Origin of the sequence: Kitasatospora sp. NA04385 (genome assembly GCF_013364235.1) — a bacterium.
Taxonomy (GTDB): Bacteria; Actinomycetota; Actinomycetes; order Streptomycetales; family Streptomycetaceae; genus Kitasatospora.
In genome coordinates this window covers 4,409,931-4,636,552 of the sequence record NZ_CP054919.1, presented here as the reverse complement: position 1 = coordinate 4,636,552, position 226,622 = coordinate 4,409,931, and the positions used below count along the sequence as shown (strand labels likewise).

Here is a 226,622-nt window from a genome sequence, read left to right as displayed (position 1 = left end):
CCGGCCAGCACGGCCTGCCCGGTGGCCGGGCGGGGCAGCACGGCGGGCAGCGCGGCGGGCGCGGCCGGGCGGTCGCCCGCCCACGGGGCGAAGCGGTCCAGCTCCAGCCGGGCCGCCCGGACGTCGGGCAGGCCGATCGGCCGGCCCAGCGCGTCCGCGACCATGTTCAGCACCCGGACGTCGGCGTGCAGGTGACGCTGCATCAACTGGTCGGGCTTGAGCGCCGGTTCGAACATCCGGACCCGGCCCTCCCAGTCCAGGAAGGTGCCGGCCTTCTCGGCGACCGCCGCGACCGGCAGCACCACGTCGGCGTGCGCGGTGACCGCGGACGGGCGCAGCTCCAGCGAGAGCACGAAGCCGACCCGGGCGAGCGCCTCCTCGGCGAGCGCCGGGTCCGGCAGGTCGTCCAGGCCGACGCCGCCGACCACCAGCGCGTCCAGCTCGCCCTGCACCGCGGCGGCCAGGATCTGGCCGGTGTCGCGGCCGGGGCGGGCCGGCAGTTCGCCGCCGCCCCAGTGCGCGGCGGCGTCGGCGCGGGCGGCGGGCACCGCGACGGCCCGGCCGCCGGGCAGCAGCCCGGGCAGCGCGCCCGCCTCGACGGCGCCCGCTCGCCGGCCCGGCGCGGCACCCAGGCGAGCTTCGCCCCGGTGGCGTGCGCCAGGCGCAGTGCGGCGGTCAGGCCGCCGGCGGTCTGCGCGAGCCGCTCGCCGACCAGCAGCACGGCGCCCGGGGAGCGCAGCGCGTCCGCGCACCGCCCGGCGTCGTCGGCGAGCACCTCCTCGCCGGCCAGCGCGCCCAGCCACTCGACCTCGGTGCCGGGGGCGGCGGGCAGCAGCGCGCCGCGCAGCTTGGCCAGGCCCCGGGAGGCGTGCGAGGCGATCGAGAACACCCGCAGCCCGGACGCCCGGTTGGCCTTGCGCAGCCGCAGGAAGACGATCGGCGCCTCCTCCTCGGCCTCCAGGCCGACCAGCAGCACGGCCGGTGCGGCCTCCAGCTGCCGGTAGGAGACCCCGCCGCCGTCCAGGTCGACCCCGTGTCCGGCGACGGCCGCGGCCAGGAAGTCGGCCTCCTCGCCGCTGTGCGGCCGGGAGCGGAAGTCGACGTCGTTGGTGCCGAGCGCGACGCGGGCGAACTTGCCGTAGCCGTACGCGTCCTCGACCGTCACCCGGCCGCCCGCGAGCACCGCGGCGCGCGCCCCGCGCAGCCCCTCGGCGGCCCGGGCCAGCGCCTCCGGCCAGGACGCGGCGACGAGTTCGCCGTCCCGGCGGACCATCGGCGCGGTGAACCGGTCGCGCTGCTGGGCGTAGCGGAACGCGAAGCGGCCCTTGTCGCAGTTCCACTCCTCGTTGACCTCCGGCTCGTTGCCGGCCAGGCGCCGCATCACCTTGCCGCGCCGGTGGTCGGTGCGCTGCCCGCAGCCGGCCGAGCAGTGCTCGCACACCGACGGGGAGGACACCAGGTCGAACGGGCGGGAGCGGAACCGGTAGGCGGCGGAGGTGAGCGCGCCGACCGGGCAGATCTGGATGGTGTTGCCGGAGAAGTACGAGTCCAGCGGCTGGTCGACGCCGGTGCCGACCTGCTGGAGCGCGCCGCGCTCGACCAGGTCGATGAACGGGTCGCCGGCGATCTGCTGCGAGAAGCGGGTGCAGCGCGCGCACAGCACGCAGCGCTCGCGGTCCAGCAGCACCTGGGTGGAGAGCGGGACGGGCTTCTCGTACGTCCGCTTGACGCCCTCGAACCGGGAGTCGGGGTCGCCGGTGGACATCGCCTGGTTCTGCAGCGGGCACTCGCCGCCCTTGTCGCAGACCGGGCAGTCCAGCGGGTGGTTGATCAGCAGCAGTTCCATCACGCCGCGCTGCGCCTTCTCGGCGACCGGCGAGGACAGCTGGGTGCGCACCACCATGCCCTCGGCGACCGGGATGGTGCAGGAGGCGACCGGCTTGCGCTGCCCCTCGACCTCCACGATGCACTGGCGGCACGCCCCGGCGGGGTCGAGCAGCGGGTGGTCGCAGAAGCGCGGGATCTGGGTGCCGATCTGCTCGGCGGCGCGGATCACCAGCGTGCCCTTGGGGACGCTGACCTCGACGCCGTCGATGGTGAGCGTGACCAGCTCGGTCTGGGTGGAAGGCTCCGTGACCGTCACGCGTGCACCTCCCTCTCGGTGGCGGACTCGTGGACGGGGGCCCGGTCGGCCCAGACGGTGGAGGCCGCCGGGTCGAACGGGCAGCGGTGTTCGTCGATGTGCTGCTGGTACTCGGCGCGGAAGTGCTGGAGCGAGGAGACGATCGGGCTGGCCGCGCCGTCGCCCAGCGCGCAGAACGACTTGCCGTTGATGTTGTCGGCGATGTCGAGCAGCTTCTCCAGGTCGCCGGCCGCGCCCTGGCCGGCCTCGATCCGCTTGAGCAGCTGGACCAGCCAGTAGGTGCCCTCGCGGCACGGGGTGCACTTGCCGCAGGACTCGTGGGCGTAGAACTCGGTCCACCGGGTGACGGCCCGCACCACGCAGGTGGTCTCGTCGAAGACCTGGAGCGCCTTGGTGCCGAGCATCGAGCCGGCCGCGCCGACGCCCTCGTAGTCCAGCGGGACGTCGAGGTGCTCCTCGGTGAACATGGGGGTGGAGGAGCCGCCCGGCGTCCAGAACTTGAGCCGGTGCCCGGCCCGGACGCCGCCGGTGATCTCCAGCAGCTGGCGCAGCGTGATGCCGAGCGGCGCCTCGTACTGGCCGGGGTTGGTGACGTGCCCGGAGAGCGAGTACAGCGTGAAGCCGGGCGACTTCTCGGTGCCCAGCGACGTGAACCAGTCCTTGCCGCGGGCCAGGATCGGCGGCACCGAGGCGATCGACTCGACGTTGTTCACCACGGTCGGGCAGGCGTACAGGCCGGCGATCGCCGGGAACGGCGGGCGCAGCCGGGGCTGGCCGCGGCGGCCCTCCAGCGAGTCGAGCAGCGCGGTCTCCTCGCCGCAGATGTACGCGCCGGCGCCGGCGTGCACGGTGATGTCGAGGTCGATGCCGGAGCCCTGGACGTCCTTGCCGAGGTACCCGGCCTCGTACGCCTCGGCGACGGCCGCCTGGAGGCGGCGCAGCACCGGGACGACCTCGCCGCGCAGGTAGACGAAGGCGTGCTCGCAGCGGATCGCGTACGAGGCGATGATCATGCCCTCGATCAGCGCGTGCGGGTTGGCGAACAGCAGCGGGATGTCCTTGCAGGTGCCCGGCTCGGACTCGTCGGCGTTGACCACCAGGTAGTGCGGCTTGCCGTCGTTCTGCGGGATGAACTGCCACTTCATGCCGGTGGGGAAGCCGGCGCCGCCGCGCCCGCGCAGGCCCGCGTCCTTGACCAGGGCGATCACGTCGTCCGGGGCCATCGCGAGGGCGGCGGTCAGGCCGTCGTAGCCGCCGTGCCGGCGGTAGGTCTCCAGCGTCCAGGGGCGGTGGTCGTCCCAGGACGCGGAGAGGACCGGGGAGAGGAGCTTCTCGGCCGGTTCGGCGGAGGTCATCACGCTTCCGTCCCTTCGTGCCGGGGGGAGACCACCTTGGCGCCCGGGGTGCCGGGCAGCGCCTCGCCCTTGGCCAGCCGCAGGCCGGCCAGCGAGGGGGCGCCGCCGGCCCCGGACTCGTCGTTCGCGCCGGGGCGTTCGTCGGCGAACCCGGCCAGGATGCGGGAGGTCTCCTTGAACGAGCAGAGCTTGGCGCCGCGGGTGGGGCTGACCTCCTGCCCGGCGCGCAGCCGGTCGACCAGCTGCTTGGCGCTCTCGGGCGTCTGGTTGTCGAAGAACTCCCAGTTGACCATCACCACGGGGGCGTAGTCGCAGGCCGCGTTGCACTCGATCCGCTCGATCGAGACCGAACCGTCGTCGGTGGTGCGGTTGTTGGCGATGCCGAGGTGCTCGGAGAGCTCGTCGAAGATCTGGTCGCCGCCGAGCACCGCGCACAGCGTGTTGGTGCACACGCCGACGTGGTACTCGCCGGCCGGGCGACGCCGGTACATCGTGTAGAAGGTGGCGACCGCGGTGACCTCGGCGGTGGTCAGCTCCAACTGCTCGGCGCAGAACCGGATGCCGGTCGGGGTGACGCAGCCGTCCTCGGCCTGCACCAGGTGCAGCAGCGGCAGCAGGGCGGACCGGGACTGCGGGTAGCGGTCGATCAACTCCCGCGCGTCGGCGGCGAGTCGGGCCTCGACCTCCGGCGGGTAGGGCTTGGCCGGCAGTGCCGGCAGGCCGAGTTCTGTGCTGCTCACCGGTCCACGCCTCCCATCACCGGGTCGATCCCGGCCACCGCCACGATCACGTCGGCCAGCGGGCCGCCCTCGCACATCGCGGCCATCGTCTGCAGGTTGGTGAACGACGGGTCGCGGAAGTGCACCCGGTAGGGCCGGGTGCCGCCGTCGCTGACCACGTGCACGCCGAGTTCGCCCTTGGGCGACTCCACCGCGGCGTAGGCCTGGCCCACCGGCACCTTGAAGCCCTCGGTGACCAGCTTGAAGTGGTGGATCAGGGCCTCCATCGAGGTGCCCATGATCTTCCGGATGTGGTCCAGCGAGTTGCCCATGCCGTCGGGGCCGACGGCCAGCTGGGACGGCCAGGCGATCTTCTTGTCGGCCACCATGACCGGCCCGGGCCTCAGCCGCTCCAGGCACTGCTCGACGATCCGCAGCGACTGCTTCATCTCCTCCAGGCGGATCAGGAACCGCCCGTAGGAGTCCGCGGTGTCGGCCACCGCGACGTCGAAGTCGTACGTCTCGTACCCGCAGTACGGGTCGGACTTGCGCAGGTCGTGCGGCAGCCCGGTGGCCCGCAGGATCGGGCCGGTGGCGCCGAGCGCCAGGCAGCCGGGCAGGTCGAGGAAGCCGACGTCGACCAGCCGGGCCTTGAACACCGGGTTGTCGGTGGCCAGCTTGTCGTACTCGTGCATCCGCGAGCGCAGCAGGTTGACGCCCTCGCGGATCTTGTCGACCGCGCCGGGCGGCAGGTCCTGGGCCAGGCCGCCGGGGCGGACGTAGGCGTGGTTCATCCGCAGGCCGGTGACCAGCTCGAAGATGTCCAGGACGGTCTCGCGGTCCCGGAAGCCGTAGATCATCAGGGTGGTGGAGCCGATCTCCATGCCGCCGGTGGCCAGCGCCACCAGGTGCGAGGAGATCCGGTTGAGCTCCATCATCAGCACCCGGATCACGGTGGCCCGCTCGGGCACGTCCGCGGTGATGCCGAGCAGCTTCTCCACGGCCAGGCAGTAGGCGGTCTCGTTGTACAGCGGGGTGAGGTAGTCCATCCGCGTCACGAACGTGGTGCCCTGCACCCAGTTGCGGAACTCCATGTTCTTCTCGATGCCGGTGTGCAGGTAGCCGATGCCGCAGCGGGCCTCGGTGACCGTCTCGCCGTCGATCTCCAGGATCAGCCGCAGCACGCCGTGGGTGGACGGGTGCTGCGGGCCCATGTTGACGATGATCCGCTCGTCGTCGGCGCCGGCCACCGCCTCGGCGACCTCGCCCCAGTCGCCGCCGGTGACGGTGAAGACCCGTCCCTCGGTGGTCTCCCGGGCTCCTGCTTCGTAGTGGGTGCTGCTCATCAGCTGTACGACCTCCGCTGGTCGGGAGCCGGGATCTGGGCGCCCTTGTACTCGACGGGGATGCCGCCGAGCGGGTAGTCCTTGCGCTGCGGGTGCCCCAGCCAGTCGTCCGGCATCATGATCCGGGTGAGCGCCGGGTGGCCCTCGAAGACCAGGCCGAAGAAGTCGTAGGTCTCCCGCTCGTGCCAGTCGTTGGTCGGGTAGACGCTCACCACCGACGGGACGCGCGGGTCCGCGTCGGGCGCGGTGACCTCCAGCCGGATCAGCCGGGTGTGGGTGATCGAGCGCAGGTGGTAGACCGCGTGCAGTTCCCGGCCCTTGTCGTGCGGGTAGTGCACGCCGCTGACGCCCAGGCAGAGTTCGAAGCGCAGCGCCGGGTCGTCGCGCAGGATCCGCACCGCCTTGAGCAGGTGCGCGCGGTCCACGTGGAAGGTCAGTTCGCCGCGGTCGACCACCGTCTTCTCGATGACGTCCGCCGGGTCGAGGCCCTGCTCCTCCAGCGCGCCCTCGAACTCGTCGGCCACCTCGTCGAACCAGCCGCCGTACGGGCGCTCGCCGGCGCCGGGCAGCACGATCGGCGCGGTCAGGCCGCCGAAGCCGGAGGTGTCGCCGGTGCCGTGGGCGCCGAACATGCCCTGCCGGGCGCCGACCACCTCGACCGGGATCTCCCGCCGGGTCGCCGGGACGTCGGGCGCCTGCTCCGGCTTGTCGGAGTCGCTCATCGCAGCAGCCCCCGCATCTCGCTGGTCGGGACGGCCTGCAGCGCGAGGCGCTCGGCCTCCTCCTCGGCCCGGCGGCGGTTCACGCCGAGCTTCTCGTGCTGGATCTTGTCGTGCAGCTTGACGATCGCGTCCAGCAGCATCTCCGGGCGGGGCGGGCAGCCCGGCAGGTAGATGTCCACGGGGACGATGTGGTCGACGCCCTGGACGATCGCGTAGTTGTTGAACATGCCGCCGGAGGAGGCGCACACGCCCATCGAGATGACCCACTTCGGGTTCGGCATCTGGTCGTAGACCTGCCGCAGCACCGGCGCCATCTTCTGGCTGACCCGGCCGGCCACGATCATCAGGTCGGCCTGCCGGGGCGAGCCGCGGAAGACCTCCATGCCGAACCGGGCCAGGTCGTAGCGGCCCGCGCCGGTGGTCATCATCTCGATCGCGCAGCAGGCCAGACCGAAGGTGGCCGGGAAGACCGAAGCCTTCCGCACCCAGCCCGCGGCGGCCTCCACGCTGGTGAGCAGAAAGCCGCTCGGCAGCTTCTCCTCGATACCCATCAGTTCCCTCTCAATGCCCTCGACTCCGGTGGCTTGTCCGCCCGTTCACAAACGCCGCGCCCGGCGGCGGCCGGTGGTCAGTCCCACTCCAGGCCGCCGCGGCGCCAGACGTAGGCGTAGGCGACGAACACGGTGGCGATGAACAGGAGCATCTCGACCAGCCCGAAGATCCCCAGGGCGTCGAAGCTGACCGCCCACGGGTAGAGGAAGACGATCTCGATGTCGAAGACGATGAACAGCATCGCCGTCAGGTAGTACTTGATCGGGAACCGCCCGCCGCCCACCGGCTGCGGGGTCGGTTCGATACCGCACTCGTACGCCTCCAACTTGGCCCGGTTGTAGCGCTTCGGGCCGGTGAGCGAGGCCATCACGACGGAGCCGACCGCGAACGCCGCGGCGATGGCACCGAGTACGAGGATCGGCGCGTAGGCATTCATAGCCCCCGCTCCCTCCGTCCAGTCGTCCTTGACTGCAGATCGGAACCACCAGGTCACCAAGGGTGAAATGATGATCCACTTCGTGGGATCCGGCTCCATGTGAGGCAGTTCACAAAGCCAGGTTGGAGCGCATCCTATGCCTGTCCGCTTGTGATCTGCGACACGCAGTTCCCGATGATCTTTGTGATCTTCGCCACCCGACGAAGACCACCGGAAGCGGATCGATCACCACTGTTCGACCCAGAGCGGGCGATTGGCCACATACAGTCGCAACCCAGCGCGAAACGGCCGCCGTTCGGCCACGCCCTATATCAATTCTGCTGCGGCCGAGGCAAATTTCGGAGTGATCCGGTTGACGTGATAGTGGATCTCACCCGCCCGGTGGACCCGGAGCGGCAGCCGCTTGACCCTTCGTTCACAAGCTCTCAAGATCCGGCGGGGCCCCGCGGCGCCCGCCGCCGGCCCCACTCGGTGCCCGCCAGCACCGCCACCGCCCCCAGCAGCGCGAGCGGCCCCGGCCGGTCCCCCGCCAGCAGCACCCCGCACAGCGCCGCCCACAGCGGCTCGGTGCCCAGCAGCAGGCTCACCCGGGACGGCGAGGTGGCCCGCACCGCCCACAGCTGCACGAAGAACGCGAACAGCGTGCACAGCAGCGACAGGTACAGCAGCAGGCCCCAGCGCGCCGCGTCGAAGGACGCCGCCACGCTCAGCGGCGACGGGCCGGCCAGCGGCGAGGCCAGCACGAACACCAGTGTCGCGAAAGCCAGTTGGACCCAGGTCAGGGCCAGCGCGTCCACCCCGCGCACCGCGCGCAGCCGGGCCGTCGCCAGCACGTTCACCGTCCGCGCCACCGCCGCGCCCAGCACCAGCAGGTCGCCCGCCGACGGCGCCCGCAGCCCCCCGTCCCCGGTCAGCAGCGCCACCCCCAGCACCGACAGCCCCGCCGCCGCCAGGAACGCCCCCGAGGGCGCCGAACGCCGCAGCGCCGCCTCCGCGAGCGGCGTGAACACCATGGTCAGGCTGATCACCAGCCCCGCGTTGGTCGCCGAGGTGTGCACCGCCCCGTACGTCTCCAGCAGGAACACCGCCCCCAGCACCGCCCCCAGCAGCGCCCCGCCGCCCCACTGCGCCGCCGACAGCCCCCGCAGCCGCCGCCACGCCACCGCCCCCAGCACCGGCAGCACCAGCGCGAACCGCAGCGCCAGCACCGCCACCACCGTCTCCGGCTCGGCGACCCGCTTCACCACCAGGAAACTCGAACCCCACACCACCGCCACCGCCAGCAGCGGCAGGTCCCGCGCGAACTGCGGACGGACACCAACGGACACGACGGCCACGGCACGGCTCCCGGAAGACTCGACGGGGGGCCCGTGCGGCATCGGACGGGAGGTTCGGAAGGCGCCACTCTCCCGCACCCGCAAGGCGCCGGGCAAGCGCTTTCGCGCCCGCCCGCCTGACCGGCGACACCTCGGGCGGCATTTTTTCCTACCGGTGGTGCTACCTTTTGGGTATGACCGTCCCAACCCGCAAGAGCCACGAGCGCGCCGGCAAGCGGTCGGTGTCGCTGGCCCAGTCGTTGATCAACGAAGTCGAGGAGCGCACGGGCCGAACCGGTTTCTCCTCCGTCGTGGCCGAGGCCCTGGAGGAGTGGCTGGCCGCCCAGAAGCTCCGCGAGGTCGTCACCGCCGACCGCGAGGAGTTCGGTCCCGTGTCCGCCGAGGCGCTGGAGCAGGCGGAACGGGAGTGGTGAGCAAGCGCCTCAAGGTCAAGGCCAGGAGCGAGGGCACTCTGGTCCTGGACGCCCAGGGGCTCTCGCTGCACGTCGACGGCGACGAGGGCATGCGGGCACGCATCGAGGTGGCCGAACGCACCGGCCGCCGGGTCGCGCTCTCCGCCCTGACCCCGTTGGAGGTCCGCCGGAGCGGCCCCGCCGCCGACCGACTCCGGTTCCTGCTCTCCCGCTTCGACGTGAAGCCCGTCACCGACGCGGTGATGGACGCCGCCGCCCACCTGCTCGACGCCTCCGGCCTCGACGGGCACGAGTGCCTGGTCGACGCGCTCGTGGTCGCTACGGCCGCCCTCTGCACGCCCCCCGTCCTGCTCGTCACCTCCGACCGTTCACACATCCCGGCCCTGTGCAAGGCCGCCGAGGAACTTCCGGGCTCACCCGTGGTGAAGATCGTCCACGTCTGAACCCGCCGCCCCAGCCGCCCGGCGGATCACGCTCTCGTCCAGGATCACCCAGTACCGCGCGCTCCTCGGACGGTCGAACTGGCTGACGTGCGAGCCGGAGCCGATGTTGATGGCACATGCCGGCTGTCAACATCGCCCACTGTCCCGGAGGCGCGGAGTGAGCATCACGCAGATCGACATCGACGACGAGGCCCTCGCCGCGGCGATGAAGCTGATGGGTACGACCACCGAGGCAGAAACCGTCGACAACGCCCTCCGCGAGTACACGGCGTGCATGGAGCGGCTGGAGGCGGCGGAACGGCTCGCCGCCGGGGACGCCCGGGGCTGAGCGCCGCCGTACGCGGAAGGCGGCGGGCAAGCGCTTTCGCGCTCGGCCGCCGCCTTGGCGGGGCCTGCGGGGTCAGGCGCGCGGTGCGACCTTGGTGAGGCCGTTGATGATCCGGTCCGCGACGTCGCCGCCGCTCGGGTCGGTCAGGTTGGCCAGCAGCTTGAGGACGAACTTCATCAGTACGGGGTGGGTCAGGCCGCGCTCGGCGGCGATCCGCATCACCTTGTCGTTGCCGATCAGCTTCACGAATGCCCGGCCGAGCGTGTAGTAGCCGCCGTAGGTGTCCTTGAGCACCTGCGGGTAGCGGGCCAGCGCGCGCTCCCGGCCCTCGGGGGTGATCCGGGCCATCGCCTGGACGATGACGCCCGCCGCGAGCTGGCCGGATTCCATCGCATAGGCGATGCCCTCGCCGTTGAACGGGTTGACCATGCCGCCCGCGTCGCCGACCAGCAGCAGGCCGCGGGTGTAGTGCGGCTGCCGGTTGAAGGCCATCGGCAGGGCGGCGCCGCGGATCGGCTCGGTCATGTTCTCCGGCGTGTAGCCCCACTCCTCGGGCATGCCGGCGCACCAGCTCTTGAGCACCTCGCGCCAGTTCAGGTCGCCGAAGGCGGGCGAGGAGTTGAGGATGCCCAGGCCCACGTTGGAGGTGCCGTCGCCCATGCCGAAGATCCAGCCGTAGCCGGGCAGCAGCTTCTTCTGCCCGGCCCGGGTGTCCCACAGCTCCAGCCAGGACTCCAGGTAGTCGTCGTCGTGCCGGGGCGAGGTGAAGTACGTCCGGTACGCGACGCCCATCGGCCGGGACTCGATCCGGTGCAGGCCCATGGCCAGCGACAGCCGGGTCGAGTTGCCGTCCGCGGCCACCACCAGCGGCGCGTGGAACTCCACCTCGCGCTTGTCCGGCCCGACCTTCGCGGTCACGCCGGTGATCCGCCCGGTGCGGTCCTGGACCGGCCCGCTGACGTTGCAGTTCTCGTACAGCCGGGCCCCGGCCTTCTGCGCCTGCCGGGCCAGCAGCTCGTCGAAGTCGGCGCGCTTGCGCACCAGCCCGTAGTCGGGGAACGCGGCCAGGTCCGGCCAGTCCAGTTCCAGCCGGACGCCGCCGCCGATGATCCGCAGGCCCTTGTTGCGCAGCCAGCCGTTCTCGGCGGACACGTCGATGCCCATGTCGACCAGCTGCTTGACGGCGCGCGGGGTCAGGCCGTCCCCGCACACCTTCTCGCGCGGGAACTCGGTCTTCTCCAGCAGCAGCACGTCCAGGCCCGCCTGGGCCAGCCAGTACGCGGTGCTGGAGCCGGCCGGACCGGCGCCGACCACGATGACGTCGGCGGTGGACTCGACGGCGGTCTCGGTCATACGGGGCTCTCTCCTGCGCGCGTCGGGGTCACGGGGGTCGGGGCCGACTCCCCGTCAACGCCTTTCCGGCGGGCGGGGTGCCGAACCACCGCAGTCTACGGCGCCTTGAAGCCGCGGTGGAGAGCGACGATGCCGCCGGTCAGGTTGCGCCACGCCACCTTCGTCCAGCCCGCCCGCTGCAACTCGGCGGCCAGCGCGGGCTGGTCCGGCCAGGCCCGGATCGACTCGGCGAGGTACACGTACGCCTCCGGGTTGGAGGACACCCTGGTCGCCACCGGCGGCAGCGCCCGCATCAGGTACTCGGTGTACACCGTCCGGAACGGCGTCCAGGTCGGCGTGGAGAACTCGCAGATCACCAGCTTGCCGCCGGGCTTGGTCACCCGCAGCATCTCCCGCATCGCCGTCTCGTGCTCCTGCACGTTGCGCAGCGCGAACGAGATCGTCACGGCGTCGAACGACTCGTCCGCGAACGGCAGCCGGGTCGCGTCGCCCGCGGTCAGCGCGAGTTCGGGGTTGCGGCTCTTGCCCTCGGTCAGCATCCCGATCGAGAAGTCGCACGGCACCACGTCGGCGCCCGCCTCCAGGAACGGCAGCGAGGACGTCCCGGTGCCGGCACCGAGGTCCAGGATCCGCTGGCCCGCGACGGCCCCCACCGCGTCGGCCACCGCCCGGCGCCACAGCCGGGCCTGGCCCAGCGAGAGCACGTCATTGGTGCGGTCGTACTTGGCCGCGACGTCGTCGAACATGGCGGCGACGTCCTGCGGCTGCTTGTCCAGATGGGCTCGGGTCACGCCCCCATTGTTCACCTTGCGGTGCCGCGCACCGTCACCAGGGCTCACCGCAGGGCGCGGCGGCCCCCCTTGCGGCGGCGCCGGGAGCGCTTCCCCTGGGTCAGCGCGGGCATCCCCTCCGCCGCGAACGCCACCGTGAAACCGGCCCGGGCCCGCTCCTCGCCCGCCTGGTGGCGGCGGAAGCGCCAGATCCGCCACAGGCACAGCGCGCACATCAGCACCGCCGCCGGCACGCTCGTCTGCGCCAACCCGACGCCCACCGGCTGCGGGTACGTCCTCCCGCACACCCGCACCGCGGAGGCGTCGTCGGCCGCGTGCTCCAGGCAGATCGGTTCGCCGACCTTGGCGTCGGCCGGCAGCCACAGGTCCGCGGCCGTCAGCCGCCGCCCGTCCACCGGGTACGCGACCTGGCTGTACGTCCCGCTGCCGCCGGGCAGTTGGGTGACCGTGCCCTCGACCCGCACCGGGTGCGCGTCGATCCGGTCCGCCTGGTCCGCCTGTCGCCACCCCAGCAGGCACATCGCCACCGCCACCACCGCGCTCAGCACGGCCCCGACGTACCACCCCCGGGCCGGTCGGGTCCGGAGACGTTCGGGGGTCTCGGCTCGCATGCGTCCTGTTCCTGGCTCGGGCGGTGGTCTGAACCGGGATGTTAGCCGCAAAGACCTCCCCGGGTCACGGGGAGTCAGAAGAAGCCCCGTCAGGGGCTCGGGGAACGGCGGGGCCAGGTCTGCTGACGGCCGGAGCCCGTCGAAGTGTCCGTGCCGCTGCGGGCCCTGAACGGAACCCGAAGCCGATGCGCGCCACGGCAGTGCACCGCCCGCAGCCACGCGCTCGCCGTTCCCCGAGCCCCTGATATCACCGCCGCCGGTACAGCAGCCGCCCGTCCAGGACCGTCGCGAGGCAGGGCGCCCCGCCCCCGGCCGGCTCCGCCGCCGTCCCGGCCGCGAACACGGCGAAGTCGGCCGGGGCGCCGACCGTCAGCGGCCGGTGCAGGGCGGTGTCCAACCCGCCGTCCGCGAGCGGGTCGAGGGGGCCCGGGCCGGTGTCCGGGCCGGGGAGGTGGCGCAGGCCGGAGCGGGTGACCGCCGTCCGGACGCAGGCGCGGTGAAGCGGGCCCGCCAGGGCCGTCGCGCCGTGGGCGAGGAGCCGTTGCAGCCCGCGCCGGGCGCTGCCGCCCCGCTGTTCGTCCGTCAGTTCGCCCGCGGGGAGCAGCGGCCGGTCCCCGGCGCCCTCCCGCGGGTCGGGGTGGTAGGCGGTCTCCAGCAGCCACGCCCCGTGCCGGTTGAGCAGCCCGGGCACCAGCAGCCCGGGCCACTCCCGGACCCGGGCCGGGCCGCCCGCGAGCTCCGCGAAGGGGCCGATCGCGGCGACCACCGCGCCGTCGACCAGCACCGCCCCGTCCTCGACCGTCTCGGAGCCGGTGAACAGCAGCCGGGCCCGGTGCAGGGTCAGCACGTCGGGGCGGTCAGTTGGTCGCCAGGATGGTCAACTCGGGGTGCGCGGTGCCGCCTTCGATCGCGGTGGAGGCGATGTGCGAGGCGACCCGCGGGTCGACCGGGTCGTTGGCCGGGTCGTCGAGGACGCGCAGGTGCTCGTAGGTGGTGGAGCGCTGGGCGGGCACCCGGCCGGCGGTGCGGATCAGGTGGATCAGCTCGTGCAGGTTGGAGCGGTGCTTGGCGCCGGCCGCCGAGACCACGTTCTCCTCCAGCATGACCGAGCCGAGGTCGTCCGCGCCGTAGTGCAGCGACAGTTGGCCGGCCTCCTTGCCGGTGGTGAGCCAGGAGCCCTGGATGTGGGCGACGTTGTCGAGGAAGAGCCGCGCGACGGCGATCATCCGCAGGTACTCGAAGACCGTGGCCTGGGTCGAGCCCTTCAGGTGGTTGTTCTGCGGCTGGTAGGTGTAGGGGATGAACGCCCGGAAGCCCCCGGTGCGGTCCTGCACGTCGCGGATCATCCGCAGGTGCTCGATCCGCTCGGCGTTGGTCTCGCCGGTGCCCATCAGCATGGTGGAGGTGGACTCGACGCCGAGGCGGTGCGCGGTCTCCATGATCTCCAACCAGCGCTCGCCGGACTCCTTCAGCGGGGCGATCGCCTTGCGCGGCCGCTCCGGCAGCAGTTCGGCGCCGGCGCCCGCGAAGGAGTCGAGGCCCGCCGCGTGGATGCGGGTGATCGCCTCCTCCACCGACACCCCGGAGATCTTCGCCATGTGCTCGACCTCGGAGGCGCCCAGCGAGTGGATCACCAGCTGCGGGAACGCGGCCTTGATCGCGGCGAAGTTCTCCTCGTAGTACTCGACGCCGTAGTCGGGGTGGTGCCCGCCCTGGAACATGATCTGGGTGCCGCCGAGCTCGACGGTCTCCGCGCAGCGGCGCAGGATCTCGTCGAGCTCCCGCGACCAGCCCTTGTCGCTCTTCGGCGGCACGTAGAACGCGCAGAACTTGCACGCCGTGACGCAGACGTTGGTGTAGTTGATGTTCCGCTCGATGATGTACGTGGCGATGTGCTCGACGCCCGCGTACCGGCGGCGGCGCACCGCGTCGGCGGCCGCGCCCAGCGCGTGCAGCGGAGCCGAGCGGTACAGCTCCAGGGCCTCCTCGGCGGTGATCCGGCCGCCCTCGGCCGCGCGGTCCAGCACGGCCTGCAACTGGGTGGCGGAAAGGTTCTGCTCGGACACCTGGCGGGCCTGCTTCCTTCATCGGAGGGACGACCCGCCCAGCGTACGCCAGCACATTTCCGCCCCACCGCAGCCCCGTTCCGCGCCGCCCGCCGCCCGGCCGGGTCCCCCCTACTGCTTGACCAGGTCGCCTTCCGGGTTGGAGCCGAGCGGCGCCTCGGAGACCGCGACGTGCAGGCCGCCGCCGCCGAGCAGGGTGTACGTCTGCTTCTCGGGGGCGCCGGTGCAGGCGCTGTCGGTGCCGTCGGGGCGTTCCTGGAGCAGGACTTCGCGGTCCTTCACCGAGAGCAGGGTGAGCACGCCCCGGCAGACGGTGCTGTCGAACGCGGAGGCGTTGCTGGTGCGGCCGACGTCCTCGCCGACCTTCCCGGCGGTGAAGGTCACGGTGAAGGTGGACCCCAGGGGGACGATCTTGGTGGTGATGGTGCCCTTGAAGGTGCCGAGGAACGCGTCGGGCAGCGCCTTCCCGTCCCCCTTCACCGACGTCGCCGTCCCGCTCGGGCTCGCACTCGCACTGGCACTGGCACTGGCACTCGGGCTCGGTGTGCCGGTGAGCGCGTCCTGTCCGGGCGAGGGCGAGGGCGGGGGCGAGGACGAGGTGCTCGGCCCGGGGCCGCCCTGCGCCCAGGGCAGGTTGCCGCTCGCCGCCAGCCCGCCGTACAGCGCGCCCGCCAGCACCACCGCCCCGANGGCGGCGGCCGCCCCCCGCCCGTCCGCCGCTCGCGGCGCCGTCCCAGGCCGTCCAGCACGGTCGGCGCCCGGTCCGCGACGGGCCGCCGACCGGCCCGCCGTCGCCCTCCAGGTCGAGCAGTTCGACGGCGGCGCGGCCGACCGCGGCGGCCAGCGGGCCGGCAGCCAGCCCCCGGGGCCGTCCGCGGCGGCGGGGGCGAGCCGGGCGCGCAATTCGGCGGGGGCGGGGCGGCGGGCCGGGTCCTTGGCGAGGCAGGCGGTGACGGCGTCCAGCAACTCGCCGTCCAGGCCGTCGAGCACGGGTTCCTCGTGCAGGACGCGGTAGAGCAGCACGGCGGCGCTGACGCCCTCGCCGAACGGGGCGGTGCCGGTCGCGGCGAAGGCCAGCAGCGCGCCGAGCGAGAAGACGTCGCCGGCCGGTCCGGTGGGCGAGCCGGCGGCCTGTTCGGGCGACATGAAGCCGGGCGAGCCGACCACGTAGCCGCTGTGGGTGAGCGTGGTGGCGGCGTCCAGCGCGCGGGTCACCCCGAAGTCGATCAGCCGGGGGCCGTCCAGGGTGAGCAGCACGTTGGACGGCTTGACGTCCCGGTGCACCAGGCCGAGGGCGTGCACCTGCTCCAGGGCCTCGGCGAGCCGGGCGCCGAGGGCGTGCACGGAGGGGACGGGGAGCGGCCCGGCGGTGCGGACGGCCTCGCCGAGCGAGGGGCCGGCCACGTAGCCGGTGGCGACCCAGGGCCGGGGGCCCTCGGTGTCGGCGTCCAGCACGGGGGCGGTCCAGCGGCCGCCGACCCGCCGGGCGGCGGACACCTCCTGGCGGAACCTGGCCCGGAACTCGGGGTCGTCGACCAGTTCGGAGCGCACCACCTTGACCGCGACGGTCCGCCCGCCGGCGGTCCGGCCCAGGTAGACCCGTCCCATGCCGCCGGCGCCGAGCCGGCGCAGCAGCCGGTAGTCGCCGATCGCCGACGGATCGTCGGCCGTGAGCAGTTCCATGCCCGTCCCCCTCGTCCGTCACCCGGAACGCCCGCCGCGCGGGGCGTCCCGGCCGTCCGATCATCCCAGGACGGCCGTCGGCCGGGAACGCCGGTCCCCGAACCGGTCAGACCACCGCGGGCGCGGTCTCCAGCAGCCGGATCGGCACGTCGGGGGCGAAACCGCTGTCGTGCGCGACCCGGCGGGCGAACTCGGCGATGCCGGCCAGCTGGCGCTCGCCGAGCGAGAAGTCGAGCGCCCGGGAGAAGTACGTCTCCAGCAGCGGGGCGTCGAACTCCTCCCAGCGGGCGGCCTGCTCGGCGACCTTGCCGGCCTCGGCCAGCGAGAGGTCGCGGGACTCCAGGAAGGCCCGGTGGACGGCGGCGGTCAGCTCGGGGTGCCGTTCGGCGTACTCGCGGCGGGCGGCCCAGACGGCGAAGACGAACGGCAGCCCGGTCCACTCCTTCCACATCGCGCCGAGGTCGTGCACGGCCAGCCCCTGCCGGGGGGCCTGCTCCAGCGAGGCGCGCAGCGCGGGGTCGCCGATCAGGACGGCGGCGTCGGCGTCGGCGAGCATCGCGTCCAGGTCGGGCGGGCAGGAGAAGTACTCGGGGCGCACCCCCTCGCGCTCCTCCAGCAGCAGCCGGGCCAGCCGCACCGAGGTGCGGCTGGTCGAGCCGAGGGCGACCCGGCGGCCGTCCAGCTCGGCCAGCGGGACCTTGCTGACGATCACGCAGGACATCACCGGTCCGTCGCTGCCGACCGCGATGTCGGGCAGCACCACCAGTTCGGCCGCGTTGCGCAGGTACTCCACGCAGGTGATCGGGCCGAGGTCGAGTTCGCCGGCCACCAGCCGGTCGCTGAGCTTCTCCGGGGTGTCCTTGCTGAGGTCGAGGTCGAGCAGGTTCCCGGTGCGCGCGAGGCCCCAGTAGAGGGGAAGACAGTTGAGGAACTGAATATGGCCGACCCGCGGCCTGACCGCGCTCTCCGGCTGTCCGGCATCCCTACTGCTCACCGTGTGCTCCCTTGCGGTTGGTGCTCTCCCGGCAGGGTATGCCCGCTGATTGGGACGGTCCGCATCCGGTCTCCGACACACCGTCCGACACCGTTGTTCACCCCTGGTCGGGGCAGCCACCGCGTGCTACCGTTCCCCTCAGTTGCAGTTTGATTCCCCTTGCAGTACTTGGAGCCTGCGGAGCATGTAACCGCAGGCTTTTTGTAATTTTTCAGCAGTATCAGGCGTCAATTGACTTTTGATTGAAGCACTGTGCGAAAAACTCCGGACTCGTCCGGAGGCGGGGCGATCAGCGCAGCGGACCCGGGCGCCACAAGGTGTGGCGTCCACAACGTCCCTCGCAAGGAGAACGGCATGGCGACCGGAACCGTCAAGTGGTTCAACGCCGAGAAGGGCTTCGGCTTCATCGCCCAGGAGGGCGGCGGCCCCGACGTCTTCGTCCACTACTCCGCCATCAACGCGACCGGTTTCCGCTCGCTGGAGGAGAACCAGGCGGTCAGCTTCGACGTCACCCAGGGCCCGAAGGGCCCGCAGGCGGAGAACGTCACCCCCGTCTGAGACGGGATCTCCCGTTTGATCGCTCACGGCCCCTCGGGTCCGTACGAGTAGCAGTTCCCAAGGAGGCCCGCCCCGGCGGGCCTCCTGCCTTTTCCCGAATTCCCGGTTGCCGCCGCATTCCCCCGTTTGCTCCCGCATTTATCCCCGCTGCCCGTTGCCGCCCGTTGCACCCCGTTGCACCCCGTTGCACCCCGATGCCGCCCGTTTCGGCACCCCGCCGCGTCGCCGCCCGCTCGGGCACCCCGCCCCGGGTGCCCGCGCACCGCCGGGAGAGGATCGGTGCATGCACCGCCTCCGATCCGCCCGCCGCGCCCTGGACCGCTCGCTCGGCCGGATCGGCATCGACGCCTACCTCCTGCTGCTGCTCGGCACCGTCCTGCTGGCCACCCTGCTGCCCGCCCGGGGCGGCGCCGCCACCGCCGTCACCGACGCGGTCTCGCTCGCCGTGGCCCTGCTGTTCTTCCTGTACGGCGCCCGGCTCTCCCCGCAGGAGGCGCTGGCCGGCGCCCGGCACTGGCGGCTGCACCTGCTGATCCTCGGCTGCACCTTCGTGCTGTTCCCGCTGCTCGGCGAGGCGACCCGGCTGCTGCCGGACTCGGTGCTGCCGCCGGAGCTGTTCACCGGCGTGCTGTTCCTCACCCTGCTGCCGTCCACCGTGCAGTCCTCGATCGCGTTCACCTCGGTCGCGGGCGGCAACGTCGCGGCGGCGATCTGCGCCGCGACCTTCTCCAGCCTGCTGGGCATCGTGCTGACCCCGCTGCTGGCCGCCTGGCTGCTGTCCGGCGCCTCCGGCGTCGGCGTGGACGGCGGCCAGGTGCTCGACATCGTGCTGCAACTGCTCGTCCCGTTCGCCCTCGGGCAGCTGCTGCGCCGCCGGGTCGGGCCGTGGATCGCCCGGCACCGGCTGGTCACCACGGTGGTCGACCGCGGCTCGATCCTGCTGATCGTCTACAGCGCGTTCGGCGAGGGCGTCCGCGAGGGCATCTGGAGCCGGGTCACCGTCGGCCAGCTGCTCTGGCTGGCCGCGATTTCGCTGGCCCTGCTGTCCACTGTGCTCGGCTTCACCCGCCTCGCCTCCCGGCGGCTGGGCCTCTCCCGCGCGGACGGCATCACCGTCCGGTTCTGCGGCTCCAAGAAGTCCCTGGCCAACGGCCTCCCGCTGGCCACCATCCTGTTCCCGGCCCCTGCGGTGGGGCTGGCGGTGCTCCCGCTGATGCTGTTCCACCAGCTCCAGCTGATGGTCTGCACCGTCCTCGCCCAGCGCTGGTCCCGCCGGACCCCGCCGCCCGGGTGACCCCTACCACCGGCCGCCCCGCGGCCCGGAGCCGGCGCAGGACCCGCCGCGCCCGCCGCCGACCCGCTCCGGCGGGCCGCTCCGGCTCAGATCCAGCCGCACTGGGCCGCCTTGATGCCCGCCTCGAAGCGGCTGGCCGCGTTGAGCCGTTCCATGATCGAGGACATGTGGCGGCCGACCGTGCGCGAGGAGACGCCCAGCCGCTGCCCGGCGGCGTCGTCGGTGAGGCCGCCGCCGAGCAGGCGCAGCAGTTCGCGCTCGGTGGGGGTGAGCCCGGTGTCGGGGTCGCCGGTGGTGGCGGCGCCCAGCGGGACGGCGGTGTTCCAGGCCTGTTCGTACAGGTCGAGCAGGGCGCCCAGGATGCCGGGTTCGGTGACGTGCAGCGCGCCCTTGCGGGTGTCCTCGGGGTCGATCGGGACGAGGGCCTGGCGACGGTCGACGATGACCACGCGCTGCGGGATGGTGGGGGCGGTGCGGACTTCGCCGCCCCGGCTGATCAGCCACTGGGCGTAGCCGTGGACGTGCGGCTGGTTGCGGGTGGCGTCCTGGTAGAGGGTGCGCACGGCGACGCCGCGGCCGAGCACGCCCTCGTCCCCGGGCCGGGAGGCGTCGAGGTCCTCGGCCCGCTGGACGCCGGGCTGGCTGCTGAGCACCTCCTGGACGGTGACCCGGCCCATCTGCTCCAGGCGGTGGTGGATGGCGTCCATGCCGAGCAGGCGCTCGCCGTGGGCGGCCCGGTGCTCGGCCCGGTCGGCGACCATCCGGGTGACCGCGGCGCGGGAGGCGGCGAGGGCGGCCTGCCGGGCGGCGAGGTCGGCCTCCTGCCTGGCCAGCATGTCGGCCAGCCCGACGGCCGGGTCGATCGCCCGCATCCGGCCGGGGTGCTCGGCGGAGGCGCGCACCAGCATCAGCGCGCCGAGCTCGTCCAGGCAGTCGCGGATCCGGCCCGGCGCCAGGGCGCAGCGCCGGGCGAGGCCGTCCACGGAGTCGGTGGGGTGGTCGAGCATGGCCCGGTAGACCAGGCCGCTCTCGACCGACAGCCCCAGTGCTTCGAACATGGCTTCCCCCCAGGAAGTCTCAACGTGGTGCGGGCCTCGCGCTCCCCCTGCGCGAAGGCTCCAGCATCCTGTCAGCGCGCCGGGGTGCCCACAAGCGCGGTTTTGCCGCTTTGATCATCGATCACCCCTTACGCGAAAAGCACCCTGCGTGTGCGATTCATCACTGTGGGGGACGTTTGACATCCGCTCCCCGCGGCAATGGAGCCCCCGCTTTTTTGCACCATGTACACATCACCGTGTCCGGAGTCGGACAGGCCGGTTGGCGCCATCCGGAAGACCTTCCGCCCGCTCCGGCGGGCGGCGAGAGTAGTGCTCGCCGCCAGGACGAACGGGCCGGGCGGCGGACCGGGAAGCGCCGACCGCGGGGCGCGCCGGTCGGACCCGCCCCTGCCCTTCCCACCCCCGAGGAACGCCACGATGCTCCGCACCCCCCTCGCCAAGGCCGCCGCGGTCCTGCTCGCCCTGGGCGCCCTGGTCGCCGCCCCCGCCGCCCTCGTCTCCACCGGGGCCCCGGCCGCCCACAGCACCACCCTCGCCGGCGACAGCCTCGGCTGGGGCTGACGACGGGTGGAGATCGCCTACGCCAGCCTGTACCGCAGGAGCGCCTCCGGCCCCGTGCCACCGGACGGGGCGAGCGAGGTCCTGGACGTCCTGTGGGCGCACGTCCGCCCCGAGGAGCAGGTCCAGCACCTGTCCGCGCGCAGCACGGCCGACCGCGTCGACCTGCTGTTCTACCTCCTCACCCGGCTCCCCGACGCCGCCGCCCGGCCGCCCCTGGACACCGTCCGCGCCCTGCTCGCCCGCAGCCACCGCGCCTCGCCGGCCCTGCACCGGCACTACCTGCCGCCGGACGCCCCACCCGCGCCCCCGCCGTGACCCGCCGGGGGGCGGGGAGCCGGGCGCAGGCGCGAAGGCCCGCACCCTCCCGGGGTGCGGGCCTTCGTGTGCGCGGGGCGGGCCGGGTCAGGCGGTGACGGGCTCGGCCGCGGCCTGGGCCGGGACGGCGGCCGGCCGGTCCTCGGCGAGGAGGTCGCCGGTGGGGTTGTTGTAGGCGGTGAGGTCGAGCGTCTTCTCGCGGGCGGAGACCAGGATCGGGACGACGACCTGACCGGCCACGTTGGTGGCGGTGCGCATCATGTCGAGGATCGGGTCGATCGCCAGCAGCAGGCCGACGCCCTCCAGCGGGAGGCCCAGGGTGGAGAGGGTCAGGGTCAGCATCACGATCGCGCCGGTGAGGCCGGCGGTGGCCGCGGAGCCGATCACCGAGACGAAGGCGATCAGCAGGTAGTCCTTGATGCCGAGGTCGATGCCGTACACCTGGGCGACGAAGATCGCGGCGAGCGACGGGTAGATCGCGGCGCAGCCGTCCATCTTGGTGGTGGCGCCGAACGGCACCGCGAAGGAGGCGTACTCGGACGGGACGCCGAGGCGCTCGGTGACCCGGCGGGTGACCGGCAGGGTGCCGACCGAGGAGCGGGAGACGAAGGCCAGCTGGATCGCGGGCCAGGCGCCCTTGAAGAAGTTCAGCGGGTTGAGGCCGCCGACGAAGCGCAGCAGCAGCGAGTAGACGCCGAACAGGACGATCGCGCAGCCGACGTAGACGTCGACGGTGAGGGTGGAGAAGGGCTTGAGCAGGTCCCAGCCGTAGACGGCGACGGACTTGCCGATCAGGCCGAGGGTGCCGAGCGGGGCGAGCCGGATGACCCACCACAGGGCGGTCTGGACGAGCTCCAGGACGGCCTCGGAGAGCTTGCGGACCGGCTCGGCCCTCTCGCCGAGCTTGAGGACGGCCGCGCCGACGACCACGCCGAGGAAGACGATCTGGAGGACGTTCACCTTGAGGAAGGCGTCGGCGATGTTGGTCGGGATGATGCCGGTCAGGAAGTCGACCCAGGTGCCGCCCTTCTCGACGCCCTTGAGGCCCTGGGTGGAGAGGTTCGCGCCCTTGCCGGGGTCGGTGAGCAGGCCGAGGCCGAGGCCGACGGCGACCGCGATCAGCGAGGTGGCGAGGAACCAGAACAGGGTGCGGGCGGCCAGCCGGGCGGCGTTGGTGACGTTCCGCAGGTTGGCGACCGAGACGATGATCGCGGTGAGGACCAGCGGCGGGACGGCCAGCTTGAGCAGCTGGACGAAGGTCTTGCCGATGGTGTCCAGGGTGGTGGTCAGCCAGCTGACGTCGCCGGCGCGGGCGATCCAGCCGAGCAGCAGGCCGAGGACGAGGCCGCTGACGATCTGGACCCAGAAGGGGGTGCGGCGGAGGCGTCCCAGCAGGGTGGGCGCGGGCGCGGTGGACATGGGTGTGCGTCTCCGGGGAGTGGTGGAGCAGGCGGGGGGGAGGGGCGGAGGCGGCGGCACGACGGACGCGGGGGCCGGGCGGGGAGGCCCGGGGCCGGCAGGCGGTGCTGCCGGTGCGTCAGGAGCGGCGTGCCGCCCGCATACAGCCGCCGGAGCGACAGCGGCGCGGGCCGTCCACGGCACCGGGCAGACGCGGGCAGCGCGGTACGAGCGGGGTGCTCGTTCCGGCCCGGCGCGCGGCGTCTGCGGTGGTCATGACCGGCACACTAGCAACAAACCTTTGAGATGTTCAAAGTAGTTGTTTGAGATCGTTGCCGAACCACCCTTTCCTGACGGGCCATCAGCCCGACCGGACAGCTTTGACGCCCATCTGGTTATACGTATAACTTGAAGGGACACCCCCCGCCGGAAGGACGCCCCATGGGCTACGCCGCACTGCTCCGCGCCCCGCACGTCGCCCGGCTGCTGCTCGGCACCCTGCTCGGCCGGCTCCCCGCCGGCATGACCGCCCTGGTCATCGCGCTCGCCCTGCGCGAGGCCGGCACCCCGTACAGCCGGATCGGCCTGGCCACCGCCGCGTACGCGATCGCCGCCGCCGTCGGCGGGCCCGTCCTCGGCCGGATCGTCGACCTCACCGGGCAGCCCCGCGTCCTGCTCGCCTCCGCCGCACTGGCCGGCACCGGCTACGCGCTGCTCGCGCTCGCCCCCGGCTCCGCCCTCGCCGCCCCGCTCGGCGCCGCCGTCGCCGGGCTCTGCATGCCCCCGCTGGAACCCTGCCTGCGCTCGCTGTGGCCCGACGTGGTCGCCGAGGAGCAGCTCGACACCGCGTACGCCTTCGACTCCGCCTCCCAGCAGGTGCTGTACGTCGCCGGGCCGCTCGCCGTCGCCGGGATCGCCGGCGCCCTCTCCCCCACCGCCGCGCTGTGGACCGCCGCCGTGCTCGGCCTGCTCGGCGCCCTGGTGGTGGCCGGCTCCGCCCCCGCCCGGGCCTGGCAGGCCCCGCCGCGCGCGGCCTCCGCCGGACTGCTCGGGCCGCTGCGCTCCCCGGGCTGGTCCTGCTGCTGCTCGGCCTGGCCGGCGCCGGCTGGGCGGTCGGCGCCCAGAACGTGCTGTTCATCGCGTACGCCGAGCAGCACCCCGGCGGCCTGCCCGGCGGCGCCGGGACGCTGCTCGCGCTGGCCGCCCTCGCCGGACTGCTCGGCGCCCTGGCCTACGGCGCCGCCCGCTGGCGGGCCGACACCGCGACCCGCACCTGGGTGCTCGCCCTCGGCATGGCCGCCTGCTACCTGCCGCTGCTGCTCCTGCCCGGCCCGTGGCCGATGGCCGCCCTCGCCCTCGTCTCCGGCCTGGGCCTGGCCCCGCTGCTGGCCGCCGCCTTCGTCCTGGTCGCCGAACTCGCCCCCACCGGCACCGTCACCGAGGCCTTCGCCTGGCTGGTCACCCTGTTCGCCACCGGCAACGCGGCCGGCTACGCGGTCTCCGGCGCCCTGGTCGACACCTCCCTGCACGCCGTCGCCCTGTGCGCCACCGGCGGCATCACCCTCGGCGGCCTCCTCCTGCTCACCACCCGCACCCGCCTGCGCCCCACCGCCCCCGCACCGGTGCCCGTCCCCGCCTGACCCCGCGGCCCGAGCCACCCGCCCGCCGGACCCGGCCCGACCCGGCCGAAAAGCGTTGGTCCGGGGCGGGCGGCCGCTGCTTGGATGCCCCGCATGACCAGTTTCGAGCTGCCCGCCGGCCACAGCGTCTCCACCGACCCCGCCCGCCTCGACCGGGAGGCCGTGCACCGCTGGCTCTCCGAGGGGGCGTACTGGGCGCTCGGGCGGCCCCGCGAGAAGCAGGACGCGGCGATCGACAACTCGCTCAACTTCGGTCTGTACGAGGACGGTTCGGGCGCCCAGGTCGGCTACGCCCGGGTGGTCACCGACCGCGCGACCTTCGCCTGGCTGTGCGACGTGTTCATCGCGCCCGGGGCCCGCGGCAAGGGCCTGGGCACCGCGCTGGCCGCCGCCGTCCGGGACGAGCTGGCCGCGCTCGGCCTGCGCCGGATACTGCTGGCCACCGGGGACGACCACGAGGTGTACGCCAAGGTCGGGTTCGCGCCGCTGGCGGTGCCGGAGAAGTGGATGGTCCTCGGCGAGCAGTGAGCCGGACGACGGCTCAGCGCGCCGCGGTGGACCGGCGCACCACCAGCGTGGTCGCCAACGGGGGCACCGGGGCCGGGAGTTCGCCGTCCAGCAGGGCGGCCAGGGTGGCCAGCCCGGCCCGGCCCAGCCGCTCGCCCGGCAGGTTCACCGTGGTCAGCGGCGGGCTGAGCAGCTCCGCCACCGGGATGTCGTCCATGCCGACCACCGACAGGTCCGCCGGGATGCGCAGCCCCAGCTCCCCCGCCGCCCGGTACAGCCCGGACGCCACCACGTCGTCGTCGCACACCACCGCGCCCGGCCGCCCGGGGCCGGCCAGCAGCTCGCGGGCCGCCCGCGCCGCCTCCCGGCTGCCCTCGTTCAGGCTCACCGCCAGCTCCCGCACCTCCAGGCCCGCCGAGGCCGCCGCGAACGCCGCCTGCCGCACCCGGAAGGTGTGCGCCGAGTGCACCGAGCGCAGGTAGCCGATCCGCCGGTGGCCCAGCCCCGTCAGGTGGTCGACCGCCGCCCGCATGCCCGAGGCCAGGTCCAGCTCCACCGTCGGACGGCCCGGGTGGGCCGCCGGGTCCGCGTCCAGGAACACCGCCGCGGCGTCCGCCGGCAGCCCGCCCACCTGCCGGTCGTCCGGCGAGCACACCAGCAGCCCGTCGAACCGCCCGGCCGCCGCCGCCTCGGCCAGCGCCGCCGCGTCCCACCCGCTGGAGACCACCACCGCCAGGCCGTGCCGGGCCGCCTCCTCGTGCACGCCGGTCAGCACCCGGCCGAAGAACGGGCCCAGCAGGTTCGGCACCGCCAGCAGCACCATCCCGCTGCGCCCCAGCCGCAGCTGCCGGCCGGCGGCCTGCGGACGGTAGCCCAGCTCCCGGGCCGCGGCGTGGATCCGCTCCCGGGTCGGCTCCGAGACCCGCTGCCCGGCGCCCCCGGAGAACACCAGCGAGACCGTCGCCTGCGAGACGCCCGCCAGCCGGGCCACGTCACGGCCGGTCGGGCGCCGCCGCGGGCCCTCGCCGGACGGGCCGTCGCCGAGCGGGCCCTCGCCGGGCCGGTCCTCGTCGGGCGGGCTGTCCGACAACGCCGGTCAGCCGGCCTGCGCCTGCTGCGCCGCGGCCGCCCGGGCCGCGTCGTCCGCCGCGTCCTCGGCCGAGTCGCGCGCCACCGCACGGGTCTTGCGGGCCTCGACCCGCTCCGCGATCTGCGCCGACATCTCGTCGCGCTGCTTGCTCAGCACCACGTAGCTGATCGCCGAGGACGCCACCGCCGCCAGCGCGAACAGGATCAGCAGGCCCAGCGAACCCACCACCGGGATCACCTCGAAGTGCCCCAGCAGCAGCGCGACCAGCAGACAGGCCAGGAAGATGCTCGCCCGCAACGAGGTGTAACGGAGCGTGGCGTGGTTCTTGCTGCTCACCGGGATCGTCCTTCGCTGCCGGGTCGCGCCGGCGGGCGCGCGGGGGTACTGGCCCTCCCAGTGAAGCACGACCTGACACCGCTCAGGCGCGCAGGTCGAGCCACATCGTCACGTCGTCCCGGTCGTCGCCCGGCGCGACCCGGATCGCCCCCGGCACCCGGCCCACCTCCACGTACCCGCTGCGCCCGTAGAACCGCTCCAGCCCGTGCCCGCCGCGCAGGGTCAGCTTCAGCCCGGCCAGCCCCCACTCCCGGGCCACCCGCTCCGCCTCCGCCAGCAACTGCGCGCCGTAGCCCCGGCCCTGGAAGCCCGGGTGCACCATCACCCGCTTCAGCATCCGCCAGTGGTCCATCAGACCGAACCGCATGTCCTCGAAGAACACCACCGCCACGACCCGTCCGCCCGGCTCGTACCCCACCAGCAGCCGGTCCGGCCCCAGCGCCCCGAACTGCCGCTCCGCGACCGGCCGCACCTCGTCCGCCCCCACCGGGGGCACGAACCCCACCGCGCCCCCGGCGTTGGACACCTCCGCCCACAGCGCGGTGATCTCCTCCCGCAGCTCGGGGGTCGGCTCGGGGTCCAGCACGAATCGCACACTCATGCGCCCAGCCTAAGCCGCGCGCGTCGAGGGGCCCGGGGCTCGGGGCCGAAGCGCCGCGCAGCAGATCACCGCGACCGCGCACAGCCCGCCCGCCGCGTACCAGGTCGCGTCGTAGTCGCCGAAGCGGTCCCGGGCCAGGCCCGCCAGGCCGGCCACGACGGCGGCGCCGACCTGGTGGGCGGCCAGCACCCAGCCGAAGACGATCGGGGCGTCCGGGCCGAAGTGGCGGCGGCAGAGGGCGACGGTGGGCGGGACGGTGGCGACCCAGTCGAGGCCGTAGAAGACCACGAAGGCCAGGATCGGCGGCCGCAGGCTCTCCCCGAGGAGGGCGGGCAGGAACAGCAGCGAGAGCCCGCGCAGCGCGTAGTAGGCGATCAGCAGCCGGACGGGGTCGAAGCGGTCGGTGAACCAGCCGCTGGCGATCGTCCCGGCGACGTCGAACAGGCCGACCAGGGCGAGCAGCGAGGCGCCGGTGGTGACGGGCATGCCGTGGTCGTGGGCGGCGGGGATGAAGTGGGTGCCGATCAGGCCGACGGTGGTGGCGCCGCAGATCGCGAAGGACGCGGCGAGCAGCCAGAACGCCCGCCGCCCGGCCGCCTGCCGGAGCACCCGCAGCGAGCGGGCGACCGCCGACCCGTCGACGGCCGGCGGCGGCGGGGCGCTGGTCGCGCCGTACGGCAACTGGCCGACGTCGGCGGGCCGTTCGCGCATCAGCAGCAGGACGGGGACGGCCACCGCGGTGGCGCAGAGCGAGACCAGCACGACCGCGGTGCGCCAGCCGTGCCGTTCGACGAGCGCGGCCAGCAGCGGCATGAAGACCAGGTTCCCGGCCGCGCCGGCCGCGGTGAGCAGGCCGGTGACCAGCCCCTGGCGGGCCTCGAACCAGCGTCCGGAGATCGTGGTGGCGAAGGCCCCGGCCATCGAGCCGCTGCCGAGGCCGACCAGGACGCCCCAGCACAGGACCAGTTGCCAGGGGCTGGTCATCAAGATGGTGAGTCCGGCGCCGGTGGAGATGGTGAGCAGCGCGCAGACCACCACCGGGCGGACGCCGAAGCGGTCCATCAGGGCGGCGGCGAACGGCGCGGTGAGGCCGTAGAGGGCCAGGTTGACGGAGACCGCGCCGGAGATGGTGCCCCGCGACCAGCCGAACTCGTCGTGCAGGGCGCCCATCAGCAGGCCGGGCGTGGAGCGGAACCCGGCCGAGCCGAGCAGCACCAGCAGCGAGACGCCGACCACGACCCAGCCGTAGTGGACGCGCGGGGCGCGGGGCGGGCGGGGCGCTTCCCCGGCCGGTTCCGCGACGGGTTCGGGGCCGACGAGTTCCAGTTCCTTCACCCGTCCGAGTCTCCCGGCCCGCCCCGCCCGCCACGACCGCTCCGGCTGCCACGAATGACCGAATTCCGGTCACCGCGGGCCCGGTTCAGTGCCCGGACGCGACCACCCCGGGGCCGGGGACCCGGCGCAGGTTGCGGATCGGCGGGCTGAGCAGCAGCGCGGTGGCGGTGCCCAGGGTGACGAGGCCGCCGATCAGGTAGACCTGGGTGGTGCCGAGGAGGTCGACGGCGGGGCCGGCCAGCGCCGAGCCGAGCGGGAACATGCAGACGGAGCCCGCCACTTCGTACGCGTGGATCCGGTTGAGCACCTCGCCGGGGACCTGGGTCTGCACGCTGGTGGCCCACATGACGCCCCAGAAGCTGATGCCGATGCCGGAGACCAGCTGGGCGGCGCCGAGCAGCGGCCAGGGCAGGCCGGCCGCGAAGGCGAACTGCTGGACGGCGAAGAGGAACAGCGCGGCGGCCCCGGCGGCCAGCGGGCGGACCGGCTTGACCCGGATGGCGAGGACGCCGCCGATGATGGTGCCCGCGCCGAGCATGCTGTTGATGACGCCGTAGACGACGACGCCGTCGCGCTTGGCGATGTCGCCGACCACCACCGGGGCGAGCGGGCCCCAGGAGAGCACGGTGAAGACCATCCAGATCAGGATGACGCCCCACATCCAGCTGCGGGACCAGAACTCGTGCCAGCCGGCCACCAGGTTGCGCCACAGGCTGTCGCCGGGCGGCGGGGCGGGGACGGGGCCGAGCCGCAGGGCGAGCAGGCAGGCGGCGCTGACCGCGTACATCACGGCGGCGATCACCATCACCCAGCCGGTGGAGACCGTGATCAGCGCGGCGGCCAGCGAGGGCCCGGCCAGGCCGGTCAGCGCCTCGGCGATCCGCAGCACGCCGTTGGCGCCCTGCACGTCGGCGGAGACCAGCGGGACGGTGGAGGCCGCGCCGGGCTGGAACATCGCCGCGGCGGTGCCGGCCAGCGCGAGCAGCAGGTAGAGCTGCCAGAGCTGGTCGAAGCCGCGGAAGAACAGCACCGCGAGCAGTACCCGGGTGGTGAGGTTGAGCAGGTCCGCGAAGATCATCAGCCGCCGGGCGGTGAACCGGTCGGCGAGCACCCCGCCGAACAGCACCAGGCCGGCGAACGGGCCGAGCAGGAAGGCCATCGCGAAGCCGACCTCGGAGGTCCGGTAGCCGGAGGTCACCAGGCCGGCCGAGACGGCGACGGGGAGCATCGCGTCGCTGAGCAGCCCGGCCGAGCGGGCGGTGAAGTAGAGCCGGAAGTTGCCCGACCAGATGGCGGGCGGTTTCGCCGTGCTGACCTGCGGGGTGGGGGCGGATTGCAGTTCGGGTGCGGTCACGTGACTCAGTTTTGGTGTAGACCACTGCTGGTTTCCAGTGGTTTTGGGTCACGATGCGGAGTCCGCGCCTCCGCAGGCGGAGCGGCGGCCCGCCGTGCGCACCCCGAGCACGGCACGGCGGCCCGCCGTCCGGTCGGCGTCCGGGCCCTGAAAGCCGTGACGCCCGGGCGGCCCGATTTCGCCGAGGTTCCGGACGGGGTCGGCCAACGACCCCCTAGTGTCGGCACCGCCCGGTCTCCCTCGGCGTCCCCTCGCAACGGGCGCCGCACCCAAGAGTGATCAGTCGGATACTTCACGTCAATGGGTTGTCCGAAATTCAGACAGGATCATCCGGGGCGCGGACCGCGCGCGACCGGCGCGCACCCCGCCGCCGGGCACCCCGGCACCGCCGCCGCGGGGCCGCACNGGCCGGTGCGGCCGCCCGCTCAGCGGGCCGAGGCCACCGGGGCCGCCGAAGCCACCGGGCGGCCGGCTGCGCCGCCAGCGCGCAGGGCGGCCCGTCCGGGTCGCCGACCTCGCACCACACCCGCTTGCCGGAGCCGTCCGGGTACCAGCCCCAGCGCTCGCAGAGCAGCTCGACCAGCTCCAGGCCGCGCCCGTTGGTGGCGTCCTCGTCGGCCCCGGCGTGCCGGGGCGCGGGGGCGGCGCAGCTGGCGTCGGCGACCTCCACCCGGACGGCGGGCGGCGCGGCGGCGGGGTCGACCGGCAGCAGCAGCCGGAGCACCGCCGGGCGGCCGGTGTGCACCACCGCGTTGGTGACCAGCTCGGAGACCACCAGCACCAGGGTCTCCGCCACCGGGGAGTCCGGGTCGATCCCGCCCGCCCGCAGCCGGTCCCGGACCCACCGCCGGGCCCGTGACACCTCCGCCGGGTCCGCCTGGACCGCCAGCTGTACCTGGAGTACCTGCACCGCTCCACCACCCGCACTAGGTATTCGGCCCGTTTGATCCCGCCGGTCCGGTCGGCCGCTCGAAGCGGGGGTCACCGACCAGGACTGCCCATGGCATCGACACGAATACGCCCCAGAATGATTCCGCGACCGGATCGCAGCAAGAGCTTCGGGCATATTCCAGCGTTCGGGGGACGGCTCGGTGCATACTGTCCCGCTCACCCTGCCGGGGTTCGCACGACAGGTCGGCGGCACCGGCCCTCGGGTACCCCCGACCGTACCGCCGACGGCGCCCGGGGCACCGGCCCGCCACGAGCGAACCACCCTTCCTACAAATGTCCACCGGCGGTCGAACACCGGGCGGCGGAAGGGAACTGAGCACCCGTCGGCCGAACACCCGCCAGCCGAGCACCCGTCAGCCGGACGTCCGCCGGGCGGACGTCCGCCGGTCAGGCACCCGTCAGGCGAACACCACGGTGCGCGAGCCGTTCAGCAGCACCCGGCGCTCGCTGTGCCACTTCACGGCGCGGGCCAGCGCCTGGCACTCGACGTCCCGGCCGAGCGCCACCAGCTGCTCGGGGGTGACGTCGTGGGTGACCCGGGCGACCTCCTGCTCGATGATCGGGCCCTCGTCCAGGTCGGCGGTGACGTAGTGCGCGGTGGCGCCGATCAGCTTCACGCCCCGGGCGTGCGCCTGGTGGTACGGCTTGGCGCCCTTGAAGCTCGGCAGGAAGGAGTGGTGGATGTTGATGACCCGTCCGGACAGCGCCTTGCACAGGTCGTCCGAGAGCACCTGCATGTAGCGGGCCAGCACCACCAGGTCGACCCGCTCCTCGGCGACCAGGTCGAGCAGCCGCTGCTCGGCCTCCGCCTTGGTGTCCCGGGTCACCGGGAGGTGGTGGAAGGGGATGCCGTACGACTCGGTCAGCGCCTGGAAGTCGGTGTGGTTGGAGACCACCCCGGCGATCTCCACCGGCAGCGCCCCGATCCGGGTGCGGAACAGCAGGTCGTTCAGGCAGTGCCCGAACTTGGAGACCATCAGCAGCACCCGCATCCGCTCCGCGGAGGCGTGGATCTGCCACTCCATCCGGAACGAGGCGCCGATCGCCGCGAAGCTCGCCCGGAGCTTCTCCGCCGTCACCGGCTCCTCGGCCGAGAAGTGCACCCGCATGAAGAACAGCCCGGTGCCGGCGTCGCCGAACTGCTGGCTGTCGATGATGTTGCAACCCGTCATGAACAGGTAGCTGGAGACCGCGTGCACGATGCCCTGCTTGTCGGGACAGGACAGCGTCAGCACGTACTGGGAGCGGGCGGTCTCTTCCATGTCGGGGGCCCCGTTTCTGGGTTCGGATGGCGACGGGCAACGGCCCAGCCTGGCACAGATCGCTCCGGCGCGCGGCCGCCGCCCGCCACCCGAGACTCCCGGCGGCCCCCGCCGACGGCCCTCCGGCGCCCTCGCGGGGCCACCGCTCAGCCGCGCGCGGTCAGTTGCCGCAGTTCGTCCAGCGGCCGGGGCGGCAGGTCCGGGTCGTCGCCGTCGTTGACGGCCAGCCGCAGGTGCGCCTCGCGGGCCGCCCGCACCGCCTCCGGCCAGTCCGGGTGGTCCAGGTACGCCGCGGCCCGGGCGTCCGCGCCGACCCGGTGCAGGATCCGCAGCACCCGCAGCACCGCGGCGTCCACCGCGACCGCCTCCGCGGAGTCCCGGAAGACCGAGCCCACGTACTTCTCCGCCGACCAGCGGTCCAGCCAGCTGTCCTCCACCAGCCGGTACACGGCGTCGGTGACGTCCCCGTAGCCGCCGGGGCCGCCGTCCAGCCAGGCCGCCCGCTGGAAGGCGGGGTCGGAGAACATGTGCAGCGCCGAGCGGATCCGGGCCCGCCAGCGCCACCAGGGCAGATCGCTCAGGGGCATGCCGCCCATCGTGCTGGAGCGCCCACCCGTTCGAAAAGTGCTTCGGGCAGACCGGTGCGGAGAATCCATGGTGTCGGACACGGGAGTCGATCGTACGTTCCCGCCCCGACCGCCTCTACACGCGTTACGGAACGGCAACGCTCCGTGTTCCTCCCTCGTTGGCGAACCGTTCACATCGCGTCCCTCTCGGCGTGCCCGGTGACGACCACCCTTGATCCGCCGAACCTGCGCAACGGAGCACGGGACGACCCGCAGCAGCACGCCCGCCTGGGAGGAAAGAGCGCCATGACGCGGAACGGAACCCCCCACCCGCCACCCGCCGTCAGCGGACGACGCCGCGCAGCCGCCGTCCTCGCGGCCTCCGCCGCGGTCCTGCCCGCCCTGCTCTCCGCCTCCGCCTGCGGGGGCCCCGCGGCCGCCGACGCCGCCGGCCGGGACGTCACCGTGATGACCTGGGCCCCGGCCGGCACCGGGGCCGCCGACCGCCCCGGCATGACCGCGCTCGCCGAGGCCGTCGGGCGCGAGCTCAACGCGCACGGCGGCCTGGCCGGCCACCGGGTCCGCGTCCTCACCTGCAACGAGCACGACACCACCGACGGCGCCACCGCCTGCGCCGACCAGGCCGTCAGCGCCCACGCCGTCGCCGTGGTCGGCTCCGCCAGCCAGTACGGCAGCAACTTCATGCCGATCCTCGAAGAGGCCGGCATCCCGTTCATCGGCGGCTACGGCCTCTCCGCCCCCGAGTTCAGCAGCCCGCTCTCCTACCCCGTCAACGGCGGCCTGCCCGCCCTGGTCGCGGGCAGCGGACGCCAGCTCGTCGCCGCCGGCTGCAAGCAGATCGCCCTGATCCGCCCCGACACCCGGGCCGGCGACGCCCTGGTCAGCTACCTCGGCAGCGCCGTCACGCAGAACGGCGTCAAGATCACCGACCTCAAGGCCCCCGAGAAGTCCAACGACTACTCCTCGTACGCGCACCGGGCCATCGGCGACGACCGGGCCGGCAACTGCGTGCTCTCCGCGCTCGGCGCCGAGCCCACCGCCAACCTGCTCGACCCGTACCGCCGGGCCAACCCCAGGAACACCCAGCTCGCCTCGGTCATCGGCTCCCTCCAGCAGTCGGTGGTCGACTCCACCGGCGGCGACAACGGCCCGCTGCGCGGCGCCTACGCCACCGGCTGGTTCCCCGTCGAGTCCTCCGCCGTCTGGGACGACCTGCGCGAGACCGCCCGCACCTACGGCGACGGCGCCAGCATCGACGTCGCCGACCCCGGCGTGCAGACCACCTGGGTCGCCTACGAGGTGCTCCGTCAGGCCGCCGAGCGGATCGACGGGGGCAAGCCGGTCACCGCGAAGGCCCTGCAGGTCGTCCTCGACGGCGGCGACCCGATCGACACCGCCGGCGCCACCCCGCCGCTCAGCTGGAGCGTCACCAGCATGCTCCCCAGCGCGGACTCCCCCCGGCTGGTGAACACCTCCGTCACCTTCCAGCAGGTCCAGAACGGCCGGCTGGTCGAGCAGCACCAGGGCTTCACCGACGTCCGCTGGGTCCTGACCAACGGCAAGCCCCCGGCGTGAGCGGCGGGAACGGGAGCGGGGCGCGGGTCTTCTCCCCGCGCCCCGCTCCCGTTGCTGTTCCCGGGCCCGCCGCTGTTCCCGGGCCCGTTGCCGGGCCCGCCGCTGTTCCCGCCCGGGCCGGAGGGCTCAGAGCTCCCCGGCGCTCTTGCCCGGCAGCCCCGTCTTGGTGGCGATCGCGCCCCACAGCTCCGACGCCTGATTCTTCGCCTTGGTGGCCGTGCCGCTCGCCGCGTCGCCGTTGTGCAGGTGCGCGTTGTCCTTGCTCTTGGCCGGGTCGCAGCCCGCCGCCAGGTCGGCGGCCCACTGGGCGTACTCGGAGTCGGCGGTGGCGGACGCCTGCCAGGCCGCCTGGAGCTGCTCCACCAGCTTCGCGCCGTCGGCGAGCTGGTCGACCTTGAGCGCGCCGAGCTTGGTGAGCAGGCCCTGCCGCTGGGTCGCGGCCGCGGTGAGCGCGGCCTGCGAGTCGGGCAGGTTCTGGCACTTGCCGACCGCGGCGACCGCGTTGACCACCGAGGTGCGGCTGGCGCTGGCGGTGCCGAGCAGGTCGGACATGGCCTGCGCCTGGGCCTTCATCTCGGGGGTGACCGCGGCGTTCCCGCTGTTCGGGCTGGGCGCGGCGGCGCTCTGGCCGGCCGTGGTGCCGCCCTTCGCGGTCTCCTTCTCCTTCTTGTCGCCGCCACTGGCCAGCACGCCGACCAGGATCGCGACCACCGCGACGCCGGCCACGCCGGCACCGATCAGCAGCTTGGTGTTGGGCTTGCGGCGGCCGCCGTCCGCGGCCTGCTGCGGGTAGCCGCCGGCGCCCGGGTAGCCGGGCTGCTGCTGCGGGGCGCCGTAGCCCGCGCCACCGCCGTAGGTGGGCGCGGAGGCGGCGTTGTAGCCGCCCTCCTGGGCCTGCTGGGGCTGCTGCGGCGGGAAGCCGGGCTGGGCGCCGCCGACGGCCGGTCCGCCGGCCGGGTAGGGCGGCAGGTACTGGGTGGCGCCCTCGTCGGCCGGCGGGGCCGCCACGGGCTGCTGCGGGGGCGCGCCCCAGTACTCGGGGCTGCCGCTCTGACCGAGCGGCGGCGCGGACTGCTGCTGCGGAACGGGCGCCTGCGGCGGTGCGGGCGGCTGCGGCTGGGCGTACGGGGGCTGCGCGGCGGCCTGCGCCGGACTGCCCTGGCCGTCTGCGGCGGGCTCCGGGCGGAACAGGTCGTCCAGATTGAAGTCGCCGGAGTTGGGATACGAGCGGCGCTGGCTCAACGCGATTCCTCACCTGTGCACGGCACCGGGATCCCGGGCCTCTCGGTTGCCCCGCCGGATTGCTGACGGCGGACCACAACTGCGAGGCCACGGTACCCGTTCACCGGCACAGGTGACTACGTGGGCTGCTGTTCCGTGCTATTGCTTCACGTTCCGGCGGCCGCCGGGACGGCTCACGCGGCCTCCCCGTCCATCCGGGCGTGGAACTCACGCACCGCGCGGTGGCCCCGGTACGGCTCCAGCCGGCTGCGGAAGTCGTCCAGGTACTCGACGCCCCGGTTGGAGCGCAGGCCGCTGAGCAGCCGGACCGCCTCGGTGCCGGTCTCGCAGGCGCGTTCCAGGTCCCGCTGCTGGAGCTGGGCGGTGGCCAGCAGGACCAGGTCGACGGCCCGGCGGCGGACCCGGTGCGCGGGGTGCAGTTCGAGCGCGGTGCGGGCGTAGTGCTCGGCCCGCTCGCCCTGCTGGAGGTCCCGGTGACAGTGCGCCAACTCGTCGGCGAGGTACGCCTCGTCGAAGTGGACGATCCAGTCCGGGTCGTCGGCGGGGTTGCGGCGCTCCATCGCGGCCAGCGCCTTCGCCGCGACGTCCTCGCAGGCGTACGCGTCGCCGAGCAGGGCGTGGCCGCGGGCCTCGGCGGCGTAGAACATCGCCATCGCGGTGGGGGTGGCCACCGAGCGGGCGCCCTCCTGGGCGGCGCGGGCGAGTTGGGCGATCTCCCGGGGGTTGCCGAGCGTCGCCGCGAGGTGGCTCATCGAGGCGGCGAGCACGTAGCCGCCGTAGCCGCGGTCGTCGGCGGCCTGGGCCAGGCGCAGCGCCTGGATGTAGTACCGCTGCGCCAGGCCGGGTTGGCCGGTGTCGACCGCCATGTAGCCGGCCAGCTCGGTCAGCCGGGCCACGGCGCCGAAGAGTTGACGCCCCGTCTCGTCCCGGTAGGAGCCGCCGAGGAAGCCGGAGACCACGCTGTTGAGGTAGTGCACCACGACCGGGCGGACGTGGCCGCTGCCGAAGCGGTGGTCGAGGTCGACCAGCATCTGGGTGGTGGCCCGGATCGCCGCGACGTCGGCCAGGCCGACCCGGGTGCCGCCGGTGCGGGCGACCACCGGGTCGGGCGGGGTGATCAGCCAGTCCCGGCTGGGCTCGACCAGCGCGGAGGCCGCGACGGTGGTGCCGGCCAGGAAGTCCCGCTTGCCGACGTCGCTGCGCCACAGCTCGCAGATCTGCTCCAGCGCGGCGCTCAGGCTGGGCGCGAACTGGAGGCCGACGGCGGAGCTGAGGCTCTTGCCGTCGGCCATGCCGATCTCGTCCACCGTGACGCCGCGGCCGAGCTTGCGGCCGAGCGCCTCGGCGATCACCGCGGGCGCCTGCCCGCGGGGTTGTTGCCCGCGCAACCAGCGGGCGACGGAGGTCTTGTCGTAGCGCAGGTCCAGTCCGTGCTCTGCTCCGCAGAGGTTGACCCGGCGGGCCAGGCCCGCATTGGAGCAGCCCGCCTCCTGGATCAGCTGCTGCAGACGCTCGTTCGGCTCTCGTGCGACGAGTGGTCTCGCGGCCATGGGATTTTCCCGCCTCCCCAACGCCGTCCGGACCCGACCGGAGGGCGACGACTGTGCAACACCATGCGGAATACCCACGGTGACGTACCCACTCCCCACGCGCCCGGGTGAATGCCCCTGTGCGCCCCCACTGCGCCCGTTACCGCCCCTGCTCGGCCGACCGGTTCCGACCAGGATCACCGTCCCGGGTGACATCGCGCGCCCCGTTCGAACCGTTCGGCCCCGGGCCGTAACCCGCACTCACGGACGGTAGTTGTGCAGCACGTGGACAACACCCCGGGAGCCCCCGACCAGAACCTGCCGCCGCTGCTGATCGAAGCCGTCCGCTACGCCGAGGACCGGCACTGGGAGGTCGCGCCGGGCGCCTGGCTGCTCGACGACGACGGCGCGGTCCGCTGCTCCTGCGGTGAGGAGCGCTGTGCGCTCCCCGGCGCGCACCCCCTCGGCGCGGACTGGCGGGGCCGGGCGAGCGCCGGGCCCGGGGTGGTCCGGAAGTGGTGGACGGAGCACCCGGAGGCTTCGATCCTGCTGCCCACCGGCCGGACGTTCGACGTGCTGGACGTGCCGGAGGTGGCGGGCTGCCTGGCACTGGCCCGGATGGAGCGGATGGGGCTGCAACTGGGCCCGGTGGTCGCCGTCCCGGCCTCGCCGGGGCGCACCGGGCGGCGGCTGCACTTCCTGGTGCTGCCCGGGGTGGTCGACAAGCTGCCGGACCTGCTCCGGCAGATCGGCTGGGCGCCGGACCGGCTCGACCTGGTGGCGCGCGGCGAGGGCGACTGGGTGGTGGCCCCGCCGTCCCGGGTCGGCGGGTACGCCTCCGCGCAGTGGGCCCGGCCGCCGTCCGCGCTGAACCGCTGGCTGCCGGACGCGATGGAGCTGGTCAGCCCGCTCGCGTACGCCTGCGGGCGCGAGGCCTCGGCCCCGCGCCCCGTCCAGCGCCCGGCCGTGGCCGCGCGCTGAGCCTTCCGAGCGGCCTTCCGAGCGTGCCCCCGGCCGATCCGGTGGGGGCGTCGTCCGCGCGGCACCCCGCGCGGCCGCGGCGGGTCCGGCCCCCCGACCAGGGGGGCGGGGCCCGCCGTTCGCACGCCCCGGCCCGGCCCCGGACCGACCTCGGACCGTCCGGAGCGCGATCTTCCGGAACCGGTCGTCATACCCGCAGGTCAACGGGGGAAGCCCACCGATCGGGTGACATCGCTCAAGGATTGGCCGCGGTTGCCGAGGGGATCATCCTCAGCGTCGGCACGGAGTCACAGCGCCACAGGGCCACGGAGCGGAGGGAGCGGACGGACCGAGAGCGCGGGGGGCTGCCGGGAGGGCGTTCGGACGGGGAAGCCGAACGCGGCAGCGGGAGGGAACACCGGGAGGGAACCGGCGGGGGAACCGGGAGGGAGTGGCCGGGCGCGGCCGGGGAGCCGCGCGCGACCGCGACCGGGCGGGGAACGGAGGGGAGCGGGGGAACGGCGCAGGGCCCGGTGTGGGGACACCGGGCCCTGCGCCGCACGCTCGGGCCACCGCACGGCCCGAGCCACCGCGTACTCGACACCCGGGCCGCCGCACGACGCCCGAGCGCCCGAACATCCGGACGGCCGCGCCGCCGCCGTGGCGCTCCGCCGCCGGGCCGCGCAGCGCCGCCTACGGCTGGGCGACGAACACGTGCGCGGCGATCTCCTTGCCGAGCTCGGCCGCGCCCTCGCCGGTGCCGACCAGCACGCCGCCGACCGCCGGGGAGACCCGCACCGTCGCCCCCGGGCGGACGCCCGCCCGGCGCAGGGTGCGCATCAGCTCGCCGTCGGTCTGGATCGGCTCGCCGATCCGGCGGACCACCACGTCCGTCCCGTCCTCGGCGGCGACCGCCTCCAGCGTCACCAGCCCGGCGTCGAAGCCCTCGCCCTCGGCCTTGGTGTCGCCGAGCTCGTCCAGGCCCGGGATCGGGTTGCCGTACGGGGACTGGGTGGGGTGGCCGAGCATCGCGAGCACCTTGCGCTCGACGGTCTCGCTCATCACGTGCTCCCAGCGACAGGCCTCCTCGTGGACCTGCTCCCACTCCAGGCCGATCACGTCCACCAGCAGGCACTCGGCGATCCGGTGCTTGCGCATCACCCGGACGGCCAGCTTGCGGCCCTCGCCGGTCAGTTCGAGGTGGCGGTCCCCGGCGATGTGGAGCAGGCCGTCCCGCTCCATCCGGCCCACCGTCTGGCTCACCGTGGGGCCGGACTGCTCCAGCCGCTCGGCGATCCGGGCGCGCATCGGGGTGATGCCTTCCTCCTCCAGCTCCAGGATGGTGCGGAGGTACATCTCAGTGGTGTCGATCAGCCCTGACATCGCCCCTGGCTCCGTTCTTCGGTGTCCTCACCGCCAATTCTGACGTACCGGAGTGACAACCGGACGCGCGCGCCCACTATGCCCGACGCCTTTCGTGGTGGTTGACAGCCGGGTCCGGCGCGGGCCACCGTGCACGCCGTAGCTTTCTCCACAGTGCGGTCTGGACCACCCGACCGCCGCCTAGCTCGGACGGAGCAGAGATGAGCGAACTGGTCGGCCGGTACCTGGACGCCGCCGTGGCCCACCTGGAGCGGATCCGCGCCGAGGAGGGGGAGAACGTCGAAGCCGCCGCGGAACTGCTGGCGGAGGCCGTCGAGCACGGCCGGCGGATCTTCACCTACGGCGCCGGGCACTCCTCGCTGGCCGCCCAGGACGTGGTCTACCGGGCCGGCGGCCTGGTCGTGATGAACCTGCTCAACGTGCCCGGGATGACCGGCGTCAACGTGATGCCCGCGCACCTGGGCAGCGCCCTGGAGCGGGTCTCCGGCCTGGCCACCACCACGCTCGACCTCACCCCGGCCCGCAGCGGCGACCTGCTGTTCGTGATCTCGCTCTCCGGCCGCCAGGTGATGCCGGTCGAGCTGGCCCGGCACGCCCGCGACCGCGGCATGAAGGTGATCGGCGTGACCTCGCTGGCCTATCCCGGCGCGGTCACCTCCAACCACTCCTCCGGCACCTACCTCAAGGACAACTGCGACGTCGTCCTGGACAGCAAGATCGGGATCGGCGACGGCGAACTCGACCACCCCGGCGCGGGCGCCCCGTTCGGCTCGGTGTCCACCATCACCACCAGCGCGCTGATGCAGTCGGTGACGGCCTCGGCCATCGCCAAGCTCGCCGACCGGGGCATCACCCCGCCGCTGTTCCGCTCCGGCAACGTGGACGGCGGCACCGAGTGGAACAACAAGGTGATCGCCGACAACGCGGAGCGGATCTTCTACGCCTGGTGACCCGCCCCATTCGGCCAACTCCGGTGCCGCTCGCGTAAGTTCGCCCGCCGTTGGGAAGGACTCCCGAGACCGGTGGGACTGCGCTGCGGGGGCGGGGATGGCGGCTGGGGCGGGGCGTTCGATCGGCTTCGTGCGGGAGCAGGACCTGCTCCCGCGCGTCTTCTGGGCCGCCGACGGCGCGTCCCTGCAGGGCCAGGCCAGGGCGGTGGCGCTCTCCCGGTGGGAGCTGCTGCTGCTGATCGGCGCGGCCTTCGCCGGCTCCGCGGACGGCCCGGCCTGGGCCTGGGCCGCCGCCATCGCCTACCTCGGCGCGCTGTTCATCGCCGTCACCGTCGCCCGGCAGAACCCGCAGCGGCTCTGGTACGACGGCCGGGCGGTCGCCGAGTCGGTGAAGACCCTGGTGTGGAAGTACGCGGTGCGCGCCGACTCCTACCAGCCGCCGCCGCGCAAGCTGCCCGACGCCGAGCGCCTCTACGACGTGCAGCTCTCCGGCATCCTCGGCGAGTTCGACACCGACCTGGTCTCCCCCGGCGTCACCGAGGAGCTGCGCACCTGGCGCGCCCCGGCCCGCCACCCGCAGATCACCGACACCATGGAGCGGCTGCGCGACCAGCCGCTCCCGGTCCGCCGCGAGGTCTACCTGCGCGAACGGGTGCAGAGCCAGCGCCAGTGGTACCAGGCCAAGGCCATCCAGTGCCGCAACGCCACCCGCCGGGTCGGCCGGCTCGCCGTCGTGCTCCCCGCCGCCGGCCTGCTGCTCGCGGTGCTGCGCGCCCTCGGCCAGTTCGGCTTCGACGCGCTCGGCGCGATCTCGGCCGTGGCCGCCTCCGTCTCCGCCTGGGCCCAGCTGCGCCAGTACCGGCCGCAGGCCGCCGCCTACACCCTGGCCGCCGCCGAACTGGCGAAGGTGGAGGCCCAGTTGGCCTCGGTCGACCTCGGCTCCGCGGACGCCGAGGAGACCTGGGCCCGACTCGCCCGGGACGCCGAGGACGCCATCTCCCGGGAGCACACCACCTGGCAGGCGCGCCGCGAGGTGCGCAGCCTCGACATCCCCAGCTGAACAGGAGGGCCCCGTGGCGCCACGGAGGATCGAGACGCCGGACGGCGGCGTCCTCGCCGTCGACACCTCCGGGGACCCGTCCGGCAGGCCGGTGTTCCTGCTGCACGGCACCCCCGGCAGCCGGGTCGGCCCCGCCCCGCGCAGCGCCGTGCTGGCCCGGATGCGGGTGCGGCTGATCTCCTTCGACCGCCCCGGCTACGGCGACTCCACCCGGCTGCCCGGCCGCGACGTCGCCGCCGCGGCCGCCGACGTCGCGGTGATCGCCGACGCCCTCGGGCTCGACCGCTTCTCGGTGGTCGGCCGCTCCGGCGGCGGCCCGCACGCGCTCGCCTGCGCCGCGCTGCTGCCCGACCGGGTCCGCCGGGCCGCCACCCAGGTCGCGCTGGCCCCCCGCCACGCGGAGGGCCTGGACTGGTTCGCCGGCATGACCGCCTCCAACGAACGCGCCTACCGCCAGGCCGAGTTGGGCCAGCCCCGGATCGCCGGCCAGTTCCAGGTCCGCTCCCGGGTGATCCGCCGGGACCCGGCCCAGCTGATCCGCAACCTGGTCCCCGAGCTCTCCCCGCCGGACCGCACCGTGGTCGCCGACATCGGCATCCGCCGGATGCTCCACTCCACCTACCGGCAGGCCTTCCGCTACGGCGCCGACGGCTGGATCGACGACGTGCTGGCCTTCATCGCCGACTGGGGCTTCGCCGTGGACACCATCCGGGTCCCGGTCCGCCTCTGGCACGGCGCCGACGACAAGTTCTCCCCGGTCGGCCACTCCGCCTGGCTCGCCGACCACATCCCCGACGCCCAGCTCTACCTCGAACCGGGCGCCGCGCACTTCGGCTCGCTCAAGGAGATGACCGACGCGATCCGCTGGGCGGCCCACGCCTGAGGGCCGTTGCGCGCGGTCACGGCCGGGGCCGGGGCCGGAAGCCGGGGCGGACCGCCGCCCCCGGCCCCGGGCCGCTCACAGCGGCTGCGGCTCCAGGTCGCGGTTGGTGCGCTGCCAGCCGCGGGCCGCGATGACGGACGGGTGGTCCTCGCCGAAGAGCTCGACGAGCGCGGCGACGGCCTGCATCCGCAGGTTCTCCGCCTCGCCGCGGCGGCCCGCCGCCCGGATGGTGACGGCCAGGTTGGCCTGGCAGACCAGGGCGTCGGGGTGGTTGGCGCCGTACCGGGCGGCGAGGCTGTCGTAGGCCTCCCGGGCGAGTTCCTCCGCCTCGGCCAGCTCGCCCGACTCGGCGAGCGCGTTGGCCAGGTTGGTGGAGGAGTTCAGGACGAACGGGTGGTCCTCGCCGAGGACCCGGGCCAGGCCCTCCAGCGCGGCCCGGCCGTGCCGGACCGCGCCGGCCAGGTCCCCGGAGCCGCGCAGGTAGATGGCGAGGTTGTTCTCGCAGGCGAAGGTGAAGGGGTGGTCGTCGCCGAAGAGCCGGCGGTGGCCGTCGTAGGCGTCGGCGGCGATGTCGCGGGCGGTCTCCTTGTCGCCGGCCGCGCTGAAGTCCGCGGCGAGGTTGAGCCGGCAGGCCAGCGAGTCGACGAAGTCGGGCCCGTACAGGGCGATGTAGCGCTCGTAGGTGCGCTCGGTGAGGTCGCGGGCCTCGGGGTACTGGCCGGCCCGGCGCAGCGAGACGGCCAGCGACTTGGCGTTGCGCAGTTCCTCGGGCAGGCCGGGGGCCTCGACGTCGGTGAAGGCCTCGGTGACCTCCCGCAGCAGTTCCACCGAGCCCTTGTAGTCGCCCATCTCGCGCAGGTCGCGGGCGAGGTTGGACTTGGTGCCGAGGGTGTAGGGGTGCAGCGGGCCGAGGACGGCGGAGCGCCGTTCGAAGGTGTCCTGGTCCAGGTCGCGGGCGGCGAGAGTGTTGCCGACCAGGCGGTGGTCGATGGCGAGGTTGTTGGCGACGGCGAGGGTGCGCGAGTCGTCCTCGCCGAAGAGCTCGACGAACTGGTCGTAGGTCTCCTCGTCGAGGGCCAGCGCCTCCTGGAAGCGGTTGAGGTAGCGCAGGTCGGCGGCCATCGAGTTGGCGGTCATCAGGGTGTACGGGTGCCGTTCGCCGAGGAGTTCGCGCTGCCCGGCCAGGGTGGCCTGGTTGAGCGCCAGCGAGTCGTTGTAGGAGCCCTGGGAGCGCAGCACGTTGGCGAGCTGGAAGCGGAGGCTGTAGATCTGCCGGCGCCACAGGCGCTGCTCGTCGGCGTCGGCCTCGTTCTCGGCGCGCACCGTCCAGGACGCGTCGAGCTGCCGGCCGAGTTGCAGGGCCTGTTCGAGGTCGACGCGCTTCCACAGGTAGCGGACGCGGTCGATGAGCAGTTCACGCACCTCGCGCTCGTCGCAGTCCTGGGCCCGGGACGGCGTCAGGTGCGGCCAGATCTTCTCCAGGGTGGGCCAGTTGGCGGGGTCGTCGGTGTCGCCGCGGGAGGGCCGGGCGTTGACCAGGATGCGGTGCACCTGGTGCATGGCGGCGGCCCGCTCGGTCTCGGTCATGCCGCTGCGGACGACGGCCTGCACCAGCCGGTGGACCTGGAAGGAGTCGGAGCCGGCGTCGGTCTTGGCGAGCGCGTAGCGGCTGACCGCGCGCAGCACCTTGCCGAGCAGGAAGGTGTCGGTGAGCTCCTGGTCGTAGGGGACGAGGGCCAGGCGCATCTGCTCGGAGAAGAAGAACTGCCGCAGCGAGATCGGCTCGGGCGCGAAGAACGCGCACAGCTCCAGCAGCCGCACCGCGGCGGGCGACTGCTCGCGCAGCCGGGTGATGGAGACGTTCCAGGTGAGCCCGACGGGGGTGGGGTAGTCGACGGGGGTCTCGCCGGCCGCGAGCACCTTGGTGGCCTCGGCCTTGAGCTGGCTGACGTAGCTGTCGACGGGGGTGCGGGTGGTCTCCAGCCAGGCGGCGGCGACCTCGACGGCGAGCGGCAGGTCGCCGACGGCCTCGGCGACCCGGTCGGCGTCGGCGCGGGCCAGGCCGCGGACCCGGCGGGTGAGGTGGTCGACGGACTCGGTGCGGTCGAACACGTCGACGTTGAGCACGCCGGCCTGCCCGGACCAGCCCTGGTTGCGGGAGGTGACCAGGATGTGGCCGGGGCCGTCGGGGAAGAAGCGGCGGATCTCGCCGGGCTCGTCCGCGTTGTCGAAGATCAGCAGCCAGTTGGAGGTCGGGATGCCCTGCCGGAGCGCGTCGCGGGCGGCCTGCGCGGCCTCGCTGACGTTGTCGCCGACCCGCAGCCCGAGGCGTCCGGCGAGGTCGGCGAGGTCGACCACGACGTTCTCGCTCTGCTCGGCGTCGATCCACCACACCAGGTCGTAGTGCGACATGTAGCGGTGCGCGTACTCCAGCGCGACCTGGGTCTTGCCGACGCCGCCGAGGCCGTACAGGGTCTGCGGCGGGGGCAGCACCGCCGTGGTGCCGCCGGCCAGTTGGGCCCGCAGGTCGTCCAGGACCTTGACCCGGCCGGTGAAGGAGTGGTTGCGCTGCGGCACCTCCCAGTAGGTGGGCTTGGTGCCGGGGAAGCGCGGCGCGCCGGGGCTGCGCTCGGGCAGTTCGGCCTCGGTGCGGCCGAGCGCGCGCAGCAGCGCGGTGGCGGCGGAGGGCTCGTCGCGGCCGATCAGGTCGACCGGGTTGCGGTTGTTGTAGGGCGCGTTGAGCCGGACGTCGGAGACCCGGACCGGGATCAGCTGGCGGCGGGCGCCGGCCGGGTCGGCGAGCACGGTACGGTCCCACAGCGCCTGGGCCTGCGGGGACTGCAGGTAGGCGGCGGACAGCAGGGCGACGGTGCGGTACGCGGAGTCGATGCCGCGCCCGGTGGCCTCGCGCGGGTTGGCGCCGGCGCCGACGTCGCGCGGGACGACCCGGTAGCCGGCGTCGGCGAGCAGCGCGGAGATCCAGTCCGCCCAGGCCCGGTCCTCGGGCACGTAGCTGAGGTACAGGTCGGCGGGGGCGGTGGGGCGGCGGCGGGCGAAGCCGTCGAGGTGGCGCAGCCGCAGGTCCTCGGACATCGGCGGCAGCCCGCTGACCCGGCCCCGGGTGATCTCCCGGGTGAGCCGCTCGTTGGCGGCGAGCATCGAGCCGGGCAGCCCGGGCTGGTCGCCGAACGGGGCGAGGATCTCCTCGTACGCGTAGAACGGCCGGTAGGGGATCTCCACGCCGGCCCAGTAGCGGGCCAGGTCGCTCTCGCCGAAGCCGGCGGGCAGGCCGGCGAACTTGATCCGGGCCAGCGCCCGGCCGGCGTCGGCCTTCTCCTTCTCGCCCTCGTCGATCCGCATCGGGACGGGCATGATCCGGATGTCCCGGTCGCCGTAGCGGTCCTCGATCACCCGGGCGATCCGGGAGGCGCCGTCGATGGACTGGTCGCTGAGGGTGAAGCAGACCACCAGGTCGTCGGGCATCTCGACGGTGCAGATGTCGGCGGTGTCGGTGAGGCCGGTGCGGCTGTCGATCAGCACGTAGTCGTAGCGGCGCTTCATGTCGGCGCGCAGCGACTGGATGAACCGGCGGCCCTCGTAGCGCTCGTACAGCAGGTCCCAGTCGAGCCGGGCCACCGAGTAGTCGCGGTTGCGCTGCCCGGCGGGGACGAGGTCGATCCGGCCGCCGCCGGGGAAGTGCGGCCAGGCCAGCGAGAGGGCGTGCGGGTGGATCCGGGCGAAGTCCTCGATCCACTCCGGGTCCCGGTCGATCGGGCGGCGGGCCTCCTCCAGGTAGTCGCCGAACAGGTCCATGATGCCGGTGGTGGCGGCGACCACCTCGGGGTTGAGGAACGGCCGGAAGAACTGGGCCAGGCCGGGCGCCTCCAGGTCCCAGTCGACGACCAGCACCCGGTAGCCGTTGGCGGCCAGGATCCAGGCGGTGTTGGCCAGCGCCATGGTGCGGCCGGTGCCGCCCTTGTACGAGTAGAAGGTGACGATCCGGCCGTGCCGGTTCTCGATGGTGGCGTCGCGGCGGCGGCCCTGGATCTGCGGGCCCTTCGTCGGCCTCTCGGTCATGACGTTCCCTCCCCCGGGCCCTTGGTGCCCGTCGTGGTGCGCACGCCGTGCTCACCGGCCGGAGTCCCGACCGCCCGGTGTCCTCGCTGGTGCCGTCCCGGGCCCGGCTCAGGGCCCGATGCTGGGTCTGCGCTCGGCCGGGCCGTCCTCGGGACGGGGCCGGTGGTGCTGCTCGTGGGCGGTGCAGGCGCGCATCACGGCGCGCTCCATCTCGCCGCGGAACTCCTCGATGCTGCCGGGGGCGCCGCCCGCGCCCTCCTCGCGCAGGCTGGGCCGCTGCCGGGCGCCGCGGCTGACCGCCAGCACGCTGTCGCCGAGCTCGTCGAGCATCCGCTCGTGGTCGCGGCTCTGCTGGTCGTCGCGGTTCCAGGGCTCGATGAAGGCCACCGAGCCGAGGTTGCGCCGGTCCAGCCGGCGCACCGCCTCGGCCCGCCGCCCGTCCAGGAACGCCCACCGGTCGACCAGCAGCACGCAGGGCTCGCCGGGCCGCTCGCCGCCCAGCAGGTGCTCCGACTCGTCCTCGAACTCGTTGACCGTGGGCTGGAAGCCCATGCTGCGGGCGATGTCGGCGGCGTCCTGGGACAGCGGCCGGGAGGAGTCGGGGCGGTACGGCTGCCAGTCGGCGCGCTGCTCGCCGTACCAGACCGCGCTGCGCTGCGGCGGCAGTTCGCGCTCCCGGTAGGAGAACACCGAGATCCGGACCTGGTCGGCGGAGTCGGGCTGGTCGAAGGCGGACGGCTGGGACTCGAAGTCCAGCACCTGGCCGATCGGGATCACCGTCTGGTTGGCGACCTCGACGATCCGCCGGGCCAGCCGCAGCACCGCCGCGTGGTACTCCGAGCTGAACGCGGCGATCTTCATCAGCGCGTACAGGCCCTCGGTGGCGTACTCGGGGCCGAAGCTGTCGTGGCTGAACTGGAGCTCACCGGCGACCCGGGGCAGCTGGTAGTGGTCCATCGCCACCCACAGGGCCGGCACGATGCCGGTCATCCGCTCCGCGGTGGGCCGCCGCTGGTAGACCGAGCGGCGGCTGAACAGGTGCCACTCCCGGCCGCACGCCTCGGACTTGAAGTAGCGCGGCGAGTACAGCGGCACGAACACCCGGCAGGTGGCCAGCTCCCGGGACAGCCGCTCGGCCCACTTCTGCCCCTGGTGCATCGAGCGGTCCATGAACCCGACCGGGTGCCCGGTCGGCACGTCGGTGATCTGCAGGATCGCCTCGCACAGGTCCTGGTACAGCTTCGCCACCCACAGGTTGGGGTCGGCGGCGCCCCGCGAGTTGATCCGGGGCGTGTGCGCGTAGCTGAGGAAGAAGTACGGCCTGGGCGTTTCCTTCCTCTGGCCCGCCCCGCTGCTCACACGCGCCTCCCCCGAGCCCGCCTGTCACTGGTCCCCCCGAAAGGGACTCAAGTGTAGGAAGGTCGGCGGTCCGAATGGAATAGGGCCGTGATCTGATCGAACGTCAACTCCGCCTGTTGCGGTACCACTTGTCGGCGAGGTCGACCGCCTCGCGGATCGGCATCAGGTGGCAGCGGGCGTCGCCCACCGAGCCGGTCGCGATCACGTCCGCCAGGCCCTGCGCGAGCACCTCGCCCATCTCCGGGAAGTGCTCGTCGTGCAGCCGCGTCCCGGTGAAGGAGCGCCACGCGCGGCCGCCCCCGGGGGTGCGCACCACGCACCGGTAGAGCTGCTCCTCGCGGTCCGGCTGCCAGTACTCCAGCAGGTGGAGCGGAGTGCAGCACCACACCGGGACGCCGATCATCAGGCAGCGGGCGCCGCCCTCGTACAGCCGGTGGGCGGGCGAGTCCTCGCCGAGGTGGCTGGACCAGGGGTGCCGGGCGGTCAGCTCCTCGGCGCGCGGGCCGATCGCGGTGAAGGAGGTCTGCGGGTGCCCGCTGCGCCGGGCCCCGGGCAGCAGCCGGACCTCCTCGGCCAGCCGCCCCATGGTGGGCGAGGCCGGGGTGTCCGCGGCGTCCCAGCCGGGCATGGCGTCGTGGTGTTCGCGCAGTTCGGCGGGGGTGAGCCCGGCGACGGCGGCCCGGTAGTACGAGGAGGTGCGGGAGTTCTCGGGTGTAGCGGTGTAGACCACCAGGGTGCCGTCCGCCCCGAGCGCCCCCCTGAGCGCCCGCACCACCCCCGGTGCGCCGTCCGCGACCGGTCCGACCGCCCGCAGCGAGGCCTGGACCAGCAGGGTCTCCCCCGGCCGGACGCCGAGCCGGTCCAGGTCGGCGGTGAGCTCCGCGACGGAGTACAACAGGGCCTCCCACAGCTGCGGGCCGGCGCACGGCCCGAGAGAACGCACAGCGGTCGCGCCGCCCCGACGGCGGCCGGTCACCGTCCACCTGCCCGGCGGGGCGTTCGCACACACCCGCCGGTCCGGTGGCGGACGGGTCAGCCGGACCCGGCGGCCACCCGGGCCCGCCACTCGGCCAGGTTCGCCGCGGCGGCCGTCCGGGCGGCCGCCTCCGCGGCGGCCCCGACCGGCACCGACAGCCAGGGCTCGACGGCGGCCCGCATGCCCTCGGTGAACCGCGCGCCGAGCGGGGTGAGTGCCCCGGAGGCGGCCAGCCCCTCGATCGCGCCGACCGTGTGGGAGCGCCAACTGGCGAGCTGGAAGCGGGCGTTGTCGCCGTCCGGGGCGCCGCCCGCCGTCCGCACCCGGGCGGCCCAGTACTCGGTCACCGCGAGGTGCGCGTAGGTGCCCTGCAGCAGCCCCTCCAGCGGGCGCGGGTCGGGCCGCCAGGGGGCGTGGAACAGCCGCTCGTCCGCCCGGTCGTACAGGTCGTGGAAGTCGAGCACCGCGCCCAGCTTGACGTGCTGGAACTCGTGGGCGACCAGCAGCGCGAGGGTCGGCGCGGCGGCCGGGCGGGCGATGCCGACGGCGCCGAACGCCTGCCGGGCGGCGGCCGAGACGTCCCGTCCGGCCGGGCCGGGCTCCAGCGGGGTGAGGGTGGACAGCCCGGCCCGGATGCCCGGGGCGTACCCGGGCAGGTCGCTGCGGATCAGCTCCCAGGCGTCGCGCAACGCGCCCGTCCAGGCGCCGAGTTCCGCCTCGTCCAGGCGTCCGGCGACCGGCCACTGGTGGCTGTCGCGCTGCGGGTCGGCGTCCTCCAGGGCGACCGTCCAGCCGTCCGCGAGGGCGACCCGCCGCACCGGCTGCCAGCGCCCGTCGCCGGGGGTGTCCCAGCCGATCCGGACGCCGCCGACCTCGAAGCCCTCCGGGCCGCCGGTGAGCACCGCCTCGCCCGCGCCGCCGACCAGCACCCGCCCCAGCGTGGGCAGGTGCACGGCCCCGGCGCACCGGCAGCGCCAGCGCGAAGGAGCGGCGGGCCCGCAGCGCGGCGGCCGCCGCCAGCTCGGCCAGGCCGCCGAGATCCGCCCCGTCCCCGCCGCCCAGGCAGCGCACCGCCCAGGCCCGGACGTACGGGTGGGTCAGCACGGCGGAGAGCGCGGCGCCGTCGGCGGCGTCCAGCGAGGTGACCAGCTCCCAGGCCGGGGAGGCGCTCCCGACCGCGGCCACCAGCCGCCGGGTGAGCCCGAGTTGGGCCGCGGCCAGGGCCCGGACGGTGTCGGCCCCGCCGTAGCCCGCCGCCAGCTCGTCGAGCTGGCTCCCGGTCAGCACGGCACCGGGCGTGTCCTGGGCCGGGACGGCGGCGGCGGGCGCCGTCCGGTCCCGGATGGTGGTGATCAGTTTCAAGAGGTCCCCGCAGAAGACAGAGGGATTGCGGAAGCCGGAGCCGTCGTCGCCGCGGTACCGGTGCGCGTAGAGCCCCCCGCCGCAGGAGCGCACCACCGGGCAGGCCCGGCACTGCTCGGCCAGCCCGGCCAGCCCGGACTGCCGCTCCACCATGCCGGGGTGCGCGGCGACCTGGTCGAGGGTGTGCTCGAACACCGTGAACCCGGTCGCGGGCGCCCCGTCGTAGGCGGTCTTCAGGCTGTCGGCCTGCTCGAAGGAGCCGTCGGTCTCCACCACCACCAGGTCGGCCGGGTCCAGCCCGAGCGACTCGGTCAGGCTGGAGCGCCCGCGCAGGGTGCGGTGGATCGAGTCGAAGGTGCGGACCGGGACGGGGCGGCCGAGCTCCTCCCAGCGTCGGTACACCGCCAGCAGCCAGTCCGCGTACGGCGCGGGGCCGAGCCCGTCGGGGCGCTTGGGCGGCTCGTCCCAGGTGGCGTGCGGCAGCAGGAAGTCCACCCGGGGCGGCTCCAGGGCGACCAGCGCGTCCAGCACGGCGACGGGATCGTTCTCCACGTCGACGGTGCACAGCAGCCCGGCGTACAGGTGCCGGTACTCGGGGCGGCGCAGCAGGCCGACGGCGGCGAGCACCTTGGCGTGGCTGCTGCGGCCGTCGGCGAAGCGGCGGTGCCGGTCGTTGGCCGCCCGGTCCCCGTCCAGCGAGATGCCGACCTTGATGCCGTGCTCGGCGAACAGGTCGAGGTGGCGGGTGCTCAGCCGCACCCCGTTGGTGTGGATGCGCAGGTCGAGGGCGCACCCGGGGGGCAGCGCGGCGCGCAGCAGCTCGGCCGCCCGGCCGAGCCTGGCGGTTCCGGCCAGCAGGGGCTCGCCGCCGTGCAGGACGACGTGGACGGCGGTCAGCCGGTGGGTGCGGACGTGTTCGGCGATCCGCTCGGCGGTGCGGGCGAGCACCGCCTCGTCGATCACCCGCGCCTTCCCGCGCCAGCTCGTGTCCGCGTGTTCGTAGACGTAGCAGTGGTCGCAGGCCAGGTCACAGCGGCCGTGGACCTTGATCACGTACTGGGAGAACGGGACCGGCGGGCGCAGCGCGGGAGGCACGGGTGATCAGGGGTGGAACGTCGTGTCCGGTTCGGCTCCGGCTCCGGTCAGATGGAGGAGTTGAAGGCGGCCACGGCCACCTGGCCGGACTCGCCGCCCGGCAGGGCCCGGTGCAGGCCCGCGGCGAGTTCCTCGGCACCGAGGGCGGCCAGGGCTGCCAGCGAGGGGACGGACTCCTCGGCGCGCGCGCTGTCGGCGGGCTTGGTGGCGGCGACCATGATGACTCGTTTCTGCGCCCGGAGCGGACGCGCACAAGTGGGGGTTCCGGCATCCTTTTGACGGCACTCTCCCGCGCGAAACTGTATCGCCGTTCCCTGACTCAGTCCCCTCCAAACCTCCATTTTCGCTGGGCCGTTCGAGAAAATTTACCTCGGATGGCGCAGTCCGAACGGCTTGACAGCCAACGGACTTGATGACGCGTCAGGGACAGAGCCGCTCGACCCGCCACCCCTCGGCGGTGGCGACGTAGCGCAGGCGGTCGTGCAGCCGGTTCTCCCGGCCCTGCCAGAACTCGACGGTGCGCGGGACGACCCGGTAGCCGCCCCAGAACGGCGGGACGGGGACGCCCTCGCCCTCCGGGTACCTGGCGGCGAGGTCGGCGTAGCGCCGTTCCAGCACCTCGCGGTCGGCCACCGGGCTGGACTGCTCGCTGGCCCAGGCACCGAGCTGGGAGCCGTGCGGGCGGGTGCGGAAGTAGGCGGCGGTCTCGTCGCGGCCGACCTTCTCCACCCCGCCGGTGACGATGACCTGGCGGGCCAGCGTGATCCACGGGAAGAGCAGCGCGGCGTTCGGGTTGGCCGCCAGGTCGGCGCCCTTGCGGGAGCCGTAGTTGGTGAAGAACACGAAGCCGCGCCGGTCGTAGGCCTTGAGCAGGACGGTGCGCGCGGAGGGCAGCCCCTCGGCGTCGGCGGTGGAGAGCACCATCGCGTTGGGCTCGGGCACGCCCGCCGCGCCCGCCTCGTGGAACCAGCGGGTGAACTGCTGGTAGGGGTCGTCGGCGAGCAGGCCCTCGGCGAGCCCCTCGTGCTGGTAGTGCTCGCGCATCACGGCCGGGTCCGGCCCCGGCGGCGGGGCGGATCCGGCGGACGGGGCGGATCCAGCGGACAGGGGCTCGGCGCTCGGACGGCGTTCCGCGGTAGGCACGCCCCCCATCATCCCGTACGACAAGCGCCGGACGCCGCCGCCCCGGTCCGGCACCCCGGGAGTAGGGTGGCTCGCCACCGCTTCAGCACCCGCTGCTCGGGGAATCGTCCGGCTATCGCCCGGGACGCCCCGGAAAATCCGCCGACGACGCCGGAGACGACAGGGGTTCGGGCGGCCCGCGGGGGAAACATCACCGTCGTGGTGTATGGCGCAATGCACTCCGTGCCTGACAATCTGACACCGAGTGCCAATCACCATCGGCCACCGGCGTGCCGCCCCACCACGGCCGCGTGCCGCACCGGATCACTGAAGGAGCCGTTCTGATGTCGGATTTCGTACCCGGCCTTGAGGGTGTAGTCGCCTTCGAGAGCGAGATCGCCGAGCCCGACCGCGAGGGCGGGGCGCTGCGCTACCGCGGGGTGGACATCGAGGACCTGGTCGGCCAGGTCTCCTTCGGCCACGTCTGGGGCCTGCTGGTGGACGGCAGGTTCGCCCCCGGCCTGCCGGCCGCCGAGCCGTTCCCGATCCCGGTCCACTCCGGCGACATCCGGGTCGACGTGCAGTCCGCCCTCGCCATGCTCGCCCCGGTCTGGGGCCTCAAGCCGCTGCTGGACATCTCCGCCGAGCAGGCCCGCGACGACCTCGCCCGGGCCGCCGTGATGGCGCTGTCGTACGTGGCCCAGTCGGCCCGCGGCCAGGGCCTGCCGATGGTCCCGCAGCGCGAGATCGACAAGGCGGAGACGATCGTCGAGCGGTTCATGATCCGCTGGCGCGGCGAGCCGGACCCGAAGCACGTCAAGGCCGTCGACGCGTACTGGACCTCGGCCGCCGAGCACGGCATGAACGCCTCCACCTTCACCGCCCGGGTGATCGCCTCCACCGGCGCGGACGTCGCGGCGGCGCTGTCCGGCGCGGTCGGCGCGATGTCCGGCCCGCTGCACGGCGGCGCGCCCTCCCGCGTCCTCGGCATGATCGAGGAGATCGAGCGCACCGGCGACGCGGCCGGCTACGTGCGCAAGGCCCTGGACAAGGGCGAGCGCCTGATGGGCTTCGGCCACCGGGTCTACCGCGCCGAGGACCCGCGCGCCCGGGTGCTGCGCCGCACCGCCAAGGAGCTCGGCGCACCGCGCTACGAGATCGCCGAGGCGCTGGAGAAGGCCGCGCTGGAGGAGCTGCACAACCGCCGCCCGGACCGGGTGCTGGCCACCAACGTCGAGTTCTGGGCCGCCATCATGCTGGACTTCGCCGAGGTCCCGGCGCACATGTTCACCTCGATGTTCACCTGCGCCCGCACCGCCGGCTGGTCGGCGCACATCCTGGAGCAGAAGCGCACCGGCCGGCTGGTCCGCCCGGCCGCCCGCTACATCGGCCCGGGCTCGCGCAAGCCGCAGGAGATCGAGGGCTGGGACCAGATCGGCGGCTGACCCACTTCCGGGTGAAAAGCCGACCGCCCGTCCGTCCGGGCGGGGTCGTCACCGGGCGCGTACACACCCCCTGACCAGGGGTCACGCGCCCCGGTGCGGCCTGTCCGGGGCGGCCAAGATCACGTCTCAGCGGCCGGACGGGCGTACCGCGGCCGGATGTCCGGGGGATAGGCTGCGGGGGTGGCTCAGATTCAGATCCCCGCCGACAATCTGCCCAACGACGGCCGCTTCGGCTGCGGCCCCTCCAAGGTGCGCCCCGAGGCCCTGAGTGCCCTCGCCGCCACCGGAACCTCCCTGCTGGGCACCTCCCACCGCCAGGCCCCGGTGAAGAACATCGTCAAGCGCGTCCGCCAGGGCGTCGCCGAGCTGTTCTCGCTGCCGGAGGGCTACGAGGTCGTGCTCGGCAACGGCGGCTCCACCGCGTTCTGGGACATCGCCGCCTTCGGCCTGGTGCGCGAGAAGTCGCAGCACCTGGACTTCGGCGAGTTCTCCTCCAAGTTCGCCTCCTCCGTAAAGGCCGCCCCGTGGCTGGCCGAGCCGACGGTGATCAAGACCGCCCCGGGCACCCACCCGCTGCCGGTCGCCGAGGCGGGTGTGGACGTCTACGGCCTCACCCACAACGAGACCTCCACCGGTGTCGCGATGCCGATCCGCCGCCCCGAGGGCGCGGACGCCGGCTCGCTGGTCCTGGTCGACGCCACCTCCGGCGCCGGCGGCCTGCCGGTCGACATCCGCGAGACGGACGTCTACTACTTCGCCCCGCAGAAGTCCTTCGCCTCCGAGGGCGGCCTCTGGCTGGCCACCTTCTCGCCGGCCGCGCTGGAGCGCGCCGCGGAGATCGCCGGCTCCGGCCGGTACGTCCCGCCGTTCTTCGACCTGCCGACCGCGATCGACAACTCGTCGAAGGACCAGACGTACAACACCCCGGCGATCACCACCCTCTTCCTGCTGGCCGACCAGCTGGAGTGGCTGAACGGCAACGGCGGCCTGGAGTGGGCGGTGGCCCGCACCGCGGAGTCCTCCTCGATCCTGTACTCCTGGGCCGAGAAGTCCTCCTTCGCGCAGCCGTTCGTGGCCAAGCCGGAGGAGCGCTCGCAGGTCGTCGGCACCATCGACTTCGACGACTCGGTCGACGCCGCCGCGGTCGCCAAGGCACTGCGTGCCAACGGCATCGTGGACACCGAGCCGTACCGCAAGCTGGGCCGCAACCAGCTGCGCATCGCGATGTTCCCGGCGGTCGACCCGGCGGACGTCGAGAAGCTCACCGGCGCCATCGACTACGTGGTCGAGCACCTGAACGACTGACGCGTCGCGTCCCGCCCGCAGGCCCCGGTCCGTCCACGGACCGGGGCCTGCGGCGTTCCACCCCGCCGGGCGGGCCCGCCTACCGGGCCGTGCCGTACGCGCACCATACCGACAGATCTGTCTGATAATCCGCCCCGAGTAGCCGGGGAAGTGGAGCCTTCTCCTCCAATGCCCGCAGGTCTTGACGATAGGATGCAGACAGGTCGGCATCTTCAGCGGTGCCCGAACGCCGTACGAGGAGACCGGACATGACGAAGCAGGAACGCGGCATCCGCTCGCGGCGGGCCATCCTGGAGGCCGCCGCCGAGGTCTTCGACCTGCGCGGCTACGACGCCGCCGGCACCAACGAGATCCTCGCCCGCACCGGCCTGACCAGGGGCGCGCTCTACCACCACTTCCCGTCCAAGGAGGCCATCGCGCTCGCCGTCCTGGAGGCCCACGGCGAGGGGCTCGCCGTCCCCGAGCACTCCAGCCGCCTGCAGTCCGTCATCGACCTGGGCTTCGCCTTCGCCGACCGGCTGCGCACCGACGCCGTCCTGCGCGCCGCCGTCCGGCTCGCCGTCGAGCAGACCTCGCTGCCCCGGCCCACCGACACCCCGTACGAGCAGTCCCGCGCCGTGGTGCGCGCCCTGCTCACCGAGGCCGCCGCCCAGGGCGAGACGCTCCCCGGCCTCGACCTCGACGAGGCCGCCGACGTGATCATCGCCGCGTTCACCGGCGTCCGGGTGATGTCCCAGGTCTACACCGCCCGGGCCGACCTGCCCCAGCGCCTCACCGCCCTGTGGCGGATGCTCCTGCCCGGCATCGCCGGGCCCGGCATGATCGGCCGTCTGCGCACCACCCCGCCGCCGCCGGACGGGGCCGCCGGGTCCGCTACTTCTGCGTGATCGCGGCGACGATCACCACGGCGAGCAACAGAACGAACGCACCGGTCACGATCCGCATACGGGTCTTCGGGTCCACGCTTCGAGACTAGTCGGTCGAACGGCCCGCCCCGCACACAGGGCACGGCCCGGCACCCGGCGCCCGCCGCCGCGCATGTCTCCGCGGCTGACGCCCGCGCCGTTGGGCAGGCTAGGGGCATGCTCACCTACGACTCGAACGGCTTCCGCCTCGACGGCCGGCCGCTGCGCATCCTGTCCGGCGCGGTGCACTACTTCCGCAGCCGCCCCGAGCAGTGGCCCGACCGGCTCGCGGCGGCCCGCGCGATGGGGCTGAACACGGTGGAGACGTACGTGCCGTGGAACCTGCACGAGCCCGCGCCGGGGCGCCGCACCCGGCTCGACGAGCTCGGCGCGTTCCTCGACGAGGCGCACCGCCAGGGCCTGTGGACGATCGTCCGGCCCGGGCCGTACATCTGCGCCGAGTGGGACAACGGCGGCCTGCCCGGCTGGCTCACCGCCCGGGTCGGCCGCCGGGCCCGCACCAGCGACCCCGAGTTCCTGGCCGCCGTCGACGCCCACTTCGACGCGCTGCTCCCCCAGGTCGTCGAGCGCCAGTGGGGCCGGCCCGGCGGGAGCGTCCTGATGGTGCAGGTCGAGAACGAGTACGGGGCCTTCGGCAGCGACGGCGCCTACCTCGCCCACCTGGCCCGCGGCCTGCGCGAGCGCGGCGTCACCGTCCCGCTGTTCACCTCCGACGGCCCCGAGGACCACATGCTCGCCGCCGGCACCGTCCCCGGCGTGCTGGCCACCGTCAACTTCGGCTCCGACCCCGAGGGCGCCTTCGCCGCCCTGCGCCGCCACCGCCCCGAGGACCCGCCGTTCTGCATGGAGTTCTGGAACGGCTGGTTCGACCAGTGGGGCGAGCCGCACCACACCCGCGACGCCGACGACGCCGCCGACGCCCTGCGCGGCATCCTGGCGGCCGGCGGCTCCGTCAACCTGTACATGGCCCACGGCGGCACCAACTTCGGCACCACCGCCGGCGCCAACCACGCCGACCCGCCGTTCAACTCCACCGACTGGACGCACTCCCCGTACCAGCCCACCACCACCTCCTACGACTACGACGCCCCCCTCGACGAACGCGGCCTGCCCACCGCCAAGTTCGACGCCTTCCGGCGGGTCATCGCCGAGTTCGCCGCCGACCACCCCGACCAGGCCCGCTACCTCGACGCCCGCACCCCCGAACCGCCCGCCCCCGCCCCGGTGCTGGCCGCCCGCGAGGTGCTCCTCGACGAGTACGCCGAGCTGCCGTTCGGGCCCGCCGTCGCCTCGCCGGTGCCACCGCTGTTCGAGGAACTCGGCCTGGAGCACGGCCTGGTCCGCTACACCGCGACGGTGCCCGCGCTCAGCCCCGAACTCCCGCTCACCGTCGAGGGGCTGCGCGACCGGGCGAGCCTGTGGGTGGACGGCAAGCCCGTCGCCGCGCTCGAACGGGGCGTCGCCGCCGAACCCGTCACCGCCGGCGGCGGCGCGCGGGTCCGGCTGCTGGTCGAGTCGCTCGGCCGGGTCAACTACGGGCCGCTGACCGGCGAGACCAAGGGCGTCACCGGCGTCCGCCACGAACGCCAGTACCTGCACGGCTGGCAGGCCGAACCGCTGGCCCTCGACCCGCTCCCCGACACCGCCGGGTGGGGCCCCGGCACCCCCGCCCCCGAGACGCTCGCCCGCGGCACCCTGCACCTCGACGCCCCCGGCGACACCCACCTCGCCGTCCCCGAGGGCCACCACGGCTACCTCTGGGTCAACGGCTTCCTCCTCGGCCGCTACGACGCCAGGGGTCCGCAGACCACCCTCTACTGCCCCGGCCCCCTGCTCCGCCCCGGCCCCAACACCCTCACCGTCCTCGAACTCGGCCCCACCGGCCCGTCCCGGGTCCAGCTCCGCGAGGCGCCCGACTTCGGCGGGTGAACGGCCGGGGCCGGGGGCGCGGGGAGGTGCGCGGCGGGCCCCAGGTGCGCGGCGGGCCTCAGGTGCGCGGCGGGCCTCAGGTGCCCAGCGGCCACCCCTCCAGCGCCGTGTACCGGGCCGGTCCGTAGCCGGTCTCGCTGCGCATCAGCTGGATCCGCCGGGCCGGCCACTCGGTGCCCCGGAAGCCCCGCAGCGCGGCCGCCATCGCCCGCAGGTCGGCCGGGCCGCCCGCGCCGCGCCGCCGGATGGTACCGGCCCGGGCGAGGGTCAGGTGCGGGTGGAAGCCGCGCTCCTCGTCGGTCGCGCCCAGGGCCCGCTGCACGGTCGCGGCCAGCGCGCGCAGGACCCGGACGTCCCCCTCGACGCCCGCCCACAGGGCCCGTTCGCCGAAGGTGCCGCCGCCGGCCAGCCGCAGCCGGTGCGCCGGGTGCTCGCCCGCGACCCGGGCCAGCGCGTGCTCCAGCCCGGGCACCTCGTCGGCCGGCACCTCGCCGAGGAACGCCAGGGTGAGGTGCCACCCGGCGGGCTCGGTCCAGCGCAGCCCGTCCGCGCCGGGCAGTTCGCGCAGCGGCGCGGCGGCCTCGGTGAGTTCGAGCTTGGCGGGGGGCGGAGGGTTCACCGCGACGAAGAGCCTCATCCCGTCATCCTGCCGCACCGCCCGGGTGCTGCCATCGGATAAAAAGACCCTCATGCACGTCCGCACCGGAGGACCCGACTCCGCCCCGCTCCTGCTCGGCCTGCTCGACGCCGCGGTCGCCCGGCTGGCCGCCCGGGGCCGCACCGACCAGTGGGGGGCGCAGCCCTGGTCGCAGCGCCCGGACGCGGCGCGGCGGGCGGCGCGGGTGACGGCGGAGAACCTGGTCCTGGTCGCCGAACCGGAGCGGGGCGGCGCCCCGCTGGGCATCTGCGTGCTGGCCGACCGGGCCCCCGGGGGCCTGCCGCCGGCGGGCGAGCCGGAGCTGTTCGTCCGCCGGACGGTCACCGACCCCGCCCACCGCGGGGCGGGCGTCGGTGCGGCCCTGGTCGCCGAGGCCCGCCGCCGGGCCCGCGAACGCGGCATCGGCCTGCTGCGGGTGGACTGCTACGCGGGCGGCGACGGCCGGCTGGCCGCCCAGTACGAGCGGCTCGGGTTCACCCGCACCGCCGCGTTCACCGAGGACCGGCCGACCGGCCCGTGGCCGGGGCAGCTGCTGGAGCTGCGCACCGGCCGACGGAGCGCCGTCTAGCAGGCGGTCGCCAGGTCGTCCTTCTGCACCACCGAGAACACCCGGCCGCGGGTCCGCACCGGGTGCAGGTCCAGGCGCAGGCGCAGGCCGCTGATCCGGCCGAGGACCAGCGCGACCACGCCGGCCGCGGCGGCGGAGACCAGGCCGCAGGCGAGCAGGCCCAGGCGGGGGCCGTACTGGGCGGTGATCCAGCCGACCAGCGGGGCGCCGATCGGGGTGCCGCCGGTGAAGACCAGGACCAGCAGGCCCATCACCCGGCCGCGCATCTCGGGGTCGGTGCCGAGCTGGAGGGCGGAGTTGACCGAGGTGTTGAAGGTCAGGCCGAACACGCCGATCAGGGTGAGCAGCAGGGCGAAGGTCCAGTAGCCGGGCGCGAACGCGGCCAGCACCTCCAGCGCACCGAAGGCGCACGCGGCGAACACCAGGCGGCGCAGCCGGGGCGCGCCGCGGCGGGCGGCGAGCAGGGCGCCGGTCAGCGAGCCGACCGCCATCGCGGTGTTGAGCAGGCCGTAGGCGCCCGCGCCGACGTGGAAGGTGTCGTGCGCGAAGCCGGAGAGCAGGGTCGGGAAGTTGAACCCGAAGGTGCCGATGAACCCGGCGAGCACCATCGGCCAGAGCAGTTCGGGGCGTTCCCGGACGTAGCGCAGGCCCTCGCGGAGCTGTCCGCGCTCGCGGGCGATCCGCTCGACGGGGCGCAGCTCGCTGCTGCGCATGGCGAGCAGACCGCCGATGACCGCGACGAAGGAGAGCCCGTTGACGGCGAACGCCCAGCCGCTGCCGACCGCGGCGATCAGCGCGCCGGCGACGGCGGGGCCGACCAGGCGGGCGGTCTGGAAGTTGGCGGCGTTCAGGCTGACCGCGTTGGCGAGGTCCTTGGCGGGGACCATCTCGCTGACGAAGGCCTGCCGGGTCGGGTTGTCGACCACCGTGACCAGGCCGAGCAGCAGCGCGAACAGGTAGACCGCGACGGGCGTGACGGCGCCGGTGATGGTGAGCAGGGCGAGGCCGGCGGCCAGCAGGCCCATCGCGCCCTGGGTGGCGATCAGCAGGCGGCGCTTGGGCAGCCGGTCGGCGAGGACGCCGCCCCACAGGCCGAGCAGCAGCATCGGCAGGAACTGCATGGCGGTGGTGATGCCGACCGCGAACGGGCTGCCGGTGAGGCTGAGCACCAGCCAGTCCTGGGCGATGCGCTGCATCCAGGTGCCGGTGTTGGAGACCACCTGGCCGGCGAAGTAGTAGCGGTAGTTGCGGATGCGCAGGGACGAGAACATGCCTCCCGGGCGGGTGAACCGGCCCGGCGGAGCGGCGGGGACCTCCGCCGCGGTGGGATGCTCGGGGTCGTCGTCGCCGCTGCCCGGCAGGCCCGCGGGGGCGGGCGCCTGGCTCTGCGCGGCGGGGGCGCCGGTGGGCGCGGGGTCGGTGGCGGCCGCTTCGTCGGTGAGCGGTTCGTCGTGGCGCACGCCCGCGGGGCGGGTGGTCAGGCGCCGGGGGTCGGTGCGGAGGTCGGTGCGGACGGTCGCGGTGCGGATCGCGGCGGCGCGGGCGGCCGGCGGTGTCAAGGTGGTCTCCCCTCGGCGCGCCGCGGCCGGTCGTCCGGTCGCGGCGCGGTGTGTGGCGCTGGTGGGTACTGCGGTGATGCGGTGCTCCTTCGTTCGCCCGAACCGGGTGCTGGACGGGGTCGGGCCGGTGGCAGGTGCGGACCGGCCCGGACCGGTCGGCTACATGTTGGCCAGCTTGTAGAGCACGGGCGCGGCCGCCTTCAGCCGCTCCCACTCCTCCCGGTCGAGGCCCTCGGCGAGCTCGGCCAGCCAGGCGTTGCGCCGGCGGCGGGACTCGTTGAGGATCTCCTCGGCCTGCTCCGTACTGCTGACCACCACCTGTCGGCGGTCCTCCGGGTGCGGCTCGCGCCGCACCAGGCCCTTCTCCTCCAACATCGCGATGATCCTGGTCATCGACGGCGGCTGGACGTGCTCCTTGCGGGCCAGCTCGCCTGGTGTCGCCCTGCCGCAGCGGGCGAGCGTGCCGAGCACCCCCATCTCGGTGGGGCTCAGCGACTCCTCGACCCGCTGGTGTCGCAACCGTCGGGCCAGGCGCATCGCGGACGACCGCAGCTGGCTGACCGCCAGCAGGTCGTCCTCGGACATCTCGGGCATGTCCTTAGCCTACGTCATTACCGAGACTAAGGAAAATTGATTTCGCCCGCTCCCGTGCCGGGCGTCCGCCCGCGCCCCGGCCCGCGCCTCGGCCCGTGCCCCCGCCCGCGCCCCGGTCCGCGTCTCAGTCGGCGGTGAGGTGGAAGCCCAGCCGGCCGAAGCGCAGCCGGTCGCCGGCCCGGACCACGGTGCCGCCGACCACCCGGCGGTCGTTGACGTAGGTGCCGTTGCTGGAGCCCAGGTCGTACAGCACCCAGTGGCCCGCCTCGAAGCGCAGCTCGGCGTGGTGCCGGGAGACGGTCGAGTCGCCCAGCCGGAGGTCGGAGCCGGTCATCCGGCCGATCCGCAGCAGCCGCACCGCCGGGTCGGGCAGCCGCAGCCTGGTCAGCTGCTCGGCGTGCCAGGTCTGCCGCAGCCGGACCTGGAGCGCGGAGACCTTGGCCACCCCCCGCAGCAGCGCCCGGGAGACCGGGCCGTAGGGGCGCAGGTCGCCGACCACCTCGGCGAGTTCCGCCCGGCTGCGGGCGGTCAGCACCAGCTCCATCCGGCGGATGAAGGTGTCGTGCGAGAGCCGGCCGCTGCCGACCCCGTCCCGCAGCACCTCCAGCGCGCTGTCCCGCTCGGCCTGCGAGGGGCGGGCGAGCTGGGTGCTGAACTCCTGAGCGGCCATAGCGTGATTGTCGGGCCGGCCGTCGGCGCTGTCCAGCACACCGTCCGCCCACGATCGCACGGGCGTCCGACTCCCCCGGGCGGCACCGGACTTCGGCCCGGTCCGGGACAACTCCCGCACCCGGGCGCCGTCCTGGCAGGATCTGGCCCAGCACCGACGACCAGCCCGGGGAGCGCCCAGCCATGCCCGTGATCGCCGTGACCGGGCACCTGGATCTCGCCCCGGCCACCTCCCGCGCCGTCCGCGCCGCCCTGGACGCGTTCCTCGACCGGTACGGCGCCGGGGAGTTGACCGGCGTCTCCTGCCTCGCACCGGGCGCCGACACGCTGTTCGCGGACGCCGTGCTGGCCCGCGGCGCCCGCCTGGTCGCCGTCCTGCCCGGCCCGTCCTACCCGGACGCGGGGGCCACCACCGCCGAGCGGGCCGCGTTCGACCGGCTGCGCGCCGCCGCGCACCGGGTGATCGTGCTGCCCGCGCCCCGGCTCGGCCCGGCCGCGTACGTCGCCGCCAACGACCGGCTGCTGGGGCTCGCCGACCGGGTGGTCGCGGTCTGGGACGGCGGGCCGGGCAACGGCCCGGGCGGGACGGCCGACATGGTCGCCGCCGCCCGGGCCGCCGGGCTGCCGGTGGACGTGCTGTGGCCGCCCGGCTCGGCCCGCACCGGGCGCTGAGGCCGCGGGCCGCTCACGGCTCCAGTCGGTTCGGGCCGCGGAAGAGGAACACCGCGTCCCGGATCGAGGGCAGGCCGAGGGCGAGCATCAGCACCCGGGCCAGCCCGAGGCCGAACCCGCCGTGTGGCGGCACGCCGTACCGGAAGCAGTCCAGGTACCGGCCGAGCGGGCCCTCCGGGCTCGCGTCCATGCCCTTCTCCCGGGCCTGCGCGACCAGCCGGCCGTGGCGGTGCTCGCGCTGGGCGCCGGTGGTGATCTCCACGCCCTTCCACAGCAGGTCGAAGGAGTCGGTGACGGCCGGGTCGTCGGCCGACCGCAGGTGGTAGAACGGCCGGACCGCGGCGGGGAAGCCGGTCACGAACACGAACTCGTGCCCGCTCTCGCGCTCGACCAGCGCGCTCAGCAGCCGCTCGCCCTCCGGGTCGAGGTCCTCCCGGACGCCCTCCCGGTCCCAGCCGGCCTCCCGCAGCCGCTTCACCGCCTCGGCCATCGTCAGCCGGGGGAAGGGCAGCGCGGGCACCACCACCCGTACGCCCCAGTGCCGTTCGACCTCCTCGCCGTGCCGTTCGGCGACCTGCTCCAGCACCCGGCGCAGCATCCGCTCCTCGAAGGACATCACGTCCTCCACGCCGTCGATCCACGCCAACTCGACGTCCACGCCGGTGAACTCGGTGGCGTGCCGGGAGGTGAAGGAGGGCTCGGCGCGGAACACCGGGCCGATCTCGAAGACCCGGTCGATGCCGCCCGCGATCGCCATCTGCTTGTAGAACTGCGGGGACTGCGCCAGGTACGCCTTCCGGTCGAAGTACCCGACCTCGAACACCTCGGCGCCGGACTCCGAGGCGGTGCCCATCAGCTTCGGCGTGTGCAGCTCCGTGCAGCCCTGCTCGGCCGCGAACTCCCGCATCGCCCGCTCGACCGTGGTCTGCACCTCGAACACCAGCCGCCGCTCGGGACGCCGGATGTCCAGGAACCGCCAGTTCAGGCGCTGCTCCGGGCCGGTCTCCGGGCCGATCGGCAGCCCCGGCTCGGCCGCCGACACCACCTCGATCCGCTCCGGGACGATCTCCAGGCCGCCCAGCTTCACCACCGGGTCGGCCACCACCCGGCCGGTCACCACCACCGCCGACTCCACCGTCAGCCCCCGCAGCAGCTCGCCGAGCACGTCCTCCTCACCCCCGCGCCGGTGCGTGACCTGCACCATCCCCGTGTGGTCCCGCACCACCGCGAACTGCACCCTGCTCTGCAGCCGCAGCGTGTTGACCCACCCCTTGACCGTGACCGTCCGCCCGATCTCGGACGCCAGCCCACCGACGAGGACACGCACCATGCCGAAGCAACTCCCTGGGTTGCGGACGCGTTGTTCGCGCCACGGGAAGAGCGGTAGACGGCCGCCCGAGGACGCGCCCACGCTAACCCGCCCCCGTCCGCGGCCACCTCCGGTTTTTCTCCGCGCCCGGAGCGCCGCGCGTCCGCCGCGCGTCCGCCGCACCCTCCCGGCCCCTCCCGATGACAGAGCGTGACAGGCGCCGGGGACGGCCCTACGATGGCCCGACTCGGGCGCGCCCGAGCGGAGTTGACCATCCGTCGGATGTGCATGCGTTCCTGGGGAGGCCGCCCGATGGGCGAGGATGCGTGGAACGGACCGGAGCTGCGGGCGGGGACCTTGGAGCGGCTGCTCACCCTGGTCGGCCAGATGATCGAGAAGACGGCGCTGCCGCGCCCGCACGCGCCCGCCCGGCACCTGCTGGTCTTCGACCCGTACGACCCGCCGGGCACCGACCTGGCCGACACCGTGCTGGTCGGGGTCGGGGTCGACCCCTCCTCGGCGGCGGCCGAGGACCTGCTGGTCCGCGCGGGCGGCGACCGGGTGACGGCCGTGGTGCTGCGGGGAACGGGCGACCGGGCCCGCGAGGAACACCTGCGCCGGGTCGCGGAACGGGTCGGGACGACACTGCTGCTGCGCGCCTCCTGGGCGGAGTGGCACCTGGTGATCTCCACCCTGCGGGCCGCCATGGAGGGCCCGGCCGCGGACGGCGGCAACGTGCCGCTGGGCGACCTCGGCGGGCTGGCCCGGCAGATCGCCCGCCGGGTCGAGGGGGCGGTGACCATCGAGGACCCGGACTCCCGGGTCCTCGCGCACCACGCGGAGAGCGCCGACCTGGACCGGATCCGGCTGTGGACCGTCCTGACCGGCACCGTCCCCGAGGAGCGGCGCCGGGCGATGGACCGGGACGGCTTCTTCAAGCAGCTCTGGTCCTCGCCCCAGGTGCTGCACCGCCTCGCCGACGGCGAGGTGCCGGAGCGGATGGCCGTCGCGGTGCAGGCCGGCGGCATGCGCCTCGGCTCGATCTGGGTGGCCGCGATCACCGGGAAGCCGCTGCAGAAGCGCGCCATCGGGGTGCTGCAGGCCGCCGCCGAGGCCGCCGTCGCCCACCTGCTGTACCACCACGCGCACCACGACGCCCGCAACGCCCTGCTGCTCGGCGCGGCCCGCGCGGTGCTCGACGGCCCCGGCTCCGGCGCCCTGCTCGCCGGGCACAGCGGCCTGCCCGCCGACGCCCGCTGCGCCGTCCTGGCCGTCGGCGCGCCCGGCCGGGCCGACGAGGAGCGCCGCGTCCTGCTGGAGCACGGCGTGCGCATGCACCAGCGCCGCCCCGGCGACGGCTACCTGGTCCTCCCCGTCGAACGCGGCGTCCTGGTCCTGGTCTGCGGCCTCGCGAAGGACCCCGCCGCCGCCCGGACCCAGGTCGCCGACTACGGCGACTCGCTGGCCGGCTACCTGTCGGAGCGGCTGCGCACCCGGGTGCTGATCGGCCTCGGCCCGGTCCAGGCCCGGCTGGACGACGCCGCCCGCTCCCGCCGGGCCGCCGACCTGGCCCTGGGCGGGCTGCTGTTCGTCCGCGAGGGCCCCGAGAACGGCTGCGCCACCGTCGAGCAGGTCGCCGACGCGGTGGCGCTGCGACACGTCATCGAGACGGTGGGCGAACTGCCGCTGCCGGTGCGGACCCCGGTGTCCCGGCTCGCCGCCGCCCCGGCCCAGGACGGCCACCACCCGCTGGACCTGCTCTCCGCCTACCTGCGGCACGGCCAGCGGAAGGGCCCGGCCGCCGACGCGCTCGGCATCCCCCGCGCCACCTTCGACCGCCGGTTCACGAAGCTGCTGGAGACCGCCGGCCTGGACGCCGACAGCGCCCACGCCATGCTGCTCGCCCGCATCCAGCTGCTGGTACGCGAGTTCCGGGCCGAACACGGCTGACCGGGCGGTACGCGACCGACCGGGCCGAACACGGCCGACCGGGCAGTGTGCGGCCGACCGGGCAATGCGCGGCCAACCGAGCGGTACGCAGCCGACCGGGCAGTGCGCGGCCGACCGAGCAGTGCGCGGCCGACCAAGCGGTACGCGACCGACCGAGCCGAACACGGCCGGACCGGGCCGAACACGGCTGGACCGGGCCGAACACGGCTGGACCGAGCGGTGTGCGGCCGACCGGGCAGTGTGCGGCCGACCGAGCAGTGCGCGGCCGACCAGGCCGAACACGGTCGACCGAGCAATGCGCGGCCGACCAGGCGGTACACGACCGACCAGGCGGTACACGACCGACCGAGCCGAACACGGCCGACCGGGCCGAACACGGCTGACCGAGCGGTGCGCGGACACCGGTCGCGGCCACCGGTGCGGTGTCCGCGCACCAGTCGGGCCCGCCCGGGGCCGGCGGGCGGCGCCGGACGCCCCGCGCCCGCCCCGCACCCGGGTTCCCCGCCCGGACGCGCCCGCCGGAGCACGCGCCCGGTCCGCCCGCACCGCGGCGGCCCGTCCGAACCGCCGCCCCCGTACCACGGCGTCCCGGGGCGATCCGCGCGGCGGTGTCGTGGGCCCGCACCGGCCCCGGAAAGCAGGCGCCGCGGCATCTGCTCAGCCCCCTTCCCGGTGGCCATCCTGGAGGCACGGCCCCGGCGCCCGTCCGCGCCCGGCCCCTCCTCCCTGCCGACTGCCGACCCGTGCGGAGCGTGCCCCGTGTCCGAGAACCACCCCGTCCCCCTGATCGGCGCCGAGCGGCGCGAACGCGTCCTGCGCGCGGCCGTCCGGCAGGGTCTGCTCGACCCGGAGCGGGCCCCGCTCGCCGCCTTCCTCGACCTGGACGCCGTCGCCGCGACGGTCGCCGCCCTGCACGCCGCGTTCCCCGCCGAGCTGGCGGTGCGGCACGCCTTCGCCGCCAAGGCCAACCCGCTCGGGCCGGTGCTGCGCCGGCTGCGCGGCCTGGGCATGGGGTGCGAGGTGGCCAGCCCCGGCGAGTTCGCGCAGGCGCTGGCCGCGGGCTTCCCCCCGGAGCTGATCGTGCTGGACTCCCCCGCCAAGACCCGGGCCGAGCTGGCCCTGGCGCTGGACCTCGGCGTCAGCGTCAACATCGACAACTGGCAGGAACTCGCCCGCGTCGACTCGTTCCTGGCCGACCGCCGCAGCTCCTCCCGGATCGGCGTCCGGATCAACCCGCAGGTCGGCGGCGGCAGCATCGCCGCGATGAGCACCGCCACCGCCACCTCCAAGTTCGGCGTCCCGCTCGCCGACGCCGGGAACGCCGACCGCCTGGTCGAAGCCTTCCGGGCCCGCCCCTGGCTCACCGAACTGCACTGCCACGTCGGCTCCCAGGGCGTCGACCTGGACCTGATGGCCACCGGCGTCGCCGCCACCGCCGACTTCGCCGAGCGGATCAACCGGGAGCTGGGCCGCCGCCAGGTCACCGGCATCGACCTCGGCGGCGGCCTGCCGGTCAACTTCGCCGACGACCGCACCGCCCCCGGCTGGGAGGCCTACGTGGAGCGGCTGCGCGCGCACGCCCCCGTCCTGTTCGACGGCCGCTACCGGCTGACCACCGAGTTCGGCCGCTCGGTGCTCGCCAAGTCCGGCTTCGTGGCCTCGTACGTCGAGTACACCAAGGAGGCCGGCGGCCGCCCCATCGCCATCGGCCACGCCGGCGCCCAGGTCGCCACCCGCACCGTCTTCATGCCCGACAGCTGGCCGCTGCGGATCAGCGCCCACCACCCCACCGGCGCCGCCAAGACGGGCGCGCCCGTCCCCCAGGACGTGGCCGGGCCGTGCTGCTTTGCGGGCGACCTGGTGGCCCGCGCCCGCCCGCTGCCCCTGCTGGCCCCAGGCGACCTGTACTGCCTGCTCGACTGCGGGGCCTACTACCCCTCCAACCACTTCTCCTACAACTCCCTCCCCGAGCCGGCCGTCCACGGCGCCGCCACCGCCCCCGACGGCACCGTCCGCTTCGAGACCCTGCGCCCCGCCCAGAGCATCGACGACCTGGTCGCCCGCACCGACGCCTGACCCTCCGACGAAGGACCGCCCATGTCCCGCACCCGCGCCGACCGCCCCGCCCGCCGCCTCCCGCCCGCCGACCGCACCCTGCTGGTCGTCATCGTCGTCCTCCTCGCCCGCACCCCCGACCCCGCCCACCTCCTCACCGCCGCCACCCTCCTCACCGCCCGCCTGGCCCCCCTCCTGCACACCCCTTGAACGCACGAACGGCCCTCCCCCCACAGACGGGGGGAGGGCCGTTCGCCGATGGAGCCTCAGAGCAGGCCACCGGGGGTCGGCCGCGGGCAGGGGCTCAGTCGGCCGTCCCCGCCGGTACGACCCAGCGCGTGGATTGCCCGGTGATGGCCGCGATCATGTCGTAGTCGCCGTCGTAGTGCAGGACCGTGGCCCCGTGCCGCTCGGCGGTGGCGGCGATCAGCATGTCCGCCATCGACAGGGCGCGGTGGTTGCCGCGGAAGAGGGCACGCCGTTGGATGTCCTTCGCCCGGTCCCAGACCTCGTCGGTGCACGGCAGGTAGTCGAACCCCCTGAGCAGGCGGCTCAGCCGGTCGGCCTCCGCCGCGCTCCGTGCACTGTGCAGGACCTCCATCTCGACCGCCGCGCTCACCGCGAGCAGCGCACGCTGCGAGAGGTCGTCGAGGACGGGCCGCACCGTCGGCTTCCCCCAGCGCGCCATGGCCGACTTGTCGAGCAGGAAGCGCTCCCGGCTCACGCCGCCGCCGACCCGCCCGGTTCGTCGAGGAGGTCGAACTCCCCTGCGGCGATGGCGTCGGCCAGCTCTGTCCGCCTGGCCAGCTTCACGGCTTCCAGCAGCGCCGCATTGACCGTGGCGACCTTGGTGGCCGTGCCGAACAGCTGCTGCGCCTCGGCCAGAAGCTCGTCGTCGAGGTCGATCACGGTTCGCGTCACGGCTGTTCCTCCCTCGGGCACCGACAAGAAAACGATATCAGTCCAGAGCCCCTGCCGATATCAAAAGCGGCGCCGTCGCAGGCACCACCGAGGACGCTCATAGAGCTTGTTCACCACACCGGCCGGACCGGGTGCAGCAGCAGAAGCTTCAGCACAGACCCTGCCCTCTGCCGCAGCTGCACGCTCCCTTCGTCGCAGGCGGCTGCCCCCAGGGCCGTACAGAACACCGGGGAGCGGCCGTCGCGTCGTTCCGCGTCCGTGCCGATCAGGTGGCAGTGCCGTACCGGCCTGTCAGACGCCGGACCTCGGCATCCTTGAACGCGCGTACCTCTTCCACGATGCCGCTCTTCGACAGCTCCGCCACGGGCACGCACAGGTCCATGCGCTGGATGCAGACGCCGACCATGTACTCGTCCTGCTCGGTGAGGTACAACCGGACGCCGTAGTAGCCCTCCTGGCAGTCCGTGTCGTTGTTGAACCGGCACGACGCGCAGGTGTCCGGGAGCCGCACCGGCAGCAGCCGCTTGACGTAGACGGCACGGCCGCCGAGCGCCCGGTAGAGGGTGCGTTCGTCGGAGGTGCCGGCGGTGAACGTCCGGAGCACCGGTTCCGCACCGACACGGGTCAGCACCTCGGATATCGCGGCGATGGACTCCGGGCCGTCCTGGATGCTGGTGAGCATCCGCACGTCCGCGAACTGGCCGTGCGACTCGATCAGGTTGACGACCCGGTCCACGTGGGCCATGCCGGGGACGACGATGTTCACCGAGACCTTCACCCCGTTGGACACGGCGGCCCGGATGGTCTGGACGGCGGCCCGGATCTTCGTCCCGGCCAGCCCCGCCGACTTGAAGCGCTCGGACTGCACGGCCTGGAGTTCCTCGGCGGTGGTGCCGAAGACCGAGACGTTGACCCGGTTGAGGCCCGCCGCGGAGCAGTCCGGCATGACCTGCCGACCGCGCTCACCGTTGCTGGTCATCCCCACGGCCAAGCCCATGCCGGTGAGAGCCGAGACCAGCGAGGACACCTCCGTATGGAGAGTGGGTTCGCCGCCGGTCAGGTGCACCTCGCTCGCGTCGAACGCCTGCGCAACGGTTCGCACCGCCCGCCGGAACGGGAGGTCCGGGGTCATCTTCGCGGCGAGGAAGTTCACGCCGTTGGACTCGGTGTAGATCGACACGCGCCCGGTCCCGCCCGGCCCCGACACGAAGGGCAGCAGGGTGCGGCCCTTGTTGTCGGCGGTGACGGGTGTTCCCTCGTTGTGGCAGAACGTGCAGGCCAACCCGCAGTCGTCGATCACCTTGATGCGGATGGTCCTGTCCCGGACGACCCGAATTGCCGGGCCCTGGGTGGCAGACAAGGTGCCTCCATTCACTCGAATGTGAGCCGGGGGATCGCCTCGATGTCGATCCCGTACCGGCGGTAGACCTTGGTCGTGTTCTCGCTCGTCAGCTCGGCCAGGGGAAGCCCGAGCGCCTGCACCGTCGCGTAGACGTGCTCGGCGTTGTCGCCCTCGATCTCCACGTAGGGCGGGATCAGCGGCCACTCGTCGATCTCGACGGCCGCTCCGCCCAGCGACCAGGACGACCGGCGGTTCTCCTGGTACGCCTTCGGCTGGTAGCCGAGCTTGCCGAGCAGCAGGTTGGTGGTGTCGAAGTCACCGACACCGGTCTCCGTCTCGGAAACCCCGTCGATCGCGTCGGAGTGGATCTCCTTGACGCACAGCGTGATGCCGCTGCCGGTGTCGCGAAGGCGGACCCACGTGCCGGGCCGGCCGGGAATGTCGTAGACGTAGCGGCGCTGGAACCGGTCACCCAGGTGCTCGGCCCCGGCCTCGGCCAGCAGCGCACGGATCTTCTCCGGCTCGACGTTGAGGATCTTCGCTTCGAACTCAGTTGCGGTCATGATGAGTTGACCTTTCCAGTCGGGGTCTGGGGACTTGCGAGCGGACGATATCGACTATCGCGCGGGCCACCTCCTGCGGCGTACAACCACTTCCGTCCATACGGACGAGCCCGAATGCCCGGTACACGCGAGAGCTTTCGGCGACGTTCGGCTCCTCGCGCTGGTGCCAGTGGCTCAGCGTCCCCCGCTCGGCCCGCTGTCGGATGCGTTCCTGGCGGACGCGCTCGTCCACCTCCAACAGCACCGCCACGTCCGGGACAAAGGCCCCGTTCGGATACTCCGGAGAGCAGTCGTGCCCCATGGCTCTGTGCGTGGCGATGGTGCGCGGGAAGTAGGAGTCAACCACCACCGGACGGCCGCTCTGGCTGAGCGCCCTGGCGGACTCCGACTTGACGTGGTTGGCCATCATCCACCAGTGGAATCGGGCCGAGAGGATGCCGGTGGCGTCCACCTCCGCCCGCATCCGGGGGAAGGTCGGCAACACCTCGTCCGTCAGGTGAACTCCGTTGAGCAGGGCGGCTACCAGCGGGGCGACGGTGGTCTTGCCACTCGCGCTGAGACCGTCGAGGGTGACGAAGGGCCCATGGCCCATACCCATTTGAACTCCATTCCTCGGCCGGTTCTGGTGTCGTGGGGCTCCGCGAACCGCATCCCCAGCCGCAAGGTGGGAGGCGCCGGATCTGGAGCCTTGCGGAGTAACCTCGGTCAGGCCGGAGGTTCGCGGTCCGGCGAGGAGAGCGCCACCACGGGCTCCGCCCGGTCGTGGCCGACTTGCAGGAGGGCCGTCATTCCGAGCACGAGGACGGTGACCAGATTCCCGAGCAGCCACAAGAACGTCAGCACGGCTTCGATCGGGTCGTCGTTCTCACCGCGATGGCGACCGCCGACGGCGTACTGAACACTCACGATGCCTCCAACCTCAACTCGAACCAGACCCACTTGCCGCGCGACTCGCATGTCACGCCCCAGCATTGGGACAAGGCCGCGACCAGCTCTGTCACCAGCAGTTTTCCGGCGTCGATCAGCTGACCACCGGACCAGGCTTCGAACGCCGACTCGACCAGCTTCCGAGCAGGCGCGGCAGCCTCCGGGCCGCACGGCAGCACCATGTGACACCCGGCGTCCGCCGGTTGGACCGCAACCACCGCGAAGTTCTCACCACCAGAGAGCCCGACGAGCGGGGCGGTGACACTTCCGGACATTCGACCTCCAGTCCCATTCAGTCGGGCAACGCCACCGTCGGACCAGCTCTCGAACGGTGGTGTCGTTGTGCTGTGCGCGGGAAGCACGCACAAGAAGGATCGGTCCGGTACAGATCTCAAACGATGCCCACGAGGTGTTCCCTAGGCGGTAATACTCTTCTCCGGAACGGTTTTTGATGATCCGTATCCCGCTATGCTCCCCAGCGAAGGCAGTGCCCGATGACGCATCCCGGCCGGACCCGAGGCCCCTTGCTGTCTGCCGAGTTACTGGCGCGCGAAGACCTCCGCCTGGCACTCGGCGAGCACGATTTCGCCGCTGCCTTCGCACTGATCAAGAAGTACGGCGGGCACTCGCAGAACAAGATCGCCGCAGCCTGCCAACTCACCCCGGGCAAGGTCTCCACGATCATGTCCGACCCGGCGAAAAGGATCACGTCATATGAAGTGATCGCACGCATCGCCGACGGCTTGGGGATTCCCGGACGCCTTCTCGGACTGGCATCGCGCCCCTGGGAGGCTGACACCGAGCAGCCCCAGCGACCGGCCGACCCCCGGCCTCCGGACGACGACTTCCCGTGGCGACCGGAGGTGACAACCGCACTCGCCACCCGCCTCACGAGAACTGATCTCGCCATGGACAGACGTACCGCCGCCCGCTTGCTGGCCACCGCCGCCATCACCGGAGCCGCCCTCCTGGACCCGCTCGAAGGATGGCTCACCGCACCCGCCGCCGCATCGGACCGGGCCCGCCCGGGGAGACTCGGCCGACACGACGTGGCCCAGCTCGAACACTCCGCCGTGGCCTTCCGTCAGTGGGACCACCGGTTCGGAGGCGGCCTGCGGGCCAAAGCCGTCCTTGGTCAGCTCAACGACGTCGCCGCCGCGCTCGAAGACCGCCAACTACCCGAGATCAAAAGCCGATTGCATGGCGTGATGGCCCAACTCGCGGGCACTGCCGCCACGATGATGTGGGACTCCGGGTACCAACGCCGCGCCCAGGACTACTACCGACTTGCCCTCCGATCCGCCCACGAGGCAGGGGACCGAGCCTTCGGCGCAAACGTTCTCGCCGGCATGGCACGGCAGATGCTCTACACCGGACGGCCGGGCGATGCCCTCGAACTGGTCAGGCTCGCCCAGGACGGCAGCCGGGGACACGCGGGCCCGAGGGTCCGGGCCATGCTCCGGACGCGCGAGGCGTGGGCTTACGCGGCAATGGGACGGGTCGCATCGTTTCGCCGCGCCACCGGCCAGGCCGAGGACGAGCTGTCATCCGCCCGGCCCGCGGACGACGAACCCCACTGGATCGCCTACTTCAACCGCGCCGAGATCGCCGGAGTGACCGGCGGACGACTGCTCGACCTCGCCCGCACCGACCCCCGAGCCCACGCCGACACGGCCGCCGAGCACATCAGGACAGCACTGGCCGAACGCGGAGCCGAGGCAGGCCGGTCCCACGCCCTCGACCGGATCGGCCTCGCCGAGACCCGGTTCCTCGCGGGCGACCTCACGGCCGCGGTCGAGGAGACCAGGAAGGCCGTGGCTGCCGCGGCACGCACCGGGTCCGACCGCGTACGGACCCAGCTCGGCGGGCTCTACCACTACACCGTCGGCCACTCGACCCACCCGGCCGTCCGCGAGGCCCGCGATAGCATCCGCGAGCTACTGGCGAACTGACCGAAGGGGAACGGGCATGACCGTCATCGCCGTCACCGGGCACATGGACCTCACCGAGGAGAGCGTCACTCTGGTCCGCGACACCCTGGCCTCCCTGCTCGCCGACCACGCCGACCACGGCCTGACCGGAGTCTCCTGCATCGCCAAGGGTGCCGACGCGATCTTCGCCGACGCCGTGCTGTCGGCCGGCGGACAACTGGTCGTCGTCGTGCCGTCCGCCGACTACCGACAGACCAAGGTCAAGCCCGACTACGCCGAGGAGTTCGACCGGCTCCACCAGGCCGCGACCGAAGTCGTGGTGATGCCGCATGCCGAGGCCAACCGTGAGGCGTACGAAGCCGCCAACGAGGAACTCCTCCGCCGCGCCGACCTCCTCTTCGCGGTCTGGGACGGCCAACCCGGCAACGGGCGCGGAGGCACCGCCGACACGGTCTCCGGAGCGCGCGCCGCCGGTCTGCCGGTCACGATCGTGTGGCCCGACGGCGCAGCCCGCAGGAGCCGCTGAGCCCTGACGCAAGCGGCCCCGCACTCCTCGGAGGAGTGCGGGGCCGTCGGCACGACCGGGCTCGGGTCAGAGCAGGCCGAGGGCCGGCATCAGGTAGTAGAAGGCGAAGACCGCGGCGACGCCGTACATCGCGACCGGGACGGTGCGGGCCCGGCCGGCCACGACCCGCAGGACGCAGAAGGCGATGAAGCCGAAGCCGATGCCGTTGGTGATGGAAGTGGTTAACGCCTTGGGTGGGGTGTCGGCATGGCTACCTACTCACCCCGCCGCTTCGCAGGCCGCACCGAGCTGGACATAGACCCTGACCAGCTCGTTTGGATCCTCTACGCCCGAGAGTCCGAGGACTCCGAGGGTACGGGCGAGCAGGTCGAGAACCAGATGGTGGACCTGCGCGAGGAGGTCACGGGCATCGGCGGCCGGGTCCGGCGCGAGGAGCTGGAGAACGACACTTCCGCCTTCAAGAAGAAGCGCATCCGCCTCCCCGACGGCACCTTCGTCTACCGGGTGGTCCGCCCCAAGTGGGACTCGATCATCGCCGACTTGCGCAGGGGTGAGGGCAACGCGCTCGCCGTGTCCAACATCGACCGAGGCATGCGCGACCCCCGCGACCTCGAAGACCTGATCGACCTCGTTGAACGGCACGGCGTGTTCGTCGTCTCCGTCACCGGGTTCCTCGACCTCACCACGGACGCGGGAATCGCCATGGCCCGCAACGAGGTGAACCAGCTGCAACCTTGAGTCCCGGAACACCTCCCGCCGCATCTCCAACGGCAAGCGCAAGGCAGCCATGAAGGGCCGGAACTCCGGCGGTGCGAACCGGCCGTACGGCTGGGAGGACGACAAGAAGACTCTCCGTCCGTCCGAGCACAAGAACATCCTCGAAGCCATCGAGAAGGTTCGGCAGATGAAGAAGCCGTCCACGATCATCACCGAGTGGAACGCGCGCGGAGAGCTGACCGTGACCGGGAAGCGGTGGCTGACGAGGACGCTGGAGCAGATCCTCACGAACCCTCGCCTGTACGGCGCGCGGACGTACAAGGGCGAAGTCCTGCTCGACGCCAACGGCGACTACGTGCGCGGTGACTGGGAGGCAGCCACCACGAAGGAGGTGTTCGACAGCATCCAACCGCTGCTCCCCTCCCCCGGCCCCCGGGTCAACCCACGGGACGGCCGAGGCCACACCACCAAGTACCTGCTGTCCCCCTTCGTCCGCTGCGGCAAGTGCACCGCCCGCATGCGCGGCGGCGTCCGCGACGGCGGACACGTCTACTGGTGCCGCTCGAAGAACCACGGCGGTTGCGGCGGATGCTCCCGCCGTGGGGTCGAAGTGGACCGCTACATCACCGAGCTGGTGATTCAGGACCACGAGCGCGCATCCCTGCGAGCGATCGAGCAGCTTCCCCCGTGGGACAAGGAGGAGGACCTGCGGGTCGTCCGCCAGAAGATCACCGAGTTGGGGCAGCAGTACCGCGCCGACAACATCAGCGGCTCCACCTACTTCCCCCTTCTGGCCGAGCTGGAGTCGGACGAGCGGAAGTTGAAGAACGAGCAGCAGCGGCACGAGGCTGCACGGTCCCTCCGGATGGAGGCGATCCCCAACCTTCGACAGCAGTGGGCCGACCCGGACTTCGCGCTTGAACAGCGGCAGGCCGCCGTCGCGAAGAGCCTGGTCGCGGTCGTGATCCACCCGACCCGCCCCGGAAGCCGGGTGTTCGACCCAAGCAAGATCGAACCCATTTGGAAAGTACATGACGCCACACAGACGACATAGAAATACCGCGCATGTGTGGTCGACCTGCCATATGACTAGATATTTTTCTCTGCGGGAGCCAAACTAGGTGCATGGCACCAGTCGAGCCGCAGCGAGAAGCGACAGGCTCCACCTACACCGGTGAAGCCCTCGCGCTAATTCAGCAGGTCGAAGCCTTTGCGCGCCAGCTAATATCCTTCAACTTTTCCACCGCTTCGGATATTTGGGAATTTCAGATCAACCTCCTTTCGCTGCAGCGGGAGACTCAAAAATCCATCAGCAACGAGAAGACTCGGAGGAAGATCGAAAAAACAAAGGACGACTCCCTACAGGCTCTTCAGATGGTGCGCCAGCACGCCCGCAGGCTCGGTGATGCACTAGCCTGGACAATCTTGGGAAATGATCGCGGAATAATATACCCCCTGGGCGAAAATGATCCAGTTTCCATACCTCACGATAATCACGGAAGTCGCGGCCTGGTGGCGATATGTGAAGTACTGGCATCGCGCGGCTGGGGATTCCCTATACTCCACGACGTCACAGATTGCCTACGTATCGGAGATGCAACCTTCGTAACCATCGACGGCAAGGAACGGAAAACTCGAACCATCGAATCCAAGACTCGCCACATCGAGCCGCCAAGAGAAAACCCCACAGCCTCAACTCAATATGAAGTGACTATCTCTTTTGTTGGCCACGAAGCCCCCGAAAAGGACTTTAAATTCGACATAGAGCTGGATCCAGAACCCGATCCCCCCAGGCGGCCGGACCGGCGAATTGACCGACAGGCCAAGAGAATGCACTCTGCCTTGATGAAGCAGTCTGCACAAATTGACACGCCTTTCATTGTCGACGGCAGCAAGGCGGTCCTCTCGCGCGGCGAATCGAACGCGAGATCTCGATGGGGGGAAGTCAGGGAGGCGATTGCCGAGGCACGCTCCACCGGATACTCCAGCATAAAAATAGACGATGCCTTCATGTGCATTTTTCTCTACAATTCGGCTGGACTATCAGCCGAGGCGATTACAGGAGAGGAGAGGATCGTCAGCGATATAGTGCAATCTGGAATACTGTCCAAGGGGGACCCTCAATACGGAATAGTGACCTCATTCCTACCTGAAGAACCCAAGCGGAGCGCATGCAACTACCTCCCCTTCTACCTCTACAGCATCCCGCCAGAAGCAATATGCGATATTCTCCATGGGCGACTTGTCATATTCTCGGCAGCAGGCGTAGGGGCGATTGCTTCAGCCATAGAGGATGTCGGATTCCGGGTTGAAATTCCGAAGTCAGACCACCCGCTCCACTCCATGCGAATATTCTCTGAGATTAGCGGGCCAAGCGGGAAGAGGTTCACGGCCGAATTCGGGCACCTTGGGATTCACTTCATGGAGTGTGCCCACGAGTTCATGGGGGTCGAATACGTACAAGATGTGATACTCACCATGAAAACTTCTACGGAAAAAACGCTACCTGGAATCATTGGGGACTAGTTTCAAACTGGTCAACAATTTAGGCATTACCATATTCCACCGCCGGGATTAGACCATAAATCTCTGCTACTTTTTGCCGCCACTCGGCCGACCGCTCTGGAGCGTTCTTGAGGTGCTCCCGAGCCCATTCCTCCGGACTCGGTGTCTGCAGCCGAGGGCCAGGCTTGGCTTTCTGCTCGGAGTTCACGCCGCATCACCTTCCCGCTTGAGGCGCTGGGTGGCGGTGCGGTTGTCGCGGACGGTCTGGGCGAGGAGTTCTTCGCCGGGGGTGTAGCCGGTGGCGAGGTAGCGCCAGTCGGACAGGACGAGGGTGGTGGCGGGGTCGAGGGCGGGGCGGTTGTCGCGGAGGCGGGCCTGTTCGGCCTGCCAGGTGCGGCGGGCGTCGCGGAGGTTACCGAGGGTGGTGGAGTAGCGGCGGGACTTGGTGGAGAAGTGGCCCCGGAAGCCGAGCATGTGGGCCCACTTGGTGAGGTTGAGGTGGGCGAAGTCGGGGAGGGCACCGAGGTGCCAGCAGGTGCGGATCATCTGCCGGGTATGAGAAGCAACGTTCAGGTCGGCGAGGGGTTCGGCGAGCCCGGTCCCGTCGCAGGTGCGGCACTCGGCGGTGAGGCCGGGGACGGTGGGGGTTCGGCCGCGTCCCTTGCAGGTGGCGCAGTACAGGGGGCGGTCGATGGTACCGGTGCCTTCCGCGCTCTTGGTGGCGTATTTGGCGATGTAGCCGACGACGACAGCGTCCGTGAGCGGGGCGGCGGGGTCGGCGGTGTGGTCGGGACGGGCGATCTCGCGGACGTCGAGCTGTGCGCCCCAGCGGAGTTCGCGTTCGCCGATGGCGTCGCTGGTGACGGTGACGACGGCGCGTTCGGCGGCTTGGCGGATGGCGTCGGTCAGCAGGTCGGGGGTGGCCCAGGAGGGCGGGGCGGTGGTTCCGCCGTCGGGGCCGTCGAGTCGGACGATGGCGTGGAAGTGGACCAGGCCGCGCTTTTGGAACTCGGCGACCTTGGCGAAGGAGACGCGGCAATGCTCGCGCAGTTCGCTGGTGGTGAGCCCAGCGGCGTGGGCGACGGCGCGGCGCAGGTAGGTGGTGAAGCGGGCCCACAGGGCTCCGGCGTGGGCGTTGAAGAGGACGGCTCCGGTGTAGTCGTAGGCGGTGGGCTCCAGCGGGGTGCCGAGGGCGGGGTGGTCGGCTCCGTGGAGGGTGCCGCAGCGGCAGGGGAACGGTTTGCCAGTGCGGGTGGTGGGGCGGTTGTGGACGGGGCCGAAGGTGGGGGCGGTGAGGGTGGCGAAGACGCGGGGGTGGGTGCGGACCTGTTCGGGGGAGCCCTTGCCGCCGGAGAGTCCGGCGCGGATCAGGTGGTAGGTGTCGGCGGCGTAGGTGCGGGAGCAGGCCGGGCAGCGGGTGGCGCGGCGGTTGCCGCAGGCGACGAGAAGGCGGCCGAGGGGTTCGGTGTCGGTGCTGTAGTGCCGGAGCACTTCGTGGGTGGTGGCGTCGAGGGTGGTGGTGCGGCCGGTCAGTTGGACGGGTTGGGTGCAGCCGGCGAGGCGTTCCACAGAGCGTTCGATGCGGTCGAAGTCGTCGCGCTGGGCGAGGGCGATCAGGTCCCGGGTGAACAGGGAGGGGACCGTGCGGGGGTCGGGTCCGGTCATCGGGGCTGTCCTTCCGGGCAGTTGGGGAGGGGTTCGGGCATGGGGGTGCCGTCGCGCCGACCGCGAGAAGGTGCGGTGCTCGCGGTCGGCGCGAGGCGGATGGGGGTGGGTCAGGCGGTGCCGGTCAGATCGACAGGCGCAGGCAGGGGCGGTACATGCTGCGGGTCAGGTTCCGGGTGATCCGGACCGGGGCGGTGCTGCGGGGCCGGTCCGGCGTCCGGCGGGACGGGATGGGCAGACGGGTGGGCGCCGTGTGGCGGAGGGACGGGAGGGCGGGTTTCACGGCGGTTCTCCTTCCGTCAGGCCGCGAGGAGGTGGGCGGGGTCGGTGGTGAGGTGGGCGGTGGCCTTGGCGATGCGGGCAACGTCGGTGGGGGCGACGTAGGGGGTGCGGACCCGGATGAAGCCTTCGTGGCCTTCGCGGGCCATGACGGCGACGCCGACGAAGTCGGGGTGCTGCATGGTGCTGGGGTCCATGTCCTTCCACTGCCGGATGTTCTCGCCGAGGGTGGCCACCGCGGCTTCGGTGCTGCGCTGGGCGAAGGACAGCGCGATCGGGCACACGTCACGGATCGCGGTGGGGATCGCGTCGCCGGTGGGCTTCTGGGTGATCAGGATGACCAGGAAGCCGGTCGCGCGGCCCATCTTGACCAGTTCCTCCACCAGCCGGGCGTTCTCGTGCGCGAGGGCGGCCAGGCGCTTGGTCTCCGGGTCGCTGCCCCGGAAGTCCCGGAAGAAGGTGTGGGCCTCGTCCACGACCAGGACGACCAGCGGCCACTTCGGGGTGGGGCCGACGTGCCACATGTTCGTCACGCCGAGGTCTTCGCGGATCTTCTTGCTACGGTCGAGGCGCAGCCGCACGAGGCGCTTGAAAAGGGCGTTCGCCTCCTCCAGGTCCGCGCCGACGAAGGCGAACAGACGCTCCGCCACGTCCGCGTAGTCGCCCTCCTCGACCGTGTGGACCTTGCCGTCCGCGACGGCGAACTGCACCGCGCCGGACGGAGCGAGCTGGGAGAGCAGCCCGTTCATCAGCGAGCTCTTGCCCTTGCCGGGAAGGCCGCCGACGAGCATGCCCGGCACTTCGGCGATGCGCAGCACGGCGGGTACGGCGTACTCGTCCCGGCCGAGGTCCCACACCGACAGGTCGGCCGGTACCGATCCGTCGGGGACGGCGGTGCTCGTGGCGGCGAGGGGTTCGGTGCGCACGGCTCGCAGGACCAGGTAACCAGGGCGGTCCACGGCGACGGAGACCCGGGTGCAGTTCCAGGCTTCCGCCAAGTGCTCGGCGTGGCGCTGGAATTCGGCGAGGCCGACACCGGGGGTGGTGCTGACCGTGATCCGCACGCCGTAGCGGTCGCACTTCGTGGCGATCCTGGGAACGTGGATCGCGGGTTCGCGTCGTCGCTGGCCGTCGATGACGACGGCCTGTCCGAGGGTGGGGTGGCGGTCGACGGTCACCAGGCCGAGCGCCTTGGACAGGCGGGCCCAGCGACGGCGGATCCAGAACGCCTGACGGCGACTCGCCCGGGTGTCCCGGTCGGAGGCGATGTAGCGGCCGGTGACGAACAGCAGCCGGGCGAACATCACCAGCAACAGGATGGCGAGGCCGTAGAGCAGCGGGGCGGGGAAGGCCCGGATCAGGGCGGGCAGAAAGTCAGCCCCGAGGGTGGGGCTTGGGGTGTTCGACAAAAGGGTGTCCTCAAGGGAGTTGGCGCGGTGCCGGGTGTGCGGGCCCGATAGGAGAGAGCACGGGGGCGGGGCCCGGCCGGGCCGAGGAGGGAAGGCTCCACCGGCCCGGCCAGGACTGCTCTGCCGGTCACGACTTGGCCGCCTTCGGCGCGGCCACGGCGGCGTCAGCGGGCAGCGCGACGGCCGAGAGGACGGACAGGGACTCGGCGCGGTAGGCGACGCCGTTGGACACCTGGCCGTTGAAGACGTTCGCCCAGGGAGTGGCGACCAGGCCGACCGGGCGCACGACCGAACCCGGGGCGAGGGAGGTGTCCACGCCGCCCTCCGGGACGGTGACCTTGATCAGCTGGGCGGTGCCGTCGTAGGTCTCCACCAGCTGCACGGTGTAGAGCGTCGCGCCGCTCTCGCGGTCGGTGGCGACCAGGCCGGTCGAGGCGTCCGCCAGCTTCACGGCGGGCGGGGAGGCGACCATGTGGACGGTGCCGGTCAGGTCGGGGCGGATGGTGATACGAGCCATGGAAAACTCCAGGGAGGGGTAAGGGAAAAGGGGGATGGGAAAGACGGAGAAACGTTTCTCCGGCCTTGGAGAAGCCCCGTCCGGCGGGGCGTTCGGGACAAGAGAAACCGACGCTCGCCGGTGTTGTCGAGGGGCGTTTCGGAGCCCGTGCGACCGGCCCGAGAGCGGGCGAGAAACGACGAAAAGCGGCGCGAGCGGGCGAGAGGAACCAGCTCACCCCAGGTGTGGCGCAACCCACACCCCGCCATCGATCCGGTGTCTCCCTTCGCTGGACAGTTGGTCCGGGTCGGCGGCACAGGCAACACCATGCCGCAGACCCCATGCCCTTGATCGGGAGATATCCCTACCGCTATCGGACCCCTGTCCGTCTCAGCATCAAAACGCCTCCGAATTCGCTAAGTTCCTGCCGTCTCAAGTGAGTTGGAGGCGGCAGAGATTTACTGCGTGACGTGCGCCACATGGTGCCCTTTCGGGGTTCCTGCGGTGCGTCGTGGGAGCAGTGTGCTCCGGCTTTCAGGCTTGGCCCGGCCGGAGAAAGCTGGTAGACGACCCGGCCGCGTTTCCACTCTCCGCCTTCCACGGCCCGACGTATCGGGCTGATCTTGTGCTACGCGTCTGCGCAGGCCGATCCGGAACCCCCGCACGACCCACTCTCGGCCCTCGGCGGCCGGACCCGTCCGGCTGATCTTGTGGTAACCGTCCGCACCGGCCTTCCGAAGCGCACCGGGCAGCAGGGCAAGGCGGAGCCCGGAGCAGTACCGCCCACGGGCCAGCGGTGCGGCGACCGGTGACAGCAGGCGCGGGCGGGGCGGAGGCCGGGCCGCTGTCGGATCTTGAAACCGCTGTCGGCCAAGTGGGCACGGCCGGAGGAAACACGGCCGGGGAAGGCGAACGCGGAGCCGATAGGGCGTGTTCAGACTTTCTTTACTGGATCAAGGGCGGCCCGCCGACGGCGGGCCGCGCGCCGCCGCGTCTCCGCCCCGCCGCTCCTGTCTCGCGCCCCGCTAAGGGCGGCCCCGCTGGCGGCGCAAGAACGTGTCCGGAAGGCGGCACAGGGCCCGGCAGGAGCCCGGACGGGCACAGCCGGCACCGTGGGCAGGTCACAGCCGATGGCTGAGGGCCGTTCGTCCAGGCTCCCCGCTGCTCGATGATCCGGGGCGAGCGGAACCCGTCAAGCCCGCAGAGCTGACCACTATCGCCAACTGCGGCTCCCGGAAGCGGGCTTGACCGAACCTGCCCGCCCCTACTCTCGGCAGCTACGGGGAGCCCGGCCGGAGTGGTCCCCATCGCCGGTTTCCCGGCGGAGGAACGCCATCCGCTGGTACTGGCTGCGCGAATTCAACGCACATGCGTTGCGAACCTATTCGTGGCCAAACGTCCCGCCGGGAGATGTTGTTGACCGTGAGCAATGCATGCACCTGCACCGCGACCAGAGCACCAGCGGGCCACGGATTGCATCCTCAATACCGCCCTCCAGCGACAGCCTCCCGGCAGGCCGATTGCACTCCGAGCAGCGCCGATCCGCTTCCCTCGCCTTGTAGCAGGCGAGGCACAGCAGCACCTGCGGTTCTTCAACCAGCACGGCAACCGGCTGCGGACTGCCTATCAGGTGCCCGCATGACCTGAGCGAGCCCCATTCTCTCGCGGACACCATCAAGGCCAAGGCATCACGCTGCCATCGCGGAGCCTGATCCACCGGGAGGGCACTCTCTCTTCTGTCCTGCGCAGCCAGCCACTGCGAAGCATGAACACCCGCAGCGCGGACCTGATCATCAAGGGCTACCAACCCCGGGGTACGCAATTCGCCCATCAAATCCCCTGGTTTCCTGATGTGGCCGCCCCTGCCCGTCGAACGCCAGGGGCGGCCGGTATCGATCCGTCAGGACTTGGGTCAGGCAGCCGTCCAGGGCATCGAGAGGTTGTCCTCCGCCATGGCATCCATCAGGAGTTCGTCGCAGGGGCGACCGAGCCAGAACCCGGACTGGCGCAGGCGACCGGCGGGCTTGAACCCGGCCTTCTGGTAGGCGGCGACACCCGCTGCGTTGGGTTCGAGGACCTTGAGCCAGACCATGCGCAGGGCGGCGTACTGGAAGGCCCAGCGCAGCGTGAGCGCAGTCGCCTCGGTGGCGAAGCCCTTCCCGCGTGCTTCGGGAGCGAGGAGGATGACGAACTCCGCAGTGCGGACGGCCGGGTCGATCTGGAGCGTCGTCACGCCGAGCGGGGCATGGTCGGTGGTGTCGATGACCTCGAACTGCGGATAGTTGCGGTTGCGGCCCTGCGCCTCCCAGCCGCCGGCCCGGACTTCCCAGGACTGGGCGACCTGGGTGCCGAAGCCGAGGATGGTGCCGGGGTCGTTCTCCCAGCGGTGGTACTCCTCCAAGTGGTCACGGCTGGGCATGGCCAGGCTGACGCGGGTGCCGTCGAGCAGGACGAGCGGGGTGCGGGACATGGGTGCCTCGTTCAGGGTCGGGGGTTGATCGGGGTGTAGTGGTCGGTGTGCGCCGGTTCTTCGACCGGTCGGCCGTCGCCGTCGCATATCCAGGCGTGCAGCCGTATCGGGTCGGTGGCGATGCCGTGGCGCCAGACACCGCCGCGCCCGCCGAGAGCGAGCAGCAGGGCAGCCGCGGCCGACTCTTCCAGGCAGGCGACCCGGGCGGGAACGTTTCCGGCAGCCCAGCGGATCGAGCGGACGGCGAGGCTCGCGTGCGCGGCGGAGGGCGGCGGCAGCGCGCTTCCCGTCTCGGCGAGGCGACGCAGCCGTCCGAACCGCTCCGAGCGGGGACCGGCCGCACGAACCGCAAGGGTGCTCGCCAGTACGGCGGTTGCGACGATCCGCCAGGCCAGCGGTGGGCGTCCGACGGTGGGCAGGCGCACCGGTACTTCGCTGGTGCCCCAGGAGACGGCCGGGTCGTGGACGAGTACCGGAGCGGGCGCGGGACTGTCTTCCAGAGCAGCGAGCCACCGGTTCAGTGCGTCGCCGGTGAGGAGGACGGTCTCCCCGTTGCGGTAGTTGACGACCACGCCCGCCCGGCAGGTCAGGGCGGTGACGGTGTGCACCGTCGGCAGGGGCGGCCTCATGCCGGGATCTCCCAACGGACGGCCCGGGTGACCGACTCGGCGGCGCGGAGCCACAGCTCGGTGCCCAGAACGGGTTCGATCAGACCCCACGGAACGTCCACGCCGAGGGCGGCATTGCGCAGCAGCGAGCGCAGAGCAGCCGGCCGGAGCAGGCCGAGGGCGGCGAGGTGGCCGTCCACCAGGTCCAGGACCGCGCTCTGATTGGCCCGCAGCCCCTGGTGGTGGTCGGCGGTGAAGATGCCTTTCGCGCCCCGGCCGAGGACGCTAGGCGGAAGCAGTCCGGCCACGGCGTCGGACAGCATCGGCTTGTAGCGGCGAGCCGACCAGCGGTCGGCAGCCGGGGCCGCGAGAACCGATTCCACAACGCGGGTGTCGGTGAAGGGGTTGTGCATGGCGATGCCGTGTACGGCGGCGAGCTGGTTCTCCGTCGCGGCGGTGCGGCCGACATAGCGAGCTTCTTGCAGCAGTAGTCGATCGGCGTGCCCGAGACCGCCGGTGTAGGAGTGCGGCGCGGTGGCGGACGCGGCGAGGTCGAGGGTGTTGGTGGTCAACCAGGGCATCGGGACAGCCGTCCCGCCGTGGTCGCCCACGACGGAGGCCACGGCCTTCCACGGACTCGTGCGGTACAGCCGCGCCCAGGTCTGGGCATCGCGGGCCAGCCGCAGCAATCGGCCGGAGCGGGCGAGGTCCACCAGGTGGGCCGGAGGCGGCATGAACAGCGAGTCACCACCATCGCCGGTCAAGTGAACCGCGACCCCATCCGATACCAAGTACCGGAACTGCGCGAGGAGTTGAGCGGCAGTGATCGCGGACGGGGCGGGTTCGTCGGTGAGGGGGAGAGCACCGAGATCGGTGAAGGGCAGGTGCTCCGGCCCAAGTGCCATCAACCGGTGGCGGATGCGAGGGAAAGCGCGGGCAACGGTACGGGCGTGGTCAAGGTCCCCGCCTTCCTCGCGGCCCTTGGGGTGGTAGGTGAGGCCGACCACCGGGCCGCACTTCGAGGCCAGCACGGCGAGGGTGGTGGAGTCCAGGCCGCCGGACAGGTCCGAGGAGGCCATGCGGTCCGTGACCCGGATCGCCACACCGTCCGCAAGGTCGTCGCGGAGCCGGTGCACAGCATCGGACCAGGCCAACCGCAGTCCCCGCCAGAACGGCGTGATCGCGCTGGTCCCGTGTTCAGCAACCGTCCAGCGATGCCCTGGGGGGAGCTGTTCCACACCCGTCCAAGCCGAGCGGCCAGGCACCCAGGCAGTCGGGTCGGCAAGGTGCGCGGCGAGCCAGGCAGTATCGGGACCAGCACCGACCAGCGAGGCAAGCGCAAGCGAACTCGACCCCCACACTAGGTTGTTGCCCGCGCGAGAGAGGTAGACGGGAGCAGCACCAGCGGGGTCCGCCCACACCGTCAGCGCGCCGCGTCCGTCGTCCAACACCAGCGTGTACGCGCCGGACCAAGCGGTGACCGCCGCGTCGATCCGGCCGAGCTCGGCACGCTCGACAAGCCGGGTCAGCTCGGTGCCGGTCGCACCACACGGCCCGAACACCGCAAGGCGAAGCCCATCGGCTCCACGCACCTGACGCACCGGCATGTCACCGGCGGACCAGATCGTCGGCCCTCGCCACAGCACCCGTGCACCGACCGGCACTGGAGCGCCGACAGAGCGGCTGAGCATCCCGCCGAACCACTTCATGTGATCATCTCCGTGACCTGTGCTCCACCGACGGCGCGGCGACACCGGGGTTGGACGGTGCCACCGCGCCGTCACCTGTCAGGCGTCGTACGGGGAGCGCTTGGCTTCCACGCTGTTGTTCGAGCTGCCCTTGGTCAGGAGTGCCGCGTCACCGAGGAGCACGGTCTCCTCCTCCGGCTCGCCGTCGAGCTGGGTCAGTTCCTGCATGTTGATCACCTCCCTTGCTGGTTCACTCGGGGCGGGGGAACCCGCCGCGGATCGGTGCCCCGGGCCCCGGCCACACTCACGGGGCCCGGGGAGCCACAGTGCCGTTCAGGCCATGGGTTCGCGGTCCGGCTCGGAGAGGGCCGCCACCGGTTCCAAACGGCCGTGACCGACCTGGAGAAAGGCCGTCATGCCCAACACGATGACGGTGACCACGTTCCCGAGCAGCCACAGGAAGGTCACGGCCGCTTCAATCGGATCATCGTTACTCCCGCGATGACGGCCGACTCCGTGCAGATCTCTCACGTTGCTTCCACCCTCAGCTCGAACCAGACCCACTTGCCGCGCGGAGCGCATTCCACGCCCCAACGCTGTGCGAGTGCCGCGACCAGCCCCAGGCCGTAGCCGGACTCCGCTTCGTGGGCGGGAGTCATCAGCGCGGGCAGTTCACCGGAGGAGTCCCGGACCCCCACCCATACCGAGGAAGGCTTGCGCCGCACTGCGACCGCGATCCACGTACAGCCCGTGTGCTTCGCCGCATTGGCGACCAGTTCGGTGACCAGCAGCGCGGCCACGTCGTCCAACTCCGGAGCGGACCAAGCCGTCAAGGCAGAGCGCACCAACTTGCGCGCCAGCCCGGCAGATTGGGGGTGGCAAGGAAGCCCCAGCCGACAACTTGGATCAGTCGGTCTCACGGTCGGTACATCGATGCTGTCCAGCGGGCCGATCAGCACGGGCCGGCCTCCGTCTCGGTCGGGCCTTCCAGGGTTTCCCGGAAGGAGTCCCAGAATCCCGAAAGGGCCCCTTTTCCAATAAGGCCAGCGTGTGTACCCACCATGGGTAAACTCGCGTTCAGTTATCCCGCGTGACACTGAGCGATGATCTTTAGGGTGCCGGGAGGCCGGACATGACGGAGAACGGAGCGCCACAAGGGCTGCCGGGCCGGTTGCTGGCAGAACCCGAGATGATCACGGCGTGTGCTGCGCGCGACTTTGCTCGGATCTTCCAACTGGCCAAGAGCAGAGGCGGTTTCCATCCTTCACGCATCGCTCGTGCGTGCGAGCTGACGCCCAGCAGGGTAGGTGAGGTCATCGCGGGGAAGCGGAAGATCACCAACATGACCGTCATCGAGCGCATCGCAGACGGCTTACGGATTCCCGGGGACATGCTCGGCCTTGCGATCCGAAGCTGGGAGCGCCCGGCGGTACCCGTTCAAGACTCGGCTGCGATCATGCGAACCCCGAAGGAAGTCAAGCCGGTTGAGCTCTCCCTGCCCGGCAGCGAGCTGGACAGCATTCTCGCCATCGCAGCCGGCACCAAGGTCACGCCGACGGTGCTGCGCTCGCTCCAGGCATCGATCGAGGACTACTGGCGGCGCGACGACGAGCACGGTGGGGAGGCCCTGCGCCCGGCAGTCATCGGGCAGCTGAGGTACGTCACGGGCATACTGCGGGACACGGCCGATCCCAACTACCGGCGCAGTCTCCACGGCATCGCCGCCGAACTCGCACGCCTGACCGGGTGGACGTACTTCGACGCACGGCAGTACAGCACGGCTCGCAGCTACTTCACCCAGTCCCTGCGCCTCGCGAGAGAGATCGACGACCGGCCGTTCATCGCCAACGTGCTCGCGTGCCTCAGCCTCCAGGCGACCTACCAGGACCAGCCTCGGGACGCCATCGCACTTGTCCGGGCGGCGCAGGACAGCGCACGCCTTGACGGCGGTACGCCGAGACTGATGGCCATGCTGTCCATGCGTGAAGCCTTCGGCCACGCCAGCGCCCGCGACCACGAGGCCACCCATCAGGCGATCGGCGAGGCACACCACTACTTCGAGAGGATCGGCGAAGCAGACGACGATCCTGCGTGGGTCCAGTACTTCGACCGGACCAAACTGACCGTGGACACCGGCATCGCCCTCGGTCAACTCGGCGACGCCGATGCGGCGGAACCTCTGATCGCCGACGCCCTGACGGCTGAGCCCACCACGAACCTCCGGGGCCGCGCCTTCCACACCTTCTGGCTTGCCAGGACTCAACTCCAGCGCCGCAAGGTCGAGTTGGCTTGCGCCACCGTGGGGGAAGCACTCGACCTCGCAACGATCGTGGAATCCCCCAGGGTGATCGCGCACCTCCAGGAGTTCCGGCACCTTCTGGAGCCCTACTCGGACGCGACGGCCGTGCGAAACGTGGTCACACGAATTGCCGAGGTGACCGTCTGATCAGATCCCGGCCTCGTCCAGCAGCAGGTAGAGCACGCCCACCAGCGTCCCACTGCTGACGATCTCGCGGCGGTCGATCATGCCGCGCAGGTCGGCCAAGGGAATCCACTCGATCCGGTCGGACTCGTTGCGTTCTGTCGGAGGGCCCATGTACTCCACCGCCTCGGTGCGGAAGACGAAGTGCTCGGAGTCGGTGATCCCGTTGGCCGGTTGCGCATAGATCAGCGGTTTGACCTCGCCGACCTTCCAGCCGGTCTCTTCCAGCGCCTCCCGAACCGCCGCGTCCGCCGGGGTCTCGCCCTGCTCGATCAGACCCATCGGGAGTTCCCAGGCCCAGGTGTTGGTGATGAAGCGGTGCCGCCACATCATGAGCACCTGCCGTTCGCCGTTCACGACGGCAGCGACAGCCAGGTGCCGCAACTTGATCACGTGGTGTTCCCAACGATGCCCGTCAGGCTGCTCGACATCAGCCAGCCAGAGGTTCACCCATGGGTTCTCGTAGATCGGACGTTCCCCGTGGATCTTCCACTGCATCGCTGCGGCCCCTCTCGACGGACCTTCAGCATGTCAGACCAACGCGGTGTGTTGGTCTGACTCCGGCGAATTTGCGTCAGAGTGACGAATAGGGGAGTGGCATGGATTACAGCCGCCCCGAGGGTGGGCAGGGCACCGATGGGACCGAACAGTGCACAACACAGATGGCCCCGCACTCGTTCAGGAGTACGGGGCTACCGCCGCAGCCGGGCAGCTCAGGTCAGAGGAGACCGAGCGCGGGCATCATGTAGTAGAAGAGGAAAACAGCGGCCACGGCGTACATCGCGGGCTTCACCTCACGCCCCCGACCTGCGACAACGCGCAGGAGGCAGAAGAGGATGAACCCCATACCCAGGCCGTTGGTGATGGAGTACGTGAACGGCATCATCACGATGGTGAGGAAGGCCGGCATCGCGATGGTGAAGTCGGCCCAGTCGATCTCCTTGACGGAGTTCGCCAGGATCAGGAAGCCGACGGTGACCAGGGCGGGGGTCGCGGCCTGGGCGGGGACCATGGTCGCGAGGGGGGTGAGGAAGAGCGCGAGCAGGAAGAGCGCGCCGGTGACGATCGAGGCGAAGCCGGTGCGGGCGCCCTCGCCGACGCCCGCGGTGGACTCGACGAAGCAGGTGTTGGCGGAGGCGGAGGTCGCGCCGCCGGCGGCGGTGGCGATGCCGTCGACCATCAGGACCTTGTTGATGCCCGGGAGGTCGCCCTTCTCGTCCAGCAGGTGGGCCTCGTCGGCGACGCCGAGGATGGTGCCCATCGCGTCGAAGAAGCAGCTCATCAGCACGGTGAAGACGAACAGGATGCCGGTCAGGACGCTGACGTGCTGGAAGCCGCCGAACAGGCTGAAGTGGCCGACCAGGCCGAAGTCCGGGCTGGCGACCGGGTTGCCGGGCCAGGCCGGGACGGTCAGGCCCCAGGCGTCGGCGGAGAGGTCGGCGAACTGCTGGATGACCACGGCGACGGCGGTCATCACGGCGATCGAGATCAGGATCGCGCCCGGGACCTTGCGGACGACCAGGGCCATGGTGAGCAGCAGGCCGAGGATGAAGATCAGCACCGGCCAGCCGTGCAGGTGCCCGCCGACGCCGAGCTGGAGCGGGACGGTGGTGTGGGCGGCGTCCGGGATGCGGGTGACGAAGCCGGAGTCGACCAGGCCGACCAGGGTGATGAACAGGCCGATGCCGATCGCGATGGCCTTGCGCAGGCCGAGCGGGACGGCGTTCATGACGCGTTCGCGCAGGCCGGTGGCGACCAGCAGCATGATCGCGAAGCCGGCCAGGACGACCATGCCCATCGCGTCCGGCCAGGTCATCTGGGGGGCGAGCTGGAGCGCCACGATGGTGTTGACGCCCAGGCCCGCGGCGAGGCCGATCGGGACGTTGCCGATGACGCCCATCAGCAGGGTGGTCAGGCCGGCGGTCAGCGCGGTGGCGGTGACCAGCTGCCCGCCGCTGAGCTGGGCGCCGTTCATGTCCCTGGCCGAGGCCAGGATGATCGGGTTGAGCACCAGGATGTACGCCATCGTGAAGAAGGTGGCGACACCACCGCGGATCTCGCGGGGCAGCGTGGAGCCCCGCTCGGAGATCTTGAAGAAGCGGTCCAGGGCGCCGGACGGGGGCTGCGGCGCGTTCTGGGAGGGCTCGGGCGACGCGGTGGTCGACTGGGCCTGCGGAGACATGTCGGGGGTCCTCGATCGGGGGGAGGCCGGGGGTGACCGGGGGAAGCAAGGTCGGGGGGTCCTTGGGGAATTTCAGTATGTCGATTCCGGTCGTGCACGCGCCATCTTCGCGCGTAGAGTAGGCCCATTACGGTCGCGATCGGTCACACCGGAACCACGCGCCGGAACCACGCGCCGCCGCCGACCGCCGCCACCGAACGCCGCTGCCGCCCCCCACCGAACGCCGCCGACCGCCACCGGCCGCCGCTGCCGCACCGCCGGGGCGGCACCGTAGGCTAGGGCCCATGCCCAAGACCGCACTGCGCACCGCTCCCCCGCCCCTGGAGGGGAACGACGTCGCCATCGTCGGCACCGGCACGGTGCTGTGGTTCGTCGGCTTCGTGGTGCTGGTGCCGTTCCAGGGCCCGCTGTCCGACCACGGCCACGGCAGCTGGCCGTGGATCTGCCTGTCCGGCGGCCTGCTCGGCCTGATCGGCCTCAAGTACTGCACCGCCCGCCGCGCCGCGATCCGCCGGCACCGCGCCGCCGAGGCGGCCGGGGAGCCGGTCTCCTAACGGCGACCGGCAGCGACCGGCAGCGGCCACCCGTCCGGCCGGAATCCGCCCCGAGGCGGGACGCACCGGACAAACCGCCCACCTAGAGTCGGTGCCATGACGCACTCAGCGGAAGGCACCGCCCCGCACGGCCCCGTCCCGGGCCCCGGCGCGCACCCCACCGGCGCGGGCGGCGCGTACCAGCCCGGGCTGAGTGCAGCCGAGGTCGCCGAGCGGGTCTCCCGCGGGCAGGTGAACGACGTACCGGTGCGTTCCAGCCGCTCGGTGCGGGAGATCGTCCGGGCCAACGTGTTCACCCGGTTCAACGCGATCATCGGGGTGATGTTCGGCATCATCCTGGTCGTCGGCCCGCTCCAGGACGGCCTGTTCGGCCTGGTCATCGTCGCCAACACGGCGATCGGCATCGTCCAGGAGCTGCGCGCCAAGAAGACCCTGGACGGCCTCGCGCTGATCGGCGAGGCCCGCCCCCAGGTCCGCCGGGACGGCGCCGCCGTGCAGGTCACCGCCGGCGGGATCGTGCTGGACGACACCGTGCTGCTCGGCATCGGCGACAAGGTGGTGGTCGACGGCACCGTCACCGAGGCGGACGGCCTGGAGGTCGACGAGTCGCTGCTGACCGGCGAGCCCGACCCCGTCCTCAAGCACCCCGGCGACCACGTGATGTCCGGCTCCTTCGTGGTGGCCGGGGCGGGCGCCTTCACCGCCACCAAGGTCGGCAAGGAGGCGTACGCCGCCAAGCTGGCCGAGGAGGCCAGCAGGTTCACCCTGGTCCGGTCCGAACTGCGCACCGGCATCGACCAGATCCTGCGGTTCATCACCTACCTGCTGATCCCCACCGCGATCGGCCTGGTGATCAGCCAGCTCGCGGTGCAGCGCAACGACTGGGAGGAGGCCGTGCGCCGGATGGTGGCCGGCATCGTGCCGATGGTGCCCGAGGGCCTGGTGCTGCTCACCTCGGTGGCCTTCGCGATCGGCGTGGTCCGGCTGGGCCGCAAGCAGTGCCTGGTCCAGGAGCTGCCCGCGATCGAGGGCCTGGCCCGGGTCGACACCGTCTGCCTCGACAAGACCGGCACCCTCACCGAGGGCGGCATGGACCTGGTCGACCTGCGCCCGCTGGCCGACCCCGGGCGGGTCCCGCAGGCCGACCGGGCGGTGCTGGCCGAGGCGCTCGGCGCGATCGGCGCCGCCGACACCCGCCCCAACCCCAGCATGCGGGCCGTCATCGACGCCTACGGCCCGCCGCCGGAGGGCCGCTGGCGACTGCTGGAGGCGATCCCGTTCTCCTCCGCCCGCAAGTGGAGCGGCGTCCAGCTGCTCGAACCCGGCGGCACCGAGGGCAGCTGGCTGCTCGGCGCCCCCGACGTGCTGCTCCCGGCCGGCTCCCCCGCGCTCGCCGAGGTCGACGAGCTCGGTGCGAAGGGCCTGCGCGTCCTGCTGCTGGGCCGCAGCCCGCAGCCGCTGGACGACCCCGACCCGGCCGCCCGGCTCCAGCCGCTGGCCCTGCTGGTGCTCCAGCAGCGGCTGCGCGAGGACGCCGCGGACACCCTGCGCTACTTCCGCTCCCAGGACGTCCGGGCCAAGGTCATCTCCGGCGACAGCGCCGTCTCGGTCGGCGCCGTCGCCGCCCACCTCGGCCTGCCGGGCGCCGAGACCGCCACCGACGCCCGCACCCTGCCCACCGACCCCGAGCAGCTCGCCGAGGCCGCCGACCGCACCGCCGTCTTCGGCCGGGTCACCCCGCAGCAGAAGCGCGCCCTGGTCGGCGCCCTGCAGTCCAGGGGCCACACCGTCGCGATGACCGGCGACGGCGTCAACGACGTGCTGGCGCTGAAGGACGCCGACATCGGCGTCGCCATGGGCACCGGCTCGGACGCCACCCGGGCCGTCGCCCAGATCGTGCTGCTCGACGACCGCTTCGCCACCCTGCCCTCGGTGGTCGCCGAGGGCCGCCGGGTGATCGGCAACATCGAGCGGGTCGCCGGGCTGTTCCTGGTCAAGACCGTCTACTCGGTGCTGCTGGCCCTGCTGGTGGTGTTCACCCAGGTGCCGTACCCGTTCCTGCCCCGGCACTCGACGGTGCTGTCCTCGCTGACCATCGGCATCCCGGCGTTCTTCCTGGCCCTCGCCCCCAACAACGAGCGGGCCCGCACCGGCTTCGTCCGCCGCGTCCTGCGGCTGGCCGTCCCCGGCGGGGTGATCTGCGGCGCCGCGACCTTCACCGCCTACGCGCTGGCCCGCGGCGACGACGAGACCACCCTGAAGGCCGACACCTCGGTCGCCACGCTGACCCTGTTCATCTGCGCCGTCTGGGTGCTCGCCATCGTCGCCCGCCCCTACACCTGGTGGCGCCTGCTGCTGATCGGCGCCATGTCCGGGGCCTTCGCCCTGGTCCTGGTGGTCCCCTGGCTCTCCGACTTCTTCCAGCTCCACCTGGCCGGCCTGCGCGACCCGCTGACCGGCGTGGCGGTCGCCCTGGTGGCGGGCGGCCTGCTGGAGGTCACCTCGCGGATCTTCGTCGAGAAGAACTCCTAGGCACGCGAAGGGGAACGGGCAGGGGCTCGGGGAACGGCGAGTCCGTGCTGCTGACGGTCGGAGTCCACCGAAGGTCCGTGCTGCTGCGTGTAGTGAACAGAACCGAGAGCGACCGCACGCAACGGCAGTGAACCGTCAGCAGCCACGGCCTCGCCGTTCCCCGAGCCCCCGGCAGGGGCTACTCGTAGTCGCGGGCCGCCAGCAGTTCGTACGCCCGGTCCGGTTCGGTGAGTGCGGCGAGGATCTCGAAGCGGCGGTGCCACTGGTGGACGGACCAGGCCAGGCCGGCGGCGAGGCCCTCGGGGGTGGCGGCGTGCAGCAGGCCGGGGACGGGCGGGACGTCGAACTCGTCGTCCTCGTCGGCGGCCTCGGCGGTGTCCGGGTCGTAGGGCGCTTCGGGGGCGCTCGCGCCGGTGTCCCAGCGCCAGGCCACGTGCGCCTCCTCGCCGTCGGGGCCGACGACCAGGAGCTCGTCGTGCTCCTCGTAGACCGCGGGGCAGCCGGGCAGCAGTTCGCGGACCACCGCGGGGGTGCGGTGCAGGGTGCCTTCGGAGAGCACCCGGCCGCCGGCCACCTCGCTGGCCAGCGAGACGTGCAGGCGCTCGGCGAGGGCCGGGGCGAGCAGCGGGTGGACGGGCAGCACGGCGTGGTCGTGGAGGAGCTCGACCAGGTCGGGGGCGTCGGCGACGACCGCCGTGCCGGCGTCCACGATGACGGTGCGGTCGTCGCGGCGGCCGGTCTCGGCGTCCAGCGGGGCCAGCGCCCGGACCACGTCCAGCGGTTCGACGCGTTCGGCCGGGAGGGCGGCCAACAGGCTGTAGATGCCGTGCAGTTGGCGGTGGCTGACCTCGGAGAGCGGGTCGGTGAGCCGGTCGATCAGCTCGTCGGGGCCGTGCGGTTCGGCGAGCAGCGCGTTCAGCGTGGTGCGCACGCCCAGCGCGTGCAGGAACTGCGGGTCGAGCGTGGTGCGGGCCTCGTCGTAGAGGCCGCGCAGCAGCGGGTCGGCCCCGGCGGCGCGCAGGCCGGCCGGTTCGCGGCCGTCCAGGACGGGGTGGTCGCGCAGCCACCAGGCGGTGTACGGGGGCAGGTCGGTGTAGCTGCCGTCGGGCAGCAGGGTGCGCACCGGCGTCACCACGGCGTCCCGGTACGGGGGCCGGGCGAGCAGGGCGAGCGCTTCGGGCCAGGCGTCGTCGGCGACCAGGTCGAGGTCGCGGACGGCGAGCAGTTCGGCGGCGACCGGCGGGACGCCCAACTCCCCTGCGTCGTCGGCGTGCAGGGCCTCCAGGGCGTCCTCGCACCACTCGGCGAGGCCGTCGGGGGCCTCGTCGATCAGGCCGGTGGGGGCGCCGCCGGCGGCCCGGTCGGCGGGGGCGGTGGGGTCGAGGCGCTCCAGGTCGTCGGGGTCGAGGACGACGTCCTCGGCGCGCACCAGGGCGAAGGAGCTGAGCGCACCGACCGCGGCCAGGACCTCGGGGCCCCAGCGCTCCAGCAGGTCGTCGTCGACGAAGGCGGCCTCGTCCTCGTCCACCAGGTGGGCCAGCGGGCTGTCGGGGAGCAGGAGTTCACCGGCTCGGGCGAGTTCGCCCTCGTCGTCGGGCAGGGCGAGGCGGGCCAGCCAGGGGTGTTCGCCGACGGCCGGGGCAGCGGCCCTGACCAGGGCCAGGACGGCGTCGGCGAGGTCGACGGCGGCGTCGTAGTCGTCCTCGCCGAGCTCCAGCGAGCGGGCGACCGCGGCGCGCACCTCGGGGGTGTCCAGGACGCCGGCGGGGGTGGCGGTGGCGGCGCCGAGCTTGGCCAGCAGCGGGTGCGCGGCGTCGGGGTGGGCCAGCCGGAGGTCGAGCAGGTCGAGGGCCTCGGCGAGCGCCTCGGGGTAGCCCTCGTAGCCGGCCCAGTCGGCGGCGTCGGAGGGCAGCAGGACGCGGCGCGGGCCGGTGACCGTGCGGCCGTCGGCGAGCGGGACGGGCAGCGCGCCCAGGGACTCCGGGTCGGCGCCGGCCAGGGCCGCGTACAGGCCGCGCCACCAGGCGGGTTCGCGGTCCAGGCCGCCGAGCTGGTCGACCACCTCGGCGAGCGGGGTGCGGCGCACCCCCAGGGTGCGCAGTTCGGTGCGGCGCTCCAGGCCGGCCGGGAGCAGGCCGGGGAAGATCGGGGCGAGCGCCTCCACCACCGCGTGGTCGGCGCCCTCCAGCACGACGGCGTCGCGCGGGCGCAGCGCGGGGGTGCCCTCCTCGGTGCCGCGCGGGTGCGGCAGGAACGGGGTGGCGGGCAGCCGCTCCAGCACGGCGGCGCGCAGCGCGCTGTCGAGGGCGCCCTGGCCGAGCGGGGCGGGGACGAGGTCCAGCGAGTGGAGGTCGGCGCCGCGGGCGCGCAGCAGGTCGGCGTAGGCGTCGGCGGCGCGCTCGGTGAGGAAGTCGGTGAGCGGGCCGGGCGCGACGTGCCGCCGGGTCGGGTCGAGCGGGTAGGAGGCGATCAGCAGCGCGGGCACGCCGAGCGGTTCGTCGCTGGGCGTGGGGGCGTGCACCACGGCGGCGGTGCGCGGGCGCTGCGGGCGGCCCTGCTCGTCGACCGGGACGGCCCAGGTGAGCGTCCAGTACGGGCGGGCGCGCTCCTCGGTGGTGCGATCGGCGAGCAGTTCGGGGGCGGCGGTGCCGGAGGCGCTGACGGTCTGCCAGGTGGTGCTGCGCTCGCCGTCGGTGACGGTGACGGCGGGCAGCTGCTCGGGGCGCGGCGGGTGCGCGGTGCGGGTGAGGGTGCGCACGCCCCCGTCGGTGTCGATCACCACCTCGGACAGGCCGGGCAGGGTCAGCAGCAGGGCGTCGTCGACCTCGGTGAGCAGGCGGCGGGTGAGGTCCTCGGCGGCGGCGTCGCGCAGCGGCAGGACGACCACCGTGTCGTAGCCCGCGGGGGGCTCGCCCCCGGCCGCGAACGGCACCCGGAGCACCGGCAGGTGGCCCTCGCGCCGGGTCAACTCCTCGGTGAGCTGCGGGATTCCGGAGACCAGCGCGCGGGCTTCGGGGAGCGACCAGCGCACGCCGCCGGTGTGGCCGAGCACGGCGGGCTCGTCGCTGACGGCGAGCACGGCGGCGAAGCCGACGCCGAACCGGCCGACCACCGCCCGCTCGTCCCCGCGCTTGGCGGACGCCCGCAGGGTGGACAGCGACTCGACCGCGGCGGCGTCCAGCGGGGCGCCGGTGTTGGCGGCGGCCAGCACGCCGTCGCGCAGCGCCAGCCGCAGCCGGCCGGTGACGCCCGCGCGGGCGGCCGCGTCGGCGGCGTTCTGCGCCAGTTCGACGATCAGCCGGTCCCGGTAGCCGCCGAGCGCGAGCTCCTCCTCGGCGTTGGCGTCCTCCCGGAATCTGGCGGGCGCGGCCGTCCACGCCGCGAGCACGGTGTGCCGCAGCCGGGCCGTGTCGAAGACGTCCGACTCCTCGGGGGACGCCGCGCTGCCGATGATCCGAGACTCCACGTGCCGAGCCGCCCTTCGCGTGGTCTGCGTACGAGTCGGCATTCTGCCAGTCGTCCCCGACGGGCCACGCGGGCCGTGCGCGGAACCGGGGGCGCGGGGGGCTGCCCGCGCCGGCGGGGCAGCGACGGGGGCGGCGGCCTGCCGCCCCCTCGCGGCCCCGCGGTGCGCACGCCGGCCGGGGCGCGGCGCCTACGCGTGGCCGAGTTCCTCGGCGGGCGCGTCCGGTTCGACCGAGCCGGAGGCGCGGTCGGGGTGGAGCGGGAGGGGTTCGACGACCGTCTCGTCGAGGATGAGCTCGCTGGGGACGGGCGGGGCGGGGAGGACGGCGGCCTCGGAGTGCGCGCCGCAGCCGTAGGCGAGCGAGACGACCTGGCCGTCGGCGGGGCCGAACTCGTTGCCGCAGACGCCGAACGCCTGGCCGAGCGAGCCGCCGATCGGGACCAGGAAGCCGCAGGTGTCGCAGGAGGCCGGGGCGGACTGCGCCATCGGGGTCTGCGGGCCGTACGCGTTCTCCCAGCGCTCGGCGGCCTGGTGCAGGCCGCGCCGGGACAGCACCCGGGGGCGGCCGAGGCCGAGTTCCTCGGCGATGGCGCCGATCTCGGCGCGGGCCGGCACGGGCCGGCCGTCGGCGGGGTCGTCCTCGGCGGGCTCGGCGAGCGCCGAGTTGGGGGCGATCTCGTCCTCGCCGGTCCAGCCGGGCTCCAGGCGCAGGTCGTCGGCGCCGGTGGGCAGCAGGTCGCCGGGGCCGAGGTCGCCGGGCCGCAGGCGCTCGCTCCACGGGACCCACTGCGGGGCGAGGACGGCGCCCGCGCCGGGCAGCAGCGCGACCTCGTCCAGCGTGACGTTCTTGGCGCGGGGGGCGCGGGCGACGGTGACCGCCCAGTGCCAGCCCCGGTACGCGGGGTCGAGGCACTCGAAGGTGTGGGTCACGACGCGCTCGGCGTCCGCGCCCGCCTTCACGTGGGGGCCGACGACGGCCTCTCCGACGCTGTCCACCACTGCCTGACGGGCGAGGTCGACGGCCTCTGCACAGAGCCGGTCAGGGGTACGGCTTCGCATCGCAGCACTCACGGCGTCGGTTCTCTCCCAGTCCTGTCATCCTGCGGCCTCGCGGCGGTGCACGGCGGGCTCACGCCGGCTGCCGCTGCCACGTCTCCGGGGCGGCCCCCGCGAGCACGGGGCCGGTCCATTCTGCTAGACCCGGGGCCGCTCCGGGACCGGGCCGCGCCGCCCAGGTCGGCCACCCCCCTGCGGGAGGCCGGGCATGCGCGTAGTGCAGGCTACCCGCCGGTCGACGGTGCAGCACAGTCCGGGCCGCGGGGCCGGGCGCGCCGACGCCCGGACAATCACTCGTTAGGTCTGCGATTCTCGGGCAGGATGGGTGTGTGGCGGAGGAGAACCCGCCGCAGCACGGACCGCGTTCCGGGCCGTCCGAGGGCCGCTCGGGAGCATCCGCCGTGCCGCGGCAGCATCCTGTGGCCCCCGGCGAGCCGGAGGCGGATGCCACGCGCCCGACGGACCGTCAGGACGGCGAACGGCCGCCCACCGTGCGGGCCCGCGGCTTCTGGGCGCGCGGGGCGTCGGCGGTGGGGGTGCGCACCGGGCGGGTGGTGCACGGGACGGGCCGGCGGATCCGGCGGGCGACGTCGGCGGAGGGCGCGGGCGAGTCGGGCCTGGCGAAGCTGATCGAGCTGCACGCGCTGAACTCGTTCGGCGACATGCTGATCACGGTGGCGCTGGCGTCCACCATCTTCTTCTCGGTGCCGACCGGCGAGGCCCGCGGCCGGGTCGCGCTGTACCTGCTGATCACGATGGCGCCGTTCGCGCTGCTCGCCCCGGTGATCGGCCCGCTGCTGGACCGGCTGCCCAACGGCCGCCGCTCGGCGATGGCGATGTCGATGCTGGCGCGGGCGGTGCTGGCCTGGGTGATGGCGGCGACGGTGACCGGCGGCGGGCTGGCGCTGTACCCGGAGGCGCTGGGCGTGCTGGTGGCGTCCAAGGCGTACGGGGTGGTGCGCAGCGTGGTGGTGCCGCGGCTGCTGCCCGCCCAGCTGTCGCTGGTGAAGGCGAACTCGCGGGTGACGCTGGCCGGTCTGCTGACCACGCTGGTGGCGGGCGGGGTGGGCGGGCTGCTGCACCTGATCGGCCCGGGGTGGCCGCTGCGCGGGGCGTTCGTGGTGTTCGTGATCGGGACGCTGATGGCCTTCCACCTGCCGCACCAGGTGGACTCGGCCAAGGGCGAGCAGCGGGCGGAGCTGCTCGCCGAGCCGCACGGGGCGCGCCCCAAGGGGATACTGCGGGCGGTCGGCCCGTCGGTGGTCATGGCGCTGCGCGGGGTGGCGGCGCTGCGCTGGCTGGTCGGGTTCCTGGTGATGTTCCTGGCGTTCCTGGTCCGCCAGGACCCGCCGGGCGGCCTGCCGGGGACGGTGGCGCTGGGCCTGATCGCGGCGGCGGCGGGGCTGGGCAACGCGCTGGGCTCGGTGCTGGGGTCGTGGCTGCGCACCCGCGGGTCGGAGGTGATGGTGACGGCGGTGCTGGCGCTGGCGACGGCGGCGGCGGGCGCGGCGGCGCTCTGGTACGGGGTGGTGACGGTGGCGGTGGTGGCGGGCGTCGCGGGGATGGCGGCGTCGCTGGGCAAGCTGGCGCTGGACGCGCTGATCCAGCGGGACGTGCCGGAGGCGGTGCGGACCTCGGCGTTCGCCCGGTCGGAGACGGCGCTCCAGCTGAGCTGGGTGGCGGGCGGCGCGGTGGGCATCGCGCTGCCGCTGAACGCGGTGCTGGGGCTGACGGTGGCCGCGGCGGTGATGACGGTGATGCTGCTGTGGACGTTCCGCTCGCTGCTGCGGATCGGGCCGCGCAGGTCGGCGGCCCGGCCCCGGGTGGCCTGAGCGCGGGCCGCGGCGCGTCCGCGCACGGCGTAACCTCGGGCGACTCGGGCACCCCGGCGTCGTGTGATCACGGAAGGCGAGTAGCCTCTTGCGCATGAGCCTCAGCACCCGTGCCATCGCCGGTATCGCCGGCGTCGTCGTCGTCGGCGCCGCCTCCCTCGGTACCGGTATCTACTGGGCACACGACGCCGGCAAGCCCCGTGAGAACGTGGCGACGATGGTGGTCGGCACCTCCTCCACCACCGCGGCCCCCTTCTGCTACAACGACGGCAAGCCGCTCGACAACGACGCCCTCAGCACCTGCCTGGACGGGATCAAGCAGGCCCGCAAGGACGGCAAGCTCCCGACGCTGGACGTCCGGGCGAGCGACCAGATCGGCGTCGGCGTGCCCGAGGACCTGGCGAAGAAGGGCTGGTTCGCGCTGACGAACGGCGGCTCGGGCGGTCAGACCCCGCTGGCCGGCGGCGCCGAGGGCGACGTCCTGACCGGGGTGACGTACTCCGGTTCGAAGAGCGCCGGCAGCCTGATGTCCGCCAACGACGTGACCTCGGTGACCGTGGTCTCGCAGGACAAGAAGACCCAGGAGTACTACGCGGTCTGGGCCTTCGACCTGAACAACAAGACCAGCTGACGCCGCCGGTCGATGACCGCTGAGCGCACCGACGAGCAGCCCGGCCCCGCCGCCGGGCTGCTCGTCGTGGTGGCCGTGGCGGCGGAGGCCGAGGCGGTGCGGCGCGGTCTGGGCCCCGGTTCGGGGGCCGGGGTGCTGGCGGCCGGGGTCGGCCCGGCGGCCGCGGCGGCGGGGACGGCGGCGGAGCTGGCCCGCGGCCGGTACCGGCTGGTGCTGTCGGCGGGCATCGCGGGCGGTTTCGCGCCCGGGGCGCCGGTCGGCTCGCTGGTGGTGGCGGACGCCGTGGTGGCGGCCGACCTGGGCGCCGAGACGCCGGACGGCTTCGCGGACGTCACCGAGCTGGGTTTCGGCACCGTGCGGCACCCGGTGCCGCCCGCGCTGGCGGCGGCCCTCGCGGGGGCCTGCGGCGGGGCGGTCGGCGAGGTGCTGACGGTGTCCACGGTGACCGGCTCGGCGGCGCGCGCCGAGGCGCTGAGGAGGCGTCACCCGCGGGCGCTGGCCGAGGCGATGGAGGGTTTCGGGGTGGCCGAGGCGGCCGCCCGCTGCGGGATCGCGGCCGGTGAGCTGCGGGCCGTGTCCAATGCCGTCGGGCCGCGCGACCGCGCGTCCTGGCGGATCGGCGAGGCGCTGGCGGCCCTGGAGGGGGCCTTCGCGGCGCTGCCGCCGGTGCCGCACCTGCTCAAGGAGGTCTGAGATGGCCGAGCCGCTCGGCGTCGCGTACTCGCCCTGCCCGAACGACACCTTCGTCTTCCACGCCTGGGCGCACGGCCTGGTGCCGGGCGCCGACGCGCCCGAGGTCAGGTTCGCGGACATCGACGTCACCAACGGGCTGGCCGAGCGCGGCGAGCTGGACGTCCTGAAGATCTCCTACGGGCAGCTGCCCTGGGTGCTGGACGAGTACGCGCTGCTGCCGTGCGGCGGGGCGCTGGGCCGGGGCTGTGGGCCGCTGGTGCTGACGGCCGGGCCGGTGGAGGCGGCGGCGCTGGCCGGGCGGCGGGTGGCGGTGCCCAGCGAGCGCTCGACGGCGTACCTGCTGTTCCGGCTGTGGGCGGCGCGGGCGGTGCCCGGCGGGTTCGGCGAGATCGTGGTGCTGCCGTTCCACGAGATCATGCCGGCGGTGCGGGCGGGCGAGGTGGACGCCGGACTGGTGATCCACGAGGCCCGGTTCACCTACCGGCGGTACGGGCTGCACTGCCTGGCCGACATGGGCGAGGCGTGGGAGGCGGACACCGGGCTGCCGATCCCGCTGGGCGCGATCGTGGCCCGGCGCTCGCTGGGCGCCGAGCGGCTGCGCGAACTCGCCGACACCGTGCGGCAGTCGGTGCGCGCGGCCTGGGCCGACCCGGCGGCCTCCCGGGCGTACGTGCTGGCGCACGCCCAGGAGATGGACCCGGCCGTCGCCGAGCAGCACATCGGGCTGTACGTCAACGAGTTCACCGCGGACCTCGGCGCGGACGGCTACGCGGCGGTGCGCGGCCTGCTCACCCGGGCCGCCGACCAGGGACTCGTCCCCGCCGTCGACCCGGGCGCGCTGGCGTTCCCCTGAGCGGGCGTCAGACGTCGAACTGGTCGGCGATGGCGCGCAGCACCATGGCGATCTTCTGGCCCTCCGGCTTGCCCGGGTAGCGGCCGCGCTGCAGGCCCGGCAGGACGCTGTCCAGCTTGGTGATCAGGTCCTGGACGATCGGGGCCATGTCGTCGGCGCTCTTGCGCTGGGCGGCGGCCACCGAGGGCAGTGCGTCCAGCAGTTGGACGCTCATCGCCTGGTCGCCGCGGTGGCCCGCGGCGATCCCGAACTCGACGCGCTGACCCGGCCTCAGCGTGGTGACGCCCGCGGGCAGCGCCTTGGTGTGGACGAAGACCTCGCCGCCGTCGTCGCGCGACAGGAAGCCGTAGCCCTTCGTCTCGTTGAACCACTTGACCTGGCCGGTGGGCATCTCGAACAGTCCTCGGTATCGGGTGCGCGCGGCCACGTCGGGCCGCGGGGGGTGGATGTGCGGACGGGCGCCCCGATCGGGCGGCCGGTTTCGCTCAGTGGAGCAATGATCCCTCAGCGTTCACCGGAACGGCGAAGGGATTCCGGACCGGGGCGTGGCCGTGCCTCGCGCCTGCTGCGCCGTCCACTGGCTCACACCCCCGATCGGTGACGGGCGGGCGTTCGTGGACCATCCGTCAGGTCCGCCCGCGCGATGGCTGCATACCCGGGGGCGGCGAGGGTCGAAACTCCTTGCGCGCAGGGAGTTGCGCGCTGTGACGCGGTGCCGGTCAGGAGGGGTCGGCCAGGTGCCCGTCGAGCCAGCCGAGCGCGGCCGGGAGCATCCGGGACCAGGTGGTGAAGTTGTGCCCGCCGCTGTCCAGGGTGATCGCCGAGACCTTGGTCGCGGTGCCCTGCGCGGCGGCCCGGAACCGCTCGGTCTGCTCCTGGTAGTCGCCGTCGCCCTCCCGGCTGCCGCCGACCAGCAGCGCGGTGGCCGGGGCGGGCAGGTGCGCCAGCCGCCACCCCAGGTCGGCCCGGTCGCGGCGCCCCTGGTCACCGCCGAACAGGTCCCCGGTGGTCGGGTCCTCGGCGGCCCGGTAGTAGCCGGACAGCGACGCCGCGGCGGCGAACACGTCGGGGTGGCGCATCGCCAGCTTCAGCGCGCAGTACCCGCCGGTGGAGTTCCCGATCACCCCGAACGCGCCGGGCCCGGACGCGATCCGGTACGAGGCGCGCAGCGCGGCGGGCACGTCGGCGCTGAAGTACCGGTCGGCCTGCGGACCGCCCGGCACGTCCTCGCACTCGGTGTCCCGGGGCATCGCCGGGGAGGGCCGCATCAGCACCAGCACGGTCGGCTTGGCCCCGCCCTGCTCGATCAGCTTCAGCTGCACGGACGGGTAGTTGAGCTTGGTGACCAGGTTCCTGGCGTCCCCGGGGAAGCCGGTGACGGCGATCACCGCGGGGAAGCGCTTGTCCCGGTACCCGGGCTGGAAGTACTGCGGCGGCAGGTAGACGTAGCCCTCGGTGGACAGCCCGGTGGACGCCCCGGGCAGCCGGACCTTCTCCAGCCGCCCGGCCTGCTCGGGGGCGCGGCCGGTGGCGCCGGTGTCGCGGACGTTCTCGGTGGACAGCCGCTGGACGCCCGGGTCACGGCCCGTCAGCTGGTTCTGGATGGTCACCGGGCCGTCCTCGCCGGTGCCCAGCAGGTCGTCCCAACTGCTGTAGAAGGCGAAGGAGTTGTTGGCCAGCAGGGCGAGCGTGCAGATCACCGACAGCTGGGTGCCGACGATGGTGCCGAGCCGGCCCAGCACCGGCAGCCAGCCGCGCCCGGCCAGCCGGGGCCAGATCCGGACCGTGCCCACCACGGCGAGCAGCGACAGCAGCGCCGACAACGCCAGCACCTTGTGACTGGTCAGACCCATCCCGCCGCCGCCCCCGTTCGTCCGTCCGTTCCCGCTTCCGTTCCGATCATCAGCATGCCTGAGAGATTCCTGGGAATCCTGAGCGTTCAGTCGGAGCGCGCGTCGCCGCGCCCCCGCCGATCGGAGGGGGCGCGCGGTGGGACAATCGGGGGGAGCGAGCGCGCGAAGGAGTGGATGAGAGTGAGCGACCGGTCCGACAGCACGGGAGACGTCCTGGTCCGCGTCGGCGGCACCGTGTTCGGCCTCGGCATGCTGTCCGTCATCGCGGTCTTCGTGCCGTACGTCTTCGACCTGGCCCGGCTGCCGTCGTTCGCGTACTGGCTGGCGATGCTGATGCCGCTGGGCCTGCTGGTGGCGCTGTCCGGCCTGTTCTCCGACGCCCGGGCGGGCGCCCGGCGGCGGCGCGCCGCGCGGGCCGAGCGGGCTGCCGCCGCGGGCTGAGCGGGCCGCCGCCGCGGGCTGAGCCCGGGCCGGGCCGCGTCCGCCTACCGGGCCAGGTGCCCGGCCAGCCAGGCGGGGAACTCGGTCAGGTCGCGCAGCACCGCGTCCGCGCCGGCCGCGGTGAGCTCGGCCGGGCCGTACGGGCCGGTGGCCACCCCGACCGCGACGGCGCCGGCCGCCCGGGCCCCCAGGACGTCGCCCAGGTGGTCGCCGACGTACACGTGCGCGCCGTGCGCGCGCAGCGCCTCGCCCTTGCCCTCCGCCCACAGGTCGCCGACCAGCACGTCCGCCTCCAGGCCGATGCCCTCCAGGTGGCGGCGGGCGTTCGGCTCCCACTTGCCGGTGATCACCAGCACCCGGCCGCCCACCGCCCGGACGGCGGCCACCGCGGCCAGCGCCCCCGGCAGTTCGAGCGTCGGCGCGATGGCGTGCTCGACGTACAGCTCCCGGTAGCGGTCGGCGACGGCGTCCAGGCGCTCCGGCGGGAACCAGTTGGCGAGCTCGTGCACCAGCGGCGGCCCGAGCCGGCTCACCGCCAGGTCGGAGTCGATGACGGTGCCGGTCTCGGCGGCCAGCACGTCGTAGGTGGCCTTGATGCCGGGGCGGGTGTCGAGAAGCGTCATGTCGAGGTCGAAACCGACGGTGAGAGCCATGGCGGCAGCCTAGTTCAGCGGGTTTTCCGGGCGGCTCCCCGGCCGGAAAACCCCGGCGCGAAGCCGCATTGCGGACATACTGGCCAGTGCCGCCCGTCCGACCGCCGGAGGTCCCAGGTGCCACCCCCGCTCTCCCGCCGGGCCGCCCTCGCCGGGCTCGGCGCCGCCCTGCTCACCGGCTGCGGCCCGCACGTGCTGCCCGCCGGGCCGCCGGTGCCCGGCTCGGGCGAGGACACCGAACAGCCCACCACGCCCAGCCCCAGCCCGCGCCCCGACGTCACCGTCCCCGCCGCGGACGGGCCGGTCACCGTGCCCGGCGGGGCGGTGCGGGTGGTCGTCCTGGACACCGCCGAGCTGGACTCCGCGATGACCCTGGGCATCACCCCCGTCGGCGCGGCCAAGTCCCCGGCGGACGCCGCGCTGCCCGACTACTGGCCCGCCTCCCGGCTGGCCGAGGTCACCGTGGTCGGCGACATCGGGGCCGCGCCCGACACCGCGGCGATCCGCGCCCTGCGACCGCAGCTGATCCTCACCAACCTGGCCCGCGACGCCGCCCACACCGAAGCGCTGCGGGGGATCGCCCCGACCGTGGCGACCCGGACCACCGGCGCCTCCTGGAAGGACGACTTCCAACTGCACGCCACCGCCCTGGACCGGCGCGGCCAGGCCGCCGCCGTGGTCGCCGCCTACGGGCGGCACGTCGACCAGGCCCGCGGCGCGCTCTCCTCGGCCGGCGCCGACGGGCAGCGGATCAGCCTGGTCCGGTTCGTCGAGGGCTCCCCCGCCGTCCATGTCCAGGCCCGGCAGAACTTCCCCGGCAGCGTGCTGGCCGACCTCGAACTGCCCCGCCCCGACGCCCAGAACGCCGACCGCCCCGACCTCCCGACCGCCCCCACCCAGCTCGCCGCCGCCGACGGCGACCTGCTGCTGTACGCGGGCCACGGCGACCCCGACCGCAACGGCCTGAACGCCGCCCTCGCCTCCCCCGCCTGGCAGGCCCTGGGCGCCGTCCGCGCCCACCGCGCCTTCCCCGTCGACGACCAGCTGTGGTTCCAGGGCATCGGCTACACCGGCGCCCACTTCCTGATCGCCGAACTGCTGCACCTCCTCGGCGCGAGCTGAACCCGCCCGGCCCGGCGGCCCGGCGGTCCTGAGGTCCGGCGGTCCTGGGGTCCTGGGGTCCGGCGGGAACGACGGCCGGGCACCGCACGCCCGCGATCGGACGGGGCCGGACGGGACCGCCCCGCGGCGCCACCTGCGTGCCCGAACGCCTGGCCGCCGCAGCGCCGTGCCGCGCCCGTCGCGGGCCGGGGCTCGCGGACCGGCGGCCGGTCAGGGGGCGCCGTCAGCCCTTGCGGCGGCGCAGGGTCACCGCCAGGACGAACAGCGCCGAGAGCACCGCCGCCGCCCGCAGCACGCCCGGGGCGGCGCTCCAGGTCGCCGCCCCCGCGTCCGTGCCGGGGGCCAGGGCGCTGCCCCAGCGGCCCTTCTCGCGGCCCCAGTTCCACACCGTCAGGCCGGTCACCGTGATCAGCGGGATGCCCAGGACGGCGAACTTCTTCATCAGGTCGGTCCAGCCCCGCGACAGGTACGCCGCCGCCCAGCCCAGCAGCATCACCAGCAGCTGGCCGGTGGCCGCCCCGCCCAGCAGCAGGGCCGCCCCGAGCAGCAGCAGCGGCGCGGGCTTCCGGGCCCCGGCCGTCCCGGGCCCGGCGGGCGCGGCGGTCGGCGGGGCGTCGGGAGCGGCCTTCGGCGTGCCGAACAGCACCGCCCGGACGATCCGCCCCACCCCCGGGCGCTTGCGCTCCGGCTCGGGCGCCGCCGCGGGCTCCGGCTCCGGTCCGGGCTCCGCCGCGGGCTCGGCTTCGGGCGCGGGTTCGGCTTCGGGCCCGGGCAGGTCGTCGTAGGTAACGGTCCACCCGGGCCGGCCCGCGCCGAGGTCCGGGACGTCCGGGTCCTCCGAGTACGCGAAGACCTTCTCGACCTCGGCCGGGGAGGAGACCACCGGAGGCCGTGCCCGGCCCGCGCCGGAAGCCGGGACCGCCGGAGCGGCGGGGACCGCCGGAGCCGCCGGTGCACCCGGGACCGCCGGGGCCGTCGGCGGCCGCGGCGGCACCTCCGGGACGGCCGACGGCGAGCCCGCCGCCTGCCGGGGCAGGTACACGCTCTCCGTGCCGTCCCCGCCGCCGTCCGCGCCGTCCGCCGACCCGTCCTCGCGCCACCACGAGCCGCCCGCCATCGCCCCGCCACCCGCCTCACGTCCGCGTACCCGCCGCCCACCGAGACGGTACCCACCCGCCCCCTCCCGAAGCGAGCCCCGTCCGGCCCCGGCAGACTGCCCGCCGTGCGAACGACTCCCTGGGACGAGGGCGATCCGGGCCGCCTGTTCCCCGCCCTCGACGACCCGTCAGCCCTGCTGCCGCCGCCGCTGCGCGCCGCCGCCGGGACCCTGCGCGACTTCGCCGAACGCTTCGGCGGCGAGTGGCAGTTGGGCTGGGACGAGCTGCCCGCCGGGCCCTGCGGGCTGGCCGGGTACGCCGAGGGGCCCGGCATGTGGTGCGAAGCCGAACTGGACGCCCCCCGGGACCCGCTCGAATGGCACCCGCTGCCCGGGCCGCCGTGGGAGCCGTCCGTCCGGACCGCCGTACGCTGCGCGGCGCCGGTCGACTGCGGGTCGCACCGCGTCCACGAACTCCCCGAGCGCGCCTTCGACGACCCGGTGGCCGCCGTCACCGCGCTCGCCGAGGGCGTCCGGTGGGCCGTGGCCCGCGCCCTCGCCGCGCCGCCCGACAGCTGGGCCCGGCACGCCCGGCGCTGCTGAGCGGCCCCCTCCGGCCCCGTCCCGGCGGGCGCCCGCGCTGCCCGGCGGGCACCGGTTCACCCCGAGTTCCGCCGCCGTTCTGGGCCGCGACGGGAGGCGTTGACTAGTCTGGACCGGATGACCGCACCGCAGAGCGCGCCGCGCGCCACCCGCGCCACCGCACCCCGCACCCTGGCCGAGGAACTCCGCGGCCGGGACGACGAGGCCGTCGCCGCGCTGCTCCGGGCCCGGCCCGACCTGCTGAACCCGGTGCCGACCGACCTCACCCAGCTGTCCGCACGGCTCTCCAGCCGGGCGTCCGTGCTGCGCGCCCTGGAACGGCTGGACCGGTTCACCCTGCAGGTCGCCGAGGCGCTCGCCGCCGCCCCCGAGGGCGCCTCCGAGGCCACCGTGCGGGGCCTGCTGACCGGGCCCGCCCGGGTCAAGCCGCACCCCGGCGCCGAGCCGGTCGACCGGGCCGCCGTCACCGCCGCGTTCCCCGCCGCGCTGGCCCGGCTGCGCGAGCAGGCCCTGCTGTGGGGCCCGGACTCCGCGCTGCGCCTGGTGCTGGCCGTCCGCGAGACGCTCGCCCCCAGCGCGCTCAACCCCGGCCGCACCGGCCTCGGCCCGACCTTCGCCGAGGCCACCGCCGGGATGTCGCCCGCCCGGTTGCAGCAGCTGCTGGCCGGCGCCGGGCTGCCGCCCACCCCCGACCCGGTCACCGCGGTCGGCGCGCTCACCGCCCTGCTCGGCGACCGCAAGCGCCTGGGCGCGCTGCTCGACCAGGCCCCGCCCGCCGCGCTCGGCCTGCTGGAGCGCCTGGTCTGGGGCCCGCCCACCGGCACCGTGCCGGACGCCGCCCGGCAGGTCACCGCGCAGGAGGCCCGCAGCCCCGTCGAGTGGCTGCTCGCCCGCGGCCTGCTGCTGCCCTCCAGCCCGGGCTCCGTCGTGCTGCCCCGCGAGCTGGCCCTGCACCTGCGCGGCGGCCGCACCCACCGCGCCGTCGACCCGGCCCGCCCGCCGTCGAACCCGTCACCGCCCGCGACCCGGACACCGCCGACCGCACCGCCGCCGGGCAGGCCGCGACCGCCGTCCGCACCGTCGAGGAGCTGCTGGAGTCCTGGAGCCGCACCCCGCCGCCCACCCTGCGGGCCGGCGGCCTGGGCGTGCGCGACCTCAAGCGGGCCGCCGTGCTGCTGGAGGGCACCGAGGCGGACGCCGCGTTCTGGATCGAACTCGCCCACACCGCGGGCCTGGTGGCCCCGGACGGCGAGGTCGACGAGGTGTGGGCCCCCACCCCCGCGTACGACGCCTGGCTCCAGCAGGACACCGCCGAACGCTGGACGCTGCTCGCCCGCGCCTGGCTCACCGCGACCCGGGTCGGCCGCCTCACCGGCACCCCCGACGGCAAGGGCCGCCCGCGCGCCGCGCTCGGCCCCGAACTCGACCGCACCCTCGCCCCGTCGGTGCGCCGCGCCGTCCTCACCCGGCTCGCCGAGCTCCCGCCCGGCAGCGCCGCCGGAGCCGACGCCCTGCTGCCCGCCCTGCGCTGGCACCGCCCGCTGCGCGGCGGACCGACCGGCCCGGACGGCCGCGACCTGCGCGAACAGCTCACCGGCTGGACGCTGCACGAGGCCGAGCTGCTCGGCGCCACCGGCCGCGGCGCGCTGGCCGCCCCCGTCCGCGCCCTGCTCGCCGGGGCCGACCCGGGGCCGGTCCTCGCCCCGCTGCTGCCCGAACCGCTCGACCACGTCATCCTGCAGCCCGACCTCACCGCGATCGCCCCCGGCCCGCTGCTCACCCCGCTCGCCCAGGCCCTCGCGCTGGCCGCCGACATCGAGTCCAAGGGCGGCGCGACCGTCTACCGCTTCACCCCGGACTCGGTGCGCCGCGCCCTGGACGCCGGGCGCACCGCCGCCGACCTCCAGGCGTTCCTGGGCCGGCACTCCCGCACGCCCGTCCCGCAGCCGCTCGCCTACCTGATCGACGACGTCGCCCGCCGGCACGGCATCCTGCGGGTCGGCGCGGCCTCCTCCTACCTGCGCTGCGACGACCCCCGGCTGCTCGGCGAGGTGCTCGCCGACCGGCGCGCCGCCGAACTGCGGCTGCGGCTGCTCGCCCCGACCGTGCTGGCCGCGCAGGCCGGGCCGGAGACGCTGCTCGCCGTGCTGCGCACCATGGGCTACGCGCCCGCCGCGGAGTCCGCCGAGGGCGACGTGGTCATCACCCGGCCGGACAGCCGCCGCACCCCGCCGCGCACCCCGCCCCTCCCCGTCCCGGACGGCCCCGCCCGCCCGGACGACGCGCTGCTGGGCGCCGCCGTCCGCGCGATCCGGGCCGGCGACCGGGCCGCGACCGCCGTCCGCAAGGACCCGGTGGCGGGCCCGGCCTCCCGGGCGAGCGCGGCCGTGCCGCGCACCGCCGCCGCCGACACCCTGGCCGCCCTGCAGACCGCCGTGCTGCTCGGCGAGCGGATGTGGATCGGCTACATCAACGCGGAAGGCCTCTCCTCCCAGCGCGTCATCGACCCGGTCAAGGTCGAGGGCGGCTTCGTCACCGCCTACGACCACCTCTCCGACGAGGTCCGCACCTTCGCGCTGCACCGGATCACCGGCGTCGCCGAGGTCGAGGAGTAGGGCGGGGAGGAGACCGCGCCGTCGGCTACTTGCCCGCGGCCTGCTTGGCGTCCTCCTCGGCCTTCTGCTTCTTCGCCTCGTCCACGATCGCGTGCGGGTCCGGCATCTTCGGCTCGACGCCGGTCAGCAGGCCGGTGCCGGTGAAGGCGACGGTGCCGATCAGACCGCCGGGCTGGCCGATGTCGGCGACCTGGTCGAGGGCCATGGCCTCGGTGTCGGCGGCGTGGGCGGGCGCCGCCCCGAGGGCGGAGGCGAGGGCCGCGCCGGAGAGCGCCAGGCCGGCCAGGAATCGGTTGGGCTTGATCATGCCCTGCCCAACGAGCGAACCCCCGGGAGGTCACCGCCGTCCCCGCCGCCGGGCCGATGCGGCACACTGGAGGTTTGGCCCGCGCGGAAGGGGATGCACAGGCGTGGACGGACCGCTGATCGTGCAGAGCGACAAGACGCTGCTGTTGGAGATCGACCATCCGCGGGCGGCGGAGTGCCGACGGGTGATCGCGCCGTTCGCCGAGCTCGAACGGGCGCCGGAGCACGTGCACACGTACCGGGTGACGCCGCTGGGGCTGTGGAACGCGCGGGCGGCCGGGCACGACGCGGAGCAGGTGGTGGACGCGCTGGTGGAGTACTCGCGCTACCCGGTGCCGCACGCCCTGCTGGTGGACGTCGCGGACACCATGGCGCGCTACGGGCGGCTGCAGCTGCAGAAGCACCCGGTGCACGGGCTGGTGCTGACCACCACCGACCGGCCGGTGCTGGAGGAGGTGCTGCGCTCGAAGAAGATCGCCCCGCTGGTCGGGTCCCGGATCGACCCGGACACCGTGCTGGTGCACCCCTCGGAGCGCGGGCAGATCAAGCAGGTGCTGCTCAAGCTCGGCTGGCCGGCCGAGGACCACGCCGGGTACGTGGACGGCGAGGCGCACCCGATCGACCTGCGCGAGGACGGCTGGCAGCTGCGCCCGTACCAGCGGCACGCGGTGGACGGCTTCTGGCACGGCGGCTCCGGCGTGGTCGTGCTGCCCTGCGGCGCGGGCAAGACGCTGGTCGGCGCGGCGGCGATGGCGGAGGCCAAGTCGACCACGCTGATCCTGGTCACCAACACCGTCTCGGCCCGGCAGTGGAAGCACGAGCTGGTGAGGCGGACCTCGCTGACCGAGGACGAGATCGGCGAGTACAGCGGCACCCGCAAGGAGATCCGCCCGGTCACCATCGCCACGTACCAGGTGATGACGACCAAGCGGAAGGGCGTGTACGCGCACCTGGAGCTGTTCGACGCCCGCAACTGGGGCCTGGTGGTCTACGACGAGGTGCACCTGCTGCCCGCGCCGGTGTTCAAGTTCACCGCGGACCTGCAGGCCCGCCGCCGGCTCGGCCTGACCGCGACGCTGGTGCGCGAGGACGGCCGCGAGGGCGACGTGTTCTCGCTGATCGGCCCGAAGCGGTTCGACGCCCCGTGGAAGGAGATCGAGGCGCAGGGCTACATCGCGCCCGCCGACTGCTGCGAGGTCCGGGTGACGCTGACCGACTCCGAGCGGCTGGCGTACGCGACGGCCGAGCCGGAGGAGAAGTACCGGTTCTGCTCGACCACGGCGACCAAGCGCCGGGTGGTGGAGCGGCTGGTGGAGAAGCACGCGGGCGACCAGACCCTGGTGATCGGCCAGTACATCGACCAGCTGGACGAGCTGGGCGAGGCGCTGGACGCCCCGGTGATCAAGGGCGAGACCTCGAACGCGCAGCGGGAGAAGCTGTTCGAGGCGTTCCGCTCGAAGGAGATCGGCGTGCTGGTGGTCTCCAAGGTCGCGAACTTCTCGATCGACCTGCCGGAGGCCACCGTCGCGATCCAGGTGTCGGGCACCTTCGGCTCCCGCCAGGAGGAGGCCCAGCGGCTGGGCCGGGTGCTGCGTCCGAAGGCGGACGGGCACGCGGCGCACTTCTACTCGGTGGTCGCCCGGGACACCGTCGACCAGGACTTCGCGGCGCACCGCCAGCGCTTCCTGGCGGAGCAGGGCTACGCGTACCGGATCGTCGACGCGGACGACCTGTAGCGGTCGGTCAGAGCCCGACGCCGTCGCGCCCGAGGAAGAGCACGCGCGCGGCGGTGTCGAGCACGATGCCGACGTTGCGGACGGCGTTGGCGACGGGGTGGCGGCGGCGCGCCTCGGCCGGGTGCGCGCCGTGGGCACCGTGGACGCCGTCGGCCTGCGGGTTCACTCGTTCGGTCGTCATGTCTCCACGGTAGGTTCACCGGCGGGTCGGGCACATCAGCCGAAAGACCCGAGCCCGCGGTGGCGCTCCTCGTCCTGCGGGTGTACCGCACCCCTACCCCGGTACCGGGGGGACCCCGAGAAAAGGATTCGCCCCCGGACGGCGCCGGGTCTAGGATCGTCCGTCTGCCCCTCCCGAACCGTGGTGCCAGCGCGTCGGCAGCCGTGGGAGTACCGGCCGTTCGGCAACCGGCCGGTGTCCTTTCACCGTGAGCCAAGACGAGTCCGCCGCCCCCTTGTGCCGGGCGGCCGGGAAGGTCCGCCGTGCACTCCCCCACCCCCACCGAGCCGCTCGCCGCCGACACCGACCCGCTCGGCCGCGAACGCTCCCACCTGGCCGCCTCCCGGGCCGCGCTGAAGGCGATGCGCGAGGACGTCGAGGCGCTCGACCTGCGCGACGTGGCCGGCACCTGGGTGTCCGCCCAGGTGCTGCAGAAGCAGATCGACGAGCGGATCAAGGCCCTCGCCGACCTCGCGCACACCCCGCTGTTCTTCGGCCGCCTCGACTACCTGCACGCGATCAGCGAGGCCGAGTCCGAGGGCAGCGGCGGCGAGCGCTTCTACATCGGCCGCCGGCACGTGCACGACGCCGGCGGCGACCCGATGGTGATCGACTGGCGCGCGCCGGTCTCCCAGCCGTTCTACCGGGCCAGCCGCACCGAGCCGCTGGACGTCGCCAAGCGCCGCCGCTTCGGCTACACCGGCGGCGAGCTGACCGCCTACGAGGACGAGAACCTCTCCGACCCCGACGAGGCCGACCGCGGCTCCGCGCTGCTCGCCGCCGAGATCGAGAAGCCCCGCGTCGGCCCGATGCGCGACATCGTCGCCACCATCCAGCCCGAGCAGGACGAGATCGTCCGCGCCGACGTCACCGGCACCGTCTGCGTCCAGGGCGCCCCCGGCACCGGGAAGACCGCCGTCGGCCTGCACCGCGTCGCCTACCTGCTGTACGCGCACCGCGAGCGGCTGGCCCGCACCGGCACCCTGGTGGTCGGCCCGAACCGCTCCTTCCTGCAGTACATCGAGCAGGTGCTGCCCGCCCTCGGCGAGCTGGACGTCGCCCAGGCCACCGTGCAGGAGCTGGTCGGCCACGTCGAGGTGCGCGGCACCGACAGCGCCGAAACCGCCCGGATCAAGGGCGACGCCCGGATGGCCCGGGTGCTGCGCAACGCCGTGCGCGCCGGGATCACCGTGCCCACCGAGCCCTGCGTGGTCGTCCGCGGCTCCCGCCGCTGGCGGGTGCCCGCGTACGAGCTGGCGGAGATCGTCCGGGAGCTGGCGGACCGCGAGATCCGCTACGGGGCCGCCCTGGAGGCCCTGCCGCAGCGGATCGCGCACGCCGTCCTGGTCAAGATGGAGCAGGGCGGCGAGGCCCCGGACGACCGGGTGCAGGACGCCGTCGCCCGCAACGCCGCGGTCAAGGCCACCGTCAAGGCGTGCTGGCCCGCCGTCGACCCGGTCAAGCTGGTGCACCGGCTGCTCGGCGACGCCGACTTCCTGGCCGCCGCCGCGGACGGCGTGCTGGACGCCGAGGAGCAGGCCGCCCTGCGCTGGGCCAAGCCCCCGCGCTCCGCCCGCACCGCGCCCTGGTCCGTCGCCGACGCCGTGCTGATCGACGAGGCCGCCGACCTGGTGCACCGCACCCCCTCGCTCGGCCACGTGGTGGTCGACGAGGCCCAGGACCTCTCCCCCATGCAGTACCGGGCGGTCGGCCGCCGCTGCACCACCGGCTCCGCGACCGTCCTCGGCGACCTCGCCCAGGGCACCACCCCGTGGGCCACCGGCAGTTGGCCGGAGGCCCTGCACCACCTCGGCAAGGACGGCGCGCACGTCGAGGAGCTCACCCAGGGCTTCCGCGTCCCCGGCGAGGTGATCGCCTACGCCTCCCGGCTGCTGCCCGCCATCGCCCCCGGCCTGGCCCCCGCCACCTCCGTCCGCGACCTGCCCGGCTCGCTGGCCCTGCGGCACGTCCCGGACGGGCTGGACGGCGCCGTCCTGGACGCCTGCCGCGCGGCGCTGCGGCACGAGGGCTCGGTCGGCCTGATCGCGGCGGACGCCAGGATCCCGGCCCTCGCCCGGGCGCTGGCCGCCGCGGGGCTGCCCTTCCTCGACCCGGGCACCGAGACCACCGCCGAGTCCCGGCTCACCCTCGTCCCGGCCTCGCTGGCCAAGGGCCTGGAGTACGACCACGTGGTCCTCGACGAACCCGCCGCGATCGTCGCGGGCGAGCCCGACCACCGCACCGGCCTGCGCCGCCTCTACGTCTCGCTGACCCGCGCGGTCTCCGGCCTGACGGTCCTGCACGCGCAGCCGCTGCCGGCCGAACTGGACTGAGGCGCACGGAGGCCGGGGCCCGGGTCGGCGGGCAGGCACGGCGGATCGTCTCGCGGGACGGTGCGGTGCACCGCCCCGCGAACGCGCCGACGTGCGGCTTCCGCTCCGCGTGGTTCTCCGCGCCCCTGCCGGTGCGCTTCCGGTCGGCTCAGCCGCCGATGAGCTCGCGCCACTCGGCGACCTTCGCCGGGTCGACCGCGCCGGTCCAGCCGCCCTCGCGGACCGCGCCGCCGATGTGGAAGGCGTCGAAACCGGCGGCGAGCAGCTCGGGGACGTGCTCGGCGCGCAGGCCGCCGCCCACCAGGATCCGCGGGCGGTAGCCGGGCTCGCCGGACTTGGCGAGCTCGCCGATCAGGACCTCGCGGCCCGCGTCGACGCCGGCGGCCGCGCCGGAGGTGAGGAAGGTGTCGAGGCCGGGGAGGTCGGCGACGGCGGCGCGGACCTCGGAGCGGTCGGCGCTGTGGTCGATGGCCCGGTGGAAGGTCCAGCGGCAGCCGGAGACGGCTTCGGCGACGGCCCGGGTCGCGGCGAGGTCGACCGCGCCGTCCGGGGTGAGGAAGCCGAGCACGAACTCCTCGGCGCCCTCGGCCCGCAGCGCCGCGGTGCGGGCGAGCAGGTCGTCGAGGTCGCCGGGGGCGAAGCCGTCGCGGATGCGGAGCATGACGCGCAGCGGGAGGTCGACGGCGGCGCGGATCGCGGCGAAGTCGCGGGTCGACGGGGTGAGCCCGTCGGCGGCCATGTCGGTGACCAGTTCGAGGCGGTCGGCGCCGCCCGACTCGGCGGCCCGGGCGTCCTGGGGGGTCAGCGCGATGACTTCGAACATTGGTCTAGACATATCCGATAGCCTGCCACATCGACAGGCCCCGGGCGAGCCCCTGCCGCCGTTCGGCCGCGCTTCCTCCTCCGTTCGCGCCCCGCTCGCGTCCCGTTCGTCCCGCTAGGAGACCTTCGCCCGGCCGGAGCGGTGGACCGAGAGCGCCTGACCGGTCAGCAGCAGCCCCGCCGCGCCGGCCGCCGACAGCGGCACCAGCCGCCAGATCCCGCCGACCTGCTCCCAGAGGCTGAACAGGCTGAACCAGGCGGTCAGCGGCAGGACGGCCAGGCCGAACGCCGCGGGCAGCAGCCGGTCGCGGGCGGCGCAGAGCATCAGCAGCAGCGGGGCGAGCAGGAGCAGCAGCGGCGTCCAGCCGTCCATCAGGTGCCAGGTGTCGTAACCGCCCTGAGCCTTCGTTACCAGCAGGCCGGTGGCCGCGCCGATCACGACCGGCAGGCGGCCGGGCCGCTCCAGCAGGTCGGCGGGGGCGGCGAGGATCAGCGCGCCCGCGGCGAGGTAGGGCAGCAGGGCGGTGGCGTCCAGGAGCAGCAGCCAGATGTTGGACTCGGTGAACCAGGGCCCCCCGGGCCGGACGTTGGCGGTGGCCACCCGGACCCCGAGCCGGACGAGGGCGAGCAGCACGACCACCCCGGCCAGCGTCCGCGCCGCCCGCCAGGCGCCGAACAGCGCGGCGACGGCCAGCAGCGCGGGGACGACGGTCAGGCCGAGCAGGGCGAGGTGGTCGGGCAGCACGGTCCACGGGACGTCGAACCCGGCCCGGGCGGCGGCGCGCACCCGCCAGAAGCGCACGTCGCCGGGCAGCGCGACCAGCCCGAGCAGGGTCCCGGCCAGCAGCGGCGCGGCGGCGGCGAGCAGTCGGCCGCCGAGCGCGGTCGAGGTGAGCCCGGTGCGCAGCCGCAGGCCGTACGCGGCGAGGTCGAGTGCTTCGCGGGCGGTGCCGAGGCGGCCCGCCCCGGCGGTGGTGTCGGCGAACACCTCGGCCAGTTCGGCGCCCCGGTCGCGGCGGTAGCGGGCGGGGTAGAGCGCGAGCACGGCCCGCAGCGCGACGCCGGTGCGGTGCCCGCCCGGGGCGATCGCGCTCATGCGGTGACCCCCCGGGGTGCGGGGGCGCCGCCGAGGCGGCGCTGGGCCTCGGCGGCGACCGCGCGCAGGCGTTCGGCCTCGGCGGCGAGCAGGCCGCGCCCGCCGGTGGTGAGGGCGTAGGTGCGGCGGGCCCGGCCGTCGACGATCTCCTCGGCGGCGACCTCGATCAGGCCCTGCTGGAGCAGCCGGTCGAGCGCGCCGTACAGCGTGCCGGTGCGCATCTTCACCCGCCCCCCGGAGATCGCGTCGATCTCCTGGATCAGCGCGTACCCGTGCCGGGGGGCGTCCGCGAGGGCGGTGAGCAGCAGCAGGGTGGGCTCCTGCATGGCGCGTTCGGTCATACGACTACATATATCGCCGACCGGCCTATCCGCGCCACCCCCACCCCGGCCCGGCCCGCCCCCGACTCCCGACGGGCCGGGCCGGGCCGGGCCGGGCCGGGCTACCTGCGGTCGATCCCGGCGAGGTCGTCCCGGCGCAGCGCCCCGAGCAGCCCGGCCAGCAGCGGCAGGGCCAGGGTGAGCAGCGCGACGGTCGCCCAGGGCACGTCGGCGAGGCTCACCGCGGGCCCGCCCATCACCCCGGCGGCCCGGGAGCGCAGCAGGGCGAAGGCCGGGACGAGGCCGCTGACGGTGCCCAGCACCGCGCCGAGCAGGGCGATCAGACCGGCCTGCAGTCCGGCGACGGTGCGCCGGGTGCGCGGGCGGGCGCCGATCGCCGAGAGCAGGGCGCGTTCGCGGCGGGCGTCGGCGGCGGCCAGCGCGGTGGAGACCACGGCCGCGCCGAGCACCACCAGCCCGGCGAAGCCGCCGAGCGCGACCCGCACCGTGCTGTCCTCCGGGACGAAGCCGCGCTCCACGTGGAACTCGGCGTACGGGGCGAGCCGGGCGACGGTGGCGGCGGCGCGCTGCCGGGCCCGCTCGCCGACCGGCGCGGACGGCAGCCAGACCGCCCCGGCGGGCTCGGCCTCCAGGCCCAGCCGGCGGACCGTGTCGGGGGTGAGCACCAGCGGCGCGTAGCGCTGCCCGACCGGGCGCTCGACCAGCACCGCGTCCACCCGCAGCTCCTTGGGCGCGCCCGCCTCGCCCTGCGTCCGCAGCACGGCCTGCCCGTCGTGCAGGTAGGACGGGTCGGTGACCACGGCCTTCCCGGCCAGCAGCGCCTGCTCCGCGCGCGGGTCGTGCAGCGCCAGCAGGTTGTGCAGCACGGGGGCGTCCCCGACCACGGCCTCGGTGGTGACGGCCGCCCCGTAGCGCTGGCCGCCCTCGGCGTAGACCAAGCCCCAACATCCGTCGCAGAACACGTACTTGGCCTGGTAGAGGTCCGCGCGTTCGCCGAGGTCCGGCAGGTCCTGCGGCAGGGCGGCGCGCAGCTGCGGCAGCGCGTTCACGTCGCCGTGCACGGTGAGCCGGACGGCGCCGACGGGCTGTTCCAGCCGGTAGCCGGCCCGGTCCTGGGCCTCCGCGCCGGTGGAGTGCACGCCGACCGCGACGGCGCCGGCCACCGCGGCGAGCACGGCGGCCACCGCGGGCGCGGTGCGCGAGCGGTGCCGGGCGGCGTCGCGCAGCGCCAGCCGGGGGCCGACCGGCAGTCGGCGGGCGAGCCGGCCGAGCAGGGCCAGCAGCAGCGGGGTGAAGAGCAGCAGTCCGAGTTCGGCGAGCACCGCGCCGCCCAGCACGGACAGCGTGCGCACGCTCAGCCCGGCCAGCACCGGCGGTCCGGCGACCGGTCCGGCGACCGCCCCGTACAGCGCCAGCGCGGCGCCCAGCAGGACGGCGGCCAGGCCGAGCAGCGGGGTGCGGCGGGAGGCGCGGCGCACCGGGTCCCGGTCGGTGAGCCCGGCGAGCACCTCGCGGCGGCCGGCCTGGAGCGCGGGCAGCAGGGCCGCCAGCACGGCGGTGACGACGCCGACGGCGGCGATCGCCAGCAGTTCGGTCGGGCGCAGCGTCAGCTGTCCGAACCGGCTGCCGCCCCACTCCTCCAGCCGGGTGCGCAGCACGGCCACCAGCCCGGCGCCGAGCAGCGCGCCGAGTGCGGCGCCGACGGCGCCGAGCACCAGGCCGCCGCCGAGCACCACGGCCCGCACGTGCCCGGGCCGACCGCCGGCCGCGCCGAGCAGCGCGAGCTGGCGGCGGGCCCGGCGGGCGCCGACCGCGAAGGCCGGCCCGGCCAGCAGGGCGACCTCCAGCAGCGCCATCGCGGCGGTGGTGGCGGCGGTCATCAGGGCGCGTTCGCGTTCGCCCTGCGCGCCGACGGCCTCCTGCCGCTCCAGCGCCTCGGCGGGCGGGTGGGCGGCGACCTGGCGGGCGGCCATGGTGTAGCCGTGCGCGTTGAGCTGCCGCACCCGGGACCAGTCGAGCAAGGTGCCGGCGGGCAGGGTGACCAGCCAGGCGGCCTTGCGGGCGGCGGCCTGCTCGGCGGACGGGGCCTGCGGGGCGAGCCCGGCGGCGGCCTGCGCCTCGTCCAGCTGCCGGTACAACTCGCCCGGGCGGGCGACGAGTTCGACGGCGTTCAGGTCCGCGGGGTGCTCGACGGTGCCGGTCAGGGTGAACGGGGTGGACTCCAGGCCGCGGACGGTGACGCGGTCGCCGATCCGCAGCCCGGTGGTGGACAGGAAGGCCCGGGTGGCGGCGGCCTCGTGCGGGGCGGCGGGGGCCCGGCCGGACACCAGGTCGATCCGGCCCTGCCAGAGGCCGCCGGTCAGGTCGGCCTCGAAGGTGTCGGCGGGGGCCAGCCCGTCGACGGTCCGCACCGAGGCGACCGGGCCGGTGCGGGCCGGGGTCAGGGTGCTGCCGGGCGGCAGCAACTCGCCGAGCAGGGTGGTCGGTTCGGTGTCGGCGGCGCGCCGCTGCTCGGCGCTCGGCTCGGCGTCGGGGCGCTTCGGCAGGGTGCGGACGCCGTCGGCGGGGAAGACCGCCTGCTCGATCGTCCAGCCCGGGTCGTACGCGCCGACCAGGGCGTCGGCCCGGCCCATCAGCCGGTCGGCGCGCTGCTCGGCGGTCAGCTGTCCGCTGCGGTGCACCACGTCGACGCCGGTCGCGCCGAGCACCGGCAGCGCGATCATCGCGGCGACCAGGGCGCTGCGGCCCTTGGCCCGCCAGGCGTCGCGGCGCGCGATCCGCAGCACCGCCCGCAGGGCGCTCATCGGCGCACCGCCTCTTCGTCGATCCGGCCGTCGCGCAGGAAGACCACCCGGTCCGCCCAGGAGGCGTGGGAGGCGTCGTGGGTGACCATCATGACGGCCGCCCCGGCGTCGCAGCGGGCCCGCAGCACCTCCAGCACCGCCTCGCCGGTGGCCGAGTCCAGCGCCCCGGTGGGCTCGTCGGCCAGCACCAGCCGGCGCTGCCCGGACAGGGCCCGGCCGATCGCGACCCGCTGCTGCTGGCCGCCCGACATGTCCTCCGGGAAGCGGTCGGCGAGTTCGCCGATGCCCAGCTCCTCCAGCACGGTCAGCGCCTCGGCGCGGGCGGTGCGGGCGGAGACCCCCTCCAGCTCGCGGGGCAGCGCGATGTTCTCGGCCGCGGTCAGGGCCGGGAGCAGGTTGTACGACTGGAACACGTAGCCCACCGAGCGGCGGCGCACGTCGGCCAGCCGGGCCCGGCTCAGCCCCTCCAGCGGGGCGCCCTCCACCAGCACCCGCCCGCGGGAGGGCCGGTCCAGGCCGCCGGCCAGTGCGAGCAGGGTGGACTTCCCCGAGCCGGACGGGCCCATCACCGCCAGGAACTCCCCGGCCCGCACCTCCAGGTCGACCGGGTGCAGCGCGTGCACCTCGGCCGCGCCCCGGCCGTGCACCCGGCCGACCCCCTCCAGGCGCAGTACGGCCTGCGCGTTCGATCCGGTCATGGCTCCCCCTCGGAACGGCGAAACGTCTTGCATACCGAGTATGTATAGCCGCCGGACGCCAACTACTCAAGTGTGCGGCATAAGTCGGCGGACTACATATAGGCTGGATCACACCGCGGCGCATCCGCCCCGCACCCCGAGGAGCAGAATGAGCGCCATGACCGCACCGCTGTCCGCGCGCTGGCACGTCCTGCTCACCCGCTGCGGCGCCACCGCCGACCCCGAGCCCTACGCCCGCGACCTGCTCACCCGCTGGGCCGAGCCGCAGCGCCGCTACCACACCACCTCCCACCTGGAGGCCGTGCTCGACCGCGTCGACGAACTCGCCGACCACGCCGACGACCCCGACGCCGTCCGGCTCGCCGCCTGGTTCCACGACGCCGTCTACCGCCCCGACCGCTCCGAGAACGAGGAGCGCAGCGCCGCGCTCGCCTGCCGCGCCCTGCGCGAGGCCGGCCTGCCCGAACCGCTGGTCCACGAGGTCGACCGCCTGGTCCGGCTCACCGTCACCCACCACCCGGCCCCCGGCGACCGCAACGGCGAGGTGCTCTGCGACGCCGACCTCGCCGTCCTCGGCGGCCCGCGCGAGGCGTACGACGCCTACGCCGCCGCCGTCCGCGACGAGTACTCCTTCGTCCCGCCGGACGCCTTCCGCGCGGGCCGCGCCACGGTCCTGCGCCAACTCCTCGCCCTGCCCGCCCTCTACCGCACCCCCGAGGGCCACGCCCGCTACGACGCCCGGGCCCGCGCGAACATGCACCGCGAACTGGCCGCCCTGGAAGGCTGATCCCCCGCCGGGCGGGCGATCACCCGGGCGCCGCGCCCGACCCGGCGGCGCAGGAACGCAGTTCGTCCGGTGACACGTCACCGACCAGGTGGGACCGCCACCTGCCGCGACCGGACCGGCCCGGGGGCGGCGAGGATCAGACGAGCCCGCCGACCGGGGCGACCGCGACGCCGCGCTTGCCGCACACCCAGTGCGGGTCCGGGCCGAGCTCCGGCTCGACCCCGAGCGCGTGCGGATCGTCCTCCTCCTCGGCGCAGGCGGTGCACAGCGGCCAGCGCCCGTACGACTCCAGCAGCGCGTCCTGGACGTCCTGGGCGATCAGGCCGAGGACGAACTCGCACCCGGCGGGCCACTGTTCGAGCCACCAGCGGCGGTGCGTGACGGCGTCCTCCACCAGCGAGACGATCGCCGCGTCGGCGACGTCCCGGGCGGTGAGGTCGGCGAGGATCAGCGCCCGGGCGCTGTGCAGGGCGGCTTCGATGTCGGAACTGGCCATCCGCCCATTGTCCCAAAGCGCCGCGGCGGCCGGGAACGCCGTGAGGGCGGCCTCACGAAGGAGGCCGCCCTCACGAGCGAACGCGTGGAACGTCGGATCCCGGAGGATCAGAAGTCCATGTCACCGCCCGGCATGCCGCCGCCGGCGGCCGCGGCGGCCTTCTCCGGCTTGTCGGCGATGACGGCCTCGGTGGTGAGGAACAGCGCCGCGATGGAGGCGGCGTTCTGCAGCGCGGAGCGGGTGACCTTGGCCGGGTCGATGATGCCGGAGGCGACCAGGTCGACGTACTCGTTGGTCGCGGCGTTCAGGCCGTGGCCGGCGGGCAGGTTGCGGACCTTCTCGACCACGACGCCGCCCTCGAGGCCGGCGTTGGTCGCGATCTGCTTGATCGGGGCCTCCAGGGCCACCCGGACGATGTTGGCACCGGTGGCCTCGTCGCCCTCCAGCTCCAGCTTGTCGAACGCGACACCGGCCTGCAGCAGGGCGACGCCGCCACCGGCGACGATGCCCTCCTCGACGGCGGCCTTGGCGTTGCGCACCGCGTCCTCGATGCGGTGCTTGCGCTCCTTGAGCTCGACCTCGGTGGCCGCGCCGGCCTTGATGACGGCCACGCCGCCGGCCAGCTTGGCGAGGCGCTCCTGGAGCTTCTCGCGGTCGTAGTCCGAGTCGGAGTTCTCGATCTCGGCGCGGATCTGGTTGACCCGGCCGGCGACCTGGTCGCTGTCGCCGCCGCCGTCGACGATGGTGGTCTCGTCCTTGGTGATGACGACCTTGCGGGCGGTGCCGAGCAGGTCGACGCCGGCGTTCTCCAGCTTGAGGCCGACCTCCTCGGAGATCACGGTGCCGCCGGTCAGGATGGCGATGTCGCCGAGCATGGCCTTGCGGCGGTCGCCGAAGCCCGGGGCCTTGACGGCGACGGACTTGAAGGTGCCGCGGATCTTGTTCACGACCAGGGTCGAGAGGGCCTCGCCCTCCACGTCCTCGGCGATGATGACGAGCGGCTTGCCGCTCTGCATGACCTTCTCCAGCAGCGGGAGGAGGTCCTTGACCGAGGAGATCTTGGAGTTGGCGATGAGGATGTACGGGTCCTCGAAGCTCGCCTCCATGCGCTCCAGGTCGGTGGCGAAGTAGGCGGAGATGTAGCCCTTGTCGAAGCGCATGCCCTCGGTGAGCTCGAGCTCCAGGCCGAAGGTGTTGCTCTCCTCGACGGTGATGACGCCTTCCTTGCCGACCTTGTCCATGGCCTCGGCGATGAGCTCGCCGATCTGGGTGTCGGCGGCCGAGATGGAGGCGGTGGAGGCGATCTGCTCCTTGGTCTCCACGTCCTTGGCCTGGGCCAGCAGCTGGTCGGAGACGGCGGCGACGGCCTTCTCGATGCCGCGCTTGAGGGCCATCGGGTTGGCGCCGGCGGCGACGTTGCGCAGACCCTCGCGGACGAGCGCCTGGGCCAGCACGGTGGCGGTGGTGGTGCCGTCACCCGCGACGTCGTCGGTCTTCTTGGCGACCTCCTTGACCAGCTCGGCGCCGATCTTCTCGTACGGGTCCTCGAGCTCGATCTCCTTGGCGATGGAGACACCGTCGTTGGTGATCGTGGGGGCGCCCCACTTCTTCTCCAGGACGACGTTGCGACCCTTGGGGCCGAGCGTGACCTTCACGGCGTCGGCAAGCTGGTTCATGCCACGCTCAAGGCCGCGGCGGGCTTCCTCGTCAAAGGCGATGATCTTGGCCATCAGAAGTGGTCCTCCGGGACACGGTCGACTGCTCGGACCAAGGGGTGCCCGCGACGGACGGCCCAGGAGAGCGGGGGTCCCTTCCCCTACCGCTTCCGGGGCCTCACCGGCCCGGTCCGTTTGTCACTCTCACACTGTGAGTGCTAACGCCAATGATTAGCACTCTGGGGTGGCGAGTGCAAGCCCATGGGGGCTCCGGCGGCGGCCCCGGCGGGAAACCGCGGGGCCGCCGGGGAAAGCCGACAGGCCCGCCCCGGACGCCGTCGCGTCGGGGCGGGCCTGTCTGTGCGTCTGTGCGGGGTCGTGCGGTCAGCCGGTGCCTCAGGCGCCGGCGGCGCGGACCATGTCGGCCTGCGGACCCTTCTGACCCTGCGAGATCTCGAACTCGACCCGCTGGCCCTCTTCCAGGGTGCGGTAGCCGTCCATCTGGATCGCGCTGTAGTGGACGAACACGTCCGCTCCACCGTCGACCGCGATGAAGCCGTAGCCCTTCTCGGCGTTGAACCACTTGACGGTGCCCTGAGCCATTCCGAACTCCCCTTGTGCTGTGCTGGCCCTTCAGAGATCCGCGGGACGCGGACCCGGAGGTCTGGAAGACCGGCCTGGGGACTCCCCCCCGTACGGCGCAGCCTCTGTCGCGGCTGAATGTATCCGGATATGCGCCCTGTGCAACAGGCCCAATTTCCGGGGAAAGTCCGGGCCGGTCGGGGGATATCGCGGGGCGAAAGGCGCACCGTCCGACAATTGCCACCGGACATAACGGACGGGGTACCGCAAAACGCCGCCACAATTCTGACGGCGGCCTGACAGAACGGGCGGCCGCGGGCGGCGACGTACGGCGGGCGGCCCGGTACCCGTCTCAGCGCGCGGGACGGAACGGGGTCCTGCACGGGCGGGGCGCGGTGCGGAAAACGAGGATTGAACCGGGCCGCGGAGGGGAACGGCCCCGACCGAGACTCTACTCCCCGGCTCCCGGCCGAATTGCGGCGCCCCGCCCGGAGGGAAAGCCGCAGGTGCGCGGGCATTGTCCCCGGTACGCACGAAACCGCCGCCCGGTCCGGACAATTGAATTCCGAACCGAACGGCGGTCGCGGTAATGCGGGGCGGTCAGCAGCCGCCGGCCACCGCCGGAATGATCGACACCGAGGCGCCGTCCTTGATCTCGGTCTCCAGGCCGTCGGCGAAACGCACGTCGTCGTCGTTCACGTACACGTTGACGAAGCGGCGCAGCTTGCCGGTGTCGTCCAGCAGGCGGGCGGCGATGCCGGCGTGGTTCGCCTCCAGGTCCGCGATGACGGCGGACAGGGTGGCGCCCTCGGCGGTCACCTCGGCGGCGCCGCCGGTGTAGGTGCGCAGGATGGTCGGGATGCGGACGGTGGCGCTCATGCGGTGCTCCTCGGGGCGTGGGGTGTCCTGCGGCTGGGGGTGTCCTGCGGCTGGGTGTCAGGCGGTGGCGAGGCCGGCGGCGCGGAAGGACTCCAGCGTCGGGCGGATCACCGCGGTCATACCGGCGTCGGCGACCGCGTCGAGGGTCTTGAGGCCGTCGCCGGTGTTGATCGCGACGGTCTCCTTGGCCGGGTCCAGCTGACCGGTCTCGACCAGCTTCTTCAGCACGCCGACGGTCACGCCGCCCGCGGTCTCGGCGAAGATGCCCTCGGTGCGGGCCAGCAGCTTGATCGCCTCGACCACCTCGACGTCGGTGACGTCCTCGACCGCACCGCCGGTGCGGCGGGCGATGTCCAGCACGTACGGGCCGTCGGCCGGGTTGCCGATCGCCAGCGACTTGGCGATGGTGTCCGGCTTGACCGGCTTGATCACGTCGCGGCCGGCCTTGAAGGCGGCGGAGACCGGGGAGCAGCCCTCGGCCTGGGCGCCGAAGATCTTGTACGGCTTGTCCTCGACCAGGCCGAGCTTGATCAGCTCCTGCAGGCCCTTGTCGATCTTGGTGAGCTGGGAGCCGGAGGCGATCGGGATGACGAGCTGGTCGGGCAGCCGCCAGCCGAGCTGCTCGCAGATCTCGAACGCCAGGGTCTTGGAGCCCTCGCCGTAGTACGGGCGCAGGTTGACGTTCACGAAGCCCCAGCCCTCGCCGGCCGGGTCGCCGATCAGCTCGGAGCAGAAGCGGTTCACGTCGTCGTAGTTGCCGTCGATGCCGACCAGCTCGCCGCCGTACACCCCGGCCATCACGACCTTGCCCTGCTCCAGGTCGTGCGGGATGAACACGCAGGACTTGAAGCCGGCCCGGGCGGCCGCGGCGCCCACCGCGCCGGCCAGGTTGCCGGTGGAGGAGCAGGACAGCGTGGTGAACTCGAAGGCGCGGGCGGCCTCGATCGCGCAGGCCACCACCCGGTCCTTGAAGGAGTGGGTCGGGTTGCCCGAGTCGTCCTTGATGTGCAGCTGCGCGGTGAAGCCCAGCTCGCGGCCCAGGTTGTCGGCCTTGACCAGCGGGGTCCAGCCCGGGTTCAGGTTCGGCTTGCCGGCCACGTCGGCCGGGACGGGCAGCAGCGGGGCGTAGCGCCAGATCGACGCCGGGCCGGCCTCGATCCGCTTGCGCAGCTCCTCGGCGTCGTAGCCCTGGTAGTCGTAGGCGATCTCCAGCGGACCGAAGCACTCGAGACAGGCGAAGTCCGGACCGAGCGGGGAACGCGCACCGCACTCGCGACAGGACAGCGCGGTCGCGGGACCGAGGTCGACGGTGGATGCGGCGGTGTCAACAGCCATGGTGGCGAGGCCCTTTCTCCTCATCTTCCCCGGATCGCGGTCGCGTCCGGGACGGAATTGGCACCTGTCCCGCCGGGCCTGCTGGCCGCGCGGGAGGGTTGCCGGGACTTCGACGGGCCGTTCCCTCAGTCCCTCTGGATGAGCTCTGTGAAGTTGTGGTCGTACGCTGCGAGCGACCCCCGCGTGCGAAGGCGCGCCTGCAATACGAAGACTGTATCCGAAGGCCCGTGCGGACCGACCCCCGCGTCCGACACCCGAGACGAACCGAGACAGGGAGCGAGACTTGCCGGAGCAGCCCGAGCCCGGGGTACTGCCGGAGGCGGCCGACTGGCTGCGCCGCCGTTCGTGGACGGCCGCCGACCGGCCGCTCGACCTGCTGCTGGAGGCCAAACGCGCCGCCGGCCCGGCCGGCACCGTCAGCGTGGTGCTGCCCGCCCTGGACGAGGAGTCCACCGTCGGCGAGATCGTCACCGCGATCCGCACCGAGCTGGTCGAACGCGTCCCCCTGGTGGACGAACTGGTGGTGGTCGACTCCGGCTCGCAGGACGGCACCGCCGCCGCCGCGGCCGCCGCCGGCGCCCGGGTGGTGCACCGGGACGACATCCTGCCCCGGCTGCCCGCCGAACCCGGCAAGGGCGAGGTGCTGTGGCGCTCGCTGCTCGCCACCAGCGGCGCGATCGTCTGCTTCGTCGACGCCGACCTGCGCGAGTTCGACCCGGCGTTCGTCTCCGGCATCGTCGGCCCGCTGCTCACCGACCCGGACCTGCACCTGGTCAAGGCCATGTACGACCGCCCCTTCGAGGCCGACGGCACCGTCGTCCCGGCCGGCGGCGGCCGGGTCACCGAACTGGTCGCCCGCCCGCTGCTCAACCTGCACTGGCCGCAGCTGGCCGGCTTCGTCCAGCCGCTCGGCGGCGAGTACGCGGCCCGCCGCGGCCTGCTGGAGCGGCTGCCCTTCCCGACCGGCTACGGGGTCGAGCTGGGCCTGCTGGTCGACGCCCTGGAGCTGGCCGGGCTGGACGCGCTGGCCCAGGTCGACGTCGGCGTGCGGCACCACCGGCACCAGGACGGCCAGGCCCTCGGCCGGATGGCCGCCACCATCTACCGCACCGCCCTGGAGCGCCTGGACCGCACCCACCGCCTCAAGGCCGACCCGGACCTGGTCCGCCCGCTGCTCACCCAGTACACCCGCACCCCCGGGGGCTTCACCCCCCGCACCCACCCCGTCCCCGCCACCGAACGCCCCCCGATGGCCACCGTCCCCGAGTACCGCAACCGCTGAGCCGCCGCCCCGCGTCCGTCCCGGCGTGGAACCCACCCCGCGCCCCGGGCGCCCCGGCGTCGGCTGCCTCGCCCTGCTCCTCGCGCCCGTCCTGGGGTTCCTGGTCGAGACCCGGGTGCTGGGGCTGATCGAGGACACCTGGTCCGACTGCGCGGGCGTGGCCCGGCAGGTCGCCCACGACCTGACCGACGACCCCCGGTTCGACGTGCTCAGCCCGTACGCCTTCGGCTACCTGCTGCTGCCGCCCGCCGCCGTCCTGCTGGCCCGGTGCCTCACCCGCCGCTCCCCCGACCTCCTCACCCCCGCGCTCGCCGCGGCCTGCGCCGCCCTGCTGGCGGCCCTCACCGTCGCCGCCGTCGACCTGGAGCGCAACCTGACCCCGCCGCACGGGTTCTACCTGCCCGCGAACTGCCCCGACGGCCGCCCGCCCTGGCTGCCCGGCTTCCTCCCGGCCCGCGACTCCGGGCCGCCGATCGGCTCCGTGACCGGCGGCTGACCCCGAGAGTTCACCCGGCGCGGGCCGCGCCGAGTGGTTTGGTCCGCTGGTCGCACGGCAAGGTTGGCTGTATGGCCGATCACGTGTCCGAACGCCCCCAGCAGTCCGGAGCCGCCCCGATCCTGGTGGCCTCCAACCGCGGGCCGGTGTCCTTCCGCTCGGAGGACGACGGCACGCTGACCCTCCGCAGAGGCGGCGGCGGCCTGGTCTCCGGGCTGTCCGCGATCGACGACCCGAACGCGGTCTGGGTCTGCGCCGCGCTCTCCGACGCCGACCGCACCGCCGCCCGGCAGGCCCCCGAGGGGCGGCTCGACCGGGCCGGGCACGACGTCGGCGGACAGGCCGTCCGGATGCTGGACATCGATCCGGAGACCTTCGCCCGCGCCTACAACGGCGTCGCCAACTCGACCCTCTGGTTCGTCCACCACCTGCTCTACCAGACGCCCCTGCAGCCCGCCTTCGACGCCGGTTTCCGCACCGAGTGGGCCGCCTACACCGCCTACAACACCGCCTTCGCCGAGGCGCTCGCCGCCGAGGCCGCCCCCGGCGCCGCCGTCCTGGTGCAGGACTACCACCTCTCGCTGGCCCCCGCGCTGCTCCGCGAACTCCGCCCCGACCTGCGGATCGGCCACTTCTCGCACACTCCCTGGGCCCCGCCGGACTACTACCGGCTGCTGCCCGACGACGTCGCCGCGGCCGTCCTGGAGGGCATCCTCGGCGCCGACCGGGCCGCCTTCCTCACCCGCCGCTGGGCCCTCGCCTTCGCCGACTGCTGCGCGGCCGTCCTCGGCGCGGAGGTCGACCGCGACGCCCTCACCGTCACCCACGGCGGCCGCACCACCCGGCTCGGCGTGCACGGCCTCGGCGCCGACGCCGAGTTCCTGCGCGAGCGCTCCCGCCGGCCCGACGTCGACGAGCGCCTCGCCGCCCTGCGCGCGGCCGTCGGCGACCGGCGCACCATCGTCCGGGTCGACCGCACCGAGCTCAGCAAGAACATCGTCCGCGGCCTGCTCGCCTACCGGCACCTGCTGCGCACCCGCCCCGAGTGGCTCGGCAACGTCGTCCACGTCGCCTTCGCCTACCCCTCGCGCACCGACCTCGCCGAGTACCGCGACTACACCGCCGAAGTGCGGCGCGTCGCCGAGGAGATCAACGCCGAGTTCGGCACCGACGACTGGCAGCCGCTCGTCCTGCACGTCGACGACGACTTCCCGCGCTCCCTCGCCGCGTACCGGCTCGCCGACGTCGCCCTGGTCAACCCGATCCGGGACGGCATGAACCTGGTCGCCAAGGAGGTCCCCGTCGTCTCCGACCGGGGCTGCGCCCTCGTGCTGTCCCGGGAGGCCGGCGCCCACGCGGAGCTCGCCGACGACGCGATCACCGTCAACCCGTACGACGTGATCGCCACCGCCGACGCGCTGGCCGAGGCGCTCGCCATGCCCGCCGGCGAACGCGCCGACCGCACCAAGCGCCTGGCCGCCGCGGCCACCGCGCTCCCGCCCCAGCAGTGGTTCCTGGACCAGCTCGACGCGCTCCGGTAGCCGCCGGGCCGGGGCGCGGGGAGCCGAACGGTCCTCCGCGCCCCCGGCCCGGCCCGCTCAGTGCAGCAGCAGTTCCGTCAGCCCGTTCAGCAGGTCGACCACCCCGGCCGGCCCGGCGACCACCAGGTCCGCGCGTTCGGCGAGTTCGGCGACCGGGGGCTCGCCGGTGACGGGGCCGCTGCAGACCAGCAGGCCCGGGTGGCCCGCGGCGCGGCGGTCGGCGACCTCCGCGTAGGCGGCGAGGTCGCCGAGGTCGTCGCCGGCGAAGACCACCGGGCCCGCGTCCCGCTCCGCCAGGAAGCCGCGGAGGGCGACGCCCTTGTCGACCCCCGGCGGCCGCAGTTCGAGGACCATCCGGCCGGGTTCCACCACCAGCCCGTTGCGGCGGGCCAGCGCGTCGAGCGGGCCGCGCAGCCGCTCCAGCAGCGCGTCCGGCTCGGGGGCCCGCCGGGTGTGGACGGCCAGCGCGCGCTCCTTGTCCTCCACGAAGGTGCCCTCGGGCACGCCCAACCCGCGCAGCAGCGAAGGCAGTTCGTCCCGCACCACGGCCACCCCGGGCGGGGGCGGGGCGGCGGTGACGGCGTTGCTGCGCGCGTCCCAGCGCTCGGCGCCGTAGTGGCCGAGGACGGTGAGGTGTTCGAGCCCGGGGACGTCCGCGAAGCCGCCGTACGCGGCGGCGGTCGCGGCGGGCCGCCCGGTGACCACCACGACCGCGCCGACCAGCGGGGCGAGCGCGGCGAGGGCCGGGACGACGCCCGGGTGGGCGCGGGCCCGGTCGGGGTCGGGGACGATCGGGGCCAGCGTGCCGTCGAAGTCGAGCCCCACGACGGCGGACTTCGGGTCGGCGAGCAGGCCCGCCAGTCCGGTCCGCCCCGCCCGGGTCGTGATCTGTGCAGCGATTCCCATGCCCCGACGCTACCCGCCCCCGGGGGTCGGCAGCCCTCCGGCCGCGTCACTGCCTGGCGTCGCGCCGCTCCTGCCGGACCCTGCGCAGCCGGTTGACCAGGACCGGGTCGTGGGCGAGCGCCTCGGCGCGGTCGAGCAGGGCGTTGAGGAGCTGGTAGTAGCGGGTGGCGGAGATGCCGAGCTCCTGCCGGATCGCCTGCTCCTTGGCGCCGGCGGTCCGCCACCCGCGGGCTTCCAGCGCGAGTACCGCCCGGTCGCGTTCGGTCAGTTCGGCCATGCGTCCAGGCTAGGTCCCCGGGCCGTCAGAACCCCGGCGGCCCGGCGGCCCCGGTCAGCCCTGGCGGGCCTTGGCCGACTCGGCGGTGGCGTCGGACTGCAGGTCGCCGAGCACCTGGTCGCCGCCGCCGCCCTTCACGGCGTTGCCGATGCGCTGCTTGATCAGGCTGCTGACCTTGTCCCAGGAGGGCGCGCCGTAGGGGTAGAAGTCGGCGTTCGGCAGGTTGTCCAGGAACTTGACGAGGTCCTGGTGCTGGGGGTTGTCGCGCATGTCCGTCAGGGTGTCCTGGGTGACGGGGAGCATGTTGTACTCCTCGTCGAAGTCCAGGGTGTTCTGCTTGGAGAGCGCGAAGTTGAGGAACTTCTTGATCTCGGCCCGGTGCCCGTTGGCCTTGAAGGCCATCAGCCAGTCGGCCACGCCGAAGGAGACCTCCTTGACCTCCTCGTTCTTGCGCGGGATCGCCGCGGTGGCGTACTGGATGCCGGCCGCCGCCGCGTCCTTGAGCAGCGCGGGGTGGCCGTTGAGCATGGCGACCTCGCCCTTGGCGAAGCCCGCGAAGGCGGCCTTGCGGTTGACCGTGCCGGGGTCGGGGTAGGTCAGGCCCTTGTCGACCAGGTTGGTGCGCAGCCACTTGAAGGTGTCGCGGTTCTGCTGGCTGTCGATGGTGTAGTTGCCGACGCTGTCGGAGATCGAGCCGCCGCCGCTCATCGTCCAGAGCATCGACTCGGCCTGGGCCTCCTCGGGGCCGAGCGGCAGCGCGTACGGGGTGACGCCCGGCACCTTGGCCTTGATCAGCTCGGCGTCCTTGCGCAGGTCGTCCCAGGTGACGGGCGGGGTGGTGATGCCCGCCTTCTCGAAGATCTTCTTGTTGTAGACGAAGACCCGGCTGGAGGAGATGAACGGGATGCCGTACTGGCTGCCGAGCACCTGGCCGGCCCGGTTGAAGGAGTCCAGCAGGTTGGCCTGGGCCTCCATGGAGAGCACGTCGCCGACGGGGTAGAGGCGCTCGGCGGCGACCTGGTCGGCGAAGCCGCCGGTCTGCACGATGTCGGGGGTGTCCCCCTTGGCGATCAGGTCGGCGACGTGCTTGTCGATGTCGTCCCAGGAGACCACGTCGACGTGCACCTTGATGCCGGAGTTGGCGGCCTCGAAGTCCTTGGCGACCTTGTTCCAGTAGAGGCTGCTGCTGTTGGAGGCGTTGGTGCCGTAGTCGGCCGCGACCAGGTTGAGCGTCACCCCTCCCCCGTCGGACAGGAGGCCGCAGCCGGACAGCAGGAGGCATCCGGCGAGGGGCAGAGGGATCAGCGCTGATCGCTTCAAGGGGGGACCGCCTTCGGGAGGGTGACAGGCGCGACCCTGGCAGTTACCGCGCGCGGTGGTCCAGACCTCTAGGGGCGGAAGTTATCGAAGTGTCAGATCGTGTTGCGCCATGCGCAACGTGGACTGCACAACTGTCCGGTATGCGAACACTCAGGCCGTCAGTACGGTCAGTCCGGCGTCGGCGAAGGCGGCCGCCACCGCGTCCGGCACCTGGTCGTCGGTGACCAGGGTGTCGACCGCCTCCAGGCCGCAGATCCGGGCGAAGGCCCGGCGGCCCAGCTTGGAGGAGTCGGCGGCCACCACCACCCGCCGGGCCCGCTGGGCGAGCAGCCGGTTCACCGCCGCCTCGCCCTCGTGGTGGGCGGTCGCGCCGTGCCCGGGGTCGAAGCCGTCCACGCCCAGCACCGCGGTGTCCAGGGCGAGTTCGCCGAGCACCTGGGCGGCCAGCGGGCCGATCAGCTCGTACGACTGGGGGCGGGCGACGCCGCCGGTGACCACGATCTTCACCTGCGGACGGACCGTCAACTCGTTGGCGATGTTGAGCGCGTTGGTGACCACGGTGAGGCCCCGGCCGCCCTCCGGGCGCTCGGTCAGCTCGGGGCGGACGGCCAGCGCCCGGGCCACCTCGGTGGTGGTGGTGCCGCCGTTCAGGCCGACCACCTCGCCGGGCTCGACCAGGCCGGCCACCAGCGCGCCGATCCGCTGCTTGGCGTCGGCGTTGCGGGCGGTCTTGTACCGCAGCGGCAGGTCGTAGGAGACACTGTGCGCCACCGCGCCGCCGCGGGTGCGGGTGAGCATCTGCTGGCGGGCCAACTGGTCGAGGTCGCGGCGGATGGTCGCGGCCGAGACGTCCAGCGCGTCGGCCGCCTCCTCGACCTCCAGCTTCCCGTGCTCGGCCAGCAGTTCCAGCAGCGCGTTCCACCGTTCGTACCTGGACACCGTCCCCGCTCCTCCCGCGCTCGCCCCGAGCGCCCCGCGCCCGGTCGGGACAGCTTCGCACACCCCGGGGCGGTGCCACTCATTGCGCAATCATGCTCGAAACAGCTATAAATCAATCAGCTTTGCGCACACCGCATTCGTCCGTGCGCAGTTTCGGGCCAGCCGAAGGAGTCCGCCCCATGCCGCACCCGTCCCCGACCAGCACCCCGACCGGTTCCCTCACCGATCAGGAGATCGCCACCCAGCCCGGCGACTGGCGCACCGCCGCCGCGCTGGCCGCGAGCGGCCCGGCCGGGCTGCCGCGGCGCGGCGAGCGGGTGGCCGTGGTCGGCTGCGGCACCTCCTGGTTCATGGCGCAGGCCTACGCCGCGCTGCGCGAGTCGGGCGGCCACGGCGAGACCGACGCCTTCGCCGCCTCCGAGTTCCCCGCCGGCCGCCGCTACGACCGGGTGCTGGCGATCACCCGCTCCGGCACCACCACCGAGGTGCTGCGGCTGCTGGACGGCACCGACCTGCCGTCCACCGCGATCACCGCCTGCACCGACCAGCCGGTGGCCGCGGCCGCCGACCACCTGGTCGACCTGGGCTTCGCCGACGAGCGCTCGGTGGTGCAGACCCGCTTCGCCACCACCGTGCTCGCCCTGCTGCGCGCCCACCTGGAGTCGGAGGAGGCCCTCCCCGCCGGGGTGCGCCCGGTCGCCGAGGCCGCCGCGGACGCCGAGCGGGCGGTCGACTGGCAGGTGCCGGACGAGCTGGTGGCGCTGGAGCAGGTCTCCTTCCTGGGCGCGGGCTGGACCAACGGCCTGGCCCAGGAGGCCGGCCTGAAGATGCGCGAGGCGGCGCTGGCCTGGACCGAGGCGTACCCGGCGATGGAGTACCGGCACGGCCCGGTCTCGATCACCGCGCCGGGCCGGGCCGCCTGGATGTTCGGCGAGCTGCCCGCGGGCCTGGCCGACGAGGTGGCCGCGGTCGGCGGCCGGCTGGTGGCCGACTCCGGGGCGGGCGGCCTCGACCCGCTGGCGGACCTGGTCCGGGTGCACCGGCTGGCCGTCGCGCTGGCCGCGCACCGCGGCCTGGACCCGGACCGGCCGCGCAACCTGACCCGCTCGATCGTCCTCGGCTGAGCCCCGCCCGGCCCGAGCCGCCCCCCGGCCCGCCGCACGGTGTGTGACGGCCCTGACACGCAAACCGCCCAGGAGGGTGCGAAGAGCGATAAACCTCACCTCTCAGGACCAGACCAATCGAGCAACTGGACTAGACCTCTTAGACCCGGCCAAGGGAAACTGTCCCCCGTGAAGCACGTCATCGCACTCGATGTAGGCGGCACCGGCATGAAGGCCGCGCTGGTCGCCCAGGACGGCTCGGTGCTCTTCGAAGCACGCCGACCGACCGGGCGGGAGCACGGCCCCGACGCCGTCGTCGCCACCATCCTCGACTTCGCCGCCGACCTGGCGCAGGAGGGCCGCACCCGGTTCGGTGCCGCCCCCCTCGCGGCGGGCGTCGCCGTGCCGGGGACGATCGACGAGAAGAACGGGATCGCGGTCTTCTCCGCCAACCTCGGCTGGCGGGACCTGCCGATGCGCAAGCTGCTCGGCGAGCGCCTCGGCGGCATCCCGGTCGCCCTCGGCCACGACGTCCGCTCCGGCGGGCTCGCCGAGGGCCGGATCGGCGCCGGACGGGGGGTCGGCCGCTTCCTGTTCATCGCGCTGGGCACCGGCATCGCGGGTGCGATCGGCATCGACGGCTCCATCGAGGCGGGCGCGCACGGCTACGGCGGCGAGATCGGCCACGTGGTGGTCCGCCCCGGCGGCCCGCAGTGCGGCTGCGGCGCCCGCGGCTGCCTGGAGACCCTGGCCTCGGCCTCCGCGGTCTCCCGGGCCTGGGCCGGGGCCAGCGGCGACCCGGAGGCCGACGCCGCCGCCTGCGCGAGCGCCGTCGACGCCGGCGACCCGCGGGCCGCCGCGGTCTGGCAGGACGCGGTGGACGCGCTCGCCGACGGCATCGTGCTGGCGCAGAGCCTGCTCGACCCGTCCACGGTGATCGTCGGCGGCGGGCTCGCCGAGGCGGGTGACACGCTCTTCACGCCGCTGCGCGCCGCGGTGACCGAGCGCCTGACCTTCCAGATGCCCCCGAAGGTCGTTCCGGCCATGCTCAAAGACACCGCCGCGTCCCTGGGCGCCGGCTTGCTCGCCTGGGATCTGCTCTCCATGGAGGTGACCGCGTGACCGCGGACCGTACTGCACTGGCCGGAGCCCGACTGGTCCTGCCCGGCGGGGTGATCGACGCGGGCCGGCTCTCCGTCGAGGGCACCCGCATCGCGAGCCTCGGCGGCGAGCCGGAGCCGAGCGACCTCGACCTCACCGGCTACACCGTCGTCCCCGGCTTCGTCGACCTGCACGTGCACGGCGGCGGCGGCGCCTCGTACGCCTCCGGCATCGCCGAGGAGGCGCTCACCGCCGCCCGCACGCACCTGGAGCACGGCACCACCACGACGATGGCCTCCACCGTCACCGGCGAGATCGACGAGGTCTGCCGCCAGGCGGCGGTGCTCTCCGAGCTCGTCGAGGACGGCGTCCTGGCCGGCATCCACTTCGAGGGCCCGTTCATCTCGCACAACCGGTGCGGCGCCCACCGCCCCGACCTGCTGCGCGACCCGGACCCGGCGCTGGTGCGCAAGCTCGCCGACGCGGGCCGCGGCCACACGAAGATGTTCACCCTGGCCCCGGAGCTGCCCGGCGGCCTGGAGTCGGTGCGGATGCTGTCCGACCTCGGCATCATCGCCGCCGTCGGCCACACCGACTCCGACTACGAGGTCACCCTGAAGGCGATCGACGCCGGCGCCACCGTGGCCACCCACCTGTTCAACGCGATGCCGGGCATCCAGCACCGCGCCCCCGGCCCGATCGTCGCCCTGCTGGAGGACGAGCGGGTCACCGTCGAGCTGGTCAACGACGGCATCCACCTGCACCCCTCGGTGGTCGAGCTGGCCTACGGCACGGCCGGCGCCGAGCGCGTCGCGCTGATCACCGACGCGATGGGCGCGGCCGGCATGGGCGACGGCCTGTACCCGCTCGGCCCGCTGCAGGTCCGGGTCGAGGACGGCGTGGCCCGGCTGGTCGAGGGCGGCTCCATCGCCGGCTCCACCCTCACCCTGGACGTCGCCTTCCGCCGCGCCGTCACCGTCCTCGGCCTGTCCCTGAACCAGGCCGTCACCTCGCTGTCCACCGTCCCCGCCCGCCTGATGGGCCTGGGCGACACCATCGGCACCCTGGAGGCCGGAAAGAACGCCGACCTGGTCGTCCTCGACTCCGACAGCCACGAACTCGTCGCGGTGATGCGCCGCGGCGAGTGGATCGTCGGCGCGGACCGCTTCGCCAGGGCCGGCAACCCGGCCTGACCCGGCGCCGCCCCGCGGGGCGGCCCCCGGTCCTCCCGCCACGGGGGGTGAGCAGCGGAACCTGCGCCTCGCTACTCACCCCACCGGGAGCTCCCCTTGCCGCTCGCCCGCACGTCCGACCTGCTCGCCTCCGCCGTCGCCGAACGGCGCGGCCTGCCCGCGTTCAACGCGATCACCCTGGAGCACGCCGAGGCCATCGCCGCCGGCGCCGAGGCCGTCGGCACGCCCGTCGTCCTCCAGCTCAGCCAGAACGCGATCGCCTACCGGGGCGGCCGGCTGCTGCCGATCGCCCGCGCCTGCGCCGAGGTCGCCGCCGCCGCCCGCGTCCCGGTCTCGCTGCACCTCGACCACGTCGAGGACGTGGACCTGCTGCGCGCCGCGCCCGCCGCCGGGTTCTCCTCCGCGATGTTCGACGCCTCCGCGCTGCCGCACGACGAGAACGTCAAGGCCACCGCCGAGGCCACCGCCTGGGCGCACCGCCACGGTCTGCACCTGGAGGCCGAACTCGGCCGGGTCGGCGGCAAGAACGGCGAGCCCCCGCTCGGCGCGCACGCCCCCGGCGCCCGCACCGACCCGGCCGAGGCCGCCCGCTACGTGGCCGAGACCGGCGTGGACTCCCTCGCGGTGGCGGTCGGCTCCTCGCACGCGATGACCACCCGCACCGCCGCCCTGGACCACGCGCTGATCCGCGAGCTGGCCGCGGCCGTCCCCGTCCCGCTGGTCCTGCACGGCAGCTCCGGCGTCCCGGACGCCGCGCTCGCCGAGGCGGTCGCCGCCGGCATGGTGAAGGTCAACATCGGGACGGCGCTCAACCTCGCCTGCACCCCGGCGATCCGTGACCGGCTGGCCGCCGACCCCGCCGCCACCGACCCGCGCGGCTACCTGTCGGCGGCCCGGGACGCGATGGCGCGCACCGTCGAACAGCTGGCCCGGGTGGTGTCCGGCCGGGCCTGAGCCGGGGGCGCGGGGGAGCCCTCCCCCGCGCCGCCGCCCGCTACTTCGGGTAGTCGTTGACGCTCATCGGCGTCAGCGCGACCTGGTCCAGCAGCACCGGGTTGGCCGCCCCGGCCGGGACGGTCAGCGTGATGGTGTTCGCCCCCGGCTGCAGCACCGGCCATATGTTGGTGCTGAACCAGGACTGGGCCGGGTCGGCGGCCGGGTTCTTGGAGTAGTTCTTGAAGGTCACGCCGCCCGGGTGGTCCTTGCCGTTGACGGTGACCTTGGCCGGCTGGTCGGCACCGGTGTTGTTGAAGTGCAGCCAGAGCTTGGTCTGGCCGCCGGCGTCCGAGTTGACCGTCCAGGTGAAGGACGACCCGGCCTGCAGCACCAGGTAGCCGCCGTCGGCGGAGACCGCGCCCTTGACGGTGCTCTCGGTGGCGGCGCCCTGCGCCTGCAACTTGGACGCGTCGCTGACCGGCTCGCTCCCGGCGCTCGGGCTGGGCGCGGCGCTGCTCGCGGCCGCGCTCGGGCTGTCCGCGGCGCCGCCCGCGGTGCCGGCCGCCGCCGCGGTCGGCGCGGCCTTGCCGGTGGCGTCGGCCGCGGCCTTGCCGCCCGGGTCGCCGGTGGACAGGGCCACGCCCGCGCCGATGGCGATCGCCGCGACCACCGCGACGGCGCCGATGATCGCCGCCTTGCCGCGGCCCGCGGGCTTGTCCTCGCCCGGCCGCGGGCGGGAGCGCTCGGCGTACCGGGGCTGCTGGGGCAGGGCCGCCGTGGGGTCGTGCGGGGCCGCGGGGCCCTGGCCGTAGCCGGGCGGCGGCGGGGCCTGCGGGTAGGACGGGCGCTCGCCGTAGGTGGCGCGGCCCACCTCCATCGGGCGCTGGTAGCCGCTGCGGGGGCGCTCGGCCGCCGGCTGCTCGCCCTCCGCGGGGCGGTACAGGTACGCGAAGGGGTCTTCCCCGCCCGCGCCCTCGGGCTCCGCGCCGCTGTTGCCGGGCGTGGTCACGTTCGACTCCCCTGGACTGGTTGCTCTCGTACCCAGGGCACCCTACCTGCCCCCGGCGAGCGGGGGACAAGCGGTTCAGCCCGCCCGGCGGTGCGAGCGCTCGCCCCGGGAGCCGCGGGCGGGGCCGCCGCGGGTGCGCTTCTCGTCGTACATCCGCTCGTCCGCGGAGTGCAGCACTTCGTCGATGCTCATCCCGCAGCCGGCCCAGCCGATGCCGAGGCTGACGCCGACCCGCACCGCCCGGTTGTCGATCCGCATCGGCGGCAGGATCGCCCCGCGCAGCCGGCCGGCCAGCTCCTTGGCCTCCTCGCGGCCGATGTTGTCGGCGAGGACGACGAACTCGTCGCCGCTCATCCGGGCCACCGTGTCGCCCTCCCGGACGACCTGCTGCAACCGGCGGGCGATCTCGATCAGGACGGCGTCGCCGGTGTTGTGGCCGTGCCGGTCGTTGACCAGCTTGAAGCCGTCCAGGTCGCAGTAGAGGACGGCCAGGCCGCGGTCGCCGACCGGGGCGGTGCCGCGGCGGTGGCCGTGCCAGAGGTCCCCGGGCGGCTGCTCGGCGGGGACCACGGCGTGCACGTGGTGGGCGGGGACGCCGGTGTGGTGCAGCACCTCCCCGGCGGCGAAGGCGGCCCGGTCGCGCTCCAGGGCCCCGTCCGGGGCCGCGTAGCCGTGCGCCAGGGGTACGGGGGCCCCGGCGGGCGCGCGGCCGTCCTGGGCGGCGTGGGCGGCCTGGTGGGGCGCTCCGGCGGGTGCCGCCTGGCCGGGTATCCCGGGGTGCGGTGCGAGCGGACAGAGCCGGCGGGCGAGCCTGGCCCGCAGCTCGGCGCCGTTGGGCAGGCCGGTGAGCGCGTCGTGGCTGGCCCGGTGGGCGAGCTGGAGCTCGTGCCGCTTGCGGTCCTCGATGTCCTCGACGTGGGTGAGCAGGAAGCTGGGGCCCTCGGCGGCGTCGGCGACCACCGAGTTGCGCAGGCAGACCCACTGGTAGCCGCCGTCCCGCCGGGAGAGCCGCAGCTCGGCCCGACCGCCCTCGGCGCTGGTGCGCAGCAGCAGGTCGAGGTCGTCGGGGTGGACCAGGTCGACGAAGCGCTGCTGGCGCAGCGCGGCCCGGGGGCGGCCCAGCAGCCGGCACAGGGCGTCGTTGACCCGGCTGAGCTGGCCGGTGGCCTCGCCGTGCAGCTCGGTGATGGCCATCCCGCTGGGGGCGTACTCGAAGGCCTGCCGGAAGGACTCCTCGCTGGCCCGCAGGGCCTGCTGCTCCTTCTCCAGCCGGGCCAGGGCGCGCTGCATCTCGGCCCGCAGCCGGGCGTTGCCGATCGCGATGGAGGCCTGCAGGGAGAACATCTCCAGGGCCTCGCGGGTCCACGCGCCGGGGCGCTTGCCGCTGCGCGGGCGGTCCACCGAGAGGATGCCGAGCAGGTCGCCGCCGGCGCTGTACATCGGGGCGAGCAGGACGTCGGCGGGGTGCCAGTCGTTGCCGTAGACCGGCATCGGGCCGTCGCCGGTCCAGGTCGGGATGTCGGTGGCTATCGCCCAGCCGCGGTCGTGCGGCAGGAAGCGCAGGGTGCCCCAGTGGTCGGCGACCTGGAGCATCCGCTCCCAGGACTCCCGGGAGCCGACCTGGCCGAGCAGGACGGCGGGGCCGCCGAAGGCGCTCTCCTCGATCTCCCAGACGGCGGCGACCACCAGGTCGCCGTCGGGGCGGACCAGGCTGACCGCGGCGGCGTCGAACCCGAGCCCGTGGACCGCGCCCTCGACGACCGCCTGCAGGGTCCCCGCCAGGCTCCGGGCAGCGTTGAGGTCCGCCACGACCCGGTGCAAGGTGCGGAGGGTCGCGAGGCGGACGTAGGGCTCCGACTCGGCTTCCATGCGGGGGCTCCCCGGCTGCTTCGGATGGTTCTTGACAAGGTTGCGTCCGATTGCCAGAAGAACTGAATCACAGGGAGCACTCCGATAGGCACGCTCGGTCAGCAATAGGCTGTGACTGTGACTCAAATCACATAATGATCAAGGCGTTTGCGACCGAGGACCGAACGGACCTACGACCGGACTACGACCACGGCCCGATACCGGCGCGCCCGGTCGGGGACTAGCGTGCGGTACGTGTACAGCTCCCAGCAGTCCCCCGCCGCCCCCGCGGCCCCCGCCGGTGCGGCGGCGGCCGGCGCCACGCCCGAGGAGTTCCGGGCCGCCCTCGGCCAGCTCGCCGCGGGCGTCTCGCTGCTGACCGTGCACGACCCCGAGGACGACGAGGACGCCGGGATGACCGCCACCTCGTTCCTGTCGGTGTCGCTGGAACCGCCGCTGGTGCTGGTCTCGGTCCGCACCGACTCCCGGATGGACGAGCTGCTGGCCCGGGCCGAGACCTGGGCGGTGTCGCTGCTCGCCGAGGAGCACCGCACGCTCGCCTCCCGGTTCGCGATGAAGGGCCGGCTCAGCGACCGGCTGCTGTTCGCCGACGCCGCCTGGCACCGCGGCCCGCGCAGCGGCGCCCCGCTGGTCGACGGCGCGCTGGCCACCGTGGAGTGCCGCACCGAGCAGCGGATCGCCGCCGGCGACCACACCCTGGTGCTCGGCCGGGTGCTGGCCGCCGCGCTGCCCGCCCCGGCCGGGCGGCCGCTGCTGTACCTGCGCGGCGGCTACCGGCAGCTCGGCTGACCGGCCGTCAGTCCGGACGGATCCGGCCCCGGCCCTGCTTGAGCCCCGAGCGGTGCCGCTTGTTCTCCAGCCGCCGCTCGACCATGCCGCGGCTGGGCTTGGTCGCCCGCCGGGTCTTGGGCGGCGGCGCGGTGGCCTCCCCCAGCAGCGCGGCCAGCCGGGCCGCGGCCACCTCCCGGTTGCGCCACTGCGAGCGGTGCTCGGAGGCCCGGACCACCAGCACCCCGTCCACCAGCCGCGCGGCCAGCCGCTCCAGGGCGCGCTCCTTCCACACCGCCGGCAGCGCGTCGGAGGCCGCCAGGTCCCATCGCAGCTCGACCTTCGAGTCCGAGGTGTTCACGTGCTGCCCGCCGGGGCCGGAGGAACGCGAGAAGCGCCAGACGAGCTCGGCGTCGGGGACGACCACCGAACCCCGTACGCGGACAGGCTCAGTCATGCCGCCCATCATCCCGCCCCCTCCGGGCCCCCGTCACCTGGTTAAGGCCCCCGGGCCGACCGGGCACAATGGCGGGCGTGATCGAGCTCGGCTACTCCCTCTCCACCCGCTTCCCCGACCCCCCGCAGACCGACTACCGCACCGCGTCGGTCCGCTCGCTGCGGCACGACCTGTTCGCCGGCGACGTGTACCTGGAGACGGACGAGGGCGCGGCCGTGGAGACCCGCTGGCACTGGGTCCCGGTGCTCGACTTCGCCTGGGCGCTGTGCGACGTCGCCGAACGCCTCGACGCCGACCCGCGCGGCAGCCGGGAGGCCCGGGTGCGCACCGAGGACCTGGACTTCACCCAGAACACCGAACTGCTGCGCTTCGCCCGCCGGTTCGGCTGGGTCGAGATCACCGCCACCTGGTGCCCCGACGACCGGCCGCTGGTGGTGCGGCACGCCGAACTGCGCCGCGAGGCACGGGACTTCCTGCAGGACGTGCTGGCCGACCTGACCGAGCTGCACGAGGGACTCGCCGACAACCCGAACATCTGGACCGTGCAGGGCCGCTACCCGAGAATCTGATGCGGCGCCGGGCGTCCGTACGGGGGAGAAATCCGTCCGTCCACCGAGTAGTGGAACCAACGGCCGCCCGTCCCGCGTTCTCTGGGCAAAACCGACCGAAGGGACACCACAGACCATGCCCGTGAGCCTCTCCAAGGGTGGCAACGTCTCGCTGACCAAGGAGGCCCCCGGCCTGACCGCGGTCACCGTCGGCCTCGGCTGGGACGTGCGCACCACCACCGGTGCCGAGTTCGACCTCGACGCCAGCGCGATCGTCCTCAACGGCGAAGGCAAGGTCTACTCCGACCGGCACTTCGTCTTCTTCAACAACACCAGCACCCCGGACAGCACCGTCGTGCACACCGGCGACAACCGCACCGGCGAGGGCGCGGGCGACGACGAGCAGATCAACGTCAACCTGGCCGCGCTGCCCGCCGACGTCCAGCGGATCACCTTCCCGGTGTCGATCTACGACGGCAACAACCGCGGCCAGAGCTTCGGCCAGGTCCGCAACGCCTACATCCGGGTGCTGAACCAGGCCGGCGGCGCCGAGATCGCCCGCTACGACCTCTCCGAGGACGCGGCCACCGAGACCGCCATGGTCTTCGGCGAGCTGTACCGCAACGGCGCCGAGTGGAAGTTCCGCGCCATCGGCCAGGGCTACGCCTCCGGCCTGGTCGGCATCGCCCAGGACTTCGGCGTCAACGTCTGACCGCCCCCGCACGCGAGACGGCCCCCCGGAGCCTTCCGGGGGGCCGTCTCGCGTGCGGGGGCGGCGCGGGGGCGACGGCCGGTCAGGACCGGCCGGCCCGCAGCTCGGGCAGCTCCAGCAGCTCGGTCTCGTCGTGCGCGGTCAGGTCGACCACCTCGGGCTCGGTGTCCGACTCGGCGTGCTGGTGGCTCGGCGGCTGCTCCACGGCCTGGTGGGCGGGCGCCTGCGCGGCGTCCACCGGGGCGCCGTCCAGCACCGCGTAGCGCTCGCTGTCGGCCAGCGCCTCGTCGCCCACCACGTCCGCCAGGTCGCCGACCGCCGGGGCCGGGGCACCGGGCAGCGCCGCCCGGGCGGTGCCGGGCCGGCCGAAGAAGCTGAACGCGGTGGCCCGCGGGCGCTGCGGCGCCGGCACGGCCGCCGTCCGCGCGGCGGCGGCGTCCTGGGCGGGCAGCGCCGGGCCGACCGGGCGCAGCGCGTCCGCCCCGGTGGCCGGCACCGGGTCGGGCGACTTCGGGCGCAGCTCGACCTGGGCCCGCTCGTCCACCGCACGGCGGGCCTCGGCGACCGCCGCCTGCCGCTCCAGGTGCCGCAGGGCGGCCTGCGCGCGGACGAACGAGGCCGGGGTGACCGGGTGCTTGGGGCGGGTGGCCTCCAGGGCCCGGCGGGTCGCCTCGGCCTCCTTCATGGCCTGCTCGGCGACCATCACGGCGCGCTCGCGCAGCAGCCGGGCGATCTCGGTCTCGGCCTTGGCCAGCCGGGACTTCTCCGCGGTCAGCCGCCGCCCGAACCGGGTGGCGCGCTCCTCGGCGACCTCGGCCGCGTACTCGGCCTCGGCGATCTGCTCCTCGTAGCGCTCCTCGGCGCGCATCCGGCGCACCACCGCCAGCTGGGCGGAGGTGCGGGCCGCCCGGTCGCGCTGGCGCAGCACCAGGGCCAGGCCGACCACGGCGACCACCGCGGCGACCCCGACCGAGCGGGCCACGACCTGGTCCGGACTGGCCACCAGGGCGGCCACCGCCGCGACCACGAGCGCGCCGGAGCCGACCGGGGGCAGCAGCCGGCCGAGGACGGAGGAATGACGGTGGCGTCCGCGAGACATGGCTAGAAACTAGCGTGCGAATCGCGGCGCTGTCAGCCTCGCCCCCCTTTCGGGCCTTGACAGCCGGTGCCGGGCACCGGAGGCGACGGCCGGGTGACGGCGCGTCAGCGGGAGGGGGCGGCCGTCCCGCGCGGGTGCTCGGGGTCGTCGTGGTCCTCCGGGAGCCGGCAGATGTGCTGCAGCCACAGCGCCACCGCGATCACCGCCGCGCCCGCCAGCACCGCGAACAGCGCGGTCTGCGCCTGCGAGCGGCGGGCCGCGACCTCCAGCGAGCCGAGCAGGAACACCCCGACGCCCGCGTAGATCCCGGTCACCACCGCCGACACCAGCGCGCTGGCCTGTCCCAGCACCAGTGCCCGGGCCGCGTGCAGCGGGTCGACGCCCTTGGCGCCGGGCTGCCGCTCCCGCACCGCCTTCAGCCGGGCGCGCAGCGAGATCGCCGCGGCCAGCAGCACCACGGCGATCGCCGCCAGCACGTACGGCGCGTAGGCGGGGACGCCGGGCAGCGTGCCCAGCGAGTCCCACAGCCGGGCGCCGCCCCAGGACAGCAGCCCCGTGATCGCGGTGATGCCGAGCAACAGGCGGAGACGGAGCGGCTTCACGCGGACGGGCTTCCTTCCCAGTGGTTCGACGGCGGGCGCCGCGACCAGGCCACCGTACCGGCCCGGCCGCGCCCCCAGGGAGCTACGCCCGCGTGCGCCCGGAAGTTCCCGGGCGCCGCCGGGCCTACTCGGGCAGCCGCAGCTGCAGGTCGGTGCGCAGCCGCACGCCCTGCGCCGAGGCCCCGCCCAGCCCCTCCAGCAGCTCGGCGACCGGGCCGCGGCCCGGTACCTCGGCCGCCGGGTCGGCGTCCTGCCAGGGGGCCAGCACGAACGCCCGCTCGTGCGCCCGCGGGTGGGGCAGGGTCAGGTGCGGGTCGTCGCTGGTGACGCCCTCGTAGGCGAGCACGTCGACGTCCAGGGTGCGCGGCCCCCAGCGGACGTCCCGGACCCGGCCGAAGGCGTCCTCCACCGCGTTGGCCCGCTCCAGCAGGTCCTGCGGGGGCAGCGAGGTGCGCAGCACCGCGACGGCGTTGAAGTAGCTCGGCTGGTTCTCGGGGCCGCCGACGGCGTCGGTCTCGTACACCGCGGACAGCGCGGTCACCCGCACCCCCGGGGTGTCCTCCAGCGCGTCCACGGCGCCCTGGAGGGTCTCCAGGCGGTTGCCCAGGTTGCTGCCCAGGGCGACGGCGGCGGTGCGGGAGTCGTGCAGGGTGGACTCCACGCGGTCCACCCTGCCCTGCAGGTCGAACGTGGTCGGCGTGGCGGTCGGGTCGGTCGTGGCCAATGGAGTTCCCTCTGCTCGGGCTCCACCGGGGGCGGTCAGGCGCGGCCCCGGCGGATCGTGATGGTGACGTCGTCGAACGGGACGGTGATCGGGGCGTCCGGCTTGTGCACGGTGACCTCGACCTCCTCGACCACCTCGTGGCGCAGGCACTGGTCGGCGATCCGCTGGGCCAGCGTCTCGATCAGGTCGACCGGGTCGCCGGCGATCACCGCGGTGACCTCCTCCGCGATCACGCCGTAGTGCGCGGTGCGGGTCAGGTCGTCACCCGCGGCGGCCGGCCTGGTGTCGAGGAACAGCACCAGGTCGACCACGAAGGTCTGCCCCTCGATCCGCTCGCGCTCGAAGACGCCGTGGTGGCCGCGGGCACGCAGCCCGCGCAGGGTGACGCGGTCCAGCAAAAGAATCACTGCTCCCAGCTGACGGCCCCGCCGGGGCGGGGACCGGCGGGCACCGTCGCCCGCCGCCCCTCGAATCTACCTTCGACCGCCGACGGCCCGGGGCCGCCTCCCCGGCCGACCGCCCGAACGGACCGGCCGCGGCGGCCCTTGACGCCGCCCGCCCGCCCCCGCTACTCGTCCTCGTCGTCGTCCTCGTCGTCCCCGCTGGTGAGCACCGGCGAGCCGTGGTGGGACCACAGCTTCCACCCGCCCGGCGTGCGCCGGAACAGGTTCGTCGACACCACCTTGCCGCCCACCAGCGGCCCCAGCTCGCCCTCCTCCTCCGGCTCGCCGCCGGACAGGATGTTCTCCGTGCAGGTCACCAGGGCCACGTCGCCCTGGACGTCGACCTCGACGTCGGTCAGGAAGAACTGGATGTACTCGGTGTTCGCCATGATCAGCATGTACGAGCGGGTCACCTGGGCCCGGCCGATCAGCGCCGGCCAGCCCGGGTGCACGCAGAACACGCCGCCCTTGTCGTCCGCCTCGTCCGGCCCCAGCCAGATCGACTCGACGGCCTCCAGGTCTCCGTTCTCCAGCGCCTCGTACAGCGCCTGGTTGACCGCCAGGACGGCTTCCCGGTCCGGCTCCAGCGCCGCCGCCCGCTCGTTGCCGCTCGCTGCCTCCGCCACGCCTACCCCCTCTGCGCCGCCTGCTCCCAGGCCGCGACGACTCGTACGGCGTCAGCCGTGCCGGACACGTCATGCACCCGAACCGCCCAGGCACCCGCCCTCGCCGACAGCACCGAGACCGCCGCCGTGGCGTCGTCCCGCTGCCGCGCCGGGCGCAGCTCCCCGGTTTCCGGGTTGGCCAGCAGCGTACCCAGGAAGCGCTTGCGCGAAGCCGCCACCAGCACCGGGCGTCCCAGCGCCGTCAGCGCGTCCAGCCGGCCCAGCAGCGCCCAGTTGTGCTCACCGGTCTTCGCGAACCCCAGGCCGGGGTCGAGGATCAGCTGCTCCTCCTTCACCCCGGCGGCCAGCAGCTCCTCCACCCGGACGGACAGCTCCCGCACCACGTCGGCGACCACGTCGTCGTACACCGCCAGCGCGTCCATGTCGGCGGACTGGCCGCGCCAGTGCATCACCACGAACGGCGCGCCGGTGTCGGCGACCACCCGCGCCATCTCCGGGTCCGCGAGGCCGCCGGACACGTCGTTGACCACCCGGGCGCCCGCGGCGACGGCCGCCGCGGCGACGTTCGCCCGCATGGTGTCCACCGAGACCGCCACCCCGGCCCGGGCCAGCTCGGTGACCACCGGCACCACCCGGCGCAGCTCCTCGGCCTCGGTGACCCGCACCGCCCCCGGCCGGGTCGACTCGCCGCCCACGTCCACCAGGTCGGCCCCGCGCGCCGCCAGGTCCAGCCCGTGCGCGACCGCCTTCGCCGGGTCCAGCCACAGGCCCCCGTCCGAGAACGAGTCCGGCGTGACGTTCACCACCCCCATCACGGCGCAGCGATCGAGGACGGGCAGACCGGGGACGTTCTCGCTCATGCGTCCCATTATCGGCGCACCGACCGGGCCGGACCGAACGGCACCCGCCGGGGGCGGCGGGTGCCGCCGCGCCCGGCGCGACGGCCCGCTGCCCGCACGCCGCGCTACGCGGCCTTGTCCAGCCGCGCCGCGGGCTCCTGCATCAGCCCCTGGCGCTGCCGCTTGCGGCCGAAGCGCGGCATGCCCAGGGTGATGAACGCCTCCGCCTGCATCGCGGCGAAGCCGATCCGCGGCAGGTCCCGGGTGTGCTGGTAGACCAGGAAGCGCGGCTCCCAGGCGGGCTGGAACTTCGCGTTGAACTTGTACAGCGACTCGATCTGGAACCAGCGCGACAGGAACACCAGCAGCCCGCGCCAGGCCCGCAGCACCGGCCCCGCGCCGATCCGCTCGCCGCGGGCCAGCGCCGAGCGGAACATCGCGAAGTTCAGCGAGACCCGGCGCACGCCCATCGCCCCGACCTCCTGGAGGGCGGCGACGATCAGCAGTTCGTTGAGGCCCGGGTCGGCCTCCCGGTCGCGCCGCATCAGCTCCAGCGAGATGCCGTCGTCGCCCCACGGGACGAAGTGCAGCACCGCCTTCAGGTCGTCCCCGCCCTCCCCCTCCTCGGGGGCCTTGTGCGCGGTGACCACGATGCACTCGTCGTCGCCGGCGTCGCCGAAGCGGCCCAGCGCCATGGAGAAGCCGCGCTCGGTGTCGGTGCCGCGCCAGCGGGCCGCCGCGTCGCCGATCCGGCGCTTCTCCTCCAGGGTCAGGTCGCCGACCCGGCGGACCTGGCACGAGTAGCCGTTGCGCTCGATCCGCTTGACCATCTGGCGGACGTTGCGCATGGCGCGGCCGGAGAGCGAGAAGGTCGCGGTGTCGACGATGGCCTCGTCGCCGAGTTCGAGCGCGTCCAGCCCGGCCTCCCTGGTCCACACCTCGCCGCCGACCTCGGAGCAGCCCATCACGGCCGGCGCCCAGGCGTGCTCGCGGGCGGTGGCCATGAAGACCTTGATCGCGCCGGGCCAGGCCTCGACGTCGCCGACCGGGTCGCCGGAGGCGAGCATCACGCCGGAGACCACCCGGTAGGAGATCGCGGCCTTGCCGGTGGGCGAGAACAGCACGCTCTTGTCGCGGCGCAGCGCGAAGTAGCCGAGCGAGTCGCGCTTGCCGTGCCGGGCCAGCAGCTCGCGCACCCGCAGCTCGTCCTCGGGGGTGAGTTCCGGCTCGGGCTTCTCCGGGCGCAGCGCCAGGTACGCGGTGGCCAGGGCGGTGACCAGGCCGAGCCCGCCGAGCGAGTAGCCGACCAGGTCGCCGATCCGGTCGGAGGTGTAGTGGATCGGGCCCTCGAAGCCGAACAGGCCGTAGCCGACGTGCTCCAGCCGCTGGAACAGCGACGGGTCGCCGACCTCGGCCTTCCAGCGGACCGAGACCACGACCAGGCCGAGCAGCACCGACACCGCGCCGAGCAGCACGAACGCGGCCACCGCGCGCCAGCGGGTGCGCGGGTCGGCCTTGGCGTAGAACTCGCGCCGGTGCACCAGCATCACGGCGAGCAGCGCCAGCGAGATCGCGGCCTGCCCGAACTGGTGCCAGCGCAGCAGGTGCAGCGCCGCGCCGACCGGCAGCAGCACGCACACCGCCCGCCAGGCGCGCACCTTGCGGCGGCGCAGCGCGTGCGCCAGCAGCACCAGCAGCATGCCGACCATCAGGGTGCCGGCGGCGGCCAGCGTGGTGGTGCCGCCGGGCAGCTGGCCGACCACGGTGTGCACCCTGGTGAGCCGCAGCCGGGGGGAGACCGCGCAGGCGATGTCGATCAGACCGATGACCAGGCAGGCGTACCCGACCGCTCCCGGGACCCAGGACCGCGGCACCGCGGCCGCCTGGGTGCGGAGCGCCTGCAGACCCCGCTGCCGGGGTGCGTCGGGGGTCGTCTCAGCGGACACGGGAGCGCTCATGAGAACTCAGCCTAGAGGCACCGGGGCGCTGGGCGCGCACTCCGGGAACAGGGGCGTGATGGACCTTCATGACAGTTCCTTTTTCTGGCAATCCGCACGTCAAGTGCGGTCCACGAGGCGGTGTGGGCCGTCCGGACCGGGCCCGGTTCGAACGGTTGCGCTCGTCGCTCCGGGGGACGCGGCAGCTGTGCCGCACCTCGCACCCGCGGCCGCCCGTCCGGCGGTTCGGCGCGTCTCCCCCCGGTGGACGCCGCGTCCCACGGCGACGGTTCCCTCGCACGGGACACACCGTTCGTACGTGTTTCCGACGCCCGGTCAGCGTACCCCCACTCGCTGCCGACGGGCCGTCAGATGACGATGGCCGGGCGGGAGTCGAGGAAGGACGCGGGAGCGATGGAGCTGACCAGCCGGACACTGGTGTACGTGCTGACCTCGGTGGCCGCCGCCGCCCTGCTCGGCACCCTCTGGCTGTGGCCCAGACTGTCCCGGCAGCGCCCGCTGCCGGTGCTCGGCCGGATCGGACTGCTGACGGTCACCCAGGTGTCGGTGCTGGCCGTCCTGCTGCTGTCGGTGAACAACGCGTACGGCTTCTACAGCTCGTGGAACGACCTGCTGCGCCCCGGCGGCGCCCCGCTGGCGCTGGTCGCCGCGAAGTCCCCCGGCGCCGCCCCGGAGTCCGGGAAGCTGGTGCAGCCGACCGACGAGGGCGGGCTGGAGACGGTCCGGGACGTGCTGCCCGAGGGCACCCCGGAGGAGGTCGGCCGGGTCGACTCGGTGCGGATCACCGGCCCCGAGTCCGGCCTGTCCGACCAGGTCTTCGTCTACCTGCCGCCGGAGTACTTCAACCCGCGCTACGCCCGCGAGCGCTTCCCGGTGCTGCTGGCCCTGGCCGGCTACCCCGGCCCGTCGCTGCACCTGGTCGAGGGGCTGCGGCTGCCGCAGACCGCCTCCGCGCTGCAGCACGACGGGCAGATGGCGCCGACCGTGATCGTGATGGCCCGCCCGACCGTCGCCCCGCCGCGCAACACCGAGTGCGTGAACGTCCCGGGCGGGCCGCAGGCGGAGACCTGGTTCGCCCGGGACGTCCCGGCCGCGCTGCGCTCCGCGTACCGGGTCAGCCGGTCGGCGGGCTCCTGGGGCGTGTTCGGCTACTCCACCGGCGGCTCCTGCGCGCTGCGGCTGGCGATGCGCCACCCGGACACGTACCGGAACGCGGCCGGGATGCACGCCGACTACACGGTGCCCGAGGACCGCTGGACGGACGGCGACCTGTTCCGCGGCGACAAGGACGCCGCCCGGCAGTCCGACCTGAACTGGCGGCTGAAGAACCTGCCCGCGCCGCGGGCCGACCTGCTGCTGGTCTCCACCCGGGCCGAGGCCGACTTCGCGGCCACCGAGCAGTTCCTGGCCGAGGCCCGGCAGGTCGCGGCGGCCCACCCGGAGCTGCAGGTCGACTCGATCTTCCTGCCGGACGGCGGCCACTCCTTCGAGACCTGGCGCCGCGAGCTGCCCGCCACCCTGGAGTGGCTCAGCGACCACCTCGACCCGCCGCCGGACCGCGAGCCCCGGCCCTGAACGGGCGCAGGGGCGCCACCCGTGCGGGTGGCGCCCCTGCGGCGTCCGGACGGCGCGTCAGCCGCCGGATCAGCGGCCGATGATGAGGCTCATCGCCTCGTTCCGGGTCGCCGGGTCGCGCAGCTGGCCGCGGACGGCGGAGGTGATGGTCTTCGCGCCGGGCTTGCGGATGCCGCGCATCGACATGCACATGTGCTCGCACTCGATCACCACGATGGCGCCGCGCGGCTCCAGGATGCGCATCAGCGCGTCGGCGACCTGGCTGGTCAGGCGCTCCTGCACCTGCGGCCGGCGGGCGTACACGTCGACCAGCCGGGCCAGCTTGGACAGGCCGGTGATCTTGCCGCTGGTGGACGGGATGTAGCCGACGTGCGCGACGCCGCGGAACGGCACCAGGTGGTGCTCGCAGGTGGAGAACACCTCGATGTCCTTGACCAGCACCATCTCGTCGTGGCCGAGGTCGAAGGTGGTGGTGAGCACGTCCTCCGGCTGCTGCCACAGGCCCGCGAATATCTCCCGGTAGGCGCGGGCGACCCGGGCCGGCGTCTCCAGCAGGCCCTCGCGGTCCGGGTCCTCCCCGACGGCGAGCAGCAGCTCGCGGACGGCGTCCTCGGCCCGCTTCTGGTCGAACTCGCGGACGGGGGTCTCACCGTCGAGCGTCACCGGATCGATCATGCGTGCCTCGCTGCTCGTCAGTCGGGAAAATCTCGGTCAAGAGGGTCGGTGCAGCACGGATGCCGCGCCTCCAGGGTACAAACCCCGGAAACGCGGCATCCATTCCGAACGGTCGCTCCGTCGGTCAGCTCTCGACCTGGCCGCCGTCGACCGGCGGGAGCTTCACGATGTCCACCGGGTCCGCCGGGGCGGCCGCGGCGCCGTTGGTCAGCGCCAGCTCCTTCGGCGACTGCACCGGCGGGCGGGTGGACGGGGTGCGGCGGGCCGACCCGGTCCACGCCGGACGCGGGGGACGCTTGATCACCGGAGTGAAGATCTCGGCGATCTGCTCCTTGTTCAGCGTCTCCTTCTCCAGCAGTTCGAGGACCAGGTTGTCGAGCACGTCGCGGTTCTCGACCAGGATCTCCCAGGCCTCGTTGTGCGCCGTCTCGATCAGCTTCTTGACCTCCTCGTCCACCAGCCCGGCGACCTCTTCCGAGTAGTCGCGCTGGTGGGACATCTCGCGGCCGAGGAACGGCTCGGAGTCGGAGGAGCCGAACTTGATCGCGCCGAGGCGCTCGCTCATGCCGTACTGGGTGACCATGGCCCGCGCGGTGGCGGTGGCCTTCTCGATGTCGTTCGAGGCACCGGTGGTCGGGTCGTGGAAGACCAGTTCCTCGGCCGCCCGGCCGCCCAGCATGTACGAGAGCTGGTCGAGCATCTCGTTGCGGGTGGTCGAGTACTTGTCCTCGTCCGGCAGCACCATCGTGTAGCCCAGGGCGCGGCCCCGGGACAGGATGGTGATCTTGTGCACCGGGTCGGAGTAGTTGCAGGCCGCCGCGACCAGGGCGTGGCCGCCCTCGTGGTACGCGGTGATCTTCTTCTCCTTGTCGGACATGATCCGCGAGCGCTTCTGCGGACCGGCCACGACGCGGTCGATCGCCTCGTCCAGCACCTGGTTGTCGATCAGCTTCTTCTCGGAGCGCGCGGTGAGCAGCGCCGCCTCGTTCAGCACGTTCGACAGGTCGGCGCCGGTGAAGCCGGGGGTGCGCTTGGCGACGGCCGAGAGGTCGACGTCCGGCGCGATCGGCTTGCCCTTCTGGTGCACCTTGAGGATGTCCAGCCGGCCCTGGAGGTCCGGGCGGTCGACGGCGATCTGCCGGTCGAAGCGGCCGGGGCGCAGCAGCGCCGGGTCCAGGATGTCGGGGCGGTTGGTGGCGGCGATCAGGATGACGCCGCCCTTGACGTCGAAGCCGTCCATCTCGACCAGCAGCTGGTTGAGGGTCTGCTCGCGCTCGTCGTGGCCGCCGCCGAGGCCCGCACCGCGGTGCCGGCCGACGGCGTCGATCTCGTCGACGAAGATGATCGCCGGGGCGTTGGCCTTGGCCTGCTCGAACAGGTCGCGGACGCGGCTGGCGCCGACGCCGACGAACATCTCGACGAAGTCGGAGCCGGAGATCGAGTAGAACGGCACGCCCGCCTCGCCCGCGACGGCGCGGGCCAGCAGGGTCTTGCCGGTGCCGGGCGGGCCGTACAGCAGCACGCCCTTGGGGATCTTGGCGCCGACCGCCTGGAACTTGGCCGGCTCCTGCAGGAACTCCTTGATCTCGTGGAGCTCCTCGACCGCCTCGTCGGCGCCCGCGACGTCCGCGAAGGTGGTCTTCGGGGTGTCCTTGGTGAGCAGTTTGGCCTTGGACTTGCCGAACTGCATGACCCGGGAGCCGCCGCCCTGCATCTGGTTCATCAGGAACAGGAAGACCAGGACGATGATCACGATCGGCAGCATCGAGAAGAGCAGGCTGACGAAGGTCGACTGCTTCTCGGGGCTGACCGTGTAACCGTCGGCGATCTGGCCGTCGGCGTACTTGCCCTGGAGCTTGGCGGCCAGGTCGGCGGCCTGCTGGTCTCCGGTGTAGGAGGCCTGGAAGCGGGTGCCGGACGGCGACTTGTTGTTCGAGCCCGCCTTCAGCTTCTGGCCGTCCTGCAGCTGGATCTTGATGAGGTTCGAGTCACCGGTGGTGAGCTGCGCCGACTTCACCTGGTTGTTGTCGATGGCACTGACGACCTGACCGGTGTCCGCAGTCTTGTAGCCGCTCGAATCCGAGACGAGCTCCATCAACGCGAACACGGCGAGGGCGGCCAGCACGACCCACATGATCGGCGCACGGAAGTATCGCTTGACGTCCATCCATGCGGGGCGTCACCGCCCCGTCCCTCCTGCCAGTTCAACGGGCGCTGCTCGGCTGTGGGGCCTCGGCGCATCCGATATGTGCTCGTAAGACGAGCGTTTGATTGGACCGTACCGCAGCGACCCCCGGTCCCGGCGGGATCGCACCACGGTGCGGCCTATTTTCCTACCCCCGCACAACGGGCGGGAACGGGGCACCGTTCCCACCCGTCGCCCGAACGGTTCAGCCCCCGTACACGTGCGGCGCGAGCGTGCCGATGAACGGCAGGTTGCGCAGCTTCTCCGCGTAGTCCAGGCCGTAGCCGACCACGAACTCGTTGGGGATGTCGAAGCCGACGTACTCGACGTCGATCTCCACCTTGGCGGCGTCCGGCTTGCGCAGCAGGGTGCACACCTTCAGCGAGGCCGGGCCGCGCGAGCCGAGGTTGCCCAGCAGCCAGGACAGCGTCAGGCCGGAGTCGATGATGTCCTCGACGATCAGCACGTCCTTGCCGGCGATGTCGGTGTCCAGGTCCTTGAGGATCCGGACCACGCCGGAGGACTTGGTGCCCATCCCGTACGAGGAGACCGCCATCCAGTCCATGGTCACCTGGCTGTGCAGGGCCCGGGCCAGGTCCGCCATCACCATCACGGCGCCCTTGAGGACGCCGACCAGCAGGAGGTCCTTACCGGCGTAGTCCTGGTCGATCCGCGCGGCCAGCTCCACCAGCTTGGCGTCGATCTCGTCCTTGCTGATGAGCACCTTCGCGAGGTCTGCGCCCATGTCGTTCTGGTCCACCGGGGATACGTCCTCAAACGTTCGGGGTCTGGGTCGGCGGCGGTAGTACGACTCGTTCGTGCTCAGTCGCCCTGCCGCCGAAACACCAGCGTGCCACACCGGCGCACGGCTTCGACGCCCCCGGGTAGGTGCAGCGGGCCCTGGCCGCGCCAGCCGGTGACCAGCAGGTCCACGGTCTCCAGGTGGCGGGCGAACAGGTCGCCCGCCGGGCAGCCCGCGCGCAGCGCCGCCCGGCGCAGCACCCGGCGGCGCACGGCGGGGGGCAGTTCGGCGAGCTTGCCCACGTCCAGGGCGCCGTCCGGGGTGCGCAGGTCGCGCTCGGCCAAGGCGGCCCACTGGTCGAGGGCGTCGGCGTCGTCGCGGAACAGCCGGGCGGTGCGGGCCAGCGCCTCGACCACGCCGCCGCCCAGGTGCTTCTCCAGCACCGGCAGCACCTCGTGCCGGACCCGGGAGCGGGTGTACGCCGGGTCGGCGTTGTGCGGGTCGTCCCAGACCGGGATCGACTGCGCGGCGCAGGCCTGCCGGGTGGCGGCCCGGTCCAGCTCCAGCAGCGGGCGGCGGTAGCGGCCCTTCTGGGCGGGCATCCCGGCCAGCGACCGGGCCCCGGAGCCGCGGGCCAGGCCCAGCAGCACGGTCTCCGCCTGGTCGTCGCGGGTGTGGCCGAGCAGCACGGCCAGCGCGCCGTGGCGCTCGGCGGCCAGGTCCAGCGCGGCGTAGCGGGCGTCCCGGGCGGCGCTCTCCGGGCCGCCCTCGCGGCCCACCCGGACGGCGACCGCCTCCACCGGGTCGAGCCCGAGTTCGCGCAGCCGGACGGCGACCTGCTCGGCGCGCTCGGCCGAGCCGTCCTGCAGGCCGTGGTCGACGGTCACCGCGCCGACCCGCAGGCCCAGCTTGGGGGCCTCGAAGGCGGTGGCGGTGGCCAGCGCCATCGAGTCGGCGCCGCCGGAGACCGCCACCAGCACCAGCGGCGAGCCGGGCGCGGCGGGCGTGCGGGGCAGGCCCGAAGGGTGTCGGCGGGCGTTGCCGATCAGCGTGCCGGGCACCGTCGCGGTGCCGGCCAGCACGGGCACCGGCACGGGCGCGGGCGTGCGCGGGCGGACCTGCCCGCCGGGGACGGCGCCGGCCTCGGCGGCGAGCTCGGCGAGGGTACGGCGGACGGCGAGGCGTATCGCCGCGACAGCGGGGTGTGGGCCCATGGTTGGCACTCCTTGGCGGAGGGGGGTACGTCGGCCGCCTGTCAGCTCTCGGTCACCAGGCGCTCACAGATGGTCGCAGAATCCGGCCACCGCCCACGCCACCCGCGCCAACGGCGGATCCACCGTCCCACGTACGGGTGAATGGAGAAACGTTACGGCTGCCGCCAGGTGTACGACCCGCGAGGTTGACGGACCGGTCGGGAACGGACGCCCGCGGTGCCTTCCCGGTCGGGTTCAGCCGATCACCCGGGACACCCAGGACGCCGGGTCGTGGATCTCCTCCTTGGTCGGCAGCGTGTTCGGCGAGGTCCACACCCGGTTGAAGCCGTCCATCCCGACCCGCTCCACCACGCCCCGGACGAACACCGCGCCGTCCTGGTACTGGCGCAGCTTCGCGTCCATCCCGAGCAAGCGGCGCAGCGCCAGGTCCAGCCGGCCGCTGCCCCGGTCGCGGCGGCGCTGGAACTTCTCCCGGATCTCCGCCACCGAGGGCACCACCGCGGGCCCCACCCCGTCCATCACCACGTCCGCGTGGCCCTCCAGCAGCGACATCGCCGCCGTCAGCCGGGCCAGGATCTCCCGCTGCGCGGGCGTCTGCACCAGGTCGGTGACGCTGGCGGCACCTTCGCGGTCCGCGCGCCGCCCGCCGCCCAGGCCCGGGATCGGCAGGCCGCCGAGCGCCTCGCGCAGCCGCTCCAGGAAGGCCGCCGGATCGACGTCGGTCTGCGCCAGGAAGTCCTGCACCTCGGACTGGATGTGGTCGCGCAGCCACGGCACCGCGGTGAACTGGGTCCGGTGGGTCTCCTCGTGCAGGCACACCCAGAGCCGGAAGTCGTGCGGCGCGACGTCGAGTTCGCGCTCCACCTGGACGATGTTCGGCGCCACCAGCAGCAGCCGCCCGGGCGGGACGGCCAGGCCGCGCCGCGGCTGGTCGAACAGGCCCTCCGGGCTGTCCGGGGCGCTCGGCAGCTCGGCCGGGGCGAAGGTCTCGTACTGGCCCAGCACCTTCGCCGACAGGAAGGCCAGCACCACGCCGACCTCCACCCCCGTCGCCTTCGCGCCCGCCGAACCGGCCGCCGCCGCGCCCCGGCCGCCGCCCTCCCGGCGGGCCGCCAGCTTCTCCGTCAGGGGGCGCACCACCGTCCGGAAGCCCGCCACGTTGGCCCGCACCCAGCCCGGCCGGTCCACCACCAGCACCGGCGTCCCCGCCACCGCGGTCGACCCCATCCGGGTGTACTCCCGCACGTGCCGCTCGGCCTCCGCCGCGTGCCGCCGCAGCTCGGCGACGGCGGCCCTGGCCTCGTCCCGGCCGACCCGCGGCCCGGGCCGGGCGAGCCGCGTCGCGGTCGCCACCGCGAGATCCCAGTCGACCATCTCCGCACCGCCGCTCGCGCTCGTCATGCCCTCACCGTACGTGCTCGCCCCCGCCCGGGGGAGGGACCCCGCGCACGGCTACCCGCCGAGGGGCCGGGCACACCTGCGACGGGCGGGCGGCGCGGGCGGCCCGGGCGGGTCAGCAGCCGCAGGTGGCGATCCTGGCGACGATCCGGTCGACGGCGGCGCGGGCCGCGGCGGGGTCGGCGTCGGTGCGGGTCATCAGGGCGAAGGCCAGCACCCGGCCGTCGGCGTCGACCACGGTGCCGGCCAGCGTGTTGACGCCCTGGAGGGTGCCGGTCTTGGCGCGGACGATGCCCGCGGCCCCGTTCGCGCCGGACTTCGCGCCGAAGCGGTTGAGCAGGGTGCCGGAGAAGCCCGCGACCGGGAGGCCGGTGAGCACCGGGCGCAGTTCCGGGTGGGCCGGGGCGGCGGCCGCGGCGAGCAGCTTCACCAGGGTGATCGGCGGGATCAGGTTGGCCTTGGCCAGGCCGCTGCCGTCGGTGATCCGCACGCCGTCCAGCGGCACGCCGAGCGCGGCCAGTTCGCCGGTGACCGTCTTCGCCGCGCCCTCGAAGCTCGCGGGCTGCCCGGCGGCGGCCGCGGCCTGCCGGGCGACCGCCTCGGCCAGCGTGTTGTCGGAGGTGGTGAGCATCCGTTCCACCAACCGGGCGACCGTCGGCGACTCGACCCGGGCCAGTTCGGCGGCCCCGGCGGGCGCGGCGGCCTGGCCGGGCTTGCCCCGCACGGTGACGCCCTCGGCCTTGAGCAGGCCGGCGAAGGTCTCGGCGGCCTGCCCCGCCGGGTCGAACACCCGGGCCGGGGCCTCGTCGGGCGAGCGCGGGTCGATCCGGCCCTCGTCGACCATCAGCGGGGTGACCGCGGCGATGTTCATCGCGTCGTGGTCCGGGTGCAGCAGCGGGCCGCTGTACAGCGAGGTGTCGTAGGAGAGCTCGACCTCGGTGGTGCCGGCGGCCTTCAGCGCGGCGGCGGTGCGGTGGGCCAGGTCGGCCATCGAGGCGGGGGCGCTGTCCCGGTCGACGGGGGCGCCGCCGATCCGGACCTGGTCGGCGGGCAGGGCGGTCAGGGTCGGGTCGCCGCCGCCGACCAGGGTGATCCCGCCGGAGGCGCCCCGCACGACCGTGGTGGCGATCCGGCGCTCGGCGGGCAGCAGGGCGAGCGCGGCGACGGCGGTGGCGAGCTTGGTGGTGGAGGCGGGCGTGGCCGGGACGCCCTCCTGGGAGCCGAGCAGGAACTCCCCGGTGGCGGCGTCGGCGACCGCGAAGTTCAGGGTGCCCAGCGCCGCGTCCTGGACGGTGGCGCCGAGCACGGTGCGCAGCCCGCCCCCGGTCGGGGCCTTGCTGTCGGCGGCGCCGCCCGCGGCCAGCACGGGGCCCTTGACCGGCACCGCCCGGTGCCGGCCGTCGTCGGTGTGCCTGCCGTACCCGGAGTCCGGTGAGGGCTGGGCCGCGGCGGGGCCGGCGAGCGTCGGGCCGGCCGCCAGCAGCACGCCCAGCGCGGCCGCCAGCACGGTCCCGCGCCCGCGCCCCGCCCCTGTCCCTGATCTCACCGACCGGCCCCTTTCCTGAGCACACCCCGCCGTAGGAGACACTTGGATTCTGTCAGTCCCAACCCTTGGAGGAACCGTTGGAGTTCGACGTCCTGATCGAGATCCCGAAGGGCTCGCGCAACAAGTACGAGGTCGACCATGAGACCGGCCGGCTCCGTCTGGACCGCATGCTCTTCACCTCGACCCGCTACCCGGCCGACTACGGCTACGTCGAGGGCACCCTCGCGGACGACGGCGACCCGCTGGACGCACTGGTCATCCTGGAGGAGCCGACCTTCCCCGGGTGCCTGATCAAGTGCCGCGCCATCGGCATGTTCCACATGACGGACGAGGCGGGCGGCGACGACAAGCTGCTCTGCGTCCCGGCGACCGACCCGCGCTGGTCGCACCTGCAGGACCTGCAGGACGTGTCGGAGTTCGACCGCCTGGAGATCCAGCACTTCTTCGAGGTCTACAAGGACCTGGAGCCGGGCAAGTCCGTCCAGGGCGCCGACTGGGTCGGCCGGGCCGAGGCCGAGGCCGAGATCACCGCCTCGATCAAGCGCCTTCAGGAGCAGGGCGGCCACTGAGCCGCACCGCCCTCCGGGGCACCCCGCAGCACCTGTGCGAGGGGCGGGAGTCCGGTCCGGACTCCCGCCCCTCCGCGCGTTCGCGGGCTGTCGCCGGGCGGCCTCAGGCGCCGTCGTTGTCGTCCAGCCGGAAGCCGACCTTCAGGCCGACCTGGTAGTGCTCGACCTCGCCGTCCGCGATGTGGCCGCGGACCTGCACCACCTCGAACCAGTCCAGGTTGCGCAGCGTCCGGTTCGCCCGGGCGATGCCGTTGCGGATCGCGGCGTCCACGCCCTCGTGCGAGGAGCCGACGATCTCGGTGACCCGGTAGGTGTGGTCGGTCATGGCGGTCTCTCCCTGGTGCGGCGGCGGATGGCTCCCCCGCCGTCCACCGTGCACCGAAGTGCCGCCCCGGGCATCCCGGCGTCCGCCGACGGTGCGCCCGCCGACGGCCCGTCAGAAGGCCGCGCGGACCTCGCCGACCACGTCGCCGCCGCCGTGCAGCGGGGCGGCGGCGATCCGGTCCAGCACCGGGTCCTGGACGCCCAGTCGGCGCAGCGCGGCGGCCAGCACCGGGCCGCGGGCGCGCTCCGCGCCGTCCTCGACCTTGAAGGCGAGGGCCCGGCCGTCGGCCAGCGCCACCACCTGGACGGCCTCGGCGCCCATCTTGGACAGCGCGCCGGGCACCGCCCGCATCAGCCAGGTGTCGGCCCGGCGGGTGCCGGCCACGTACTCGGGATGGGCGCGCATCGCGTCGGCGACCCGGCGCTGCTCGGTTCCCGGGTCGGCCAGCAGCAGGGCGCGGTAGCCGCGGGCCAGGCCGGTGAGCGAGACGGCCAGCAGCGGGGCGCCGCAGCCGTCGGTGCCCAGGTGGGCGGCGCGCTCGCCGGTGGCCTCCTCCAGGGCGGTGCGGGCCAGCCGCTGGATCGGGTGGTCCGGGTCGAGGTAGGTCTCCAGGCTCCAGCCGTTGGCGGCCGAGGCGGCCAGCCAGGCGGCGTGCTTGCCGGAGCAGTCCATCAGGACCGGGGCGCGCTCCCCGCCGGAGCGCAGCAGTTCCTCGGCCTCGACCGCGTCCAGCGGCAGGTCGGCGGGCAGCCGCAGGGCGGCCTCGGTGAGGCCGGCGTCGGCGAGGACCTTGCGCACGGCGGCGCGGTGGAAGGGCTCGGCGGAGTGGCTGGAGGCGGCCAGCGCGAGCTGTTCGCCGCGCAGGTCGAGGCCGGCCCGCAGGGTGGCCACCGCCTGGAAGGGCTTGGCGGTGGAACGCGGGTAGACCGGCAGCTCGGGGGTGCCGAGGGCGAACTCGACGGCGCCGTCGGCGTCGAGCAGGACCAGCGAACCGCGGTGGCGGCCCTCGGTGAAGCCGGAGCGTATGACCTCGGCGAGGGCGGGCGGGGCGGACTGCGACACGGGTGGGTCTCCAGGGCGGTGCGGTGAGGGTGAGGGTGGCCCCGGCCGCGGCCGCCCCGCTCAGCGCTCGCTGAGCAGGTCGTCGACCCGGGCCTCCCCCTCACGGTACCTGCGGGTGATCTCGGCCCCGCAGTCGTCCGCGGTGCGCTGGAGGGCCTGGCGGCGGCCGGAGACCTCGCGCTGGTGCTCGTCCAGGCGCTCGACGGCGGCCAGCAGGTCGGCGGTGGCGTGCGCGGCCAGGTCGGCCAGTTGGACGTCGCCCATCAGGGCGTCGGCCTCCAGCCGGTAGCGCTCGCCGCGCGGCGGGCCCAGGGTGACGTGCCGGGCCGGGCGGCGGGTCGCCGAGGGGGCGTCGGCGAGGATCGCCGGCAGCCGGTCCAGCAGCGCGCACGGCGTCTCGCCGACGGCCTGCAACGGGATGATCTCCCGGCGCTGCAGTTCGGCCCGCAGGATGTCCATCCGGCCGTGCAGCAGGCGGCGCAGGTAGGAGAGGTCGGCCTCCTGCTCCAGCGCGTCCCGGCGGAGCACCCGCAGTTCCTCCAGGGCCAGGCCGGCCAGCCCGTCGACCGCGCTCACGTCCATCAATCCGACCACCTGCCGTAGTACCAGTGCCCGCCCCGGTAGCACGGGCCGCCCGCCCCCCAGGGTTCCCCCCGGCGGGCGCTGCCACTCGTGCGGGTGACGCGGTTCGCCGGGACGGCGGACGCCCCCGCGGGGCCCGGATGGGCCCGGGCCGTCGGACAGCGTGCCACCCCGGGCCCCGGCGCCGCACGCCCGAGTACCCGAACGGCCCCCTGGCGAAGCCCCCTGGCTAGTACGAAGAATCCGCGCCACGGGTTCACCTGCACGAATCGGGGCGCATCACGTGCGACCCCGGCGTGCAACCGGAGGCCGCGCGCCCCCCGCGGACCGGGCCCGGCACAATGGGCGGCATGCGAGCAGTGGTGCAGCGGGTCGCCGGGGCGGCCGTGACGGTGGACGGCGAGACGGTCGGCGCGATCGAGGGGCCGGGCCTGTGCGTGCTGGTCGGCGCCACCCACGAGGACACCCCGGCGCAGGCCGCCCAGCTGGCCCGCAAGCTCTGGACGCTGCGGCTGTTCCCCGGCAGCCCCGAGCTGTCCTGCTCGGAGCTGGGCGCCCCGCTGCTGGTGATCAGCCAGTTCACCCTATACGGGGACGCCCGCAAGGGCCGCCGCCCCACCTGGAACGCCGCCGCGCCCGGCCCGGTCGCCGAACCGCTGGTGGACGCGGTGGTGGCCGAGCTGCGGGCACTGGGCGCGCAGGTGGAGACCGGGCGGTTCGGCGCCGACATGAAGGTGTCGCTGGTGAACGACGGGCCGTTCACCGTCCTGCTGGAGGTCTGAGCCTCTCAGGAACGAGCGGGTCTCACGGAGGCGGAGGCCGCTCAGGCCGGGACGATCACGTCCTGGGTGCCGGGGACGCCGTCGGCCAGCAGGACCGCGTCCACCGGGGTGTTGCGCTTGACCAGGGCCAGCGCGATCGGGCCCAGCTCGTGGTGCCGGGCCGAGGAGGTGACGAAGCCGACCGGGCGCTCCTGGCCCTCGACGCGGACCTCGGTGCCGTGCGCGGGCAGCTTCTCCTCGGTGCCGTCCAGGTGCAGGAACACCAGGCGGCGCGGCGGGCGGCCCAGGTTGTGCACCCGGGCGACCGTCTCCTGGCCGCGGTAGCAGCCCTTCTGCAGGTGCACGGCGCTGCCCAGCCAGTCCACCTCGTGCGGGATGGTGCGGTGGTCGGTCTCGAAGCCGAGCCGCGGCCGGTGCCCCTCGACCCGCAGCGCCTCGTACGCCCAGACGCCCGCCGCCGGGCCGAACTCCCCGGCGGCCGCCGCGAGTTCGGCGCGCGGCAGGAACAGGTCCCGGCCCCACGGGAGCTCGCGGACGGCGGCGGCCCGCTCGACCGGGGCGGTGGAGCCGGCCGGCAGGAAGACCACCGCGTACTGCTCGGTGGCGTCGGCGACCTCGACCCGGTTCCAGAACTTCATCGACTCCAGGTACGTCACCAGCGCGGGCGCGCCGCCGGGCTCGACGTGGATCCAGGTGGTCTCCCCGTCGTCGACCAGGTAGAGCGCGTGCTCCACGTGCCCGTTCGGGGAGAGCACCAGCGCCTCGGTGGCGTGCTGCGGCGGCAGTTGGCTGACGTGCTGGGTGAGCAGCAGGTGCAGCCAGCTGAGCCGGTCCGGGCCGGTCACGGTGATCACGCCGCGGTGCGACAGGTCCACGAAGCCGCGTCCGTCGGCCAGCGCGCGCTGCTCGCGGAACAGGTCGCCGTAGTGGGCGGCGACCCCCTCGTCGGGACCTTCGGCCGGAACGGCGCCGGGCAGGGCAAGCAGCGGGCTCTTCATACCCGCCAGCTTACGGCTGCCCGTCCGCCAGCTTGGCGGTGCAGTCCGCGCAGCGGCCGAAGATGGCGAAGTGCTTGAGGTCGGTGTCGAAGCCGTGCTCGGCGCGCAGGCTGTCGATCAGCGGGGCGGCGATCTCGGTGTCGGTCTCGGTGACCTTGTCGCAGTCCCGGCAGACCAGGTGCAGGTGGGTGTGCCGGCCCGCCAGGTGGTAGGTGGGGGCGCCGTGGCCCAGGTGCGCGTGCGAGACCAGGCCGAGCTCCTCCAGCAGCTCCAGCGTCCGGTAGACGGTGGAGATGTTGACACCGCTGGCGGTCTTGCGGACCTGCCCCAGGATCTCGTCCGGGGTCGCGTGGTCGAGCGCGTCGACGGCCTCCAGCACCAGCTGGCGCTGCGGGGTCAGCCGGTAGCCGCGCTCGCGCAGGTCGGCCTTCCAGTCGGTGGTCTCGCTGTTCGCCACGTGTGTCCCTGCCCGGTGAGAGGTCGTACGACAAGTGTAGGGACCGGCCGACCGGCCGGCCCCTACCCGTGCGCATGCGATCGGGTCAGCGGAAGAACGCGATCCCGTCGTCCGGCAGGTCGTTGATGTCGTTGATCAACTGCGCCGGGTTGAGCACCTTCTTCAGCTGCGCCGACATGTACGGCCGCAGCGGCACCTCGGGGGCGGCCTTCTCGCCGACCCAGAGCAGCTCGTCCTTGACCAGGCCGTACAGCCGCTTGCCGCCGCTGTAGGGGGCCGCGCCCTCGATCCGGGCGACCGCGTCGGTGGCCAGGTCGATCTGCGGCTTGCCGTCGTGCAGCTTGCCGTACCAGATCTCCACGGTGCCGTCGTCCCGGACCGAGGAGACCTCGATCTCGCGCTCGCCGCTGGTGCCGTGCTGGTTGCTGGTGACCCGCCAGAAAGCGTGCTCGGTCTCCAGTGCGCGGACCTTCTCCCCCTGCTCGTCCAGCACCCAGGTGCGGGAGCGGAACTCCAGGAAGGGACGGCCGTCGTGCCGGAAGACGATCTCCTGGCCGAAGTTGCACTTCTCACTGCCCGGGCCTTCTTGACCGGGAAGGGGGGCGTGGACGCCCGCGCCCTCCCAGGTGCCGAGGAGGAAGGCGAGCGGGACGACGTCGCGGTGGAGGTCGGAAGGAATCTCGATCATGGTCCTGGCTGGTGTCGTCGGACGGTTACCGGGTCAACCGTACGGCAGCCGTCAGCGCTGGCCCTGGTAGAGCTTCATGACGGAGAAGATGGCGAACCAGGTGATCAGCACGGCCATCAGAGCCAGCAGGCTGTCGAAGAAGATCTCAAGACCGGACACGGTGCGCTCCCAGGGGCGGGTTCGACGGGCTGTGGTACGGCGCGAGTCTATCCGGCGCCCCTCGCGCCCGTAGTCTCTGGGGCATGTCGAAGAAGCTGGTCATCAAGGTCACCGCCGGGTCCGACGCGCCGGAACGCTGCTCGCAGGCCTTCACGGTCGCCTCGGTCGCCGTCGCCAGCGGCGTGCCCCTCTCGCTCTGGCTGACCGGGGAGTCCGCCTGGTTCGCCCTGCCCGGGCGGGCCGCGGAGTTCGAGCTGCCGCACTCGGCGCCGCTGCCCGATCTGCTGGAGGCGGTCCTGGCGGGCGGGAGCGTGACGCTGTGCACCCAGTGCGCGGCGCGCCGGGGCATCGCGCAGGCCGACGTGATCGAGGGGGTGCGGATCGCCGGGGCGCAGGTGTTCCTGTCCGAGGTGATGGCGGACGACGCCAGGGCGCTCGTCTACTGACGGCCGCCGTCCGGCGGGGGCTCGCGGTCCGGCGCGTCGCGGTCGTGGCCGCGGCGCTCCCAGTGCGGGTCGTCCCAGCGCGGGTCGTTCCACCAGTCGTCGTCCCGGTCGCGCCGGTTGGCCAGGACGGCGGCCACCGGCGGGATCACCATCGCGACCACGCACATGCCGATGGCGGCGCCGACCGACCAGAAGCGCACCACGCCCCACGCGAGGACGAACAGCGCCAGGCAGACGCCCATCATCACGAAGTAGCGCACGTGCCGTCGGTGTGCCTGCACCCCTCCAGGGTAGGCCGAGGGGCCCGGCCGTCAGAAGACGGCCGGGCCCCTCGTCGTCACTGCTGTCGCGCGGTCCTCAGACCGCGATCGCGACCTCGGTGAACTCGCCCTGGGCGGCGACCACCTGGCGGTCCACGGTGGCGCCGGGCACCAGGGCCCGCAGCGTCCACTTGCCCGGGCGGGCGAAGAACCGGAACTGCCCGGTCGCCGAGGTCGGGACCTCGGCCGTGAACTCGCCGTTCTCGTCGAGGAGCCGCACGTAGCCGTTGACCGGCTCGTCGTTGCGGGTCACCGAACCCTGGATGATCGTCTCGTTGGCCACGTCAACTCCTGCCAGGTCCGGGCCGCCGGCCTTCGCACCGCACATGTCTGTCTCCCTCTTCCTTGCTGTCGTGCGAGCCGGGGCTCAGTTGCCGAGCTCGATCGGCACGCCGACCAGGCTGCCGTACTCGGTCCACGAACCGTCGTAGTTCTTGACGTTCTCCTGGCCGAGCAGCTCGTGCAGCACGAACCAGGTGAGCGCGGAGCGCTCGCCGATCCGGCAGTACGCGATGGTGTCGGTCGCCAGGTCGACGCCCTCGGCCTCGTAGAGGGCCTTGAGCTCGTCGTCGCTCTTGAAGGTGCCGTCGTCGTTGGCGTTCTTCGCCCACGGGATGTTCTTGGCGGACGGGACGTGGCCCGGACGCTGCGACTGCTCCTGCGGGAGGTGGGCCGGGGCGAGCAGCTTGCCGGAGAACTCGTCGGGCGAGCGGACGTCGACCAGGTTCAGGGTACCGATCGCGTTGACCACGTCGTCGCGGAAGGCGCGGATCGAGGAGTCGGCCGGCTGCGCGGTGTACTGGGTGGCGGCCCGCTCGGGCTGCTCGACGACCAGCTCGCGGGAGTCGAGCTCCCACTTCTTGCGGCCGCCGTCCAGCAGGCGGACGTCGCCGTGGCCGTACAGCTTGAAGTACCAGTAGGCGTAGGACGCGAACCAGTTGTTGTTGCCGCCGTAGAGCACCACGGTGTCGTCGTTGGCGATGCCCTTGGCGGACAGCAGCGCCTCGAAGCCGGCCTGGTCGATGAAGTCCCGGCGGACCGGGTCCTGCAGGTCCTTCTTCCAGTCGATCCGGACCGCGTTGCGGATGTGGTTCTTGTCGTAGGCGGCGGTGTCTTCGTCGACCTCGACGATGACGACCTTCGGGTCGTCCAGGTGGGCCTGGACCCAGTCGGCGTCGACCAGGACGTCGCTGCGGCTCATGTGGGTTCTCCATCCGGGGGCGGTTGGCGGAAGGGCTGCTGGAGGATTCCCGGACCGCACGCGTCCGCACACCTGTCCGCATGCTGGGACGGGGGTGGGCACGGCTTCGGCCGGGGTCGTTCAAGGGGGGTGTTCGTCGCTCCGGACGCACCGGTGCCCGTGGCTACCGGTCAAGCGGCGTCGGAGCGGGGCGGACGTGCCGGGACTGCGGGGCGCGACCGCCGGTCAGCGCATTCGACACAGGCAGCTCGACACGCGGCAGTGGTCTACCGCCCGCCGCTTCGTGAGGTCCGCCTGTCGCTTCATGACGACGATGCTAGGGAACCGGCGGGGGCGCTGTCACCATCGTGTCGAATACTGAGACCCGATCGTCCGAATTCTGGGATTTTCCGGTTTTCACTCGCGTGCCGCCGAGCCGGGACCCCTTGCGGGAACCGGGCGAGCGGGCGTTCCGGGACGTTCCGGCACCCGGGTTGGACAGCGCGTCTCGCCCAGCGGACGTCCGGACATCCGGACATCCGGACATCCGGACATCCGGACGTCCGGACGGCTCGGCGGCCCGGCGGCTCGGCGGGGCCTAGCGGCCGAGCTTGGTGCCGGGGGCGAGGGTGAAGCCCAGCCGCACCCCGTCCGGCTCCGGGGTGGCCTCGGAGAGCGAGAGGCCGGCCGGCAGGCCGGTCAGGGCGAACCGCCGGGGCTTCAGCAGGTCTCCGGCCAGGCCGCTCAACCGGGAGGCCGCGCCGGCGAGTTCGAAGCCGTCCACGACCACGTCGCTGCCCTCGCTGTGCAGTCTGCCCTCGATCGTGGTGCCGACCACCGAGGTCTTCACCTTGCCCGGGCCGGCGTACTCCAGGGCGATCCGCCCGTCCGCCACGAACTTCGACAGGTCCTGGTAGGAGATCACCCCCTGGCCGTCGCCGCGGCCGACCGTGACGCCCCGGTAGGAGTCGGTGAACTTCACGTCGGACATGTTCGCCCGGAAGGAGTGCACCGTCACGGTCTCCTTCCCGTCGGTCACGGTCATCCCGTCCGAGCTCATCGTGACCTTGTCCAGCTCGCCGGCCAGCGCGCTGGTCAGGAACGGGAAGTCGTCGATCTCGACGTCCGGCCTGCTGGTCATCCACCCGGAGGAGACGGCCGCGTCCGCCGCCTGGTCCTCCGCGACCCCGACGGCGATCCGGTCGGCGCCGACCAGCAGGCCGCCCACCACGCCGAGACCGATCAACAGCTTCACCGAGCCATGCATCGCACTCCCCCTGGGACGTTCGGTCCGGAGTCCGTTCGACGGCGAATGACTCCGGACTCCGGACATAGGGACGATCGCACGCGTGCCCCAGTTCCGGAACGGCAAGCGGGGAACCGGTGATCAGCCTCCGGCGAACGGCGGCAGCACCTCCACCGTCCAGCCCTCGGACAGCGGCACCCCGGCGGGCTCCCGGCCGCCGGTCTGCTCGCCGTCCAGCAGGAACGAACACGCCGCCAGCAGGCGCAGCAGCTCCGGCCGGTCGGCGTGCGCGGCGCGCACCCCGGCCAGCACCCCGGCCAGCGTGGCGGCCTCGAACGGCTCTTCGGCCCGGCCCGCCGCGGACTTGGCGGCGGCCCAGTAGCGGACCGTCCCGCTCACCCGCGCGGGTGATCCGGCGGCGGTGCGGGCTTCGGCGGTCGCGGTCACGGCAACCCCTCTCGACTCTCCTCGCCCGGTACGGCGGCCGGCCCGGTGCCGGCCGGCCCACCCGTGGATCGGGGTACACGTACGGTGCGGCCGGTGCGGCCCCCATCATCGCCCGCACCCCCCACCCGGAGGCAACCACCCGGGCCCGCGCCGCCGCCCGGACGCCGCCCCGGACCGCCGCCCGGAGGGCGGATCGGCCGCACGCGCCCCGCTCGCGCCTCTCCCCAGGCCGCGAGCGGTCGGCTATTCTCGGTTCCGTGAGGGATCCGGGCAGAGTCGCCCCCGGGTCCTTTTGTGCTTTCAGGACGCCGTACGGACGTTCTTGCGAACGGTGCACCACCCGCACCGGCCGCCGGAACGCCCCCCACCGCCGGCCGCACGACGAGGTGCGCCACCGGCGGGGACAGACCGGAGGGTACGCCGATGGACGAGGCACCAGCGGGACGCCGGGGGTTGCGGGACCCCGGGCGAGCCACCGCCGCCCCGTCCGCCGACGCGCCCGCCGGCCCTGTCGGCGCTCCCCCACCCTGTACCGCTGCCGCCGCCCTCCCCCTGGCGGCCGCGACCGCGACGACCCGGAAAGGGGACTAACCGGGTATGAGTTCACTGCTCCTGCTGACCAACGCCCTGCAACCCTCCGCCGAGGTGCTGCCCGCCCTCGGGCTGCTCCTGCACAGCGTCCGGGTGGCCCCCGCCGAGGGGTCCGCCCTGGTCGACACGCCCAGCGCCGACGTGATCCTGGTCGACGGCCGGCGCGACCTGCCGCAGATCCGCAGCCTGTGCCAGCTGCTGCGCTCCACCGGCATCGGCAGCCCGCTGATCCTGGTGGTCACCGAGGGCGGCCTGGCCGCCGTCACCGCCGACTGGGGCGTCGACGACGTGCTGCTCGACACCGCCGGACCGGCGGAGGTCGAGGCCCGGCTGCGGCTCGCCCTCGGCCGGTTGAACGCGACCGCCGACGACAGCCCGATGGAGATCCGCAACGGCGACCTCTCGGTCGACGAGGCCACCTACTCCGCCAAGCTCAAGGGCCGCGTCCTCGACCTCACCTTCAAGGAGTTCGAGCTGCTCAAGTACCTGGCCCAGCACCCCGGCCGGGTCTTCACCCGGGCCCAGCTGCTCCAGGAGGTGTGGGGCTACGACTACTTCGGCGGCACCCGCACCGTGGACGTCCACGTCCGCCGGCTGCGCGCCAAACTCGGCGTCGAGAACGAGCAGTTGATCGGCACCGTGCGCAACGTCGGCTACCGCTTCGTGGTGCCCGAGCGCCCCGAGAAGGGCGCCGACCGGGCCGAGCAGAACCGCACCGGCGCGCGGAACGAGCACTGACGGACGGCCGGGCGGGCCGCACCGCGCGCGCACTCGCCCGGCCCCGCGGGGGCACTCGCCCGGCTTTGCCCGGATCGGTCCGGAAACCGCCGTCCCACCAGGTGTCACCCCTGGCGGGAGCACCGAACCACCCGCGTAGACTCCCCCCGTGGCCAAGGTGACGCGCGACGACGTAGCCCGACTGGCTGGCACCTCGACGGCGGTCGTCAGCTATGTGATCAACAACGGTCCCCGGCCGGTCGCCCCGGCCACCAGGGAGAAGGTGCTCGCCGCCATCGAGCAGCTCGGGTACCGGCCCAACTCGGTCGCCCAGGCGATGGCCTCCCGGCGCACCAACCTGATCGGCATGGTCGTCCCCGACGCCCGGCAGCCGTTCTTCGCCGAGATGGCGCACGCCGTGGAACGCGCCGCCTCCGAGCGCGGCAAGCTCGTCCTGATCGGCAACTCCGACTACGTGGACGACCGCGAGGTGCACTACGTCCGCGCCTTCCTCGGCATGCGGGTCTCCGGCCTGATCCTGGTCAGCCAGGGCCCCTCGCAGCGCGCCGCCGAGGAGTTCGCCGCCATGGAGGGCGCCAAGGTGGTGCTGCTGCACCGCCGCCCCGAGGCGATCGACGACGTCGCCGTGGTCACCGACGACATCGGCGGCTCCGAGCTGATCGTCCGCCACCTGCTGGAGGTGCACGGCCACCCGTACGTGGCCTGCTTCGGCGGCCCGGTCGAGGCCCCCGCCCCCGGCGACCCGGTCATCGACCACGTCGCCGGCTGGGAGCTGGCGATGACCGCCCACGGCCTGCCCACCGAGCCGCACCTGATCGACGCGCCGTTCCACCGCTACGGCGCCTACCAGGTCGCGCTGGAGCTGCTCGGCTCCGACCGGCGGCCGCCCGCCCTCTTCTGCTCCACCGACGACCAGGCCATCGGCGTGCTCCGGGCCGCCCAGGAGCTCGGCCTGCGCGTCCCCGAGGACCTCGCGGTGGCCGGCTTCGACGACATCCCCGAGGCCGCCTTCGCCTCCCCGCCGCTGACCACCGTCGCCTCCGACCGGGACGCGATGGCCCGGGCCGCCGTCGACCTGGTCCTCGACGACTCGCTGATGGTGCCCGGCAGCGACACCGAACGCATCCGCAAGTTCCCGTCCCGGCTGGTCGTGCGGCGCTCCTGCGGATGCGGCGGCGACCCGGCCTGACCTGCGGGTCCTTCCCCCGGCCGATCACCGGCCTGACCAGGCTTTATGAGAAGCTGACGCGCTTCTCGGGGAACCTGTACCACGCTCTCATCCGGTCTTCATGAAACGGGCGGAGCTTGGTCGTCATGAGCGACCAGCACCGCAGCACCCACGAGCCCCACCCCCAGGACGGCGGCGCGGGCTGGCTCCCGCCGCAGCCGCCCGCCGCCCCCGCGTACCCGCCGCACTCCGGCGACCCGTACCGGGGCACCCCGTACCAGGAGGCCGCCCACCCGGCGCTGCCGCCCGCCGCCGCGCCCGACCCGGCGCTGCTGCCCGCGACCTTCGGGCTCGCGGCCGAACCCGGCGACGACGGCGCCGGCCGGCAGCCGCCCGCCGGGCACCGCGCCCGCCGCGGCCTGCTGCGCGGCCGGCTCGCCCTGGTCACCGCCGTCGCCGCGATCGCCGCGCTGGTCGGCGGCGTCACCGGCGGCGCCCTGGCCGGCGACCGCACCGGCTCCGCCGGCGCGAGCAGCACCCTGGTGCGCCCCGTCTCCGCCAACGCCGACGGCACCGCCGACGTGTCGGCGATCGCCGCCGCGGTCTCCCCCGCCGTCGTGCAGATCACCGTCAAGACCGGCAGCGGCACCGCCACCGGCACCGGCGTGGTGCTCACCGCCGACGGCCAGATCCTCACCAACTACCACGTCGTCTCCGGCGCGGTCGGCGGCGGCGGCCAGATGACCGTCTCCTTCCAGGACGGCTCCACCGCCTCCGCCACCGTCACCGGCACCGACAAGTCCCTGGACACCGCCGTCATCACCGCCTCCGGCGTCAGCGGCCTCACCACCGCCGTCCTCGGCGACTCCGACGGCGTGGCCGTCGGCGACTCGGTGGTCGCCATCGGCAACCCCGAGGGCCTCACCGGCACCGTCACCTCCGGCATCATCTCCGCCAAGGGCCGGCAGGTCTCCGTCCAGGTCGACGAGGGCACCACCAGCAACAACGGCGGCTTCGGCTTCCCCCGGCTGCCCGGCCAGCGCGGCTCTACGGGCTCCTCCTCCGACTCCTCCGGCTCCTCCGCCGACACCGCCACCTACCAGGCGCTGCAGACCGACGCCGCGCTCAACCCCGGCAACTCCGGCGGCCCGCTGATCAACGCCGCCGGGCAGGTCATCGGACTCAACTCGGCGATGTACTCCGCCTCCGGCTCCAGCTCCACCGGCAGCTCCGACGCCGGCAGCGTCGGCCTCGGCTTCGCCATCCCCATCGACAGCGTCAAGCAGGTCCTGTCCCAGATGCAGGCCGGCAAGACGCTCTGACGAACCGCCCGATCCGCCGGACCCGGCGGACAATGGCCAGGACCGCACCGGACTCAGAAAGGGCCCCGCGCCGATGACTCCCCCCGCCGACGACCGCACTCCCACCGAGGCCCCGGGCGGCGGCGCCCGCGTCCTCGTGGTCGACGACGAACCCGCGCTGCGCGACGCGCTGGAATCCAGCCTCGCCTTCGAGGGCTACCAGGTCACCACCGCCACCGACGGCTACGAGGCCCTGGCCGCCGTCGAACGCGACCACCCCGACCTGGTGCTGCTGGACATCATGATGCCCCGGATGGACGGCCTCACCGCCGTCCGCCGGATGCGCTCCCGCGGCGACACCGTGCCCGTCCTGATGCTCACCGCCCGCGACGCCGTCGGCGACCGCGTCACCGGCCTCGACGTCGGCGCCGACGACTACCTCGCCAAGCCCTTCGAGCTCGACGAGCTCCTCGCCCGGGTCCGCGCCCTGCTCCGCCGCAACGCGCTCGCCGCCGAGGCCGCCGCCCGCACCGCCGCCGACGAGGACGGCGGCGAGGTGCTGGCCTTCGCCGACCTGCGGATGAACACCGCGACCCGCGAGGTCACCCGCGACGGCACCCCCATCGAACTCACCCGCACCGAGTTCATGCTGCTGGAGATGTTCCTCTCCCACCCGCGCCAGGTCCTCACCCGCGAGCAGATCCTGAAGGCCGTCTGGGGCTTCGACTTCGAGCCCTCCTCCAACTCCCTCGACGTCTACGTCATGTACCTGCGCCGCAAGACCGAGCAGCACGGCATGCCCCGCATCATCCAGACCGTCCGCGGCGTCGGCTACGCGCTGCGCGCCGCGACCGGCGCCGCGGCGTGAAGCTGACCGGCCGGCTCACGGGGTGGTTCCGCGGCAGGTCGCTGCGGAGCCGGCTGGCCATGCTCACCGCCGCCGCGGTGGCGGTGGCGATCGCGGTGGTGGCGGTGGCCTGCTGGCTGGTCGTCCGGGAGAAGCTCTACCAGGACGTCCACGACAACCTGGCGAACTCGCCCCGGGCCCCGCTGGTGCCGCCCGGGCAGCAGAACCCGCTGTACTGCGGTTCGACGCCGACCGCGGCGCTGGAGGAGGTCCCCTCCAGGGGCGGCACCGACCACTTCAACCCGCAGAAGTACGACTACCAGTTCCTGCTGCCCGACGGCAGCGTGTGCTTCCTCGGGTCCGCGACCAAGGCGGTGGAGACGCGGTCGGACGACATCTCGCTGCTGTCGAGCCCCAAGGCCCAGCAGTTCCGCGACGGGAGCTACGTGGACGGCGAGTCCGCACAGGTGCGGCTCACCACCACCGCGATCCTGCGGGACGGCGTGAAGCAGCCGGCCGTCATGATCACCGCCCTGTCGACCTCCGGGGTGGAGGGCTCGCTGAACAGCCTCGCCCTGCTGATGGCCGGCCTGGCCGGGCTGGGCGTGGTCGGCGCGGGCTTCACCGGGCGGCTGATCGCCCGCTCCGCGCTCAAGCCCGTCGACCAACTGACCGACGTGGTCGAGCACATCGCCCGGACCGAGGAGGTCGGCACCACCATCCCGGTCAACGGGAAGGACGAGATCGCCCGGCTGTCCACCTCGTTCAACTCGATGTCGACCGCGCTCGCCAACTCCCGGGAGCGGCAGACCCGGCTGATCGCCGACGCCGGGCACGAGTTGCGCACGCCACTCACCTCGCTGCGGACCAACGTGGACCTGCTGATCCGGTCGGACGCGCAGGGGCGGGCGCTGCCGCCGGAGACCCGGGCGCGGATGCTGGGGAACATGAAGGCGCAGATGCAGGAGCTGACCCTGCTGATCGGGGACCTGCTGCAACTCTCCCGGCCGGACACGCCGAACCCGGAGGCGGTGCGGACGGTGGTGCCGTTCCACGAGACGGTGGGGCGGGCGCTGGAGCGGGGCCGGCTGCGCGGGCCGTCGCTGGTCTTCGACACCGACGTGCGGCCCTGGTACGTGCACGGGGACCCGGCGGCGCTGGAGCGGGCGGTGATCAACCTGCTGGACAACGCGGTGAAGTACTCGCCGCCCGCCGGGACCATCGAGGTGCGGCTGCACGGCGGCCGGCTGACGGTCCGGGACCACGGGCCCGGCATCCCGGCGGAGGAACTGCCGTACGTCTTCGACCGGTTCTGGCGCTCGCCGTCCTCGCGGCAGCTGCCCGGTTCGGGCCTGGGCCTGTCGATCGTGGCGCAGACCGTGCAGGACACCGGCGGGCAGGTCTCGCTGGGCCCGGCCCCGGACGGCGGGCCGGGGACGCAGGCGGTGATGGTGCTGCCGGGGCAGCCGGAGGAGCCGCGCTGAGCGGGAGCGGACGCCGGAGGGCGGGGCACCCGGGGTGCCCCGCCCTCCGGCACCGCCGGGGTGTCAGCCGTTGTCCTCGCCGACGCCGATGACCTTGATCCGGTCCTGAGCGGGCGGCGCGATCGGGGCGCTCGCCGAGCTGTGGGCGGTCAGGTAGGCGTTGAACAGGTCGAGGTCGGAGGCGCCGACCAGCTTGTCGGTGCCGGCCGCGAAGGCCGGGAAGCCGTCGCCGCCGCCGGCCAGGAACTCGTTCGCGGCGACCCGGTAGTTCGCGGCCGGGTCGATCGGCGCGCCGTTCAGGCGGATCGAGTCGACCAGCACGCGGGCCGCGCCGGACCGGTTCAGGTCGAGGGTGTAGTGCAGGTTCGAGGAGATCTGCAGGACCTTCGGGGAGGCCTCGTTGGCGCCGGAGACCTGCTGCTGCAGGGCCTGCACCAGCTGGGCGCCGGTCAGCGTCTTGACCTGCATCATGTTGGTGAACGGCTGGACGGCGAACGCCTCGCCGTAGGTCACCACGCCGTCGCCCTCGGCGCCGGTGGCCTTGTACACCAGGTCGGCGCGGATGCCGCCGGGGTTCATGAACGCCACCTGCGCGCCGCCCTTGTCGGCGGGCGAGAGCCCGGCCAGCTGGGCGTCGGCGATCAGGTCGCCGAGCGGCTTCTCCAGCGCGGTGGAGCCGCGGCCGTTGATGTCGGCGGTGATGTAGCCGGTGGCCCGGTTGGCGATCGGCGCGGCCAGCTTGGTGTACCGCTCGATCAGCGCGGTCAGGTCCGGCGCCTTCGGCAGGTCGCGGCGCACGACGTGGTTGGCGGCGGTGACCGACGGGCGGACGATGGCGCCGGTGCGCTTGTCCAGCTTGAGGTCGATCTCGGTGTACAGGCGGCCGAAGGAGGCGGCGCTGGTGACCGAGCGGGGCACGCCGTTCGGGTCCGGGATCATGCAGGCGTACGAGTTGTGGGTGTGGCCGGTGACGATCGCCCCGACGGCCGGGTCGATGTTCCGGGCGATGTCCACGATCGGGCCGGAGACGCCCGCGCCGGCCGCGCCGCAGTCGTAGTTGTAGACGTTGCTGGCGGGCAGGCCGCCCTCGTGGATCAGCGCGACGATCGAGTTGACGCCCTGCCGCTTCAGCTCGGCCGCGTACTTGTTGATGGTGGTGACCTCGTTGCCGAACTTGAGGCCCTGCACGCCGGCGGCGGTGACGATGTTCGGGGTGCCCTCCAGGGTCACGCCGATGAAGCCGACCTTGACGCCGTGGACGTTGGTCACCCAGTACGGCTTGAGCAGCGTCCGGCCGGTCTTCTCGTTGGTGACGTTCGCCGCCAGGTACGGGAAGTCCGCGCCCTTGAACTTGCGGCCCTTCTCGTAGCAGCCGTCGGTCGGGTGGCAGCCGCCGTTCTGCATCCGCAGCAGCTCGGCCGAGCCCTCGTCGAACTCGTGGTTGCCCACCGAGGTGACGTCGAGGCCGATCTCGTTCATCGCCTCGATGGTCGGCTCGTCGTGGAACAGGCCGGAGACCAGCGGGCTGGCGCCGATGATGTCGCCGGCCGCGACGGTCAGGCTGTTGGCGTGGCCCTTGCGGGCGTCGCGCAGCGCGGTGGCCAGGTACTCGACGCCGCCGGCCGGGGTGGCGACGGTCTTGCCGGTGGCCGGGTCGATCTCGTTGACCGTGCCCGAGGAACCGGCCGGGGGCTCCAGGTTGCCGTGGAAGTCGTTGATGGCGAGGAGTTGGAGGTCCTCGTACTTGGGCCTGTCGTGGCCGTGGCCCCGGCCGTGGGCCTCGGCGGTGGCCGGGAGCGCCACCGTGCCGAAGAGGGCGGCGGCCGCGGCGACCGCGAGGGCGGCCGTGCGGCGGCCGGTGGTACCGGAAATGGGCATGGGTGTCCCCTGGACCGTCGGGGCCGCGGCAGCGCGGCCTGGCGTTGTCAGGGTGCAGCCTAGGGTCAACGCGCGTAGCTGTCAGGAACCTGCGAGTAACGAGCTGGTATCCGCAACCTGACGAACACCCGGCGCGACGGGCCGTCAGATCCTCGGCTGCGCCGCCAGCTGCTGGTCCGCGCGCTCCCGTTCGGCCACTACGTCCTCGGTCATCGCGCGGTCGGTGTACACCAGCGGCTTCTCGGCCTCGGTGATGATGTGCTTCACCACCTGCACGTTGCCGTTGACGTCCCACACCGCGATGCCCGGCGACAGCGTCGGGATGATCTCCACCGCCCAGCGGGGCAGGCCCAGCACCCGGCCGGTGGCCCGCGCCTCCTCCGCCTTCTGCATGTAGATGGTCCGGGTCGAGGCCATCTTCAGGATCGCCGACGCCTCCTTCGCCGCGGCCCCGTCCACCACGTCGGACAGGTGGTGCACCACCGCCACGAAGGACAGGCCCAGCCGGCGGCCGAACTTCAGCAGCCGCTGGAACAGCTGGGCCACGAACGGGCTGTTGATGATGTGCCAGGCCTCCTCGACCAGGAAGATCCGCTTCACCCGGTCCGGCCGCAGCCAGGTGTGCTCCAGCCACACGCCGACGATCGCCATCAGGATCGGCATCGCGATCGAGTTCCGGTCGATGTGCGACAGGTCGAAGACGATCAGCGGCGCGTCCAGGTCGATGCCGGCCGAGGTCGGGCCGTCGAACATGCCCCGCAGGTCGCCGTCGACCAGCCGGTCCAGCACCAGCGCCACGTCCAGGCCCCAGGACTGCACCTCGCCGACCTCGACGCCCAGCGACTCCACCGCCGACAGGTCGGGGCTGCGCAGCGTGTCGATGATGTCGTTCAGCACCGGCTGGCGGTCCGTCACCGTGGCCAGCACGTACGCGTGCGCGGCCTTCAGCGCGAACCCGGCCCGCTCCTCCAGGCCGCGGCCCATCGCCACCTCGATGATGGTGCGCAGCAGCGACAGCTGGCCGCTGGTGGTGATCGCCGGGTCCAGCGGGTTCAGCTTCACGCCGCCGCCCAGGGCCGCCTGCGGGTCCAGCCGGATGGACTTTATCCCCAGCGCGTTCGCGATCAGGTTCCACTCGCCGACGCCGTCCTCGCCCTGCGCGTCCAGCACCACCACCTGGCGGTCGCGGAACCTCAACTGCCGCAGCACGTACGTCTTCTCCAGCGCCGACTTGCCGTTGCCGGACTCCCCCAGCACCAGCCAGTGCGGGGCCGGCAGCTGCTGGCCGTACAGCTGGAACGGGTCGTAGACGTAGCCCTTGCCGCTGTACACCTCGCGGCCGATGATCACCCCGGAGTCGCCGAGACCGGGCGCCGCGGTCGGCAGGTACACCGCCTGCGCCTGGCCGCTGGAGGTGCGCACCGGCAGCCGGGTGGTCTCCACCCGGCCGAACAGCGTGCTGGTGAAGGAATCGGTGAGCTTGCCGAGCATCGACGGGCCTCCGGGGGTCAGCGGCGTCAGCGGCGGATGCCGGTGGCGAACGGCAGGGTGTTGGCGAACGCCCGGTGGTGCTCGCGGTCGCACCACTCCAGCTTCAGGTAGCTCTTGCCCGCGGACGCCCGGATGGTGCGCTTGTCCCGGGCCAGCGCCTCCGGGCTGCGCGAGGACACCGTCAGGTACCCCACCAGGTTCACTCCGGCCGCGCCCGAGGCCAGGTCGTCGCCGCGCTGGTCCACCCGGCCGGTGTGCGCCAGGTCGCGCGGGTCCACCGTGCGGTTCATCTTCGCCGCCCGGCTGGCCTCCGCCTCGTCGTTGGTCTTCTCGGTCAGCATCCGCTCGATCGCCACGTCGGTCGGCTCCAGGTCCATGGTCACCGCGACCGTCCGGATCACGTCCGGCGTGTGCACCAGCAGCGGCGCCAGGAAGTTCACCCCGACCGGCGTCAGCGGCCACTCCTTGATCCACGCGGTGGCGTGGCACCACGGCTCCCGGGTCGCCGCCTCGCGGGTCTTCGCCTGCAGGTACTGCGGGTGCGTGGCGTCCAGCTCGGCCGGCCAGGCGTTGCGCCGGCTCATCGCCTGGAGGTGGTCGATCGGGTGGTCCGGGTCGTACATCGAGTGGATCAGCGACGCCAGCCGGGCCTGCCCCAGCGGCTGCCGCACCCGGATGTCCGCCTCCGCCAACCGCGCGCAGATGTCGGTCAGTTCGCGCGCCATCACGGTCGCCAGGCCGTCGTCGTCCCGGGCCCGCTTCTCGCCCCGCCCGTACGCGGTGCGCCCCATCGCGTGCGCCTCGGCCGCCAGGTCCCGGCTGTAGTGCATGCACGCCACCAGGTACGCCCGGTGCTGCTCCGAGGAGGTCGACACCATCGACTGCAGCTGGTCGTAGCTCTCCTGCAGCCAGCGCGGCGCCGTGTGGTCGCCGCGCCGCTCCACGTCCTTGGCGTGCGCGTCCGGGTCGGCCGGCAGCGTCCGGGCCAGGATCTGCAGCCTGGTCACGAAGCCGTCGCCGTTGGCCACGTGCTTGAGCAGCGTGCCGAACCGGTCGACCAGCGCCTCCTGGTCCTCCGAGTCGCGCAGGCCCACGCCCGGGCCCTCGATCTCGATCGCCGCGGTCACCGTCCGGCGCTCCAGGTGCATCAGCACCGCGACCTCGTCCGGCCCGAACGGCGCGGCCAGCCAGCGCAGCCGCCCCACCCCCGGCGGCGGGCCGACCTCCACCTCGCGCCCGTCCAGCCGCGTCCCCGCCTCGTGCACGTCCGGCTTCCACACCGCCCGGCCGCTGCGCACCGTCCGCCGGAACGTCCGGTTGATCTCCACCCACTTGTAGAACGTCCGCCGCCGGTACGGCACGTACACCGCCATGATCGCCAGCAGCGGGAAGCCCACCAGGCCCGCGATGCGCAGCGGCAACAGGCTCGGGATCAGCCCCCACACCATGCCCAGGCCGGCGCCGGCGATGATCAGCACGATCTCGCCGTTCTCCCGGTTGCGCCCGATCGGCGCGTTCGGCCGCGCCTTCCCGATCAGGTAGCTGCGGCGCTGATGGGCATACGGCTGGGCGTACTGGGTGCCGTACTGGCCGAGCTGTTCGCTGCTCATCTACCCGTCACCCTCCCTTCGGGTTGTTGACCGGAGCCTGGACCTGGGCCTGCGCGGGCGGCGCCGCGGGACGCACCGGGTTGGCCGGCCGGGAGGCGTGCGCCGCGATGCCCGCACCCGCCCCGCCACCGCCGGCCGGGGCGCCGCCGCCCCCGCCGCCGTCCGCGCCGCCGCGCGAACCGTGCGTCGAGATGCCCTGCTTGACGAAGTTCGCCGGGCCGTTGATCATCGCGCTGCCGGCCGACACCGCGCTCGACCGGGCCCGCCGCATCGCCATCAGCTCGTCGCCGAAGCCCGGCACGAACCGGTACACCGCCGCGCTCGCGAAGATCGACAGGAACAGGATCGCCAGCCCCGCCAGCACCCGCCCGAAGTCGTCGTCCGCCCCCGCGCCGGTCGCCACCGCGCCCGCCAGCCCCAGGATGATCACCACGATCGGCTTCGCCAGGTCCACCGCCAGCATCATCGCGGCCCACCGGCGGACGTGCTTCCACATCTGCTTGTCCACCAGCCCCGCGTACACCGCCGTCCCCAGCAGCGCGCCCACGTACAGCATCGCCGCCCGGATCACCAGCTCCACCCACAGCACCGCCGCGGCCAGCACCGCCACCAGCGACACCAGGATCAGGATCAGCGGGCCACCGCCCATGCTGCCCTTCTCCAGGGTGTCCGCGAAGCCGCCCAGGTACGTGCCGGTGTCCGACTTCGTCCCCGACGCGATCGCCTCCGTCAGCCCGTCGGTGACCGTCACCACCGTGTACAGGATCAGCGGCGTGAACGCCGAGGCGATCACCGTCAGCCACAGGTACCCGACCGCCTCGCCGAACGCCTGCCCCAGCGCCGCGCCGCGCACCGCGCGCTTGGTCACCGCCAGCAGCCACAGCACCAGCGTGATCACCGTCGAGACCGCGAACACCACCGCGTACTGCTGCAGGAACGCCGCGTTCGTGAAGTCGACCTTCGTCGTCCCGTCGATCGCCCCCGACAACTGCCGCACCACCCACGCCGCCGCCTGCGCGCACCCCTTCGCCAACGACCCCAGCGGATCGGTGACCCCGGACACCGCGTCCGACCCCGGAATCACGGTCGCCCCGGAGGGGGCGCACTGGCTCCCCGCCCCGGGGAGCGGGACGTTCTGCGCGGCACAGGTCGAACTCGGGCTCGGCGTCGGGTCCGCCGCCACCCGCTGCGCGATCAGCAGCGCGGTGAGCTGGAACACGCTCATCGCCGCGCCGAGCGTCCCGGCGCGGCGCAGGAAGTGCAGTCGGGACGGGGCGTCAGCGGGCATAGCGGAACCCTCCGAACTGCTGGACGGCATCGGCGATCTCTTTCGCGGTGGCCGCCTGCTGGTCGCCCGGCAGGGGGGCGGGGCCCGCGGCGCGGGAGTAGTCGGTGAGCTTCCAGTCGCTGCCGGTCCAGCGCATGGTGACGGTCAGGGTGTACCAGTCCTGGGTGACCGGGACGGTGGAGCCCTCGCCGGCCAGGCCGTACAGGCCGGTGCACCAGACGTCGACCCGGGTGGCGGTGTCGGCCCCGTTGGCGGTGTGGGTGCCGACCGGGACGATCCGGCTGACGAAGGTCTGCCCCTTGGGCGCCCGGCCCTCGGCGTCGAGCCCGTACCGGGCGACCGTCTCCGGCGTGAACGCCTGGTCCAGGCGGGCCTGGAGGGCGGGGAGGGCGGTGGGGTCGGCGAGGGTGGTGAGGACGGTGCGGCGGCTGTCGGTGCGGAACATGTCGGCGGAGCCGAGCGCGACGGCGTAGTTGGCGGCGGCGGACTGCGCGCCCTGGTCGGTGTGCGGGTAGCCGGTGCCGATGCCGTTGACCGTGGTGGTGACGGGCTGCTGGCCGCTGGCGGCGGTGCGGTCGGCGGAGGCCCCGGCGGCGGGGGCCCGGTCGCCGAAGGTGGCGGAGGTGCCGCTGCCGGGGCCGGGCTTGTCGCGGTTGGCGACGGAGACGGCGACGACCAGCAGCGTGACGATGCCGAGGACGGTCAGGAGGGTGCGCAGCGGCCGGGACTGGCGGCCGGTCACGTGGGCGGTCTGTTCGGCGACCGGTAGCCGCGTACGGGTGTGCGGCTGGTCGTCGGACAACGGCACGGGGGCCCTCCTGGTGGGGCGCCGCCGCGCGGGGCGGCGGCGCGGTGGCGTGACGGGTGCCCGGAGCGGGTGCGGGCGGCGGCGGGGTGGTGGTGGTGGTGGCGGCGGGGTGGTGGGACGGGTCAGCTGCGCCGGAGCGGGAGTTGTCCGATCGTCAGATGGCCATGCCGTACACAATGGTGAACAGGGTGCCGAGCGAACCGATGATGAACACGCCGGTCAGGCCGGCGATGATCAGCCCCTTGCCCTGTTCGGCGCTGAAGGTGTCGCGCATCGCGGTGGCGCCGATCCGCTGCTTGGCGGCGCCCCAGATGGCGATCCCGAGGCAGACCAGGATCGCGACGGCCATCACGACCTGGACCATCACCCGGGCCGAGGAGCCGAGGGAGGCGAACGGGCCCCAGTCGGGGGCGATCCCGCCGATGATGGTGTCGATGTTGGCCTTCTTCGGCGGGTCCTCCGCCAGGTACCGGATCACTGTGCTGTCCACGTTCAGGTCCATCCCATCTCACCGCCCGATCAGGAAAATTCAAGGCCCCGGACCACGGTCGAGCGAAGGGGCAGGCCCTATTCTTGGCCAGATCTGACGTCGACTTGGCTGCTTCTCGCGGATTGCTCGTGGCTGGCCGGACGCATCCGCCAGGATGTCCGGTACCTCAAGGATACTTCCCGCGCCTGGTATCTGTGATGATTGCACCGGGCAATTGCGCAACAGGACATGGCCGCTGACGTTCCGTCGGGATGGTGCTGGATGGTGCTCCGGAAAGCTCGGCTGGCGGGTGCCGCGACGGTGGTGCTCGCGATCGGTTTCGTCGGCGTCGTGACGCTCGGCACGTACGCGGCCGGCGGCGTCCCCGGCCGCTCCTCCGCCCGCAACCCCGGCCTGTCCGGCGGGACGGTCCCGGCCGCCTACCGGGACCAGATCCAGAAGTGGGGCGCGCTCTGCCCGGAGATCTCCGCGCCGATGCTGGCCGCCCAGCTCTACCAGGAGAGCGGCTTCGACCCGCAGGCGAAGAGCCCGGCGAAGGCGTACGGGATGGCCCAGTTCCTGGAGGCCACCTGGGCCACCTACGGGACGGACGGCGACGGCGACGGCCGGCGGGACATCTGGAACGCCTACGACGCGATCGCCTCCGCCGCCACCTACGACTGCGCGCTGGCCCGGGACGTGGACAAGGTGCCCGGCGACCGGCAGGCCAACATGCTGGCGGCGTACAACGCCGGTCCGTACGCGGTGATCGAGCACAACGGGATCCCGCCGTACCGGGAGACCCAGGGCTACGTGCGCAGCATCCAGTCGCTGGCGAAGTCCTTCACCGCGCCGGTCGACCCGGGCGCGCAGCCGGCGCTGTCCCGGGAGGCGGCCGGGGCGATCTGGTTCGCGCAGAGCAAGCTGGGCACCGACTACCTGTGGGGCGGCACCGGACAGACCTGGGAGGACGGGCGGTTCGACTGCTCGGGCCTGACCAAGGCCGCGTACGAGAGCGTCGGCATCGTGCTGCCCCGGGTCGCCAACGACCAGTGGTACGCCGGACCGCACCCGTCCCGGGACCAACTGCGGCCCGGTGACCTGGTGTTCTTCGCCAACGACCTGGGGGACCCGCGCACCATCCACCACGTCGGCATCTACGTCGGCGGCGGGTACATGATCGACGCCCCGCACACCGGGGCGAAGGTGCGCTACGACACCATCGACCAGAAGGACTACATCGGGGCGACCCGGGTCACCCCGGACGGGGCCGCCGCGCTGCCCAACCGGAACCCGAACGACGGCACCATCACCAAGAGCGGGGCCCCGGTCGTCAGCTGACCCCGGGCATGTGCGCGCCAGGTGGACGGTGAGTCAATTTTGCATAACGGTGCGTTTCGACGGAAACCGCGGCGGCCTTGATCGCGTTGACTGAGGAGGCTACCGGTCCTCCGCACCCGGAAGCACCACGACCTGGGACCACTGCGGAGCGCGGACAGGGAGGTGCGGCGTGCCGACGCTGCTCGCCGACGCCGGAACCGGTTCGGGCGACCCGGACCTCGGCCTGCTCAAGGCCGTCAACGGCCTGGCCGCCGACGCCCCCGGCTGGTTGGACTCGCTGGTCGCCTGGACGGCCGAGTACGGCATCCTGCTCGGCCTGGCCGCGATCGGCCTGACCGCCTGGCTGAGCGCCCGGCGCCGCCCGGACGCCCCGGTCGCGGTGGCCGGCGTGCTGTGGGCGCCGCTGGCCGTCGCCGTCGCCGAGCTCGCCAACCTGCCGATCTCCAAGCTGGTCGACCGGCCCCGGCCCTTCGTCAGCCACCCGGAGCTGGACGTGCTGGTGCCCGGCAAGGAGGACACCCTCTCCTTCGTCAGCGACCACTCGGCGATGTCGATGGCGATCGCGGTCGCCCTGTTCCTGGTCAACCGCAGGCTCGGGGTGGCCGCCGCGGCGCTCGCCCTGCTGCAGGGCTTCTGCCGGCTGTTCGTCGGCGTGCACTACCCGACCGACGTGATCGGCGGCTACGCGCTGGCCACCGCCGTGGTGCTGCTGCTCGCCCCGATCGCGATGGCCGTCCTGGTGCCGCTGTGCCACGCCCTGTCGCGCACCGCGCTGCGTCCGCTGGTGGTGGCCCGCGGCGCCGCGGACTCCGGCGGGCGCCGCTCGGCCGCGTCCGCCGCCCGCCGTCCGGGGCGCCGCCGGGCCAGGACCGCGGCCGGGCCGGGACCGGGAGTCGGACCTGGCCGCCTGACCGGCACCGCCGGGGGCCGCTCAGGCGACCTCGGCGTCGGCGCCGTCCTCGGCCAGGTGCCCCGCAGCGTCCCGCCGGGACTTGTCCCGGGAGCGCCGGCCCGGGGCGGACCAGCCGCAGCCGCACTGCGCGAAGCTGAACGAGCCGCGCTCCACCACCTCCACCCGGTGCTCGTCCGGGTGGTCGGCCGGTAAGGCCCCGTGGGCCGCCTGCGCGCGCTGATCTGCCACGTCCTCCACGGTAACCCCGCCGTCCGGCCCGGTCCGCCGTCCGGCCGGTGAACATCCGCGTAACCTTCCGCGCCCGGGCTCGTTCACCTGGCGAGCGCTCCGCCCATCCGGGGCGGTCGCCTGCCGGGTCGTCCGGGGCCCGAGGGGGTTGTCGAAGAAGTGAAGATGCTCAACCGCGCCGCCGCCGCGGCCCTGCTCGTCACCGCGCTGTCGGCCTGCACCGGCGGCGGCCAGGACCGGTCGGCCTCCGCCGACCAGCTGTCCGCGGACCCGCTGACGGCGGTCCGCTCCTCCGCCGACATCACCGGCCGGACGGGATCGGTGCGGGCGACCACCGAGCTGACCACCGAGTCCGCCGAGAAGAAGGCGGTCTTCAACGGCACCGGCGGCTACGACTACGTGAAGCGGATCGGCCGGCTGGAGATCGACGTCCCGCCCGGCGCCGCGACCACCGGGAAGATCACCGAGGTGGTGCTGCCCGGCACGGTGTACCTGCAGAACAGCGGCGCGAAGATCCCCGAGGGCAAGTGGGTCAAGCTGGACGTGCGCCAGCTCCCGGACGGCAACCTGGTCAGCTCCGGCGCGACCGACCCGGCCACCGCGGCGGGCGCGCTGCGCGGCGCGCAGAGCGCCGAGCTGGTCGGCACCGAGCCGGTGGACGGCGTGGAGCTCAAGCACTACAAGGGCACGCTGGACCTGGCGAAGGCCGCCGACGCGACCGGCGGCCGCGGGGCGGACGGGCTGCGGATGGCCGCCCAGACCTTCACCGTGAAGGAGGTCCCGTACGAGGCCTGGCTGGACGGCCAGGGCCGGCTGCACAAGGTGGTGGAGAACTTCACCTTCGCCGGGGTGGCCGGCTCCACGGCGGCGAAGGACCAGGTCAAGGTGGTCTCCACGCTGGCGCTCACCGGCTTCGGCCAGCCGGTGGAGGCCGCCGAGCCCGCCGCCGCCGACATCTACTCGATGAAGGCCGACCCCTCGCCGAAGTGACCCGCGGCGCCGGGCCCACCCGTTTCGGGCGGCAGAGATGGCCCGTCCGTGCCATGTGGCCCGGCCCGCCGCTCCCTAGGCTGGTACGGGGCGGGCAGGCAGGGCGGCGGACGGGGCGCGGGAAGGGGTGGAGGCCATGGCATCCGGGGAGAGCGGCACCGGCGGCCACGACAGAACCGCGCTGGACGAGATCGACCTGACCGGCGAGCTGATGATCGCCGCCTCGGCCAGCCGCGCGGAGCGGCTGGCCGCCGAGCAGATCGACGAGGTCCTGCTGGCCCGGCGCGAACCGGACGACCCGGCGGACGGCCCGGCGGACTGACCGCGCGTCGGCCGGACGGCCGGGGGCGTCAGGTGCGCAGCAGCCGCGCGATGGCGGCGCTGGCCTCGGCGACCTTGGCGTTCAGCTCCTCGCCGCCGTCCTCCGCGGCGGCCGCGGCGGCGACGCAGTGCCGCAGGTGCTCCTCCAGCAGGGAGAGCGCGAAGGACTGCAGCGCCTTGGTGGAGGCGGACACCTGGGTGAGGATGTCGATGCAGTACACGTCCTCGTCGACCATCCGCTGCAGCCCGCGGATCTGCCCCTCGATCCGGCGCAGCCGCTTGAGGTGCGCCTCCTTCTCGCCGCTGTAGCCGTGCGGCCCGGTGGCCGCGGCGGCACCGTGGCAGGCCGCCTCCGGAGCGGTGTCGGTGCCCGTGGTGTCGGTGGTGGTCATCCGGTCAGCCCTCTTGGTCTCGGTACTCGGCCCGCCCCCGGCCCTCGGCCGGGAGGTGCCCACTATCCAACACGCGGCACCGGTGCGGTGTTCCGCCGTCCGGGCGTCAGGACAGAGATCCCCGTGCAGAGCGGGAGCAAACCGGCGTGTCGTGGGACACACTTAGGGCGCGCGTCGGCAACCCCGTGTCCACGAGTGGGGAGCGTGCGCCTAGCATCGTCAAGTACCGACCCCGCACATCGGAGATTTCCGTGCGTTTTAGCCTGACCCCGAAGGAGACGAGCTTCTACGACATGTTCGCCGCCGCGGCGGAGAACCTGGTCGTCGGATCGAAGCTCCTGCTGGAACTACTGGGCTCTGACGTGTCAGCCCGCGCGGAGATCGTCGAGCGCATGCGCGCCGCCGAGCACGCCGGCGACGACACCACCCATGCGATCTTCCACCAGCTGAACTCCTCGTTCATCACCCCGTTCGACCGGGAGGACATCTACAACCTGGCCTCCTCGCTGGACGACATCATGGACTTCATGGAGGAGGCCGTCGACCTGGTCGTCCTGTACGACATCGAGGTCCTCCCGAAGGGCATCGAGCAGCAGATCGAGGTGCTGGCCCGGGCGGCCGAGCTGACCGCGGGGGCGATGCCCAACCTGCGGTCGATGTCGAACCTCACCGAGTACTGGATCGAGGTCAACCGGCTGGAGAACCAGGCGGACCAGATCCACCGCAAGCTGCTGGCCCACCTGTTCTCCGGCCAGTACGAGGCGATCGAGGTGCTGAAGCTCAAGCAGGTCGTGGACGTCCTCGAAGAGGCCGCCGACGCGTTCGAGCACGTGGCCAACACGGTGGAGACCATCGCCGTCAAGGAGTCCTGACCTCCGTGGACATGGCAGCACTGATCGTCGTCATCGGCGTCGCTTTCTTCTTCACGTACACGAACGGCTTCCACGACTCCGCCAACGCGATCGCCACCTCGGTCTCCACCCGGGCGCTGACCCCGCGGGCGGCCCTGGCGATGGCCGCGGTGATGAACCTGGCGGGCGCCTTCCTCGGCAGCGGGGTCGCGAAGACCGTCTCCGAGGGGATCATCGAGACCCCGACCGGCAGCAAGGGCATGGCGATCCTGTTCGCGGCCCTGGTCGGGGCGATCACCTGGAACCTGGTCACCTGGTACTTCGGCCTGCCGTCCTCCTCCTCGCACGCGCTGTTCGGCGGCATGGTGGGCGCGGCGCTGGCGGGCGGCATCGGGGTGGTCTGGCACGGCGTGATCGACAAGATCATCGTCCCGATGATCGTCTCGCCGGTGGTCGGCCTGGTCGGCGGCTTCCTGGTGATGCTGGCGATCCTGTGGATCTTCCGCCGGGCCAACCCGCACCGGGCCAAGCGCAACTTCCGGGTCGCGCAGACCGCCTCGGCGGCCGCGATGGCGCTGGCGCACGGCCTGCAGGACGCCCAGAAGACCATGGGCATCGTGGTGATGGCGCTGACCATCTCCGGCCACCAGTCCGGCAACGGCATCCCGATCTGGGTGAAGCTCTCCTGCGCCACGATGCTCTCGCTGGGCACCTACGCGGGCGGCTGGCGGATCATGCGCACCCTGGGCCGGAAGATCATCGAGCTGGACCCGCCGCAGGGCTTCGCCGCCGAGGCGACCGCCTCCGCGGTCATGTACGTCACCTCGTTCGTCTACGCGGCGCCGATCTCCACCACCCACGTGATCACCTCGGCGATCATGGGCGTGGGCGCCACCAAGCGGGTCCGCGCGGTCCGCTGGGGGGTGGCGAAGAACATCGTGATGGGCTGGTTCATCACGATGCCGGCGGCGGCGATCGTGGCCGCCGCGGTGTACGGGATCGTGAACCTGCTGGTCCTCTAGCTCCCGCCCGGCCGACGGCGGAAGGGCCCGCCCCCACAGCACGGGGGCGGGCCCTTCCTGACTCCGCGGCGGCACCGCCATGCAGCGCCGCGGAGCGGTTCGTGCGGCGCGGGGCCGATCAGCCGAAGCGGCCGGAGATGTAGTCCTCGGTGGCCTGGACCGACGGGTTGGAGAAGATCCGCTGGGTGTCGTCCAGCTCGACCAGCTTGCCGGGCTGGCCGACGCCCGCCAGGTTGAAGAACGCGGTGCGGTCGGAGACCCGGGCCGCCTGCTGCATGTTGTGGGTCACGATCACGATGGTGAACTGCGACTTGAGCTCGCCGATCAGGTCCTCGATGGCGAGGGTGGAGATCGGGTCGAGGGCCGAGCAGGGCTCGTCCATCAGCAGCACCTCGGGCTCCACCGCGATCGCCCGGGCGATGCACAGGCGCTGCTGCTGGCCGCCGGACAGGCCCGCGCCGGGCTTGCCCAGGCGGTCCTTGACCTCGTTCCACAGGTTGGCGCCCTGGAGGGACTTCTCCACCACGCCGTCCAGCACGGACTTCTTCTTCACCCCGGCGAGCCGGAGGCCGGCCACCACGTTGTCGTAGATCGACATGGTGGGGAACGGGTTGGGGCGCTGGAACACCATGCCGACCGAGCGGCGGACGGCGACCGGGTCGACGTTGGTGCCGTACAGGTTCTCGTCGTCCAGCAGCACCTTGCCCTCGACCCGGGCGCCGGGGATGACCTCGTGCATCCGGTTGAGGGTGCGCAGGAAGGTGGACTTGCCGCAGCCCGAGGGGCCGATGAACGCGGTCACCGAGCGGGGCTCGATGGTCATCGAGATGTCCTCGATGGCGCGGGTGGAACCGTAGTAGGCGGACAGTCCGCTGACGTCGATGCGCTTGGCCATGGTCTTTCGTCTTCTCTCGTCTGTTCGTACGTCAGTCGGTGTCAGTGCCCGCCCTTGGGCGAGCGCCAGCGCGCGATGCCCCGGGCGACGAGGTTGAGTGCCATCACGAAGGCGATCAGCACCAGGGCCGCGCCCCAGGCCCGCTGGTACCCGTAGTCGTTGTTGATCTGCGAGTACTGCTGCCAGATGTAGAGCGGGAGCGACTGCTGCGGTCCGTTGAACGGGTCGCTGTTGATGAAGTCGGCGCCGAACACCAGCATCATCACGGGGGCGGTCTCGCCGGTGATGCGGGCGACCGCCAGCATCACACCGGTGGTGATGCCGCCCACGGCCGTGGGCAGGACGATCCGCAGGATGGTCTTCCACCTGGGCACACCGAGCGCGTACGAGGCCTCGCGCAGCTCGTTCGGGACGAGCTTGAGCATCTCCTCGGTCGAGCGGACCACGACCGGCATCATCAGGATCGCCAGCGCGAGGCTGCCCGAGAAGCCGGAGTACTGGAAGCCCAGCACGATGTTCCAGAGCGACAGGACGAACAGGCCGGCGACGACCGACGGGATGCCGGTCATGACGTCGACGAAGAAGGTGACCGCCTTGGCGAGCCGGCCGCGGCCGTACTCCACCAGGTAGACGGCGGTGAGCAGGCCGATCGGCGCGGCGATCAGGGTGGCCAGCAGGACCTGCTCGATGGTGCCGATGATGGCGTGGTAGATGCCGCCGTCCGGGCTGAGGGTCGCGGCGACGCCCTTCATCGAGTGGGTGAGGAAGTTGCCGTCGATCGCGCCGATGCCCTGCTGGACGGTGTACACCGTCAGCGAGACCAGCGGCACCACGGCGCAGATGAAGGAGACCCAGATCAGCGAGGTGGCGAACCGGTCCCGGGCCTGCCGGCGGCCCTCGACGGCGGCCGAGACGCCGTAGCTGACCACCAGGAACAGCAGCGCGGAGATCAGGCCCCACTGCAGGTGGCTCTCCAGCCCGGCGGCGGCGCCGATGCCGCAGCCCAGCGCGATCGAGAGGGCGGTGATGCCGGCCGGCGCCCAGCGGGGCAGCCGGGCCGCGGTCAGCCGGTGGCCGAGCTGGGGCGGCGTGGCGTCGGTGATGGTGGCGGTGGTCACGCGGCGGCCCCCGAGTACTCCTTGCGACGGGCGATGATCATGCGGGCCGCGCCGTTCACCAGCAGGGTGATGACGAACAGGACCAGGCCGGAGGCCATCAGGGCGTCCCGGCCCAGCGGCTGGGCCTCGTTGAACTTCAGCGCGATGTTCTCCGCGAAGGTGCCGCCGCCCGGGTCGAGCAGGTGCAGCGACAGCACGCTGTTGGTGGAGAGCACGGTGGCGACCGCGATGGTCTCGCCGAGCGCGCGGCCCAGGCCGAGCATCGACGCGGAGATGATGCCCGGGCGGCCGAAGGGCAGCACCGCGGTGCGGATCATCTCCCAGCGGGTCGCGCCGAGGGCGAGCGCCGCCTCCTCGTGCATCCGCGGGACCTGCCGGAACACCTCGCGGGTGACGGCGGTGATGATCGGCAGCACCATGATCGCGAGCAGCACGCCGACGGTGAACAGGTTGCGGGCCGGGACGCCGGTGCTGGACTGGTCGAAGACGTACGTCCAGCCGAGGTACTGGTCCATCCAGCTGGTCAGGCCGTCCATGTGCGGGACGAGGAACAGCACGCCCCACAGGCCGTAGACGATGGACGGGACGGCGGCCAGCAGGTCCACCAGGTAGGCGAACGGCTGGGCGATCCGGCGCGGCGCGTAGTGCGAGATGAACAGCGCGATGCCGACCGCGACCGGCACCGCGATCACCATCGCGATCAACGCGCTGACCAGCGTTCCGAAGGTGAGGACGGCGATGCCGAACACCGGCTTCACGCCGTCCGGGGCCCACTCGAAGGTGGTGAGGAAGTTGCCCTCGTTCTTGCCCAGCGCGAGGAAGGAGCGGTAGGCGAGGAAGCCCGCGATGGCGGCCATGATGACCAGCAGCAGGATGCCCGAGCCCCGGGAGAGGTTGAAGAACACGCTGTCGCCGCGGCGGCTGTCGCCCCGGCTGCGTCGAGTCCGTCCCCGCGCGTCGGCGGGGGGTGCAGAAGTCATGGTCGTTTACTCCGGTCTGGCGGCGCTGCCCCGCGGAGGGCGGCACCATGGCGGCGGTGCCCCGGACGTTCTCGTGGTGGGTGGTGCGCTGCGACGGACACCCCGGCCGGGCGGCCCCTCCCCCCTCCTTCGGGGGCCGCCCGGCCGGTCGTCGCCCGGGCTCAGGCCAGGGCGTCGATCTGGGTCTTGACCTTGGCCGCGAGCTCGGTCGGCAGCGGCACGTAGCCGACCGCACCGATGGCCTGCTGGCCGTCGGCGCTGACGGTGTAGTTCAGGAAGGACTTGAGGACCGGCAGGCTGTCGGCCTTGTTGCCCTTGTCGCAGACGATCTCGTAGGTGACCAGGGTCAGCGGGTAGTTGCCCTCGGCCTTGGTCGCGTAGTCGATGTCCAGCGCCAGGTCGGCACCGGTGCCGATGACCTTGGCGGCGGCCAGGGTGGCGGCGGCGTTGGCGGCGGTGGCCTCGACCGGCTTGGAGGCGCCGGTGTTGATCGAGGCGCTGTTCAGCTTGTTGGTCTGGGCGTAGGACAGCTCGACGTAGGAGATCGAGTTCTTGACGCCCTTGACCTGCGAGGCGACGCCGGCGGAGCCGTTCGCGGACTGGCCGCCCTGGCCCGCCCAGGTCTTGGAGGCCGGGTACTTCCAGTTGCCGCCGCCGGCCTTGGCCAGGTAGCCGGTCAGGTTGGCGGTGGTGCCGGAGTCGTCCGAGCGGTGGATCGCCTGGATGTCGGCGGCCGGCAGGTTCACGCCCGCGTTCAGGGCGGCGATCGCCGGGTCGTTCCACTTGGTGATCTGCGCGTCGAAGATCTTCGCCAGGGTCGGGCCGTCCAGGACCAGCTTGTCGACACCCTCGACGTTGAAGACGATCGAGATCAGGCCGCCGACCATCGGGAGGTCGATCGCCTGGCCACCGGTGCAGACGCTCTTGGAGGCGTCGACCTCGGCCGGCTTCAGGGCCGAGTCGGAACCCGCGAAGGCGATCTTGCCCTGGTTGAACTGGGTGACGCCGGCACCGGAGCCGCCGCCGCCGTAGGTCAGGGTGGCGCTGGAGCAGGCGGCGCTGTAGGCGGCCTTCCAGACGTCGATCGCCGGGGTCTGCGCGGTCGAACCCGCGGCCAGCAGCTGGCCGCCCTTGTCGGCGCAGGCGATCTTGGCAGCGGTGGGGGCGGCGGCGCCACCCGAGGCCGACGACGAACCGGTGGTGTTCTTGGTGTTGTCGTCCGTGCCGCAAGCCGAGAGCGACAGCGTGGAGACGAGCGCGACGGCACCGATGGCGAGGGCCTTGGAGCGGCCGTTCCGCAGGTTCACTGGGTGTCCCTTTCTGAGGCAATGCCGGTCTCGGAACGACCGGTTTTGCTGTGGTCCGGGGCCCTTTCGGCCCTCCGGTAACCCAGAAGTTAGGCAGGACAGGTGACGCGTCAGCCCGTCACAAATGAACGGGGAGTGAACCTCGAAGGGACGTCAGGAAACTGCGGCCGGTAGTAACGGTTGCGTCACGGCCCGGGCGCGGGCAGATCACCCGGACGACCGGGGCGGACCACCCGGACGGCCCTCAGCCGAGCAGCAGCTCCAGCAGCGCGTCCACCAGCACCCGGTCGCGCGGGTGGGTCAGCCGCTCCTTGGCCCGCCGCGGCGGCAGCCACTCCAGCCGGTCCACCTCCCGGTTCGGCCGGAACGAGCCGCCCGTCGGCACCGCCGACCAGTATCGGACCTCCTTCGGCCGGCCGTTCGCCAGGTAGTGCTGCACCGGCAGCTCGGGGCCCAGCACGCAGCGCATCCCGGTCTCCTCCAGCACCTCGCGCAGCGCCGCCGTCCGCCAGCCCTCGCCCGGGTCCAGCTTCCCCTTGGGCAGGCTCCAGTCGTCGTACTTGGGCCGGTGCACCAGCGCGATCCGCGGCTTCTTGCGGCCCTTGCCGCCCTTCTTCGGCGGCCCCGGCACCCAGAGCACCGCCCCCGCCGCCAGCACCGTCGAACGGGAGCCCGCCGCCGGACGGCGGTCGAGACGGGCACCGCCCGACCGGGCCGGGGCACGGTCGGGCGGGGAGGAACGATCTGCCATCTGCGGTACGCGGTCCATCCGGGCGGGGGAACGGGGCTCAGTCCGGCAGCGCCGCCGGGCCGACCAGCCCGGGCGCCACCCCCGGCCACTGGCGCCCGAAAGCGTACCGGGCCGACTCGACCTCCAAACGCTGGTCCGCGTGCACCACGCCCAGCACGTACGCCGTCGCCGGGGTGATCCGCGGCGTGCGCGCCGCCGTCGCCACCGTCACCGCCGCGTCCGACGCCTCCTGGTGCCGCGCCAGCACCCCGTCCAGCTCGGCCAGGCCCTCGCCCGGCGCCCCGCACACCTCCAGCGCGTACCTGGCCCGCTTCACCAGGATCCGGGCCCGCAGCCACGGCGCGTCGTCCGCCGCCAGCGCCGCGTCCGCGTCCGCCGCCGTCCGCGCCGCCGGCACCCCGGGCGGCTCCTCCTCCACCGCGCCCAGCCGGTGCAGGCCCGCCCCGCCGTACGCCTGCGCCGACCGCTGCCACGGCAGCCGCTCGCCCGCCCCAGCAGCGCCCCAGCGCCGCCGCGGTCCGCGGCAGCAGCGCCGCCGCCGGCTCCGCGGCCGCCGGCGCCACCAGCGGCACGTCCCCCGCCAGCAGCGTCATCCGGTCCGCCAGCGCGTGCAGCCGGGCCGAGCGCAGCTCCTGCAGCAGCACGGTGTGCGCCCTGGTCCTGGCCAGCGTGAGCTGTCGCTCCAGCAGCGCCCGGGCCTTGGGCGCGCCCGCGTGCCCGGCCAGCATTCCCGCCCCGTCCGGCGAGGTGTCGGCCAGCGAGTCCAGCGCGCCCAGCAGCCGCACCGCCCGCCGCCGGCAGCCCGGCTCCCGCGCCAGCAGGTCGAGCAGCCAGCGCAGCTCGGTGCGCGACTCCTGCGCCCACTGCGGGTCGAACGCCGCCCCGAAGGTGTGCAGCACCCCGCCGACCCGGCGCACCGCGCGCAGCAGGTCGTCCGCGGCCCGCGCCGACGCCGGGAGCGCCCCCGGTCTGGACCCCGCCTCGCCGACCGCCTGCGGCAGGGCGCGCAGGAACGCGCCCGCCTGGACGGTCAGGTAGCCGGCAAGGACCTCCCCGGCGGTCGCGGCGCGCGCCACCGGAGCCGTCGTCGGCGCATCGGTCATGGCTGTGGCTCTCCCCGATCTCCTCCCTGGGCCTGCCCCAGGGGTGCAGTCCGCCCGCGCCGGGAGGCCCGGCGCGGGCGGGGTGCCGCTCAGCGCGCGGCGGCGGAGCCGCGGTTGCGGCGGCGCGAGTCGATCAGCAGGTCCTGGACGTGGCGCAGCGGCCGTCCCTCGGCGTCCTGCGCGTGCCTGGTCCAGGTGCCGTCGGCGCCCAGGTGCCAGGAGTCGGTCTCGTCCGAGACGCCCAGCTCCAGCAGCCCGTTCAGCTCGGCCCGGTGCGCCGGGTCGGTGACCCGCACCAGCGCCTCGATCCGGCGGTCCAGGTTGCGGTGCATCATGTCGGCGCTGCCGATCCACACCTCCGGGTCGCCGCCGTTGCCGAACACGAACACCCGCGAGTGCTCCAGGAACCGCCCGAGTATCGACCGCACCCGGACGTTCTCGCTCAGCCCGGGCACGCCCGGCCGGATCGCGCAGATGCCGCGCACCCACACGTCCACCGGCACCCCGGCCTGCGAGGCCCGGTACAGCGCGTCGATCACCACCTCGTCGACGATCGAGTTGACCTTGACCTTGACGAAGGCCGGCCGCCCGGCCCGGTGGTGCGCGATCTCCCCGTTGATCCGCGCCACCAGCCCGTCCCGCAGCCCGCGCGGCGCGGTCAGCAGCCGCCGGTACGACTCGCGCCGCGAGTAGCCCGACAGCCGGTTGAACAGGTCCGACAGGTCCGCGCCGACCTGCTGGTCCGCCGTCAGCAGGCCCAGGTCCTCGTACAGCCGGGCCGTCTTCGGGTGGTAGTTGCCGGTGCCCACGTGCGAGTACCGGCGCAGCGTGTCGCCCTCCTGGCGGACCACCAGCGAGAGCTTGCAGTGCGTCTTCAGCCCGACCAGGCCGTACACCACGTGGCAGCCGGACTCCTCCAGCTTCCGGGCCCACTTGATGTTCGCCTGCTCGTCGAACCGGGCCTTGATCTCCACCAGCACCAGCACCTGCTTGCCGGACTCGGCCGCGTCGATCAGCGCGTCCACGATCGGCGAGTCACCGGAGGTGCGGTACAGCGTCTGCTTGATCGCCAGCACGTGCGGGTCCGCGGCGGCCTGCTCCAGGAACGCCTGCACCGAGGTGGAGAACGAGTCGTACGGGTGGTGCAGCAGCACGTCCCGCTCGCGCATCGCCGCGAAGATGTCCGGCAGCGTCGCCGACTCCACGTCGGTCAGCCCGCGCGCCGTGCCCGCCACGAACTTCGGGTACCGCAGCTCCGGCCGGTCCAGGTCGGCGATCCCGAACAGCCCGGTCAGGTCCAGCGGCCCGGGCAGCGGGAAGACCTCCGCCTCGGTGATGTTCAGCTCCCGCACCAGCAGGTCCAGGATGTACGGGTCGATCGACTCCTCGACCTCCAGGCGCACCGGCGGGCCGAAGCGGCGCCGCATCAGCTCCTTCTCCAGCGCCTTCAGGATGTTCTCGGTGTCGTCCTCCTCCACCTCCAGGTCCTCGTTGCGGGTGACCCGGAACGCGTGGTGGGCGAGCACCTCCATCCCCGGGAACAGCTCCTCCAGGTGCGCCCCCATCACGTCCTCCAGCGGCACGTACCGCTGCGGCGACGCCTCCAGGAACCGGGACAGCGACTGCGGGACCTTCACCCGGGCGAAGTGCTTGTGCCCCGACACCGGGTTGCGCACCACCACCGCCAGGTTCAGCGACAGCCCCGATATGTACGGGAACGGGTGCGCCGGGTCGACCGCCAGCGGCGTCAGGACCGGGAAGATCTGCTGCCGGAACAGCGTGTGCAGCCGGGCCTGCTCGGCCTCCGCCAGATCCGGCCAGCGCACCAGCTCGATGCCCTCGGACGCCAGGTCCGGCAGCACCTCCTGCTGGAACGTCGCCGCGTGACGCGCCATCAGCTCGCGCGAACGCCGCCAGATCAGGTCCAGCACCTCGCGCGGCTGCAGGCCGGACGCCGAGCGCTGCGCCACCCCGGTGGCGATCCGGCGCTTGAGGCCGGCCACCCGCACCATGAAGAACTCGTCCAGGTTGGACGCGAAGATCGCCAGGAACTTGGCCCGCTCCAGCAGCGGGATGTCCGGGTCCTCCGCGAGCTCCAGCACCCGCTCGTTGAACGCCAGCCAGCTGCGCTCGCGGTCCAGGAACCGGCCCTGCGGCAGCTCGGCCTCCTCCGCGCCCGCGGCGCCCGCGGCGCCCGCCTGGAAGGCCGCCGACACCGCCGCGGGCAGCGCCGTCGCCGCCCGCACCGGATCGGCCGGGGCCCCGGACTCCGCCCCGGGGACGGCCGCCTCCTTGGGCTCGACCGCCTTCGGCTCGACCGTCTTGGGCTCGACCGCCTTGGCCTTGCCGCGCGACGGCACCGCGCGCGGCCGCGCCTCCTTGCCGGACTCCTTGCCCGCGTCCTTGCCGGCGGCGACCCTGCCGCCGGCACCGGACCCGGACCTGACACCCGACCGCGCGGCCGGCTTCTGCTCACTGCTGCGCTCGGCCGAACCGGCCGAGTCGGAGACGGGGCGGGGGATGCTCATCGGTTCCAGCTCCTCCTGCAGGACGCGGCCCCGGTGGGGCGAAGGGCATGACTCCGCAAGCTGGTCGTCCTCGTCGACCCAGGTCCACCCGCCCGGGGAGGCCGGGACCCGCCCGGGCGGGCGGTGGGTGGAGCGGTGACGCGGACGCGGCAATACGGACGACATTCTGTGATCTTCGCGGCGTCAATTGAATCCACGGTAAACACCGCATGGCCGGGAGGAAAGCTGAGTCCGTCGCCCCTGTGGCTGCGGGCGGACGTCCCCCTCCGCCCGCGTTCGGCCAGCTCAGCGCGGGCCGGACGGCTCCCACCGGTACATCAGGTCGACCTCGTGGACGGCGAAACCCGACCGTTCGTACACCCGGACAGCCGCCGCGTTGTCCGCGTCCACGTACAGCATCACCGTCGGCAGGCCACGCTCCAGCACCAGGTGCCGCAGGCCCACCGCCGTCAACGCCTTACCCAGGCCATTACCCTGCTCGGCCGGATCCACCCCCACCACGTACACCTCGCCCAGACCGTCCGGCTGGGTCTTCGTCCAGTGGTAGCCCACCAGCCGGCCGTCCCGCTCCGCCAGGAAGAAGCCCTTCGGGTCGAACCACGGCTCGGCGATCCGCTCCGCCAGGTCGCGCTCCGTCCAGGAGCCCTGCTCCGGGTGGTGCGCGAAGGCCAGCGCGTTCAGCGCCAGCCAGGCCGCCTCGTCCCGGCCCGGCTCGAACGTCCGCAGCTCCACGCCGGCCGGCAGCGGCACCGCGTCCGGCGCCGGCGCGGTGCGCCGCATCTGCCGCAGCTCGCGCACCAGCACCGCCCCGTGCACCTCCGCCAGGTGCCGGGCCGCCGGGAGGCCGCCGTGCGCCCAGAAGTCCAGCCCGTCGGCGGCCCCGGCCCCCGCCAGCACCTCGCGCACCAGCGCGCCGCCCAGCCCGGCCGCGCTCGGCCGGCGCCACCGTCAGCTCCACCGTCCCCGGCCCGGCGCCCTCGACCTGCGCGTAGCCGACCACCGCCCCGTCCACCGACTGCACCAGGTGCCGCACCCCCTCGCGCGGGCTGTCCGGCCGGATCCGCAGCCGTCCGGCCTCCGACACCGCCTCCCGCCCGTCCGCCCGGGCCGCCGCCGCGAGCAGCTCCCGCACCGCACCCGCCTGCTCCGGCGTCAGCACCTCGACCCGCTCGACCCGGTCCGCACCTGACGTGTTCTCAGAAGTCCGCATACCGGCGAGCGTACGTTCTCCGCCCCGGTTTCCGTACGGGTGCTCCCCCCGGCCCCCGGCCGCCGGCCAGGCCGCCAGCGCCAGTTCGGCCGTCGCCGTCAGCTCCGCCGCGTCCGCCCCGTCCCTGGCCCGCTGCGACATGCCCTGCAGCACCGCCCCGAAGTACCGCGCCAGCACCGCCGGGGAGGCCCCCGGCGGCAGCTCGCCCAGCCGCTCGGCGTCCGTCAGCCGCTCCTCGAACAGCCGCAGGCTCATCGCCCGCCGCCCGCGCAGGAACGTCGCCACCTCCTCGTCCTGGGCCGTGACGTTGGCGGCCGCGCAGATCACCAGGCAGCCCGCCGGGTGCTCCGGGTCCGAGTAGATCCGCGCCGCCTCCCGCAGGACCCGGGCGAACGCCGCCCGCGCCGACGCCTCCTCGGCCAGCGCCACCGCCAGGAACTCCCCCTCCGGCGAGTGCCCGTACGCCTCCACCACCTCGCGGAACAGCGCCGCCTTGTCGCCGAACGCCGCGTACAGGCTGCCCGGCTTGATCCCCATCGCCCCGGTCAACTCGCCCACCGAGGTGGCCTGGTAGCCGCGCTCCCAGAACAGCCTGGTCGCCGCCGCCAGCACCTCCGCCCGGTCGAAGGCCGGCGGGCGGCCCCGCTTGGCCGTTGCGCCGTTCGTGCCCGCCGTCTCCGCTGCTGCCATGCCAGCCATTTTAGAGCGGTCGCTCAAGAAAGGTGCCGGGGCGTGCTAGCTTCCTTCTTGAGCGATCACTCAAGAAATGGGTGACGCCAGGAGAAGGGGGACCCGTCATGTCCGCACGCCCGCTCGACGGCAAGACCGCCCTGGTCACCGGAGCCTCTCGGGGCATCGGCCGCGCCATCGCCGAACGCCTCGCCCGGGACGGCGCCACCGTCGCCCTCGGCTACGCCCGCGACCACGCCGCCGCCACCGCCGTCCTCGACCGCATCCACAGCCGCGGCGGCCGCGCCTTCCCCGTCCACGCTCCGCTCGGCACCCACGGCGATGCCACCCGCCTCTGGGCCGCGTACGACCTCGCCCGGGCCGGCCACCTCGACGACGGGGGCGTGGACATCCTGGTCAACAACGCCGGGATCGGCCGCAGCGCCGCCCTCGCCGACCTCACCGAGCAGGACTTCGACGAGGTTTTCGCCGTCAACGTCCGCGCCCCGTTCTTCCTCGTCCAGCAGGCCCTGCCGCGCCTGCGCGACGGCGGACGCGTCATCAACGTCTCCAGCGGCGCGGCCCGCATCGCGATGCCCGAGATCATCGCTTACGCCGCGACCAAGGGCGCACTGGACACCTTCACCCTCAACCTCGCGAAGGAACTCGGCCCCCGCGGCATCACCGCCAACTCCGTCCACCCCGGCATCGTCGACACCGACGTCAACGCCGCCTGGCTCCGCGACGACCCCGCCGCCCGGGCCCGGGCCGCCTCCCTCGCCGCCCTGGGCCGCGTCGCCGAACCCGACGACATCGCCGACGTCGTCGCCTTCCTCGCCTCCCACGACGCCCGCTGGGTCACCGGGAGGATCATCGACGCCACCGGTGGCTCCGGACTCTGACGAGCGCTCGGCTCCAGCCGCGACAGGTTCCAGCCGCGGCGGGTCCGGAAATGCAGAAAGGGCCCCAGCCTGACGGCTGGAGCCCTTTCCTGAATGATTGTTCGGCGGCGTCCTACTCTCCCACAGGGTCCCCCCTGCAGTACCATCGGCGCTGTGAGGCTTAGCTTCCGGGTTCGGAATGTAACCGGGCGTTTCCCTCACGCTATGACCACCGAAACACGGTGAAACTTGTCGCCGCCCACCCGCCCGCCGGAGCGGGGGTGGGGGTCGTTGTTTCAGAACAACACAGTGGACGCGAGCAACTGAGGACAAGCCCTCGGCCTATTAGTACCGGTCAACTCCACCCCTCACAGGGCTTCCATATCCGGCCTATCAACCCAGTCGTCTACTGGGAGCCTTACCCTCTCAAGGAGGTGGGAGTGCTCATCTCGAAGCAGGCTTCCCGCTTAGATGCTTTCAGCGGTTATCCCTCCCGAACGTAGCCAACCAGCCATGCCCTTGGCAGGACAACTGGCACACCAGAGGTTCGTCCGTCCCGGTCCTCTCGTACTAGGGACAGCCCTTCTCAACACTCCTACGCGCACAGCGGATAGGGACCGAACTGTCTCACGACGTTCTAAACCCAGCTCGCGTACCGCTTTAATGGGCGAACAGCCCAACCCTTGGGACCTACTCCAGCCCCAGGATGCGACGAGCCGACATCGAGGTGCCAAACCATCCCGTCGATATGGACTCTTGGGGAAGATCAGCCTGTTATCCCCGGGGTACCTTTTATCCGTTGAGCGACGGCGCTTCCACAAGCCACCGCCGGATCACTAGTCCCTACTTTCGTACCTGCTCGACCCGTCAGTCTCACAGTCAAGCTCCCTTGTGCACTTACACTCAACACCTGATTGCCAACCAGGCTGAGGGAACCTTTGGGCGCCTCCGTTACCCTTTAGGAGGCAACCGCCCCAGTTAAACTACCCACCAGACACTGTCCCTGATCCGGATCACGGACCCAGGTTAGACATCCAGCACGACCAGAGTGGTATTTCAACGTCGACTCCACCCGAACTGGCGTCCGGGTCTCACAGTCTCCCACCTATCCTACACAAGCCGAACCGAACACCAATATCAAGCTATAGTAAAGGTCCCGGGGTCTTTCCGTCCTGCTGCGCGAAACGAGCATCTTTACTCGTAATGCAATTTCACCGGGCCTGTGGTTGAGACAGTCGAGAAGTCGTTACGCCATTCGTGCAGGTCGGAACTTACCCGACAAGGAATTTCGCTACCTTAGGATGGTTATAGTTACCACCGCCGTTTACTGGCGCTTAAGTTCTCAGCTTCGCCCGACCGAAGTCGGACTAACCGGTCCCCTTAACGTTCCAGCACCGGGCAGGCGTCAGTCCGTATACATCGCCTTACGGCTTCGCACGGACCTGTGTTTTTAGTAAACAGTCGCTTCTCGCTGGTCTCTGCGGCCACCACCAGCTCGGGGAGAAAATCCCGTCACCAGCAATGGCCCCCCTTCTCCCGAAGTTACGGGGGCATTTTGCCGAGTTCCTTAACCACAGTTCACCCGAACGCCTCGGTATTCTCTACCTGACCACCTGAGTCGGTTTGGGGTACGGGCCGCCATGAAACTCGCTAGAGGCTTTTCTCGACAGCATAGGATCATCCACTTCACCACAATCGGCTCGGCATCAGGTCTCAGACTATGTGCTGCGCGGATTTGCCTACGCAACGTCCTACACCCTTACCCCGGGACTACCACCGCCCGGGCTGGACTACCTTCCTGCGTCACCCCATCGCTCACCTACTACAGGCTCGGACCGGCGGCTCCACCACGTCCCATCGTCCGAAGACTCCGGGCCGGCTTCACGGCCTTAGCATCACCTGGTTCGACGTTGGCGCTTCAAAGCGGGTACGGGAATATCAACCCGTTGTCCATCGACTACGCCTGTCGGCCTCGCCTTAGGTCCCGACTTACCCTGGGCAGATCAGCTTGACCCAGGAACCCTTGGTCAATCGGCGCAAGAGTTTCCCACTCTTGTATCGCTACTCATGCCTGCATTCTCACTCGTGAACCGTCCACAACTCGATTCCTCGGCTGCTTCACCCGGCACACGACGCTCCCCTACCCATCACAGCCTCCGTTGGGAGTATTGCTGCAATGACACGACTTCGGTGGTGTGCTTGAGCCCCGCTACATTGTCGGCGCGGAATCACTTGACCAGTGAGCTATTACGCACTCTTTCAAGGGTGGCTGCTTCTAAGCCAACCTCCTGGTTGTCTCTGCGACTCCACATCCTTTCCCACTTAGCACACGCTTAGGGACCTTAGTCGGTGTTCTGGGCTGTTTCCCTCTCGACCATGGAGCTTATCCCCCACAGTCTCACTGCCGCGCTCTCACTTACCGGCATTCGGAGTTTGGCTAAGGTCAGTAACCCGGTGAGGCCCATCGCCTATCCAGTGCTCTACCTCCGGCAAGAAACACACGACGCTGCACCTAAATGCATTTCGGGGAGAACCAGCTATCACGGAGTTTGATTGGCCTTTCACCCCTAACCACAGGTCATCCCCCAGGTTTTCAACCCTGGTGGGTTCGGTCCTCCACGAAGTCTTACCTCCGCTTCAACCTGCCCATGGCTAGATCACTCCGCTTCGGGTCTTGGGCATGCAACTCGAACGCCCTATTCGGACTCGCTTTCGCTACGGCTACCCCACACGGGTTAACCTCGCTACACACCGCAAACTCGCAGGCTCATTCTTCAAAAGGCACGCAGTCACAGCCCGAAGGCTGCCCCCACGGCTTGTAGGCACACGGTTTCAGGTACTATTTCACTCCGCTCCCGCGGTACTTTTCACCATTCCCTCACGGTACTATCCGCTATCGGTCACCAGGGAATATTTAGGCTTAGCGGGTGGTCCCGCCAGATTCACACGGGATTTCTCGGGCCCCGTGCTACTTGGGAGAAGCTCAAGCGAGCCGTACAGATTTCGTCTACGGGGGTCTTACCCTCTACGCCGGACCTTTCGCATGTCCTTCGACTACCCATACGGTTTCTGACTCGCCCAGCCGCCGGCAGACGACTGAAGAACTTTCCCACAACCCCTCGAGCGCAACCCCTGCCGGGTCTCACACGCTCAAGGTTTGGCCTCATCCGGTTTCGCTCGCCACTACTCCCGGAATCACGGTTGTTTTCTCTTCCTGCGGGTACTGAGATGTTTCACTTCCCCGCGTTCCCTCCACATACCCTATGTGTTCAGGTATGGGTGACAGCCCATGACGACTGCCGGGTTTCCCCATTCGGACACCCCCGGATCAAAGCTCGGTTGACAGCTCCCCGGGGCCTATCGCGGCCTCCCACGTCCTTCATCGGTTCCTGGTGCCAAGGCATCCACCGTGCGCCCTTAAAAACTTGGCCACAGATGCTCGCGTCCACTGTGCAGTTCTCAAACAACGACCAGACATCCACCCTCGGGAGCATGACGCACCCTCAAGTGAAGCCGGCATCCCAGAGACAACGGCAAGCCGTTCCCTCAGGACCCAACAACGTGCCCGGCCCAGGACCATCACCCACACGTTCCACGCCGAAGCAGTACTAGTGGGGCTCACGCCCTGTGCCGAATAGTCAACGTTCCACCCATGAGCAACCGTGCGAGACATTCGCTCGCATCCGGCCGTGTGCTCCTTAGAAAGGAGGTGATCCAGCCGCACCTTCCGGTACGGCTACCTTGTTACGACTTCGTCCCAATCGCTGGTCCCACCTTCGACGGCTCCTCCCCTTGCGGGTTAGGCCACCGGCTTCGGGTGTTACCGACTTTCGTGACGTGACGGGCGGTGTGTACAAGGCCCGGGAACGTATTCACCGCAGCATGCTGATCTGCGATTACTAGCAACTCCAACTTCATGGGGTCGAGTTGCAGACCCCAATCCGAACTGAGACCGGCTTTTTGGGATTCGCTCCGCCTCACGGCATCGCAGCCCTTTGTACCGGCCATTGTAGCACGTGTGCAGCCCAAGACATAAGGGGCATGATGATTTGACGTCGTCCCCACCTTCCTCCGAGTTGACCCCGGCAGTCTCCTGTGAGTCCCCGACATTACTCGCTGGCAACACAGAACAAGGGTTGCGCTCGTTGCGGGACTTAACCCAACATCTCACGACACGAGCTGACGACAACCATGCACCACCTGTACACCGACCACAAGGGGGCGCCTATCTCTAGACGTTTCCGGCGTATGTCAAGCCTTGGTAAGGTTCTTCGCGTTGCGTCGAATTAAGCCACATGCTCCGCTGCTTGTGCGGGCCCCCGTCAATTCCTTTGAGTTTTAGCCTTGCGGCCGTACTCCCCAGGCGGGGAACTTAATGCGTTAGCTGCGGCACCGACGACGTGGAATGTCGCCAACACCTAGTTCCCAACGTTTACGGCGTGGACTACCAGGGTATCTAATCCTGTTCGCTCCCCACGCTTTCGCTCCTCAGCGTCAGTAATGGCCCAGAGATCCGCCTTCGCCACCGGTGTTCCTCCTGATATCTGCGCATTTCACCGCTACACCAGGAATTCCGATCTCCCCTACCACACTCTAGCCTGCCCGTATCGAATGCAGACCCGGGGTTAAGCCCCGGGCTTTCACATCCGACGCGACAGGCCGCCTACGAGCTCTTTACGCCCAATAATTCCGGACAACGCTCGCACCCTACGTATTACCGCGGCTGCTGGCACGTAGTTAGCCGGTGCTTCTTCTGCAGGTACCGTCACTTGCGCTTCTTCCCTGCTGAAAGAGGTTTACAACCCGAAGGCCGTCATCCCTCACGCGGCGTCGCTGCATCAGGCTTTCGCCCATTGTGCAATATTCCCCACTGCTGCCTCCCGTAGGAGTCTGGGCCGTGTCTCAGTCCCAGTGTGGCCGGTCGCCCTCTCAGGCCGGCTACCCGTCGTCGCCTTGGTAGGCCATTACCCCACCAACAAGCTGATAGGCCGCGGGATCATCCTGAACCGCCGGAGCTTTCCACCGACCCCCATGCGGGAGACGGTCGTATCCGGTATTAGACCTCGTTTCCAAGGCTTGTCCCAGAGTTCAGGGCAGATTCCCCACGTGTTACTCACCCGTTCGCCACTGATCCACCCCGAAGGGCTTCACCGTTCGACTTGCATGTGTTAAGCACGCCGCCAGCGTTCGTCCTGAGCCAGGATCAAACTCTCCGTGAATGCTTCTCACGAAAGAGCGGCACGGCAACCACCGGAATAAGGCGGCCCCGCGCACTGCGTCCTCGCTAGTGATACTTCATAAAGGAACCTCCAACCCCGACAAGATGTCGAGGCCGGGGATGTCAACATATCTGGCGTTGACTTTTGGCACGCTGTTGAGTTCTCAAGGAACGGATGCTTCCTTCGAGCCGCATTCCTGCGGACCCTCTGGGCGCTTCGTTCTTTCGTGTTTCCAGCTTATCAGATCCGAGCCTGTGCTCTTTCCCGACTCGCTTTCGTCTTCTGCGGCTTGACGCCCCGTCCGACGTTTCAAACTCTAGCCGATCCCCGCTCCGCAAAGCGAATCGGCCGCAATCTCCGGAAAAGCGCACGCCGACAATACGAACGGGGACGCGAAAAGGACGCGACCCGTCACGGATCACCGAACTGGTTTCTCAGGGGATTGGCCGCCCCGGGACCGTCCACACAGATGCGTGTCCGGTGCTCCCTGTCAGGCAACTCGAAGAACTCTACACACCTGCGGGCTCGGGATCAAGGGGCACCTGAAAGACCAGTACCGCGACGTCGTCGTCGTGCTCCGCGGTGACGCCGAGGGCGCGCAGGAGGCGGGAGCAGACGGTGTCGGGGGTGCCGACGGGGCCGGTGAGGGTGTGGGCGAGGTGGTCGATGCCCTGGTCGATGTCCTGGTCCCGGCGTTCGACCAGGCCGTCGGTGTAGAGGACGCCGGTGGTGCCGGGGAGGAGGCGCAGGGTGTGGGAGAGGTGGCCGGCGCCGCCGGTTCCGAGCGGCGGGCCGTTCTGCTCCTCGCCGCGCAGGACGGTGCCGTCGGGGCCGCGCAGGAGGAGGGGGAGGTGGCCGGCCGAGGCGTAGACGAGGGTGGTGGCGGTCGGGTCCCAGACGGCGTAGGTGCAGGTGGCGATCTGGTTGGCGTCGATCTCCATGGCGAGGCCGTCGAGGAGCGTCATCACCTCGTGCGGGGGGAGGTCGAGGCGGGCGTAGGCGCGGACGGCGGTGCGGAGCTGGCCCATGACGGCGGCGGCGCGCAGGCCGCGGCCCATGACGTCGCCGATGACGAGTGCGGTGCGTCCGCCGCCGAGGCCGATGACGTCGTACCAGTCGCCGCCGACCGCGGCGTCGGCTCCGCCGGGTTGGTAGGTGGCGGCGACGTGGAGGTCGGCGGGCTGTTCGAGCTTCTGCGGGAGGAGGCTGTGCTGGAGGGTGACGGCGGCCTCGCGCTGGCGGCGTTCGGCCTCGCGGAGGCGGCCGGCGGACTGGACCTGGTCGGTGACCTCGGTGGCGAAGACCAGGACGCCGGCGGGGGCGGCGTGCTCGTCGGGGCCGAGCGGGACGCAGGCGATGTTGTAGTAGCGGTTGCCGCCGAGGCCGAGGATGCAGCGGGACTTCACGCTGCGCGGGCGTCCGCTGCGCAGGACCTGGTCGAGCAGCGGGAGCACGCCGAGGGTGGCGAGTTCGGGGAGGGACTCGGCGGCGGGGCGGCCGGGGGTGCGGGCGCCGAACAGGTCGCGGTAGGCCTGGTTGGCGTAGCCGAGCTGGTGCCGGGGGCCGTGGGTGAGGGCGACGGGGGCGGGCAGGCGGCGCAGGACCTCGCGCAGGTCGTAGAGCTGCTCGGCGTCACGGAGACCGGGGACGGCCGGGTCGCGCGGGCCGGGGACGGTGACGGGTTCGTCCGCGGTGGCGGGGGTGGCCCGCCGGGCGGCTCCGGTGAGCCGGGCGCTCCAGCGCATGAGGTTCAACGTCGGCCGCTTCCTCGGGACTGATGGGGGTGGTGCCTGCAGGGTGGGCGACTGCGGTGTGATGATCACAATGGGTACGTGTTACTGCACTCGCCGTGATGGCTCCGTCGGGTTGATCCTGTCAGGCTCAGGTGTGATTCCGGAAGTCGAGCCCCCGGTACGGCGCGTTTCGGAACGCGCGCGCCGGGGAGTGCGCTCCTGGGCGAGAGGCGAGAGGCGACGGTGCTGTGCTGCGGGCGGCGAAGCGGCTGCGGCGGGCGGCCGCGGGTGTCAGGTGCCGGGACCGGTGGTGAAACCGGACTCGAACTCGGCCCGGGGGTGCTCGATGGTGCCCAGCGAGACGATCTCGCGCTGGAAGAGGCCGCCGAACAGCCAGTCCGTCAGCACCCGGATCCGGCGCTCCCGGGTCGGCAGGCGGCGCAGTTGGCGGGCCCGGTGCAGCCACCAGGCGCGACGGCCGGTGAGCCGGGTGCCGCGCTTGGTGTGGGCGACGGCGCGGCGCAGGCCGAGCGAGGTGGAGCAGGCGGGGTGCTCGGGCCGGTAGGCGGTGAGCGGGCGGCCGGCCAGTTCGGCGGCGAGGTTCTCGGCGAGCAGCCTGGCCTGGGCGAGGGCGTGCTGGGCGTTGGGGGCGCAGGGTTCGCCGGTGTGGTCGGGGACGGCGGCGCAGTCCCCGGCGGCCCAGGCGTCGGGCAGGGGGGTGCCGTCGGGGGCGGCGATCCGCAGGGTGGGCAGGCAGGTGATCCGGCCGGTGCCGTCGAGCGGGAGGTCGGTGAGCGAGAGCACGGGGGCGGGGCGGATGCCGGCCGTCCAGACCAGGGTGCGGGCGGCGAAGCGGCTGCCGTCGGAGAGCAGCATCAGCCGGTCGGTGGCGGACTCCAGGGTGGTGGAGAGCCGGACGTCGATGGTGCGCTCGCGCAGTTCGGCGAGGGTGTGGGCGGCGAGTTCGGGGGTCTCCTCGCCGAGGATGCGGTCCTTGGCCTCGACCAGGACCCAGCGCAGGTCGTCGGGGTCGAGGTTGTGGTAGCCCTTGGTGGCGGTGCGGGCCATGTCCTCCAGTTCGGCGAGCGCGCCGACGCCCGCGTAGCCGGCCCCGACGAAGACGAACGTCAGTGCGGCGTGCCGGAGTTCGGGGTCACGGGTGGAGGAGGCCAGGTCGAGCTGTTCCAGCACGTGGTTGCGCAGGGCGACCGCCTCGCCGACGGTGGCGAACCCCATGCCGTGCTCGGCGAGGCCGGGCACCGGGGAGGTGCGGGAGACCGAGCCGGGGGCCATCACCAGGACGTCGTACGGGACTTCGGTGGGCAGCCGGAGCTCGCCGCGCGGGGCGGCGTCCACCCAGGCGGTGCGGGTGGCGTGGTCGATCCGGGTGACCCGGGCGGTGAGCACCCGGCAGTCGGGGAGCGCGGTGCGCAGCGGGACCACCACGTGGCGCGGGTCGATGGAGCCCGCGGCGACCTCGGCCAGCAGCGGCTGGAAGGTCAGGTAGGGCTGCGGTTCGACGATCGTCAGTTCGATCCGACGGTCCTTCAACTGGGCGCGCAGCAACTGCTGGAGGCGCAGCGCGGCGCTCAGTCCGGCGCAGCCGCCGCCGATGATCAGGACTCGAATGGGGCACCTCCGGCCGGCCCTGGGGCTGTGACCCGTTTCACGTTCCCCCTATGACGCACCCGCGGGTGGTCTCTTGTCCACAGTCCGGGCCGGATCGGGCCGAATCCGGTTACCGGAGCGGGCCCCGGAACGCACCGCGCCGCCCCGGCCGGCGGACGGCGGGAGCGGCGCAGTGAGCGCGGGGGGGGGAGGGGGTCCTCAGCGGTAGTCCTGTCGGACGGTCTGGTCGCCGTGGCCGGTGACGATCTCCGCCATGTTGTTCAGGGAGACGGTGGGGGTCCGGGTGTCGCCCTCGCCGCGGTAGTTCCAGTAGTCGGAGTGCGAGTCGAAGCTCATGGCTGGGCCGGGGTCGACGGCGAAGCGGTTGCCGCCGAACTCCTTGCTCGCCGGGTCCTGGCCGAACCAGAGCTCGTGCTCGTCCGTGTAGTGTCCGCCGACCCAGCCCAGGCCGGCGCCGACGACCATGCCGGCCGGTCCGCCGCCGATGCCGGCGACCGCTCCGGCGCCCATGCCGGTGGTCTCGTTCTCGCTCGGCAGGTGGGTGACCGGGTCGTTCTCCGCCGCGCCGACCCAGACGTGCTGGGGGTCGATGCCGAGCTGGTCGGCGCGCTGGGCGCCGGTGCCGGGGCTGCCCACCAGGATGATGTCGTCGACGGGGATGCCGCCCGGGCGCTGCGCGGCCTGGCCGACGGTGAACGAGCCGTACGAGTGCCCGAGGGCGGTCATGTGCGCGGGCTCGCCCTCGTGGGTGGCCCGCAGGCCCTGCAGGAAGCCCTGGTACGCCTCGCCGCCCTGCGCGGCCCGTTCGGTGCCCGCGACGGTGAGGCTCTCGGTGGCGACGCCCTTCAACTGCGGGGCGTCGTAGCCGATCCAGGTGATCGAGGCGACGTCCTTGCTCGGGTCGGCGGTGTGCGAGGCGGACCACAGGTCCTTGGCGCGGTCGCCGTCGCCCCCGCCGATGCCGCCGATCTTGGTGCCGAGGCCGGGCACGTAGGAGACGACGTCGGTGGCGGTGTCCGGGTTGCCGAAGGAGATCGCGGCCCGGCCCTGGCCGACCGTGTCGACGGCGAGCAGGTAGGGCCGGGGGTTCTGCTCCGGTGCGTCGTGGTGCAGCCGGTCCTCGTCGGCCAGCCGCTCCTTGATCTTCCGGAAGCCGTCCAGCTGCTCCTGCTCGTCCGGGCTGAGGTCGGTGCGGCTCTCCAGGCCGGCGATCGTCCGGTCGAGGTTGATCCGGTTGGCCTGGTCGCGGGCGGGGGACGGGATGCCGTCGAGGTTGCCGATCTCGTGGGGGTGGTTGCGGACCAGCCGCTGCTGCTCCTCCGGGGGGAGCCCCTGCCACCAGGCGTTGACCGCGTCCGGGGAGGTGCCCTTGGCGGGGATGGACTTCTCGACCAGGTCCTCGCTGTAGATGCCCGCCATCCGGTCGAGCACCACCTGGCCCGGGCTGAGGCCGGTGCCGGTGCGGGCGTTGTCGGTGAAGGTGCGCAGCCGGTCGGAGACGGACCGGTCGGCCTGTTCGGCCTCGTCCAGGGCCTGGGCGATCCGGGCGCTGTAGGCGGCCGCGGCGGTCTCGCGGAACTGGTCCCGGACCATCTGGTCGATGGTGGTGCCCTGCCCTGGGTCGGACCGGCCGGACGGGTCGGACGCGCCCCAGGAGACCGAGCCGTCCTGGCCCACCCGGTAGCCCTCGGCGGCCGCGTCCTTCAGGAGGGTGTCGAGCTTGTTCTGGGCGAGCAGGAAGGCTTCGGCCCCTTCGCGCAGGATCGGGGCGATCATGTGCAGTTCCTGGGAGGCCGCGTCCAGCTTGGTGGTGGTGGCCCGCAGGGACGTCCCGGCGCTGTCGGCGGCGCTGCCGGTCCAGCCGGAGCCGTCGACCCGGCCTTCGACCCCGTTGGCCCAGGTGCTGCGGTGGTCGGCGAAGGCCGCCGAGAGCCGGGTGTAGGCGTCCGCCGCCGCGAACAGGGCGTCGGGGCGGGCGTCCTGGAGGGTCTGGATGTCCATCAGAGGCCTCGCGCCGGGGCGTTGAGGTCGAACGAGTCCGGGTCGGCGGTCTGTTCGACGTGGTGGACCTGGAAGTCGAGCCGGGGGTCGCGGCCGGGGGCCTGCCCGGGGCGGGCGGCCTGCTCCGGCGGGAGGAGGTGCGGCTGGGTGGTGACCTGCCGGCCGTCGAAGGCGTTGCGCAGCAGCCGCTCCTCCAGCGGGTTCGCCCGGCCGGGGGTGCCGGTGCCGGTGCCGGTGGGGGCCGGGGGGCCGGCCGGGCCGGAGCGGGCCCGGACGTCGGAGCCGGCGGTGCCCAGGCCCTGGTTCGCCTCGTCCTCGCCCTTGCGGTAGTTGGCGGCGGTCCGGATCAACTTGCCGCCCTGGGAGTCCATTTCCCGGGAGAGGTCGTCGAGCAGGCGCTTCCACTCGTCGGTGCAGGCGTTGAGTTCGATGGCGGTGCGCCAGCCGCGCAGACCGTTCTCCGCCCGGTCGGAGGCGGCGAGGACGCCGCCGGTCTCGCCGGGGACGGCGGCCGCGGTCTCCTGCGCGGTGCGGCCCGCCTGTTCCAGTTGCTCGGGGGCGACGGCGAATCCGGTGCCCCCGCTCCCTCCCGGTTCGAGTTGCTGTAGCGCCATCGTGCCCCCCATGGACTCGGCGGTGTGTTCGATCGCCGTGCGAACGTGTCGGTCACGCTAGCGGTGGAACGGATGTGGCAGAAGTGAGAACGTGTACCGCCGATCGTTGCCGCAGACTCGAAGCGGTACCTTTCGGGCGATCTGACGGAGAGTCAAGATCCGGCAAAGGAAGGCGAGTCGGGGCGAAGGCAGGCGTTCCGCACCCGATCCTCGGGTTGTGATTCGTCTCACGTGGGCCCGCGGGTGGTGCGTGAGGGGATTTGTCCGCACACGGGGGCTCGGATCGGACCGGTCCGGTGTTCCGAGTGGTCCACTTCTGCGGCGAACTTCCCTGAACTATGGTCGGATTGTGATTCGGACCGCCGATGGTGCCGGTCCGTTCGCCCTGGACCTGGTGGCACTGACGCGGACTGCACGGGAGCCATCCGGGGAAGGTAGTGCGCGGACGTCGGACCACGGCCGGTGTCGGCAGCGCACACCAGGGGGCGCAGTAGCCGTTCGGGTACCCGGGACGGGGTGCCTCGGGGGAGGTTGGGCATGTCGGAGCAGGATCAGTTGACGGGTCGGGGGCCGGTCGCGGCGTTCGGGCGGACCACGGTGGACGTGGTGCCGGAGCAGCGCGGCCCCGACGAGCGGGAGCGGTACGGCTTCCCCGGCGGCGAGCGCCCGGACGGGGCGGGGCGCGGCGCGGGCTCGCGCCTGCGGGTGGACGCCCGGCGGAACCTGGAGAGCGTGCTGCGGGCCGCCCGCGAGGTGTTCGGCGAACTCGGCTACGGGGCGCCGATGGAGGAGGTCGCCCGGCGGGCCGGGGTCGGCGTGGGCACCGTGTACCGGCGCTTCCCCAGCAAGGAGGTGCTGGTCCAGCGGATTGCCGCCGAGGAGGTCTCCTGGCTGACCACCCAGGCCCGGGAGTCGCTGTACGGCGGGCTCACCGGCCCGTGGGACGCGCTGGCGGGCTTCTTGCAGCGGGCGGCCGCCTCGGGCGCCGGCCGGCTGCTGCCGCCGGAGGCGTTCCGGTACGCCGAGGAGATCGGCCGGGTCCCCGAGCAGCGCGGCACCGAGCTGCGGGCGTTCGGCGGCGCGCCGGTCGCCGAGGGCGAGCAGAGCGCGGACCCGCGGCTGCTGCTGCAACTGCTGGCGGCGCTGGTGGCCCGGGCCGGCGCGGCCGGGGAGCTGCGCCCCGGGGTGACGGTGGCCGACGTGGTCCTGGTGCTGACGGCGGCGGTGCCGGTGCACGCCTCGGCGGCCGTCCCGCTCCGGGAGGGCGAGACCGAGGGCGGGGCCGGGCACCGGCTGCTGCAGATCCTGCTGCAGGGGCTGCGCGCGGCCTGACCCGCCGCACCGGGAGGGAAGTTGACGCACCGTACGGGTGAGGACGCCGGGAAGCGGGTCCGGGGCCGGGCGGGGCGCACCGTTCGGGTGACGGAGGGCCGCCCGGCGCAGGGGCCGGAACGGAAGCGGCACGGAACGTTCCGGGTACGCGCGGTGCCTGCGCCGCCGAGGCCCGAACACTTCCGCGAACGGAGGCCCGGACGAGTGGGCCGGTGCGGACCCGGCTACCGGTGGTCGCTGCGCTATGCCATTCTTTGCCCGTGGTTGGAGCCATTGTTCCGTTGCGCACCGTGACCGCCGCCGATTCCGCGGGGCGGCCCCTGTCGTGCGCCGCGCGCCGGGGCGGTGCCGGGTGAACCCCGACGAGCAGGGCGAGGCGGGCGAGTCCGGCTCCGGGCTGGAGGCGCCGGGGCAGGTACCGGACCAGGGCGGCAGCCCGGCCCGGGAGTCGCTGAGCGGCCGGGTGCCCGGCCAGGCCCCGGCCGGACGGGGCGGCGTCGCCCCCGAGGCGTTCATCGGCGAGGCGTTCACCGGCGAGGAGCTCGCGGCACGGGCCGCGGTGCCCGCCCCCGCCGACCCGGTCGACGGTGAACGGCCGCCGTCCGACTCCGAGTTGACCGCCCGGGTGCGCGCCGGGGACGACGCCGCGTACGAGGAGGTCTACCGTCGGCACGCGGACGCCGTCCGCCGCTACGCCCGGACGTGCTGCCGGGACAGCTTCACCGCGGAGGACCTGGCGGGTGAGGTGTTCGCCCGCACCCTGCAGGCGCTGAAGGCCGGCAAGGGGCCCGAGTTCGCCGTCCGGGCCTACCTGCTGACCGCGGTGCGGAACGTGGCGGCCGCCTGGGCCCGTTCGGACCGGCGCGAGCAACTGGTCGACGACTTCACCGGGTTCGCCGAGGCCTCCGCCGCCACCGTCGAGTTCGACCTCGCCGACCCGGGCGCGGACGCCTGGGCGCTGGCCCTGGCCGACCGGCGCATGGTGATGCGCGCGTACGCCGAACTGCCCGAGGACGACCGGGTGGTGCTCTGGCACACCGAGGTCGAGCGGGAGTCGCCGAAGACCGTCGCGGTGATGCTCGGCAAGACCGCCAACGCCACCGCCGTCCAGGCCCACCGGGCCCGCGACCGGCTGGCCGCCGCCTTCCTCCAGGCGCACGTGTCGGGCAGCCAGGAGTCCGGCTGCGCCGGGTACGCCAGCCGGCTCGGCGCGTACGCCCGCGGCTCGCTGCGCAAGCGCGCCTCGGCGGAGGTCGGCAAGCACGTGCAGGACTGCGCCCGCTGCACCGCCGCGTACCTGGAGCTCGCCGACATCAACCACAGCCTGCGGGCCGTGCTGCCCGGCGGCGCGCTGCTCTGGGTCGGCACCGGCTGGTTCACCGTCGCCGCGGCGGCGGTCGGCGGCGCCGCCGTCACCGGCGCGGTCGGGGCGGCGGTGGTCGGCGGGCGGCCGCGACCACCGGCACCACGGGTGCCGCAGGCGCGGCCAGCGCTGCAGGTGCGGCCGGCGGCGCCGGGTCGTCCGGCGGCGGGGCCGCGGCGGTGGCCGGGAGGACTCGGCACCGCGGCCAAGGCGGGCATCGCGGCCGGCATCGCCGTCGTCGCGGCGGCGGTCGCCGCGTTCGCGCTCACCGGCTCGCCGGACCCGCCCGCAGGCGGCCCCGCCGCCGGCCACCGTCGTGCCGGAGACCCGCCGCCGGCCCCGCGCCGGCTGCCGTCGCCCGCGCCGACGCCCACCCGGCCCCGACGCCGACCCCAGCCCGTCACCCACGCCCACCCCGAAGCAGAAGCCCGCGCCGAAGCCCGCGCCGAAGCCGACCCCGACGCCCACGGCGCGCCGGGTGCCGCCCCCCGCACCGACGCCGACCCCCACCCCGTCACCCACGCCCACGCCGACGCCCACCCCGACGCCGACGCCCAGCCCGACGCCGACGTCGCGCCAGTTCTGGCTGGACGAGGTGCCGTTGAACCGGGGCCACCGGGTCGCGGCCGACACCCCGAGCATCCGCGGCGGCGGCCAGGTCCTCCAACGGCCCTCGGCCTGGCTGCGCGGCACCCGCTACCAGCACGTGCTGGCGACCCGGGTGCCCGCCCGGGTGACCATCGACCTGAACCGCCCCTGCCGCTCCTTCGACGCCGTCGTGGGGCTGGACGACTTCGGCGTGACGTACGGCGAGGTGGTGTTCTCGGTGCAGGGCGGCGACGGCCGGGTGCTGTGGAGCTCCCGCCCGATGTCCCCGGACGACCGCCCCGTCCCCGTGCACGTCCCGCTGGACGGCCAGAGCTCCGTGCGCCTGCTGGTCACGCCGGTCCGCGGCTCGGTCCCGGTGGTCGACCTGGCGGACTGGGCGCAGGCCCGGCTGACCTGCTAGGGCCCGCCCCACGGGCCGCCTCGGCGAGCCGCTAGAGCGCGCAGCTGCCGTCCTCGCAGGTGTCGGCGGGCGGGGCGACCGGGGTGATCCGGCGGCCGGTCTCGGCCTCGACCTGCCGGAGGACCTGGAGGAAGGTCTCGGCCTCCTGGCCGCCCTGAACGGCCCACTGGCCCTCGAAGACGAAGGTGGGGACGGCGGTGACGCCGATGGCGCGGGCCTCGGCGAGGGCGGCGAGCGTCTCGGCCTCGCCCTCGTCGCCCGCCAGGTACGCCGCGGCGCGCTCGCGGTCGACGCCGACCTCGGCGGCCAGCCCGGCCAGGGCCTCGGTGTCGCCGACGTCGACGCCCTCGGAGAAGTGCGCCTTGAGCAGGCGCTCCTTGAGGGCGGCCTGCACGGCGGCGCCGTACTCGGTCTCGGCGAGGTGGAGCAGGCGGTGGGCGCGCAGGGTGTTGACCTCCAGCGCGGCGTCGAAGTCGTAGTCGATGCCGACGCTCCTGCCGACCTCGGTGATCCGGGCGTCCATGGCGAGGGACTGCGGGCCGTAGCGCTCGGCGAGCCACTCGCGGTGGGGGCGGGCCTGCTCGGGGGCGTCGGGGACGAGCTGGTAGGGGCGGTAGAGCACCTCGACGCCCTCCTTGCCCTCGAACTGCCCGAGCGCCTGCTCGAAGCGCCGCTTGCCGACGTAGCACCAGGGACAGGCGATGTCCGAGTAGATTTCGACCTTCATGGCGGGGCGTGCTCCTGTCGGGGTGGTCGTCTCGACGACGGACGGCTCGACGACCGGTCGGCCGTTCGACGAAAGGTGAACGCTCAACCATCCGCGGACATTCCGGTCCTCCCGCTCAGTCCTCCTCGGCGGCGGGCGCGGGGACGACCAGCACCGGGCAGGCGGCGTGGTGCACCGCGGCGGTGCTGACCGAGCCGAGCAGCAGCCGGGTGAAGCCGCCGTTGCCGCGGGTCCCGACGACCAGGGTGTGCCGCCCGTCGGCGGCCTGTAGCAGCACCTCGATGACGTTGCCGAGGACGACGTGCAGGGTGAGCTGCCCGGCGTACGGGCGGGCGCGGGCGGACTGGACGGTGGCGACGGCCCGGCGCAGGCCGTCGGACATGCTCTCGACCAGCCGCTCGACGCTCTCCTGCACCAGGTCGGCCATGCCGGCCGGGTAGCCGGTCGGCGAGGGGTTGACCACGGCCAGGACGTGCAGCGGGAGGTGGTGCGCCTCGGCCTCGGTCATGGCGCGGTCGAGCGCCCAGAGCGCGGCGTCCGAGCCGTCGCAGCCGGCGAGGATCGCGGGGCCGGGCGGCGGCGGTTCGTGCCGCACGGGGAGGGTGGCGGTCATGGCGCGCGCTCCGTCTCCGGGAGGGGGTCGGGGGTCGGGGGTCTTCCGACGCTACCCAGCGGGTGCCCGTCGGCGGCGCAGGCGCACCCGGCGGTCGGGCTCCGGGCGCGGCGCGGCGCGGGCGCGGTGCGGCGCGATCAGGTGCCGAGCACGGTCAGGTGCCGGGCGCGGTCAGGTGCCGAGCGCGGTGCGGCACGGGACGGGCAGGCCGGTCCAGGAGGAGCCGGGGCGGCGGGCGGCCAGTCGGCGCAGCCAGAGCTCGACGGAGACCAGGTCGGCGAGGGCCGCGAGGGCGCCGGGCGGGGCGCTCTGCCCGGGGTCGGTGGCGGCGGCGAGCGCCTTGCGGGCGGCAGGGGCGTCGAGCAGTCCGGCCTCGCCGAGCAGCGGGCGGTCGAACAGTTCGGTGAGCGCGGCGGCGGCGGCGCGCAGGCCGCGGCGGGCCGGGTCGTGCGGGTCGGGACCGGCGGCGCGGCCCCAGTCGGCGGGGAGGTCGGTGCGGCCGGCCCCGGCCAGCACCGCGGCGAGCAGGGCGTGCCGGGCGCCGGGTTGCAGGCGCAGGTCGTCGGGGAGCAGACGGGCGGCGCGGACGACCTGGTTGTCGAGGAAGGGGGCGTGCAGGCGCTGGCCGTGCTGCTCGGTGGCGTGCACCAGGGTGCGGTAGTGGGCGGCGTGCCGGTGCAGGGCGAGGCGGGCCCGGCGGGCGCCGGGGGGTTCGGCGGGGGCGCCGTCGCGGGCGGCGGTGCGCAGGTGCTGGGCGAGGGCGGCGAGCGGTTCGTCGGCCAGCAGGTGGGCGGCGGGGCCCGGCCGGTGCCAGGCCAGGTCGGCGGCCAGGGTACGGCCCATCGTCCGTCCGGAGAACGGTTCCTGACGGAGCGTCAGCCCGAGGGCCAGATCGTCGAGGGCGTCGGCGTAGCGGGCCCGGGCCAGCCGGCGGGCGGCGCGCAGCACGGTGACGGGGGTGTGCAGGGTGCCGGTGAGCGCGCCGGCGGTGGCCCGGTCGGCACCGGCCAGGGCGGCGATCGGGGCGAGCAGGTCGAGGGAGCGGCCGGAGCGGACCAGGTCGGCGAGCCGGGCGGGGTGGCCGTCGAGGACCTGGCGGGCGCCGTGGCCGGTGAGGTGGTCGGCGCCGCCCGCCCGGTGCGCGGCGGCGTGCCGGGCGGCCGCCACCAGGGCGGGCCCGGGTTCGTCGGTGAGCGGTCCGGCGAGGGGGTCGGCCAGGTCGGCGTACGGGGCGACGGGCGGGACGACCAGGTGGCGCAGGCGGGGGGCGTGGACGGCGAGGGCGAACCCGTCGGCGTCGCCGAGGGTGACGGCGGGGAGGGTCTCGGGTTCGGGCGGTTCGGCGCGGCGGGCCCAGGAGCCCTTGACGGCGCCGGTCCGGGTGGCGGGCCGCTCCGGCTCGGCGCCGGTGCCGGGCCCGGCGGGGAGCGGGACGGCGGCGGCGAGCAGGGCGACGGTGGCGGAGGCGGTTCCGTAGGACAGGTCGACGCCGAGCCGGGGCCGGTCGGCCGGGCCGGTGGCGCGGACCCGGCAGCGGACGGCCTCCAGCAGGGCGCGGGTGAGTTCGCGGACGGCGGGCGCCTCGGCGCCGGCCGGCTCGGCGGGCCGGTCCTCGTACGGGGTGCGGTCGGCGCGTCCGCCGCGGATGCCGAGCGCGTGGCCGGGCGGGACGCGGCGCACGCCCCGGTAGGGGGTACGGTCGCCGAGCGTCTCGGGCGTCTCGGGGGTGGCGAGCCGGGCGGCCAGGTGGGCGGTGTCGACGGGAGCGCCGACCAGGTCGGCGAGCGGGAGGGCGGCGGTGGCGTAGGCGGTGCCGCCGGCGAACGGGGTGTGGAAGACCGGCTGGGCGCCGGACAGGTCGGCGAGCAGCACGGTGGAGCGGGTGCCGGCCCGCAGCACGACGGTGTAGCTGCCGGGCCAGTGGGTGAGGTGGCGCAGCGCGCCGCCGCGGGCGGCGGCCAGGCCGTCGGCGAGTTCGCGGTCGGTGGCGCCGCAGCGGCCGGCGACGGCCAGCCGCAGGGTGGCGGGGGTGTCGTGGTCGGCGCTGTCGGCGGGGTCGCCCGGGTCGAGCCCGCCGCGGACGGTGGCGGGGCCGCCGGGGCGGAGCACGGCGAGGCGCAGTTCGTCGGGGCGCCAGTCGCCGACCGCCCAGAGCGGGCCCGGGCCGCCCCAGAGCAGGGTGCCGGCGAGCGGGCGGACCGCGGCGAGGGTCGGGTCGGCGGCGGTCAGGCCGCTCCAGCCGGTGAGCCACCGCATCGCGCCTCCACCTGTGGTGCTGCGGGCGCGCGGCGAAACCCCGGGCGGGCGGGAGGGGTTGGCGCGCCGTCAGGAGACATCGTGCCACCGATGGGGCGGGTGAGCGCCAGGCTTTCGCGCAGGTGACGGTCCCTCAGTTCCGGAGGGGGCGCACGGACCGGGCCTCCCCCTCCGGGGCCCGGGCCGTGCGGGTCGCGAACTCCCCTCCGGGGCAAGGCCGGTGGCCGGGCAGGGCGGCGCGGGGAACGGCCGCGACCGCCACGGATCGACCGAAGTTGGCCGAAAGCCGTTGCACGGGCCGGGAGGGCATCCGCATGCCCTCCCGGACGCGCAGCTGCCCGCGGGGAATGAGGCAGCGTTTCCCCCGGCCCGCCGGGTCCTCGACGGCGGGCCGATCCACAGGCTTTAGCGAATCGCCCACCTGCCGCTGCGGACAGGGAGCACGGGTGGCGCACGCGGGCACGGGACCGGAGCACGGGCGTCCGGCACCTGCCAACAGGGCACCGTCCGGGCGTCCGGGCGCCCGCCGTGGACGCGGCGCGTTCCCGCCAACCGGAATGCAGCCTCTTAACCCTCGGAACGCGGGCGACTACGCTAGGTGCAAGCAGTCCGGTGGCGTGCTGCGGCCGTCGCGACTCGCCGCCATCCGCGCACGACGTCGCCAGGGGGTGCCACCGCCACCATGACCGTCAGCTCACGAGGGCCGAACGACCGGCTCGGGGCACTCCTCGCGCTCGCCCAGATCAGCAACGCCGGGCTCGCCCGCCGGGTCAACGACCTGGGCGCGCAGCGCGGCCTGACCCTCCGCTACGACAAGACCTCGGTGGCCCGCTGGGTCACCAAGGGGATGGTCCCGCAGCGCCCGGTGCCGCACCTGATCGCCACCGCGCTCGGCAACAAGCTGGGCCGCCCCGTCCCGCTGGAGGAGATCGGCCTCGCCGACTCGCACCCCACGCCCGAGCTGGGTCTGGAGTTCCCGCGCGAGGTCCCGGAGGCGGTCCGCTCGGCCACCGAGCTGTGGCGGGTCGACCTGGACCTGCGGCGCGGCCCCGGCGGCGGCCGGTGGAGCGACAGCCTGGCCGGCACCTTCTCGGTCGCCGCGTACGCCACGCCCGTCTCGCGCTGGCTGATCACGCCCGCCGACGGCTCGGTGGCCCGCGAGGCCGTCCCCGACCTGAGCGGCTACCGGGTCGGGCACGCGGACGCGGCGAAGCTCCGCGAGGCCGCCCAGGAGGCCCGCCGGTGGGACTCCAAGTACGGCGGCGGCGACTGGCGCTCCTCGATGGTGCCGGAGTGCCTGCGGGTGGAGGCCGCCCCGCTGCTGCTCGCCTCGTACAGCGACGCGGTCGGCCGGTCGCTGTTCGGCGCCACCGCCGAACTGACCAGGCTGGCGGGCTGGATGGCCTTCGACACCGGCCAGCACGAGGCCGCCCAGCGCTACTACATCCAGGCCCTGCGGCTGGCCCGCGCGGCCGGGGACGTCCCGCTCGGCGGGTACGTGCTGGCCTCGATGAGCCTGCAGGCCGCCTACCGGTCCTTCCCGGACGAGGCGGTCGACCTCGCCCAGGCCGCCCTGGAGCGCAACCGGGGCCTGGCCACCGCCCGCACCATGAGCTTCTTCCACCTGGTCGAGGCCCGCGCCCACGCCAAGGCCGGCAACGCCCCCGCCTGCGCCACCGCGCTGGCCGCCGCCGAGACCGCCCTCGACCGCGCCCGCCCCGGCGACCCGGACCCGACCTGGATCGACTTCTTCGCCTACGACCGCCTCGCCGCCGACGCCGCCGAGTGCTTCCGCGACCTCGGCGTCCCGTCCAAGGTCCGGCAGTTCACCCGCGAGGCGCTGGCCCGCCCCACCGAGGGGTACGTCCGCTCGCACGGCCTGCGGCTGGTGGTCTCGGCGATGGCCGAGGCCGAGGCGGGCGACCTGGACGCGGCGGTGGCCGCCGGGGAGCGGGCCGTCGAGGTGGCCGGGCGGATCTCCTCGCACCGCAGCCGCGAGTACGTGGTCGAGCTGCTGCGCCGCCTGGAGCCCTACCAGAACGAGCAGCGGGTCAAGGAGCTGACCGAGCGCGCCCGCCTGGTCCTGGCCACTTCCTGAACTCCCCCGCCGCCCCGGCCCCGCCGTGGCACCATCCATCGGAGCGGTCTCACACAGCCGAGGGGTGGCGGGGTTGAAGCACGACGTGCAGGTCCTGGTGGTCGGCGGCGGCATCGTCGGCCTGTCCACCGCGTACGCCCTGACCCGCGAGCACCCCGGCACCGGCGTCACCGTGCTGGAGAAGGAGGACTCCCCCGCCGCCCACCAGACCGGCCGCAACAGCGGGGTGATCCACAGCGGCGTCTACTACCGGCCCGGCTCGCTCAAGGCCCGGTACGCCACCGACGGGGCCCGCGAGATGGTCGCGTTCTGCCGCGAGCAGGGCATCGCCCACGAGGTCACCGGCAAGCTGATCGTCGCCACCGACCCCGCCGAACTCCCGCGCCTCGCCGCGCTCGCCGAGCGCGGCCGGGCCAACGGCATCCCGCTGACCGAGCTCGACCCGGCCGGGATCCGCGCGCACGAGCCGGAGGTCACCGGCATCGCCGGGCTCCACCTGGCCACCACCGGCATCTGCGACTACTCCGAGGTGGCCCGCCGCTACGCCGCCCTCGCGGGCGAGCGGGGGGCCGAACTGCGGCTCGGCACCCCCGTGCTGGACGTCGCCCGGCGGGCGGACGGCGTCACCGTCACCACCGCGCGCGGCGAGGTCCGCTGCGCGGTGCTGGTCAACTGCGCCGGGCTGCACAGCGACCGGATCGCCCGGCTGGCCGGCGACGACCCGGGCGTGCGGATCGTGCCGTTCCGCGGCGAGTACTACGAGCTGGTGCCCGGACGGCGCGCCCTGGTGCGCGGGCTGGTCTACCCCGTCCCCGACCCGGCGTTCCCGTTCCTGGGCGTGCACCTCACCCGGGGCGTGCACGGCGACGTCCACGTCGGGCCGAACGCGGTGCCCGCGCTGGCCCGCGAGGGCTACGACTGGCGCACCTTCAGCGCCCGGGACCTCGCCGGGACGGTGCGCTTCCCCGGCACCTGGAGGATCGCCCGCCGGCACTGGCGCTACGAGCTCGGCGAGCTGCACCGCTCGCTCTCCAAGCGGGCCTTCACCACCGCCGTCCGCCGCCTGCTGCCCGCCGTCACCGAGGCCGACCTCGTCCCCGCCACCGCCGGTGTCCGCGCCCAGGCCGTGGCCCGGGACGGCACCCTCCTCGACGACTTCGCCTTCGCCGGTTTCGACCCGGACGACCCCCGCTCCCCCCGCCGGACCGTCCACGTCCTCAACGCCCCCTCCCCGGCGGCGACCGCCTCGCTCGGCATCGGCCGGGACGTGGCCCGCCGGGCGGTGGCGGCACTGCGGGCGGAGTGAAACCGGCCGGGGGCCCGCTCCGCGGCTCCCTTAGACTGGTGCGATTGTGACCTCCTCCGCCCCCAGCACCCAGTTGTCCGCGTCGGCTCGGCTCTCCGCCGCCCCGGCGGCGTACCCCGCGCCGATGTACCCGCACAAGGCCACCGAGGCCCAGCACCGCGAGCAGCGGATCCGCAGCTTCCAGCCGCGCCGCGGCCGGATGACCAAGGCGCAGGCCGGCGCGCTGGACCGCGGCTGGGAGCGGTTCGGACTGGCGATCGACGGGACTCCGCTGGACCTGCCGACGCTGTTCGCGGGCCGTCCGGTGACGCTGGAGATCGGCTTCGGGATGGGCGACACCACGGCCGCGATGGCCGCCGCCGACCCGTCCGCGGGCATCCTCGCGGCGGACGTCCACACCCCGGGCCACGGCAACCTGCTGCAGTTCCTGGAGCGGGACGGCGCGGAGAACGTCCGGCTCGCGGCGGGCGACGCGGTGATCCTGCTGCGCGACATGCTGCCGGACGCCTCGCTGGCGGGCCTGCGGGTGTACTTCCCGGACCCGTGGCCGAAGCCGAAGCACCACAAGCGCCGCCTGGTCCAGACCTCGTTCCTGGACCTGGTGCTGCCCCGGCTGGCCCCGGGCGCGCTGGTGCACTGCGCGACCGACTGGGAGCCGTACGCGGAGCAGATGCTCCAGGTCCTGGGAGGCTCGCCGGAGCTGGAGAACCTGCACCCGGAGGGCGACGGCTCGGGCTGGCTGGAGCCGGACGAGCACCCGGCGGGCAGCGTGCCCGGGTACGCGCCGCGGCCCGACTGGCGTCCGGTGACGAAGTTCGAGCGGGCCGGCCTGGCCAAGGGCCACGTGGTGCACGACCTGCTGTTCCGCCGCCGCTGAGCCCGCCGCCCGCCCCGCCGGGGGTCGGGGGCCGGGGGTCGGGTCCGTTCAGGCGGTGATCCGGCCCGCGGCGACCAGCGCGCCGAGCGCCGTCCGCTGGACGTGGGCGAGCAGGGCGACCGTCACCGCGCTCATCACCAGCGCGAACAGGACGTGGCCGAGGGCGCCGGTCACCGCCGCGCCGAGCAGGCCGAGCACCAGGTGGCTGCCCAGCCGCAGGCCGACCAGCCCGAGGGCGACCTTGCGGGTCTCCTTGCCGCGCCACAGCAGCTTGGCGAGCCGGAGCCGGCGGCGCATCAGGGTCAGCGAGACGCCGAGGTTGACGACCACCAGGGCGACCAGCGCGGGCCAGGCCGAGGGGGCGGCGCGCAGCAGGTCGAAGGCCCCGGCCAGGACGCCCTCGAAGCCGAAGAACCAGACCGGCAGCCGCATCTCGGCGACGCTCGGCGGCTGCGCCTGCGGTTCGGCCTGCGCCTGCGCTGCGGTCTGCGCCTGCGGTTCGGTCTGGGCCTGCGGTTCGGTCTGGGCCTGCGCCTCGGTCTGGGCCTGCGCTGCGGCGGGCGCCTGCGCGGTGCGGGTGGCCGCTTCGATCGTGATGGCGCTCATGGTGTCTCCCCCGTGTCGTCCCGCGGGCCCGCTGTCGCGGTCCCCGTCCGCCGGTTGCCTCCCCCGCGGTGGTCACCACTGTGCCCGCCGGGGCCGGTACCGCCCCAGGACCTGCCGTCACCGGCTCGGCATGACGGATGTCACGGGCCCGGGGAGGCGGTGGGCGCGGTTCCGCTCCGCTGACGATCGGTCACCCGCCGGATACGTATTGTTCCGACCCCTCCCCCCGGAGGGAGGGGTTCGCCTACGCTGCTGCAGGTGAGCAGTCCGCCCAGCGGCAAGGGCTCCCCCGGCCCGCCCGTGGTGACCGCCGCCACGGCCGCCGATCCCCCGACCCCCACCGGCCTCCGGTCGCTCCCCGTCCCCGGACCGACCGCGCGCCGGTCCGACGGGCTGCTTCCGGACCGGTCGCCGGGGCTGAGCGGGCGGATCCCCGGGCAGCAGGGCGGCCCGGCCGCGCCCCGGGCGGTGCCACCGCTGTGGCGGCGGCTGTGGCCGCTGCGGCGGCCGGCGATGTCCTCGGCGGTGGCGGCGCTGGCGCTGGCCGGTTCGGGGGTGCTGATCCTGCACCTGGTGCAGCGGCAGACCGGGACGACGGGACTGCTGGTGGGTCTGGGCCTGGCGCTGCTGCCGCTGCCGTTCGTGCTGGGGGCGCTGGCCTGGCTGAACCGGACCGCGCGGGTGCCGACCCGGCACACCCTGTTCTGCCTGGCCTGGGGGGCGTGCGCCGCGACCACGGTGGCGATCCTGGCCAACGGCTGGGCCAGCGACTTCCTGATCGCCCACCGGGGCGCGCGCGGGGAGACGCTCGGCGCGGAGTTCGCGACGCCGCTGATCGAGGAGATCGCGAAGGGCTCGGCGCTGCTGGTGCTGCTGCTGCCGCTGCGCCGGCGGCACCGCTGCGAGGAGGACCGGCCGTGCGGCCGCTGGCGCCGCCTGCTGTGGCACCGGCCCGGCACCCGCCGCCCCGCGCACTTCCGCCCGGACCCGGGGGGCCGCCGACGGGCCCGCTCCCGCCCGCGCACCCTGGCGGCGGGGGTGGTGCTGGGCGGGGTGACGGCCTGCGGGTTCGCGTTCACCGAGAACGCGCTCTACCTGGGACGGGCGTTCACCGCGGACCGGCAGGCCCGGCTGGACGCGATCGGCCTGGGCGAGCCGCCGAGCCTGCGGGACTTCGACGGGACGGTGCACACCTTCGTCCTGCGGGCCCTGCTCTCGCCGTTCGCGCACCCGCTGTTCACCGCGCTGACCGGGCTGGGCCTGGCGCTCACCCTGAGCACCGGCCGGCGCTGGCCGGCCCGGCTGGGCGCGCCGATCGGCCTGCTGCTGGCGATGGGCCTGCACGGGGTGTGGAACGCCGCCGCCGGGCTGGGCACGGACGGGTTCCTGCTGGTGTACGGCCTGGTGATGGTGCCCTGCTTCGCGGCCCTGGTCTGCTTCTCGGTGTGGGCGCAGACCCGCCGCGGCCGGCAGTCGGCCCGCCCCGGCTGAGCCGCGGGGACGGCCGGGACAGAAACGGATTTCCCTTTCCCGCGGGGCTCACGTAGAGTCGTGTTCACCGACGCGGGGTGGAGCAGCTCGGTAGCTCGCTGGGCTCATAACCCAGAGGTCGCAGGTTCAAATCCTGTCCCCGCTACTCAGTAGCACGAAGGCCCGGAAGCACCGCTTCCGGGCCTTCGCCGTGCCCGGCCCGCTCCGCCCTCCCCGCTCCGTACGGTTCGCCGTCCGGGCGTTCCGGCCGCCGCGCGCCGCCGGTGGGAATCCTTCCCCTCGCGGTGGGGTAGGGTGGTGTTCACCGACGCGGGGTGGAGCAGCTCGGTAGCTCGCTGGGCTCATAACCCAGAGGTCGCAGGTTCAAATCCTGTCCCCGCTACTCAGTAGCACGAAGGCCCGGAAGCACCGCTTCCGGGCCTTCGCCGTGTCCGGCCGAAGAGGGCCGAATAAATCCGTTGCCCCGGCCGGTGGGTGGTGCCTATGGTGGCTGCACACTGAAAGGAGGTGATCCTGAGTTGAGTTCTTTCAGGATGCGTGAGGTGGCTGCTCGCTAGAGCCGCCCCTGCCTGCGCAGCGGTGAGGCCGTAGAGGTCTCCGGCTCAGGCTAATTCCCAGCAGTCACCCGGCCCGTGGGCTCACCGGTACATCCCCGGTGCCTCGGCCGCCGTCCCCAGGGCCCGGGGGCGGTGGCCGAGGAGCAGCCCACGGGCCGTCTGCGTCTCCGGGGCCGGGGCGGGTGCTGTACGGGCCCGGGCGCCTACCTGGGCGCGAGGCGCGGGGCCCGGCCGGGCGGTGGTGGGTGGAGGGTCAGGATGCTGCCGGAGCGGCCGGTGCGCCGGACGCGGGTGGCGATGCGGTGGTGGCGCAGGGCCGCGCGCAGTTCGGTGAGGTGGGGGCAGGGGCGGCCGCGTTCGTCGTGCAGGGGGTAGACCCGGACTTCGCCGCCGGGGGCGGTGACCCGGACGAGTTCGCGCAGCGCGCCGAGCTGTTCGGCGGGGCCGAAGACGGCCGGGTAGGCGAACAGCAGGTAGGAGCTGAGGGTGAGGGCGAAGGTGCCGTCGGCGAACGGGAGCCGGGGCAGCGCGGCGGCGACGTAGCGCTCGGGGCGGGCGGCGGCGTCGGCGGCGAACAGCCGGCGGGCGCGGTCCCAGCTGCGCAGGTACTTCTCGGGGCGGCGCCGGCGGTCGGTCGGCAGGTGGCCGCCGGGGTCGCGCCGGATGGCGTCGGCCATGACGGCGCGGCCGTCGGCGGCGAGCGCGGCGAGGCGGTGCGGGCCGAGCGCGTAGCCGGGTCGGCGGCGACCACCTCGCAGCCGAGGGCGCGGGCCTCGGCGGCGAGGGCGGCGGCGCCGCCGGGGCAGTCGAGGACGGGGCCGGGCAGCCGGCCCAGGTCGGCGCGGGTGAGGCCGAAGCAGGCGCAGTACTCGTCGAGCGGTCGGGAGGTGACCAGGACGGGCGGGGCGGTCTGGCTCATGCGGGCCTCCGGGCCTCCGGACGTTCGGCGGGCCCGGGGTGCGGCCCGGGCCCGTGGTCATCCGACCACGGGCCCGGGGGTGTCGCACGTCCGGCCGGTCCTCCGGCGGCCGTCCGGCGGCCCGCTCAGTCGTCGCTGGAGAGCAGGGCGCGGGCGGCGGACCGGTTGACGCCGTTCAGGCCGCGGATCAGCGGCGGGGTGAGGAAGAGGATGACCAGGCCGAGCAGGCAGACCCCGGCGATCTGCCAGAGCGAGGTGATCTCGTAGGCGTGGTGGACGCCGTCCGAGGTGGTCCACTCGGCGACCCGGTAGCCGCCCCAGGAGGTGTACCGGCGGAACACCCACTGGTAGACCGGGAACAGGGCGAGCGACCAGCCGAGCAGGAAGAACGTCAGCGAGAGCGTGAAGTTGAGGATCGCCCAGGGCAGCATCACGAACTGGTGCAGCACGGCCTTCCAGCCGGCCGGGTCGGCCAGCCGGGCGGTGATCCGGCCCCAGAAGCCCTCGCGGGCGACCACCACGGCGGGCGGGGCGGGCACCTCCTCGCCGAGCACGTTCCGGATCCGCCCCCGCTCGGCGGCGCCGAGGCCGCGGGCCACGGCCAGCAGCAGGCCGAGGACGGGCAGGCCGAGGACGGTCACGGCGAGGCCGAGGCCGAGGCAGAACAGCGTGACGACCAGGGTGAAGCCGAGCACGGCCATCGGCAGGCCGGTGAGCGCGAAGCCGAGATCCTGGAGGGCCTGCCGGGAGAACGGGGCGCGCCAGAACCCGGGCCGGTCGGGGTGGCCGCCGGGGGCGGTGGCGGGGTGCGCAGCGGTGGACATCCGCGGTCCTTCGGTTCGTCGGGCGGCCCCGCCGGTCGGCGGTGCCGGGCACGGGTACCAATCTGCCGCCGCGACCCCGCCCGGCGTAATGACGCCTGCTGCCGAGTTCGTGGTGGGGTTAACCCCCGGTCCGCCCCTGGAGCCGGCCGCCCTCCGGCCCCCGGCGCCAGGGCGGGCCGTCCCACTCGGGGGCGAGCAGCGAGTACTGGAGCGCGTCGTGCCAGGCGCCGTCCCGGCGGGACTCGGCCCGGATCCGGCCCTCGTGGCGGAAGCCCGCCCGGGTCAGCACCCGGACCGAGGCGGTCTGTCCGGGGTCGCAACGGGCGGCCAGCCGGTGCAGGCCGAGGCGTTCGAAGCCGAGCACGCACAGCAGCGCGGTGACCTCGGCGGCGTAGCCGCGGCCCCAGGTGTCGCGGCGCAGGACGCAGCCGAGTTCGGCGGCGTGCCCGCCCTCCCGGGTGAGCGCGGCCTGGCCGACCGGCTCCCCCGCCGGGTCGTCGACGGCGAGCCGGTAGTGCGTCCGGGGCTGCTCCTCGGCCGCTTCGAGGTACAGCTCGACCTGGTCGGCGCAGTCCTCGAAGTCCCGGACGCCGAACGGCAGGTGGCGGACCGTCTCGGGGTCGCCGTGCACGGCGTGCAGCGCGGCCACCTCCTCCGGGGTGTGCCGGTACTCCCGCAGGGTGAGCCGGGGGCCGGCCAGCCGGAGGGTCTCCATGCCGACCGACCCTACCCGGCGGCCGTCCGGGGACCGGCTGCCCTACCCGGCGGCCGTCCGGGGA

General features: G+C 73.4%; 202 protein-coding genes, 2 tRNA genes, 3 rRNA genes, 11 pseudogenes and 1 riboswitch (1 of these 219 only partly in view). Of the genes and pseudogenes, 78 read left to right on the top strand and 140 right to left on the bottom strand.

The annotated features are described in order from the left end of the window. The 8 genes and pseudogenes from HUT16_RS20825 to HUT16_RS20790 all read right to left on the bottom strand — a co-directional run. A pseudogene (locus tag HUT16_RS20825) lies at window positions 1-2,143 on the bottom strand (NADH-quinone oxidoreductase subunit G); it reaches 298 nt to the left of the window's first position. Continuing rightward, window positions 2,140-3,498, bottom strand: a complete 1,359-nt coding sequence (gene nuoF / locus HUT16_RS20820; protein ID WP_176189630.1) for an NADH-quinone oxidoreductase subunit NuoF — start codon at window positions 3,496-3,498, stop codon at window positions 2,140-2,142. The pseudogene HUT16_RS20825 and the gene nuoF overlap by 4 nt, the downstream one beginning before the upstream one ends. Next, the gene (gene nuoE, locus HUT16_RS20815) at window positions 3,498-4,217 is read right to left on the bottom strand and encodes an NADH-quinone oxidoreductase subunit NuoE (protein ID WP_254898334.1); all 720 of its coding nucleotides are present in this window, start codon (window positions 4,215-4,217) and stop codon (window positions 3,498-3,500) included. Before nuoE ends, nuoF begins: the two co-directional genes overlap by 1 nt. 17 nt (window positions 4,218-4,234) lie before the next feature. Further along, the gene (locus HUT16_RS20810) at window positions 4,235-5,563 is read right to left on the bottom strand and encodes an NADH-quinone oxidoreductase subunit D (protein WP_176189628.1); all 1,329 of its coding nucleotides are present in this window, start codon (window positions 5,561-5,563) and stop codon (window positions 4,235-4,237) included. After that, a complete protein-coding gene (locus HUT16_RS20805; protein WP_176189627.1) occupies window positions 5,563-6,285 on the bottom strand; it encodes an NADH-quinone oxidoreductase subunit C in 723 nt (240 codons plus the stop codon). The genes HUT16_RS20810 and HUT16_RS20805 overlap by 1 nt, the downstream gene beginning before the upstream one ends. Further along, on the bottom strand, window positions 6,282-6,836 hold the full coding sequence (locus tag HUT16_RS20800) for an NADH-quinone oxidoreductase subunit B family protein (protein WP_176189626.1): 555 nt from the start codon (window positions 6,834-6,836) through the stop codon (window positions 6,282-6,284). Before HUT16_RS20800 ends, HUT16_RS20805 begins: the two co-directional genes overlap by 4 nt. A 77-nt stretch (window positions 6,837-6,913) precedes the next feature. After that, on the bottom strand, window positions 6,914-7,273 hold the full coding sequence (locus tag HUT16_RS20795) for an NADH-quinone oxidoreductase subunit A (protein ID WP_014137597.1): 360 nt from the start codon (window positions 7,271-7,273) through the stop codon (window positions 6,914-6,916). A 425-nt stretch (window positions 7,274-7,698) separates the two neighbouring features. Continuing rightward, window positions 7,699-8,610: a DMT family transporter gene (locus HUT16_RS20790; protein ID WP_176189625.1), complete on the bottom strand. Its 912-nt coding sequence runs from the start codon at window positions 8,608-8,610 to the stop codon at window positions 7,699-7,701. Window positions 8,611-8,783: 173 nt separating this feature from the next. On the opposite strand from HUT16_RS20790, the gene HUT16_RS20785 reads away from it, so the two are divergent. The 3 genes and pseudogenes from HUT16_RS20785 to HUT16_RS20775 all read left to right on the top strand — a co-directional run. Then, complete coding sequence (locus tag HUT16_RS20785; RefSeq protein ID WP_176189624.1) at window positions 8,784-9,023, top strand: hypothetical protein; 240 nt, start codon at window positions 8,784-8,786, stop codon at window positions 9,021-9,023. Then, window positions 9,020-9,466 carry a DNA-binding protein gene (locus HUT16_RS20780; protein ID WP_217712089.1) on the top strand — a complete coding sequence of 149 codons (447 nt, stop codon included), beginning with the start codon at window positions 9,020-9,022 and terminating at the stop codon, window positions 9,464-9,466. Before HUT16_RS20785 ends, HUT16_RS20780 begins: the two co-directional genes overlap by 4 nt. Window positions 9,467-9,623: 157 nt before the next feature. Then, a pseudogene (locus HUT16_RS20775) lies at window positions 9,624-9,791 on the top strand (type II toxin-antitoxin system VapB family antitoxin); the annotation flags it as partial. Between the two features lie 75 nt (window positions 9,792-9,866). Here HUT16_RS20775 and HUT16_RS20770 read toward each other — a convergent pair. From HUT16_RS20770 to HUT16_RS20740, 7 genes are all read right to left on the bottom strand, one after another. Further along, entirely contained in the window at window positions 9,867-11,147 is a 1,281-nt protein-coding gene (locus tag HUT16_RS20770; protein WP_176189622.1) for a geranylgeranyl reductase family protein, read from the bottom strand. A 95-nt stretch (window positions 11,148-11,242) separates the two neighbouring features. Then, on the bottom strand, window positions 11,243-11,938 hold the full coding sequence (locus tag HUT16_RS20765) for a demethylmenaquinone methyltransferase (protein ID WP_176189621.1): 696 nt from the start codon (window positions 11,936-11,938) through the stop codon (window positions 11,243-11,245). Window positions 11,939-11,982: 44 nt separating this feature from the next. After that, window positions 11,983-12,549, bottom strand: coding sequence for a hypothetical protein (locus tag HUT16_RS20760; protein WP_176189620.1), 567 nt, complete (start codon window positions 12,547-12,549; stop codon window positions 11,983-11,985). A 247-nt stretch (window positions 12,550-12,796) separates the two neighbouring features. Further along, entirely contained in the window at window positions 12,797-13,396 is a 600-nt protein-coding gene (locus tag HUT16_RS20755) for a hypothetical protein (protein WP_176189619.1), read from the bottom strand. A 10-nt stretch (window positions 13,397-13,406) separates the two neighbouring features. After that, on the bottom strand, window positions 13,407-14,615 hold the full coding sequence (gene mqnC, locus HUT16_RS20750; protein ID WP_176189618.1) for a cyclic dehypoxanthinyl futalosine synthase: 1,209 nt from the start codon (window positions 14,613-14,615) through the stop codon (window positions 13,407-13,409). A gap of 111 nt (window positions 14,616-14,726) precedes the next feature. Beyond that, complete coding sequence (locus HUT16_RS20745) at window positions 14,727-16,298, bottom strand: serine/threonine-protein kinase (protein ID WP_176189617.1); 1,572 nt, start codon at window positions 16,296-16,298, stop codon at window positions 14,727-14,729. 106 nt (window positions 16,299-16,404) lie between these two features. Beyond that, entirely contained in the window at window positions 16,405-17,292 is an 888-nt protein-coding gene (locus HUT16_RS20740) for a menaquinone biosynthetic enzyme MqnA/MqnD family protein (protein ID WP_176189616.1), read from the bottom strand. 354 nt (window positions 17,293-17,646) lie between these two features. Between HUT16_RS20740 and HUT16_RS20735 the strand changes: the two genes are divergently transcribed. Continuing rightward, on the top strand, window positions 17,647-17,850 hold the full coding sequence (locus HUT16_RS20735) for a cold-shock protein (RefSeq protein ID WP_176189615.1): 204 nt from the start codon (window positions 17,647-17,649) through the stop codon (window positions 17,848-17,850). A 283-nt stretch (window positions 17,851-18,133) separates the two neighbouring features. Next, window positions 18,134-19,144: a bile acid:sodium symporter family protein gene (locus HUT16_RS20730; RefSeq protein WP_176189614.1), complete on the top strand. Its 1,011-nt coding sequence runs from the start codon at window positions 18,134-18,136 to the stop codon at window positions 19,142-19,144. Between the two features lie 86 nt (window positions 19,145-19,230). On the opposite strand, the gene HUT16_RS20725 is transcribed toward HUT16_RS20730, so the two are convergent. After that, on the bottom strand, window positions 19,231-20,202 hold the full coding sequence (locus HUT16_RS20725) for a LuxR C-terminal-related transcriptional regulator (protein WP_176189613.1): 972 nt from the start codon (window positions 20,200-20,202) through the stop codon (window positions 19,231-19,233). A 417-nt stretch (window positions 20,203-20,619) separates the two neighbouring features. On the opposite strand from HUT16_RS20725, the gene HUT16_RS20720 reads away from it, so the two are divergent. Together HUT16_RS20720 and HUT16_RS20715 are read left to right on the top strand one after the other, a co-directional pair. Continuing rightward, window positions 20,620-20,763, top strand: a complete 144-nt coding sequence (locus HUT16_RS20720; RefSeq protein ID WP_176189612.1) for a hypothetical protein — start codon at window positions 20,620-20,622, stop codon at window positions 20,761-20,763. Between the two features lie 6 nt (window positions 20,764-20,769). Next, window positions 20,770-21,078, top strand: coding sequence for a hypothetical protein (locus tag HUT16_RS20715; RefSeq protein ID WP_176189611.1), 309 nt, complete (start codon window positions 20,770-20,772; stop codon window positions 21,076-21,078). A gap of 87 nt (window positions 21,079-21,165) precedes the next feature. On the opposite strand, the gene HUT16_RS20710 is transcribed toward HUT16_RS20715, so the two are convergent. Further along, window positions 21,166-22,497: a dicarboxylate/amino acid:cation symporter gene (locus HUT16_RS20710; RefSeq protein ID WP_176189610.1), complete on the bottom strand. Its 1,332-nt coding sequence runs from the start codon at window positions 22,495-22,497 to the stop codon at window positions 21,166-21,168. 420 nt (window positions 22,498-22,917) lie between these two features. On the opposite strand from HUT16_RS20710, the gene HUT16_RS39835 reads away from it, so the two are divergent. Further along, the gene (locus HUT16_RS39835; RefSeq protein ID WP_176192777.1) at window positions 22,918-24,213 is read left to right on the top strand and encodes an MFS transporter; all 1,296 of its coding nucleotides are present in this window, start codon (window positions 22,918-22,920) and stop codon (window positions 24,211-24,213) included. Beyond that, entirely contained in the window at window positions 24,210-24,644 is a 435-nt protein-coding gene (locus HUT16_RS20700; protein WP_176189609.1) for a GNAT family N-acetyltransferase, read from the top strand. The genes HUT16_RS39835 and HUT16_RS20700 overlap by 4 nt, the downstream gene beginning before the upstream one ends. 13 nt (window positions 24,645-24,657) lie before the next feature. On the opposite strand, the gene HUT16_RS20695 is transcribed toward HUT16_RS20700, so the two are convergent. The 8 genes from HUT16_RS20695 to HUT16_RS20660 all read right to left on the bottom strand — a co-directional run bounded on the left by HUT16_RS20695 (window position 24,658) and on the right by HUT16_RS20660 (window position 32,139). Further along, a complete protein-coding gene (locus tag HUT16_RS20695) occupies window positions 24,658-25,713 on the bottom strand; it encodes a LacI family DNA-binding transcriptional regulator (RefSeq protein WP_176189608.1) in 1,056 nt (351 codons plus the stop codon). A 6-nt stretch (window positions 25,714-25,719) separates the two neighbouring features. Next, window positions 25,720-26,049 (bottom strand): DUF4229 domain-containing protein, encoded by a 330-nt coding sequence (locus HUT16_RS20690; RefSeq protein WP_176189607.1) that lies wholly within the window; start codon window positions 26,047-26,049, stop codon window positions 25,720-25,722. Between the two features lie 82 nt (window positions 26,050-26,131). Beyond that, window positions 26,132-26,650, bottom strand: a complete 519-nt coding sequence (locus HUT16_RS20685) for a GNAT family N-acetyltransferase (RefSeq protein WP_176189606.1) — start codon at window positions 26,648-26,650, stop codon at window positions 26,132-26,134. Between the two features lie 9 nt (window positions 26,651-26,659). Continuing rightward, on the bottom strand, window positions 26,660-27,985 hold the full coding sequence (locus tag HUT16_RS20680; RefSeq protein WP_254897909.1) for an MFS transporter: 1,326 nt from the start codon (window positions 27,983-27,985) through the stop codon (window positions 26,660-26,662). 85 nt (window positions 27,986-28,070) lie between these two features. Then, on the bottom strand, window positions 28,071-29,339 hold the full coding sequence (locus HUT16_RS20675; RefSeq protein ID WP_254897908.1) for an MFS transporter: 1,269 nt from the start codon (window positions 29,337-29,339) through the stop codon (window positions 28,071-28,073). A gap of 316 nt (window positions 29,340-29,655) precedes the next feature. Continuing rightward, window positions 29,656-30,249 carry an anti-sigma regulatory factor gene (locus HUT16_RS20670; RefSeq protein WP_176189605.1) on the bottom strand — a complete coding sequence of 198 codons (594 nt, stop codon included), beginning with the start codon at window positions 30,247-30,249 and terminating at the stop codon, window positions 29,656-29,658. A gap of 439 nt (window positions 30,250-30,688) precedes the next feature. Then, on the bottom strand, window positions 30,689-31,552 hold the full coding sequence (purU, locus tag HUT16_RS20665) for a formyltetrahydrofolate deformylase (RefSeq protein ID WP_176189604.1): 864 nt from the start codon (window positions 31,550-31,552) through the stop codon (window positions 30,689-30,691). Window positions 31,553-31,698: 146 nt separating this feature from the next. After that, window positions 31,699-32,139, bottom strand: coding sequence for a hypothetical protein (locus HUT16_RS20660; RefSeq protein ID WP_254897907.1), 441 nt, complete (start codon window positions 32,137-32,139; stop codon window positions 31,699-31,701). 285 nt (window positions 32,140-32,424) lie between these two features. On the opposite strand from HUT16_RS20660, the gene HUT16_RS20655 reads away from it, so the two are divergent. Further along, on the top strand, window positions 32,425-33,714 hold the full coding sequence (locus HUT16_RS20655; protein WP_176189603.1) for an ABC transporter substrate-binding protein: 1,290 nt from the start codon (window positions 32,425-32,427) through the stop codon (window positions 33,712-33,714). Between the two features lie 126 nt (window positions 33,715-33,840). Here the strand turns inward: HUT16_RS20655 and HUT16_RS20650 are convergent, their stop codons facing one another. Both HUT16_RS20650 and HUT16_RS20645 read right to left on the bottom strand, forming a co-directional pair. Beyond that, window positions 33,841-34,956, bottom strand: coding sequence for a hypothetical protein (locus HUT16_RS20650; protein ID WP_176189602.1), 1,116 nt, complete (start codon window positions 34,954-34,956; stop codon window positions 33,841-33,843). 173 nt (window positions 34,957-35,129) lie between these two features. Further along, a complete protein-coding gene (locus tag HUT16_RS20645) occupies window positions 35,130-36,506 on the bottom strand; it encodes a transcriptional regulator (protein WP_176189601.1) in 1,377 nt (458 codons plus the stop codon). Window positions 36,507-36,761: 255 nt separating this feature from the next. Between HUT16_RS20645 and HUT16_RS20640 the strand changes: the two genes are divergently transcribed. Continuing rightward, a complete protein-coding gene (locus HUT16_RS20640) occupies window positions 36,762-37,466 on the top strand; it encodes a bifunctional DNA primase/polymerase (RefSeq protein WP_176189600.1) in 705 nt (234 codons plus the stop codon). A gap of 672 nt (window positions 37,467-38,138) precedes the next feature. Here the strand turns inward: HUT16_RS20640 and HUT16_RS20635 are convergent. Beyond that, a complete protein-coding gene (locus HUT16_RS20635) occupies window positions 38,139-38,828 on the bottom strand; it encodes a metal-dependent transcriptional regulator (protein ID WP_176189599.1) in 690 nt (229 codons plus the stop codon). A 200-nt stretch (window positions 38,829-39,028) separates the two neighbouring features. Here HUT16_RS20635 and HUT16_RS20630 point away from each other — a divergent pair, with 200 nt between their 5' ends. The 3 genes from HUT16_RS20630 to HUT16_RS20620 all read left to right on the top strand — a co-directional run bounded on the left by HUT16_RS20630 (window position 39,029) and on the right by HUT16_RS20620 (window position 41,721). Beyond that, window positions 39,029-39,778 carry a sugar isomerase domain-containing protein gene (locus tag HUT16_RS20630; RefSeq protein WP_176189598.1) on the top strand — a complete coding sequence of 250 codons (750 nt, stop codon included), beginning with the start codon at window positions 39,029-39,031 and terminating at the stop codon, window positions 39,776-39,778. Between the two features lie 130 nt (window positions 39,779-39,908). Beyond that, complete coding sequence (locus tag HUT16_RS20625; RefSeq protein ID WP_176189597.1) at window positions 39,909-40,838, top strand: DUF4231 domain-containing protein; 930 nt, start codon at window positions 39,909-39,911, stop codon at window positions 40,836-40,838. A 13-nt stretch (window positions 40,839-40,851) separates the two neighbouring features. Next, complete coding sequence (locus HUT16_RS20620) at window positions 40,852-41,721, top strand: alpha/beta fold hydrolase (RefSeq protein WP_254897906.1); 870 nt, start codon at window positions 40,852-40,854, stop codon at window positions 41,719-41,721. Window positions 41,722-41,796: 75 nt separating this feature from the next. Here HUT16_RS20620 and fxsT read toward each other — a convergent pair whose 3' ends face one another. From fxsT to pdxH, 7 genes and pseudogenes are all read right to left on the bottom strand, one after another. Then, window positions 41,797-45,798 carry an FxSxx-COOH system tetratricopeptide repeat protein gene (gene fxsT / locus HUT16_RS20615; protein ID WP_254897905.1) on the bottom strand — a complete coding sequence of 1,334 codons (4,002 nt, stop codon included), beginning with the start codon at window positions 45,796-45,798 and terminating at the stop codon, window positions 41,797-41,799. Between the two features lie 108 nt (window positions 45,799-45,906). Continuing rightward, a complete protein-coding gene (locus HUT16_RS20610) occupies window positions 45,907-47,157 on the bottom strand; it encodes a TIR-like protein FxsC (RefSeq protein ID WP_176189596.1) in 1,251 nt (416 codons plus the stop codon). Window positions 47,158-47,260: 103 nt separating this feature from the next. Then, window positions 47,261-48,052 (bottom strand): aminoglycoside N(3)-acetyltransferase, encoded by a 792-nt coding sequence (locus HUT16_RS20605; protein ID WP_176189595.1) that lies wholly within the window; start codon window positions 48,050-48,052, stop codon window positions 47,261-47,263. A 137-nt stretch (window positions 48,053-48,189) separates the two neighbouring features. Next, a complete protein-coding gene (locus HUT16_RS39830) occupies window positions 48,190-49,086 on the bottom strand; it encodes an HEXXH motif-containing putative peptide modification protein (protein ID WP_368662745.1) in 897 nt (298 codons plus the stop codon). A 445-nt stretch (window positions 49,087-49,531) separates the two neighbouring features. Next, window positions 49,532-50,548: pseudogene (locus HUT16_RS39825) on the bottom strand (FxsB family cyclophane-forming radical SAM/SPASM peptide maturase); the annotation flags it as partial. 89 nt (window positions 50,549-50,637) lie between these two features. Next, on the bottom strand, window positions 50,638-50,808 hold the full coding sequence (gene fxsA, locus HUT16_RS20595) for an FxSxx-COOH cyclophane-containing RiPP peptide (RefSeq protein WP_176189594.1): 171 nt from the start codon (window positions 50,806-50,808) through the stop codon (window positions 50,638-50,640). Between the two features lie 202 nt (window positions 50,809-51,010). Then, on the bottom strand, window positions 51,011-51,634 hold the full coding sequence (pdxH, locus tag HUT16_RS20590; protein WP_217712088.1) for a pyridoxamine 5'-phosphate oxidase: 624 nt from the start codon (window positions 51,632-51,634) through the stop codon (window positions 51,011-51,013). Between the two features lie 422 nt (window positions 51,635-52,056). On the opposite strand from pdxH, the gene HUT16_RS20585 reads away from it, so the two are divergent. From HUT16_RS20585 to HUT16_RS20570, 4 genes are all read left to right on the top strand, one after another. Next, complete coding sequence (locus HUT16_RS20585; protein ID WP_176189593.1) at window positions 52,057-53,157, top strand: citrate synthase 2; 1,101 nt, start codon at window positions 52,057-52,059, stop codon at window positions 53,155-53,157. 180 nt (window positions 53,158-53,337) lie between these two features. Further along, the gene (gene serC / locus HUT16_RS20580) at window positions 53,338-54,462 is read left to right on the top strand and encodes a phosphoserine transaminase (protein WP_176189592.1); all 1,125 of its coding nucleotides are present in this window, start codon (window positions 53,338-53,340) and stop codon (window positions 54,460-54,462) included. A 248-nt stretch (window positions 54,463-54,710) separates the two neighbouring features. After that, entirely contained in the window at window positions 54,711-55,349 is a 639-nt protein-coding gene (locus HUT16_RS20575) for a ScbR family autoregulator-binding transcription factor (RefSeq protein WP_176189591.1), read from the top strand. A gap of 195 nt (window positions 55,350-55,544) precedes the next feature. Further along, a complete protein-coding gene (locus HUT16_RS20570) occupies window positions 55,545-57,317 on the top strand; it encodes a glycoside hydrolase family 35 protein (protein ID WP_176189590.1) in 1,773 nt (590 codons plus the stop codon). 76 nt (window positions 57,318-57,393) lie between these two features. Here the strand turns inward: HUT16_RS20570 and thpR are convergent, their stop codons facing one another. Continuing rightward, on the bottom strand, window positions 57,394-57,954 hold the full coding sequence (gene thpR, locus HUT16_RS20565; RefSeq protein ID WP_176189589.1) for an RNA 2',3'-cyclic phosphodiesterase: 561 nt from the start codon (window positions 57,952-57,954) through the stop codon (window positions 57,394-57,396). Window positions 57,955-58,006: 52 nt separating this feature from the next. Between thpR and HUT16_RS20560 the strand changes: the two genes are divergently transcribed. Then, window positions 58,007-58,543, top strand: coding sequence for a GNAT family N-acetyltransferase (locus HUT16_RS20560; protein WP_176189588.1), 537 nt, complete (start codon window positions 58,007-58,009; stop codon window positions 58,541-58,543). Here the strand turns inward: HUT16_RS20560 and HUT16_RS20555 are convergent. The 3 genes from HUT16_RS20555 to HUT16_RS20545 all read right to left on the bottom strand — a co-directional run bounded on the left by HUT16_RS20555 (window position 58,540) and on the right by HUT16_RS20545 (window position 61,366). Further along, complete coding sequence (locus tag HUT16_RS20555; RefSeq protein ID WP_176189587.1) at window positions 58,540-60,102, bottom strand: MFS transporter; 1,563 nt, start codon at window positions 60,100-60,102, stop codon at window positions 58,540-58,542. The two genes, HUT16_RS20560 and HUT16_RS20555, sit on opposite strands and share 4 nt — an antisense overlap. A 159-nt stretch (window positions 60,103-60,261) precedes the next feature. After that, window positions 60,262-60,696 carry a MarR family winged helix-turn-helix transcriptional regulator gene (locus HUT16_RS20550; RefSeq protein WP_176189586.1) on the bottom strand — a complete coding sequence of 145 codons (435 nt, stop codon included), beginning with the start codon at window positions 60,694-60,696 and terminating at the stop codon, window positions 60,262-60,264. 124 nt (window positions 60,697-60,820) lie between these two features. Continuing rightward, entirely contained in the window at window positions 60,821-61,366 is a 546-nt protein-coding gene (locus tag HUT16_RS20545) for a DUF1707 and FHA domain-containing protein (protein WP_176189585.1), read from the bottom strand. 182 nt (window positions 61,367-61,548) lie between these two features. On the opposite strand from HUT16_RS20545, the gene HUT16_RS20540 reads away from it, so the two are divergent. Next, on the top strand, window positions 61,549-62,037 hold the full coding sequence (locus tag HUT16_RS20540; RefSeq protein WP_176189584.1) for a hypothetical protein: 489 nt from the start codon (window positions 61,549-61,551) through the stop codon (window positions 62,035-62,037). A gap of 13 nt (window positions 62,038-62,050) precedes the next feature. Here HUT16_RS20540 and aspS read toward each other — a convergent pair whose 3' ends face one another. Continuing rightward, window positions 62,051-63,367 (bottom strand): aspartate--tRNA(Asn) ligase, encoded by a 1,317-nt coding sequence (gene aspS, locus HUT16_RS20535; RefSeq protein ID WP_176189583.1) that lies wholly within the window; start codon window positions 63,365-63,367, stop codon window positions 62,051-62,053. A gap of 291 nt (window positions 63,368-63,658) precedes the next feature. Between aspS and HUT16_RS39290 the strand changes: the two genes are divergently transcribed. From HUT16_RS39290 to HUT16_RS20520, 3 genes are all read left to right on the top strand, one after another. Further along, window positions 63,659-65,296, top strand: a complete 1,638-nt coding sequence (locus tag HUT16_RS39290; RefSeq protein ID WP_176189582.1) for a helix-turn-helix domain-containing protein — start codon at window positions 63,659-63,661, stop codon at window positions 65,294-65,296. Window positions 65,297-66,055: 759 nt separating this feature from the next. Continuing rightward, entirely contained in the window at window positions 66,056-67,372 is a 1,317-nt protein-coding gene (locus HUT16_RS20525; protein WP_176189581.1) for a diaminopimelate decarboxylase, read from the top strand. Between the two features lie 21 nt (window positions 67,373-67,393). Continuing rightward, complete coding sequence (locus HUT16_RS20520) at window positions 67,394-67,561, top strand: hypothetical protein (RefSeq protein WP_176189580.1); 168 nt, start codon at window positions 67,394-67,396, stop codon at window positions 67,559-67,561. Window positions 67,562-67,655: 94 nt separating this feature from the next. Here the strand turns inward: HUT16_RS20520 and HUT16_RS20515 are convergent, their stop codons facing one another. From HUT16_RS20515 to HUT16_RS20485, 7 genes are all read right to left on the bottom strand, one after another. Then, window positions 67,656-68,075, bottom strand: coding sequence for a PIN domain nuclease (locus tag HUT16_RS20515; protein ID WP_176189579.1), 420 nt, complete (start codon window positions 68,073-68,075; stop codon window positions 67,656-67,658). Beyond that, window positions 68,072-68,272 (bottom strand): type II toxin-antitoxin system VapB family antitoxin, encoded by a 201-nt coding sequence (locus HUT16_RS20510; protein WP_176189578.1) that lies wholly within the window; start codon window positions 68,270-68,272, stop codon window positions 68,072-68,074. Before HUT16_RS20510 ends, HUT16_RS20515 begins: the two co-directional genes overlap by 4 nt. A 265-nt stretch (window positions 68,273-68,537) precedes the next feature. Next, on the bottom strand, window positions 68,538-69,632 hold the full coding sequence (locus HUT16_RS20505) for a radical SAM protein (protein ID WP_176189577.1): 1,095 nt from the start codon (window positions 69,630-69,632) through the stop codon (window positions 68,538-68,540). An 11-nt stretch (window positions 69,633-69,643) separates the two neighbouring features. Further along, entirely contained in the window at window positions 69,644-70,177 is a 534-nt protein-coding gene (locus HUT16_RS20500) for a class IV adenylate cyclase (protein ID WP_176189576.1), read from the bottom strand. Further along, window positions 70,164-70,775: an AAA family ATPase gene (locus HUT16_RS20495; RefSeq protein WP_176189575.1), complete on the bottom strand. Its 612-nt coding sequence runs from the start codon at window positions 70,773-70,775 to the stop codon at window positions 70,164-70,166. Before HUT16_RS20495 ends, HUT16_RS20500 begins: the two co-directional genes overlap by 14 nt. A 107-nt stretch (window positions 70,776-70,882) precedes the next feature. Then, a complete protein-coding gene (locus HUT16_RS20490) occupies window positions 70,883-71,083 on the bottom strand; it encodes a hypothetical protein (RefSeq protein WP_176189574.1) in 201 nt (66 codons plus the stop codon). Then, window positions 71,080-71,379 (bottom strand): hypothetical protein, encoded by a 300-nt coding sequence (locus HUT16_RS20485; protein ID WP_254897904.1) that lies wholly within the window; start codon window positions 71,377-71,379, stop codon window positions 71,080-71,082. Before HUT16_RS20485 ends, HUT16_RS20490 begins: the two co-directional genes overlap by 4 nt. A gap of 249 nt (window positions 71,380-71,628) precedes the next feature. On the opposite strand from HUT16_RS20485, the gene HUT16_RS20480 reads away from it, so the two are divergent. Further along, window positions 71,629-73,056 (top strand): hypothetical protein, encoded by a 1,428-nt coding sequence (locus HUT16_RS20480; RefSeq protein ID WP_368662702.1) that lies wholly within the window; start codon window positions 71,629-71,631, stop codon window positions 73,054-73,056. Between the two features lie 16 nt (window positions 73,057-73,072). Beyond that, window positions 73,073-73,561, top strand: coding sequence for a hypothetical protein (locus tag HUT16_RS20475; RefSeq protein ID WP_176189572.1), 489 nt, complete (start codon window positions 73,073-73,075; stop codon window positions 73,559-73,561). A gap of 66 nt (window positions 73,562-73,627) precedes the next feature. Here HUT16_RS20475 and HUT16_RS20470 read toward each other — a convergent pair. Further along, window positions 73,628-73,783, bottom strand: a pseudogene (locus tag HUT16_RS20470) (NCS2 family permease); the annotation flags it as partial. Between the two features lie 24 nt (window positions 73,784-73,807). Between HUT16_RS20470 and HUT16_RS20465 the strand changes: the two are divergent. From HUT16_RS20465 to HUT16_RS20455, 3 genes are all read left to right on the top strand, one after another. Beyond that, on the top strand, window positions 73,808-74,299 hold the full coding sequence (locus HUT16_RS20465; protein ID WP_176189571.1) for a recombinase family protein: 492 nt from the start codon (window positions 73,808-73,810) through the stop codon (window positions 74,297-74,299). 49 nt (window positions 74,300-74,348) lie between these two features. After that, window positions 74,349-75,332 carry a recombinase family protein gene (locus HUT16_RS20460; RefSeq protein WP_176189570.1) on the top strand — a complete coding sequence of 328 codons (984 nt, stop codon included), beginning with the start codon at window positions 74,349-74,351 and terminating at the stop codon, window positions 75,330-75,332. Between the two features lie 71 nt (window positions 75,333-75,403). Next, window positions 75,404-76,804 (top strand): hypothetical protein, encoded by a 1,401-nt coding sequence (locus HUT16_RS20455; RefSeq protein ID WP_176189569.1) that lies wholly within the window; start codon window positions 75,404-75,406, stop codon window positions 76,802-76,804. Window positions 76,805-76,987: 183 nt separating this feature from the next. On the opposite strand, the gene HUT16_RS20450 is transcribed toward HUT16_RS20455, so the two are convergent. From HUT16_RS20450 to HUT16_RS20405, 10 genes are all read right to left on the bottom strand, one after another. After that, window positions 76,988-78,448: a replication initiator gene (locus tag HUT16_RS20450; protein ID WP_176189568.1), complete on the bottom strand. Its 1,461-nt coding sequence runs from the start codon at window positions 78,446-78,448 to the stop codon at window positions 76,988-76,990. 124 nt (window positions 78,449-78,572) lie between these two features. Beyond that, complete coding sequence (locus tag HUT16_RS20445) at window positions 78,573-78,731, bottom strand: hypothetical protein (RefSeq protein ID WP_176189567.1); 159 nt, start codon at window positions 78,729-78,731, stop codon at window positions 78,573-78,575. Between the two features lie 16 nt (window positions 78,732-78,747). Continuing rightward, window positions 78,748-80,136 carry an FtsK/SpoIIIE domain-containing protein gene (locus tag HUT16_RS20440; protein WP_176189566.1) on the bottom strand — a complete coding sequence of 463 codons (1,389 nt, stop codon included), beginning with the start codon at window positions 80,134-80,136 and terminating at the stop codon, window positions 78,748-78,750. Window positions 80,137-80,263: 127 nt separating this feature from the next. Continuing rightward, the gene (locus HUT16_RS20435) at window positions 80,264-80,653 is read right to left on the bottom strand and encodes a hypothetical protein (protein WP_176189565.1); all 390 of its coding nucleotides are present in this window, start codon (window positions 80,651-80,653) and stop codon (window positions 80,264-80,266) included. A gap of 1,891 nt (window positions 80,654-82,544) precedes the next feature. Continuing rightward, window positions 82,545-83,102 (bottom strand): GNAT family N-acetyltransferase, encoded by a 558-nt coding sequence (locus HUT16_RS20430; RefSeq protein ID WP_176189564.1) that lies wholly within the window; start codon window positions 83,100-83,102, stop codon window positions 82,545-82,547. Between the two features lie 11 nt (window positions 83,103-83,113). Then, entirely contained in the window at window positions 83,114-83,731 is a 618-nt protein-coding gene (locus HUT16_RS20425; protein ID WP_176189563.1) for a lasso peptide biosynthesis B2 protein, read from the bottom strand. Further along, window positions 83,728-85,419: an albusnodin/ikarugamycin family macrolactam cyclase gene (locus HUT16_RS20420; RefSeq protein WP_176189562.1), complete on the bottom strand. Its 1,692-nt coding sequence runs from the start codon at window positions 85,417-85,419 to the stop codon at window positions 83,728-83,730. The genes HUT16_RS20425 and HUT16_RS20420 overlap by 4 nt, the downstream gene beginning before the upstream one ends. 78 nt (window positions 85,420-85,497) lie before the next feature. Continuing rightward, window positions 85,498-85,626 (bottom strand): albusnodin family lasso peptide, encoded by a 129-nt coding sequence (locus HUT16_RS20415; RefSeq protein ID WP_106437698.1) that lies wholly within the window; start codon window positions 85,624-85,626, stop codon window positions 85,498-85,500. 105 nt (window positions 85,627-85,731) lie between these two features. Further along, window positions 85,732-85,929, bottom strand: coding sequence for a hypothetical protein (locus HUT16_RS20410; protein WP_176189561.1), 198 nt, complete (start codon window positions 85,927-85,929; stop codon window positions 85,732-85,734). Continuing rightward, window positions 85,926-86,198 carry an ATP-binding protein gene (locus HUT16_RS20405; RefSeq protein WP_368662744.1) on the bottom strand — a complete coding sequence of 91 codons (273 nt, stop codon included), beginning with the start codon at window positions 86,196-86,198 and terminating at the stop codon, window positions 85,926-85,928. The genes HUT16_RS20410 and HUT16_RS20405 overlap by 4 nt, the downstream gene beginning before the upstream one ends. 332 nt (window positions 86,199-86,530) lie before the next feature. Here HUT16_RS20405 and HUT16_RS20400 point away from each other — a divergent pair, with 332 nt between their 5' ends. Then, window positions 86,531-87,844 carry a hypothetical protein gene (locus tag HUT16_RS20400; protein WP_176189559.1) on the top strand — a complete coding sequence of 438 codons (1,314 nt, stop codon included), beginning with the start codon at window positions 86,531-86,533 and terminating at the stop codon, window positions 87,842-87,844. Here HUT16_RS20400 and HUT16_RS20395 read toward each other — a convergent pair whose 3' ends face one another. Together HUT16_RS20395 and HUT16_RS20390 are read right to left on the bottom strand one after the other, a co-directional pair. Next, entirely contained in the window at window positions 87,845-88,378 is a 534-nt protein-coding gene (locus tag HUT16_RS20395; RefSeq protein ID WP_176189558.1) for an NUDIX hydrolase, read from the bottom strand. It lies immediately after the preceding gene. Window positions 88,379-88,598: 220 nt separating this feature from the next. Beyond that, complete coding sequence (locus tag HUT16_RS20390) at window positions 88,599-90,062, bottom strand: NCS2 family permease (protein WP_176189557.1); 1,464 nt, start codon at window positions 90,060-90,062, stop codon at window positions 88,599-88,601. A gap of 284 nt (window positions 90,063-90,346) precedes the next feature. Between HUT16_RS20390 and HUT16_RS20385 the strand changes: the two genes are divergently transcribed. Both HUT16_RS20385 and HUT16_RS20380 read left to right on the top strand, forming a co-directional pair. Next, on the top strand, window positions 90,347-90,616 hold the full coding sequence (locus HUT16_RS20385) for a DUF2530 domain-containing protein (RefSeq protein ID WP_176189556.1): 270 nt from the start codon (window positions 90,347-90,349) through the stop codon (window positions 90,614-90,616). A gap of 96 nt (window positions 90,617-90,712) precedes the next feature. Then, window positions 90,713-93,148 carry an HAD-IC family P-type ATPase gene (locus HUT16_RS20380; RefSeq protein WP_176189555.1) on the top strand — a complete coding sequence of 812 codons (2,436 nt, stop codon included), beginning with the start codon at window positions 90,713-90,715 and terminating at the stop codon, window positions 93,146-93,148. Window positions 93,149-93,326: 178 nt separating this feature from the next. Here HUT16_RS20380 and HUT16_RS20375 read toward each other — a convergent pair whose 3' ends face one another. Both HUT16_RS20375 and HUT16_RS20370 read right to left on the bottom strand, forming a co-directional pair. After that, window positions 93,327-96,656 carry a sacsin N-terminal ATP-binding-like domain-containing protein gene (locus HUT16_RS20375; protein ID WP_254897902.1) on the bottom strand — a complete coding sequence of 1,110 codons (3,330 nt, stop codon included), beginning with the start codon at window positions 96,654-96,656 and terminating at the stop codon, window positions 93,327-93,329. A gap of 147 nt (window positions 96,657-96,803) precedes the next feature. Next, the gene (locus tag HUT16_RS20370) at window positions 96,804-97,673 is read right to left on the bottom strand and encodes a DUF3027 domain-containing protein (protein WP_176189553.1); all 870 of its coding nucleotides are present in this window, start codon (window positions 97,671-97,673) and stop codon (window positions 96,804-96,806) included. A 527-nt stretch (window positions 97,674-98,200) separates the two neighbouring features. On the opposite strand from HUT16_RS20370, the gene HUT16_RS20365 reads away from it, so the two are divergent. From HUT16_RS20365 to HUT16_RS20350, 4 genes are all read left to right on the top strand, one after another. Then, window positions 98,201-99,502: an MFS transporter gene (locus tag HUT16_RS20365; RefSeq protein WP_254897901.1), complete on the top strand. Its 1,302-nt coding sequence runs from the start codon at window positions 98,201-98,203 to the stop codon at window positions 99,500-99,502. Window positions 99,503-99,596: 94 nt separating this feature from the next. Continuing rightward, window positions 99,597-100,133, top strand: a complete 537-nt coding sequence (locus HUT16_RS20360; RefSeq protein ID WP_176189551.1) for a DUF2771 family protein — start codon at window positions 99,597-99,599, stop codon at window positions 100,131-100,133. A 12-nt stretch (window positions 100,134-100,145) separates the two neighbouring features. Further along, window positions 100,146-100,826 carry a futalosine hydrolase gene (locus HUT16_RS20355; protein ID WP_176189550.1) on the top strand — a complete coding sequence of 227 codons (681 nt, stop codon included), beginning with the start codon at window positions 100,146-100,148 and terminating at the stop codon, window positions 100,824-100,826. Between the two features lies 1 nt (window position 100,827). Further along, window positions 100,828-101,679 (top strand): 1,4-dihydroxy-6-naphthoate synthase, encoded by an 852-nt coding sequence (locus HUT16_RS20350; RefSeq protein ID WP_176189549.1) that lies wholly within the window; start codon window positions 100,828-100,830, stop codon window positions 101,677-101,679. Window positions 101,680-101,686: 7 nt separating this feature from the next. Here HUT16_RS20350 and HUT16_RS20345 read toward each other — a convergent pair whose 3' ends face one another. Then, a complete protein-coding gene (locus HUT16_RS20345) occupies window positions 101,687-102,070 on the bottom strand; it encodes a cold-shock protein (RefSeq protein WP_030458105.1) in 384 nt (127 codons plus the stop codon). A 328-nt stretch (window positions 102,071-102,398) separates the two neighbouring features. After that, window positions 102,399-103,532 (bottom strand): esterase family protein, encoded by a 1,134-nt coding sequence (locus HUT16_RS20340; RefSeq protein ID WP_176189548.1) that lies wholly within the window; start codon window positions 103,530-103,532, stop codon window positions 102,399-102,401. A gap of 180 nt (window positions 103,533-103,712) precedes the next feature. On the opposite strand from HUT16_RS20340, the gene HUT16_RS20335 reads away from it, so the two are divergent. Continuing rightward, complete coding sequence (locus tag HUT16_RS20335; RefSeq protein ID WP_176189547.1) at window positions 103,713-103,973, top strand: hypothetical protein; 261 nt, start codon at window positions 103,713-103,715, stop codon at window positions 103,971-103,973. 44 nt (window positions 103,974-104,017) lie between these two features. Here HUT16_RS20335 and HUT16_RS20330 read toward each other — a convergent pair whose 3' ends face one another. Continuing rightward, window positions 104,018-104,626: an HAD family hydrolase gene (locus HUT16_RS20330; protein ID WP_176189546.1), complete on the bottom strand. Its 609-nt coding sequence runs from the start codon at window positions 104,624-104,626 to the stop codon at window positions 104,018-104,020. 117 nt (window positions 104,627-104,743) lie between these two features. Between HUT16_RS20330 and HUT16_RS20325 the strand changes: the two genes are divergently transcribed. Then, entirely contained in the window at window positions 104,744-105,748 is a 1,005-nt protein-coding gene (locus tag HUT16_RS20325; protein WP_176189545.1) for an ABC transporter substrate-binding protein, read from the top strand. Window positions 105,749-105,971: 223 nt separating this feature from the next. On the opposite strand, the gene HUT16_RS20320 is transcribed toward HUT16_RS20325, so the two are convergent. Continuing rightward, complete coding sequence (locus HUT16_RS20320) at window positions 105,972-106,865, bottom strand: hypothetical protein (protein WP_176189544.1); 894 nt, start codon at window positions 106,863-106,865, stop codon at window positions 105,972-105,974. 105 nt (window positions 106,866-106,970) lie between these two features. On the opposite strand from HUT16_RS20320, the gene HUT16_RS20315 reads away from it, so the two are divergent. After that, on the top strand, window positions 106,971-107,447 hold the full coding sequence (locus HUT16_RS20315; protein ID WP_176189543.1) for a hypothetical protein: 477 nt from the start codon (window positions 106,971-106,973) through the stop codon (window positions 107,445-107,447). A gap of 117 nt (window positions 107,448-107,564) precedes the next feature. Continuing rightward, window positions 107,565-110,062, top strand: a pseudogene (locus HUT16_RS20310) (helicase-associated domain-containing protein). Between the two features lie 25 nt (window positions 110,063-110,087). On the opposite strand, the gene HUT16_RS20305 reads toward HUT16_RS20310, so the two are convergent. Next, entirely contained in the window at window positions 110,088-110,369 is a 282-nt protein-coding gene (locus HUT16_RS20305) for a hypothetical protein (protein WP_176189542.1), read from the bottom strand. A gap of 103 nt (window positions 110,370-110,472) precedes the next feature. Here HUT16_RS20305 and HUT16_RS20300 point away from each other — a divergent pair, with 103 nt between their 5' ends. Beyond that, window positions 110,473-112,104: a DNA repair helicase XPB gene (locus tag HUT16_RS20300; protein ID WP_176189541.1), complete on the top strand. Its 1,632-nt coding sequence runs from the start codon at window positions 110,473-110,475 to the stop codon at window positions 112,102-112,104. A gap of 7 nt (window positions 112,105-112,111) precedes the next feature. Here HUT16_RS20300 and HUT16_RS20295 read toward each other — a convergent pair whose 3' ends face one another. After that, window positions 112,112-112,285: a hypothetical protein gene (locus HUT16_RS20295; RefSeq protein ID WP_176189540.1), complete on the bottom strand. Its 174-nt coding sequence runs from the start codon at window positions 112,283-112,285 to the stop codon at window positions 112,112-112,114. A 302-nt stretch (window positions 112,286-112,587) separates the two neighbouring features. Between HUT16_RS20295 and HUT16_RS20290 the strand changes: the two genes are divergently transcribed. Further along, window positions 112,588-114,657, top strand: a complete 2,070-nt coding sequence (locus tag HUT16_RS20290; RefSeq protein WP_176189539.1) for an AAA family ATPase — start codon at window positions 112,588-112,590, stop codon at window positions 114,655-114,657. Window positions 114,658-114,805: 148 nt separating this feature from the next. Here HUT16_RS20290 and HUT16_RS20285 read toward each other — a convergent pair whose 3' ends face one another. The 5 genes from HUT16_RS20285 to HUT16_RS20265 form a co-directional block, all read right to left on the bottom strand. Beyond that, window positions 114,806-115,492, bottom strand: coding sequence for a copper homeostasis protein CutC (locus HUT16_RS20285; RefSeq protein WP_176189538.1), 687 nt, complete (start codon window positions 115,490-115,492; stop codon window positions 114,806-114,808). Window positions 115,493-115,594: 102 nt separating this feature from the next. Beyond that, on the bottom strand, window positions 115,595-116,575 hold the full coding sequence (locus HUT16_RS20280; protein ID WP_176189537.1) for a hypothetical protein: 981 nt from the start codon (window positions 116,573-116,575) through the stop codon (window positions 115,595-115,597). After that, window positions 116,572-116,916, bottom strand: coding sequence for a PadR family transcriptional regulator (locus tag HUT16_RS20275; RefSeq protein ID WP_176189536.1), 345 nt, complete (start codon window positions 116,914-116,916; stop codon window positions 116,572-116,574). Before HUT16_RS20275 ends, HUT16_RS20280 begins: the two co-directional genes overlap by 4 nt. Window positions 116,917-117,017: 101 nt before the next feature. Then, window positions 117,018-119,720, bottom strand: coding sequence for an FtsX-like permease family protein (locus HUT16_RS20270; protein WP_176189535.1), 2,703 nt, complete (start codon window positions 119,718-119,720; stop codon window positions 117,018-117,020). Beyond that, window positions 119,717-120,418, bottom strand: a complete 702-nt coding sequence (locus HUT16_RS20265) for an ABC transporter ATP-binding protein (protein WP_176189534.1) — start codon at window positions 120,416-120,418, stop codon at window positions 119,717-119,719. Before HUT16_RS20265 ends, HUT16_RS20270 begins: the two co-directional genes overlap by 4 nt. Before the next feature lie 157 nt (window positions 120,419-120,575). Here HUT16_RS20265 and HUT16_RS20260 point away from each other — a divergent pair, with 157 nt between their 5' ends. Beyond that, window positions 120,576-121,205: a hypothetical protein gene (locus tag HUT16_RS20260; RefSeq protein ID WP_176189533.1), complete on the top strand. Its 630-nt coding sequence runs from the start codon at window positions 120,576-120,578 to the stop codon at window positions 121,203-121,205. A 136-nt stretch (window positions 121,206-121,341) separates the two neighbouring features. Here HUT16_RS20260 and HUT16_RS20255 read toward each other — a convergent pair whose 3' ends face one another. From HUT16_RS20255 to thrC, 5 genes are all read right to left on the bottom strand, one after another. Continuing rightward, on the bottom strand, window positions 121,342-121,701 hold the full coding sequence (locus tag HUT16_RS20255; protein WP_176189532.1) for a hypothetical protein: 360 nt from the start codon (window positions 121,699-121,701) through the stop codon (window positions 121,342-121,344). 107 nt (window positions 121,702-121,808) lie between these two features. Next, entirely contained in the window at window positions 121,809-123,431 is a 1,623-nt protein-coding gene (groL, locus tag HUT16_RS20250; RefSeq protein WP_123553427.1) for a chaperonin GroEL, read from the bottom strand. 321 nt (window positions 123,432-123,752) lie between these two features. Next, window positions 123,753-123,959, bottom strand: a complete 207-nt coding sequence (locus HUT16_RS20245; RefSeq protein WP_014137493.1) for a cold-shock protein — start codon at window positions 123,957-123,959, stop codon at window positions 123,753-123,755. Window positions 123,960-124,538: 579 nt separating this feature from the next. After that, window positions 124,539-124,817: a MoaD/ThiS family protein gene (locus tag HUT16_RS20240; RefSeq protein WP_033220742.1), complete on the bottom strand. Its 279-nt coding sequence runs from the start codon at window positions 124,815-124,817 to the stop codon at window positions 124,539-124,541. 57 nt (window positions 124,818-124,874) lie between these two features. Further along, the gene (gene thrC / locus HUT16_RS20235) at window positions 124,875-126,152 is read right to left on the bottom strand and encodes a threonine synthase (RefSeq protein ID WP_176189531.1); all 1,278 of its coding nucleotides are present in this window, start codon (window positions 126,150-126,152) and stop codon (window positions 124,875-124,877) included. Between the two features lie 17 nt (window positions 126,153-126,169). Continuing rightward, window positions 126,170-126,297: riboswitch (SAM riboswitch) on the bottom strand. A 138-nt stretch (window positions 126,298-126,435) separates the two neighbouring features. On the opposite strand from thrC, the gene HUT16_RS20230 reads away from it, so the two are divergent. From HUT16_RS20230 to HUT16_RS20220, 3 genes are all read left to right on the top strand, one after another. Beyond that, window positions 126,436-127,434, top strand: coding sequence for a glucosyl-3-phosphoglycerate synthase (locus HUT16_RS20230; RefSeq protein WP_254897900.1), 999 nt, complete (start codon window positions 126,436-126,438; stop codon window positions 127,432-127,434). 25 nt (window positions 127,435-127,459) lie between these two features. After that, window positions 127,460-127,930 carry a hypothetical protein gene (locus HUT16_RS20225; protein ID WP_176189530.1) on the top strand — a complete coding sequence of 157 codons (471 nt, stop codon included), beginning with the start codon at window positions 127,460-127,462 and terminating at the stop codon, window positions 127,928-127,930. A 71-nt stretch (window positions 127,931-128,001) separates the two neighbouring features. Next, window positions 128,002-129,471 (top strand): trehalose-6-phosphate synthase, encoded by a 1,470-nt coding sequence (locus HUT16_RS20220; RefSeq protein ID WP_176189529.1) that lies wholly within the window; start codon window positions 128,002-128,004, stop codon window positions 129,469-129,471. A 57-nt stretch (window positions 129,472-129,528) separates the two neighbouring features. Here HUT16_RS20220 and otsB read toward each other — a convergent pair whose 3' ends face one another. The 4 genes from otsB to HUT16_RS20200 form a co-directional block, all read right to left on the bottom strand. Next, window positions 129,529-130,377 carry a trehalose-phosphatase gene (gene otsB / locus HUT16_RS20215; RefSeq protein ID WP_176189528.1) on the bottom strand — a complete coding sequence of 283 codons (849 nt, stop codon included), beginning with the start codon at window positions 130,375-130,377 and terminating at the stop codon, window positions 129,529-129,531. Between the two features lie 46 nt (window positions 130,378-130,423). Then, on the bottom strand, window positions 130,424-130,654 hold the full coding sequence (locus HUT16_RS20210; RefSeq protein WP_176189527.1) for a DUF3263 domain-containing protein: 231 nt from the start codon (window positions 130,652-130,654) through the stop codon (window positions 130,424-130,426). 54 nt (window positions 130,655-130,708) lie between these two features. Then, on the bottom strand, window positions 130,709-131,890 hold the full coding sequence (locus HUT16_RS20205; RefSeq protein ID WP_254897899.1) for an extracellular solute-binding protein: 1,182 nt from the start codon (window positions 131,888-131,890) through the stop codon (window positions 130,709-130,711). A 234-nt stretch (window positions 131,891-132,124) separates the two neighbouring features. Then, window positions 132,125-132,913 (bottom strand): DeoR/GlpR family DNA-binding transcription regulator, encoded by a 789-nt coding sequence (locus tag HUT16_RS20200; RefSeq protein ID WP_176189526.1) that lies wholly within the window; start codon window positions 132,911-132,913, stop codon window positions 132,125-132,127. 179 nt (window positions 132,914-133,092) lie between these two features. On the opposite strand from HUT16_RS20200, the gene HUT16_RS20195 reads away from it, so the two are divergent. From HUT16_RS20195 to HUT16_RS20180, 4 genes are all read left to right on the top strand, one after another. Further along, a complete protein-coding gene (locus HUT16_RS20195) occupies window positions 133,093-134,037 on the top strand; it encodes an SIS domain-containing protein (protein ID WP_176189525.1) in 945 nt (314 codons plus the stop codon). 168 nt (window positions 134,038-134,205) lie between these two features. Further along, window positions 134,206-135,138: an ROK family protein gene (locus HUT16_RS20190; protein WP_176189524.1), complete on the top strand. Its 933-nt coding sequence runs from the start codon at window positions 134,206-134,208 to the stop codon at window positions 135,136-135,138. After that, window positions 135,135-136,310, top strand: a complete 1,176-nt coding sequence (gene nagA, locus HUT16_RS20185) for an N-acetylglucosamine-6-phosphate deacetylase (RefSeq protein ID WP_176189523.1) — start codon at window positions 135,135-135,137, stop codon at window positions 136,308-136,310. The genes HUT16_RS20190 and nagA overlap by 4 nt, the downstream gene beginning before the upstream one ends. A 96-nt stretch (window positions 136,311-136,406) precedes the next feature. Next, window positions 136,407-137,264, top strand: a complete 858-nt coding sequence (locus HUT16_RS20180; RefSeq protein ID WP_176189522.1) for a ketose-bisphosphate aldolase — start codon at window positions 136,407-136,409, stop codon at window positions 137,262-137,264. A gap of 40 nt (window positions 137,265-137,304) precedes the next feature. Here HUT16_RS20180 and HUT16_RS20175 read toward each other — a convergent pair whose 3' ends face one another. Together HUT16_RS20175 and HUT16_RS20170 are read right to left on the bottom strand one after the other, a co-directional pair. Then, on the bottom strand, window positions 137,305-138,255 hold the full coding sequence (locus HUT16_RS20175) for a hypothetical protein (RefSeq protein WP_176189521.1): 951 nt from the start codon (window positions 138,253-138,255) through the stop codon (window positions 137,305-137,307). A gap of 75 nt (window positions 138,256-138,330) precedes the next feature. Next, complete coding sequence (locus HUT16_RS20170) at window positions 138,331-140,124, bottom strand: diguanylate cyclase (RefSeq protein ID WP_176189520.1); 1,794 nt, start codon at window positions 140,122-140,124, stop codon at window positions 138,331-138,333. 234 nt (window positions 140,125-140,358) lie between these two features. On the opposite strand from HUT16_RS20170, the gene HUT16_RS20165 reads away from it, so the two are divergent. Further along, window positions 140,359-140,913, top strand: coding sequence for a flavin reductase family protein (locus HUT16_RS20165; RefSeq protein ID WP_176189519.1), 555 nt, complete (start codon window positions 140,359-140,361; stop codon window positions 140,911-140,913). Between the two features lie 7 nt (window positions 140,914-140,920). Here the strand turns inward: HUT16_RS20165 and arfB are convergent, their stop codons facing one another. Then, window positions 140,921-141,349: an alternative ribosome rescue aminoacyl-tRNA hydrolase ArfB gene (arfB, locus tag HUT16_RS20160; RefSeq protein ID WP_176189518.1), complete on the bottom strand. Its 429-nt coding sequence runs from the start codon at window positions 141,347-141,349 to the stop codon at window positions 140,921-140,923. Window positions 141,350-141,426: 77 nt separating this feature from the next. Between arfB and HUT16_RS20155 the strand changes: the two genes are divergently transcribed. Beyond that, on the top strand, window positions 141,427-141,918 hold the full coding sequence (locus HUT16_RS20155; protein ID WP_176189517.1) for a hypothetical protein: 492 nt from the start codon (window positions 141,427-141,429) through the stop codon (window positions 141,916-141,918). Between the two features lie 115 nt (window positions 141,919-142,033). After that, on the top strand, window positions 142,034-142,609 hold the full coding sequence (locus HUT16_RS20150) for a TerD family protein (protein WP_176189516.1): 576 nt from the start codon (window positions 142,034-142,036) through the stop codon (window positions 142,607-142,609). 82 nt (window positions 142,610-142,691) lie between these two features. Here the strand turns inward: HUT16_RS20150 and HUT16_RS20145 are convergent, their stop codons facing one another. The 7 genes from HUT16_RS20145 to HUT16_RS20115 all read right to left on the bottom strand — a co-directional run bounded on the left by HUT16_RS20145 (window position 142,692) and on the right by HUT16_RS20115 (window position 148,900). Continuing rightward, window positions 142,692-143,708, bottom strand: coding sequence for a hypothetical protein (locus HUT16_RS20145; protein ID WP_176189515.1), 1,017 nt, complete (start codon window positions 143,706-143,708; stop codon window positions 142,692-142,694). 104 nt (window positions 143,709-143,812) lie between these two features. Further along, the gene (locus HUT16_RS20140; protein ID WP_176189514.1) at window positions 143,813-144,310 is read right to left on the bottom strand and encodes a DUF3180 domain-containing protein; all 498 of its coding nucleotides are present in this window, start codon (window positions 144,308-144,310) and stop codon (window positions 143,813-143,815) included. 124 nt (window positions 144,311-144,434) lie between these two features. Further along, a complete protein-coding gene (gene folK / locus HUT16_RS20135) occupies window positions 144,435-145,034 on the bottom strand; it encodes a 2-amino-4-hydroxy-6-hydroxymethyldihydropteridine diphosphokinase (protein ID WP_176189513.1) in 600 nt (199 codons plus the stop codon). 35 nt (window positions 145,035-145,069) lie between these two features. Continuing rightward, entirely contained in the window at window positions 145,070-145,429 is a 360-nt protein-coding gene (folB, locus tag HUT16_RS20130) for a dihydroneopterin aldolase (protein WP_033250583.1), read from the bottom strand. A gap of 173 nt (window positions 145,430-145,602) precedes the next feature. After that, complete coding sequence (locus tag HUT16_RS20125) at window positions 145,603-146,103, bottom strand: nuclear transport factor 2 family protein (RefSeq protein ID WP_176189512.1); 501 nt, start codon at window positions 146,101-146,103, stop codon at window positions 145,603-145,605. A gap of 2 nt (window positions 146,104-146,105) precedes the next feature. Then, window positions 146,106-146,972, bottom strand: a complete 867-nt coding sequence (folP, locus tag HUT16_RS20120) for a dihydropteroate synthase (RefSeq protein ID WP_176189511.1) — start codon at window positions 146,970-146,972, stop codon at window positions 146,106-146,108. A 95-nt stretch (window positions 146,973-147,067) separates the two neighbouring features. Beyond that, window positions 147,068-148,900 carry a phosphatidylglycerol lysyltransferase domain-containing protein gene (locus HUT16_RS20115; protein ID WP_254897898.1) on the bottom strand — a complete coding sequence of 611 codons (1,833 nt, stop codon included), beginning with the start codon at window positions 148,898-148,900 and terminating at the stop codon, window positions 147,068-147,070. A gap of 393 nt (window positions 148,901-149,293) precedes the next feature. Here HUT16_RS20115 and HUT16_RS20110 point away from each other — a divergent pair, with 393 nt between their 5' ends. After that, window positions 149,294-150,475 (top strand): esterase family protein, encoded by a 1,182-nt coding sequence (locus HUT16_RS20110; protein WP_176189509.1) that lies wholly within the window; start codon window positions 149,294-149,296, stop codon window positions 150,473-150,475. Window positions 150,476-150,544: 69 nt separating this feature from the next. On the opposite strand, the gene folE is transcribed toward HUT16_RS20110, so the two are convergent. The 6 genes from folE to dacB all read right to left on the bottom strand — a co-directional run bounded on the left by folE (window position 150,545) and on the right by dacB (window position 158,235). Further along, on the bottom strand, window positions 150,545-151,150 hold the full coding sequence (gene folE, locus HUT16_RS20105; protein ID WP_176189508.1) for a GTP cyclohydrolase I FolE: 606 nt from the start codon (window positions 151,148-151,150) through the stop codon (window positions 150,545-150,547). A gap of 124 nt (window positions 151,151-151,274) precedes the next feature. Next, complete coding sequence (gene ftsH, locus HUT16_RS20100) at window positions 151,275-153,317, bottom strand: ATP-dependent zinc metalloprotease FtsH (RefSeq protein WP_176189507.1); 2,043 nt, start codon at window positions 153,315-153,317, stop codon at window positions 151,275-151,277. A 223-nt stretch (window positions 153,318-153,540) separates the two neighbouring features. Next, the gene (gene hpt / locus HUT16_RS20095) at window positions 153,541-154,095 is read right to left on the bottom strand and encodes a hypoxanthine phosphoribosyltransferase (protein ID WP_014137464.1); all 555 of its coding nucleotides are present in this window, start codon (window positions 154,093-154,095) and stop codon (window positions 153,541-153,543) included. A gap of 62 nt (window positions 154,096-154,157) precedes the next feature. Further along, window positions 154,158-155,291 carry a tRNA lysidine(34) synthetase TilS gene (tilS, locus tag HUT16_RS20090; RefSeq protein WP_176189506.1) on the bottom strand — a complete coding sequence of 378 codons (1,134 nt, stop codon included), beginning with the start codon at window positions 155,289-155,291 and terminating at the stop codon, window positions 154,158-154,160. Between the two features lie 234 nt (window positions 155,292-155,525). After that, entirely contained in the window at window positions 155,526-156,692 is a 1,167-nt protein-coding gene (locus tag HUT16_RS20085; RefSeq protein ID WP_176189505.1) for a zinc-dependent metalloprotease, read from the bottom strand. Between the two features lie 112 nt (window positions 156,693-156,804). Next, window positions 156,805-158,235 carry a D-alanyl-D-alanine carboxypeptidase/D-alanyl-D-alanine-endopeptidase gene (dacB, locus tag HUT16_RS20080; RefSeq protein ID WP_176189504.1) on the bottom strand — a complete coding sequence of 477 codons (1,431 nt, stop codon included), beginning with the start codon at window positions 158,233-158,235 and terminating at the stop codon, window positions 156,805-156,807. A gap of 77 nt (window positions 158,236-158,312) precedes the next feature. Here dacB and HUT16_RS20075 point away from each other — a divergent pair, with 77 nt between their 5' ends. Further along, a complete protein-coding gene (locus tag HUT16_RS20075; protein WP_176189503.1) occupies window positions 158,313-158,804 on the top strand; it encodes an inorganic diphosphatase in 492 nt (163 codons plus the stop codon). Between the two features lie 103 nt (window positions 158,805-158,907). Here the strand turns inward: HUT16_RS20075 and HUT16_RS20070 are convergent, their stop codons facing one another. From HUT16_RS20070 to HUT16_RS20060, 3 genes are all read right to left on the bottom strand, one after another. Then, complete coding sequence (locus tag HUT16_RS20070; RefSeq protein ID WP_176189502.1) at window positions 158,908-159,129, bottom strand: dodecin; 222 nt, start codon at window positions 159,127-159,129, stop codon at window positions 158,908-158,910. Between the two features lie 111 nt (window positions 159,130-159,240). Continuing rightward, entirely contained in the window at window positions 159,241-160,191 is a 951-nt protein-coding gene (locus tag HUT16_RS20065; RefSeq protein WP_176189501.1) for an asparaginase, read from the bottom strand. 60 nt (window positions 160,192-160,251) lie between these two features. Further along, a complete protein-coding gene (locus tag HUT16_RS20060) occupies window positions 160,252-160,773 on the bottom strand; it encodes an ABC transporter substrate-binding protein (protein ID WP_176189500.1) in 522 nt (173 codons plus the stop codon). A gap of 350 nt (window positions 160,774-161,123) precedes the next feature. Between HUT16_RS20060 and dtd the strand changes: the two genes are divergently transcribed. Beyond that, window positions 161,124-161,555, top strand: coding sequence for a D-aminoacyl-tRNA deacylase (gene dtd / locus HUT16_RS20055; RefSeq protein ID WP_176189499.1), 432 nt, complete (start codon window positions 161,124-161,126; stop codon window positions 161,553-161,555). 41 nt (window positions 161,556-161,596) lie between these two features. Here the strand turns inward: dtd and HUT16_RS20050 are convergent, their stop codons facing one another. From HUT16_RS20050 to HUT16_RS20040, 3 genes are all read right to left on the bottom strand, one after another. Beyond that, a complete protein-coding gene (locus HUT16_RS20050) occupies window positions 161,597-162,553 on the bottom strand; it encodes a folate-binding protein YgfZ (protein ID WP_176189498.1) in 957 nt (318 codons plus the stop codon). 10 nt (window positions 162,554-162,563) lie between these two features. Next, entirely contained in the window at window positions 162,564-163,010 is a 447-nt protein-coding gene (locus HUT16_RS20045; RefSeq protein ID WP_176189497.1) for a Fur family transcriptional regulator, read from the bottom strand. A gap of 85 nt (window positions 163,011-163,095) precedes the next feature. Beyond that, window positions 163,096-163,698: an FABP family protein gene (locus HUT16_RS20040; protein WP_176189496.1), complete on the bottom strand. Its 603-nt coding sequence runs from the start codon at window positions 163,696-163,698 to the stop codon at window positions 163,096-163,098. Between the two features lie 242 nt (window positions 163,699-163,940). Here HUT16_RS20040 and HUT16_RS20035 point away from each other — a divergent pair, with 242 nt between their 5' ends. Next, a complete protein-coding gene (locus HUT16_RS20035; RefSeq protein WP_176189495.1) occupies window positions 163,941-164,303 on the top strand; it encodes a DsrE family protein in 363 nt (120 codons plus the stop codon). Here the strand turns inward: HUT16_RS20035 and HUT16_RS20030 are convergent. The 5 genes from HUT16_RS20030 to HUT16_RS20010 form a co-directional block, all read right to left on the bottom strand. After that, window positions 164,297-164,584 carry a DUF3099 domain-containing protein gene (locus HUT16_RS20030; protein ID WP_176189494.1) on the bottom strand — a complete coding sequence of 96 codons (288 nt, stop codon included), beginning with the start codon at window positions 164,582-164,584 and terminating at the stop codon, window positions 164,297-164,299. The two genes, HUT16_RS20035 and HUT16_RS20030, sit on opposite strands and share 7 nt — an antisense overlap. Before the next feature lie 76 nt (window positions 164,585-164,660). Then, the gene (locus tag HUT16_RS20025; RefSeq protein ID WP_030458165.1) at window positions 164,661-164,951 is read right to left on the bottom strand and encodes a DUF1416 domain-containing protein; all 291 of its coding nucleotides are present in this window, start codon (window positions 164,949-164,951) and stop codon (window positions 164,661-164,663) included. A gap of 39 nt (window positions 164,952-164,990) precedes the next feature. Beyond that, window positions 164,991-165,824 carry a sulfurtransferase gene (locus tag HUT16_RS20020; RefSeq protein WP_033217631.1) on the bottom strand — a complete coding sequence of 278 codons (834 nt, stop codon included), beginning with the start codon at window positions 165,822-165,824 and terminating at the stop codon, window positions 164,991-164,993. A gap of 577 nt (window positions 165,825-166,401) precedes the next feature. Further along, entirely contained in the window at window positions 166,402-167,058 is a 657-nt protein-coding gene (locus HUT16_RS20015) for a DUF2993 domain-containing protein (RefSeq protein ID WP_176189493.1), read from the bottom strand. A 132-nt stretch (window positions 167,059-167,190) separates the two neighbouring features. After that, the gene (locus HUT16_RS20010) at window positions 167,191-167,496 is read right to left on the bottom strand and encodes a MoaD/ThiS family protein (RefSeq protein ID WP_176189492.1); all 306 of its coding nucleotides are present in this window, start codon (window positions 167,494-167,496) and stop codon (window positions 167,191-167,193) included. Window positions 167,497-168,093: 597 nt separating this feature from the next. Between HUT16_RS20010 and HUT16_RS20005 the strand changes: the two genes are divergently transcribed. From HUT16_RS20005 to HUT16_RS19985, 5 genes are all read left to right on the top strand, one after another. Further along, entirely contained in the window at window positions 168,094-168,825 is a 732-nt protein-coding gene (locus HUT16_RS20005) for a response regulator transcription factor (protein WP_176189491.1), read from the top strand. Window positions 168,826-168,973: 148 nt separating this feature from the next. Continuing rightward, the gene (locus tag HUT16_RS20000; RefSeq protein WP_176189490.1) at window positions 168,974-170,014 is read left to right on the top strand and encodes a LacI family DNA-binding transcriptional regulator; all 1,041 of its coding nucleotides are present in this window, start codon (window positions 168,974-168,976) and stop codon (window positions 170,012-170,014) included. A 125-nt stretch (window positions 170,015-170,139) separates the two neighbouring features. After that, on the top strand, window positions 170,140-171,315 hold the full coding sequence (locus HUT16_RS19995) for a S1C family serine protease (RefSeq protein ID WP_254897897.1): 1,176 nt from the start codon (window positions 170,140-170,142) through the stop codon (window positions 171,313-171,315). A 73-nt stretch (window positions 171,316-171,388) separates the two neighbouring features. Further along, entirely contained in the window at window positions 171,389-172,162 is a 774-nt protein-coding gene (locus tag HUT16_RS19990) for a response regulator transcription factor (protein ID WP_176189488.1), read from the top strand. Window positions 172,163-172,221: 59 nt separating this feature from the next. Beyond that, entirely contained in the window at window positions 172,222-173,625 is a 1,404-nt protein-coding gene (locus tag HUT16_RS19985; protein WP_176189487.1) for a cell wall metabolism sensor histidine kinase WalK, read from the top strand. Between the two features lie 63 nt (window positions 173,626-173,688). Here the strand turns inward: HUT16_RS19985 and HUT16_RS19980 are convergent, their stop codons facing one another. The 6 genes from HUT16_RS19980 to HUT16_RS19955 form a co-directional block, all read right to left on the bottom strand. Next, a complete protein-coding gene (locus tag HUT16_RS19980) occupies window positions 173,689-175,503 on the bottom strand; it encodes a bifunctional UDP-sugar hydrolase/5'-nucleotidase (RefSeq protein WP_176189486.1) in 1,815 nt (604 codons plus the stop codon). 144 nt (window positions 175,504-175,647) lie between these two features. Continuing rightward, the gene (locus HUT16_RS19975) at window positions 175,648-176,994 is read right to left on the bottom strand and encodes an ATP-binding protein (protein ID WP_176189485.1); all 1,347 of its coding nucleotides are present in this window, start codon (window positions 176,992-176,994) and stop codon (window positions 175,648-175,650) included. Window positions 176,995-177,020: 26 nt separating this feature from the next. Next, entirely contained in the window at window positions 177,021-178,604 is a 1,584-nt protein-coding gene (locus HUT16_RS19970) for an SCO6880 family protein (RefSeq protein WP_176189484.1), read from the bottom strand. 7 nt (window positions 178,605-178,611) lie between these two features. After that, complete coding sequence (locus HUT16_RS19965) at window positions 178,612-179,892, bottom strand: hypothetical protein (RefSeq protein ID WP_254897896.1); 1,281 nt, start codon at window positions 179,890-179,892, stop codon at window positions 178,612-178,614. Then, complete coding sequence (locus tag HUT16_RS19960; RefSeq protein ID WP_176189483.1) at window positions 179,882-180,700, bottom strand: hypothetical protein; 819 nt, start codon at window positions 180,698-180,700, stop codon at window positions 179,882-179,884. The genes HUT16_RS19965 and HUT16_RS19960 overlap by 11 nt, the downstream gene beginning before the upstream one ends. Window positions 180,701-180,854: 154 nt before the next feature. Continuing rightward, a complete protein-coding gene (locus tag HUT16_RS19955) occupies window positions 180,855-181,202 on the bottom strand; it encodes a hypothetical protein (RefSeq protein WP_254897895.1) in 348 nt (115 codons plus the stop codon). 249 nt (window positions 181,203-181,451) lie between these two features. Between HUT16_RS19955 and HUT16_RS19950 the strand changes: the two genes are divergently transcribed. The 4 genes and pseudogenes from HUT16_RS19950 to HUT16_RS19935 all read left to right on the top strand — a co-directional run bounded on the left by HUT16_RS19950 (window position 181,452) and on the right by HUT16_RS19935 (window position 184,963). Continuing rightward, window positions 181,452-182,510, top strand: a complete 1,059-nt coding sequence (locus HUT16_RS19950; RefSeq protein WP_176189482.1) for a bifunctional lytic transglycosylase/C40 family peptidase — start codon at window positions 181,452-181,454, stop codon at window positions 182,508-182,510. Window positions 182,511-182,679: 169 nt separating this feature from the next. Continuing rightward, a pseudogene (locus HUT16_RS37435) lies at window positions 182,680-183,168 on the top strand (phosphatase PAP2 family protein); the annotation flags it as partial. Between the two features lie 648 nt (window positions 183,169-183,816). Then, window positions 183,817-184,641, top strand: coding sequence for a hypothetical protein (locus HUT16_RS19940; RefSeq protein WP_176189480.1), 825 nt, complete (start codon window positions 183,817-183,819; stop codon window positions 184,639-184,641). Window positions 184,642-184,777: 136 nt separating this feature from the next. Further along, a complete protein-coding gene (locus tag HUT16_RS19935) occupies window positions 184,778-184,963 on the top strand; it encodes a hypothetical protein (RefSeq protein ID WP_176189479.1) in 186 nt (61 codons plus the stop codon). Between the two features lie 28 nt (window positions 184,964-184,991). Here the strand turns inward: HUT16_RS19935 and HUT16_RS19930 are convergent, their stop codons facing one another. Then, window positions 184,992-185,354: a metal-sensitive transcriptional regulator gene (locus tag HUT16_RS19930; RefSeq protein WP_176189478.1), complete on the bottom strand. Its 363-nt coding sequence runs from the start codon at window positions 185,352-185,354 to the stop codon at window positions 184,992-184,994. A gap of 251 nt (window positions 185,355-185,605) precedes the next feature. Between HUT16_RS19930 and HUT16_RS19925 the strand changes: the two genes are divergently transcribed. Together HUT16_RS19925 and HUT16_RS19920 are read left to right on the top strand one after the other, a co-directional pair. Beyond that, entirely contained in the window at window positions 185,606-186,226 is a 621-nt protein-coding gene (locus HUT16_RS19925) for a DUF47 domain-containing protein (protein ID WP_176189477.1), read from the top strand. Between the two features lie 5 nt (window positions 186,227-186,231). Continuing rightward, a complete protein-coding gene (locus HUT16_RS19920; RefSeq protein ID WP_176189476.1) occupies window positions 186,232-187,227 on the top strand; it encodes an inorganic phosphate transporter in 996 nt (331 codons plus the stop codon). 118 nt (window positions 187,228-187,345) lie between these two features. Here the strand turns inward: HUT16_RS19920 and pstB are convergent, their stop codons facing one another. The 9 genes and pseudogenes from pstB to mshD all read right to left on the bottom strand — a co-directional run bounded on the left by pstB (window position 187,346) and on the right by mshD (window position 197,119). Continuing rightward, window positions 187,346-188,122, bottom strand: coding sequence for a phosphate ABC transporter ATP-binding protein PstB (gene pstB, locus HUT16_RS19915; RefSeq protein WP_176189475.1), 777 nt, complete (start codon window positions 188,120-188,122; stop codon window positions 187,346-187,348). A gap of 41 nt (window positions 188,123-188,163) precedes the next feature. Beyond that, window positions 188,164-189,225: a phosphate ABC transporter permease PstA gene (gene pstA, locus HUT16_RS19910; protein WP_254898332.1), complete on the bottom strand. Its 1,062-nt coding sequence runs from the start codon at window positions 189,223-189,225 to the stop codon at window positions 188,164-188,166. Window positions 189,226-189,236: 11 nt separating this feature from the next. Continuing rightward, window positions 189,237-190,220 carry a phosphate ABC transporter permease subunit PstC gene (gene pstC, locus HUT16_RS19905; protein ID WP_176189473.1) on the bottom strand — a complete coding sequence of 328 codons (984 nt, stop codon included), beginning with the start codon at window positions 190,218-190,220 and terminating at the stop codon, window positions 189,237-189,239. A 161-nt stretch (window positions 190,221-190,381) separates the two neighbouring features. Further along, entirely contained in the window at window positions 190,382-191,527 is a 1,146-nt protein-coding gene (pstS, locus tag HUT16_RS19900; protein ID WP_176189472.1) for a phosphate ABC transporter substrate-binding protein PstS, read from the bottom strand. Window positions 191,528-191,771: 244 nt separating this feature from the next. Beyond that, window positions 191,772-192,278, bottom strand: coding sequence for an NUDIX hydrolase (locus HUT16_RS19895; RefSeq protein ID WP_176189471.1), 507 nt, complete (start codon window positions 192,276-192,278; stop codon window positions 191,772-191,774). Window positions 192,279-192,315: 37 nt separating this feature from the next. Further along, the gene (locus HUT16_RS38380) at window positions 192,316-192,675 is read right to left on the bottom strand and encodes a hypothetical protein (RefSeq protein ID WP_254897894.1); all 360 of its coding nucleotides are present in this window, start codon (window positions 192,673-192,675) and stop codon (window positions 192,316-192,318) included. A 160-nt stretch (window positions 192,676-192,835) separates the two neighbouring features. Then, window positions 192,836-193,381 (bottom strand): annotated as a pseudogene (locus tag HUT16_RS38375) (CHAD domain-containing protein); the annotation flags it as partial. A gap of 89 nt (window positions 193,382-193,470) precedes the next feature. Continuing rightward, window positions 193,471-195,909 (bottom strand): RNA degradosome polyphosphate kinase, encoded by a 2,439-nt coding sequence (locus HUT16_RS19885; RefSeq protein ID WP_254897893.1) that lies wholly within the window; start codon window positions 195,907-195,909, stop codon window positions 193,471-193,473. 285 nt (window positions 195,910-196,194) lie between these two features. Continuing rightward, window positions 196,195-197,119 (bottom strand): annotated as a pseudogene (gene mshD / locus HUT16_RS19880) (mycothiol synthase). Window positions 197,120-197,258: 139 nt separating this feature from the next. Here mshD and HUT16_RS39820 point away from each other — a divergent pair. Then, on the top strand, window positions 197,259-197,480 hold the full coding sequence (locus HUT16_RS39820) for a hypothetical protein (protein WP_368662752.1): 222 nt from the start codon (window positions 197,259-197,261) through the stop codon (window positions 197,478-197,480). Between the two features lie 122 nt (window positions 197,481-197,602). Here the strand turns inward: HUT16_RS39820 and HUT16_RS39815 are convergent. Beyond that, a pseudogene (locus HUT16_RS39815) lies at window positions 197,603-197,809 on the bottom strand (TetR/AcrR family transcriptional regulator); the annotation flags it as partial. Window positions 197,810-197,916: 107 nt separating this feature from the next. On the opposite strand from HUT16_RS39815, the gene HUT16_RS19870 reads away from it, so the two are divergent. Next, the gene (locus tag HUT16_RS19870) at window positions 197,917-198,690 is read left to right on the top strand and encodes an SDR family oxidoreductase (RefSeq protein ID WP_176189470.1); all 774 of its coding nucleotides are present in this window, start codon (window positions 197,917-197,919) and stop codon (window positions 198,688-198,690) included. A 99-nt stretch (window positions 198,691-198,789) separates the two neighbouring features. On the opposite strand, the gene rrf is transcribed toward HUT16_RS19870, so the two are convergent. The 7 genes and pseudogenes from rrf to HUT16_RS19835 all read right to left on the bottom strand — a co-directional run bounded on the left by rrf (window position 198,790) and on the right by HUT16_RS19835 (window position 209,865). Continuing rightward, a 5S ribosomal RNA gene (gene rrf, locus HUT16_RS19865) occupies window positions 198,790-198,906 on the bottom strand. Window positions 198,907-198,994: 88 nt separating this feature from the next. Next, window positions 198,995-202,100 (bottom strand): 23S ribosomal RNA (locus tag HUT16_RS19860). Between the two features lie 271 nt (window positions 202,101-202,371). Further along, a 16S ribosomal RNA gene (locus HUT16_RS19855) occupies window positions 202,372-203,888 on the bottom strand. The 16S, 23S and 5S rRNA genes sit together here, the layout of an rRNA operon. A gap of 536 nt (window positions 203,889-204,424) precedes the next feature. Then, a pseudogene (locus tag HUT16_RS19850) lies at window positions 204,425-205,642 on the bottom strand (PP2C family protein-serine/threonine phosphatase); the annotation flags it as partial. 270 nt (window positions 205,643-205,912) lie between these two features. Further along, complete coding sequence (locus tag HUT16_RS19845) at window positions 205,913-207,241, bottom strand: NAD(P)/FAD-dependent oxidoreductase (RefSeq protein WP_176192764.1); 1,329 nt, start codon at window positions 207,239-207,241, stop codon at window positions 205,913-205,915. Window positions 207,242-207,448: 207 nt separating this feature from the next. Next, window positions 207,449-209,251: an alpha/beta hydrolase gene (locus HUT16_RS19840; protein WP_176189468.1), complete on the bottom strand. Its 1,803-nt coding sequence runs from the start codon at window positions 209,249-209,251 to the stop codon at window positions 207,449-207,451. Continuing rightward, window positions 209,251-209,865: a hypothetical protein gene (locus HUT16_RS19835; protein WP_176189467.1), complete on the bottom strand. Its 615-nt coding sequence runs from the start codon at window positions 209,863-209,865 to the stop codon at window positions 209,251-209,253. The genes HUT16_RS19840 and HUT16_RS19835 overlap by 1 nt, the downstream gene beginning before the upstream one ends. 537 nt (window positions 209,866-210,402) lie before the next feature. Here HUT16_RS19835 and HUT16_RS19830 point away from each other — a divergent pair. From HUT16_RS19830 to HUT16_RS39810, 3 genes and pseudogenes are all read left to right on the top strand, one after another. Continuing rightward, on the top strand, window positions 210,403-211,197 hold the full coding sequence (locus tag HUT16_RS19830) for a TetR/AcrR family transcriptional regulator (protein ID WP_176189466.1): 795 nt from the start codon (window positions 210,403-210,405) through the stop codon (window positions 211,195-211,197). Window positions 211,198-211,441: 244 nt separating this feature from the next. Further along, window positions 211,442-212,275: pseudogene (locus HUT16_RS38365) on the top strand (RNA polymerase sigma factor); the annotation flags it as partial. A gap of 601 nt (window positions 212,276-212,876) precedes the next feature. Further along, entirely contained in the window at window positions 212,877-213,569 is a 693-nt protein-coding gene (locus HUT16_RS39810) for an NPCBM/NEW2 domain-containing protein (RefSeq protein WP_368662743.1), read from the top strand. A 31-nt stretch (window positions 213,570-213,600) separates the two neighbouring features. Here the strand turns inward: HUT16_RS39810 and HUT16_RS19820 are convergent, their stop codons facing one another. The 3 genes from HUT16_RS19820 to HUT16_RS39285 all read right to left on the bottom strand — a co-directional run bounded on the left by HUT16_RS19820 (window position 213,601) and on the right by HUT16_RS39285 (window position 217,165). Then, complete coding sequence (locus HUT16_RS19820; protein WP_176189465.1) at window positions 213,601-214,296, bottom strand: DsbA family oxidoreductase; 696 nt, start codon at window positions 214,294-214,296, stop codon at window positions 213,601-213,603. Window positions 214,297-214,411: 115 nt separating this feature from the next. Further along, the gene (locus HUT16_RS19815) at window positions 214,412-214,909 is read right to left on the bottom strand and encodes a universal stress protein (RefSeq protein ID WP_176189464.1); all 498 of its coding nucleotides are present in this window, start codon (window positions 214,907-214,909) and stop codon (window positions 214,412-214,414) included. A gap of 171 nt (window positions 214,910-215,080) precedes the next feature. Next, on the bottom strand, window positions 215,081-217,165 hold the full coding sequence (locus HUT16_RS39285; RefSeq protein ID WP_176189463.1) for an asparagine synthase-related protein: 2,085 nt from the start codon (window positions 217,163-217,165) through the stop codon (window positions 215,081-215,083). A 682-nt stretch (window positions 217,166-217,847) separates the two neighbouring features. On the opposite strand from HUT16_RS39285, the gene HUT16_RS19805 reads away from it, so the two are divergent. The 3 genes from HUT16_RS19805 to trmB all read left to right on the top strand — a co-directional run bounded on the left by HUT16_RS19805 (window position 217,848) and on the right by trmB (window position 221,446). Next, on the top strand, window positions 217,848-219,263 hold the full coding sequence (locus tag HUT16_RS19805; protein WP_176189462.1) for an MFS transporter: 1,416 nt from the start codon (window positions 217,848-217,850) through the stop codon (window positions 219,261-219,263). Between the two features lie 73 nt (window positions 219,264-219,336). Continuing rightward, on the top strand, window positions 219,337-220,569 hold the full coding sequence (lhgO, locus tag HUT16_RS19800; RefSeq protein ID WP_176189461.1) for an L-2-hydroxyglutarate oxidase: 1,233 nt from the start codon (window positions 219,337-219,339) through the stop codon (window positions 220,567-220,569). A 46-nt stretch (window positions 220,570-220,615) separates the two neighbouring features. Next, window positions 220,616-221,446 carry a tRNA (guanosine(46)-N7)-methyltransferase TrmB gene (gene trmB / locus HUT16_RS19795; protein ID WP_176189460.1) on the top strand — a complete coding sequence of 277 codons (831 nt, stop codon included), beginning with the start codon at window positions 220,616-220,618 and terminating at the stop codon, window positions 221,444-221,446. Window positions 221,447-221,494: 48 nt separating this feature from the next. On the opposite strand, the gene HUT16_RS19790 is transcribed toward trmB, so the two are convergent. Further along, a complete protein-coding gene (locus HUT16_RS19790; protein WP_176189459.1) occupies window positions 221,495-222,052 on the bottom strand; it encodes a hypothetical protein in 558 nt (185 codons plus the stop codon). A 258-nt stretch (window positions 222,053-222,310) separates the two neighbouring features. Here HUT16_RS19790 and HUT16_RS19785 point away from each other — a divergent pair, with 258 nt between their 5' ends. The 3 genes from HUT16_RS19785 to HUT16_RS19775 all read left to right on the top strand — a co-directional run bounded on the left by HUT16_RS19785 (window position 222,311) and on the right by HUT16_RS19775 (window position 223,925). Beyond that, a complete protein-coding gene (locus tag HUT16_RS19785) occupies window positions 222,311-223,543 on the top strand; it encodes a PrsW family intramembrane metalloprotease (protein WP_176189458.1) in 1,233 nt (410 codons plus the stop codon). Window positions 223,544-223,614: 71 nt separating this feature from the next. Then, a tRNA-Met gene (locus HUT16_RS19780) sits at window positions 223,615-223,688 on the top strand. Between the two features lie 163 nt (window positions 223,689-223,851). Next, window positions 223,852-223,925: transfer RNA gene (locus HUT16_RS19775), tRNA-Met, on the top strand. Between the two features lie 378 nt (window positions 223,926-224,303). Here the strand turns inward: HUT16_RS19775 and HUT16_RS19770 are convergent. The 3 genes from HUT16_RS19770 to HUT16_RS19760 all read right to left on the bottom strand — a co-directional run bounded on the left by HUT16_RS19770 (window position 224,304) and on the right by HUT16_RS19760 (window position 226,558). Then, window positions 224,304-224,777 (bottom strand): class I SAM-dependent methyltransferase, encoded by a 474-nt coding sequence (locus HUT16_RS19770; RefSeq protein ID WP_176189457.1) that lies wholly within the window; start codon window positions 224,775-224,777, stop codon window positions 224,304-224,306. A gap of 367 nt (window positions 224,778-225,144) precedes the next feature. Next, window positions 225,145-225,843 carry a sensor domain-containing protein gene (locus tag HUT16_RS19765; protein ID WP_176189456.1) on the bottom strand — a complete coding sequence of 233 codons (699 nt, stop codon included), beginning with the start codon at window positions 225,841-225,843 and terminating at the stop codon, window positions 225,145-225,147. Between the two features lie 118 nt (window positions 225,844-225,961). Next, the gene (locus HUT16_RS19760) at window positions 225,962-226,558 is read right to left on the bottom strand and encodes a GNAT family N-acetyltransferase (RefSeq protein WP_176189455.1); all 597 of its coding nucleotides are present in this window, start codon (window positions 226,556-226,558) and stop codon (window positions 225,962-225,964) included. Window positions 226,559-226,622: the final 64 nt, after the last annotated feature.

Coding starts and splice junctions, on each gene's coding strand:
- nuoF (WP_176189630.1), bottom strand. CDS start 3,498: ATGACCTCCGCCGAACCGGCCGAGAAGCTCCTCTCCCCGGTCCTCTCC.
- HUT16_RS20810 (WP_176189628.1), bottom strand. CDS start 5,563: ATGAGCAGCACCCACTACGAAGCAGGAGCCCGGGAGACCACCGAGGGA.
- HUT16_RS20805 (WP_176189627.1), bottom strand. CDS start 6,285: ATGAGCGACTCCGACAAGCCGGAGCAGGCGCCCGACGTCCCGGCGACC.
- HUT16_RS20800 (WP_176189626.1), bottom strand. CDS start 6,836: ATGGGTATCGAGGAGAAGCTGCCGAGCGGCTTTCTGCTCACCAGCGTG.
- HUT16_RS20795 (WP_014137597.1), bottom strand. CDS start 7,273: ATGAATGCCTACGCGCCGATCCTCGTACTCGGTGCCATCGCCGCGGCG.
- HUT16_RS20785 (WP_176189624.1), top strand. CDS start 8,784: ATGACCGTCCCAACCCGCAAGAGCCACGAGCGCGCCGGCAAGCGGTCG.
- HUT16_RS20770 (WP_176189622.1), bottom strand. CDS start 11,147: ATGACCGAGACCGCCGTCGAGTCCACCGCCGACGTCATCGTGGTCGGC.
- HUT16_RS20760 (WP_176189620.1), bottom strand. CDS start 12,549: ATGCGAGCCGAGACCCCCGAACGTCTCCGGACCCGACCGGCCCGGGGG.
- HUT16_RS20735 (WP_176189615.1), top strand. CDS start 17,647: ATGGCGACCGGAACCGTCAAGTGGTTCAACGCCGAGAAGGGCTTCGGC.
- HUT16_RS20730 (WP_176189614.1), top strand. CDS start 18,134: ATGCACCGCCTCCGATCCGCCCGCCGCGCCCTGGACCGCTCGCTCGGC.
- HUT16_RS20725 (WP_176189613.1), bottom strand. CDS start 20,202: ATGTTCGAAGCACTGGGGCTGTCGGTCGAGAGCGGCCTGGTCTACCGG.
- HUT16_RS20720 (WP_176189612.1), top strand. CDS start 20,620: ATGCTCCGCACCCCCCTCGCCAAGGCCGCCGCGGTCCTGCTCGCCCTG.
- HUT16_RS20710 (WP_176189610.1), bottom strand. CDS start 22,497: ATGTCCACCGCGCCCGCGCCCACCCTGCTGGGACGCCTCCGCCGCACC.
- HUT16_RS39835 (WP_176192777.1), top strand. CDS start 22,918: ATGGGCTACGCCGCACTGCTCCGCGCCCCGCACGTCGCCCGGCTGCTG.
- HUT16_RS20700 (WP_176189609.1), top strand. CDS start 24,210: ATGACCAGTTTCGAGCTGCCCGCCGGCCACAGCGTCTCCACCGACCCC.
- HUT16_RS20685 (WP_176189606.1), bottom strand. CDS start 26,650: ATGAGTGTGCGATTCGTGCTGGACCCCGAGCCGACCCCCGAGCTGCGG.
- purU (WP_176189604.1), bottom strand. CDS start 31,552: ATGGAAGAGACCGCCCGCTCCCAGTACGTGCTGACGCTGTCCTGTCCC.
- HUT16_RS20660 (WP_254897907.1), bottom strand. CDS start 32,139: ATGCCCCTGAGCGATCTGCCCTGGTGGCGCTGGCGGGCCCGGATCCGC.
- HUT16_RS20655 (WP_176189603.1), top strand. CDS start 32,425: ATGACGCGGAACGGAACCCCCCACCCGCCACCCGCCGTCAGCGGACGA.
- HUT16_RS20645 (WP_176189601.1), bottom strand. CDS start 36,506: ATGGCCGCGAGACCACTCGTCGCACGAGAGCCGAACGAGCGTCTGCAG.
- HUT16_RS20635 (WP_176189599.1), bottom strand. CDS start 38,828: ATGTCAGGGCTGATCGACACCACTGAGATGTACCTCCGCACCATCCTG.
- HUT16_RS20630 (WP_176189598.1), top strand. CDS start 39,029: ATGAGCGAACTGGTCGGCCGGTACCTGGACGCCGCCGTGGCCCACCTG.
- fxsT (WP_254897905.1), bottom strand. CDS start 45,798: ATGACCGAGAGGCCGACGAAGGGCCCGCAGATCCAGGGCCGCCGCCGC.
- fxsA (WP_176189594.1), bottom strand. CDS start 50,808: ATGGTCGCCGCCACCAAGCCCGCCGACAGCGCGCGCGCCGAGGAGTCC.
- pdxH (WP_217712088.1), bottom strand. CDS start 51,634: ATGCGCGAGCACTACCAGCACGAGGGGCTCGCCGAGGGCCTGCTCGCC.
- HUT16_RS20585 (WP_176189593.1), top strand. CDS start 52,057: ATGTCGGATTTCGTACCCGGCCTTGAGGGTGTAGTCGCCTTCGAGAGC.
- HUT16_RS20575 (WP_176189591.1), top strand. CDS start 54,711: ATGACGAAGCAGGAACGCGGCATCCGCTCGCGGCGGGCCATCCTGGAG.
- HUT16_RS20570 (WP_176189590.1), top strand. CDS start 55,545: ATGCTCACCTACGACTCGAACGGCTTCCGCCTCGACGGCCGGCCGCTG.
- thpR (WP_176189589.1), bottom strand. CDS start 57,954: ATGAGGCTCTTCGTCGCGGTGAACCCTCCGCCCCCCGCCAAGCTCGAA.
- HUT16_RS20560 (WP_176189588.1), top strand. CDS start 58,007: ATGCACGTCCGCACCGGAGGACCCGACTCCGCCCCGCTCCTGCTCGGC.
- HUT16_RS20550 (WP_176189586.1), bottom strand. CDS start 60,696: ATGCCCGAGATGTCCGAGGACGACCTGCTGGCGGTCAGCCAGCTGCGG.
- HUT16_RS20545 (WP_176189585.1), bottom strand. CDS start 61,366: ATGGCCGCTCAGGAGTTCAGCACCCAGCTCGCCCGCCCCTCGCAGGCC.
- HUT16_RS20540 (WP_176189584.1), top strand. CDS start 61,549: ATGCCCGTGATCGCCGTGACCGGGCACCTGGATCTCGCCCCGGCCACC.
- aspS (WP_176189583.1), bottom strand. CDS start 63,367: ATGGTGCGTGTCCTCGTCGGTGGGCTGGCGTCCGAGATCGGGCGGACG.
- HUT16_RS39290 (WP_176189582.1), top strand. CDS start 63,659: ATGGGCGAGGATGCGTGGAACGGACCGGAGCTGCGGGCGGGGACCTTG.
- HUT16_RS20520 (WP_176189580.1), top strand. CDS start 67,394: ATGTCCCGCACCCGCGCCGACCGCCCCGCCCGCCGCCTCCCGCCCGCC.
- HUT16_RS20500 (WP_176189576.1), bottom strand. CDS start 70,177: ATGACCGCAACTGAGTTCGAAGCGAAGATCCTCAACGTCGAGCCGGAG.
- HUT16_RS20495 (WP_176189575.1), bottom strand. CDS start 70,775: ATGGGTATGGGCCATGGGCCCTTCGTCACCCTCGACGGTCTCAGCGCG.
- HUT16_RS20485 (WP_254897904.1), bottom strand. CDS start 71,379: ATGTCCGGAAGTGTCACCGCCCCGCTCGTCGGGCTCTCTGGTGGTGAG.
- HUT16_RS20475 (WP_176189572.1), top strand. CDS start 73,073: ATGACCGTCATCGCCGTCACCGGGCACATGGACCTCACCGAGGAGAGC.
- HUT16_RS20465 (WP_176189571.1), top strand. CDS start 73,808: ATGGCTACCTACTCACCCCGCCGCTTCGCAGGCCGCACCGAGCTGGAC.
- HUT16_RS20460 (WP_176189570.1), top strand. CDS start 74,349: ATGAAGGGCCGGAACTCCGGCGGTGCGAACCGGCCGTACGGCTGGGAG.
- HUT16_RS20455 (WP_176189569.1), top strand. CDS start 75,404: ATGGCACCAGTCGAGCCGCAGCGAGAAGCGACAGGCTCCACCTACACC.
- HUT16_RS20450 (WP_176189568.1), bottom strand. CDS start 78,448: ATGACCGGACCCGACCCCCGCACGGTCCCCTCCCTGTTCACCCGGGAC.
- HUT16_RS20435 (WP_176189565.1), bottom strand. CDS start 80,653: ATGGCTCGTATCACCATCCGCCCCGACCTGACCGGCACCGTCCACATG.
- HUT16_RS20430 (WP_176189564.1), bottom strand. CDS start 83,102: ATGTCCCGCACCCCGCTCGTCCTGCTCGACGGCACCCGCGTCAGCCTG.
- HUT16_RS20425 (WP_176189563.1), bottom strand. CDS start 83,731: ATGAGGCCGCCCCTGCCGACGGTGCACACCGTCACCGCCCTGACCTGC.
- HUT16_RS20420 (WP_176189562.1), bottom strand. CDS start 85,419: ATGAAGTGGTTCGGCGGGATGCTCAGCCGCTCTGTCGGCGCTCCAGTG.
- HUT16_RS20415 (WP_106437698.1), bottom strand. CDS start 85,626: ATGCAGGAACTGACCCAGCTCGACGGCGAGCCGGAGGAGGAGACCGTG.
- HUT16_RS20400 (WP_176189559.1), top strand. CDS start 86,531: ATGACGGAGAACGGAGCGCCACAAGGGCTGCCGGGCCGGTTGCTGGCA.
- HUT16_RS20395 (WP_176189558.1), bottom strand. CDS start 88,378: ATGCAGTGGAAGATCCACGGGGAACGTCCGATCTACGAGAACCCATGG.
- HUT16_RS20390 (WP_176189557.1), bottom strand. CDS start 90,062: ATGTCTCCGCAGGCCCAGTCGACCACCGCGTCGCCCGAGCCCTCCCAG.
- HUT16_RS20385 (WP_176189556.1), top strand. CDS start 90,347: ATGCCCAAGACCGCACTGCGCACCGCTCCCCCGCCCCTGGAGGGGAAC.
- HUT16_RS20380 (WP_176189555.1), top strand. CDS start 90,713: ATGACGCACTCAGCGGAAGGCACCGCCCCGCACGGCCCCGTCCCGGGC.
- HUT16_RS20375 (WP_254897902.1), bottom strand. CDS start 96,656: ATGCCGACTCGTACGCAGACCACGCGAAGGGCGGCTCGGCACGTGGAG.
- HUT16_RS20370 (WP_176189553.1), bottom strand. CDS start 97,673: ATGCGAAGCCGTACCCCTGACCGGCTCTGTGCAGAGGCCGTCGACCTC.
- HUT16_RS20360 (WP_176189551.1), top strand. CDS start 99,597: ATGAGCCTCAGCACCCGTGCCATCGCCGGTATCGCCGGCGTCGTCGTC.
- HUT16_RS20355 (WP_176189550.1), top strand. CDS start 100,146: ATGACCGCTGAGCGCACCGACGAGCAGCCCGGCCCCGCCGCCGGGCTG.
- HUT16_RS20350 (WP_176189549.1), top strand. CDS start 100,828: ATGGCCGAGCCGCTCGGCGTCGCGTACTCGCCCTGCCCGAACGACACC.
- HUT16_RS20345 (WP_030458105.1), bottom strand. CDS start 102,070: ATGCCCACCGGCCAGGTCAAGTGGTTCAACGAGACGAAGGGCTACGGC.
- HUT16_RS20340 (WP_176189548.1), bottom strand. CDS start 103,532: ATGGGTCTGACCAGTCACAAGGTGCTGGCGTTGTCGGCGCTGCTGTCG.
- HUT16_RS20330 (WP_176189546.1), bottom strand. CDS start 104,626: ATGGCTCTCACCGTCGGTTTCGACCTCGACATGACGCTTCTCGACACC.
- HUT16_RS20320 (WP_176189544.1), bottom strand. CDS start 106,865: ATGGCGGGCGGCTCGTGGTGGCGCGAGGACGGGTCGGCGGACGGCGCG.
- HUT16_RS20305 (WP_176189542.1), bottom strand. CDS start 110,369: ATGATCAAGCCCAACCGATTCCTGGCCGGCCTGGCGCTCTCCGGCGCG.
- HUT16_RS20295 (WP_176189540.1), bottom strand. CDS start 112,285: ATGACGACCGAACGAGTGAACCCGCAGGCCGACGGCGTCCACGGTGCC.
- HUT16_RS20285 (WP_176189538.1), bottom strand. CDS start 115,492: ATGTCTAGACCAATGTTCGAAGTCATCGCGCTGACCCCCCAGGACGCC.
- HUT16_RS20280 (WP_176189537.1), bottom strand. CDS start 116,575: ATGAGCGCGATCGCCCCGGGCGGGCACCGCACCGGCGTCGCGCTGCGG.
- HUT16_RS20275 (WP_176189536.1), bottom strand. CDS start 116,916: ATGACCGAACGCGCCATGCAGGAGCCCACCCTGCTGCTGCTCACCGCC.
- HUT16_RS20270 (WP_176189535.1), bottom strand. CDS start 119,720: ATGAGCGCCCTGCGGGCGGTGCTGCGGATCGCGCGCCGCGACGCCTGG.
- HUT16_RS20265 (WP_176189534.1), bottom strand. CDS start 120,418: ATGACCGGATCGAACGCGCAGGCCGTACTGCGCCTGGAGGGGGTCGGC.
- HUT16_RS20260 (WP_176189533.1), top strand. CDS start 120,576: ATGACCGCACCGCTGTCCGCGCGCTGGCACGTCCTGCTCACCCGCTGC.
- HUT16_RS20255 (WP_176189532.1), bottom strand. CDS start 121,701: ATGGCCAGTTCCGACATCGAAGCCGCCCTGCACAGCGCCCGGGCGCTG.
- groL (WP_123553427.1), bottom strand. CDS start 123,431: ATGGCCAAGATCATCGCCTTTGACGAGGAAGCCCGCCGCGGCCTTGAG.
- HUT16_RS20245 (WP_014137493.1), bottom strand. CDS start 123,959: ATGGCTCAGGGCACCGTCAAGTGGTTCAACGCCGAGAAGGGCTACGGC.
- HUT16_RS20240 (WP_033220742.1), bottom strand. CDS start 124,817: ATGAGCGCCACCGTCCGCATCCCGACCATCCTGCGCACCTACACCGGC.
- thrC (WP_176189531.1), bottom strand. CDS start 126,152: ATGGCTGTTGACACCGCCGCATCCACCGTCGACCTCGGTCCCGCGACC.
- HUT16_RS20220 (WP_176189529.1), top strand. CDS start 128,002: ATGGCCGATCACGTGTCCGAACGCCCCCAGCAGTCCGGAGCCGCCCCG.
- otsB (WP_176189528.1), bottom strand. CDS start 130,377: ATGGGAATCGCTGCACAGATCACGACCCGGGCGGGGCGGACCGGACTG.
- HUT16_RS20210 (WP_176189527.1), bottom strand. CDS start 130,654: ATGGCCGAACTGACCGAACGCGACCGGGCGGTACTCGCGCTGGAAGCC.
- HUT16_RS20195 (WP_176189525.1), top strand. CDS start 133,093: ATGCCGCACCCGTCCCCGACCAGCACCCCGACCGGTTCCCTCACCGAT.
- HUT16_RS20170 (WP_176189520.1), bottom strand. CDS start 140,124: ATGGAAGCCGAGTCGGAGCCCTACGTCCGCCTCGCGACCCTCCGCACC.
- arfB (WP_176189518.1), bottom strand. CDS start 141,349: ATGACTGAGCCTGTCCGCGTACGGGGTTCGGTGGTCGTCCCCGACGCC.
- HUT16_RS20150 (WP_176189516.1), top strand. CDS start 142,034: ATGCCCGTGAGCCTCTCCAAGGGTGGCAACGTCTCGCTGACCAAGGAG.
- HUT16_RS20145 (WP_176189515.1), bottom strand. CDS start 143,708: ATGTCTCGCGGACGCCACCGTCATTCCTCCGTCCTCGGCCGGCTGCTG.
- folP (WP_176189511.1), bottom strand. CDS start 146,972: ATGGGACGCATGAGCGAGAACGTCCCCGGTCTGCCCGTCCTCGATCGC.
- HUT16_RS20115 (WP_254897898.1), bottom strand. CDS start 148,900: ATGAGCGCTCCCGTGTCCGCTGAGACGACCCCCGACGCACCCCGGCAG.
- HUT16_RS20110 (WP_176189509.1), top strand. CDS start 149,294: ATGGAGCTGACCAGCCGGACACTGGTGTACGTGCTGACCTCGGTGGCC.
- folE (WP_176189508.1), bottom strand. CDS start 151,150: ATGATCGATCCGGTGACGCTCGACGGTGAGACCCCCGTCCGCGAGTTC.
- ftsH (WP_176189507.1), bottom strand. CDS start 153,317: ATGGACGTCAAGCGATACTTCCGTGCGCCGATCATGTGGGTCGTGCTG.
- tilS (WP_176189506.1), bottom strand. CDS start 155,291: ATGGGCCCACACCCCGCTGTCGCGGCGATACGCCTCGCCGTCCGCCGT.
- HUT16_RS20085 (WP_176189505.1), bottom strand. CDS start 156,692: ATGACGAGCGCGAGCGGCGGTGCGGAGATGGTCGACTGGGATCTCGCG.
- HUT16_RS20070 (WP_176189502.1), bottom strand. CDS start 159,129: ATGACCGACCACACCTACCGGGTCACCGAGATCGTCGGCTCCTCGCAC.
- HUT16_RS20060 (WP_176189500.1), bottom strand. CDS start 160,773: ATGGACGTGAGCGCGGTCGACGGGCTGGCCGGCCTGGCCCTGGAGGAA.
- dtd (WP_176189499.1), top strand. CDS start 161,124: ATGCGAGCAGTGGTGCAGCGGGTCGCCGGGGCGGCCGTGACGGTGGAC.
- HUT16_RS20050 (WP_176189498.1), bottom strand. CDS start 162,553: ATGAAGAGCCCGCTGCTTGCCCTGCCCGGCGCCGTTCCGGCCGAAGGT.
- HUT16_RS20040 (WP_176189496.1), bottom strand. CDS start 163,698: ATGATCGAGATTCCTTCCGACCTCCACCGCGACGTCGTCCCGCTCGCC.
- HUT16_RS20035 (WP_176189495.1), top strand. CDS start 163,941: ATGTCGAAGAAGCTGGTCATCAAGGTCACCGCCGGGTCCGACGCGCCG.
- HUT16_RS20025 (WP_030458165.1), bottom strand. CDS start 164,951: ATGTGCGGTGCGAAGGCCGGCGGCCCGGACCTGGCAGGAGTTGACGTG.
- HUT16_RS20020 (WP_033217631.1), bottom strand. CDS start 165,824: ATGAGCCGCAGCGACGTCCTGGTCGACGCCGACTGGGTCCAGGCCCAC.
- HUT16_RS20005 (WP_176189491.1), top strand. CDS start 168,094: ATGAGTTCACTGCTCCTGCTGACCAACGCCCTGCAACCCTCCGCCGAG.
- HUT16_RS19995 (WP_254897897.1), top strand. CDS start 170,140: ATGAGCGACCAGCACCGCAGCACCCACGAGCCCCACCCCCAGGACGGC.
- HUT16_RS19990 (WP_176189488.1), top strand. CDS start 171,389: ATGACTCCCCCCGCCGACGACCGCACTCCCACCGAGGCCCCGGGCGGC.
- HUT16_RS19985 (WP_176189487.1), top strand. CDS start 172,222: ATGCTCACCGCCGCCGCGGTGGCGGTGGCGATCGCGGTGGTGGCGGTG.
- HUT16_RS19980 (WP_176189486.1), bottom strand. CDS start 175,503: ATGCCCATTTCCGGTACCACCGGCCGCCGCACGGCCGCCCTCGCGGTC.
- HUT16_RS19975 (WP_176189485.1), bottom strand. CDS start 176,994: ATGCTCGGCAAGCTCACCGATTCCTTCACCAGCACGCTGTTCGGCCGG.
- HUT16_RS19970 (WP_176189484.1), bottom strand. CDS start 178,604: ATGAGCAGCGAACAGCTCGGCCAGTACGGCACCCAGTACGCCCAGCCG.
- HUT16_RS19965 (WP_254897896.1), bottom strand. CDS start 179,892: ATGCCCGCTGACGCCCCGTCCCGACTGCACTTCCTGCGCCGCGCCGGG.
- HUT16_RS19955 (WP_254897895.1), bottom strand. CDS start 181,202: ATGGACCTGAACGTGGACAGCACAGTGATCCGGTACCTGGCGGAGGAC.
- HUT16_RS19950 (WP_176189482.1), top strand. CDS start 181,452: ATGGTGCTCCGGAAAGCTCGGCTGGCGGGTGCCGCGACGGTGGTGCTC.
- HUT16_RS19940 (WP_176189480.1), top strand. CDS start 183,817: ATGCTCAACCGCGCCGCCGCCGCGGCCCTGCTCGTCACCGCGCTGTCG.
- HUT16_RS19935 (WP_176189479.1), top strand. CDS start 184,778: ATGGCATCCGGGGAGAGCGGCACCGGCGGCCACGACAGAACCGCGCTG.
- HUT16_RS19930 (WP_176189478.1), bottom strand. CDS start 185,354: ATGACCACCACCGACACCACGGGCACCGACACCGCTCCGGAGGCGGCC.
- pstB (WP_176189475.1), bottom strand. CDS start 188,122: ATGGCCAAGCGCATCGACGTCAGCGGACTGTCCGCCTACTACGGTTCC.
- pstC (WP_176189473.1), bottom strand. CDS start 190,220: ATGACTTCTGCACCCCCCGCCGACGCGCGGGGACGGACTCGACGCAGC.
- HUT16_RS19895 (WP_176189471.1), bottom strand. CDS start 192,278: ATGGCAGATCGTTCCTCCCCGCCCGACCGTGCCCCGGCCCGGTCGGGC.
- HUT16_RS19885 (WP_254897893.1), bottom strand. CDS start 195,909: ATGAGCATCCCCCGCCCCGTCTCCGACTCGGCCGGTTCGGCCGAGCGC.
- HUT16_RS39820 (WP_368662752.1), top strand. CDS start 197,259: ATGCCCTGCAGCACCGCCCCGAAGTACCGCGCCAGCACCGCCGGGGAG.
- HUT16_RS19870 (WP_176189470.1), top strand. CDS start 197,917: ATGTCCGCACGCCCGCTCGACGGCAAGACCGCCCTGGTCACCGGAGCC.
- HUT16_RS19840 (WP_176189468.1), bottom strand. CDS start 209,251: ATGGACATCCAGACCCTCCAGGACGCCCGCCCCGACGCCCTGTTCGCG.
- HUT16_RS19835 (WP_176189467.1), bottom strand. CDS start 209,865: ATGGCGCTACAGCAACTCGAACCGGGAGGGAGCGGGGGCACCGGATTC.
- HUT16_RS19830 (WP_176189466.1), top strand. CDS start 210,403: ATGTCGGAGCAGGATCAGTTGACGGGTCGGGGGCCGGTCGCGGCGTTC.
- HUT16_RS19820 (WP_176189465.1), bottom strand. CDS start 214,296: ATGAAGGTCGAAATCTACTCGGACATCGCCTGTCCCTGGTGCTACGTC.
- HUT16_RS19815 (WP_176189464.1), bottom strand. CDS start 214,909: ATGACCGCCACCCTCCCCGTGCGGCACGAACCGCCGCCGCCCGGCCCC.
- HUT16_RS39285 (WP_176189463.1), bottom strand. CDS start 217,165: ATGCGGTGGCTCACCGGCTGGAGCGGCCTGACCGCCGCCGACCCGACC.
- HUT16_RS19805 (WP_176189462.1), top strand. CDS start 217,848: ATGACCGTCAGCTCACGAGGGCCGAACGACCGGCTCGGGGCACTCCTC.
- HUT16_RS19790 (WP_176189459.1), bottom strand. CDS start 222,052: ATGAGCGCCATCACGATCGAAGCGGCCACCCGCACCGCGCAGGCGCCC.
- HUT16_RS19770 (WP_176189457.1), bottom strand. CDS start 224,777: ATGGCCGACGCCATCCGGCGCGACCCCGGCGGCCACCTGCCGACCGAC.
- HUT16_RS19765 (WP_176189456.1), bottom strand. CDS start 225,843: ATGTCCACCGCTGCGCACCCCGCCACCGCCCCCGGCGGCCACCCCGAC.
- HUT16_RS19760 (WP_176189455.1), bottom strand. CDS start 226,558: ATGGAGACCCTCCGGCTGGCCGGCCCCCGGCTCACCCTGCGGGAGTAC.